This window comes from Echinicola pacifica DSM 19836, from assembly GCF_000373245.1.
In the GTDB taxonomy this organism is placed as follows: domain Bacteria; phylum Bacteroidota; class Bacteroidia; order Cytophagales; family Cyclobacteriaceae; genus Echinicola; species Echinicola pacifica.
Map to the genome: position 1 here is coordinate 634386 of NZ_KB890738.1, position 230686 is coordinate 865071.

Consider the following 230686-nt stretch of genomic DNA (forward strand, 5'->3'; position numbering starts at 1 on the left):
AGTGCTTGCAGAAACCAGAATCGCAAGTCCCATTTCTCTAACCAAACGATGCATGACATGCTTCTGGGTAATATGCCCCATCTCATGGCCAATGACGCCAGCAAGCTGCCGATGATCCGTAACTTGATTGATTAGACCCGAATTAATTATTAGATGTCCATCGGGAAGAGCAAAAGCATTGACCTCTGACTTATCCACAATATGGATTTTAAAGTTTTCACGAGGAAGGTCATTCGCCTCACATAGTGCATTCACCAAGGAATCAACCGTGTCCACGATAAATTCATCCTTTAGTTCCTGACCATTATAAGAGTACAATCTCCACAATTGCTCACCTAATTTTTCTTCTAAGGCATTTTTTGAATCAGATTGACCGAGCCACTGGTCCCAGGGAAATTTGGATAAGCCCCACCAGCAAGCAAGAAAGAGTAAGATGGTGAGTAAGCCTTGAATTATGGTTTTAGCGATCATTTGGCAGGGCAGATAAGGTGAGTAAGATTCCCATAAAACCACCATTCTACATGAATCCCCTTACGGGTCTGAATAGCGGTATAGATAGTAGCAGCGAACTCGGCCAAATTAAACAATACCAAGGTCACCATATATCCCATATACTGATTCGTGAAATCAACATCCCCCATAAAAACCGAAACTGTCCACCAGAAACCTACGCTGTTGGTGCCGAGCAGAAACACCTGCGAAACCAAGGCCTGAGTACAATGCCAACGGACAAAATAGGTTCCTTTGCGATTGCTCAGATAAAAGAACAAGGTCGCAAGAAGATTTACTATGGGCAAAGGCAGGCCGGCTATTGCCGCAATAAGGGACATCAAATAGCTATTTGAAGCCTTTTCGGTTTCATAATCATGAGGTCGATAAGGAAATTGGCGTATTTGTATCATAATTCTTTTATAATATTCCAAGCCCAATTCATCAATACCAACAGCACCAAAGGAATCGCCAAGCCGGGTCGTTTTAATTGCTTCTCCAGCTTATTAAAAGTTATCCACAGCGATTCTGATCCGGAAATTAAGTCCGTGATTAACCAAATAGGACCAATACTGAGGATAAGAAAAATAATAAAACCCAAGGGATTAATCATAGCAGCAGAAAGGAAGTCACCATGAAAAATTTCCATTAATGAACGGGTGGACCCGCAGGAGGGGCAGGGGATTCCAGCTACAATCTTCAGCGGGCATACCACCAAACCAGCATGCCTGGATACCGCTAGTAACTGGTATCCGATCCATGCGTAAGACAGGATAAACCCTAGCCCCAAAAATGTGTATAAGTTATTCCTGTTCGCTTTCATTAGGCATATGAGCTAGCGTCTGTCTAAGCTTTTCGCCATTTTTTTCCTTTGCTACACCTTGAATTAGAAACCAATCCACAATGGTCCATACTCCAAATCCTCCACAGGTTAGCAGTTTGGCCACGCCTAAACCTACATCCCCAAGCATAAAACGATCAATACCCAAGGAACCCGCCAATACGGATATCACCTGAATGGAAGTAGGGTCATGAAAATCCTGCATATATACCGCCTGCCAGTCGCTTTCTCTTAGCCCGGTTAGACGATTGTAAATATTTGAGATCTGATAGTTTTCAAAGTGTTTCCCTTTGACCATCAAAAATAGGTCAACTTTACTTATACTCATATTTCAGTTAGGTTTAGATTATAAATGAATCTTATACACAAAAATCAAGAGATGAATTATGCGAAAAAACCATTCATTGATAAATTTAGGAGCTAAATATATCAATTTATTGTTTCGGCATAGATAATAAGTTTAATAAATCTTACCTATACATTGAAAAATAGTAGATTCACTGGTATAGCCTTGCATTGTTTACCCAAAACTGGCTGACTATATGATTGATAAAATAGGAAGATATTATTCTGGAAGAGATTGTAGGTATTTCTTTACTTCCAAGGCTTTCCAGAGAATAAGGCTTAATGGAATAAGCCAAAATAACTCGTTGAAGCCCAGATGGAAAAGGGTTCGCTTATTCCAACCCAGGACTTCTATATAGCCAATCATAAACCAAACCGCAGAAATAAGTTTTCCACCTATGCCTGCCATTAGTAGGTAAATCCATGAAATGGGATAAAAAGCGCTCAAAAAGAGTAGGAATCCCACGATAAGGACGAAGCTGCCATAGATCACCGTATCCACCTCGAGGCCTGGACCCGAATTCATCGCTAGCCAATTTACTAAATAAGGACCAAACCATTTGAAAAAAGCCCCCCAGGCCACCGTCATCATCCCCGAAATAAGAATCAGACCACGCATGGGCATGGTAAAATGTGGGATCTTGGTGGAAGCTGGCTCAGGATTATTCATTTTTCTAATTTCTAATTTCTACAAAACTACAGCATCTCTTCTAATAACCCGCTATCTGAAAAAGTTTTTGAGGATTAATACCAAAGCATTCCAACCCGATGTTTGTCTACATAGTGAAATACCAATAAAGCCCCTCATAAATTATGGGACAACAATCCCAGGCATTGATACGGAAATAAATTTTCCTTAAAAGTGAAAGCTTAGTATAGGTTAAAGAAAAATTGACGTAAACCTAGTATGAAACAGGATGAGCAATGGAGCAATCCATATTATTTTTGCGTACCATAATTTTATATAAAAAATTATTTGCCTAATATTATTATTTCGATTACTTCCTGTATAGAATTAAATACTGAGAGAACTACGACCCCCCTAATTTGCCCCAATCGCTTTACCATAATACTTAGCAACCGCCCTATTATGAACTAATTATAAGAAGGCACAAGGAAGAAGAGGTGAGAATATCGCTAAGAATTATCCCTGCTGTAACCTGTGGATAAGTATTTAAAAAGGTCTCTAATCGATTAATGAGGACTTTATTAAGTATAGGCTCATGGCATTTCCCTTGATCTTATTTCAGCCTATTTGAGGGCATCAATAGAAAATTTTTAACCCTAAAATAATCAATACCCTTATGTCAAAATTTACCCTTCCTATCTTTTTGCTGGCCTGTATCTTAATGGTCATCCCAAATTTGATGGCTCAAAATCGGCCCATTTCGGTTCCGGATAAGGTCAAATCGAAAGATTGGCGACCAATGATCGATGAAGAGCTGTCCCTGTGGGAAGTGTGGACCGGCATACCCGATCCTTCTGTGGAAAACTTACCAGCTGACTATACGAAAGAGCCTAATGGAGAAAACAAAGTTGCCATAGGTTTAGGTGATCCTATGGGCATCTATGAGGTAAGTATGGAAAACGGGGAGCCAGTTCTTAATATCTCAGGACAGGTTTATGCGGGTCTCACATCCAAAGAAATCTTTTCCAATTATCATTTAACCTTATTATTCAAGTGGGGCGAAAAGAAATATGAGCCTAGACTGAACAGAAAGCGTGATAATGGGGTCCTTTATCATTGCTATGGGGAGCATGGCGCCTTCTGGAAAGTGTGGAAATCGAGCTTAGAGTACCAGGTTCAGGAGGGTGACTTTGGTGATTTATACAATCTAGCCGGTACCAGCAATCAGGTGACAGTAGATGAGGAGGGAAAATGGAGTCCACATTCTGAAAAGCTAAATACAGTTAGCAGAACGATCCGCTCTCAGGATTTAGAGTCTCCCCATGGTCAATGGACGAGGATTGATATTTATGTATTGGAGGACCAAAGTATTCACATGACCAATGGGACAGTAGTTCTGGCACTAAAAAATGCCAAGGATAAGCAAGGCAAGCCTCTAATGCAGGGACAGCTGCAACTACAATCTGAAGGAGCGGAATGCTATATGAAAGATATCCACATCAGGCCTATCAGCAAATTCCCTAAAGCTATTCAGAAAGCAGCAGGCTTATGACCCTGTATATGAAGCCTTTATCCTATGCTCCCAGGGGCTGCTTGAGCCTTTTTTTCCAGTAGCCCATTTTAAAATAAATAAATGCGATAATCGCCGAAATCCAGTTGGAGATCGGAAAAGCCCAATAGATGCCGAGATGAGCAAGGTCCGTGTGATAAGCCAGCATATACCCGACAGGAAAGCGAATTATCCACAAGTTCAAAAATGAGATAAACATGGAAGCTTTAGTAAAGCCTGCTCCATTAAAAGTACCATTGATGACCTGCTGCACTCCCAGAAAGCCAAAGCTAGGACCCATAATTTTAATAAATCTTGCTCCATCAGCTATTACCTGCGGCTCATTAGGCACGAAAAAGGTCACTAATTCTTCGGCAAACAGATAAAGTAAAATACCCATGACCGTAAGGCCAACGAAGGCAATTTTGATACTTAGCAGGCTCGTTTTTTCAGCTCGTTTTATCTTCTTAGCTCCGATATTTTGCCCTACCAGGGTGGTGGTGGCTATCGCCAATCCTAATGCAGGGATGATCACAAAGCTCAGGATCCTGGCGCCTACACCGTAAGCAGCGACAGTTTCACTTCCAAAACTCGTCACCAACATCACCATCATGGTCATGCCTAGCGCCCGGGCGGACTGCTCCATGCTGGAGGGCAGGCCGAGGCTAAATAACTTTTTGGTCCAGGGCCAATTCCACTTCATCTCCGAAAAATGAATCTGCAAGCCATGCTTTCCTTTCAGCATAATGTATAAACCCGCCGCCGCAGACAGACCCTGGGTGATCACACTGGCCACAGCAGCTCCAGCCACTCCAAATCCAGGAATGGGACCCCAGCCATAAATAAATAAGGGATCCAAAATTAAGTTCAACAATACCGTCACCAAGATGACATAGACAGGCAAAAGTACATTTCCGATGCCTCGCATCAGCGATTGAAAAACAAAGAAAATGAATAGGAACACAAAGCCAAGAGAAGACACTCTGAAATAATCTACGGAGTCTTTATACACTTCCTCACCTGCACCAATCATCCTCATCAATGGTCCAGAGCCAATATATCCTATAATTGCCAGGCCTACCGAAATCAGAAATACGATAAAAACAGTTTGAGAACTCGCCTTATTGATCATCACTTGATCATTGGCGCCCTTGTGCTGGGATACGAGGACGGTGCCTGCAAGGGTAAGACCGGCTCCAAGGGAAAGAATCAAAAATAATATGGGAAAGCTTAAGCTGACTGCCGCCACCGCATTGGCTCCTAGACGGCCCAGCCAAAAAGTGTCTATCAGCTGATAGGCAGTTTGTAGGATATTGGCCAATATGATCGGAAAAGCTAACCTTACCAATGAATTGAGTAACTTTCCTTCAGTAAAAACTTTTTCCTTTCCTGCGCTCATAATTGATGCCAGCCCCTTCACCATTCCTTTTCCGCTAGTAGTGCAGATCAAATAGGAAGGCTCGGCCGTTTTGTGGAGATCCTAATATCCTCCTGTTACAACTCTTTTCCTGAAGATCAAAGATAACTATTGCTAGAGAATTAACGCATTTCCCATTTCATTCTTTCGATCAATGCCCTCCTAATTTTCTAAGCAAACCAGCCATTATATAACCTCCTACCAAAAGGAAATTTGGTAAATAATCTTAGAAAACTGGTAGAAACTATAGTAAATAAGGTAGAATCTAAATATTTAGTGTATTTTTATATAGGAAATCATGCGTAATTGCATGGCTCACTTCTTAATATAAAGGAATTGACAGGTCTGTCTAGCAAAGAAATGGGGCATCTGCATCAATTTACAGCCAGCCTAAATTGGTAAAAGCAGGCAGGCGCAACCAAACAAAAATGGCCTCAACCCTGGTCTTCGGCGTAGCGCTAAAAAAACTAAGGTGGGGCGTATATAACTAGCAAACATGAGAAAGTGGATATCTATATTTTGTGGACTATGCTTAATGTCAATCAGCTCCGGCTGGGCGCAGCAAGACAGCACCGACCGTGCACAAGATTCCGTCAATTCTATCGAGCTCAGCTCATTTGAAGAAAGCCTAAGAACTATCATTGCCCAGCGCAAGGAGGATTCCTTAATGCGCCTTGACCTTCAGGAGCAGCTTCAGACGCTAAAGACCACGGATACTTATAAAAAGGATATCCTTATCAGCCAACTTCGGGACTTAAGTGCTAAGGATTCTTTGGCCCGAAGGGCAAAAATCGAACATGTCGATTCTCTGCGGAAGATTACCAAATCTTATGCGGTGGTTGGTCCACTGCAGGATACGCTTTTCCGGCTCTACTCGCGGATCGGCGCTTCTATGCCTCAGGAAAGAGCCGCCAAAATCAGTGATAAAATAAAGTCGCTCTATAAGGATGACCATATAGACCTAGAAAAGATCAAGGTAATGGGATCTGCCAATATGATCGATATTGTCTATGAAGATATGATCATCATGTCGGTATCAGAGATGGACGCCATTTGGAATGAAACGAGCTCCGAAGATCTGGCAAATAACTATTCTAAAAGGATCAAAACTAGCATTGCCTTTGCCATTGAAGATGGCAGTTTGCTCAATAGTATTTCGCGGATTGGCTTGGTTTTATTGGCTTTGGGGGGCACCTGGCTGCTATTATGGGCGATTGGAAAGGGACATCGGAAGCTATTACGCTTTATTGCCACAAATAAGGATCGCTGGCTGAAGGATCTTTCCTATCATGAATACACCTTTTTGTCTGCTTATCAGGAATTAAAAATTATCATTTTTGCCAGCAGATTGGTCAAATGGGCCATATATGTCATTGTCTTATACATTGCCATGCCGCTCGTATTCAGCATATTTCCCTTTACGCGAGGCTGGTCCAGACAACTTTTTGACTGGATATGGTCACCGTTTAAAAGCATTTTTGTATCTATATACGAGTTTCTGCCTAGTCTATTTACCATCATTGCCATCTATTTAGTGATGCGCTATGTCATTCGATTTGTGCGCTATATTTTCGAAGAAATTGAAAATGAAAAGTTGGTGATCACCGGATTTCATTCAGATTGGTCAAAACCGACTTATAATATTGTTAGGTTTTTGCTATATGCTTTTACCTTTGTGATGATTTTTCCACATCTGCCAGGCTCACAATCTGATGCCTTTAAAGGAGTGTCGGTTTTCATAGGCATATTGTTTTCTCTCGGTTCTTCCACGGCTATCGCCAATATGATTGCCGGATTAGTGATCACTTATATGCGGCCATTTAAATTGGGGGATCGTATCAAAATCGGGGAAACCACAGGGGATGTAGTCGAAAAAACCTTATTGGTCACACGGCTAAAAACCATCAAAAATGAGGAAATCACCATTCCTAACTCGGCACTATTGACGGGAAATACCATCAATTATTCCTCTTATTCGCAGACAGAGGGGCTCATTGTCCATACCACGGTGACCATTGGATACGATGTGCCTTGGCAGCAGATGTATGAAACTTTATTAGAGGCAGCCTTGAGAACACCAATGATCCAAAAGGACCCAAAACCCTTTGTTCTTCAGACGAGTCTGGATGACTTTTATGTCGCTTATCAGGTAAATGCCTATACCAAAGAAGCCAGCAAGCAAGCCTTGGTTTACAGTTTGCTTCACCAAAATATCCAGGATGTCTGCAATGAAAACGGAATAGAAATTATGTCTCCGCATTATAGAGCACAGCGTGATGGTGGTGAGAGCACTATTCCTGCTTCTTATTCCGCTCATGACGAGCGAAAAAAGAACTATCAGCTTGATCCTGAGAAAGAAAAGATATAAGTATATTTAGCAAATGCCCTAATCCACATGGATTATTTTGTATATTAGAAGGGCAGGCTTATAATATTCTAATTATACTTAAGGATAGTAATAAGCACTTGTTCTGTTTAGGTAACTTCTATTTTTTTTGGTTATTCTAGGCTTAAAGGTATTATAGTGAATAAAATAAACCCTGGTCTCCTACAGCAATTTTTTGAGAGTATCTAACAACCTTATTTATCGGGAATAAAATGAGAATGGTCCATATTCAGAAACTCAAGCAAATTAATTTATATGTAATTCTGGTAATGACCCTCTCTCTACTGGCGGATATATATGTCGAATGGAAGGCAGGAGATTCTCCCTTATTGTACCAAAAAAGCTATGTAAATATATTCATCATATTGGTAGCTGCTCTACTTTGCCGACTGCGATTCTTGCGGATGACTGAGGTCTTGAGCATTGCCGTTTATTCCATTATTTTGAGCATACTGCTATCACTTCCCATTCGCTTGGAAACCTCTTCCTTGATTATGGACAGCTATTTTATCAAGATGCAATTAATTATAATAATTTTTATGCTGATCAGCGGCATTCTTGTTCATCCCAATCATATCATTTATATTCTTATCATCAATTCACTTTTTATTCTTAGCTGCGTAGTATTTATACCCATCCAGTATCCTTTACCCAAATACCTATTTTATTTTATTGTCACCACCGGCACAGGCATCGTGAGCAGAATTATATATATGGATATGAGGGAGGTGAAGAAAAACCTTGATGCCGCAAATGAATTGGTATCTAAGCATTATATGGATTTAGTGGAGATTAATAAGCAAAAAGACCAGCTTTTCCGTATTATCAGTCATGATATCAAGACGCCTTTCAATCAAATAAGCATGGTATTAAGCATGCTGAATAAAAACTTGAGTGATGAGGAATTTGATGAATTTACCGGCATTATGCAGAAAGCCACACAAAATGGCAATAATCTTCTGCAGGATTTAATGATTTGGGCCAGGGCCCAGGCATCTGACTCAAAGCCCGTGATAGAGAAAATATCCGCTTTTTCTTTAGTAGAAAAGGAAATCGAATTCTTTTCCGATCAGGCACGATCAAAATCAATCACTATCAATAATCTGGTCACAGAAGAAGACACTCTCCAAGCCGATCCTCATATGACTGCCACCATCATCAGGAATTTTATATCGAATGCCATAAAATTTTCTCATAGAAATTCACCAGTGGATATAAGGATGAAAAAAATTGGGAAGGACCAAATCATTTCTGTCCAGGATTATGGCATGGGTATGGAGGAAAAGTACCTGAGTGAATTGCTAAATGATGACAAAAAAATCATTTCCACCAATGGCACCGAAAAAGAGGAGGGAACAGGCTTTGGAGTAAGAATATGCCAAAAATTGGCTGAAAATCAGGGGGGAATTATCACTATAGACAGTAATAGAGGTCACGGAAGTGTATTTAGCTTAGTCATGCCCATTCATTAAAATATGTCAAATTAGATCATTTTTTGCTAAACTTAGCGCTTATATATTCGTTAAGCCATTATATTCCAAAACCGATTCAGCGCGCATTTGAGCTGGATTCACGTTTTTTAGGAATATAAAAAGCTAGAACCCAAAGAATCCATTTTATTCAGGCTCAAACTTTTAAGCCAGGCAATAAATAAAGCAGCTATATTACTTATCCACCTATTTTATTGAGAATTCTGACACCTATTTTGATGTGGATAAATACCTAAAAACACCTTTAACTAAATATAAACATGAGATTAAAAATCAAACTATTAACAGCACTTGTCATGGCTTTTGGAATTACCGCTTCTTATGCACAGGACCTTCCTGCAAACCCAACGGATATTTCTCCATTATTAATTGGCGAAAAAGTACCCTCCATCTCCATTTTGGATGCAGACTCTAAAAAACATAACCTAAAAGATGTGGTAAGTGAGAAACCTACATTATTGATATTCTACCGTGGTGGATGGTGTCCTTATTGCAATAAGCACTTAGCCGATCTACAGACCATAGAGCAGGACATCCTGGATATGGGTTACCAGATAGTGGCGATAAGTCCAGATTCTCCAGAAGGCCTACATGCCACAGTGGACAAGAATGAATTAAAATACGATCTGTACTCGGATAGTGATCTAGCGGTAACGAAGGCTTTTGGCCTGGCTTATAAAGCACCTGAAAAATACAAAAAGATGCTTTTTAATGCCTCAGCAGAGAAAAACCCTGGTGAATTGCCAGTTCCAGCATTATTCGTGGTGGATCAAGAAGGTACGATCCAGTTCGAATATATTAATCCAAATTACGATCAGCGAATTAATGCACCCATGCTAAAAGCAGTTTTGGAGAACCTATAATTCAACGCTCGGAAAATATAAACGCAGGCTCAAAACATGAGCCTGCGTTTTTTTTTGCCCTAATATTATAAGGCATTCTTAAGGTTCAGTTAGCCGAATAGTATAATGGAATGCAGCGATTATTTCACTTTGTTGATTAATGCAATCGCCCAATAGGCCAGTTATCCACATAAGAGAAATTTAAATCACCGTCCAGATTGCGTCAGGGGCAATTCATCCCATAGTGGAGAGCAGCGAAGATCTCATCAAAACTTAATTCAGTATATATAATAGTGTGAATAAGTATAGCTTGGTGAGCCATTTCAATTTTCAAGGGCTCTTTCTTTGCCTCCGGCAAATCATTAATAGAGGCCTAATTATTTATCCTACGGATTGATTATGCTTTATTCGCCGAGATGCTCATAGGGTCAGGCTTCATTGGCTCAGGTTTCATGACTGCTTGTCTATGTTGCAGCCCCCAGGAAACCATGACATCCAGCACAGCACGGATAGATTCACCAGATGGAGTAAGCTCATACTCCACGGTCACCGGCGTGGTATCATATACGCTACGCTTAATGATGCTATTGAGCTCGAGCTCCTTAAGTTCCTTAGACAGCATTCGAGGAGTTATTTTACCCAAATCTCGCTCCAGCTCCTTGAAGCGTTTTTTTCCATAAAGCAAGGAACCAATTATGGGTAATTTCCATTTACCACTTATCACATTCAAAGTGTCACGCACCGCAATTACATAATCACTCGAACAATGCTTCACATCATGTAGTTGTATCATAATTAAACCCTTTAAAATGAACCTACTATACTAGAGTATATCAGTATACTTTAGTATAGTAGTATATAATATATAGCAAATATACTTAAATTTGTATCAAATAAAACCATATCAGACATATGAACCTTAATGAAATATTAGAGTGGAGATACGCCACTAAGAAAATGAGCGGTAAAGCTGTTCCACAGGAGAAAGTAGATTATATACTAGAAGCTGCCCGGCTTGCTCCGTCTTCCTCGGGCTTACAGCCTTATAGGATCATCGTGGTAACAGATCCAGAAATAAAAGAAAAAATCAAGCCCATCGCCTGGGACCAAAGCCAAATAACAGACGCATCACATGTATTGGTATTTGCAGCGTGGGACAACTATACAGAAGAAAAAATCAAGGCGGTATTTGAGAAAACCCTCACCGCAAGGGGCCTTCCACTAGACAGAATGGATGCATATCGTGAGCGACTTTGGGGAATGTACAGCCAACTTACCGAAGAGCGCCATAATCATCACGCTGCCAAGCAGGCCTATATTGCTTTTGGGCTGGCTATAGCCGCTGCCGCAGAGCAGAAGGTGGATGCGACTCCAATGGAAGGCTTTGATCCTAATGCTTTAGATGAGATTCTTGGCCTTAGGGAAATGGGATTGAAAAGTGCTTTAGTTCTTCCTTTAGGATACCGTGACGAGGATAATGATTGGCTCGCAGGATTGGAGAAATACAGAACTCCTGAAGAAGAATTCATCATAAACAAATAATCCTTTTTGGATATAAACCTAAAAAAGCCTCCGCGATACAAATGTACAGCGGAGGCTTTTGACTTTTCTTTATCTTTTGAAGATCTATTTATTAATCGGCAATTCCTCGTTTTTGGAAACATCCGACCTGCTGCCTACATTAATAACTTCATAGACTACGAATTCACTTTGGCCTCTCCAAGGCAGTTTCCCAAGATATTCTCGGTAACGCACCTCAACAAACTTGCCACTGGCACGTTCTAGTTTTTCGGAAACATCTCCATCTACACCGCTAAATCGGAACTCATTACTTTGTAATGCCCCGGCGGTAGGGCTTTGAAATCCCTCTTGAACTAATCTGCCTTCCCAAGTCTTGAATAGGAAACCTTTCTTTTCATAATAATTTAAGGTTCCACCCTTCACGCCTTCCGAAAAGACGAAGAAAAACTTCCAATAAATCACCGCAGCAAAAATGATGACTAAAGAAAAAATCGCAATCTTGACGTATCTGTTCATACAAAAGCTACCTATTGTTTTATGATTAATGGACATTAATTTCTGACTATTCCATGAATAAAACAATACTTTTTTGATTATTGGCGAAAACTACCTTTTCCCAGCCCAATCTAAAATCTGAATACACCGTTATAAAAGCTTCTATTCACACTTTAAAGCCAACAATAAAATGTCCAAATCAAGGATTAACCCAACAATTAAGTGGATATATATATAAGAAAATAGTGAGCTCAATGGAATACAGGCTGGCCTTCATCAGCTTAATAAGCAGGTAAAATATACTGTTTTTGTCTAAATCAGCGTACCAGTCTTTTTACCTCATGATGGCGAAAGCACTGGGACAAATGGTCATTTATCAATCCGGTAGCCTGCATATGAGCATAAATGGTGGTGCTTCCAAGAAATTTGAAGCCTCTTTTCTTGAGGTCTTTAGCCAAAAGATCCGACTCTGGACTAGTGGCCATAGCCTGTGACATATTCACCAGCTGATTATCCTTAGGCTTTCCGTTTACGAAATCCCATATATAACCTGTAAAGCTGCCCACCTGAGCCTGAACCTCCATAAATTGTCGGGCATTATTAATCGCAGAGGCGATTTTAAGCCTATTTCGCACAATTCCAGCGTCTAGCATCAATTCCTCAATCATCTGATCCGGAAAATCAGCCACCATTTTATAATCGAAATTAGCGAAAGCCCTGCGATAGCCATCTCTTTTCTTTAGAATGGTAGCCCAGCTCAAGCCTGCCTGAGCACTCTCTAGCACCAAAAATTCGAAATGTACCTTATCACTATACACCGGAACTCCCCATTCCTCATCATGATACTGGATATACTCCTTAAATCCCAAGCACCAAGGGCAACGAAATTTCTCAGATTGATTAATTTTCATATAGAATAATAAGATTTAAAGAAGTTTGATTTCCGACCATAGGGATCTTCACCATAATTATTGATACCATGGGACCCACCCCGAGCAAAGAAAATCAATAAAATAATCGTACCAAATGTTGGAATGAAATTAAGCAATAAATACCAACCACTCTTATTTACATCATGTAATCTCCGCACAGAAATAGATAAGCCAGGCAAAAAAGTGATGAACATATAGGCCAGATAAAAGGGGCCTAAATCATAATCATACCCAGTCAATCCCAAGGCCTCATCAATTACATTCGAGAGGACTATAACGAGGAGATGTATAAGTACAAAAATCCAAAATTCCTTACGCGTCGTCCTTCCAGTAAGTTTATAAAAATTTTGGAAGGCTGATAAATAGTATTTCATAAACATTATATAATATGATAAACCTAACCTTTTAGGCAATATATACGCTTAGAGCAGGAAATAACGACAAGCCACATTGCGGTTTTAAAGATATAAATTCCGTCAACAAAATCACGAATAATTATTTTATAAAGTTTTGATTTTCAATTGGTTTGGTAATAAAAACTATAAATAATCAGTATTCACATATTCATGGGAATAATTGAATTTTATAGGTGTAAAATTCCAAGTAAAATCCATAACCAGAAAACCTCCTGTCCGACAGTCTCCCTCTTAGGATTAGAATGAATGGAATGATTTCCCACCGATGGTGAAGTATAAATACAAAAGGCCCTCTACTAATTAATTGGGTGCTCAAATAACTTATCCACAATAAGACTGCTTCCCGCGGAAAAGCCTTATAGAATTACTTATTTTAATTATATTTCACTCACATTCATTGGAAAAGCATTTTTCACTGTTTGATACAGACCAAAAACCAATTACCATTTTATAATCTACCCAAAAAATGATTTCTCACTTTCATCCTGGAGCCTACTGTTTGATTGCACTACTTTCCCTGAGCCTACTATCCTGCCAGGAAAAAGTCAGTCCAAAACCGAATATTCTATTCATAGCAATAGACGATTTACGACCAGAATTGGGAGCTTATGGAAAAGAATATGTCCACTCTCCAACTATGGATGCGATTGCAGCGGAGGGAAGTTTATTTACAAATCACTATGTAACTGTGCCCACCTGTGGCGCATCCAGGTATAATCTGCTCACTGGAATCTTGCCTAAAACCAAAACGGAGATTGGAAACGATGCGGCGGTAAAACTCATATCGAATAAATCAAGTAAGGAAAGACCCAAAACCTTCCTGAATGAATTAAGGGAAAATGGTTATTATACGGTAGGCATTGGTAAAATATCTCATCATCCCGATGGCTATGTTTATGGCTACCAAGAACCAAAAAGCGATATTATAGAGCTTCCGGAAAGTTGGGATGAGATGCTTTTTGACTCAGGGAAATGGGGAACAGGTCATAATGCTTTTTTTGGCTATGCAGATGGAAGCAATAGAAACGATAAGAACAAGCAGGTAAAGCCTTACGAGTCTACGGATGTAGAGGACGAGGGATATCCTGATGGACTTACGGCAAATTTGGCGGTGCAGAAACTTAAGGAATTAAAGCAAAAAGGGCAGCCATTCTTTCTGGGACTGGGATTTTTTAAGCCTCATTTGCCTTTTACAGCACCCAAGAAGTACTGGGACCTATATAATGAAGGGGATATTCCCCTAGCTCCATTTCCGGCGATTCCAGAAAACAGCTCAAAATCCAGCCTTCAGGAAAGCGGCGAATTTAACCAATATAGTTTAGGGGAAGAAAAAGCAGGACTAGATTCGGCCATGTCTGATGCTTATTCCCGCAAAATTAGGCATGGCTATTTGGCCGCAATCAGTTATATAGATGCCCAAATAGGAAAAGTTATTCACAGTTTGGAAGAGCAGGGATTGGCAGAAAATACCATCATCGTACTCTGGGGAGATCACGGCTGGCATCTGGGAGATCAACTCACCTGGGGAAAGCATACCGTTTTTGAAAGTGCCCTCAAGAGCGTCCTCATCATCAAACGGCCTGGGCATAAAGGGGAAAAAATTGATCAGATCGTAAGTACCACAGATATCTACCCCACCATCATGGAAATGCTGCAGCTAGAATCCAGTGAGCAGCTCGATGGCCAGAGCATGGTATCCCTGATGGATGACCCCAGCACCTCCCAATGGAGAAATACCGCATATAGTTATTTCAGAAATGGCATCTCGCTCCGTGTTCCGGACTATAGAATGACCCGTTATTTCCGTAAAATCAGCCCTGAAGTGGAGCTATATGATTTAAAAAACGATCCAAATGAAACGATTAATATAGCGGATAAAGCTCCCGAACAGGTAAAGCGCCTCGATCCGATCTGGCAAAAAGGCAATACAGGCATTTTTCAAGACTAAAGGTAAATTAATGCGCTAGTAAATTAAATACCAGCCTACTGATAGAGCCTTGGCGTATTACAGACTTTAATAATTGGATTTGTCAAATAGCAATGTCCGCTTAGCAATCCATTTTGCTTTCAGCAAAACCTCCTATATTTGACTTATGAAAATTGACCTTCGTACTGATTCACCTAAGGAAGATTTGGTGATTTGTAAACGCAAAATGGCTAGCTTATCAATAGCGAGGCTATTTGTCTTTTTAGCACTTGGAGCCACTTTTATCATTGGGGTGACAGAAATCCGCCCGATATTATTACTTTTTGTACCCTTATCGGCTTTGTTTATCTACCTGATTATCCTATATAATGCCCAGAAAGATCGGGCTGCATTCCTAAATTCATTATTGGAAATGGAAAAAGAAAGCTCTTTTCGTCAGGAGAGAATGCTAGATAGTTTGGATCAGGGAAATGAATTTATGGACAAAAACCATCCATATTGTAATGATTTAGACTTATTTGGTTCCCATTCTTTATTTCAACTGATCAATCATACCGTAAATAAAGGAGGCCGGAACCTGCTTGCGCAATGGATGAAAGCAGCTACAGAACCTGTTTTAGCAGAAAAACGATTTTCAGCCATCAAAGAACTGGCAGGAAAAAACCTATTTGTGCGCAATTTTGAAGCTATAGGAAGGTCATTTCTGAAAGAGGAAAAAACAAAATCCCAATTCTATTCCTGGCTGGAGGAGCCCATCGCATGGAAATCCTGGTACTGGCTTCCCATGATCCTAGGACCTGTGGGAGGAATCTCTCTTCTTTCAGCCTGGTTATTCACAGGGATTAATGGGAATTTGATTTCTCTATGGATTCTAATTGGCATTCCTTTATTAGGCTTAATATTCAAACCCTTATTACAGGCCGCCAAATCAATGCCCAATGAGGGAGATCTCAAAACCTATGCGCTTTGGACCAGCGAGATCGAAAAGCTAAATTTCCACCACCCTTATAATAAATCCCTGCAAGCGCCCTTTGTCCAGGAAGACTATAAGGCTTCGGAGGCTTTAAAGTTCCTGGAACAGCGCAGTTTTATGATCCAAAATAGGATCAATTTGATGTATTTGATTTTCAATCTACTCTTTTGGGTGGATTTTTGGGTTCTGTTTGGTATAGAGAAGTGGAAGAAAAAATATGCCCATCAGGTGCATAATTGGGAAAGTAACTTTGCTGAATGGCAGGTGATGAGCTCTTTAGCGAGCTTCACTAATGAGGAGGGGATTAGCTGTGCAATAAGCTGGAATAGCAAAGGAACCATTCATGTGGAAAACCTAAAGCATCCACTCATAAATCCATCAAAATGCATAGGAAACGACTTTTCCCTGTCTGAAACTCAGCAATTGTCGCTGCTTACCGGCTCGAATATGAGTGGCAAGACCACCTTCATGCGAACCCTAGGTATCAATATGGTCTTGGCCAATCTCGGCCTGAGCCCTTTTGCAGAGAAATTTGAATGCAGCAGTTTCCAATTGTTTACTAGCATGAGGAATTCCGATAATTTAGGGGAAAGTGTAAGTTCCTTCTATGCGGAATTAGCTAGGATCAAAAACCTGCTGGACCGCGTGGAGAATCAAGAACCCATCTTATTCCTCCTGGATGAAATCCTGAAAGGCACCAATACAGTAGATCGCATCATGGGAAGTGAGGCGCTAATCCGTCAGCTAGTAAAAACACCCAGTAAAGGAATCATCTCTACACACGATATAGAATTGGCCGAATTAAGTGATAAAATCAATGGATTAGTCAACTTTAGCTTCCATAGTGAGATAAAAGACAAAGAAATATTGTTTGATTACAAAATAAAAAAAGGGCCTTGTCCGAGCTTTAATGCCCACAAACTCATGGAGTTAATGGGTATCCGCTTTGAAACATTTACCTAATACTGGTATTTTTGGCATAGCGATTGATTATTAAAGAATTATAAACCAATTGTTTCACTAAACAACCAATGTTATGAATTCTTTATTGTATTTGATCGCAGTGATATTATTAATCGGATGGGTATTAGGAGCCTTTGTATATAGTGTAGGCGGACTCATTCACATTCTTTTGGTATTGGCAATTATCGCTATTTTGTTCAGACTTATAGGCGGTCGTTCTGTCTAGTACAAATGTTAAATATCGAAAAAAACGCTATCCTCACTAAAGGATAGCGTTTTTTGTTTTAATTTTGGGCTATCTCATTCTAAAAAGCAAGAAAGTGCAAGATAATTATCAGCAAAAGACCTTGGGAATACTTGGTGGTGGCCAGTTAGGCCGAATGGTTATTCAGTCCGCCATCAACTATAATATTGATATCCACATTTTGGATCCCGATGCCAATGCGCCCTGCAAGACGATTTGCCAGCAATTCACTCATGGAAAGCTCACGGATTTTGATACCGTATATGCTTTTGGCCAGCAATGCGATGTGATCACAATAGAAATAGAAAGTGTCAATACGGAAGCCTTGGAGAAGTTGGAGCAGGAAGGCAAGAAGGTATTTCCTCAGGCCAGCATTATTCGATTAATTCAGGATAAGCGCGCACAGAAGCAATTTTATAAAGAAAATAATATCCCTACTGCTGATTTTATCCTAACGGATAATAAAGATGCAGTGAAGGCCAATGCCGATTTTCTTCCTGCAGTAAATAAACTAGGCAGAGATGGCTATGATGGAAGAGGAGTACAGATTCTTCGTAATGTAGCAGACTTGGAATTGGCATTTGAAGCTCCCAGCTTATTGGAAAAGCTGATTGATTTTGAAACGGAGATATCAGTAATCGTTTCAAGGAATGAAAAAGGGGAAATGTCCTGCTTTCCACCAGTGGAATGTTCTTTTCATCCAACTGCCAACTTGGTAGAATTTTTATTTGCGCCAGCGCAAATTTCCTCTGATATCGCAAATAAGGCCTTGGAAGTGGCCGAAGACATCATAGTAAAATTAGGCATGGTGGGTATATTGGCCGTGGAGATGTTTGTGACGAAGGAGGGAGAAATATTAGTCAATGAAATAGCTCCAAGACCACATAATAGCGGTCATCATACGATAGAAGCGAATTATACCAGCCAATTTGAACAGCATTTGCGTAGTGTAATGGGCATGCCTTTAGGGAAAACAGGCCTTAGAGGACCTGCAGCCATGGTAAATCTCCTTGGAGAAGATGGATATATTGGTGACGCCTTGGTCGAGGGAATGGATGAAGCGATGAAAGAAAAGGGGATATATATACACCTTTATGGTAAAAAAACCACCAAACCTTTCCGAAAAATGGGTCATGTGACTATTTTGGAGGAAAGTGTCGAAGCCTTAAAAGCTAAGGCGATGAAAATCAAGGAAATCATTAAGATAAAAGCATAAATTATGAGCAAACAGGTAGGAATCATTATGGGTAGTAAATCTGATCTTCCCATTATGTCTGAAGCCGCCAAAGCCCTGGAAGAATTGGGTGTAGGTTACGAGCTGACCATCGTATCAGCGCATAGGACTCCGCATAAGATGATCGATTATGCAGAAAGTGCCCGCCAAAGAGGCGTGAAAGTGATAATTGCTGGCGCCGGTGGGGCAGCTCATCTCCCTGGAATGGTCGCATCTCTCACTTCATTGCCGGTAATCGGTGTACCTATAAAATCCTCCAATAGCATAGATGGCTGGGACAGCATACTGTCTATCCTGCAGATGCCCGCTGGAATTCCCGTGGCAACTGTGGCATTAAACGGCTCCAAAAATGCTGGAATTCTTGCCGCATCTATTATCGGGGCCTTTGATCCTAAAGTAGCCGAAAATATGGAAACTTTCAAAAAGGAATTGAAAGCCAAGGTGGAAGAAAATGCCAGAGATGTTGAAATCAAAGGATGGAAAGATACCTTGGATGATTAAGTCCAAACAAATTTATAAATAGCAAAAAAGGCATAAAATCATCAGTTGATTTTATGCCTTTTTTGATTCAATTCTATAAGCTGATATACCAGGTCTTAGTTATTGGATAAATCGATTACTATTTTTTTAAGGATAAATCAGCCGAAGAAATATTCAAAAAACCAGCTCCCTAAGTTTTCTAAGCCTAGGATTACCTCGCTGAACTGTCGCGGTCCTTCAACTCATTGAGTTTGTCCATCAACAATTGCCAAGCTTCTTGAAGGTGTCTTTCTTCCACATCCGTCTGTGCAATCACCCAGCGAATAACATAAGTTTCATTGAGCTTGGTATGCGTAAAGAAAGCCTCACCCGTATCATTTACTGCTTTCATCCATGCTGCATTAAGTATATTAAGCTGCTCAAGCTTCATATACTTATCCACATACCGGAAACATATGACATTCAACTCATTAGGTGCAATAATTTCAATATTTTCATGCCTCTCCATCCAATTTTTAACCTTTTTGGCTAATTGCAAATGGTTTCGGAGCTTAGCTCTAATTCCAGAAACGCCATAAGTCCTGATCACAAACCAAAGTTTAAGCGCCCGAAATCTTCTACCCAACTGAATTCCCCAGTCTCTATAATTTCGAACTTCTTCATCATGAGAGGTTTTCAGATATTCAGGGTTAATGGCGAAGGTATTTATTAATGCTGAAGGGTCCTTGATAAACATTATCGAACAATCGAAATTAGTAAACATCCATTTGTGTGGATTAAATACAAAACTGTCGGCCATTTCCTGCCCTCTGATCAAGTCACTGCATTCTGGTAATAATAAGGCCGTACCTGCATAGGCGGCATCGATATGGTGCCAAACAGAAAATTCAGCACAAATTTTCCCTATATCCTCGATGGAATCCAAGGCGCAAGAGCCTGTCGTTCCTAAGGCAGAAACTACGGCCATTGGGATATAGCCTTGCTCTATATCTTCCTGTATAGCCTGCTTTAAAGCTTGAGTATTCATGGAAAAATCGGCATTTACGGGTATTTTAACCAAATTACTTATCCCCAAACCTGAAATTTTTACAGCTTTATCCACAGAAGAGTGCGCTTCGGTAGAGCAATACACTCGTAGTGGTGAGGAAGGAAAGATCCCTCGGTCATTGACGGAAAATTGGGTATATTTTTCCCGGGCAGTGAGTAGGGCACATAAGGTGGCTGTAGAGGCAGTATCCTGAATCACTCCAGTCCATTCTGGTAATAAACCCATGGATTTCCGTAACCATTCAGTTACTTTAGTTTCTAGTTCGGTGGCTGCTGGCGAAGTAAGCCAGGACATACACTGAGCACCTAAGGTGGCCATCAGCATTTCTGCCAAAATAGATGGGGCAGAATTATTCGCTGGAAAATAGCCAAAGAATTTAGGGTGCTGCCAATGGGTCATTCCAGGCAAAATCACTTTTTCAAAATCCTTGAATATATCTTCAAAATTTTCAGGATGTTCAGGCGCATGATCAGGCAATTTTTGGGCGATCTCGCCAGGAGAGACTTTTGGACTAACGGAATGGATTTCTTTTTTTTCTAAATAATCCGCCATCCAATCCACAAGGGAATGAGCATTTTTTCTAAATTCAGAATAATTCATGTTTAAAAACTATTTTTTTACACCGCTGAGATTTTCATTTCAAAAGTTAAGTTAAGAGTATTTTAATTCAGCCGTTTCAAAAAACATTGCATATCAATCTTTTTTGGGGCAGGGTTTTAAAACCATTATCAAGTGAGGGAAAGGAATATCACAGGGATATTAAGGGTTTGAAAAGGAACTTGATCTTTATCAACCAGGCAAAAATTATCTAAACAGATGTCGCTTACCAAGCTTAGCAAAAATCACGCATAATATGTCTCAAAAACAAGGTCAGGATGACTAGTGGAAAGGACCCTATTTATGGCGCAGCCTAAATGGTTTGGGAATTTGAAGGCTCCTGGTCTAAGCTTATCCAGCGCATACACCTCACTTCCAAACAATATGATAGAATATACTGATAACTAGCAGTCTATAAGAGGAAAATTACCACTCACAAATCAAGGTATAGAATCCTTAGGAGAAGCATCAGCACAATTAACTGCAATGACTATGGGAGAGAATTATAATTTTGGCGCAGCCGAAAACGAATATAGAATAGAAAAGCGCATGGAAAGCAGCTTACGACCTGGGCTAAGCCAGCATAATTCATTGGTAAATTATATGAAATAATAAACTGATTACTACCAATTTATAATAGGAAAACCCCCGACCGAAAATCAGGTTATACAGAATCCTTTAGGAGAAGCATCAGCACAATTAACTGCAATGACTATGGGATAGAATTATAATTTTGGCGCAGCCGAAAACGAATATAGAATAGAAGAGGGTCGAAGGGAGTCTAAAATACTTATATTATAAGGCCACTTAATGAACGTATGAACCTGCATTGACATCTATGGTGCTGCCAGTAGCGTGGTCCGAAAGACCGGAACAGAGCAAACAAACCAAGGGAGCGAGGTCTTTGGGCTCGGTGAGGCGATCGAGGGCAATATCATTAAGTGCAAAATCCTCACCATACTGCTCCATAAACTCTTTGGCCATCGCGGTACGCACAAAACCAGGGGCGATGATAAAAGCCTTAATGCCCTCCTTCCCATAATACCGCGCAATGGATCGAGTAAGGCCCACCAAGGCGGATTTGGAAGCTGCATAGGCCAAATAATCTGGGGTGTCCCCCCGAAAAGCGGCACGAGAACTTATATTTATCAGCCGTCCATTTTGATTCGCCTTAGCATGCTCAATAAATTCCTTACATATAATGGCCAAAGCATGGACATTTACATCCATCGTCTTCAGCCAAACCTGAGTCCAGACCTCTGTATCGGCATTATCAGGCACTGAAAGTGCAATTCCAGCATTATTTATCACCGCATCTATTTTGCCATATTTATCCACCAAGGCTGGAATCCACCCTTTTACCTGCTCCAAATCACTAAGGTCACAGGAAACAATATGAGATTTTTGGGGAAGTTTACCCTGAAGTTCCTGGGCCGCATCCTTATTCTTATTATAATGGATCAAAACCTCGGCTCCAGAAGCGGACAATTGGCTGGAAATAGCTTCTCCAATTCCCCCAGAAGCACCTGTAACGAGAATTCGCTGATTATTAAGTGAAATATTCATGGTTTATCTATCACCTTATGGATTTTCGGATACAATTGGCTAATTCTTCTTCATCAAACATGTCTCTAATTCCCCTTTTACTATATAAATAATCCATAATGGACTCATCAGATAGATTATGACATTCTTTTAAACCTCCAATAATCGTCATAAGGTAAGCTATATCAGGCTTAATATTAGGCTCATAAAGTGTAGAACTGGTAAAAGTAAAGATGGGCTCTCCTTCATAGTCACCTAAATATACTATAGTATTATACCAACCACGATCTATAAAACACAGATATTTATCTGCCTTCACCTGGTCTAGATCGAGGATTATGGTATCCGGAATATTATTTTCCTGCTGTACCAATTCCATAAATTGCGATCTGGTGATCCTATACTTTCTGGCCAGGGTTTTATCTTCAGTTTCAGTAGCCACATCGATAAAAGCAACACCACCATCATTCCATACACTTGCCTTTTTGGCAAAATATAATTCGTAAGGAAGCTCATGAGGCCTATTTCCGGTGGGCAAGGTTACGTCTTTACATCCGCTATAAGTCCTGGAGGATCCAGCAGGCTTACCGCCTTGAATATAGCATAAAAAGCGTGATTCCAGAAGATTAGAGCCGTAGGAGGCATACCATACATAATCAGTCATTCTTAATACTAAGAAAAATATAGGCACTAGAAAAGAAATATGGGCAAAGAAATGTGGAATATGGGTATCAAAAGATGGTAATCAAGCTCAAAAAAACAAAACAAGGCCATTAAACAGGGTAAAAATATAACACGAAATTTTTGCCTTATTTCCCTGCTGCAATCACTGCGAGATCCACCTGCTGGGTTTTGCTGGACAGGAGCACATTTGCACAGGCGGAAAGCGTAGCACCAGTGGTCATGACATCGTCCACCAGAAGCAGGTGTTTGCCTAAAACTTCAAAGCTTTGATTAATACCAAATACCCCTTCCACATTGGAAATTCTCTCCATGCGAGACTTTTTGGTTTGTGTACTGGTAAACTCTATCCTATCAAGGGCCTTCCATACGGGTACATTTAAGACCAGAGACAAGCCTTCAGCGAACATTTGGCTTTGGTTATACCCGCGTCTTTTTTCTTTAAGGGGATGCAAGGGAACGGGCACGATCCCATCCCAACGGATTTCGAAGCCATCCTCCAGGAGTTTTTGGCCGTATAGACGGCCCAGCAAGCGACCAATTTCAGGTTTTTTTCTGTATTTGAGGGCATGTAATAATTTCTGGCTCATTCCTTTTTTGGAAAAGCGAAGAAAGGCCATGACATTGGTCGCCTGAGTCAAACCCATTATTTTTATGCTAAGGTCATTATTCTGTGGCCTCAGGTGATAATTGGTGGTTGGAAGTTGGTGTTCACAGATTCTACAAAGGCCTTTTTCGAAGTCAAAAAGGCTTCTTTTGCAGACCACGCAAGTTTGCGGAAAGAGCAGGGCCAAAAAATCATTGAAAAAAGTGAAACGCATAAGGAAAAAGGGTTGTTAGTTCTAATTGACAGGAAAATACCTGTTATATTTGCTATTTAGATAAAAACTATCCTATAAGATAATGAATTTAGTCAACGAATTCAATGAGTACCGTGCATCCATGAATGAGAAGATCCTCGGCGAGGATAATAAGGTGCTAAAGCGGATATTCAACCTAGACACCAATGCATTTCAGGAAGGTGCCGTGGATGTCAGAAGTAAGGAGATGATAGGCCTCGCCTGCTCCATGGTTTTGCGATGTGACGATTGCATTCGCTACCATTTAGGGAAGTGTTTTGATGTGGGAATAACTAAAAAAGAGGTGTTTGAGGTATTCTCTATTGCCAATTTGGTAGGTGGTACCATAGTGATCCCACATTTACGGAGAGCTGTAGAGTATTGGGAAGCTTTAGAAAATCAGGAGAAAGACAATGCTTAAGAAAGAATATGATCTGGAAAAAAGGTGGGGAAAACTCCTAATAGGTATAAAAGACCTGCTAGGAAAGAAACCTGCTGACCTTAATGGCGTTTTATTCATCATAGGTGTTCAGGAACTGGGCCAAGGCATGAAGAATTTCAGCAAGGAGCAGAAACAGGACCTTATACATATTGCAGTATGTAAGGTTTTGAGTTTAGCGGGCTTCTACGAGTTAGACTTTATAGACCAGGATGGCTGGCCTCATTGGAAATTGATGAAGGAATTACCGCATTTTGGGCTGTTGGATCAAGAGAAATTGCTTAAAATCCAGGTATTAGAATACTTCGAAAAAGAATTTGAAATAGACATTAAATAAGGAATAATCTTCAAATAAGATTATAAAATATTTCTTTCCTATTAAAATTGTAAATAGGGAAAGCATAAAAAAAGTAAGTAATGACTAAAATAGTATCCTATAATGTAAATGGAGTTCGTGCGGCGATGAAGAAAGGTTTTGCGGAATGGCTGGCTATTGAGAACCCTGATATCATTGGATTGCAGGAGATCAAGGCCCAGGAATCCCAAATAGACCTGGCTCCATTACAAGATTTGGGATATCATTGTTACTGGTATCCTGCGGTAAAGAAGGGATATAGTGGGGTGGCGATCTTATCTAAAGTAAAGCCAAATCATATCACTTATGGAATGGAGTACCAAAAATACGACGATGAAGGCCGTATGATACGAGCAGATTATGACAATTTCTCATTTATAAGCTCTTATTTCCCTTCAGGTACTACAGGGGGTATTCGTCAAGATTTCAAATATGCTTTCTTAGATGATGTCTTCGGATACAGTCAGGATTTAGTAAAATCGACTCCCAACCTTATTTTGAGTGGGGATTATAATATATGTCATAAGGCAATAGACATTCACAATCCTATATCCAATAAAAACACCTCTGGATTTCTTCCTGAGGAAAGGGCATGGATGGACAAATTCACCAATGCGGGTTTTGATGACAGTTTCAGGATATATAACCCTAATCCGGACCAATATACCTGGTGGAGTTATAGGGCAAATTCGCGTGCCAATAATAAGGGTTGGCGAATAGACTATCATATGACCAGTAATTCAATGAAGGAAAGGGTAAAAGCGGCGGGAATATTACCCACGGCAGTACATTCGGATCATTGTCCAATAGTATTAGAAATAGAATAGTATAACTAACAACCACTAAACATATCACTTAATGAAGTCCATCAAAATCTCGATTCCATCCTTGATTGAAAACATTAAGATCATTGAAAGTTTCATTGATAATGCAAAGGAAAAATTTCAGATCAATGATGATATTTATGGAAACATCATGATATCGGTCACCGAATGTGTGAGTAATGCCATTATTCATGGTAACCGCAACGATGCAAACAAGTCGGTACAGCTGGAGGTAAATTTCCTGGAGGATCAATTACAGTTCACAATTGAGGACGAGGGTAAGGGTTTTGACTATGAAAACCTTAACGATCCCACATCCCCAGAGAATATCGAAAATCCAGGTGGGCGAGGAGTATTCATCATGAAGCACCTAAGTGATGAGGTCAATTATGAGAATGAGGGTAGAAAAACCATTTTAACCTTCTATATGAATTAATATGGCGGTTAATTTCTTCACAGAGGACACCAAATTCGATTTAAAGCAAAAGCGATTGATAAAAAAATGGTTAAAAGACCTTGCTACAAAAGAAGGATTTACCATTTCGGAATTAAACTATATCTTCTGCTCAGACGAATACCTTCATACCATCAATTTAGAATACTTAAACCACGACACTTATACGGACATTATTACTTTTGACAATTCGGAAGCATTAGAGGAGATAGAAGGGGATATATTTATCAGTATAGATAGAGTAAAAGAGAATGCGACAACCGAAAAACAATCATTTCAATTGGAAACAATTAGGGTTTTGAGTCATGGACTGCTTCATTTATGCGGATATAAGGACAAAACCAAAGAAGAAGCTAAGGTAATGAGAAATAAAGAAGATGAATCAATCCAATTGTTTCAAGACTTAGAGAGCAGTAAATAAATGTTCCACGTGAAACAGTATAAGTTCGGAACACAGCTGTTCCACGTGAAACATAAAGGAGACTTGAAATAACACACAATACTGCTAGAGATTTAACAACATGTTCCACGTGGAACACTGATTAATAATTAATCAAAAAAGTTTCACGTGAAACACTTAATAATATAAATACCGAATAAAAGATTAAATCAAACTGTTTCACGTGGAACAGTAATAAGAAAAGGAGAAGACATGTTTCAGGAATATGATGTAATAGTAGTAGGGGCGGGCCATGCAGGCTGTGAAGCAGCCCACGCTGCTGCAAAAATGGGGAGTTCGGTGCTTTTATGCACAATGAATATGAATACTATTGCTCAAATGTCATGCAATCCAGCTATAGGAGGGGTAGCAAAAGGCCAAATAGTACGAGAAATAGATGCGCTAGGCGGAATGACAGGCATTATTTCAGATAAATCCATGATCCAGTTCCGGATGCTTAATAGATCCAAAGGTCCTGCAATGTGGTCTCCACGCTCCCAAAATGACCGCATGAGATTCGCTGAAGAGTGGAGATTAGCACTTGAAGGAACTCCAAAAGTAGATTTTTGGCAGGAAATGGTCACAGGACTACTCGTAAAAGACAAAAGAGTTATAGGTGTAAAAACAGGAATAGGGATAGAAATAAAAGCTAAATCGGTAGTCCTCACCAATGGCACTTTCCTAAATGGACTCATCCATATAGGTGAAAAGCAATTTGGAGGTGGCAGAACCGGTGAAGCAGCTGCCAAAGGAATTACGGAACAACTCGTAGAATTAGGCTTCGAAGCAGGGCGGATGAAAACCGGTACTCCTCCAAGAGTGGATGGAAGATCGCTGGACTATTCTAAAATGGAAGAACAATTTGGTGATGAAAACCCAGAAAAATTCTCCTATTCTGATGAAACCAGCACTCTAAAAAAACAACGATCCTGCTGGATTACCTATACAAATAAAGAGGTACACGAAACACTGGAAACTGGATTTGATAGATCTCCCATGTTTAATGGAAGAATCCAAGGATTAGGACCAAGGTATTGTCCTTCAATAGAAGATAAAATCAATCGGTTTGCAGAAAGAGACCGACACCAAATATTCGTGGAGCCAGAAGGATGGAACACCGTAGAAATCTATGTTAATGGGTTTTCCACTTCATTACCCGAAGACGTTCAACAAAAGGCCATACAGAAAATAGCAGGATTTGAAAACTGTAAAATGTTCCGTCCAGGCTATGCCATAGAATATGATTTCTTCCCACCAACACAATTAAAGCTTACTCTGGAAACACAGTTGGTCGATAACCTCTATTTTGCAGGGCAGATCAACGGTACCACAGGATACGAAGAAGCTGCATGCCAGGGCTTGGTGGCAGGTATAAACGCAGCTAGAAAAGTCCAGGAAAAAGAACCGTTCTTACTCAAAAGATCCGATGCCTATATAGGTGTATTAATCGATGATCTCATTAATAAAGGCACAGAGGAACCTTATAGGATGTTCACCTCTAGGGCTGAGTTTAGGCTATTGCTTAGACAAGATAACGCCGATATCAGATTGACACAGTTAGGACATGATATAGGACTGGCCTCTGATCAACGTCTGGAAAAGATGCTGGAGAAAAAGAATGAAACAGCTAAGCTAATCAATGATCTGAAGCAAAAGAAATTGGACCCGGAAACCATCAATACAGGATTGGAGGAACAAGGAACAGCAGCAATCAAAGAAAAGATTACCATCGAAAAGCTGCTAAAAAGGCCACAATTAGGTTTGGAAAATATAAAGACTTTGGATGCTGATATCAATACGTACTTATCAAAATATCCCAAAGAAGTACTTGAGCAGGCCGAAATACAAGTAAAGTATAATAGCTATATTGAGAAAGAACAACAGATGGTCGAAAAGCTCATTAATATGGAAAACTATAAAATTCCAGATGCTTTTGACTATATAAAGATCCCAGCACTATCAGCTGAGGGGAAACAGAAATTACATAAAATCCGACCAGAAACCTTAGGTCAAGCATCCCGAATAAGTGGCGTGAGCCCAGCGGATCTTTCTATCCTAACCGTATATTTAGGCAGATAAATATGTATGAGAAACTAACCAAATGTCCACTTTGCCAAAGTGGACATTTTCGTAACCACCTAGTCGTAAAAGACCATAGTGTATCGCAGGAATCATTTATTATTTGCAAATGCGATGAGTGTAACTTTTTGTTTACTAACCCTCGACCTTCTGTGGATGAAATAGGGAAATATTATAAATCCCAGAACTATATCTCCCATACTAATAAAGCCAATAATATGGTGAATAGGGTTTATAAGCAAGTAAGGAAGATTACATTAAAACAAAAGCTAAATTGGGTCATAGGTTATACCAAGACTAAAGGGAAGCGTCTATTAGATTATGGCTGTGGTACTGGCCACTTCCCAGCTTACGCACAGTCCAAGGGCTGGGATACCGTGGGAATCGAGCCCAATGCAGACGCCGCCAAACTGGCTTCGCAGGATTTTGGTATTAAGGTCTATAATAATCTTGCAGCCATAGATAAAGAGAAGAAATTCGATGCCATCACCTTATTTCATGTATTGGAGCATATACATGAGCTAGATCATACGATACATCTCCTGCTAAGCAAACTCAAGAGCAGAGGTATATTATTATTGGCTGTGCCAAACCATGATTCACATGACGCTGCGGTATATAAAGAAAACTGGGCGGCCTATGATGTACCAAGGCATTTATACCACTTCAATCAGGAAAGTATGGCAAGACTGGCAGAGAAGTATAATATGAAGATAGTGGATACCAAACCCATGATATTTGACAGCTATTATGTGTCCTTATTATCAAGTGAGATAATTTATAATAAGAAAAATATAATTGAATCCATAAAAACAGGATATACCTCAAATAATTTAGCCAAAAAGGATAATAACTACTCCAGCCTATTATTTATTTTGAAGAAAAAATAATGAAAAATAGCAATTATATATTTAGATCTATTATTGCATTAACCGCAATAATGCTTTGCTATGCATGTGCAAAGCAAAGCTCACCAATGGGAGGACCAAAGGACGAAGAAGCCCCAACATTATTATCCTCAAACCCCAAAGACCAAAGTCTAAATATAAAGCCCAAGGAAATCATACTGACTTTTGACGAATACATCAAAACCGATAATCCTACCAGAAACATCCTTATTACCCCAAGTCTTCAAAAGGATAAAATGGAAATATTGGCGGTAAAAAATGAACTGAGAATAAAGCTCAACCAAGAGCTGGAAGACAGCACCACCTATGTATTTAATTTCCAAAAGAGCATTCAGGATATATCTGAAAGTAATCCAGCGGAGAATCTTAAACTGGTATTTTCGACAGGAAATATGATTGATAGCTTGTCCTTCTCCGGTAAAGTGGAATATATAATGCCTCAGAAGAAGCCTGATATAGAGGATGTGATCGTGGGCTTATATAGGATAGAAGATGACACGATGGATGTGTTTACCGATCCACCGTATTACCTCACACAGACGGACACGGCGGGTCGATTTGAGATCACGAATATCAAGGCTGGAACCTATCGTGGATATGCCTGGCACGATACCAATAATACTTCTAAAGCAGAGGATAAGAGCGAGGATTACGGGTTCATCGCCGACACCATCAGAATACATGAGAACGTAAGGGACGCCCATTTCAATATCTATAGAGGAAATCTGTCCGTCTTTAAGATTAACAGAAGCTCAGCATCAGGAGGAAATTATGATATAGTCTTAAGTAAGATACCATCAAAATTCACCATCAATCAGGAAGGCATAGGCAGTGATTTAACGTATAGAATAAAGGATAAAAATATTCGTCTTTATCATGAAGTACTGCCAAATGACAGTATTCCTATAAGATTAAATGCCGTGGACTCGGTAGGGTTTAAGGTTGATACCACCTTATATGCAAAGTTTGAAGAAAGCGAAAGGAAGCTGGAAAAGCTAGAGATTACCTTGGCGAAGGAAAAGGAATTCTTAGGGACTATCAAAACCCATATCACCTTCAATAAGCCACTTGCAAGCCTATCCTACGATTCCTTATTCATCCAGTATGATTCAGCTGCATATATTAATATAGGATCAGAAAACGTATATTTAGAAGACAGTATAGTTCGTAGCAAATTGTGGATAGAGGTCCCAGTCCAGGATAGTCTCAGCAACGCTACTTATCAGCTCTTCGCAGCAGATTCCACCTTCATGGATGTGGAAGGTCTATATAATGAAAAGGAGATAAAGACCAATTTTAAGAAGCTAAATGAGGAGAACTTAGCAGATGAGGTTAAAGGGAAAGTCCTTACTGAGCTCTCTCCATTGATCGTGCAGTTACGCTCAAAAGACGGCACAATAGTCAAGGAACAGTACCTAAATGAGGGCAATGAATATACCTTCAAGAAGATACCTGCTGGAGAATATCAAATCCAAGTGATAGCAGATCTTAATAATAATAAGAAATGGGATCCGGGAAACTACCTGGAAAGGCGACAGCCAGAACCAATATTCTATTATTTCGATGCTGAAAAGAGGAGCAATTTGATCCTATTGAGAGGTAAATGGACCCTTCAAAACATCAATATTAACGAAAGACGAGCATCAGGCTTAGCAGTACCTAAAATGGAGAATCAGCCTGAAATGCCAGCGGAGGCCGATACTGAAATACCAGAAATGTAGATAAGTGTTGGTATAGATGTGAATAAGTGTTTATATGGTATGGACAAAGTAGGACTTATCCCGATGTACTAAGGCACATCGGGATAATTTTTTTACCTCTGGGGATAAGCCCTCTTTTATACACGAGTATCCACATTCCTACACACAGAGAGTAGTGCACATCAAGAAAGTGATAAGCTTATGCACATAATCAGTCCAAATGAAAATAATCACTTACAGCCAGTAAGTTACAAGTGGATAATATGTGGATTAAGGGTGAATAAAGCGTGGGAAAGCAAGACAAATAATGTGGGTAAAAATAAATAAAATACTTACCCACAAATCCACACCTTAATAACTATAATAGTTTTTTATTTAAATAAGTAAATATATATATATATAGGGTGTGGAAAAGAAATTGAGAAAAGGGAGATGATTTCTCGGAATGGAGACCTTGGTTTATGGCCATGAAGGAAAAAGAAGTTTGGCTAAAAAAAGCTGGATTTGGATCAAAAGGAATATTTCTCAAAATCGATAAAAAAGTATTTTATAAACTTAAAAATGGATAACTTTAAAATCGTGGTCCCTTAGAATATTCCTGGGCAAGCGGAATGGTATCAGAAAAAAAATGCGAAATATGAAGCGCGTATTATTCATAATTTTAGGTTTAGTCTTTTGCACCTTCGATATGGCCATGGGCCAGGACAAACTGTATTTTACAGATTTCTATTTGTCTGCCGGTTATAGAAACCAACCTTATACCGATTTAGCTAATTATCTGGATAATGCCGGTTATGAAACTTTTAATGCTCAATCGGGTACTTTGGGGGCGGGATTTTCTTATGTGGCCTTATCAGGATTAGGTTTTTTTGCAGAAAGTGAATTTACCCTTAACAAGAAACGCTTCGAAAATGAATTTGTAAATTATCGATACAGACCATTCCATATCACTGCCGGCCTCCAGTACCACTGGAAGAATACCATCACAGATGAATGGAGAATCTATCCAAAACTAGGTTTATACTACGGAACGACCTCTCTCGACCTAATCACTAAGGATCTGGTGACTGACTTCAATGAAAACCTAATGGGAGGCATGAATACCAGTTTTCTCTATCAGCGAAATCTTGGACTCAATATCAGCTTAAATGCCGATAGGCTTTTGGGTGCTTTCTTGAAGCCTACCACGCAGGTCGGGGTATATTCCAGAATGGGACTGCAAGTGGGATATATGCTGAATTTATACTCCAGCGTCACCCAGCTACGCAGAAATTTCAGCCCTGATATTCGCAAAGACCTAATCATCTCCAATGCCCCGGAATTTGATCCAAGTGCTTTTTATGTCAAATTGAATTTCGCCATTGGTAAATTTGAAAAAGAAAAAAATTAAGTAACGGCACTTCAAGCGCCATTATGCCATTGAATATCCTTTCTAATCAATACCCATTGTATGCCAGCCACAGTAAGTAAGTTTTCCAGACCTTTGGCCTTTATCGGCCTTATTTTTTTTAGTTCTCTCAGCCTATATGCCAAAACCGATACGGTAAAAGTGTATAGTGAAAAGATGCAAAAATCCATTCCAAATCTTATCATCAGCCCATCCGAATATGATGAAGAAGAAACTTATGCTACGGTATATTTACTGCATGGAGCAGGGGCGGATTATACTGCTTGGTCTGGCATAGCCGATTTGCAGCTATTTGCAGACACCTACAAGCTTCTAATCGTTTGTCCGGATGCAGGTGTTACAAGTTGGTATTTCGACAGCCCAGAGGACCCTCAAATGCAATATGAGACTTTTGTGACAGAAGAATTGATCACTTACGTTGAAAAACACTATTCTACCAAGCAGGATCGACGTTTCCGGGCCATTACAGGATTGAGTATGGGTGGGCATGGAGCCTTGTATTTGGCACTAAGACATCAGGATCTATGGTCCGTGGCAGGAAGTACCAGTGGCGGGGTGGACATTCGGCCTTTTCCGAGGAACTGGGATATAGCAAAGCGGCTGGGAGCCTATGCGGATCACCCTGAGCGCTGGGAGGAAAATACGGTGATCAATATGCTATATCTCCTCGATGGCAAATCGATGAACCTGATTATTGATTGTGGAGTGGATGATTTTTTTTATGATGCCAATAAGAGGCTTCATCAGAAATTAGAAGAGCGTAATATTCCACATGATTTCATTGCCAGACCGGGAGCTCATAATCATAAGTATTGGCACAATTCGATTCAATATCAGATGATGTATATCGCCAATTGCTTTGCCAATAATGCCAATTAAGACCGGGAATATATTTTATAAATGAAAGCTTCAACAAGTTATTTTTTACCCATTTAACCTCCATTTTCACCATGCTGGAGAAAGCAGATTTATGTGCAGGAGATTAAGTGTTTTTAATAGTATTGTGGATAGAAACCTTGATAAATGGCATTCATGCTATTTAAGGCTGGATTAGGACAAAGGTTATAATTTCCTACAGTAATAAGAAATTTAGTCTGGCTGCATCATTTCTTTTTTTTCCTTCATATAATAGCTATAAATCAGTGTTTTATACCAATATTATTTTTAAATTACTAAGGCTTTTTTTATAAAAAATAGTATGCATGCATACAAAATATTCTTATATTTCGTTAAGGATATAAACAGCCCAAAGTAATGAAGCCTGAAGAGACCGTAGATTTTCATATCAAAAGTGCCTGGCATGCGATATCCAGGATGTATAACCAGAAGGCGGTTGAGCAGGGTTTCACTACATCCATAGGCTTTGTACTTATCAATATCAACAGTAAGGAAGGGACTCCGGCCACGAAGATCGCCCCGCTGATGGGGATGGAAGCGAGGAGTCTCACTCGAATATTAAAGTCAATGGAAGAAAAGGGGCTGATTTTTAGGCAGCCTGATCTAGTTGACAAGCGATCTGTCCGCATATTTTTGACCCTCGAGGGAAAGCGGAAAAAGGACCTATCAGTCGCCACCATCAAGGGATTTAATGAAGCTGTCCGGGAGCTGGTGAGCGAGGAGGAGCTTGAGCAGTTTGTCAAGGTCTTCCAAAGAATCAATCAAGTAATCGAAAATCAAATAATAGCAGACAATTAGCCGTAATAGGCCAACAAAAAAACCTAAATCTATGAAACGAACCATTGAGAAGATTGCCGTATTAGGTTCCGGAATCATGGGGTCCAGAATAGCCTGTCATTTTGCCAATATTGGGGTGAAAGTGCTACTGTTGGACATTGTTCCGAGAGAGCTTAATGAGGAGGAGATCAAAAAAGGACTGACCAAAGAAAGTATTGAGGTGCGCAACCGTCCGGTGAATGAAGCCTTGCAAAAGACCCTAAAATCAAAGCCATCTCCAATTTATGATTTGGACTTTGTCAATAGAATTGATACTGGAAATTTTGATGATGACTTAGAGAAAATCGCCAGCTGCGACTGGGTCATAGAAGTGGTCGTGGAAAGGCTCGACATCAAGCAGTCCCTCTATGAGAAGGTAGAAAAATACCGTAAACCAGGAACGCTCATCACTTCCAATACTTCCGGGATTCCGATGCATATGCTGAGCGAAGGAAGATCAGAGGACTTTCAACGTAATTTCTGCGGATCTCACTTTTTTAACCCTCCGCGATACCTGCGCCTACTGGAGATTATCCCCGGTCCAAAGACCGATCCAGAAATTATCGATTTTCTCATGGATTACGGTGACCGGCACTTGGGTAAGGAGACGGTGCTCTGTAAAGATACCCCTGCTTTCATCGCCAATAGAATCGGCGTATATGCCATGATGTCGGGCATGCACATTATAGAAGAGCAGGGACTGTCAGTTTCCGAAGTGGACAAGCTTACCGGCACGGTGATAGGCCGGGCAAAATCCGCCACCTTCCGAACTATGGATGTGGTGGGCCTGGATACCATGGTAAATGTGGCCAGCAACCTGAGCAAGGTCCTCAAACACGATGAATCCAGGGCTCAATTTGAGTTGCCGGCAATCGTACAATACTTATCCGAAAACAAATGGCTCGGTGATAAGTCGGGTCAGGGATTCTTCCATATGATCCGCCACAAAGATGGATCTAAGGAACTGAAGGAAATCGATCTGCAGACAAAAGAATATAAGCCAGTCGAAAAGCCAAAATTCAAAGCCTTGGAAGCTTCCAAGGATATTAATGACCTGAAAGAGCGCATTAAGTTTCTGGTGAACTTTGAGGATAAGGCCGGGGAATTTTATAGAGCCAGTTTCTATGATTTGTTCAGGTATTGCTCCTTTAGGATTCCTGAGATTGCGGATGAGCTTTATCGAATTGACCAGGCGGTATGCGCAGGTTTTGGATGGGAATATGGCCCATTCGAAAATTGGGATATACTGGGGGTGAAGGAGACCACCAGGAAAATGGAAGAGGCTGGTCATAAGCCAGCGGACTGGGTTTATGAAATGCTTGAGGCTGGTCATGATCAGTTTTACAAGGTTGAAAATGGCCGTCGACATTATTACGACATACCTTCCAAAGCGTATAAGGTCATCCCTGGACAGGAGGAATTTATTCTTATAGACACCCTAAAAGCGGCCAATAAGAAAGTATGGGGAAATGCCGGAGCCACCATTTACGATCTTGGGGATGAGGTGATAGGGCTGGAATTCCATACTAAGATGAACTCCCTGGGTCAGGAGGTGATAGAAGGCATAAATACGGCGATTACGATGGCGGAAAAAGACTATAAGGGTCTGGTGATAGCCAATGAAGGAGCTAACTTCTCAGCGGGGGCCAATCTGGCCATGCTGTTTATGTTTGCAGGAGACCAGGAGTTTGATGAGATCAATCTGATGATCGCTCAATTTCAGAAAACCATGATGCGGGTGAGATACAGTTCGGTCCCTGTCGTGGTGGCTCCACATAATATGGCCCTTGGTGGCGGATGTGAGATGTCACTGCATGCCGATGCGGTCCAGGCTCATGCTGAGTTGTATATGGGTTTGGTGGAATTTGGTGTGGGCTTGATCCCTGCTGGAGGAGGTACCAAAGAGATGACCCTTCGCTTCTCGAATGCCACCCATCAGGGGGATGTAGAACTTAATAGGCTTCAGGAGTATTTCATGAATATTGCGACAGCTAAAGTCTCTACTTCCGCAGAAGAGGCGCGCGGCCTAGGATACCTGCAGGCTAAGGACAGCATCACCCTCAACCGTAAGCGACAGCTGGCGGAGGCGAAGTCCAAGGTCATTGCCTTATATGATGAAGGATATACGCAACCCATTCAGCAGACCGATATCCGAGTGCTTGGCAAGACTTCCCTGGCCTTATTTGAAGCCGGAATTACTGGAATGCAGTTTGGCAAATATATATCTGACCATGACGCCAAGATCGCGAGAAAACTCGCCTGGGTGATGAGCGGAGGAGATCTTTCGCAGCCTACTCTCGTGAGCGAGCAGTACCTCTTGGATCTCGAAAGAGAAGCATTCTTGAGCTTGACGGGCGAGCAGAAGACCATTGAGCGTATCCACAGCATCCTGTTTAAGGGTAAGCCTCTGAGAAATTAGCGAGATTTTCATTCCTGCTGATTTGGGCTGATACCTGATTTGGCTGGAAGGTGAATAGGCTAAATTATTTCTTGAGCAGCGCTATTTGGCCTATGATTTAGGGGCAATAGAAATTCTCTTGATAATAGATTAAATAATAATTGAACCAAAAGTTAGTCCTGTGGCTAGCTACTAAAATCTAGATACTCATATGGAATCTTATATAATCAATGGATATAGAACAGCGGTAGGGAAATCCAAAAAGGGTGGATTCCGCTTTTACCGGCCAGATGATCTGGCGGTGGATGTGATCAAGCATCTAATAGCAGACACACCAGGATTGGAAGCCAATATGGTGGATGATCTCATCGTGGGAAATGCCGTGCCGGAAGCAGAACAAGGCATGCAAATGGGCAGGATGATATCGCTGATGGCTCTTGGCAAAGAAGTTCCGGGATTTGTACTCAACCGGTATTGCGGGTCTGGCTTAGAAGCCATTGCCATTGCCTCAGCAAAGATAAAAGCCGGAATGGCCGACTGCATCATTGCAGGGGGCACGGAGTCCATGTCCTTGGTGCCAATGATGGGGTATAAGACGGCGCTGAACTGGAAGATCGCTTCTGAGCATCCGGAGTATTACCTGAGCATGGGACTTACGGCGGAGGAGCTTGCCAAGGACTATAATGTCTCCCGGGAGGACTCGGATCAGTTTGCAGTAACCTCTCACGAGCGGGCCATAGCAGCGATCAAGGCGGGTAAGTTTAAGGAAGAGATCCTTCCCATCAATGTGGAAGAAACTTATCTGGATGAAGATGGCAGGAAAAAGACGAGGACTTATGTGGTGGACACTGATGAGGGTCCCAGACCGGGAACCAGCATGGAGGTATTGAGTAAATTGAAGCCGGCATTTAAGCAGGGCGGTCAGGTGACAGCGGGTAATTCCTCCCAGACTTCCGATGGCGCCTCATTTACAGTGCTCATGTCTGAGCGACTGATGAAGCAGCTCAACTTGGAGCCTATGGCTCGACTCATGAGTTATTCCGTGGCTGGGGTCGATCCGAGGATCATGGGTATAGGACCCAAAGAGGCGGTCCCCAAAGCCCTAAAGCAAGCGGGTCTTAGCCTTCAAGATATTGATTTGATAGAGCTGAATGAAGCCTTTGCAGCCCAGGCGCTGGCGGTGATCCGATCCCTGGATATGGATCATGAGATCGTCAATGTCAACGGTGGCGCCGTCGCACTAGGACACCCACTCGGATGTACCGGGGCAAAACTCACCGTGCAAATGATGCATGAGCTAGGACGTAGAAATCAGAAATACGGACTCATCACCGCCTGTGTAGGTGGCGGACAAGGCGTCGCTGGCGTTATCGAATTGTTGAAATAGGATGTAGGCTTTGCTGGATGGAGCTTATCTATTGTATAGGCAGTCCATCAGTGCAGAATTCGGTTTGGAAGTAGTCTTTTTTATTCGCCTTTCAGGCAAAAGAAATTTTCTAAACCGTCCCAATTCCTTTTCACGAAAAGTAAAAATGATAGCCTACTGATTTTAGATCTCAGCCAATGTGCAGGTCCTAAGTCTAGCCTCAGTGCTCTAATATCACAAAAATATATACTATGGAAGCAATAAATAAAAATACGATCAACGGTGGGGAGTTTTTGGTGCGGGACACCGAAGCTCAGGATATATTTATCCCAGCGGAGTTTTCGGAGGAGCAGCGCATGATGGCGCAGGCTTGTCAGGATTTTATCGATACAGAAATAGCGCCGAAGGCGGACGAAATAGACAGCATGAAGGATCCAGAGCTGGTGCCCGGCATTCTTAAGAAAGCAGGAGAGCTAGGCTTGCTTGGGATTTCGGTTCCTGAGGCTTACCAAGGCCTAGGGATGAGTTTCAATACCTCCATGTTGATAGCGGATATCATCGGTGCGGCAGGATCATTTTCTACCACCTATGGAGCACATACAGGCATAGGTACCTTGCCGATATTATTTTATGGCACGGAGGATCAGAAGCAGAAGTACCTCCCAAAACTAGCTACAGGAGAATGGGCGGCATGTTACTGCCTGACAGAGCCCGATGCGGGATCGGATGCCAACAGCGGAAAGACCAAGGCTAGTCTCACTGAGGATGGTAAACATTACCTGCTCAATGGCCAGAAAATGTGGATTTCCAATGGGGGTTTTGCCGATATATTTATTGTTTTCGCCAAGATAGAAGATGACAAAAACCTCACTGCTTTTATTGTGGAGAAGTCTTTTGGCGGCATTACGATGAATGAAGAGGAGAAAAAGATGGGTATCAAAGGCTCATCTACGCGGCAGGTATTCTTCAATGACTGCCAGGTGCCGGTGGAAAATATGCTCTCTGATCGTCAAAATGGATTTAAGATTGCCGTAAATATTCTGAATATAGGAAGGGTAAAACTAGGTGCCGGCGTATTGGGAGGCTGCCGAAAGGTGCTCAAAGATGCCCTGGGTTATGCCTCTGAGCGTAAGCAATTTGGCGTTTCAATCGACACTTTCGGTGCGATCCAATCCAAGTTGGCGGAGATGGCGATCAAAACATATGTGAGTGAGTCGCTTTGCTATCGATTGGGTCAAAATATCGAAGACCGTATCGATGCCCTGGCCAGCGAGGGTATGGAGATCAACAAGGCGAAGCTGAAAGGCGTGGAGCAGTTTGCAATTGAATGCGCCATAGCCAAAGTCCATGGTTCTGAAATATTGGATTATGTGGTAGACCAAGGCGTCCAAATCTATGGTGGCATGGGCTATTCGGCGGATGCGCCCATGGAGAGAGCTTATCGGGATGCACGGATTTCCAGAATCTATGAAGGCACCAATGAGATCAACCGTATGCTCATGGTGGGCATGCTCCTTAAAAGGGCCATGAAGGGCGAGATCAACCTCTTTGCTCCTGCACAGGCCGTGGCTGCTGAGCTCGTGGCAGTTCCCTCTTTTGCTTCCATGGATACCTCAGCACTATTTGCCGTGGAAAAAGACATCCTATCAAAGCTTAAGAAGGTATTTTTGATGGTTGGTGGAAAAGCTGCCATGACCCTTCAGGCAAAACTGGATGAGGAACAGGAAATCATGATGAATCTTGCTGATATTATGATCGAAATATATGCAGCAGAATCTGCCTTGCTACGTACCGAAAAAAGAGCAGCGATGAAAGGAGAAGGAAATTGCAAAATGCAGATTGCTATGACTCGGGTGTACCTGTCCGAAGCAGTGGACAAGATCCAAGTGGCGGGAAAAGAGGCGATCGCCTCCTTTGTCACCGGAGACGAGCAGAAAGTGATGCTGATGGGGCTGAAGCGTTTTACCAAAATGGACCCGATCAATGTCAAAGAGCTCAGAAGACAGGTGGCCGCAGACCTGATTAGCAAGGGTAAATATTCTTATTTTGATTAAATAGGAATGAATGACTTGTGAATAATTTCCTTACTTGTAATGACAAGTAAAATATAAGATCACCTACTTAATAAAATGGCGCTGAATGGTGGATTCTGAAGATGGATCCACGGTTCAGCGCCTTTTTTATCGTGATTTTTGGGGTTTAAAATGCTGTCATCTTATCTCAGCCATTTCTTCTTTTTGAAATAGATAAAGGGTAATAAGGCGGATAAAACCATCAGAATCATCACTATCGGGTACCCATATCTGGACTCCAACTCAGGCATGACCTCGAAGTTCATCCCATAAACGCCCGCAATGAAAGTGGGAAGAGAAATACAAACAGTCACCACAGTGAGCATCTTAAAAATATGGTTTTGCTCCAGATCAATTTTATTGGACACATTTTCCTTTAAATCATCCAGACGGTCAAAATTAAACTGTATATAATCTGATACTGCTGACAGGTCATTTAGCTCTATCTGGATACTGTTTTTTACGCCTGCCTTTTTCTCCCAATCACTTTTCATGTACAAGGTAAATACCCTTGTGGCTTCCAGCAATGCCTCTTTGATCAATAAATTACTAAAATTATGCTTGGTGATAATGTCCAATTCCTCATTAGAAAACTCCTTATCAATTAAAATCTGATTGGCGAGCACCTTGATTTTTTTGGTCAGGCTCTCTGTAATATCTGCGAAATAGTCAGAGATAAACTCAAATTGAAACATAAAGATATTGGCGTGATAGGCTGTTCTTTGGATGGCTTTTACCTTTTTGGAGTAGATTTCATTGAAAAAATCATCCAACTCGGTGCTTGAAAATAAAAATAATCCCACCTTAGAAACAATAATAAATACAGGTTCTTCCACCATTTTTTTATCCTTATTGAGATAGGGAATGGAAAAGTGAAAGGAAGCCTGGTTTTCATTTTCTAAAAAGTGGGAGCTGATCTCAATGTCCTCATAATGCTTCATGATGGTGAAATCCAGATCATAATGGGCACTGAGCCATTTCAATTCCTTTTCCGTATAATTCACAAATTGCATCAAAAGAAAATCCATTGGCGCATCTGGGATTTCACTTGTGCTGGTGAGTTTTAGGAGTTTCTTATCTTTAAATAAAATTTCTATCATCGTATCGCTAATTTATGCGGACCTAAACCTTCACTTGCTGGATAGGACACTTGATTTTGGCCTGGGCCAAGTAGGTAATATTCAGATACAGCTTCAGGTCTAGTAAAGACAATCTTCTAAGGAATTTATTCCTTTTACCCAGCTGCCTAACGATGCGCGCCTCTCCAAGCTAGCTAAAGGATACATGCAGGATAATAAATTACCTTAGAAGAATACCTGGATTCCTATCGATCATTTCCAATTATCTGCGACAATATAATGTTTTAATGATTAGTCATTTGCTTTAAATTTAAAAGTAAATCGAAAATGGATAATCACTGCTTTTGATAGTTGCCCAAATGCTTTTTCTATTATCAGCTCTTTTTATGGTAGAGGGTCAATTGCGGATACTACTCCAATAAGTCCAGAATATAAATAAACCTTGTAAGGGGATTCTAAAAAGTAAATAGCTGGGTCCATTGCCGGAATAGTTCCCTTTTTCGAAGTTCACCTCGTATAATGATGCATAAATATTGGCGGGAAGCATCATCACTAAGAAGACGATAAGGGCCCAGGCAGATAGAAATTGAAGCTTTGGAATCAACAGGCCGATGGCCAATAGAATTTCTAAAATTCCCGTAAGGAAAACCAGGCTTTCTTTAAATGGGACCACTGGAGGAATCATCATCGCCATACCTTTGCTAAAGACAAAATGACCTATGGAGGTGAAGATCAGCATGCTGGCCATGGCAATTCTGGCGGCGAGGAAAATATCAAATTGCCTGGTGAGCCATTTTATTATCAAAAGGGCTAGGAAAAAACTTATAAACAATACGATCAAAGGTTTCATATTTATCTGCTTTTAGGACTCGACAAAGTTCCTAAAAGGCCGACGATCCTACAATGAACCTAGGTTAAGTAATGCGCTTCCTAATTCGGCTGAGGGCTTGTGGTGTTACTCCGATATAGGAGGAAATATACTTGAGGGGAATTTCCCGAATTAGCTTTGGCCTATCTGAAAATAGGTCCAGATAACGTTCTTCGGCCGTTTTGCTTAATAAAGCTAATTCTCGTTTCGATTTGACCAAATACATGTTTTCAGCCATCCTGCGGCCAATACTATTTCCGATCGAGGTATTTTCATAAACCGATTGCAGGTCTGGATAAGAAATTCTCCACATATGGGTTTTGGCGAGGGTTTCTATCTGGTAAGCGGAAGGCAGGCGAGTCAGGAAGGAATCATAAGCGGTCACAAATTCATTTTCGAAGACAAAACCAAAAGTCATATCGTATTCCTCCTTTGGAATAAAAAGCCTAACCATGCCTTCAGTGATAAACGATAGGTGATTTTCTACCTCTCCGATTTTTAGTAAGCTTGCATTTTTTTCCAGTTTTACCTCCTCTAATCTGGAAGAGAAATACTGCCAGTCCCTATCGCTGATCGGAGATAGAGAATCAATAAATTTTCTAAGCGCTTTCATTTTCTAGTGGGCTAGATTTCGTAAAAGTCTATGTTTATAATGGGGCAGAAACTATAAAACCCGCCATGGCGGGTTTTATAATCAGTGGCTAAGCGCTCTTTATTTCTATTAGATATCCAGTTTATAGCCATTTTGATAATTATAATGCATCAGTTTTTCTGCTTTGGCATTATTTTCAAATTGCTGTTCGTAAGGATTCCAGGAGAGTTTTTCCTGAAGCTTATTAGCGATATTTCCGAGGGTACATACGGTACAGGTACTATGACCGATCTCCACGGGGGCGATAGGGTCTTTTCTTCGGATCACACTTTCTATAAAGTCGATATAATGTGGTGGTGCCTGAATGGAACTTTGAATGCCTTTAGGCACGACCAATTCAGGAATGGAGGATTTGAATTCGCCTCTACTTACCTGTATCCAACCATCAGTGCCGGTAAATTCCACACCGCGGGTATCGCCATTATAGGGCTCTGCGGTCATTTTTATCCCGCTTTCATACTCAAAAGTCAAGGGACTGCTGCTGGATTCCGGGCTGACAGAAATCGGTCCATGCCTATCCATTCCTAATCCCCACTGGGCGATATCGAACATATGTGCACCCCAGTCGGTCATGAGTCCACCGCCAGTTTCCTGATACCAACGCCAAGCGCCCCAGCTATTTTCATTTACTGGTGGATCGATGCTGATGGATGGATTCAGTTCCTGATTGAAGTGTACCGAGGGAATTGGCCCTAGCCACAGGTCCCAATTGAGGTCTGCAGGAATAGCTTGTTTTGGTAGATCGTAAGGTTTCGGAGAAGTGGGTGAGCCGACATTGGCTTTGACATGTTTGATTTTGCCTAGAGCACCCTTATGGACCATATGCACGGCATATTGGAAGTTGTCTTCAGATCGCTGCTGGCTTCCTGTGGCCAAGACAATATTATTATCTCTCACGGCTTTGACTAAAGCCTTTCCTTCATTGATAGTGAAGGTGAGTGGTTTTTCCAGATAGACATCTTTTTTTGCTTTGCAAGCATCGATGGCCATTTGCGCATGCCAGAAATCCGGACTTGCAATTACCACTGCATCTATATCATTTCTTGATAGTAAGTCTTGATATCTCTCAAAAGTAGGCACATCTTCAGGCTTTTTGCCATAGTGAGCCGCCACTTTCTGCTGGAATCGCGTGCGTTTAGCGCCATATACGTCACAGCCGGCGATTACTTCCACTTGTGGGATTTTCATCATTCCATTCAGAATGCCGTTGGCTTGCCTGCCCATTCCGATGAACCCAAGTCGGATTTTTGACTCGGCGGAGCGTAGGGATTGGCTGGAGGTGGAAGATGCGAAATTGAGATGAGGAACGATCGATAATCCTAGCGCACCAAGGGCCGATGCGCCCATGAATTTTCTTCTAGAAAAATCAGATTGATTTTTATTCTTTGACATGATGATTAATGGTAATAGGGTTTAAGGTTAAAATTTGTTTTCCCTAAATTACCATGTAATGTATTTATTCCTAAATATTTTCCCTTAAAAAGCCTCTTCCAGCTCATATTTCTCGATGGTGAAAAACATTCTTTCGCCAAGGGGGAAATTTCTTCCGGGGTGAGCCTTGATACTCACTTGATGGCCTTCATCATCCATCAATTTCACGATTTGGTGATCCCCATAGAAGAGGGTCCGATGGATCGTCCCACTCAGGGGCTGGTTAGCATCTTTTTTAATTTTAGCATCCTCAGCACGGAAGAGGATTTTTACCTTTTCGTTGAATTTCACAGATTCCGGATCCGGCATAAACCCAAATCCCGAGTAAAAGCCATCTGGCGTAGAGGTGGCCACTATCTCATTTCTCTTTCCAAAGAAATTGGCGACATAGGCGTTAGCAGGGTTGCGATAGATTTCCTCCGGAGGACCTTGCTGCTGAAGGGTTCCCTTATGTAGTATAGCCAAATTGTCAGCTAATGATAGCGCATCTTTGGCATGATGACTGGCGATGATGGCTGTGATGCCTGTGGATTTTACAATGTCTTGAAGGTCCTGTATCATCTCATTCTTAAATCGGGTATCGAGGCTTTTGAATGGATCGTCAAGGAGCAATATCTTTGGCCGTGAGGCCAAAGCTCTGGCTAATGCCGCACGCTGCCGCTGTCCTGAGGAAAGCTGGTGTGGGAAAAGCTTATAGCTGTCCTCTAAACCCACCAAAGCGAGGCTATCGCGTGCTATTTGCGTGCTGTGCTTTTCCTTTGGCTGGAGGGCAACCTTCACGTTTTCCAGTAAGTTTAACTGTGGGAATAGCGCATAATCATCGAATATCACGCCTATTTCCCTTTGCTCAGCGGATATAGCGACCTTACCATTGACGATGGTCTGGCCCGAAAAAATGATGCTGCCCTTATCCGGATGCTCCAGGCCCGCAATGACCTTCAACAAGCTCGTCTTGCCAGATCCATTCTCCCCAACGATCGCCTGAATACTGCCTTCCGCAATTTCCAGGTTTATATCTTGGAGAGCATAGGTCTTTGATTGAGGAAATTTTTTGGACAAATTGGTTATACTGAGCAAACTCATTTCTCGGTCAATAATATAAATGGGTAATACCTTATAAGAAACAAAGGTAAGAGTAATTCTGTTGAAATTAAGGTCTAGGCAGAGGATATAAAGGTGAAGAGGAAAAAGGCCCGATTTATTGGCCAAAAGTGCAGGGGCTGGCCTCAGTATAGGAGACTTTTCCTAGCATAAAAAAGTGTCTTCCATTTTCTTTATTATTATTTAAATCAAATCTAAATAAAAATGTTTTTGTATATTCGCCCATATTTTTATGGATAAAAGAGAAACAAATAAATGACGATTCAGCAACTTGAATATGTGTTAGCGGTGGATAGGCATCGGCACTTTGGACATGCCGCTGAGGCCTGTTTTGTGACCCAACCCACACTTAGCGCCCAGATTCATAAATTGGAGCGGGAGCTGGATGTGGTGATTTTTGACCGGTCAAAGATGCCGGTGATTCCCACGGAGATCGGCTCACAGCTGATCGAACAAGCCAAGCGGGTGGTGTCCGAGAGCAAGGGCATCTATGAGATGATAGCAAATCTAAAGGGAAATATCAGTGGGATAATTAAGCTAGGCATTATTCCTACTTTGGCTCCGTACCTGCTGCATCTGTTTATCAGGAAATTTTTAGAGAAATTTCCGAATGTACAATTGCAAGTAGAAGAACTGATCACTGAGGAGATCATCAAAAGGCTTCGTAATGATGAGCTGGACCTGGGTATCGTGGTGACGCCGATGCAGGAGCAGGGTATAATAGAGAAACCAATGTTTTATGAGAAGTTTTATGCTTATTTGTCCGAAGGACATGAGCTGCTTCAGAAGAAGGAAATAGATGTAAAAGACCTGATGGGCGATGATTTTTGGGTACTGCAGCAAGGGCATTGTTTCAGAGATCAGGTGCTGAGCATCTGTGATCAGAATAAATTTCAGCGGATGAACTTCCATTATGAAAGCGGCTCGTTGGAAGGGCTAAAAAACATGGTAAACCGCTATAAAGGGATCACTTTATTACCTGAATTGGCCACATTTGACCTAACAGAAAGCGAGAAATTGAGGTTGAGACCTTTTGGGGGCGAAGAGCCCACACGTGAAGTGAGTATTGTACTCACCCGTAGTTTTCTGAAAAAACGCCTGGTAGAATTGCTTTACGAGGAGATAACCGAGGCTATCCCCAAGGAGATGACCTCAAAAGCCCATGGCAAGATCGTTAAATTCAAATAAGAAGCCCTTTCCTGCCAGATCCTAATAGGTGTATTATAGATTTTTTAGGCAAAGTCAAGGTGCCTAAATGACAAATAATGATTCTTTGAGTACATAAAATCTGTCTTTGACACTTTTTTTAAACGCTTTATTGTAATTTGCCGTATGATTTTTTATGCCTGAAGGATATTCCTATTACTATCTAATTCTCACTAAGAGTATTTGATTTGAGATAGCACTGATGAGGCTGACCATTTTTTGATTTTGGCTAGATGAAAATTGGTTGAATTTATAGTTTTGATTAGTGGATAAGGTGTGTTATCCAATGTTTATTAAATTAATCTCTTAAAAAATTTAATTTTTAGTCGAAATATTCCGTATTTGAAGGATTAAACAACCTGGACAAGAGTGGACGATCATATTCTTTTTCATGCGACGGATGCTATCATAGGCCTTGACCTCAGGGGAAGTATTACCTATTCCAATACCTCAGCTGAACACCTTTTAGGGCTTAGTTCTAGGGAATTATTGGATCGGGATCATAGGACTTTATTGGCAGACGACCCTAATCATACCTATGAGATGATCCGTGAATCGCTGATGTTTGGCGAGCATATTGATCCCATCCGAAGGGAAGTATTGACCAAGGGAGGCAAGGCACCGCAGTCGGTATTGGTACAGTATTCTCCCATGAAAAGTGATAAGGGGAAGTTTATGGGGATATCGGCTATTATGCGTAAGCTTACTCAGAGCGAGAAAGTAGCGAATAAGGCGCAAGCCTTGCTAGAAACCGCCCCTGATGCCATGGTGATCGTCAACCAGCAAGGGCAGATCGTGCTGGTTAATGCCCAGACCGAGGCCCAATTTGGCTATACCAAAGAAGAATTGCTGGGAAAGGAATTGGAGATTTTGGTACCTGATGATATCGTATATCAGCATCGTCACCAGCGGGAGCGCTATGTAAGTGAGCCCGTCCCCAGGAATATGAGCGAGGATATGGAGCTCAAAGGGCAGAGGAAGGACGGCAGCACTTTTCCTGTGGAGGTTTCCCTGTCTCCCCTCAAGACGGAGAATGGATTATTTATATCCGCGGCTATCAGGAATATTTCTGACCGAAAGAAGGAAGAGCATAAGTTCCGAAGATTGCTCGATAGCGCTCCAGATGCGATCGTGATCGTGGGTAAGGAAGGTCTTATCCAGATCGTAAATGCCCAGGTGGAGAAAATTTTTGGCTATAATAAAGAGGACCTAATAGGAAAGAAAGTTGAAGAGCTCATCCCTGAGCGCTATAAAAATAAGCATCCGGGTCACCGCAATTCATTTGCACATAATCCGAAGGTTCGTCCGATGGGTGCTGGGCTGGAGCTGTCGGGATTGCGCAAGAATGGGGAAGAGTTTCCCGTGGAAATATCGCTGAGCCCGATGGAGACCAAAGACGGAATCCTCATCATTGCGGCGATACGGGATATTACCGATAGGAAATCAGCGCAAAAAGAGCTGGAAAGAAAATACAAAGAGCTAGAAGAGAAGAATAAGGAGTTGGAGCAATTTGCCTATGTAGCTTCACATGATTTGCAGGAGCCCTTGCAGACGGTAATTAGCTTGACGGAGTTTTTGGCGGAGAGTTATGGCGGGATGTTGGATACGAATGGAGCCAAAAGCATGGAATATGTGCTGGCTTCTACCAAGCGCATGCGTCAGCTTATCAAGGGATTATTAGACTATAGCCAGATTGGAAGGCAGGCAGTGCTGGCAGCGGTAGATTGCAATACCCTTTTGATGGAAATAAAGGAAGACTTGAGCACTGTGATCACCAATACCAAAGCGAGCATCAAGGTCGAGAAACTCCCCATCGTACAAGGCTACGAAACGGCGCTACGGCAACTATTCCAGAACTTGCTGACCAACGCCATAAAATTTACCAAAGCCAATTGCCAGCCAGTAGTCTCCGTATTCTGTAAGGAAGAGGGTGAAAATTGGCTCTTTGGGGTGAAGGATAATGGAATCGGTATTGATAAAAAATATGTAGATCGTATATTTATAATCTTTCAACGACTACATTTGAGAGAGCAATATGAGGGAACGGGCATAGGCTTGGCACATTGCCGAAAAATAGTAGCCCTGCACCATGGAAAAATCTGGGTGGAGTCTGAAATTAATAAAGGAAGTACGTTTTACTTCACCATTCCTAAATGAAACTGATCAACGAATGGAAAAACTTAAATGCATTTTATTGGTAGATGATGATGAGCCTACCAACTTTATAAATACAATTATTCTTAAAAAAACGGGAAAGGTAGAGAAGATCGTAGCGGTACAGTCCGGCGAGGAAGCACTCGAATACTTAGAGTCCGTAGATCGCAATGAAAATCCTAAGCCCGATCTGATTTTTCTCGATATCAATATGCCCGGCATCAATGGATGGGATTTTTTGGAGGAATATAAGTCGCTGCCAAAGCACCAACGGGCTAGCAATGTCATCGTGATGCTCACCACCAGCGTGAATCCTGAGGATGACGAAAAATCACAGACCTTCCAGGAGATCAGCGAATATTATAGTAAACCCCTTACCCCCGAAAAGATCGATAAAATCATTGAATTACACTTCGAGGGAAATCATAAAGAATTCTAATTTCCCACATACATGGCCAAGCGGCTGTACTTGCATGAGGCCTTTATAGTGATAAGATCCAATTTAAAGTCAGGCAGCAGGTAATTTTTCTATTTTAGAAACACCAATTATTTTCTTCACGAGAGATCAGCCCAATTTATTCCTTTCAACAGCATAGGAGAAAGGGAGACTTTTCTATTGACTGAGGTAAACTGCCAGGATATTCCGCTGGAAATTTTTAGTATATTGGCTAGGGACATCCCCACTGGCCTCGTGAAAAATAATGATACGTTCTACATAGGACTTTTGCCAGGCTATATTTCCCTTCAACTATCTCTTGTTTTAGGGTTGATGTTTTTCATTTGTAATAAATCAATTTTATGAAAACCCGACTTCTATTTTTCCTTTTGCTACTTAGCTCCCTGGCGGGCATTGCCCAAGAGAAGCGCCCCAATGTGCTGCTGATTATTACGGATGACCAAGGCTATGGGGATTTTGGATTTACGGGCAATCCGCATGTCCAAACTCCCACGATCGATCAGCTGGCAGCAGAAAGCAGCTGGTTCACTTCATATTATGTATCACCGGTGTGTGCGCCCACCCGAGCCAGTTTGCTGACTGGCCGGTATTCGCTGCGTACAGGAATTCGCGATACCTATAATGGGGGCTCCATAATTGCCGCTGATGAATTCACCCTAGCTGAGATGCTTAAGTCGGCCAGTTATAAGACAGGAATTTTTGGCAAGTGGCATTTAGGAGACAATTATCCTTCTCGCCCGATGGACCAGGGTTTTGATGAGTCGCTCATACATTTGGCAGGAGGCATGGGCCAGGTGGGTGATTTCACCACCTACTTTCAGGGGGACAGTAGTTATTTTGATCCTATATTATGGCATAATGGCAAGCAGCAATCTTACGAGGGCTATTGCTCAGATATATTTGCTGAGGAGGCGATCCGCTTCATGCAGGTCAGCCATTCGTCCGGATCGGAGCCATTCTTCTGTTATCTATCTTTCAATGCTCCCCATACGCCCCTGCAGGTTCCTGATGAGTATTACCAAAAGTATAAGGATATTGATCCCACTCTTGGCTTTAGTACAGAGATGGACCCTTCAGATCTGATGTCTGAGCAGGATAAGGAAGATGCGCGGAAGGTCTATGCCATGGTGGACAATATCGATTATAATATGCAGAGGGTGCTAGCGGCTCTTGATGAGATGGAAATAGCAGAAAATACCCTGATCATTTTCATGACAGACAATGGTCCTGAGCAATACCGTTATCTATCAGGCTTACGTGGGAGGAAGTCCTCCGTTTACCAGGGAGGAGTGAAGGTGCCGCTGCTGCTAAAGTATCCCGGGAAATACCCTCAGCCAAATGAGATTTCTACCACTGCGGTACATATGGACATCTTCCCCACTTTAGCGGAACTATGCCAGGCCGAATTACCAAAGGATCGTGTGATTGATGGTCATAGCCTAGTCCCGTTATTGGAGGGTAAGCCTGTGGAGTGGGCAGATAGAAGTTTGTTTTTTTATTGGACAAGAAAGTACCCCGAGCTCTATGAAAATATGGCGCTGCAAAGGGGAAATTATAGACTGGTCGCCTCGGGAAATTATGATGCAGACTGGCCGGATTTTGACTTGTATGATATTGCCAATGATAGGGGCGAATCGGACAATATCAATTCCTCAAATCCTAGGCTTGCTCAAAGCATGAAGGTAAGTATGGATAGCCTGTATCAGGAGCTAATCCAGTCACCAAATTTGCAAAACCAAATTCCCATTATAGTCGGCAGCCCGAATGAAAACCCTAGTTTCCTTAGCCGCAATGACGCCAATGGACAGCGGGGGATATGGAACCAGGAAGAGGTGTTTGGTAAGTGGCGATTGATGGTCCTTGATGGAACCTATAATCTCAAATTTAAATTTCTGAAACCCGTCCCTGAAGGTGGACGAATGCTCGTCGAACTAGGTCCACTCGTCTTTCAGCAACAGCAAGAGGAGGAATCTGATTGGATAGAAATGAAGGGGGTCAAATTAAACGATATGACCGCAGATCTCATCCCGACTTATATGGGGGGTGGAAGAAATATTCTTCCTTTTTGGGTTGAAATCGAACGGGTGCAGCCCTGACCTGCCCGCCAATGCTCCTCTGCCCTAAATAAATTTAAATGAGCATATACGATGGTAAACTGTATATTTTTGGGGTTTAAGTGTAATGTTTATAGGGTGGAATTGCTCATTATTTCCTTCGAAAAGTTAGGCTTTGTTTAAGGATTTCAATTTAACTGGGAGCTTTTCTTTGCCTTCTTAAGCATGTATATTTTTGCCATAGGCAAATGCATAGTGAGAATATAAGTGCATTTTACTAATAAGACTGGATTCTCTGAAATGCGGCAATGCCAATAAACTATAGTGTGTGCAAAGTCCAATTCCAAGCATATTCCATAACTTCAGATTGGGAATAAATAGCAATGAACTGTGTGATAATAAAAATGAATCTAATAAATAGAGTGTTGAAGCAGATGGCTTAATATCTCTATCAAAAAGCCTCAGGACTCTTAAATAGGAAGGCTGGAAGCAGAAAGACTCATTTATTTCAGTTTTGGAGAATAGCTAAGAATGGGTAGCCTTTAGGGGGGAAAACTAATCTTTGAGAGAGCCTAGTTTATTGACAAAATCCCATATAGCAATGCCCATACTCACGGAGATATTCAGAGAATGCTTGGTGCCCATTTGAGGAATTTCGAGCACATGATCACTGGCAGCGATTACCTCATCTTCCACCCCAAATACTTCATTTCCGAATACAAGTGCATACTTACTTTCAGGCTGGGGGCTAAACTTATTCAGCATGGTACTATGATCGACTTGCTCAAGGGAGCAGATCTGAAAGCCTTCAGTTTTGAGAGCCGCGATGGCTTCGAGGGTATGGTCAAAATATTCCCAATCGACGGATTCGGTGGCTCCTAAAGCGGTCTTCTGAATGTCCCTATGTGGAGGGGTGCCGGTGATGCCGCAGAGGTAAATTTTCTTGATGCGGAAGGCATCGGAAGTGCGGAAAGCCGAACCGATATTATTGAGGCTGCGGATATTGTCCAGGACGATGACGACAGGGACTTTATCTGCTTCTTTAAATTCTTCCACAGAGAGCCGGTTGAGCTCCTCCATACTTAATTTTTTCATTACGCTTTTGTTTACCCTGTTGAATCGATTAATTTCAGGCTAGAAATGGTAAATTTGCCATTTACTAAAGGCATTTTTTCTTAGAATAAGATGAACCTTGCAGCGGAACGCTGCGCCTCATCCCAAAGAATACCTAGAATCCAGGACCAGAATATAGTCAGGTCTGGAACGAGGGAAATCTGCCAGATGCCAAAATTAACAGATAAGATTTAAAAATAGCGTATAAAATGGCCAAAGCAAAGGCAAAAGAAGCCAAGGAGACTCCCTTGATGAAGCAGTATAACAGTATAAAAGCCAAACATCCTGGTGCATTATTGCTGTTTAGAGTGGGTGATTTTTATGAGACTTTTGGGGAAGATGCTATTAAGGCCAGCAAGATTCTGGATATCGTTTTGACCAAAAGGGCCAATGGCTCAGCAAGCCATATAGAGCTGGCAGGGTTTCCACACCATTCTCTGGACAACTACCTTCCCAAGCTGGTGCGTGCAGGTAATCGAGTGGCGATCTGTGATCAGCTGGAAGACCCCAAAGATGTAAAAGGAATCGTCAAAAGAGGGGTGACTGAGCTTGTGACCCCGGGCTTATCCTTTAATGATAATGTGCTTGATAAGCGCAGCAATAATTACTTGGCTTCTATTTATTTTGGCAAGCAGACCTTGGGTATTTCCTTTTTGGATCTCTCCACGGGTGAATTTATGTGCGCCGAAGGAGGGGCACCTTATATTGAGAAATTACTACAGGGATTCAATCCGGCGGAGGTAATCTATTCCAAAGCGCATAAGGGCAGTGCTCAGGACTTGCTACGGGATGATTATACCACCTTCCATTGCGAGGATTGGGTGTATCAATATGACTATACCTATGAGAAACTAACGGGGCATTTCCAGACGGCCAACCTGAAGGGATTTGGGATTGAGAATCTTGAGCATGGCACCATTGCCGCAGGCGCTATCTTATATTACCTGGAAGAAACTGAGCATAAAGAGGTGAAGCATATCGCCTCCATTTCGAGGATCGCAGAGGAGAAATTTGTGTGGCTGGATAAGTTTACCATTCGTAATCTCGAGCTGGTATATCCTCAGCAAGATGGCGGAGTTCCCCTGATTCAGATACTAGATCATACGGTCACTCCGATGGGTTCCCGGATGATGAAGAAGTGGATGGTCTTACCGCTGAAGGACAAGGAGGCAATAGAGGAGCGCCTGAAAGTCGTGGAATATTTCCATGGTGAAAAGGAAATGAGTGAGGAGATTCTCTCTCACTTAAAGCATATCGGGGATCTGGAGCGCCTGATCTCCAAAGTGGCTGTCGCAAGGATCAACCCACGCGAGATGAATCAGCTCAAAAAAGCCCTTAAAAGTACCCTGCCTATCAAGGCACTGTTGAAAGGACAGAAAAATAATTCGCTCAAGAAACTTGGAGACCAGATCAACGCCTGCGAATTTCTGCTGGAGAAGATCGAGCAGGAACTGCGAGAAGAGGCTCCCATGCTAGTGCATCAGGGAAATATCATCTGCAATGGGGTGGATGAGGAGCTTGATGAATACCGACGCTTGGCGACTTCCGGCAAGGATTACCTTGTGGAGATTCAGCAGCGTGAGGTCAAAAGGACGGGCATTAGCTCGCTAAAAATTGCCTATAATAAGGTTTTTGGCTATTACCTCGAAGTGTCAAATGCGCATAAGGACAAGGTGCCTGCCGAGTGGATTCGTAAGCAGACCCTAGTGAATGCCGAGCGATATATCACTGAGGAGCTGAAGGAATATGAGGATAAGATTCTCCATGCGGAAGAAAAGCTTATTGTTCTGGAGCAAAAGTATTTTAATCTTCTGGTCCAGAGTGCCGGGGAATATGTCATTCAGATCCAGGAGAATGCCAGGATCTTGGGGACGGTGGACTGCCTGCTGTCCTTTGCCCGGGTGGCGATCTCTAATAACTATTGCCGGCCAAAGGTCGCAGATACCGATAGCTTAGAAATCAAGGATGGCCGACACCCTGTGATAGAGAAGCAGCTTCCAATTGGGGAGGATTATGTGCCAAATGACATTTACCTGGACCACAGTAGTCAGCAGATTATCGTGATCACAGGCCCCAATATGGCCGGTAAGTCGGCCCTGCTGCGGCAGACAGCTTTGATTGTATTGATGGCGCAGATGGGGAGTTTTGTGCCGGCCTCTTATGCGAGGGTGGGGATTATCGATAAGGTATTTACCCGTGTGGGAGCCTCCGATAACCTGGCCAAGGGAGAATCGACCTTTATGGTTGAAATGACCGAGACGGCGAGTATTCTCAATAATCTTTCGGATCGGAGTTTGGTGCTGATGGATGAGATTGGGCGGGGTACCTCGACCTATGATGGGATAAGCATTGCCTGGTCCATCGTGGAGTTTTTGCATAACCATCCAAAATTCCGCGCCAAGACCTTATTTGCCACTCACTATCATGAACTCAACCAGCTGGCGGAGGATTTTCCGAAGATCAAAAATTTCAACGTATCGGTAAAGGAGGTAGGAGATAAGGTGATCTTTATGCGGAAGCTAAAAGAAGGGGGCAGTGAGCATAGTTTTGGGATCCACGTGGCCCAAATGGCTGGCATGCCCAACCCTGTGGTGCTGCGAGCTTCAGAAATAATGGGGCACTTGGAGAAAGACAAGGACCTGCATCAGCAGCAGGAAAAGGTGAAGGATATGCCGAAAAATAATTTTCAGCTGAGCTTATTTGAGATTGATCCGAAGTTTAAGGAAGCTCAGGAAATGCTCAATTCCATAGATATCAATACGATCTCCCCAGTGGAGGCATTATTGAAATTAAATGAAATTAAGAAAAAATTAGAGTAAAATAAATTCTCTGAAAATCAGTAATATACTGGCTAATGGGGTGGAATTGGGTAAAAAAAATTAGGGCAAGTATTGCAGATTAAAAAAAGCTGCGTACATTTGCACTCACAATAACGGAGATAATAACGGTCACCGTATCAATTTCATACAAGCGAAAGTAGCTCAGCTGGTAGAGCACAACCTTGCCAAGGTTGGGGTCGCGAGTTCGAATCTCGTCTTTCGCTCTTAGCGAGCCCTTGAAATAAAGGGCTTTCTTGTTTCCAAGGAGTATTTTTTCAGAAGGAATTAATATCTTTGGGACGAAAATAAACTTCTATGCAGATAGAAGAAGCCGGGATGGTGGAATAGGTAGACACGCAAGACTTAAAATCTTGTGGCTTCACGGCCGTGCGGGTTCGATTCCCGCTCCTGGTACAGCTGATCATCAGCAAATAGAGCTTCCCTTTTGAGGAAGCTCTTTCTGTTTAACTACTATAAAGCCTTAATTTTTTAGCGTAGTGGCTTCAACCAATTCAGTCCCTGATAGAAGTAGAATAGCCCACGAAGAGGTTCCATGGTTATATAGAATGGATAATACCAATTCGACCCCGTCGGGGTCGTGTATTTTTTTTGTGATGTTATTTCTATAAACATATGATCCCTTTGGGATCAAAAAAGTGGCTAAAGCTCTATGAGTACACCTCAATATAAGAGGAGGATACCATTATTCTAATAATTATATGGCTCAGCGATGGTTCTGGCAGACCTCGAAGAGGTCTTATGTTTATAGCAAATAAATATAATTTAAGACCAATCCGACCCCAAGGGGGTCGCATAGTTATTTGCTTTCCAATTTCTATAAACATATGATCCCTTTGGGATCAAAAAAGTGGCTAAAGCTCTATTAGTACACCTCAATATAAGAGGAGGGTACCATATATCTAATAATTTAATGGCTTAGCGATGCCTCAGGACAGACCTCGAAGAGGTCTTATGTTTATAGCAAATGAATAAAAGTAAAGCCCAATCCGACCCCAAGGGGGTCGCATAGTGCTTTGGCTAACTATTTCTAAAAACATATGATCCCTTTGGTATCAAAAAGTGGCTAAAGCTCTATGAGTACATCTCAATAAAAGAGGAGGATACCATTATTCTAATAATTATATGGCTCAGCGATGCCTCAGGGCAGCCCTCGAAGAGGTCTTATGTTTATAGCATATAAAAAGTTAAGACCAATGCGATCCCAATTTTACTTCAAGATTCTACAAGAAGTATCTCTTCACGCCGGAGAATAGTTCCAACTTCTGATCTAGGGCCCATTTCTTATTTCATTTATCAAGGGTATAAAGGTGAAATCTAAAGTATGACTTTAATATTATTTTTGGGATAAGGTATTAATTAATATATGTTGCAAACATATTGAAATACAATCAATTAAGATCATTATATTTTTGCTTTTTGCATGAATTTTCAATGATAAATCTTGCATATACTCATATAATTTGATACAATTGTATCGGAGATAAAATAATGAGCACCTTAAACAACCTAAGAAAACGTCTAAGACGTGGACGCGTCTATCGCCGCGCCGATTTAGAGCGGTGGTCTAATTCTGTGGACAGGCATTTAGGCCAATTGGTGGATGACGGCACCTTGCAAAAGCTTTCTCATGGTCTTTATCATTATCCCAAGGAATCAGTTTATGGCCTAACTCCTCCCGATGAAGCAAGCTTAGTGCGTTGCTTTTTGAAGGATGATGATTTTTTGATTACCTCTCCTAATGCCTATAACAGCCTAGGGCTGGGTACTACTCAGCTTTATAACAAACGAGTAGTCTATAATCATAAACGTCATGGTGAGTATGAATTGGGTGGCAGAAAGTTCTTTTTCCACATGAAGCCCAAGTTTCCTAAGAAACTCAGTCCAGAGTTTTTGTTAGTGGATTTGGTCAATAACTTAGAGACCTTAGCTGAGGATAAAGAGATGGTTTTATCCAAAGCAAAAGAAAAAGCGGGCAAGCTTGATCTTGCTAAATTAAGACGTATTGTCTCAGCCTATGGGGGAGCAAAAGCCAAGAACGTGTTTTCATCGGTTTTAGAGGGACAGCATGCCTGATCAATACTTACATGAACGAGAGGATTTTATTGATCTTCTGAGAATCCTGGAACAGGAAACGGGCATACAAATCCAGTTGATTGAAAAGGACTACTGGATAATGCATGTATTGTATGGGCTGAAAAAGCAAAACTTCGAGTTTGAACTCAAAGGAGGAACTTCTCTTTCAAAAGGATACCAAATCATTCAACGGTTTTCTGAGGACATTGATATTCATATCAAAGCCCCAGCTCATTTGGAAGTAAATGAAAATCCCAAAAGTGACAAACCCAAAGCCATTCAATCTCGGAAAGACTTTTATGATTGGCTCGCAGATAACATTCAGATTGATGGGATCATTGCCATCAAAAGAGATGAGGCTTTTGACGATACCGACAAATACCGAAGCGGAGGCATTCGCTTATATTATGAAGCTCAGACAGGTTACTTAGAGGGTATGAAAGAATGCATTCTGCTGGAAGCTGGCTTTGATACTGTTACCCCAAATACTCAGCTTCTGATTAGCTGCTGGGCGTATGACAAAGCTGCCGAAAACCCAAAAGTTAAAATTATCGATAACAGGGCTTTCGATGTGGCTTGCTATCATCCAGGCTATACGTTTGTTGAAAAACTTCAGACGGTGGCCACAAAGTACAGGCAGGAACAGGAAACGGGTGAGAAGAAAGCAAATTTGATGCGTCAGTACTATGACCTCTATTGCCTTTTGGATGTTCCTGAGGTTTTGGAGTTTATCGGCACGGAAGCCTATTTTGAGCACAAGAAAGCCCGCTTTCCTAAGAAAGACTTTGAAATTCCCATAGCAGAGAATGAAGCTTTTCTACTTAGCAATCCTGAACAAAGAGCTGAGTTTGAAGCTCGATATAAGGCCACTGCCGCTTTGTACTATAAGGGGCAAGTCGAGTTTAATTCTTTAATTGAGCGAATTACAGGCGTTCTATTGGATAAAGGATGAGGTAAATTAAACCTCGAAGAGGTTCCATGGTTATATAGAATGGATAATACCAATTCGACCCCGTCGGGGTCGTGTATTTTTTTTTGTGATGCTATTTCTATAAACATATGATCCCTTTGGTATCAAAAAGTGGCTAGTTTTATGGGTACATCTCAATAAAAGAGGAGTCTACCATTATTCTAATAATTATATGGCTCAGCGATGGTTCTGGACAGCCCTCGAAGAAGTCTTATGTTTATAGAAAAAGAATAAAAGTAAAGCCTAATTCGACCCCGTCGGGGTCGTGTATTTTTTTGCTTTCCAATTTCTATAAACATATGATCCCTTTGGGATCAAAAAAGTGGCGAAAGCTCTATGAGTACACCTCAATATAAGAGGAGGATACCATTATTCTAATAATTATATGGCTCAGCGATGGTTCTGGACAGCCCTCGAAGAAGTCTTATGTTTATAGAAAAAGAATAAAAGTAAAGCCTAATTCGACCCCGTCGGGGTCGTGTATTTTTTTTTGTGATGCTATTTCTATAAACATATGATCCCGTTGGGATCAAAAAGTGGCTAAAGCTCTATGAGTACACCTCAATAAAAGAGGAGTCTACCATTATTCTAATAATTATATGGCTCAGCGATGGTTCTGGGCAGACCTCGAAGAGGTCTTATGTTTATAGCAAATAATTATAAGTTAAGACCAATCCGACCCCAAGGGGGTCGCATAGTGCTTTGGCTAACTGTTTCTAAAAACATATGATCCCTTTGGGATCAAAAAAGTGGCTAAAGCTCTATGAGTACACCTCAATAAAAGAGGAGTCTACCATTATTCTAATAATTATATGGCTCAGCGATGCCTCAGGACAGCCCTCGAAGAGGTCTTATGTTTATAGCAAATAAATAAAAGTAAAGGCTAATCCGACCGCAAAGGGGTCGCATAGTTATTTGCTTTCCTATTCCTATAAATATGCGTTCTCGTTGGGATCAACAAATGGCTAGAGTTCTATGGATATATCTCAATAAAAGAGGAGGATACCATTATTCTAATAATTATATGGCTCAGCGATGGTTCTAGGCAGACCTCGAAGAGGTCTTATGTTTATAGAAAAAGAATAAAAGTAAAGGCTAATCCGACCGCAAAGGGGGTCGCATAGTGCTTTGGCTCTGCAATTAAATTCATACGGTTCTATCCCATTAATGCATTGCCGCGATTAATTTGTCTAGGTCTGCCTTATGATGATAGGCGGAGATGATAATCCGGTCTGTGACAGGATCCTGGGGATGTGGGTAGGCAAATGAGGAGATCAAAATCCCTTTTTGAGCTAGTTTTTCTGCCCATCCTGATTTTTTGAAGGTGATCACGGGGAAAGTTGGATCATAGCGAATATGATCTTTTTTGGGGAGCTTTTGCAGGAAATAGGTCAGGTTATCCTTGAGTTTTCCAAGCTGCCGTTGGTACAGATGTTCTGCGCTCATAAACGCCTCACAATAGCCAGGAAGCGGCGGAGAGGCTCCTCTGAAGAGGGAGCTTTTCTTTATTTTGTCTATAAAATGATGCTTGGAGAGGATTATTCCTGCAGGAATAGCCAAGGCCTTTCCCAGAGACCCCGCCACCACCACTTCAGCAGGCAGGTTTTTCCACTGTGAATAGGTTCCATAGATTCCCCTACCCAAGAGCCCAAAAGCGTGGCTGTCATCGATCAGTAAATAATAATCATTATGGGGGGAAAGCTGATTTATCCAGTCAAAGGTATGTATGGAAGGCAGGATAGTATCCACCGCATTGGAGATAATCCCTATTGTTTGCCCTTCCACCTGCTGACTCCGACGGATACAAAACTCGATATAATTCTCAAATGTATCATAAGGAACGGTTTCCTTCTTCAGAGGCAAGATGGCGGGATGGGCATCTGGCGCCACCCAAAGCTCATCTGCGAGCCGGCGGACCATCCTCATGGCCAGACTAGCGGCAAGGTAACCACTGCTGAGTAATGCCGCTTCTGAGGCCCCCGCCTCCGCTGCAAAATGCCGCTCTAGCTCCTCATATACCTGTAGTTGCACATTGGAGAAGCGGCTGGCACCATGATTTGGGCCATATTTTTGGATCCCTTGAATGATGAGCTTTTCGAATTCTGGCAAGCTTCCCATTCCCAGATAGGCCGTGCCACTGAAATAGAGGTAATCGCCATGGTCCAGCGACAATCTGCGGTCTATTTTTCCGTGAATAGGATAGTTTTCCATGCCCTTTTTAGATTATATAAGCTGTGCACCGATTCCCGGGCCTGCTGGAAATTCCACCAATTGCGGACTTATCCTTACCCCTGTGGCGATGTCCTGAGACAATAACATGGCGCCATCCATATCCACATAGTCCAGCAGTGGGGCGATATGCGCAATAGCGGTGATACCCACAGAGCTTTCGGTCATGCAGCCGACCATCGTTTTCATGCCGAGACTTTTGGCCTCATGAAGCATCCTTAAGCCCGGGCTGATGCCTCCGGCTTTGACGAGCTTTACGTTGATCCCATGGAATAGCCCGTGGCATTTCTTCACGTCACTTTCGATGATGCAGCTTTCGTCCGCTATCACTGGTAGCTGGCTGTGTGCATAGACTTCCTTCATGCCCTCCAGATCATCCTTGCCTAGAGGCTGCTCCATAAATTCTACCTTGAGAAGCTTCAGCTCTTCAGAATATCGAATGGCCTGCTCCGCCGTCCAGGCACAGTTGGCATCGATACGAAAGACCGCCTCAGTATGCTTGCGCAGCTCGCGGATGATCTCCATATCATGCTCGGTTCCCAGCTTGATCTTATAGATAGGCCAGTCCAGCTCCTTCATCTTTGCCACCATCTTCTCTATGCTGGCGATGCCAATGGTGAAATTGGTGGTGGGAATGGTGGAGGGATTTAGTCCTAAGTAATGATAGAGTTTTTGCCCTTTCTTTTTGGTAAAGAGATCCCAGGCGGCGATATCTAGCGCACATTGCGCAAAGGGATTGCTCGCAAAAATATCCCTGCACTTTTCCCAAAGTTCTTCGGGAGACTCCCATGATCCATCCTCCACGATAGGCCGGGCTTCTTCCAAGGCTGCCGTCATATTCGCCACCGTCATGCCATAAAATGGATTGGTGGTGGACTCACCAAGACCGATAAGGGAGCCCTCGCTAAGCTTTACGATCAGCGTTTCTTGCACATCGCGACTTTGATGGGCGATGGTAAAAGTATGTTTTAACGGAAGTTGCTTAATTATTATTTCTAATTTCATCGGCATATGTAATGGGGTTTATAGCTGATATCGTCCTTAATGTACGTAATTATTTTTGCCCCGGGGCAATATTTATTTACTGCTAATATAGGTGATTTATACTCCCTATTTCTGATGCATTATCAGTCAGCGGGATAGCTGTATACCCTGTCCCTAGAGTGCGCATCGATTAAGAGAATTTCGATCCTTCTATCTTATTGATTCTCACAAAAAATGCTCCATAGATAATTTATGGCCCACGGGTTTTGCTTGCATGAAGATTATATTTTTGAAGGAATAAAAAAAAGGATTTTCCCTTTTCCCGTGCCCATCCCTAGCCAATAGGCCCAAAATCACTGATTTCAGGGAGGGAGATTTCACTCTCGCATCCATGCCTGAAGTATCAGCTGCCATTATTGGCGGAAGAGCTTGATGGTTTTGTCCGGAAGATGCAGGTAATACAACCCTTGCGGAAGTCCGGAAAGATCAAATTTTAATTGCCTTGGATCGATCTGATGCAGCTGTATCTGATGCGTCATTTCATGACCCAAGGTATTATAGACTTTGATAGATGCTATTTGCTCTTCCATCAGATCAAAATTAGTTTCTATCATCACCAGCCCATTGCTGGGATTAGGAAAAACTTTCCAGAGGCTGCCTTGATCCTCCTCATGAAGCTGCACCCGGAGGACAGTGGAGAAGGACGTATCCCCATTGATGTCCACCTGCTGTAAGCGATAATAATTCAGACCCACAGGAGCGGAGGAATCTATATACTGGTAAGAGCGGACCTCATCGCTGTCTCCCTGACCTTCTATTTCAGCTATTTTCCCCCAATCTTTACCATCGACAGACCGAAGAAGGTTGAAATGACTATTGTCTTTTTCTGTGGCCGTTTTCCATTTGATCAAGACTGAATTTTGACCAGTAGGCTTAGCGGTGAAGTCCAGCCATTCGATCGGTAGGGGAGTTTCCACCCTGTTGATGGTGCCTAGGGTAAAGTAGGTTCCATCCTGAAGCTTGTCCACCTGATCAAAGCCAAACATACCTCCTCCGAGATCTGCGGCCCCCGTGACCACCGTGGCGCCAGCGAAGCTGCTCCCGGTGTTATTTACCAATAAAACCAAATCAGAAGCGGTGACAGGCATAAGGTCATTCAAATCAAAAGCTATATCTACGAAGCCGACATTCACGGGAGTCAGGGATCGGTTTACTTCACTAATGGCCCAGATTCGGTGAAATCTCGCCTCTACACCAGCAGGCACATCGATGGTCTCCGTGGCAATCATCTCCTGATTATCATGGCCCCAAAGCATAAACTCCCCATTGGTGAGGTTGCTGGGGTTAAAAATCTGAACATGCCCCGTGCCGATCGAATTGTCATGTAAGTTTGAGGCATCTATGCGACCGATGCCAGCCACATCATAATCGTAATTTCCATTGGCATCATCATCCTCATCATAAAGGTTATCCTGAGTTAAACTGATTTTATACTTAGCATTAAGATAATTCCAGATGATGATGGTTTCCGCTTGATTGAGGCGCTCCTTGAAGATGATCAACTCTGTGATCTGTCCTCTGAGTTCTACCCCCACCCTAAAGGATTGGGTACTATGCCCAGTATAATTATTTATGCCTGCGCGATTTTGCAGTTGGGTTCCATTTCTATACAGTTGTTTTCCCTCCGCAGCTCTCGCATCATATGACCAAATAGAATATAGGTTTAAATTGGCTTGTCCGCCTACTTGGATACGGGTGGTGGCAGTGCAGCAGCCTCCGAAGTCATAATAAATGGTGCCATCGGTCCATGGTAAGTGAGCCGAAAATCGCTCTGTCTCCAGCGGCGAGGTGCCGTATATTTTGGTTGCCGAATTGGAGTTCCTTGAGGTGACGAGGAATGTGGAGGCTTGGTCAGTGACAAAATTGGCGGTGGTAAGCGCTCCTGTGATTTGAAGGAAATCATTGCCATCAAAACGTACTTCTCCAAAAGTGTTGACGACATTGTCCACCAGCAATGGGCGATTGACCCCCGAGGCTAGCAGGTTATGGGCGACAATCCCTGCACTATTCTGCCATGAATTTACCAATCCCGCAGTGGTGGAAATGCCATTATCCACTCGGTACCACATGATCAATGAGCTCAGCCCATCATTATTACCCACTCCTCCAGGCCCACGCTGGGCTAAGGCCTCGCCGCTATACCAGCCTATTAAACTCAGAAAAACTATGACCCATAGCCCCTTCAAAAATAATGGTGGATAATTATTTTTAAGTATAGAATTCATTTTACTATTAAAACAATAGTTCATTTGTGGTCAATTAAAATATGAGGCTAGATAGAACTGAGTTTTTCTCATTGAGTATCAAGCAAATCAACTAATATGCTGAAGCTAAAAGTTGCCACTCTTTTATTATGGCCAATTAAAGCGATGTCTAACTTAGGGTGTAATTTAAGCTGATGGTAACCAATGATGATATTAACCTAAAATAATGGTATGAACGTGTATTACTGGTAAAATAATACTCATTAAAAATAGTAAATTGTCCATAAAATGCAAACAATCAGCAGATAATAAATAGTAGAGATGACTAATTTTAAACTTTATAGAAATAATTAATAAAGTATTAATTTAAACCATTTAAGAGTTTCAATAGATGGGTTTTGAAATTGCAATGGTTCTGAATGTGTTCCTATAATTTTAGGTTGGGTTTTATATTATCCCCTATAGAGCTTCATCTTCAGATAGATAGAAAGTTAGCCTAATACTAGTCTGCGATAAATATTTTCTTCAGAACCGATCAAATTGGCGGTAAACAGCCAAAATACGTATTAATTCACCTCCCAAGCCCCTGATAGGGAGGTGAATTGGATCTGAATAAAAGCGAATAGCCCATTGACCATCGATTGGCATTCAAAACTGTCTGACTGGTAATAGGCATCAAAAATATATTTTAAGCCCTTTTCCATTCAACCTAAAGCCAGTAATGAGGAAGGTAATTCTGTCTATTATCCCTGATTAAAAGTCCATTGATGAGGATGGATATAATTGGCTGTGCTTTAGTTTCCTTTATTTTTTAGTCTAAAAAGGACATCTTTCACCAAGATGCTTATGGTTTGGACATTGTACCATACGGCATTGACATCCATCAAAATTCCATTGGCGAGGTGCCCTACAGCATAGATATTATCGCCTCCTTCCGGAGCAATGAGCTGCATGGTGCGTTCGCTGATCACGGCTCCACCCACCAAATAGGGTTGGATATATTGTTTTCTGAGCAAGTTGTCAATGAGTTGCCCATCCATCTGGTCCAAATCGGATGAGCTTCCAGTGGCATTGATGAGCTTATCCACAGGTATAATTTCCTCCTCGCTCGTTTCTAAGGTAAAGACCTTGTCCATAGCCTGAATACTATCGGAACTTTTCATGGCGTGGACTTTTAGTTGGCCCGTGGTGAGTAGGTGGAGGAGTTTTTTTGCATTATGCAGCGGCATAGGATGGCGATTGATCGCCCAATATCTTCCTACCCACTTTTTGAAGAGAATTTTTTGGTCGGTATCCATCCAGCTCCAGATGGTGGAAGCATCATATCGTAAGGAGTCAGCGACATTGAGCAGGCCATCTCCTCCCATCTGTGCGCAGTCGATGTCCCAGCGGAGAAGGGCTAGGCAGCTTTCCGTTCTCTGTCCCGTTTCTTTCCAGTCGAGGGGCTTACCAGTGAAGCGTTCCACCTCTTTTCTGAAGAGGCGGATTAATGATTTTACGCGAGGATTTTCGAGGTTTTTACGCTTCTGCCGATGGAGGTTTTCTAGGGTGAGCAGTTTGCGTTCATGACCTTTATTATGAATGGGCTGGACTCTTGGCAATAAGCCATCGGGTGAAAACAGGTGAATTTCACCTACATGGCCTTCATCCAACAGAGTCATGATGCTATCAATAGCACTCAGGCTACTGCCCAAAATACCCACCTTATCGGTGCTTTTAATTTTTTCTTTTATCCTGGTGGCAGGCCATGGAAAATCTAAATAGTGGTCATATGCGAGGTATTCCTTGTAGTTATTAGGTTTTGGGGTGCCTAGGGCCAGGATCACATAGTCACTGTGATAAGAGCTGCCGTCCTCAGCAAGGAGCGTATAGCCGGAGGGATCATGCTGTAGATCCACTATATTTTGGTGCACGAGATCGACGTGCAGCTGCTTATCCTTTGCCAGTTTTAGATATTTCTTCGCCTGGCAGGCGATGTATTCTCCATAATACCTCCTGGTGGTATAGGCTTTATCCGTCTTTTCGTCCCCTTTTATTTCTCTGGCGTCTGGATGTTTTTTCAGCCATTTTGAAAAATGGGCCGGTTCATGGGCATATATGCCCATTAATTCCGCTTGAGTATTGAGGATATGACCCGGCTGTGGCGTACCAAAGGCAAGGCCATAGCCCAGCCGTTCATCTTTTTCGATGATCCTGATTGAGACCTCTTTTTCCAGTCCTGCGGTGCTTAGCTGGATAAAAAACTCAATGAATGCAGATACTCCATTGGCTCCTCCGCCTATGATGCTTATATTTTTCATATTTATTTGCTATAAATATCAGGCTATTGCTGGAATAATTACCTAAAAACTAACTATGATCTTGTACTGCTTATGGAAAGGTCTTAATTTGTACCATCTACTTAGGTTCACCCAAATATTGTTTTAAAGTTTATGAAAAACATCCTTTTAGCGGTCTGTGCGAATTTGCTGGTTACGTTTAGTATGGCTCAAACCAAAAGCCCTGAGGCTTTTTTGGGCTATGAATTAGGATCTCGGTTTACGCCTCATCACCGCATCGTTGCGTATTTTGAGCATGTTGCCGCCCAAAATAGCAACGTTCACCTCCAATATTATGGCCAAACCTATGAGTATAGGCCTCTCTTGGTGGTGATGGTCTCTGCCCAGCAGAATATGGATCAGATGGAGGAAATCCGTAAAGATAATCTTCGCCGAACTGGCCTACTGGCAGATGGCCAGCGTCCAGCTACTAATATACCGATTACCTGGCTTAGTTATAATGTACATGGCAATGAGGCAGTATCTTCGGAGGCCACCATGAAGACCTTATGGTCACTGGTGGATTCTGCGCAGACGAAGTCCAAGGAATGGCTAAAGCAAACGCTTGTGGTCCTCGACCCCTGTGTCAATCCCGACGGTAGGGATCGCTATGCACAGTGGTATAATCAGAAGATGAACCTGATATTGCAGCCGGATCTACAGTCCATAGAGCATCAGGAACCTTGGCCTGGTGGAAGGGCCAATCATTATTTGTTTGATCTGAACCGGGATTGGGCCTGGCAGGCACAGCAGGAATCAGAGCAGCGCATGTCACTCTATCAGGAATGGATGCCTAATATTCATTTGGATTTTCATGAGCAAGGCATCAATAGCCCCTATTATTTTGCTCCTGCTGCTGCGCCTCTCCATGAGCAGCTGAGTGAGTATCAGCTGGAGTTTCAGGAGACTTTTGGCAGGAATACCGCAGGATATTTTGATGATAATAATTGGTTTTATTTCACTAAGGAAGTTTTTGACTTGCTGTACCCGAGCTATGGAGATACCTATCCGATGTTTAATGGGGCGATAGGCATGACCATCGAGCAGGGTGGAAGTGGTGCTGCGGGCATTGGCGTCTATACCGATACCGGGGACACCTTGAGCCTGGAGGATCGCATAGACCACCATCATACGACGGCCCTCTCGGCCATAGAGATGTCTGCGGTACATAAGGATAAGCTTTTGGAGGAATTTGAACGATATTTCACCGAAAATGCTCGCGATCCCAAGTCGCAGTATAAGAGTTTTGTGATCAAGGGAGATCAATCTCCGGCAAAAATTCAGGCCTTATTAGAGCTATTGGATAAAAATAAAATTCGCTATCAGAAGAGTGGCAAGACCGCCAAGCTACAGGGCTTTGAGTATATGTCAGGTCAGCAAGAGGCTTTTCAGCTGGACAAAGAGGACCTCATCATCAATGCCTGGCAGCCCAAATCGGTATTGACGCAGGTGCTATTTGAGCCCGAGCCTGCATTACAAGATAGCCTGACCTATGACATTACCAGCTGGTCACTGCCCTATGCCTATGGACTGGAGGCCTATGCTCTGGAGAGCAAGGTCGAAGGAACCCAAGACTATGCATCAGTGGATTTTATAGATAATAAAGCCAATGAAAAGACCCTTGCTTATATCGCTCCCTGGGAGCATATCAGCCATGCGACTTTCCTCGGAGACCTACTTCAGAAGGGCGTCCGTGCCAAGAAGTCGGTATATCCGTTTGAGGTGAATGGGCAGCATTACCCCGCGGGGAGCCTCATCCTCAGTCGTGGAGGAAATGAGTCGGTAGCCGATTTTCATGGGACGGTCACCAGCCTTGCCAACCAACATCAAATAGCCCTGGGCCATGTGAGTACAGGAATGATGGATATAGGTAAGGATTTTGGCTCTTCCTCAGTAAGTGTCATTACCAAGCCAACTATTGGAGTCTTCAGCGGTGAGGGGGTTTCTTCCTTAGGCTTTGGAGAGGTGTGGTATTTTATGGAGCAGGATCTGGAATATCCGCTTTCCGTGCTGGAAGCGTCAAAAATGTCTGCGCTTGACCTTAGCAACTATCAGGTACTTATCCTGCCTAATGGAGGCTATAAGTGGACGGACATGGAGCTGTCGCATTTGACAGATTGGGTGAAGCAGGGGGGAAAGCTAATCGCAATGGAGGGTGCTCTGAATTTATTTGTGGATAAAGAAGGTTTTGACTTATCCACCTCCCTCGTGGAAGATATGAGCAATGGCATGATCAGTTCACCAAAGGCTCCGGATACTAGTCGACTGATCGCCCCCTACCAGATGCGTGAAAGAATCTCTATTTCTGATCAGATCACCGGAGCGGTGTTTGAGGTGGATATGGACAGTACCTTCTCGCTTGGGTTTGGCCTTGGAGGAAAATACTATTCGCTAAAAAATCGACCCGATCATTATGCTTATCTCAAAAATGGCATCAATGCAGGGATAATCCAGGCAGAAGATCAGCTTCGCTCGGGCTTTGTAGGATATAATGCCTTGCCCAATACTTCCGAGTCTATGGTCTTTGGGGTGGAAGGACATGGCCGCGGTAGGATCATATATATGGTGGACAATCCGATCTTCCGAGCATTTTGGGAAAATGGCAAGCTGATCATGGCAAATGCTATTTTTATGGCGGATGAATGAGGGCTAGCCTAAAGAAGCCCTTTTTACGCCGTTAAAAAAGTGGAAAATTAATGTCCAATAATAATAAGTGGGCGTTCTATCAATGACTGAGCGGTGGTGCTCTGAGGTATATTATTCTTAAGGATATAAATTGGAAATTATATGGCTTCAAGAATAAATGGCATTCGCCTTGCGATAAACCCCTTTACAGGCGTACAGATAGGGCTTTACTTAAGCATTGATCAATGGGTGCTGTGGGAGTGTATGACTTAAACCTAAAAGACTATGGCGAAAAAGAAAAAGGAAAAGAAATCAGAAAAGAAACCCGAAGTGGCAGAGGAATGGGATTTGGAAGAGGGTTTTGGGGGAATTCCCGATGATGTGGACCTCACCAAGAATATAGGTTGTGCGAGTAATAACAAAAAAAAAGGATGACTGAAAAGCCATCCTTTTTTTTGTTATTCTCCTTAGCTAAGCCTTAGGCTTCACCACCATTTTCTCCTTTAGGAGCTCCTTCAGGGTAGAAGTGATTCACGTCTCTCTGCGGGAAAGGGATTTCAATATCATTGGCTTCAAAAGCCTCTTTCATTCGCTCCATATTATCGAAATATACTGGCCATAAGTTAGCCGCATCGGTCCACACACGGATCACAAGGTCCAAAGAGCTATCTCCAAAGCTATTGAAGAATACTACTGGAGCTGGATCCTGATGAACGCGCTCGTCATTTGCGAATATATCAAGGATGATTTGTCTGGTTTTTTTCAAATCTGTACCATAAGCTACACCTACATTAAAGTCGGCTCTTCTGGTAGGCTTATGCGACATATTTATGATATCCGAATTGGCCAGTGCACCATTAGGAATGATGATGTCCTTATTATCGAAAGAGTGCATTTTGGTATAAAGGATGTCAATAGACTCCACCACACCCGTATGGCCTTGGCCAGTGATCACATCACCTACACGGAATGGCTTGAATAATAAAATCAATACCCCACCAGCGAAGTTGGAAAGGGATCCTTGCAAGGCCAAACCTACTGCCAAACCTGCAGCACCTAAGATGGCTACAAAGGAGGTGACATCTATACCGATAACATAGGCTATGGTAAGGAATAATAATATATAGAGTAAAGCACTTACTAAAGAGACTAAAAAGTTGATCAACGATGGATCAGAATTTCTTCTGGCAATGACCTTTTTTAAGGTCGATACCAATTTGCTAATAATGATTTTACCTACTATGTAGATAAGAATTGCATAAATAAGACTTGGAACAATATCCCATAAAAGCTCCACGCCTTGGTCATACATGGATTGTAAAGTTTCACCATTAATCTTTTCCATAAATCAATCAATTATTGTGTTAAAAACTTAAAATATTTACTTTTTACCTAAGTCGCAAATGGTTTGCCATGCAACTGGCATAAAATGATTCCTTTTTCATTTTAGTGCAATTACGGTAAAATATGTTTTTATCGTAAGTAGATAAATGTATTTTTTCTCCTTTTGACTATGTTTTTTTTAGTTCCCCCTATGAAATGAAGGATTTTATTGAGGGATGATCTAGCTTTTATTGGGACTGATAAATTAATATTAGGTGGTAAAACGCATTTTTTCGGAATTCTAAAACAAGGCTACTCCTCATCCAGAAATTCGGAAATCCTCCTCAGGGATAAGTGAAGAGCTTTTGAAAGGAATGATTTGGGTTATTATAGTGTTTTGTATATTTGATGACTGTTCATACAAAATTAAACTCAAAACCCATGTCTGCGACAACAGCCCAAATACTAAAAAACCACCAATTACGTGTTACCAGCTGCCGTCGTGATGTGCTGGAGACTTTCTTAGACAAGAATATAGCCTTGTCCCATTCTGATTTGGAGGAGGAATTGAAGGAAAACTTTGATCGGGTGACCATTTACAGGACCTTGAAGACCTTCCTGGACAGTGACCTTATCCATAAGGTATTGGATGATACCGGAGTTACCAAATATGCCCTCTGTCACCATGATGTGCTTGAAGACCATCATGACCATGAGCATGTACATTTCAAATGTGACGTTTGTGGGGAAACCCAATGCATTGCAGAAATTGCCCTGCCTGCATTATCGCTGCCAGCTGGCTATGTGGTGAAGGAAAAAAGCCTCCTCGTGCAAGGGATATGTAGCAAGTGTAGCTAAACTTTTAGGGGTGTTTTGGTTTTTTTGGGCTGATGATCAGAATGCCATACCACCCCCGGCGGGAGATCGATCTGCGGTGGCTTCGCATCTTCCACGCCTCCATCACCTTCTCCGTTATTGCGGCGCGGCCTTTTTGGACTTTTGATCATGATCATCACCAGATACACCAGCATGACATACGCCAATCCAAAAAACACCATATCAATTAGCTGGAAACTTATCATAATCTTTAGGTTTATGGGCCACAAATAAGGGCCCAAATGAATTCCTTTCAAGATGGCGGCGATCGGGCCTTTTACGCACCTTATTAATTTACATGAATTCTTCCAACTTGTCAAGTGAACAATCTTGCACATCAAAAAATGTAAGCAATTTGCGCTTTAACTTGTTAAATACCGCAGATCGTTAGATATTTGCCGTTCGAAATACCAACAATCATGATTGTAAAAACCAAAAAATATAAACTGGAAACCAAAACATATGTGAAACTGGGACTTACCAATGTGCTGAAACAGCAGTGGTGGGTGATCCTAATTGCCCTGGCCATTGCCTGTGGGTACTTCTGGATTCCCTCTTGGTGGTGGATCAGCATGGCAGTTTTGGCCTATGTATTATATCTCCTGTTTTGGGTAATCCAATTTGCCGGCGTCAGCCAGATGGAACAGAATAAAGTGATGTTTGATAAAATGTCCTATGAAATAGACAGCCGACAGATCCTAATGAAGCTAAATGCCAAGCAAGGTATGCCGATCAACTGGCCGATGATCAAGAAAGTGGAAGTCCATAAGGATGCCTTCTTGCTCATTATGTCTAAAGCGCAATTTATCTACCTCCCTTACAAAATATTCAATACGGAGAACGAAAAGAAATTTGTCGAGACTATCCTAAAACGAAAAGGCCTGATCGGATAATTTTCCTCCAGTCAGCCCTTTCGATCAAAAATATAAAAGCCGGATATTTCCGGCTTTTTTTATTTTTTCATGATAAGCTTTATATACTGTGCCATTGGGGAAAGAATAGGATTCTTGATGGTGGTCTCATAATTCCGTTTGAAAAACTTCCGGTGATAAAAGTGATGTTTTTGCTCCACCGCCTTTTTGATGTCTCCTTCGGCCGGTGGAGGTGTACACGCATCTATCGTCAAATTAGGCCATTCCATAGAGGTGATTACATAGCCGCGGGAAGTGAAAAATTCACTTAAAGAGATCTCTCCGTTAAGGATGATTTGTAATCTTACCGTTTCAGTTTCTCCGGGAAATTCCTCTTCAAACAATCTTAAATGTTTGACCTGACTGAGGAATGCGTAAGTCTGCACATGGGGTCGCAGGTCGCGGCTGCGATGATGATGGTCCTGACAATTGATTGTGCTGCCACAAATGGCTACTTTCGGGAACTTCCTGTACTGTTCTAGAAAATCAGCATACCAATGATCTAAATAAGGGCCACGAGCACTTCTGTTTAAGAAAAAAGTATAATCCTCCGCATCCGCCGTTTGGTTGACCTTGCGGAAAAGTTGGGCATACGAGCTAAAATCTCTACCTGTATTTTCTTTAAATAATATCTCTACCAACTCAATATGTGGATGTCCATCAAATAAATGGGTGATGGCTTTGCGAAAAAGCCGATCAGCAGCTCCTTCCTTCTTCACTGTGCTCACAGCAATGTATAAATAGGCTTTATCCACCCCTGGATGTCGCTCACTCATCCGAATGAGATTTTGTACATCCCTTGTATAAAGCCGATTCTCATTTGCCGTGGCATAGCAGATATTGAACTTTGGTGAATCCTCGGTAAGGCTGGGCATGTGTGGGTGATTTATGTTAGGTGAACCCTTATTCTGTAATATTTTAGATAAGTAAATATTAAAACTAGGCAATTAAATTTGAAAAATAGGATTTTTAAAGTTAAATATTAATGAAAAGGAATCCCTCATCAGAGTCTGTTTAAAAATGTAATAGCAACAATTGCTCCTCGAATATGGACTTTTGAAGGTTGAAAATCACCTTCATAATTGTAAAAATGAGTTTTTTTTGAGGAAAATAGTCGCATTTATATCGGCGCATTTATCTCAGTTGTCTGAAATATAAAACCAAGCAGAAAGGCCTCGCATTGAAGCCATTTCTGCTTGGGACTTATTGATTTTGACCTATTTTGCATCAAAAATGAGCTCTTATCCTAGTGGGTAAGTAAACTTGTTTTCAGCCGAAGGCTAAGTAATTTCCTGCAACAATTGGGCAAGGGGCCCTGCAAACAGGAAACCCATAGGGCAACAGCGGATTGGATTTTTATTTTGTAACCCATGTTCTGAAATAGCCACATTCGCGAATCACCTCTTGGTAGAAATCGGTGTCAGCATAGTCATTTTTCAGCATTTGGAAACCTTCCCAAGCCAGAAAATCCACTTCATCCTGAATTTGATTCCATTCGGAATCTGATTTTTCGTAGTATTTAGTATAGTAATACTCATTCCGTTCGCATTTGGCCAGCATATAAGCTGCCCGCGCTTTTTGTTCCTCATTGGTAGCCTGTTCGTAGGCTTGTTTATAATACGAGGCGGCAAGGGAACAGTCCGTCAGTAATCTTCGCCAGTGTGGATTATAACCATAGGGAGAGGAATAATAGCCAATTATGGCCGACTCATAAAGCCGGGCATTTCCAAAGTGGCTAATATTATAAAAAGCATTTCCCAGCAATAAGCTATTAGTATAGACTTCTTTATGTTGGGCAATACTCTCCTTCATAAGCTTCATATTTATTAGCATTTTGTGAAGGTCATAAGGCTGATTTTTGGCATGCTCCGCATCGTGATTATCCTGGATATATCCGTTAAAAGGATTGGCGGGCAGGCTATATTCCTCGCCATTCCTATCATAATCGGCTAGGGCTTTATCGATATTATTTCTGAATATAGCCAAAATCATTTCATGGTACCTGATATCGGATAAGCCAATAGGATACAACTGGAGGGCGATTTTCTCGATTTCTGAATGCTCTTTTTCCACCAAAAATTCCTTCAGGTTCTGAGTCCTTTGATCTACATTATAATAGCCATTATCATTTTGGTTATAGCCGGTATAGCTTCATAGCCTTTAAAAAGCTCCTCCATTATGGGATTATTCTTTGACTTATAATAAGTGGAAAGGAAGTCTTGGCTCCAATCAAATGCCAGCTCGTAGCGGAAATCCTGCATGCCCTCAGCGGTTTCATTGGGCAAGTCAAAGTACAGCCACCGCAAGTCCTCCGATAAGCGCTCGATTTCCTCATCCGACTCCCCCGTGAGCATATGTAGGCTGGTGAGCAGCTTTAGAAGTCGCAGCTGGCTCTTGGCCAATGGACTGCTGAGCAGGTCTGGGGAAACGGCCTGATATATATCTTGGGATTTTTGATATTGCCCATCCATCATATACATATAGCCCAATGCCAGATACCACATTTCTGGTTTCTCGGTGTCTTCGGCATCAGCGATCTTCTGGATTATGGGAAGCATGCTTTTGTCCACCTGGGTATAAGGGCTGGTTTTATTTTCAGCAAAACTCTCCTCCTTATTGACGGCCTGAATATTCCATTCCTGCTTATTGATCAGACGGCTGAGCAGGTAACTGAGATGTGGGCTATCGGCTTGGATGGCATGGATGGCCTCGATGGCAGGGAGCTCTTCGGTATAATATCCCTGTAGAGCCCAAAGCGCACAAAGCAGCTCATTGTCCTTGGCCTGCGGTAAAGTTTCCTGAAGAAAAACTTCCAGCTCCTGAGGATGGTAACTGTACAGGGCCACTTTGCGTAATGGGGTACATTGGTCAAATACCTCAGCATATAATACATTGGACTGGACAAAATCCCTCTGCTTATAGTAAGCTCCCGCGAGGTAGGACATGGCTTGATAATATAAATCATCCTTAGGCATCTGATCCTTGGTAGCGGCAAAGAAGGGCTCGATCTCACCTTGCTTATCAGCGCTATAGAAATAGGCCTTGATCAGCTGAAACCAATAGCGCTGTTTCATAAAGGAATGGTCTGCCGTTCGAAATCTTTTTTCTATCTGCTCAAATAGCACCTCTTCTTCGAGACGTATTACGTCCCTTTCCTGCCAATAATAAATTTGGTGATTAACCGAGGCCGTTTCTACCTGCTTGGCGATTAGCATAAAGTCCAGCATGTTGGCAGCTTTAGCTTTCGGACTTTGGATGGGGAAGGCCTCGAAGTTGGATTTCCAGGAGACCATAAGTGAGGAATCCGCTCGGAACAGCACCGAATCAATCAGTTGCTTATCCACATTATGGCCTAAGTAGTCAGACCATTGGGAGACGATGGACTCATTGAAGCGTTCGTTATGAATATCATCATAGCCAGTATAGAAAAAATCACTGGATAAAAGCAAGGGTCTATAATCCTCCTCGACAAAAGCCTCAGGAGTGAAATTCGAATTGGGATAAAAATATATATCCGAGCAGGCCTTTACGATAGCATAGCCAGCGAGGAGCAAGGCGCTAGAAAGTACGAGCCACTTCTTCAAAGATAGTTTCTTCATATTGGTTCAAATTAAAATCATCAAGGTCATAAAATATAATCTCATCAATAGGGCTAGGGCTATGAGCGGAGACATCGGCTGCCATTTCGTACAGGTCTTCCCGACCAATATTTTCCCATTTCACCTCGTCGCCAAGCTTAAAGTACCGATCGCCATAAAGGAAGCTCTTGCTTACCTGAAACCGATTTTCGCGGATCTTTACCAGCTTTCCTTGCGCCAGAAGTGGACTGAGGTCCATGCGCGCAAAGAGCTCCAGCACCTTATTATTACGGATATGAACTCCCCATCCAAAAATTGGGAATGCCACTTTTAGCGGTAAGGGATAGTTGGTAAGGGTGGAAGAATATAAGTCCGCTATCTGTTTATCATATATTGAATTGGCCTCAGAGGCATTTATTTCCCCCATATTATAATACATCAGTACGCCATAATCCACGGGAGGAATGCCTGTTTTTTCAAAATATTTTACTTGATGAAGTCTTATGGTGCAGGAGATTGTCCCTTGCCACTGTTCACGAACTGCGGCCATATAAGCCATAAAAGTGGCTTTGCTCTTCATAGACCAGTCGCAGTCGATCTGTATTTCTGTGGGCGGGGAGGCCAGGCGGGAGGACATCTGCTTGATGAGCCGGAGGGTTTGTTCGGCAAGTGCCTTTGGTTCGGTTTGCTCTGCCAACATCACTTCGTTTTTGATGAAAACCACCGGAATGATGTCCAGCGAACTGGCTATGCTCATCGAATCGGACAGGCCTACCGGGTTTCCGGGTATTGCCTTTCCTTCCGGAGATAGCCGGATGTCAAAATACCGGCAGTATAGCTTTGCCTGATTTCTTTCCAATGTTTGAACCTCCAGGTGAGATAAATTCAACTCCGTGCGCCAAAAATAAAAGGAGGTCCGGGGAGGGATATCTCTGGAACAACCAGCCCCTAAGCCTAGAAGTATAAGGCTCAAAATGCTTATGTGTCGCCAGTACCTCTGTGCGCTCATACCGATCCATTTTTTTGTTAAAGATTCAAAATTACACAATCTCTCCCAATATCTGTCAAGGTATATTCCTTAGGATTTTTTGGTTGGACTTCTGTGTGGGCTATGCGCTGCTGCGGTTTTATTGGTAAAGATTGATTTTTAATGAAAGTTGTAAAATCCTTTTTATTTCTGGGCCAATAAAAAAAAATCCCCGCTGGAATGTTCGTCCAACGGGGAAATATAGGGGGTATTATTGAATACTTTATTTGGTAATAATTCCTATTTCTGCAAAAGTCGCAGAATTTCCATCAAGGGTTTTCGTAGCCTTCAGACGTATATATCTGGCTGGGCTGCTTGCAAAGCTAATTTTCTGCTCGATAGGGCTGTTGGCAATATTTCCAAACTCACCTTTGCTTACTGTTTTCCAGTTTTTGCCATCCTGACTCACTGCAAACTCATAGTTTTGGATTACTCCATTCAGGTATCGGTTTTGCATGGGCATATAGGTGAAGCCTTTTACTGCTGCCTGCTTGCCGAGGTCGATGATGGCCATATTATCCTTGGAAGAATAGAAAGTGCCATAATTTTCATCGATAAGCTGCTCAGGCTTTTCGCCTTCACTGAGGACCTTCCAGTCTCCCTTGGCCATATCCAGGTCCAGGCGGCTGATTTCGCTGGTCTTACCAGATTTCTGATCGATGGCTAGTGCATTTATGGTATGAGGTTCTGTCACAGCAAAGGGCCCGGAATAGCTGGTGGAGCTCTTGCTAGGCTCAGTGCCATCGGTGGTATAATAGATGTCCACGCCTTGGTCAGGCACTTCCAGGCTTACCATTCCCTGAGGATTTCTCTTTACGATCGGAGCCACGACCACATTGGGCGCATTATAAATCCCCATTTCGCTGATAAGCGGAACTGACTTGGCATCGGTGACCGTAAATCGCAAGGCGCTGGTGGTAATTTCTGGAAGCCTTAAGATTCGCTTATAGCCGATAGTGGTTTCATTGGCTATTTCTTCCCAGCCCTGATCGGTTTTCACCTCCAGTGTGAAGGCTTTTACGCGCTGGCCAAGAGGGATATATTCCTGAACCAGGAAACGATTAAATGCCGTGGGCTCGTCGAAAGTCATAGTGATACTTCCTGAAATCTCCTCATCGCCCATGGTCCAGTAGGTCTCTGGTTTCTCATCAGCAATCAAGTCTGCGGTGTATCCATGTCCTCGGTCCGAGGAAGATTCGATGCTGGCCAGGTTGTTTATAAGGTTTTCTGCAAAGTCTTCCTTGATTTTGGCGGCTAATTTAAGGACCTGCTCTGCATCTTTTTCATGGATCAGACCACGCTGGTCCACAGGGAAGTTGAGCAATAAGGAGCCATTTCGGCCGATACTCTCATAATAAATATCTAAGAGCTGTGGTAAAGTTTTTACTTTATGGTCTTCGTAAGGGTGATAATACCAGCCCGGTCTGATGGATACATCCACCTCAGCAGGTACCCAGTGAGTTCCATTTTCTTGTCCGGAGGAATATTCCGGAGCGTATTCCGGCATACCGCCATATACTTCGTCACGCATCAGGTTAGACCAGGTGGTGGGATAAGCATGGCCTTCTTCATTGCCCACCCAGCGAATATCTGGGCCAGCATCAGAGAATATAACCGCATTAGGCTGAAGTTCACGGATGATTTTATAGGTGTTCTCCCAGTCATAATACGTTTTTTTATCCACTCGTCGGTCCTCATTGGCACCGCCATAATAGCCCGATCCGCCATTGGCACCGTCAAACCATACTTCGAAAATATCCCCGTAATTGGTGAGCAGCTCCCTAAGCTGGCTGCGGAAAATATCGATATATTCAGGGGTACCATAGTGAGCATTATTACGATCCCATGGAGAAAGATAGACGCCAAACTTTAGCCCATATTCCTTACAGGCATCAGCAAGCTCTCTAAGCACATCGCCCTCCCCATTTTTCCAAGGGGAATTTTTTACAGAATGCTCGGTAGTGGCCGTTGGCCAAAGGCAAAATCCGTCATGATGCTTGGCAGTGATGATGATTCCTTTCATGCCTGACTCTTTCGCCACCTTCGCCCACTGACGGGCGTCGAGTTCCGAGGGATTGAAAATTTCTGGCTTTTCATCCCCTAAGCCCCATTCCATATTGGAAAAAGTGTTGATGTTGAAATGGATAAAAGCATAAAATTCCAAATCTTGCCAAGCCAGCTGGCGCTCCGATGGTGTGGGCTCCACGGGACTCGGTGGGGCCGAGGTTTTGGGTTGGCAAGATATTGCCAGCAATAGAAGTGCTATATACTTATTCATAATAAAGGGTTTTTAGAATATAGGTTTAACCTTCAATATACTAAGATTATAGCATTGGCAATTTGTATTTTACCCATTTCAGCGAAGAAATAAAGTAGAAATGCAAAAATAGTACAAGTATGAAGTCTTTTTCTTTTTTTAGCTCAAGCGATGATCCATAGCAGGGAATTTCCAGTTATATAATTATAGTGTAATCCTATATAATTACCTTTAAGCGTACACCAACGAATAATTACTTTTACCAGATGAAACTATCCTATTTATTAAGTACCCTATTGATCCTATTTATTACCCCAAGCTTTTCTTATGCTCAAAGTATCATTTTTATAAAAGATGCTGATTCTGGCGAGCCCATCTCTGGGGTACGGGCGAGCATCAGCAATGGTACGGCGGCCTTTAGCGATGAGCAGGGAAAAGTGACTTTTGATTTAGAAGAAAAATCCAAAATCACGCTCAGCCATCTGGCATATGAATCCAGTTCTCTGGATCTTAGCCAAGGCCAATCTTTGACTTTTAGGATGAAGAAAAGAACGACCCAACTGTCAGAGGTCGTCGTTTCTTCTTTTGGTACCGAGCGTTCCTTATTGAATCAAGCCGCCTCCGTCAGCAAGATTGAGGAAGCAGACCTATATCGCTTCAACGAGACCTCTATGGTGAATGCCTTCAATACCAAGCCCGGGATTCGTTTTGAGGAGCGGGCACCGGGGAGTTACCGTATTTCCATAAGAGGGAGTTCTTTACGGGCGCCTTTTGGAGTGAGGAATGTGAAGATTTACTGGGATGGGATTCCTTTTACAGCGCCGGATGGGACCACTGCTTTGAATATATTGGACCTTACGAATACGGATGGGGCTGAGGTGATCAAAGGCCCGGCAGGAAGTATCTATGGTGCCGGCAATGGCGGGGTGATCAGCTTTACCCAAAAAGAGGTCCAAGAAAACTCAGCCGAGGTGGAGGCCATGGGCGGAAGCTATGGCTTGCAGAAATACCGGGTTGCGGTCCGGCAGAAAACCGAAAATGGGAGTCTTTCTGCGAGTTTTGTGAAGCAGAAATCAGATGGTTATCGGGAGCATAGCGCACTCGACCGCTCTGTATTACAGGTGTCAGGCCAATTTAATCCTTCCGACCGCCAGGAGCTCAGAACACAAATACTCTATTCCGATCTATTCTATGAGATCCCCGGGGGACTAAACGCCGACCAATATGCTGAAAATCCTCAGCAGGCCCGCCCGGGTTCTGCCAATCAAAATGCATCAATAAAGCAAAAAACGCTTTATGGTACCCTCGTTCATGCCTATGATATCAGTAGTAAATGGGCCAATCAGACCTCCTTATATATTCAAACTACCGATTTCGAAAATCCCTTTAACCTAGATTATAAAAAAGAAACGCAGTACGGATATGGTGGACGAACTAAATTTACCCTGGACGATAAGTGGGGCCAGTTTCCCGTGCGGATGATTGTGGGTGGGGAATATCAATTTGCCAATACCAGTGCGCAGAATTTCGGCAATCGAAATGGTCAGGCCGATACCATTCGGTTTTCAGATGATTTGCTGGCCAGTCAAGGCTTTCTCTTTCAGCAGCTCGAAGTGAGTTGGACATCGACAATATTAATGACGGCAGGGCTAAGTGAAAATTTCTCTCGATTTGACATTAATAGAACGGTGGATGCCAGCACAGGGCTGCCTTATGAGGTAGGCAGAACTTTTGACCCAGTGCTTGTTCCTAGAATTGCCATTTCGGCTCAGCTAAATGAGAAGTCTTCCGTATTTGGGAGTATCAGCTCGGGATTTTCTCCTCCTACTATTGATGAGGTAAGGACGAATGAAGGTAGTATCAATTTGGATCTGGACCCCGAGAGAGGTACCAATTATGAAACGGGCTATCGTGGGGCATTTTTCGAGAATAACCTTCGGGTGGAGGGAAGTTTGTTTTATTTCAAGTTAAACGAAACCATCACCACTTATACCAATGATCAAGGCGTGGTACTCTTCAGAAATGCTGGGGCCACGGATCAGAAGGGCTTTGAGGCCAAGGTGGATTACGACCTGATCCATAGTCCGGGTTCCTGGCTGCAAGGATTACGAATAGGCCATGCTTATTCTTATCACCACTTCAGGTTCAAGGATTATTACGATGGTGGCGAAGACCTATCTGGCAATAAGCTGACCGGTGTGCCCCCCAATAACCTGGTGAATACGCTAGACCTGCAGACAATATCCGGTCTTTACCTTAATTTCACCTACCAATGGGTGGATAGCATTCCGCTGACTGATGACAATTCGGTGTTCCAGGATCCCTATCATCTGGCAAACCTTCGTATAGGCTGGAGAACACGTATAGGCGAGGCCTGGACGATGGAGGCTTTTGCAGGAGTGGACAATTTGCTCGATGAAAAGTACAGTTTGGGGAATGATCTCAATGCTTTTGGTGGTCGCTATTACCAGCCAGCTGCAGCTAGAAACTATTATGGCGGGCTGAAATTCAGACTGGCTTATTAAGAGGCTGGTGTTTTTGGTCCTTAGGACTTAATCACGAGAAGGAAAATCCAAAATTTGCTATAAGGTATTATAAGGGAGCGAGGAAACTTAGCAGAATATACTCCTTCCTATTTTTTTCTATAGTGGTGGGCAGCCGGAAGACATGGCTTTATTCAATAGTGATAGGCTATGCTGCGGCCGGGTTTGTCTATAATTGCAGCAATCTCTTCCAGCCTCAGCTTCACCAGCTTCAATGGCTGATGAAGAGGCATAGCCAGACAATTATTTGCATGGCTGAGCCCAGGCCGTCCATCCCTTAGCTGATTTTTTATTATTGGGAATAGGGATAAGTGAGTTTTCCTTTAGGAGATCTTGACCATTTGCTCGATCAGCTCCCGTTTTTCTTGCAGAGCCATGAGCAATAAGGCTTGATTTTTGGCTCTATCAAAGTTCTGCATTGGGTATTTGATAGGGTAATAGATATTTCCATTGAGGTAGTCGGTGAGGAAGCGTAAGCCCATGATGCAGGCCATCATCTCACCCCCAAAGGTTAATGAGTCAATCTCCTCCGGGCTGAGGACTTCCTGCAGAGCTTCTTGAAATCCCTGCAAAAGTGCCTCATATTTGTCGAGGTCAATATTTACCTTTTCCCAATCGGTGGAGGACTCCTCCTCGGTACAGGCGACAGTTCTCACCAAATCCCCAAAATCATAAAATACATATCCACCCATCACGGTATCAAGGTCGATGACCGCATTGATTTTGGTGAAGTCAGCATCATAGATGACATTATTGATTTTGGTGTCGTTGTGGGTGACTCTCCAGGGTAGGATCTCGGTATATCTTCTATATTTTCGAACAAGTAGCACTTGTTTCTGGTAAAACTTCACCCAGTGCATCAGTTCGTCTGTTTTTGGTACCTGGGAGGCTTTTAGTGCATTTTCAAACTGGCGGTATCGCAGAGCGAGATCATGGAAACCATCTATTACTGGAATCATCTGATCACCACTTAGAGAGGCACAGGCTTTTATAAATTCCCCAAAAGACTTAGAAGCAAGATAAGCTTGATGGGGTGTTTCGGCCGAATTGATACTTAGCCCATTTACAAAGGGGAATAGCCGGAATAGCTCTCCATTGAGAGTGGCAAAGGATTCTCCAGTGATGGTGGGGATAGGCAAGGGCAGCTCAAAAGGCAAATGTTGACCTTCTAAAGTTTTTTGAACGGCCTGAAGATTCGCCCCGATGCGGTCGGGATGAGTAAATACCGCTTTATTAAATCCCTGCAAAATAAATTTTTTGCTGGGGGTGTATAGGAAAAATGTTTTGTGAATATGTCCTGAACCATAAGGCTTGAGCTCTATCACTTCTTCGTCTATGCCGTACATTCCTAGGAGCTGATTGGTAATTAATGCCATTTCCTGCGGAGAATAAGGAGAATCTTTCATGATTTTGGTAGTTACTGCCAAATTAGAATTTGGATTCCATTTTGAAATCTAAATAAGTCATTATTATATTAGCGGTTGTAAATACAAAAGAGTTTGAAAGTTTTTGTATCTAAAAACGAACCCAAAAATAAAAAAGGTTTACTAAAATTGTATCGTTTCGTTAATAATTATTTTCTTTGGGGAAATAAAATTAAAGAGTAGCAACATACTTTTTTTTGTAATTATTGAATTTATGAATACATTAGTAAAATTTCTTTGATAAGTACGCTTATAAAAGTGTAAAATTTTATAAAACTAAAAATTATAGTTAATTCGAATAAGATTGAGTATTATCACATTGATTTCGCAAACACTTATAGTAATATAATATGAACATTTCACCATTAGACTGGGGCATAATAGCCGCCTTCTTTATTATTTCCTTGCTCATAGGGTTGTTTACATCAAAATCTGCGGGGAAGAGTTCCAAGGACTTCTTTCTTTCTGGGCGTAATATGCCCTGGTGGCTTTTAGGTGTATCGATGGTTGCGACGACCTTTTCGGCAGATACACCAAACTTAGTTACGGACATTGTCCGGGTAAACGGGGTTTCCGGCAACTGGGGCTGGTGGTGTTTCCTACTGACAGGTATGCTAACGGTATTTGTATATGCCAAGTTGTGGAGGAGATCAGAGATCACCACGGATTTGGAATTTTATGAACTCCGGTACGGCGGCAAGCCGGCGGCTTTTCTGCGAGGCTTCAGAGCGATATATCTTGGTGTATTCTTCAATATCATGATTATGGCCACGGTTTCCCTTGCAGCGATTAAGATTGGCGGGGTGATGCTAGGTTTAACCCCAGTACAGACCTTATTGATCGCTTCTATAGTAACTGTGATTTACAGTTCCCTTGGAGGTTTGAAAGGTGTTTTGCTGACCGATTTCTTCCAGTTTTTTATTGCAATGGCCGGTGCTATTGGCGCGGCAGTATATATCCTGGACCTTCCTGAAGTAGGATCTTTAGAGAATCTGCTAGCTCACCCGAATGTATCGGATAAGCTATCTTTCTTTCCGGATTTTAATAATATGAATGAGGTCATTCCTTTATTGCTTGTGCCTATCGCCATCCAGTGGTGGGCCACCTGGTACCCAGGTGCAGAGCCAGGAGGAGGAGGGTATATCGCCCAGCGTATGCTTTCTGCCAAGGATGAGAAAAATGCTATTGGTGCCACTTTGTTCTTTAATATTGCCCATTATGCATTGAGACCTTGGCCGTGGATTATCATCGCTTTGGCTTCCTTAGTAGTATTCCCGGAGATCAGTGACCTTCAAGCGGCCTTTCCGCATATGCCAGCAGATAAGGTTGGAAATGACCTTGCCTACTCAGCTATGCTGACCTACTTGCCTCCAGGCTTGATCGGTATCGTCCTTGCTTCATTGATCGCAGCGGTAATGTCCACACTTTCGACTCACCTCAACTGGGGATCGTCCTATGTGGTAAATGACTTCTACTTACGCTTTGTAAAGCCTGAGGCTACCGATAAGGAGCTCGTAAACGTGGGACGTATCTCCACTGTATTATTGATGGCCTTTGCAGCACTTCTGGCCCTTGCGCTGAGCAATGCCCTGGAAGCATTCAATATCCTTCTGCAAATCGGTGCTGGTACCGGTCTCATCTTTATCTTAAGATGGTTCTGGTGGAGAATCAATGCTTATACTGAAATATCAGCAATGATCATCTCCTTCCTCGTAGCCTTATTCTTCGAAGTGATCAACCCTAAGATTGGTTTGATCTCTATCCCGGAAGGAATGGAATACCTTAAGCTTCTTTATGGAGTGATGGTAACCACCGCTACCTGGCTGACCGTTACCCTGGTGACTAAGCCCGAAGATGATAAGGTGCTGAAGACGTTCTACGAAAAAGTGAAACCAGCAGCTTATGGATGGAGAAAACTATTGAATAGACATCCGGAGATCGAAGCAGAACAAGGTCAGTTGCCATTCGAAATTGGTCTTATGGTGGCTGGGTCTATCGCGATTTATTCCGCGCTATTCGCTATCGGATTCTGGTTGTATGATGATACCATCCCTGCCATACTGGCCTTTACGGTCAGTACCATAGGATTTGTGATTTTATTTAGAGGCTGGGGCAAGATCAAATTGTTCTAGAATCTTATATCAATAAATATCAAAGCCCTTCTATACCTCGGTATGGAAGGGCTTTTTGATTTAATAAGAAATATTTTTTTACCTGATCTAATACCTTTATCACTTTCCAGTCCTTAGCATAGCAATAGTGGAACCTTAGAAGCTTCTGCTCAATAGGTGTGTATAGGTACAGCCCTTTTTTTACTAGGACCCTGAGCTTAGCGTAATTTGTACTCTATTCCTATTTAGAATTTACCCCTTGGGGAATGAAAATTATAGTATTATCAAGCCTATGAAAGGTCAACGACTGATAGGTGCTTCCCTTAGCCGAGTAGGTAAACTGCTACAAAATTGGGGAGGCTCGGCTTTAACAAGTATGAGTTATGGGGAGGATTTTTTTTGGTAATAAATAAATGGTTTTAGTAGAAAAGTAGATTATTCTGAATTTCTAAAATCCAAGCCTTATTTCTCTATCATTTTGATGAAGGGTCGCCCTGAAAAATAGGCCAAATTTAAGCGCAAAAGCATCCAAAAAATTTACCCTAATTTTATCCACAAATATCAACAGTTATCCACAGTCTTGATTTAGGTAGGCTTAAGTTGCAGTGGATCAGTTAGTTATATGGTTTAGCAAAATAGCCATTTTGTGGATAAAACCCTGAAAATGAATTTTTTATCAGAATAGCCCCTGTGGGCGAAAGTGGATAAAGGTCAAAACAAAATTTTATTCTTTTACTCTCGTTGTTGTCGGATGAGGCGCGTCCTATAAGCGTTGAAAATCCTGGATTTACTAATGAAGCCCAGATACCTACCATTATCTACCACCGGTAGATTCCAGGCACCCGACTTTTCAAATTTATCCATGACCTCACGCATACTTTCGGAAGGCTGGATGGTGTCTGGAGGACTGTGCATCAGCTGCCTGATCTGCACGATTTCTTGTTTTTCCTTGTCAAACATAATATCACGGATATCATCTAAAGTGATGATCCCATTGAGGGTGCCTTTTTCATCCACTACCGGAAAGACATTCCGATTGGAGAGTTTTACCAGCCCACACAGGTCCTTGAGCAGGGCATCTGGATGGATCGGCAGCAGGTCTTTCTCCATTATCCTACGAATATCGATAAGCCCGAGCACTTCCTCATCCTTAGTTTCAGGGATATGCTTGCCTTGCTCAATAAGCTGATTTTTATAAAGGCTATTTTTATCAAAATAATTTGTGGTGGCCAGAGAAATCGCAGACACCAGCATCAGGGGCACAAAAAGTTCATAACCTCCCGTCACCTCTGCGATCAGGAATATCGCGGACAGTGGCGCATGCTGTACCCCACTCATCACCCCACACATGGCCACCAGGGTAAAATGGGCCACGGGAATGGGGATATATATTCCTAGGAAGTTATTGGCGTAGGCATAGAGAAAACCGGTAATGCCTCCCACAAATAAGGAAGGTGCAAATATACCGCCGCTACCCCCACTGCCAATCGTCAATGCTGCTGCTATGGGCTTGGCAAAGATGATGAATAGAAGGTATAATAATATGAAATAGGAATTATTGATCTCAGAGAAGAAAGGACTTCGGTTTAGCAAGACATTAGGATCGCCCTGAATCAGTGAATTTAGCGTGCTATACCCTTCCCCATAGATGGATGGGAAGAAGAATATAATCAAACCAAGGAGAGCACCACCGTATAGGATCTTCAGCCACGGGTTGGTCAGGCGATCGAGCATTTTCTCGGTCTTGAGCACGGCCTTGATAAAATACACCGAAATAAGCCCTGTGATCACTCCTAAGAAGATATAGAATGGGGTGTGCGCAGCAATAAATTCCCCCGAAAGGTTAAAATGGAAGAGTGGATCGTTTCCGATTAGGATCATACTGGTGAGTGATCCAAGTACGGAGGCGATCAGCAGCGGAATAAAGGAGCCCACATTGACTTCCATCAGGATTACCTCAATCGCAAAGATCACCCCTCCAATGGGGGAACCAAAGATCGCCGATATGCCGCCAGCTGCCCCACATCCGATCAGGATATTTCTTTTCTTGGAGTTTAGGTGCATCAGGGAGCCGGAATTGGAGCCTATGGCGGAGCCTGTGACCACGATGGGAGCCTCTAGTCCTACGGATCCTCCTAGTCCTACCGTCAGGCAGGAGGTGATCACGCGGCTGTACATCTTTACCTTTGGGATGACACTTTTTTTCTTGGAGATATTATATAGGATCTCGGGTATGCCGTGTCCACCATAATCATTGACGATGTACTTGCCCACTACATAGGTGAGGAATATACCGACCAGGGGATAAAGAATAAAAAAGAAGTTGGCGTATTCGATTTGAAACCCTTCGATGAGCCAATGCTGTATTCCGTGGACGGAGACTTTTAGGATCACCGCTGCCAGCCCGGTAAGGATACCGATGACCCCACTGAGAATTAAAACAAAATTCTTAGTGCTAAGATGCTTAAGTCTCCAGATTAAAAATCGGGTAATAATGTCTTTTGCCAAAACGGTAAGTTATTCTATCTCTATAAATTGCGGTGATGTTTAGGTCGATGGGCTTGAGTCTGATAATTAACTCCAAAATTAACTATTATTTATGATCCTATCCTAATGAAATCAGGAAGTTAAGTGTTGCTTAGTGACTTTTGGCTTCATTCCAAAAAATATCCATTTCGGCCAAGCTCATATTTGCCAAATCTTTACCGGCTTTACGTGCAGCTTCCTCCAAATATTGAAATCGATGGATAAATTTTCTATTGGTTTTCTCTAATGCCTCCTCGGGATTAATATCGACAAATCTCGCATAGTTGATCAAGGAAAAAAGTAAATCTCCAAACTCGCCGCTGGCTTTTTCCTTTTGCTGTTCTCCGGACTGGTCCATTTCGGCTTTGAACTCTCCCATTTCTTCTTCCACCTTTTCCCATACCTGCGCTTGGTCATCCCAGTCGAAGCCTACTCCTCGGGCTTTTTCCTGGATTCTCATGGCTTTGATCAAGGCGGGAAGTGATCGGGGTACTCCGCCAAGGACACTGGTATTGCCCTTTTCGGTGAGCTTTATTTTCTCCCAGTTCTGCTTCACGGCTTCCTCATCATCGGCCTGGGTGTCGCTATAGATATGGGGATGTCTTCTGATGAGTTTTTCGCATAATCCGTCGATGACGGTGCTCATATCAAAGGCTCCTTTCTCTGAGCCTATTTTGGCATAAAAAACAATATGGAGGAGGATATCTCCCAATTCTTTTTTGATCTCTTCCAGATCATTATCTAATATTGCGTCCGAAAGCTCAAAAGTTTCCTCAATAGTCAAATGTCGGAGGCTATCGATCGTTTGTTTCCTGTCCCAGGGACATTGCTCGCGGAGCTCATCCATTATGGTAAGCAGACGGTCAAATGCTTCAAGTTGTTGTTTTCTGGAGGAAATTTCAGACATAAGAAACAGGGAAACTATTTGGATCGTGAGGACGTTTTCAAAGTATTACGTAAATTTGGGCAAATTAATTGGATATGGCAACACTATATTTGACTTTAGGATTTCTAGCTTTGTTTTTCATAATGATGTCTGTAAGGCTCATTTTCCTGAAAAACGGACAGTTTAAGGGCACATGCGCATCACAAAATCCCTTCCTTAATAAGGAAGGTGAGTCATGCAGCTATTGCGGCAAAAAGATGGACGATGGAGAAAAATGCGGAAATCCAGACTCGGAAGTAAACAAAGTAATGGCAAAATTTAAATAATAATCGGGTCTGGAATTAATTTTTCAGACCCTGGATTTTTTATTATTACATCAACTAAACACATTTTATAGTGGCATTAATCAAGTCAATTTCCGGTATTCGCGGAACGATCGGTGGCAAGTCTGGAGAAGGTCTTTCTCCAATAGACGTAGTCAAATTTACTTCTGCATATGGGGCATGGATACTCGAAAAAACCGGGAATCCACGCGTTGTGGTCGGGAGAGACGCCAGGATTTCTGGAGAAATGGTGTCCAAATTGGTCACCGCCACGCTACAAGGCTTGGGCATCCACGTGATCGACCTAGGGCTGAGTACCACCCCAACGGTGGAATTTGCCGTGCCTCTCGAAAAAGCCGGTGGAGGCATCATCCTTACCGCTAGCCATAACCCCATTCAGTGGAATGCATTAAAACTCCTAAACGACAAAGGGGAATTTATCTCTGACCTCGATGGTCAGGAAGTTCTCGAAAAAGCCGAAAAGGAGGACTTTGAATTTGCAACAGTAAAAAACCTCGGTAGCTATACCACCAAGGACAATTATATTGACCTGCATATAGAGCACGTACTGGGCCTAGACCTGGTGGACAAGGAGGCTATCGCCGCCGCTGACTTCAGCGTAGTGATTGACTGCGTCAATTCTACCGGAGGACTGGCGCTGCCAAAACTCCTGGAAGCACTGGGCGTGACAAAGGTCGAAAAGATGTATTGTGAGCCAGATGGCCACTTTCCTCATAATCCTGAGCCTCTGCCAGAGAACCTGCGTGATATCTCCAGTAAACTAAAAAATGGTAAATTTGACCTCGGAATAGTGGTCGATCCCGACGTGGATCGTCTGGCTTTCCTTACAGAGGATGGATCTCCCTTTGGCGAGGAATATACCTTGGTAGCCGTGGCCGACTATGTCCTGGCGCATAGCCCGGGCAATACCGTGTCCAATCTCAGCTCCACTCGCGCGCTCAGAGATGTGACCGAAAAGCATAAAGGCCAATACAATGCCGCTGCTGTGGGTGAGGTCAACGTGGTGAATAAAATGAAGGAAACCAATGCTGTGATCGGCGGCGAGGGAAATGGTGGAGTTATCTATCCGGCCTCCCATTATGGTAGAGATGCTTTGGTTGGGATCGGATTGTTCCTTAGCCATTTGGCTAAATTTGGCAAAACAACCAGCAGGTTGAGAGCTTCTTATCCAAATTATTATATCTCCAAAAATAAAATTGAACTGACAGCTGATATAGATGTAGATGCTATCCTGGATCAGATCAGTAGAAAATATAGCAAGCAGCCCATCAATACCATCGATGGGGTGAAAATTGAGTTTGAGAAAGAATGGGTTCATTTGAGAAAATCAAATACCGAACCGATTATCAGAATTTATTCTGAATCAGAGTCCAAAGCGACTGCAGACCACCTCTCCAACAAGTTGATTCTTGATATTAAAGAGGTGATTTCCGCAGGGAAATAAGTAATTACAACCCATATATAGTTAAGAGAATGAAAGTGTATTTAGACAATGCTGCCACCACGGCGATGGATCCAAAGGTGCTGGAAGCTATGCTGCCTTATTTAAGTCAGTATTATGGCAATCCGTCCTCTGTTCATTCACATGGGCGGGAAGTACGAAGCGCCATTGAGCGATCCAGGAAAAAAGTAGCGGAAATCCTCAATGCTAGTCCTGGGGAAATCTTTTTTACTTCCGGAGGCACAGAAGCTGACAATACAGCCTTGGTTTGTACCCTGGATTCTTATGATATCAAACATGTGCTGACCTCCCCACTGGAGCATCATGCGGTGCTGCATACACTGGAAGAATGCCATAAACGTGGACATATCACTCTGGACTTGGCTCAGGTCAACGAAAAGGGGGAGATCGATATGGATCATCTTACCGACTGGGTGCGCAAACACCCTAAAAGTCTCGTGTCTATCATGCATGCCAATAATGAAATAGGTAATATAAACGATATCGAAACCATAGGAGCAGTATGTCGTGAATATGGCGTATTCTTCCATTCCGATACGGTGCAGACCATGGGGCATTATACTCATGATCTCAAAACACTTCCTATCGATGCCCTAGTGGCGGGAGGGCATAAATTCCACGGACCCAAAGGTTCTGGGTTTTTATACCTCAATAAGAAAAATAAAATCAGACCCTTTATATATGGCGGGGCTCAGGAAAGAAGCATGCGAGGGGGAACCGAGAATGTATATGGTATCGTGGGCATCGCTAAGGCGCTGGAGCTGGCCTATGCTGAGATGCATGAGCATCAGGTCCATATGGAAGCGCTAAAAGATCGATTTATCCATCAGCTAAGAGATGCCATCCCAGAGGTGTCCTTCAACGGACTATCTGCTGATCTCTCCAAAAGTCTATATACCGTCCTGAATGTGAGCCTGCCACCTTCGGAAGAAAATAGCGGTATGGTGCTCTTCAATTTGGACCTCCATGGAATCTCCGCTTCGGGAGGTTCGGCATGCAGCAGCGGCGCCACCGTAGGCTCCCATGTTTTGCAGGCTCTAGGTGCGTCCGCGGAGAGAGATTCTGTACGCTTTTCATTCAGCAGGTTTAATACCGCTGAGGAAATCGACTATACCGTAAGCAAACTCAAAGAAATGTACAGCGTCACCGTCTAATAAAATAGGGAATGGTGAAGGCTTTAGAGGCTGACCTAGGTGAATTAGACCTTGGTCAGCCTTTTGTTTTTTTTATAAGAATACCCTCGCTTCATTGAGGGAAATAGTAATAATATCCCTCCAGCATCTATGCTTCGATACAGCCCCTTCTTTTGGAGGCTTGTGAATGAGAGATCTTCCTCACAGAGGTTTAAGTCCACAAGTGGCGAGGAATGCCCATGGATCTGCTTTTGCCGTTCCCCAAGACTTAATCTGAGGGATTTCTTCCCGAGATGACTTTAGCAAACAAAAATTTATTGTTTAATTCCAAGGTTTGAGGTGTGTTGATAAAATCAGTTGATGCCATTTCTACTACTGGAAATAGTCCTTTCATCTGCCCCTTGCAGGAATTCAAAGTAGCCCAGGTTCCGATTATCGGATAGTTTAGTTTAAGGCTCAAGGGATTTCTGACCTTACGCCTAGAATGATAATATATATGTACACACTATAATTAAGGCTATTGGCTTGATTTCACAAGCCATATACTTTTCACTTCTTTTGATCGCGAGATCCATTTTGATAATTGGAAGGTATTTGACCAATGGCCCAGAAGGAATCTTCCATTTAGTGGTAAGGGCTTATCCCTTCATTATGTTTAGGGCTAGATTTTTTCCATTTTTCAAGTAATTATAAGGCAAAAGGAAACACATTCATTTTAGAAAAGTATTTCTTCCGCTATGATAATAAGGATATTATTTTACCCTCTCGGTTTCTTCCTGGTGTGGAATTTTAAAATTTCATAATGAGCATAGATTTAAGCGTTAGAGATAGTAGTGGAAAGCCCGCAGCGAAGTATGAGCGAGGACTTGTAACGGATAGCTCGACCCTTGTGGTAACGCCCAAAAAAAATCCCGAACTTTGGAGTTGTGCATAAAGTTGGGGGAATTTCTAAGTCAGCAAGTTTAGAAATGACGATACTGGGCTACGGACTTAGTGCTGCGCAAATTAGAAATTCAAGTGGAAGTATGGTATCGATGGGATCAATGGGAATGAAACTGCCTCTTGTAGCTTTGCTTAGGCATTTTTTACTTATTATTAAAGGTTGGGCTCAAGGAGTCAGCCAAGTATCCATCCTTTAGTCAATGCTCTTTAAAAAGGCAATTTGCTTAGATCTACATTGCCGCCAGAGAGTATGATGCCTATGTTTTTGCCTGCAAAGACTTCTTTGTTGGCTAAAAGTGCTGCTAGGGGAACTGCGCTGCTTGGTTCTATTACTAGCTTTAGGCGCTCATAGATCAGGCGCATGGCGGATACGATCTCTTCTTCGGAGACGGTAAACACGTCCTTTACGTGGGTTTTGATCAGCTGAAAGGTGATATCTCCCAGTGAGGTCATAAGCCCGTCTGCGATCGTCTTTGGTTGATATACGGGGATGAGGCTTCCGGCGCGGAAACTCTGCCAGGCATCATTGGCTCCTTCAGGTTCTCCGGCATAGACCTTGGCTTTCTTGTTTAGATAATGGGTGACCAAGGCGGTGCCTGCTAATAATCCTCCGCCTCCCACGGGAGTCAGGATGCTATCAAAAGCTATATTTTCTTCCCACATTTCCAAGGCGCAAGTCGCTTGGCCCTCGATGATGTCCATATGATTATAGGGGGGAATGAAAGTCGCTCCCGTTTCATTCACGACCTTAATCAGCATTTCTTCCCTTGCTGCTAAGGTGGGCTCACATTCGATAATTTCGCCGCCATAGGTCCGTACCGCTGCTTTTTTGATTTCTGGCGCGGAGGAAGGCATGACGATATAGGATTTTACCCCCACCTTGGTGGCGGCCCGGGCGAGTGCTGCGGCATGATTGCCACTGCTATGCGTCGCAACGCCATTTGCCCTTAGGTTTCCACTTAACTTCAACACCGCATTGGTCGCTCCACGTGCTTTAAAAGCACCAACTTTTTGGAGGTTCTCACATTTGAAGTAAATTTGGCAGCCAGCGATCGCGTCGATTGCCGCACAGGTCTGCAAGGGCGTGCGGTGGATATAGGCCCGGATCCTCTGATGTGCTTGTTGGATATCCAATAACTGCGGAATATTATGTTTTTCCATAAAGGCTTAATATAATAAATAGAACCTATAATATGCGATTTTAAGTAATTAACCTTGATGATTCCTTCCGATAAAAATACCATAAATCTGCCAAAGGCCTTTCCCCTATTAGGAGGCCACTTTTCCGCTGCTCAAGGCATGCCCTTGGACCTTACTGCGGCAAATAAAGAACTCCAAAAAGTTAATCTAGACGATACGGCGCTATTTTCTAGTTTTATCTTCGACAGCCTTGCTTCTCATGGCAAGCAGTTTGGCTATGGCGGCTATTTGGAGCCAAGGGCAATTTACCATCGAAGTGCCGTTTTTGGTACTGAGCCGCAGCATATGCGCTCCATCCATCTGGGTCTCGATGTATGGGCGCCCGCCGATACAGCCGTTTATGCACCTTGGGATGGGGAGATTCATAGTTTTCAGGATAATGATGAATTTGGTAATTATGGGCCTACCATCATTCTCAAACATCCTATTGGATCAGAAACGATCTATAGCCTATTTGGGCACCTGTCGAGAAAGGACCTGGCAGGGATATATGTGGGGATGAAGGTCCAGCAAGGAGATGCGCTGTGCACCATCGGTCCCTTTCCCGAAAATGGAAACTGGCCGGCCCACCTGCATTTCCAATTGATCAAGGACCTGCAAAATAATAGCGGTGACTATCCGGGAGTATGTACCCCTGCCGAAAAAGACTTTTATCAGGAGAACTGCCCAGACCCCTTTTCGATCCTGTTTCCCGATGGACTTGAGGAATAATGGACGACTAGACTGGTCCAAGTACCTTAAGGCTTTTTGGCCCACCCTTCAGTGATAATGGATCTGATATAGCTTTGCGGTCTGCTCTGATACTCTCCCATAGAATCAGGTATTTTTAATAGTGAGCAAGTACTGTGGTGGACACTGAGGATTATAGTAGGTGATTTCTACCTTTAAGAAGCGTATTATGCTTGGGTTTTTTCCGTAAAGACAAATTCATTGCCGATATTACAAGTCAATCTTCCAAGCATTTCTCTTATGTCCAGGATCAGGATATTATTTATAAGTCTATTTTTAATTTCGGCTATTCCCTCCATTGCGCAGCATACCAAAGCGGATAGCAGCAAAAGCATCGAGAAAGCGGTGGATATTAGTGTCATGCCTTTTCTGAGTTATAATCGAAATATGAAGGTGATGTTTGGCGCCATCCCCATGGCCATGTATCGTCTCAATCCTTTAGATACCATTTCTCCGAAATCTCTTACTGGCTCTTCGTTGGTATATACTACCAATGGCAGTTATTTCTTTACCCTCTTCAATCGCTGGTATATTAAGGAAGATCAATGGCGATTTAAGTTATTTGCCCTTGCTGGAGATCACAATTCACAGTTCTTCACCGAGGATGTGGAGGTGCCTGGCTTCTATGATTACGGCACCAAAACGTATGTGATCAGCGCGGGTGCGCAGCGGAAAATTTGGTCGGGAATATATGGGGGGCTTAGCTATACCTATGCCCATCATGACACCGAATATGAGGACGATGTAAACCCTCCCAGCACCATACGCAATAATGGTCTGGAGCTCAATTTGATGATGGACACCCGGGACGCAGTTTATTATCCCACCCAAGGCATCAAAAGCAAACTTCGCTGGATAAACTATGGTGAATGGTTTGGAAATGAAGTAGGGGCCAATAAAATATTGACGGAGTACAATACCTATTACTCTATGCGGGATAAACAAGATGTACTTGCTGCCAGGTTTTCGGGCAAATTTGGCTTAGGAGATATCGCCTTTGAGCAGCAGCAGGTGATCGGAGGAAAGGACATTCGTGGGTATTCTCAAGGACAATTTCGTGGAGATGGTTTGCTGGCTTTGCAGGGTGAGTATCGATATAATTTCAATCCCAAAATGGGCATGGTGGGTTTTGCCGGAATGGCCACCATCTATGGCTCAGACACCGAGAGTTTCAACTGGAAGCTCTATCCTGGCGCGGGTATCGGCTATCGATACCGTGCCTTCAAAACAGTGAAATTCAATATCGGCATTGATGCGGCAGTGGGCAAGGACGATTGGGGAGTGTATTTTAGGATCGGGGAGGCTTTTTGATCACAGTGCCAGCGCCCGGCCATCTTATCATGGATTGACAATGGCATGAGCTTAGAGGAAATTTAGTCTAATATGCCCCTTTGGGGTAATAAAGAGCATTGTTTTTGAGGGACAATTCATCTGTATAGCAAAATTCACCTGATCATGAGCGACCTATTTCAAATCATCCTTTATGCAGGATTTTCGGGTATCACGGTTTTTATTGGGGGATTGCTGGGCAAGGGTTTCAGCCATCATATCAAAGAACCGCAGGTAAAGGAGAAAATCACCCATACTGCCATCGCCTTTGGGGGTGGGATTATCCTTTCGGCCGTCGCCTTGGTACTTATTCCCAAGGGCTTGGAAGAGCTAGAGCTGTTGCCACTGTTATTGAGTTTTAGTGCAGGGGCGATTCTGTTTTTTCTCGCCGAATCTTATCTTTCCAAAAAGGGGGGAAAGGTGGCGCAGCTGCTGGCCATGCTTATGGATTTTATCCCGGAATCTATCGCCTTAGGAGCCCTCTTTGCCAATGACCGGACCACGGGAACGCTACTGGCGATCTTTATAGGCCTCCAAAATCTCCCGGAATCATTTAACTCTTATAGGGACTTGGTCAGAAGTGGCTTTACCATCCGCAAAACCCTTTGGATCTTGTTTTTCCTGAGCTTCGCTGGAATTGCGGGAGCCTTGGTGGGACATTTCTTTATGAGGGATCAGCCAGCAATCACCGCGCACCTTATGGTCTTTGCCAGTGGTGGAATATTATACCTTCTCTTTCAGGACATTGCGCCGGCAAGTAAAATGAAAAAGCAGAATTGGGCCGCCTTAGGGGCTTGTTTGGGATTTTTGGTGGGAATGATAGGGGAAAAAGTGATGTAGAATTTATAACTTGCGGCCATGAATTCTACCTATTTTGAGGACCAATCCTTTGATCAAAATCTCTGCGCTATTCCTTTTCCCATTGGTGATTATGATGGATGTACCTTTACAAAGTGTAATCTGAGCAATGAGGATTTGAGAAACTGTAAGTTTATCGATTGTTCATTTACCGACTGTGACCTGAGCAACGCCCAGATTCAGTATGCTTCCTTCCAAGGGGTCACTTTTAAGAATTGTAAGCTCTTTGGAATGCATTTCCATAAATGCGATCCCTTACTTATCACTCTTTCCTTTGAAGATTGCCAGCTGGATTATAGCTCCTTTTTCAAATTGAAAATGCAGAAGACACCTTTCCTTAACTGCCGATTACGTCAGGTAGATTTTTCTAATGCAAACCTCATGGGCAGTGATTTCTCAAAGTCGGACTGTACGGATACAGTTTTTGACCAGACCAATCTTATACAATGTAACTTCCAGTCGGCAGAGAATTTCTCTATTTCACCCGACAAAAACCAAATCAAAAAGGCGAAGTTTTCGCAGCATAATCTGGTCGGCCTTCTGCACGGATTTGGGATAGTGATACGCTAGGGCCTATTTGGCTTGGCTAAAGGTACCCGTGAAGACATTCACGCCAGTGGGCATAGGATTTCCATTGGCTCTTCTCAGCGTGGCGATCTGACCTGAGTGCCATAAAGCATCCGCCAAAGGGCCATTGATGAAATTCCAAAAAGGAAATTTGCCGCGTACCATAATGGCCGAAAGCTCTTCATCAGAGAGGCTCAGCATCTTTTGGTAGGTATCATCAAGCATAAATAAAGTCTGATCTCGAAGCTGTTGGATCTCCCCGGCTTCCACAGTGGCTGGCTCATTTCCCGTTATCGTCTGATACATCAGGCTGCTGAGGCCATGGATATGCTGGATGGTTTCACCAATGCTCCGTCCGTCACCTTCTATCGCAAAAGGAAAATCCTCTGAACGCAAATCTTCCGTGGCATACCTGAATCGGAAGCCTAGAGTTTCGACCATCCTTGCAGAAACTGCTGATGCTGTATATTCCTGAGGAACCTCACTGATATCCGAAAAGGGAATTTTTCTTGTCATTTCTCCAGTTTGAGCGGTGGCCGTTAGCACGGCAATACTATTTATCAGTACTAAAATAAGTCCAAATGTCTTCATTGTAATAGAGGTAGCTGCTTAAGGAAATATATTTTGTTAAATGGTATAATTACTACTCAAGCTTGTCCTAATCCCAAAAATGCATGACCTACACTAATAGTCAAAGCCATAATCTGGCGATCACTTTATAGGAATGGATATCAGCGTTTAGAATTTCTTAGGGCTTCTTCGGGATTTTAGATTCTTGACCAGAATGAAATCAAGGCGCAAGTTAAGGCTTTCAGGTGCAAAGCCGATCAAATACATTAAATAATCTAAAGACCTATGGAGCTCAGCAGTACACTTTTAACTTCTGATAAGCGTCTCGGACTTCAGTGTATAGGAGATTAGGGAAATAAGGTAGTTGCTGGGGTTCTACCCTAAATCGCCCTTCTCTGGGCTAGAAAGGACGATTTAGGGTAAAATAAGAATTCCTTTAGCTTATTATTTGGATGAAAATAGGGTAGGCTTGAAAGTAATCATGGTCCAGGCCCAGTTTTGAATATGGCTTCTATCTCCTCCGCGAAGGGCCTCCATAGTAGGGCTGGCAAACATCTGCGAATAGCCAAGGTTCCAGCTCACGGCATCCGCCAGCTGCAGGCTATAGACGAGGTCGATTTCCGTTCCCATGCTTTTGCTTAGCAATTGTCCATTGGTGTCAAACTGCTCCGAGCCGGTCATGAACTGATGAAGATGTCCTTGCAAGCTTCCTTTGCCTATTTTCCATTTGGTTTTTAGGTATATATCATTGACTCCTACCGCTCCGTTGGCATTGCCCACAAAGAAATAATCCATAAAGCCGTTGAAGGCATGGTTGGTGCCGAAATCCGGGCTGAAGTTCGTGTTTTTGCCATCACTGAGATCTCCATCTCCGGAGATATATTCGATGCCAAGGGTCAATGGCGTCAGGCGTGTAGAAACAGTAGCATTGATACCTGCCAGGAAAGCACTTACATCATTGGCACCCTGAGCGCCAGACTGGAAGTAAAAGTCCCCCGCTAGCTGCACAGCTCCCGCTTTGGTGCCCCCGATAATACCAAAAGTCTGCTTATTAGATACCGTGCTGTCCATATTTTGAAAGCCTGCATTGAGCGCGAGTAGGGAAAGCTTGCTATTGTTCCAATCCTTATGGAACCAGCCATATTGCATGGTTTTATAATTTCCATTTACACTGTAAAAATTAGCTCCATCAGCCTGCAAAAAAGCTGGTTCGGCCACATCATCATCCTGATTATACGCCAGGCCAAGGTGAAATTTGGTTTTGCTGGCCTCATCTTCATACATGATCAGCATGGCATCATGACGACGCCCCTGCTGAGCCCACTCAAGTCCACCAAGAAATCGCTCATTATCATAGGCAAGAATTTGCCTGCCGACCTTGACAGACCATTGATCCGAGAACTGGTATCTTCCCCAGCCCTCACTCAGGAAGGTATTGCCGGGCTCACGTTTATAGATTTGGGGCGTCTCGCCCCAAATACGAATGTCCTGAAAAGCCAATTTGAAGGAGAAATTAGATTGGGAATAGTCTATATATAACCGAGACCGCTGTTCGGTGAAGAAGGCTGGGTCCTTGCTATCATCCGTCAAAGTCTTGAAACCATTTCGAAATTCAGTCCTGGGACGGACTTCGGCAGAGACTTTAACTTGAGCATGACTTTGAATAATGGCCAAGCCCAGGCCTATGAGAGTCAGAAGGTAAAACTTTTTCAATTGCATAGCTGAAAGTTTATAGATTAAGAAAATAAGTAAATATACGTAATATCGAGAAGGGCTAAGACTTGGGTTAAGGCTGTTAATTGTATTTAAGGCTATAATGTCTTATAAAAGTAATTTTTAAATACGTAAAAATACGTATTATACGTAATTTATTTTAAAAAAAATATTCACTTTCCTAGTATAGTACTTCGGGTGGTGACAAATGGCGGTATAATTCTAATAAAATCCCTCAGGAAAATTTGACTGGGGCTGATTTCATTATTTTTTCACTAAGGGCTTGGATTGCACAGAGGATCAAAATCTGCTCTATTTCGGAGATAGGCGCCTAGCAACTGTATGGCCTATATTTTGTTTCAAAAAATTGTATATAATACCCTGAAAAATGAGTAATATTATTCTAGCATCTAAAACCTCTCCGCATATGAACGCCTACGAAATCATTATCCGCCAGGCCACGATGAATGATATGGCCATGATTCAGCAGTTATTTGTAGAAACTATCCAGAGTTCCTGCAAGAATGATTATTCAGAAGAGCAGTTGGTCGCTTGGATCTCCACAGTGGTAAACCTCGACCGATGGAGCATGGCTCTTAGTGAGGAGTACTTCCTAGTGGCAGTAGATGAGGGCAAGGTCGTGGGTTTTGGAGCCTTAAAGGACGGCAATTACCTTGATTTTATATATGTCGATCAGACATACCAGCGTCATGGCTTGGCCGAAAGGCTGCTCCACGCACTGGAAAATGAAGCCCTAAAGCAAAATTCCACTAGTATCACCACCGATGCCAGCAAAACGGCGGTTCCTTTTTTCACTAAAATGGATTACCAGCATGTCCATGAGAATAAACGAACCATCAGTGGCATGGAAATAATTAATTACCGCATGGAGAAGTCATTTTGATAAAAGAAGTAGCCAAGGTTATTCACCCTAGCCCAAGCACCATTTATCAGCATTAAATCTATGTATTGCTATAATATCAGCAGCCCTTCCTCATTCGGGTGTCCCCGCTTCTAGTTCCATAGTGCCGATATAGAAATTGCGATCTACCTGAAGTTGGTCCGCGCCAAATAGGTCCGTAATGGTCTTCCAGGTAGTACTAGGGTAAAGCCAGGTGACTTCCTCACCCAATTCCACCTTGACAGGCATATTGAATCCGGGAATTGCATTTTCCCATCGGTACATCAATTGCCCTTGCCGGAAAGCATAGCTAAGAATAGGGATACGAACATCCCTCAGATACTGATCAAAAACCAAGCTGAGGTCCCTGCCAGCGTTTTGGCTGATATACTCTTCCACCTGTCTGCTGCTTACGGTCTGGTGATAAAACTCCTCATTCAGCCCTCGCAAAATGCTGCGCCACTGTGCATCATCATCGACGATCTGACGGAGCGTATGCAGCAGATTGGCTCCTTTATAATACATATCCCCCGAGCCTTCATAGTTGACGCCATAGGTGCCGATCACTGGTCGATCATTATTGATGGCCATGCGGGTGCCGATCACATAATCCTCCGCAGCCTGCTTTCCGTAGTGAAAGTCTAGGAATAAATTCTCGGAATAGGCCGTGAAGCCTTCGTGGATCCACATGTCCGCCACATCCTTATTGGTAATATTATTGGCGAACCACTCGTGGCCAGATTCATGAATAATAATAAAGTCAAACATCAGTCCCCAGCCTGTGCCGCTGAGATCACGACCCAGATAGCCCTTCATAAATTGATTGCCATAGGTGACGGAGCTTTGGTGCTCCATGCCCAGGTAGGGTGCCTGTACCAGCTTGAAGCCATCTTCATAAAAGGGGTAGGGGCCAAACCAGTATTCGAAGGCCTCCATCATTCTTTTGGCATCCTTAAATTGTTCCTTTGCCTGCTCCAGATTATCCTTAAGTACATAATAGTCCATTTTTAGAGGGCCTTTTTCACCTTGATAGACCTCGCCAAAATGCACATAATCCCCAATATTGATATTGATTCCGTAATTATTGATCGGATTTTTCACTTCCCATACATAGGTTTTGGTCTGCTTCTCCGGATGAGGGATGGTTTCTATCAGTTGACCATTGGATACATCCATTAGGTTTTCGGGTACTTCCACTTTCAGTAGGGCGCCTTGATCAGGTTCGTCGGAAGGATGGTCCTTATTAGGCCACCAGACGCTCGCACCTATGCCCTGATTTGCATTGGCAATAAATGGCTTACCATTTGTATCCTGGACCCAGGTGAGGCCTCCATCCCATGGAGGACGCTCCGCCACGATGGGCGCGCCCTCGAAGGAAAAGGTAATCTCATAGGTCTTACCCTCTTTTTGAGTTTGCTTAAGCAAAATAAAGTGCGCATTCCCATCCTGCCGAATGACCAATTCCTCCCCTTCCTGAACGGCCCTGGTTAATTTCATAGGTGCTTGCAGGTCGATCTGTAGCTCTTTGGTCTGCTTATTTATCACCTTATACTTCATAGTATTATGGCCTGCCAGTGTCTTGGAGGCAGGAAAAACCTCAATATCCAAGGTATAATGGAGCAGGTCCCACCAGGCACGCTCAGGAGTAATGCTCCCTCTTAAGGTGTCCTGCCGGGTGAAGGTACCCGAATGGGGAAATAGCTGTGCATTACTGATTTGAGTGCTCAATAATACGATTATTCCTACAAGAAAATTTTTCATTGTCTCTGCTTAACTTAATAAATACAAAATGCCTATTTAATACAGGCTATTTAATCAATATATCTAAGAAATAGAAGCTAAATAGGAAACTAAGGCCATCCAGGAGAGGGCGATCATGCTGGCAGAAGGGTCTCTGATTGATGCTCATGAAGGATGATACCAATTCACATCTAAAAAATATTCGCAGGAAGCATAGTAGGAATGGCGGCTTAAAAATAGGGGGTTATAAGAAAAGGAGCTGTTTCTATCACTTATTTCCCGGTAGAGGCTTTTGGCAGGGACTTGCCCTGATCAGCTCTTTGAGGATCGAAAGCCAGTGTTTGAATCCATTATATGGTTCGGACTTTCAATTTAAGTAAATGAAACAGCTCCAATTATATTGGCTAAAATAGCTAGTAGAAGAAATTTTGGAGGACCTGGCTAGCCAGGAGCTTCCAAGGAGGAAGATTCAGGAGTTCTAAGACCGGTCCAAGCCAGCAATGTAGAATTCCCGAATCTCTTCTTCTAACTTTATTATTTTAGATCATATCGATCCAGCATCATGACCTTGTCCCATGCTTTCACAAAATCCCTAACGAGTTTGCCTTCAGAATCCTTACAGGCATATACCTCGGCTTGGGCACGCAATTCTGCATTGGAGCCAAAGATCAGGTCGGCACGGGTGGCGGACCATTTTTTATGCTTGGACTTGCGATCATAGCCTTCAAATACCTCGTTGTCTTCAGAAACTGACTTCCACTCTGTGCCCATATCCAGTAGGTTGAGGAAAAAGTCGTTGGTGAGGCGACCGGGCTTATCGGTAAATAGGCCGTGGGTGGACTCATCATAATTGACGCCCAATACCTTCAAGCCTCCCATCAGGGCGGTAAGCTCTGGCGGAGTAAGCGTAAGAAGGTTGGCCTTGTCCACCAGCAAATCCTCGGTGGAGACATTATATTTGGTACGTCGATAGCTGCGGAAGCCATCGGCAAAAGGCTCCAAAAAGCCGAAGGTATCGACTTCCACCTGATCTTGCCTGGCGTCCATCCTTCCAGGAGTGAAGGGCACGGTGATTTCATGTCCGGCTTCTTTGGCCGCTTTTTCCACTGCTGCACAGCCTGCCAGCACGATAAGATCGGCCATGGATATTTTTTTGTTTCCAGGCTGATTCGCATTGAATTCCTGTTGGATCCCCTCGAGGGTTTTCAGCACTTTTGCCAGTTGTTCGGGTTTATTGACCTCCCAGTTTTTCATGGGTTCCAGTCTGATATGTGCTCCATTGGCTCCGCCACGTTTATCTGAACCACGGAAGGTGGAGGCCGAAGCCCAGGCGGTGGATACCAGTTCGCTTATGCTAAGGCCGGATTGCAGCACTTTGGCTTTGAGGGCTGTGACCTCAGCGGCGCTGACCAGTTCATGGTCCAAAGCTGGAATGGGATCTTGCCAGATCATATCCTCCTGAGGCACCTCTGGACCTAGGTATCGGTCTTTTGGACCCATATCTCTGTGGGTAAGCTTAAACCAAGCTTTGGCAAAGGCATCTGCAAACTGGTCGGGGTTCTCCAGAAATCTTCTGGATATCTTTTCGTATTCCGGATCAAATCGCAAGGATAAATCCGTGGTCAGCATGGTAGGCTTATGCTTTTTATTTTGATCAAAGGCATCAGGAATGGTCGCTTCCGCATCCTTAGCCACCCATTGCTTGGCACCGGCAGGGCTTTTCACCATTTCCCACTCAAATTTGAATAGGTTTTCGAAGAAATTATTACTCCATCTGGTGGGAGTTTCTGTCCAAGTGACTTCGGGGCCACCTGTGATGGCATGCGCTCCTACGCCGGATTCGAAGCTGTTTTTCCAACCAAATCCCTGCTGCTCGATCGGCGAAGCTTCTGGCTCTGGCCCGATGAATTCTCCCGGATCGGCTGCCCCATGGGTTTTTCCAAAGGTATGTCCACCCGCTATCAGAGCCACGGTCTCCTCATCATTCATCGCCATTCTTCCAAAAGTCTCCCGAATATCTGCTGCCGCAGAAAGTGGATCACCATTGGCATTTGGCCCTTCCGGATCCACATAGATCAAGCCCATGACCACTGAGGCCAGGGGATCTTCCAAATCCCTCTTACCAGAATATCGCTTATCAGAAAGCCATTCTGTTTCCGTACCCCAATACACATCCTCCTCCGGCTCCCAAGTATCCTCACGGCCTCCAGCATAACCAAAAGTTTCAAATCCCATGCTCTCCAGGGCCACATTGCCCGCTAATATATATAAGTCTGCCCATGAAATCTTATTTCCATATTTCTGCTTAATGGGCCATAAAAGTCTCCTCGCTTTATCCAAACTCGCATTGTCCGGCCAGCTATTTAAGGGTGCATAGCGCTGCTGCCCCCGGCCTGCTCCACCTCGCCCATCCCCAATCCTATATGTACCGGCGCTATGCCAGGCCATTCGGATAAATAGTCCACCGTAATGCCCGAAATCTGCCGGCCACCAATCCTGGGAATCTGTCATAAGCTCATTCAAATCCTTCTTGATCCCCGCATAATCTAGGCTATTGAAGGCCTCAGGGTAATTGAAGTCTTCTCCCATGGGGTTAGACAAAGAGGAATTTTGCCTAAGTACATTTACTTTTAGTTGGTTGGGCCACCAGTCCCGATTTCGGGTTCCTCCCCCTGCACTCTTTTTTGGTGCAGCTCCCGCAAAGGGACATTTACCTGCATTGTCTTCGTTTACATCAAAACTTCTTGAGCCTCCGTTGTTTTCCATTTTTGTTAGGTTTAAGCGATTATTTTAGAATTTTAGCAGTAAAAAACATTATTTATAACAGCATTTGTAGTGATAAAAAGAACTCATTTAATTTAAAAAATAATCCCTATTTCTCCAAGAAACTCCCTTTAGTACTCGGCTTTTGGCTAGTGATTTTAAGAGTTTTGTCGCTATCCCTCTCCGCTGTGAAGTCTATATCTGACTCATTACTTGATCGGAAAGCCGCAGCCACTCTTCTATAGCCTAAAAATGAGCCCAAAGTATTGGAATGTAAAGGGAGGAATCTTCGCTTTCTGAGGTTCTATGAATGGTTTTGCGCTATAAAACAGAGAATAGCTATGCCTGATCGGTTGGGAAGTTTAATCTATTAAAATAAAAAATGGGCTGCATCCATTTGGAAACAGCCCGATTAATTAGGGGTTATTATTTAATGCTTGGTTAGACTATAGATCATTGCCGGATAGAGGGTTTTAGCTTGATCTCTATCGAATAGGCCGAATCCATAATTTCCAGTATGGCCATTGTCCCAATATATGGGCACGAGGTCATGATTTAACATCTGCTGCACGATGGTCTCTATATAATAAGTTCTGAACTCATGATGAGCGGAATTATCCAATTTGGCGATAGCACCAAATTCACCAATAATCACCGGAACGCCCTTATCCACATAAGTCTGCTTAAGTTTTTTAAATTGATGAATAGCATGCTCTTCCTCACCCCATCCAGCTGTTTGCTTGGAATCTGTGGCGTTTTTACCCCATTGAAGCACCTCATTGGTTTCTTTTAAGGCAAATTCATATGGGTCGTAATAATGAACTTCCACCATCAGCCGATCTTCGGTGGTATCCTCTGGAAGCTGCAGGTGGGCCACCGCATAATCTATATTGGTATTGTAGGCCTGGACGAGTAGATGTCTATAGGTGTTCCTGCCGCCAGTGCTGCGAATAGCATTCACAAAGGTTTGATTGAACCCATTTTGGACCGTGATATTTTCCGCTTTTGGAGTAGAATAGTCGCCTTCTACCATTACCTCATTGCTACCCGCAAAAAGCAGCTGATCATTATAATCTCTAAAGTGAAGGGCTATCTGAATCCACATTTTCTCCAATCGTTTATTCACCTCAGCCTGCTCAGCAAAAGTCGGCTGCATCCATCCGCCATCCCAATGCATATTTAGGATGACATTCATTTCCTGATCCAGCACATAGCCCACGACTTCTTCCACCCTTGCCATCCAGGCAGGGTCTATGGTATATTGGGAAGCATTGGTAAACCGGCTCCAGGCCACAGGGATCCTCACCGTTGAAAAGCCAGCTGCCTTCACCGCTGCAATCATGGCCGGACTTACCCTGGGATTACCCCAGGCGGTCTCTCCACCGATCGCCTCCAGAGAGTTGCCGAGATTCCAGCCAATCCCCAGCTGGCTCGCCATGTCAAGACTGGTGATTTCTCTCATTCCTTCCTTGTTGGGAGGGCTATAGTAATCGGGATAGTCCCGGCCGTCCTGATTTATATATAAGGTCTTCGAAAGACTTCCTGAGGTAATTATCAGTTCTCCTTTTCGCGCCGCGGTGCCTGAATTGGCAAGTGTTTTTAGGTTGACCTGTGCATTACCGGTTCCCGAGCTGGGGGAGACTTCCACCCATTCCAATGTGGAGCTGAGCTGCCAATTGCCTGTTGCCTTTACCATCACTATGGTTTGTGAAGCCTCGGCTAGCAGATCCATATTTGTACTGGAAAGTTCTAAATATGCGGGGCTTTCCTCCGAACTGGAACAAGCCATGCTCAGCCCAAAGGCTAGCAAACTGAGCCAAAGAAATTTCAGGCCTGAATGAATAGAAGTTACCACATCTGACATACACAAAGGTATCCTTTGGAGGATTGGGAAGGGGGGCAGGTTTGTTAATATTAAGGGACAAAAATGTTTTTTTAACAATTAATTTATTTTTTCTCCTTATATCAATGGGATTTGCGGTCTTTGTCGAATATTCGCTGGCCTATTATTTGGAACTGTAAAAATGAGCTTAGTATTTAAGGCTGAAAATAAGTAACTTATGTCTGTATTAGTCAGTTTTTATTTGTTTTGAGGGAGACTATGGAAGGGATCCATTGTATTGATTCTTCATAGGAATTCCTTACCGTGGTAAGCAGCCGAGAGGCTAAGCTTTTTATTTCTTTATCGGCGAATTTTGTTTTCACCCTATACCTTTTAGTATGGCTTTACCGGGATTATTGATCGAGTACCTCATCAATGGCAGCATAGCGTTGCTATGGATTCTTCAGCTTGTGAAACCTGTCGAACTTAGTAAAATCGATATGGGGGAGACCTTATTTTTAATTCCCATAGCCTATGTTCTGGGGATGTTTGTGGATGTATTGGCTTGGCTATTGACTCGTCCGCTAAAGAATGAAATTCGGCGTCGTGCGGCTCAGACGGTTTTGGAATCTACGGATGGGCAATATACTTTGTCGCAATTGAAATTATTTTGGAAGGAGAAGGTGGAAATAGAAAAATCTTATCCTGATCTCAATAGTGAGCTGTCCAGCAGAAGCAGCCGGGATCGAATAGCCAGGGGGACTTTCTTAAATTTATTGCCGATTTCGTATTTCTATTGGGAGCAACTATCTTTTTGGGGACCACTTTTGACGATCGGTGCCTTGCTGATGTGGATCAGGTTTGAGCATTATAATCGCTGTTTTGAGATCCGTGCGGCTCTTTCCATTCGGGAAGAAGTTCCCTGCAAAGAGGTCACTAGCTGATCCTGCTCCAGTTTACAGCGTGTTTTTTCTGATTTTTTATTTGTCGCAAGACCATAGCGTTTTGAGGCTGGCTGATTTCAGGGTCTTCTGCGATGAGGTTTTGGGCGGCGTCTCTGGCTAAGGTGAGGATAGGAGCATCCTTGCTCAGGTCAGCAATGATCAGGTCAGCCACGCCACTTTGCTGGGTGCCCATCAGGTCTCCGGGACCACGTAATTTGAGATCGACATCTGCTATTTCAAAGCCATTATTGGTGCGAACCATGGTGTCTAATCGCACCCTGCTGTCTTTGGACAATTCATATTTGCTCATTAGAATACAATAGGACTGCTCAGCACCTCTTCCTACCCGTCCGCGGAGCTGGTGCAGCTGCGAAAGGCCAAATCGTTCGGCATTTTCGATGATCATGACCGAGGCATTAGGGACATTTACCCCCACCTCGATCACCGTGGTGGCGACCATGATCTTTGTCTCTCCTTTGACGAATCGCTGCATTTCAAATTCCTTATCGGCCGCCTTCTGGTTACCATGGACGATGCTGATAGGGTATTGAGGAAAGGCCCTGCAGACACTTTCGTAGCCATCCATGAGACTCTTAAGGTCCATCTTTTCCGATTCCTCAATCAAGGGATACACCACATAGATCTGTCGTCCCAGTTCTATTTCCTTCCTCATGAAGCCAAAAACCTTTAGCCGGTCCTTGTCAAATCGGTGCACGGTCTGTATGGGCTTCCTTCCTGCCGGCAATTCATCGATGACGGAGATATCGAGGTCTCCATAGAGGGTCATGGCGAGCGTACGAGGGATGGGTGTGGCGGTCATCACGAGGACATGGGGATAGAAATTCTTATTCTTGGCCCATAATTTCGCCCTTTGGGCCACGCCGAAGCGGTGCTGCTCATCCACAATGGCCAACCCAAGATTCTGGAACTGCACGATGTCCTCCAGCAAAGCATGGGTGCCGATCAGTATTTGCAGCTCTCCGCTAAGGAGCTGCTCGTGGATTCTCCTGCGGACCGATTTTTTAGTGGAGCCGGTTAGCAGTTCTATGCTAAGGTCCATTTTATCGGCATATTCTTTTAGGCCTTCATAATGCTGGTTGGCCAGAATTTCTGTGGGAGCCATTAGGCAGGTTTGCGCACCGGAGCTGATTGCGATCAGTGCACAGATAAAAGCTACCATGGTTTTGCCGCTTCCCACATCTCCCTGGACAAGGCGATTCATCTGCCGGCCGGAGCGCATATCAGCAAAGGATTCCTTGATCACCCTTTTCTGCGCATTGGTAAGCTCAAATGGCAAATGCTCGCTATAAAACTTTCCTACCAAGTCGGTCTTGCCCAATTGCTGGCCACGATACTTTTCCGTTCGAGTGAGCTTTAGCTTTAGTAGGCGCAGCTGAACGAAGAAAAACTCTTCAAATTTTAACCTAAAACGGGCCTTTTGGAGTATGTCTTCGTTCTCGGGGAAGTGTATCTGCCGCATGGCTTCCTGCTTCGAGATCAGGTTGAAGCGGGTCATAATCGTGGCAGGAAGGGTTTCCTGGATCTGTGGATAGGCGCTTTGTAGCAGCAGACCCATTATTTTGGAGATACCCTTGCTATCCAGGTATTTTATTCGGAGTTTTTCGGTGGTGGGATATACTGGTTGGTAGAAGCTCTTTTCCTCCTTTGCCTCAGACAGGGGCTCCATTTCTGGATGGGCAATGCTAAACTTCCTTCCATATAGATTGGGCTTTCCGAAGAAAATAAAAGTGGCCCCAATTACCAGTTTCTTAGATACCCACTGGATACCCTTAAACCAAGTCAGTTCCATGCTGCCCGTTTCATCCTCCACATGGGCGACAAGTCGCTTGCGGCGTGCCATTCCTATGGTCTCCACCCGCCGTATTTTTGCGACCACCTGCACATGCTCCATGCTGTCACGGATCTCATTGATCTTATAAAATTTCGTGCGGTCCTCGTATCGAAATGGATAATGCTGCAGCAGCTCCCCGAAGGTAAAGATATCCAACTCCTTATTTAATAAGGCGGATTTCTGCGGCCCGACGCCTTTCAAAAATTCTATTTTAGTATCAAAGAATCTTGGCAAACTACTTCTCTCTAGGTGATGGTGAAATTTTGGGCAAATTAATTTTTAATGCCTGAAAAAACTATTCCAAACCTTATTATTACTCCTAATCCTATCGATAGAAGAGTACTCTCGGTGGAGGTCCTTTAGTAAAATTACCTTCAGGATTGATCTTCTAGGGCTTAACTGTTTTTTGATTAGATTCTAGCCTGTTGTTAAACATATTATTTCTAAGAATTTATTTGGAATGTTCGTTCTAATATACTTATGTTTGTAAACGGAATGATTGTTCCAGTATTTTTCACACATTTAAATAAAGGATGTAATGAGCAAATTAAAAGGAAAAGTAGCATTGGTGACGGGCGGGAACAGTGGCATAGGTTATGCCTCCGCCAGAGAAATGAAGGAGCAGGGAGCGACGGTAATTATTACTGGCAGAGATTTGGAAAAGGTGCAGTCTGCAGCGCAGGACCTGGGCGTGACAGGCTTGGTGGCAGATGTGCTGAGCCTGGCAGCCATTGATGAGTTGGTGGGTCAGATTGGGAGAGACTTTGAGAAGGTGGACATTCTCTTTGTGAACGCAGGTATTTTTCAGCCTGCGCCCATTGGTCAGATTAGTGAGGAGATGTTTGACCATCAGATGGGTATCAACTTCAAAGGGGCATTTTTTACGATAGAGAAATTTCTGCCATTGTTAAATGATGGGGCTTCCATCATCAACTTATCTTCTATTAATGCCTATACGGGCATGCCCAATACGGCCGTTTATGCCGCTTCCAAGGCAGCGCTTAATTCCTATACACGTACGGCCGCCACGGAATTGGCCGTGAGAAGAATCCGTGTAAATGCCGTGAACCCCGGGCCAGTATCCACTCCCATCTTCGCAAAGACAGGAATGGCAGAGAATCAACTCAACGGTTTCGCTGAAGCAATGGAGAACCGAATTCCCCTGAAGCGGTTTGGAACTCCGGAGGATATCGCAAAACTCGTTTCGTTTTTAGCCTCCGACGATGCTTCTTTTATCACGGGTGGAGAATATAATATTGATGGCGGTATCATCATCAATCCGATTATGAATTAAATTTTTTGGCCATTTTTGGAATGATAGTTCCAGAACAGTACATTTGTGGGAGCGGTAGTCGCTTCCACAAATGTTTATGTGTTTCTAAAGACTTTTGATTCCTATTAATGATTCTAATGAAGCAGTCCAAACTAGAAGGGTTCTTTAGAATGGAAGGTAGATAGGGGCTTAGCGAAAGAGAAATAGGGAGATGATCGCGCTGCTCAAATTTGTAAATACCAGTGAGAATAGATTTCCAATTCCATATAGAGCCAGCCAAATTATGCCAAGAGTGAAGTTATTTGATGAACAGGAAGTGCTTAGGAAAGCCATGAATTTGTTTTGGAAACAAGGCTATGCGGCCACTTCCATGCAAGACTTGGTGAGCCATCTTGGAATCAATAGGGCAAGTCTTTATGACACCTTTGGAGGGAAGGACCAACTTTTTAAGAGTGCTTTTGATCTGTACCGTAGGACGAATAAGGAGGGCTTAATTCAGTTTTTTGAGGCTCGGCCGAATGTAAAAGAAGGATTTTCGGAATTATTTGAAATTGCTATTCGGGAAGCCGTGGAGGATGAAGATCATAAAGGATGCTTTGTGGTGAATACCACCACCGAGCTGATTCCAAACGACGAAAGCATCGTAGAAATTCTAGAGAAAAGTAAAGGAGATTTTCAACTGATCTTCTATGAATACCTCAAGAAAGGAAAGCTTGATGGCCAATTAAAAGGTAATATGGACCTGAAATCGCTGTCAATCCTGTTATATACCTTATACAGTGGTATCCGTGTGGTCTCCAAAGTGCGCCCAAATAAAAAGGAACTTTCCGATTCTATCCATATCGCCATGACTCTATTAGGCTAATTAAGGCTCATTGCTATTTAGAAAACAGCCCATAAAAGATCAAAATAGCCTCAAAACCTAACTGCATTTTTCAGTTCTATTCCCAAGACTCGCTTGGGCAAATTTTTTAGTTAGGACTCATAGACCTTTACCTATAGTCCCATAGTCTGATTTTAGAGCATTTTTATAGTATGTAGCATTGTTTTTATCCCTAAGTTCTTGGCCATGCATTCTCTCCTGAATGCGTGAAAGGCTACTTTATCCCTCCATCGGTGATTAATTTGGCGCTGTGTTTTTGAGCAGGTAATTGCTGATGAGCGTATAGAGATGCTTTCTAGTATTTTCCCCCTCATAGATGCCATGGGAGCGATTTGGATAAGCCATCATGTCAAATTGTTTATTTTGACGAATCAGTTCATTCACCAGTAGGTCCATACTTTGATAGTGCACATTATCATCTGCGGTGCCGTGGATTAGTAATAAATTGCCTTTTAGCCCTGCGACATGGCTTATAGGCGAGCCAACCAAAAAGTCTTCTAAGTTTTCATTGGGCAAGCCCATATATCGCTCCTGATAGATATTATCATAAATCAATTGCAGAGAAACTCCGGCCACGGCGATTCCTGTTTGGTACAGATCTGGATAGCGAAACAGAAGATTTTGGGTCATGGAGCCTCCTCCGCTCCAGCCCCAGACCGCCACACGGCTAGGGTCGATGAAGTCATATTTTTTCAGTACCGCCTTTGCCGCAGCCGCTTGATCATCGGCGTTTATTTGTCCTACTTGTCGGTAAATGCTTTTGCGCCATGCGCTTCCTTTCAGACTCGGAGTGCCACGGTTGTCCATATCGATGATGATATAGCCTTTTTGAGCCATCATAATATTCCACAGACCAATGAAATTGTCCGTGGCTACCGCTCCCCAGGGTTCTCCATAGACATGAAAAAGCACGGGATAACTTTTATTTTCATCAAAATTCGTGGGCAGGATCATCCGGCCTTCCATCTCCAGGTCCTCAGCAGCTGCGATGCTAAAAAACTGCACTTCAGGCAAATCAATTTCGTGTAGTTTATTTTGGTAGGCTTGGTTGTCTTCTAGAATCCGAAGCGGCTCATGCTTGGGAAGTAGCACCACCTGATAGTGCGTAGCCGCGAGTGCCTGCTCATAGCGGTGGATGGCTACCTTTGCTCCTGGAGCAAAATCATAGGTATTGATTCCTGGATAAAGATCAGGCGTAACTCGGGTCACCTTTTTATCCTTGCCTAGTGATACTTGGTACAGATAGCGCTGGGAGCTTGTCTTTGGCGAAGCATGAAAATAAAGGTAGTCCTCATTGATGCCGGCAATGGAGGCCACGTCAAATTCTGTGGGGCTAAGCAAAGTTTGCTTTCCATCCTCTATACTCACCTCATAGACATGTCTCCACCCGTCGGTTTCGGTCATCCTCAGAAAGGCAGCATTGTCATTGACCAATAATAGATCATTTTCTTCCCAACCTGGAGCAGAGATATCGGGATAATAAATATCCACCCAAGTATCTTCCTCCTCCGTATAGAGCGCCGTCAGGGACTTGGTGGAGAGGGTGTATTTCCAGATGGTAAGTTTATTTTGATGCCTATTCAGCTGTTGGATGAGCAGCTGATCCTCGTTCACCCATTGCATTCCCGGGAGAAAATTTTGGTTGGCTATTCCAGGGATCTCCAGCCAGAGTGTTTCTTCCTCTTCCAGTCCTATAATGCCAATTTTAACGGCCGAAGGATTTTGCCCCACCTTTGGGTATTGTAGGGGAATGGGCTTGGAGTAGATGGAGTCGGTATTATTGATCATATAGAAGGTGCCTACCTCGGAAATATCAAAGGACCAGTAGGCGATTTTTTGGGCATCGGGGCTCCATCGAAACCCATCTCGGGCTCCGAACTCCTCTTCATATGCCCAGTCGAAGGTCCCATGGATGCGGCTACTTGCTTCACGCTGCGTAAGCTGCTCAAGCCTGTGCGACTGGAGGTCTTCTATATAGATATTGAAGTCGTGTACATAAGCTACTTTTTGAGCGGAAGCATCGAATTTGGCAAACATCAGTGAGCTGGAAGGAAAGCCGCTGCCCAGCTGCTGTAATTTTCTACTTTCCAAATCCAATACCCAGTAGTCTCCTTTGGTATTTGCTCGCCATACCTTGGAGGTATTGGTGAAGACTAGCATTTTGCTGCCATCTGCTGACAAGGAGAAATCCGCAATGCCAATTCCTACTGCCTGACCCGCGGGCTGTAGCTCTTCAGCATCCACCAAAACCCTTCGTTTTCCAGATGTTGCCGTATAAAGAATGATTTGGCTTTGGCCCTTATCGTCCTGCTCCACCACCGCATAGCTTTCTCCATCAGGCATCCACTGATAGGCAGGAAGTCCGGCCTGGACAAATTCCCCACTATATATCCTATCGATGCTTAGCAGCTGGTCTTGTGCAACAGCGGGAATATACAGCGCGATGAAAAGTAATAAGATGGGCAGTAGGAGGGTTTTAACGTTTGCTTTCATAACTGAATAGGTTCTATTATGAAAAATACATAAATAAACGTTAAACTATGCCAGTCGCTCCTCATCAATGGGACATAGGCCACTATTGTACTGCTATTGGTTAATATTATTCAAGGAGCAATACCAGCATTACCCCTGACCAGGGAAGGGCTTGTGATCTGTCATGTTCTGGCTGGAATTACAATTAATTTGCAGGCCAAAAGGCCTCTATTAATCGAGGCCTTTTTTCATCACCACCAAGGAAAAAGGTCTCTTGATGGGCTCTCCGGTATTGCTGGGAAAGAGATCCTCTTGATTACTTATGCTATGTTTTATAAATCCCACCTGCTCCAATAGTGAGATGACATCTTCCATTTCATAGGTTTGGAATCCATACTGGACAAAGGGCAGTTGTTTCATAAATTTCTGTTCTGCAAAGGCCAGGGAGAGCATACCTTCGTTGGCGAGGCTGGCGAAGAGTTGTCTAGAAAAGTCCTCCGCATCTTCCCAAAAGTAAATGGTATTCACCGAGAATATTTTGGAGAGGCTGTTTTGGGCGATGGGCAGCTGTATTCCATCATAGGTAAAGAATTCTGCCTGACCCGTTTTCATGGCTTCCGCATTATTTTTCTGAGCCTCAGTATGCATCAAATTTGATATTTCTAAGCCTGTATAGTGAATATCAGGTTGCTGCATAAATAATTCCTGAACATGCATGGCGCTACCATGGCCGATTTCAAGGACCTTATCGCCAGGCTGCAGTTCCAAGCCTTTGATGGCAGCGCGTGTCATTTCAATATTGCTTTTGTGCATATTTTCTGCGACCTTAAGTCCCATCTCTCCATCGGGTTTTCGAAGTTGGTGAGCGATTTCCTGCCAATCTGGATTTTCTGTATTCATATGATAGTGCTTTATGGAGGAATAATATAGATCTTTTGAAGCAAAAAGAAGGCTATATAGAGCCTATAAATGGCATGAAAATTTGCGAACAGTGAATTTTTGGAGTAGCTGAGAGGAGATTAGGCCTTGAATGCGGGGATGGAGCAAAGGTTGGTTTTGAAGAAGCTGCTGCAAGCATTATTTCGTGTTATTACTAAATAGTTGCACAATCAAGCCATAGATAATGTATTTTTTTTTGTATCTTACACCTATTAACATAAAAGTTAAAATATTATTTACCTTGAAATAAACATTAAGTAAACTCATTAGTCCATGAAAAAGAGAACATTTCTCAAGAATTCTGCGGCATTGGCGGCAGTATCTCTCTTACCTGGTTCGGTATGGTCCCTAGCCAACGGAAAGCGATTAAAAACAGCCCATATTGGAGTAGCCAATATGGGTATGGCGGATTTAGAGGCCATTTCTTCCCACGAATTAGTGGATGTGGTAGCTCTATGTGATGTGGACAGCAATGCCCTTACCGCAGCAAAAGCCAAGCATCCTAAAGCCAAGCTATATGCTGATTACAGAGAAATGATCAAGGAAATGGGTGATGAAATCGATGCGGTGATCGTCTCCACTCCGGATCATTCCCATGCTCCGGCCTCCATGCTGGCCATGGAACAAGGGAAAGCAGTGTATTGCCAAAAGCCACTGACTCACCACGTTTCGGAAGCAAGGGCAATGAAGAAGTTTGCTGAAGAAAACAATATTGTAACCCAAATGGGCATACAGGTTCATAGCTTTTACGATTACCAATTGGCCACTCACCTGATCCGTGAAGGCATCATCGGTAAGGTAAAATGCGTAAGAGCATGGTCTCCTAAAAACTGGGGTTTTGATGGGCCTGAGCCTACAGGATCGGATCCGGTACCAAGTAATCTTGACTGGAACTTATGGTTAGGAACTTCCTCTGAGCGCGAATATAAAGAAGGATATTACCACCCTGGAAATTGGAGAAAGCTATTGGATTATGGCTGTGGTACTCTTGGTGATATGGGTGTGCATATCTTTGATACTCCATATAATGCCTTGGAGCTGGATGTTCCGATGACTATCAAGAACAATTGCAGAAAACCTACTGGATTTGGTTTCCCAGAGAATAATGAGGTAACCTATATGTTCCCAGGAACCCCATATACCACTGATACTATGAAGTGGGTATGGTATGATGGACCTGGGGCACCAGCAAAGCATAAAGACCTGAAGCTTCCGAATGGAGATGAGCTTCCCGGACAAGGCGCCATGTTTATCGGTGAGGATGGCAGAAGACTTTTATTGCCTCACTTTATGCAATTGCCAAAGCTGATCGTGGATGGTGAATACCAGGACCTGGACCTAAGCGGTACGGAGCATCTTGGCAAGCCAGTAAGAGATTATGATAGCGAAGGTAAGAAGCATTATCACCAGTTTGTGGATGCCTGCCTGGGCAAAGACGAATGTAGTGCACCATTTTCTTATGCTTCGAGATTGACAGAAACCATTCTTCTAGGAACTTTGGCGGGAAGATTCCCAAATAAAACCCTTCATTGGGATGCCAAAACCGCTCGTTTTGCCGAGGAAGAGGTCAATGCACTGCTAGACGCTCCTTACAGAAAATTCTAATTGTACCTAAATAGCAAAAGGCTGTATTCATTCTGATGTGGCCGCCAGCGAGAGGCCTGGACATGGGTTTTATAGGAATTCCAATTCTATAGAAATCACTTCCCTTTCTCAATAATAATGGCGGAAACAAGGTGGATACAGCCTTTTTTCATTAATAAGCCTTCTATCTTTTTGTTGCTGGTTTAGGCAATAACACCAGTCTGTTAATTAAGCAGTTAGGAACACTGGGAAAGGCGACTTTTTTTATGGCTTGGGCTAAAAAAAAATCTCCAGCCGCCTTATGCTGCTTTCCCGGAGCCGATCAGGAAAGTATCCTTTTCGTTAGGGTGGCAGTGATAAAGCAACTGGAGATTGATGCAAGTGGCCGTATTAGTAGGCCATTTCCACGATTTTTTCTACATCGGCAGGTTTTAGATCCTGTCTTTCTCCTAATCCCAACCAGCCTCGATCAGTAAATCGCTTGGCGATCTCCGCAGCAGTATTGGAATAATCCTCAGTATATTCTGATAATTTGGTGGCTATGCCAAGGGAGTGGAAAAAGGCCTCCGTTTTTTCTATGGCTTGCTGAGCTTTCTCCTCCAGAGAGCCATCCTGGATTCCCCAGATGCGCTCACCATATTGCGCCAGCTTCTCTTTTTTGTTCTCGAAGTTATAGCGATAATGGCTGCCAGCGACGATCGCCAAGGTGCGGGCATGGTCAATACCATACATGGCCGTCAGTTCATGGCCCATCGCGTGCACTGCCCAATCGGAAGGCACACCTTTTTGGATCAGACCATTAAGCGCCATCGTACAGCTCCACATAAAATTGCTTGCTGCTTCATAGTCCGTAGGGTCTTTCATCACCTTGGGGGCTACTTCCACCAGGGTCTGCATAATGGACTCAGCAAATCGGTCTTGTAAGATGGCTCCAACAGGGTAGGTAAGGTACTGCTCCAGCACGTGAGTGAAGGCATCCGTGATGCCATTTGCAAGTTGGCGCTCTGGCAGGGTGGTGATCACGGTGGGGTCGAGGATGGAGAACTGTGGAAATAATCCAGGTCCGCCCATACCCAGCTTTTCGCCAGTGGCCTTATTAGAAATTACCGCACCTGAGTTGGACTCAGAGCCTGTGGCCGGGATAGTCAATACCGTCCCAAAAGGCAGGCCTTTATCGGTGCGCTTTCTTTTGGCCAGGATATCCCAGGGATGGTCTCCGTCGAAATAAGCGGCGGAGGCTAAAAACTTAGTGGCATCGATGACAGAGCCACCGCCCACGGCCAGCATATAAGTGATATTTTGTTCCTTGATGATCTTTACAGCATCCAGCAGCCCTTCATAGACAGGGTTGGCGGGAATTCCCCCATATTCTACCAACTCAAAATCCTTAAGGGCGAGCTTTACCTTATCGTAAATCCCCGTTTTCTTGATGCTTCCTCCGCCGAAAGTCATGAGGATCTTAGCACCGGCAGGGATCTCCGTGGCGAGCTTATCTAATTGGTCTTTACCAAAAATTATCTTTGTGGGATTCTTAAATTCAAAGTTTTGCATAGTGTAGGGTATATTCTGATTAGGGTTTGCAATTACTAAACCCAGAACGATTCCTACAAGATTACAGTTCCAGTGGAAGGTGATAATTACCAGCTGCCGCCAGCACCACCGCCACCGAATCCGCCGCCACCAAAGCCGCCGAATCCACCGCCGCCGCCGCCGCCAAAACCGCCGCCGCCGCCGAATCCACCGCCGCGACTACCGCCACCACCGAGTAGGTTCATGAGCATGAGGGAAGTGAAGAAGTCTACTCCGCCACCTCGGCCTCCCATATGGTTATTATTATCATTTCTGTTTCTCAGCAGTGGCAGCACAATAAACAGCACTACAAAGATCAAAATGAAGATAATGGATCCTTTGCTATTGCCTTTTTTGGCTACCTGCTCTGCATCGTACTCACCGCTTGCCAGCTTAAAAATCATGGTAGTAGCCTGATCCAGGCCATCGTAATAGGCTTCCTGCTTGAAAGAAGGCACAATAATATTGTCCACAATCCTCCTTGCCAGCGCATCCGGCAGTACACCCTCCATGCCATAGCCTGTAGCGATGAAAACCTTGCGGTCCTTCATGGCCGCCAGGATAAGGATGCCATTGTCCTTTCCTTGCTGACCGATTCCCCAGTTTTCTGCCAGCTGAAAGGCATAATCACTGATGTCGTACTGACCAACAGAATTCATCAATATCACCGCCACCTGAGTGGAGGTACTATCATTATAGGCCACCAATTTTGATTCTAAGGCGGCTTGTTCATTACTTGAAAGCGTTTCGCTAAAATCATTTACCAAACGTGGAGGGTTTGGGCGTTCTGGAAAATCCCCTTGGGCCAATAGGCTGGAAATAGGGATAAATACCAGTAAAAGGAAAAGTAATAGTGAATGTTTTGGGGTGAAAGAGGGCATATTATCCAAAGGAAATTTCATCGGAGAGTTCATTTTCGTCTGTATCAGAATCATAAGGGAAATGGGATTTTAAGGCTTCGCCTGACTTCTGTATCCCTGTAACCAATCCAGCTACGAACTGGCCTTGCTTGAAGTGAAGCAGCATTTCTTCTTTTATAGAATTCCAAAAATCTTCGGGAACAGCGGCGTTGATGCCTGCATCCCCCAGGACAGCGAATTTCTTATCTTCTACTGCCAAATAAAAAAGAACCCCATTGCGGAGTTGGGTTTTATGCATTTTTAGCTTGGCAAATACATCAGCGGCTCTATCCAGCACATCACCCTTGCAGTGGCTCTCCATATGGACTTGAATTTCCCCGGAAGTTTGCAATTCTGCCGCTTTGATAGCAGCCACGATTTGTTCTTTTTCTGCTTTGGTAAATAGCTTTTCTGCCATGTATGCCTTTCGTTTTAGTAATAAAGTGAAAAACCCCGGACATGCCGGGGTGAGATTTGGGTATTGTAATTGGAGTTAAAACTCTACTTTAGGGGCATTTTCGGCTCCTTCAGAGGATTTAAAGTAATCTCTCTGCTCAAAGCCATACCATCCTGCAAAAATATTATTAGGGAATGTTCTCAAATCTGAATTATAGGCTTGTACAGATTGATTGAAATTCCTTCTGGCTACTGCGATTCTATTTTCTGTTCCTTCTAGCTGAGCTTGCAGGTCCAGGAAATTTTGGTTGGCCTTGAGGTCCGGATACCTTTCTACGGCTACCATAAGACGGCTTAAGCTACCTCCCAATTGATCTTGAGCGGCTTGGAATTGTTCGATTTTCTCTGGAGTCAATTCATCCGCTGAGATATTGATAGAAGTCGCTTTGGCTCTTGCATTGATCACCCCTTCGAGGGTTTCCTTTTCAAAATCCGCATAGCCTTTTACCACATTCACCAGGTTAGGAATAAGATCTGATCTACGCTGATATTGGGTTTCTACTTGCGCCCAGGTGCCATTGATATTCTCTTCCGACAGTACAAATTGATTGTAAGTACCTACCGATTTGGTATAGACAAAAATACCTACGACTACCAAAATGATAATTGGAATAATTGCTTTTTTCATAGTTTATAAAGATGTGATATTCGAATTTAGGTATTCTCACGCAAAACTAACCTAAGAGTTTTAAAAAATCCTAATTTGTCTGGCCTACTGCTTGTGTGGATCCTTTGGAAAGCGGAAGGTTTTTCAGGATAATCCTAAAGGTGGTTCCTATATCCACCGATGATTCCACCAGGATATCTCCATCCAAAGATCGAATTTGCTCCCGAATTAAATACAATCCCAGCCCTTTGCCCTCCACATGCGTATGAAATCGCTGGTACAAGCCAAATATCCTATCGCCATATTTCTCCAAGTCTATGCCTATACCATTATCATTGAAGGTGATAAGGATGTTTTTCCCCACCTGCTCTGTGCTGATATTCAGAATAGGCTGCCGATCAGGGTGGGAGTATTTGATGGAGTTGGTCACAAAATTCAAGAGGAAATTCTCCAAATGACTATATACATAGTTGATATGCTCCACCTGAAAATCCCTGTTGATAATGGCCTTGGCATCCTGGAGCTGGCGGAAAAGGCTCTTTTCAATATTATGAACCACATTATGGAAGGATATATTCTCCACCTTGAGTAGCTTTTGCTTTTTGATGGAGACCACTTCGATGAGGTCCATCAGTGTGGCATTGAGGATCTGAGTCGAGGTTTTTAGACTGTCGATAAGCTCCAGATTGGTGGGGTCAGCTAGATTATCCTCATTGATCAGGTCCAATAAGGAAGTTATATTCACAATGGGGGCACGCAGATTATGAGACACGATATAAGCGAAGCGCTGCAATTCCTCATTATGACTGGACAGATCCCGGATTAGCCTTTCTCTTTCTATTTGTGCTTTTTTGGTGACAGTGATATTTTGGGTTACCAATAAGGCGCGGGTTACTTTCCCGTCTTCATCCCTCAGTGGCACACCGATTTTCATATAATTCTGGTCATTGAAGGTTATTTCGTAAGTCACCGTTTGTCCCTGGAAGATCTCCTCTAGCTTTAGTTTTGCCCGGCGAGCGGTAAACTCATCGTATTTAGAAAGATGTTTGGTACCAATAAGTGCTTTTGGGTCCAGGCCCAAGTGAAAATACTCACTCCCTTCAGTATAGATATACCGCAGCTCCCGATCCAATACATCCACTGTGCCTTTAGGAAAATTCTCCGCAATGCTTCTATAGAGCTGCTGGGAAGAAACCAATTCCTGCTCATAGCGCATACGCTGCAGCTCAGCACCCACCCGATCCGCAAGTATGGAGACGATATTAATAATCCCACTTTCGTTTAGCATGGGCTTGGTATCGGCGAGGACCAAAATTCCCACCTTCTTACCCGCCTTATTTTTGATAGCGGTGGAGCAGTAGGACTTGAGTTTTTCGTCCTGTAAGAATAGATCTTTTGGAAATAGGTCCGCCACATGATCTGCAATGATGGTAACCCCATCTGATTTCGAATTCAAGGAGCGGTCACAAGGGGTATTCTTCAGCGTATATATAAAGTTAGGAATCAGGCCTCCATTCTTCGATACCGCTATGGTCTTCACAGATTCCTCATCTTCGAGGTAATCCCCAATGATGCAGAAAGAAATATTCAACTTAAAAGAAAGCAGCTTGACCAATTCATCGAAAAATTGCTGGTCATTATAATGAGCAGATATTTCCGCAGTGTCATTCAGAATGCGCTGCACATACTCTTTATAGGTAATGTCCTCAAAGGAAGCTTCAAAGACATTGTCCAGAGATAACTTTTTGACTGTTAGGTTTACGAAATAGTTCCTGCTATTTAGATAGGAGACAAAGGGCCCCTCATACCTCGCATAGCCATATTTCAGGCCCTCTAAGAGGCAAGGATAGACAGGATTATGCTTATAGATATCATGAATACTCTTCCCGATATAGTCTGTCTTATTTTCCGATTGCGTTTTCTGGAAGAGGGTTTGGTTGGCTTTTATGATCGTCCCCTCCTTATCAAACTGGAAGATCACCTGCGGACTATTGTCGAAACTTACCCTTTGGTAAGCGGGAAACTCATTTACTTCCTGCTGCAGTTGACGGAAGTAAGTGATGTCGATCATATACCCTGACCAACTCTTGCTATACCTGTCGGTGAGCCTACAGGTGCAGAAGAGGTATTTTATTTGATTTTGGCTGTTGATAATTCGGAAGGTTACCGTCACCTGAGGATTTTCATGAAGCTTCTTGTTCGCCGCAAGGATCAGGTGGTAATCATCAGGATGGATCCGCTGCATCAAGTCCTCCGATTTCATGGTAGTATGATCGTCCACCTCAAATATCTTGCGAACTTCTCTGCTAATAAAGGTAAACTCCTGCTCTCCGTCTACATTAGTGGTAAAGCTAAACACCATTCCTGGAAGGTGGTTTTCGAAATCATTAGTGACAATTTGATCTCCCTCATAGTTGGGCTTTTCGTCACTCACCTTTCGGATGGTGCCAAAGAGATAAATCTTGCCCGAGGTGGAATCATGAAAACTCACCGTATCTTCCCTTACGAATAGCAAGGAACCGGATTTTTGTTTCAGATGGTAATAGCTTACCAAGGGCCGGGTAGAATTCAGGCTCTTCTGGAAATTACGCTGATAGACTACCTTATCCCCTTCATAGATTAGGTCATACCAATCCTGGGCAGGGATCTCTGTATGATTATGTAGGGGGAAACCCATAAGTTTAAATAGCGGCCCTGAGAGTTTTATGGTGTCTCTACCAGTATGGTATTCGTAGAATAAAGCTTCCCTTCCCAGTCCGCCGATGAGCTCGTGATTCCAGTTTAGGAAGGCGTCTAGGTTTTGCTCAAATAACCCATCCATCACCTTTAATTTGACGAATCCCGCCTGGGGAAGGCTCTCCTTCTGTAATTGTAAATTGGTATTTGACTTAATTAAGATTTTTTGGTGCTTATCTTCCTGCAAAAAGGACTCGATAGACATCAGGTCGTTGGAGGGGTATAGCTGCTGGAAGAACTTGGCGAAATCAACGAGGGAATGGTGCTTTTTAGAAAATTTGTTGCCGATATAAGGATAGATAATCTCCTTATTTTGATCATAAAGCCATTGGGGAAGACCATCAGAAATTCCCAGATCAAAATTGAAGCACATGGATAGGATTTCGTTGCCATTGGCTTGCCGGATGATATTACCTTCTATAGCGCAATAGATGATCGTCCCATTATCGCATAGCAGATATGACTCCACCTGAGAGCTAGTTTCAAAACTTTCCCAAAACCTATCCAGCACCTTGTCCTCATAACATAGCAATGCATTGCTCAGATCTAGGGCAGTGAATATGGTGATAAATTCCTGAAATTGGCTACTAACAAAGAGTATTTGGTAATCTTTACTAGATGCCTTTTCTAAATTTAGAAGACCCGATATAGATTTATAGTTTTCCACTGGTATTCAGAGGTTTACTTTTAGGCATATTAAGTTGTTTTTCCTTAAAATGTTTAATAAATGTATGATAAAAAACGATGATTAACGAAAAATCAGTAAGAATTACCCCAATTCGCTAATTTTATATTTGTTTTTTCAAGGTTATCTTCTTTTCTATTTCCACCAGCTGACCATTAATATTTCGTCTAATGGTAAACCAGACATCATCTCCTTCTTCTGACTTCAGCAGGTCATTGATTTCGGACAATTCCCAATAGCCAATCGGAAGCAAATTGATGCTCAAAATCTCGTCGCCTTCCTTGAAGTTTGCCGCTGAGGCGGGGGATTTTTCCTGAACATTACTAATATAGTACCGCTTCTCACTGAGGCTGGTCATCCGGATTTTCAGCCCGCTCATATCATATTCAAAAGCCTGATGGAAGTCTGCTCCTTTCTTATAAAACATCCTTCCTCGTGTATAATCGATAATGATACTTAGCCTTGCAAGGATATCTGATCCTAGGCTGCCCATGCGGCCTGATTCGATGATGATATTGGAAAACTCCGTTTCTTCCGGATAAGATGTGATGACTCTTCGGAAAGTCATGGTCCCCAGTTTGTATTTATGCACCCTTCCGGCAAAGCCGAAGAGGTCCCCTCCCAGGGATCGGCCCAGATCGGTTTCGATCCGTTTTTGGGGAAGTGATATGTCTGGCCGGGTTTCTCTATTGAGGAGTAAGCCATGGTTAGCCCCTGTGTCTATGAGCAGACTGCCGGTCAGGTCCACCCCATTGCTTTGGACGATATGACTTTTGACATATGGCTTATAATTGTTGAAGGTCAAATTGATCTTCCGATACCCAAAGGGCTTCCATTTCATTTTATCATGATTGTAAAATGTAATTTGAGCCATATCATAATTGATTTTTACGGGGTTAAATTTGAAGAACTCATACCCTATAATACCATGAATCGGGATGCCAATCACTCGCTCCAGCTCCAAAAAATCCTCCTGCAATACCAGTATGGCTTGTAATCGGCCTTCCACTTCTCCCATATCGAGGTTATTATGCGGAGAAACCAGCGCGGTAAGGACGGTATTCCCATCTGCCCCCATCAGGTTTAGCGTTCGGGTATAATTCATGTTTAAACTGTCCCCGATGGACTTGCTAAAGAGGATGTTTGACTTTACTCCCGTGTCCACCAAAAAATTATAAGCATTTTTGCTGCCATTCAGCACCACCGGCACGATGATCAAATTGTTGTTTTTGAGGAATGGAATAATGGCAGAATTCTTCTCCTCTTTCATATAGAAACCCGGAACCTGTGCTAGGGATAGATTACCTAAGTTTAGGATAAAAAAAAGGGGAATAAGTATATTTTTTAGGGTCATACTTATTAAATTTAGTACTATCAGTCCAATTTAAAAAGGCATTGGCAGGGAAGATTTATAAACTTTGGATAATAAGTCTAAATAGTTTGGCCTGAGGATGACAATTTAATTTAGACTGAAAGCAAATAACCACCAATATCCACTAGAATGAGGAGGCCGTTTGAAAATATCTAAAAAAACCTGCATCTTTATTCTTTAGAAAAAATTAATAAGCTGAACCTACCCCTTATTGTATTGAATAGGAAGGGCTAAGCATCAAAACCCACAAGGTCAAATCGCTATCGTGAATTGACGTATATTAAGCAGGAAGAATTATTATGGCCGAAAAGTCAGTTGTAGAAAAAGCGAAAAAGATATTTGAAAACTTTTTGATGCGTCAAGGCAGCAGAAAGACCCCAGAAAGGTTTTCGGTAATTGATGAACTTTACGCTCTTCCTCAGGATGAACATATCGATGTTGAGGGTTTATTTTTGCTGATGAGGAATAAAGGCTATTCCATTAGTAGAGCGACCATCTATAATACCCTAGATTTATTGGTGGAATGTGGCCTAGCCGTAAAGCACCAGTTTAAGGATAAAGTGGCCCTCTATGAGCAAGCCTTGACCTATAAGCACCATGACCATCATGTGTGCAACCAATGCCGAAAGATCAGGGAATTCTCTGACGAAAGAATCAATCTGATCAAAGAAGCTATGGGTAAGGAATTTTCCTCAGCCATCACCAGCCACTCTTTGGTGCTATACGGGGACTGCCAAATCCCTGACTGCAAAAACTTAAAACTGGGCTAAGCCCTACCTCCTGAGCAATCGTTGATTTACCTTTATCGATAGGGTCATCCTTTCCGCTTATGCCTTAATTTCTTTCTCAAAAAATACTTATTATTCCCCCAAAGCCATTTTTTTCCATCTATCAGCCTGGCGAATAATTTTACGCTTAAGCCAGCTATTGGCTTCCTTTGCTGGGAATTCTGCCTGAGGATTTTTGAAATAAATAGCTTTTTCATGCTTCACATCGTCCCGGAGCAAGTCATTCTTCCCCTTAGCCACAGGGATCCGGGCATTTACTTGTTAACTATCGCCATCAATCAATTGGAATAATTATCTTTACGGTGGTTTTCCATATTCAGGCCTTTAAGGTTAATTTTGGGTCTTTTGTCAGCATCTTTGATGGAACTGACGTGGCGAAGCTGTGCCATTTTATAAGCAATATATTCTATATCCAATGATATCATTTTTGAAGTCCTCAGCCTTTACCTTTCTCATCATGGTAATGGTAAGTTTATTAGCTGCTCCACTAGTGCAGGCTCAGTCCCTAGAGGATGTGGCATCCATCAGGGTGGATGAGCTCTCCGATGAGCAGGTACGGGCGGTAATGCGTAAGGCGGCTGACTCAGGCCTGAGCAGCTCGGAGCTGATAGAGATGGCCAAAGCTCAGGGGATGTCTGAGGCAGAGGCGCAGAAACTGAAAAATCGCATCCAGGCTATCGAACTCGGCAGCTCGGAAGTGGCGACTGCCAAAAGTACCCCCAATGATCGCAAACCTAGGGAGCAGGTGGATGCATCGATCATCAGACAAAACGCCAACCAGGTAAAAGCAGCAATGCAAGAAGCTCCGGCCTTACCATTATTCGGAATGGATCTTTTTTATCAAAAGGATCGTAACCTGACTTTTGAGCCTAGCCTGTCCCTCGCCACGCCAAGCAGCTATATCCTGGGACCAGGGGATATGGTCTATATCGATATATATGGGGCTTCGGAAAACTACTACGAAAGCACAGTAACACCTGAAGGCAAGATCTTACTCGAGAATATAGGCCCCATAGCCGTGTCAGGCTTGAGCATCGTGGAGGCCAAAAAACTTATTCAAAGTCGGATGGCCAGATATTATGAAGACCTCCAGGGACCAAACCCCGCGACCTTTATGGAGATCTCCCTCGGCAATATCCGCAGCATCAAGGTTCATATGGTGGGCGAATTGAGATTACCGGGGACTTTTACCCTTAGTGCCTTCAGCTCGGTGTTTAACGCTCTTTACGCCGCAGGCGGTCCTAATCAAAATGGGACGATGAGAAATATCCGTGTGATGAGGAATAACCGACAGGTAGCCATCGTGGATGCTTACGACTTCCTCATCAATGGTAAAGCCAATATGAATTTCCAACTCCAGGATCAGGATGTGATTTTAGTGGAGCCTTACCAAGGGAGAGTTACTGTGGAAGGAGCCGTAAAGCGGCCCATGGTCTATGAGGTAAAAGGCGGCGAATCCTTCGAAGAGATCCTTGCGTATGCCGGAGGATTTACCGAAAACGCCTATACCCAGCGTGTCAGCGTGACCCGCCTGACTCCAAAAGAAAAAGCAGTATCTGACGTCTATCAGGAGCAATTTGGGATTTTTACGGTTCAAGCAGGGGATCGATACGAGGTAGGAAAGATTCTCGATCGCTACACCAATCGGGTACAATTAAAAGGAGCGGTATTCAGACCCGGAAATTATGCTTGGTCCGAAGGACTGAAGCTATCACAGCTGATCCAGAAAGCAGATGGGCTCAAGGGTGATGCCTACCTGCCACGAGCTACCGTACTCCGTGCCCATGAGGACCTATCCACTTCTATCATTCCGGTGAACCTCCAGGCCGTGGCGAATGGTCAGGAGGATCTGCTGCTACAGGCAGAGGACATCATACGAATCTCCTCAGTCTATGACCTGAAAGATGAATATTACCTCAAAATCTCCGGAGAAGTAAGAGATCCAGGAATATACCCCTACGCAGAGGGCATGACGGCGGAAGATTTGATTCTGCTGGCAGGAGGGTTTAGCGAAGCTGCCGCCACCAATAATGTGGAAATAGCACGTCGAAATATAGACCAAGCTGAGGGAGAGATGGCCACCCTGATTCCCGTCCAGGTCAATAGTAGCCTGAGCTTGGATGGAAGTTCGGAGAAGCTTATGCCTTATGATAATATCATCGTGCGTGGCAAGCCGAACTTTGCCCTCGACCGAGTGGTGATGGTGGAAGGTCAGGTAAATGCCCCGGGGGAATTTGCCCTCAAAAGTGCCGACGAAAGAATCTCTGATGTGATCAATAGGGCTGGGGGATTGACGAGTTTTGCTTATGCCAATGGGGCTACGCTAATCCGAAGAACTGAATATTATGACACTGAGTCTGAACGGCTCCGAAGAGAAAAGAATAACGTAAAACTGCTGGAAAGAGTGGCCACCGAGGATCCGTCGGATGCTCAGAATCAGCAAATCCTAAGGCTCCTCGAGGGAAGTCCGGAAGGATATCAGGAGTCCAATCGTGATGCCAGAATCCAATACCGCCATGAAACCCTCCAGGAAATCAGTCAGGGGGAAGGGGCAAGCATTAAGATCAAGCAGCAGGAAGCCATCGCCATAGACCTCAAAAATATCCTTGAAAACCCTGGGTCGAAATTTGACCTTATCCTGGAGGAGGGTGATATCATCACGGTGCCTAAGCAGCTGCAAACGGTCAGGCTGCGTGGGGAGGTCATCTACCCTACCACGGTGAGGTACGAAAATAACCAAAGCATGAAATATTATATCGATAGAGCTGGGGGATTCGATAACCGCGCCAAGCGCAAGCGCACCTATGTGGTCTATGCAAATGGCGAGGTGGCCCGCACAAAGACCTTCTTTTTTATCAATACCTATCCCCGTATCGAACCTGGTGTGGAGGTAATCGTCCCCTCCAAAGGGCCGAGAGTTCCACTTAGGGTAGGAGAGATTATTGGATTGACATCGGGATTGGCGACTTTAGCCTTGGTGATTTCCCAAATTAATTTTAACAGTGGATCTGGAAACTAATGGCAGAGCAAAAGCATATCATTGATGATAAAATCACTTTCGGGGAGCTTATCCTTCGTTTCCAGGACTGGATAAGGTATTTCAAGTCCAAGTGGAAGTTTATCTTTATCATAGCCACCATTGCAGGACTATTAGGACTGCTGGCTTCCTGGGTCAAGAAACCCAGATATACCGCAGACACCACCTTCGTGATCGAGGAATCTAGCGGAGGAGGCATGGGGGGACTTTCTGGGCTTGCCAGCCTCGCAGGGATCAACTTAGGTTCCTTGGAAAGCGGCAGTGGCCTGTTTAAGGGAGAGAATATAATGGAGCTCTACCGCTCAGACAATATGCTCATCAGTACCTTGCTAAGCCCTTTTAAGGAAGAAGGTAGCTCCCTTGCAGAGCGTTATATCAGTTTTCATGAGCTGGATCAAAAGTGGAAGGAAAAGGTGGATTTTGAGCGCTTGGATTTTGGCCTCCCTCGACAGCAGTTTTCCGTGCAGCAGGATAGTGTGATGAAGGAACTCGCTAAGATGATCCGTGAGGGGGAGCTCGATGTGAGCAAGCCTGACCGCAAGCTGTCAATTATCAAGGTCGGTATCACCTCCAAGGATGAGCATTTTGCGAAGGAATTTAACGAAAAGCTGGTGGAGAATGTCAATCGATTTTATTCTGAAACCAAGACTAAAAAAACTTCCGAAAACCTACGTATTCTCCAATCGCAGGCAGACAGCGTACGGAAGGTGCTCGACCAGAGCTTGCTAAGCTACGCTCAGCTTCAGGATAACCGCCCCAATCCCAACCCTCTCCTGCAAAGCGCCGGGGTCAATATAAAAAAACAGCAGGTGGATATCCAGGTGGCCACCAGCGCCTATGGAGAGATCATAAAAAACCTCGAGGTAGCTAAGATAAGCCATCGGAATAATTCTCCCCTGATTCAGGTCATCGACGAACCGATCTATCCGCTGCGCGAAACAAGGCTCAAATGGTACGTGGGATTGGTAATAGGCGGAATCGCCGGTGCTTTTCTTGCGATATTTTACCTCTATATCACTAAGCTATATCACGCCAATGTCAGAAGGCATTAGGCGCGTGAATAATTGCTTATTATTAGAATTTATCACTTTCCAATTCCTCCCCACGCCTATAAAGTCCTTAATCAACCTTCATGTTGATGGCCCCACTGGATGATCGATAAGTATATTTCCATCCCTTTTTCTCAGTTGATACGACATAAGTCGGTACAGAATTTTATTTTTTTACTGTTTATTCAGTCCTCCAATATTCTGATTACGCTGATAGTAATGCCCTTGCTGATCCAATCCATCGGTGTGGATCAGTTTGGATTGGTGAGTCTGGCGCTGTCGGTGATTCTCATCGCCAATATTTTTGTAGGTTTTGGTTTTCAGCTCAGTGCGCCTCGAGAGGTGGCACTGAGTCAAAAGAAGAAGAAGAAACTTTCGCGCATCTTATCTGGGGTACTCTCTGGCAAGCTACTCCTGGCCCTGATCGCCGCGCTGGTGTTGCTGATCGCGGTATATGGTTTTGACTTGTTTCCTGATTATCAGGAGATGCTGGTTTTTTCCCTGATGATGCTCTTTTCTGAGGCCACCTTGCCGGTTTGGTTTTTTCAGGGGATGGAAAAGATGCGTCTGGTATCCGTGGCCAATGTCTTTAGCAAGCTATTATATTTAGCCGGCATCGTATTATTTATCACCGGTCCAGAAGATGCCAAATGGGTGAATTTCCTCTTTGGGTTCACAGCTTTTTCAGTAAACTTGTTTATTCTCGCTTACCTTCATTATGGGCTTAGGATAAGACTAATCCGTGTGAGCTGGGAGAGGATATATAAGGGGCTGAAGGACAATACCTACCTATTTTTATCGGCTTTTGCCAATCATATCTCCGTCAATGGAGGCATAGTGATATTGAGTTTCTTCGAGCCTGCCAAGACGCTGGGCATGTACAGTCTGGCGGAGCGAGTGAGCCTGGTGCTACGGATCGTTCCTGCGCTTATCGCCCAGGCGGTCTATCCGAATGCGGCGAAATTATATGCAGAGGACCATGCGCGGTTTTTTGCTTTTATGCGTAAGGTCTATGTTTTTACCCTTGGGTTTTGCTCCATACTGGTCCTGGGCGTTTATTTTCTCGCTCCTTTTATCATAGAGTTATTAGCCAAAGGCCCCTTACCCGAGAGTGTGCTCTATCTGAGGATATTGGTTCTGGTACCTTTGATCGCGAGTCTGAATGCCGGCAACACAGTATTATTGCTTATTGCTGAGAAGAAATATCTCCTGTTTAATTCCTCCTGGATCATGCTTTCGGCCATGCTGGTGGGGACGATTAGCCTTACCGCCAGCATGGGGCCTATGGGCTTATGTATAGCGCTGGTGGGAAGTGAGCTATTTGTGTTCTTATTTACGCTTTCGTTGATTTATCGCAAATGCCCTGAATTGCTGAAAGGCTTTTATTCTAGGCCTCAGGAATAGGCCTCAGGTATAGGGATCGGAGAGTCGGATCGGCGAAGTTTATATCATATTAGAAAAATTGAAGAGTTTATGAATATACCTGATAAGGAAACCATCTTTAGCGAGCTGCGGAATGAAGTCCTCCGAAATGGCTCAAAAGGCGAGGTGGAATATTTCAATTATCATGAAAAACGGTTTAACCGAGTAGTTGATTTTATCGCCAGGCATTATGCTGGCCGCAAATTAAGGATTCTGGATATAGGGAGTCATTACCTTCATACCGCCTGTCTCATGCGAAAGATGGGCCATGAGGTGGACGGAATGGATGTCCCTGTATTCTGGGGGATGCCTACTGTCGCTGCCAGGGCGGATACCTATGGCATTGGCCGGATTATCGAAGCCGACCTGGCGATCGCTGAGGCGTTGCAGGTTGAGGAAGGCCATTATGATGTCGTTCTCTTTACGGAGATTATGGAGCATATCACCTTTAATCCCGTGGCTTTTTGGAAGAAGGTCCATCATGCAACCAGCGATGGCGGCAGGATTTATATATCCACCCCCAACAGCCTGAGCCTTCCCGGCCTGGTGCGGTCCACCAAAAATATCCTGACCTTCAAAGGCGTGGGTACCAGCGTGACCGAGATCATGGCGAAGGGAACCTATGGACATCACTGGAAGGAATATTCCTCCCGGGAGATAAAAACCTACTTTGAGCTGCTCTCCGATGATTTCTCAGTGGAGGTGCAGAAGTATTCTTATAAGACCTATAAGGGAGAAGGACAAAGCCTTTACAGCACCTTGGCCCATATTGGGAATGCTACGGGATTCCTGGCAGAGGAGCTAGAAGCCGTCGTAACCCTTCATAAGGGGCATCCGTGGAAGGCCATAAATCCACAATTCTGATACGCTAGAATGCTTAACTCTCCTCCAATCGTACCATGAAAGCTGCCCCTAATGCCTCCGTGGCCATTATTGTGGTCAACTGGAATGGATATGAATTCACCCGGAATTGTCTGCAATCCCTAGCGCGTATCAGTCAGCCAGACTTTCAGGTCATCCTTGTGGACAATGCCTCAGAGGATGACTCCAGCACTAAGCTGAGGGCAGAATTTAGCCATCTTACCCTCCTGGAGTCCGAGCAGAATCTGGGTTTTACTGGTGGTAATAACCTGGGTATCGCCCATGCGCTAGCTGAAGGCTATGACTATCTCCTCCTGCTGAATAATGATACGGAGGTGGAGCCAGATTTTATATCCCTCTGCTTAGCTACTTTGCAGGAGGATCCCGGCATCGCAGCAGTACAGCCCCTGATGTATTATTTGCATGATAAGAAAACGGTGTGGAATGCTGGAGGTGAATATCGAAAATGGATGGGAGCGTCCATATCGCTGACCCAAAGACCAATCTCTGATCGTCCCTATTTTACCGAATGGATCACTGGGTGCTGTATTCTGGTGAAGGCTGAGGTCGTACGGGAAGTGGGGCCATTAGATGACCGGTACTTTGCCTATTTTGAGGATGTGGACTGGTCCTTGCGCATGCGAAATGCAGGCTATATGCTTCAGGTGGTGCCCTCGGCGGTGATCTACCATGAGGCGGGGGCCTCATTGAAATCCAAAAAGTCAGGTAAGGAGGGACGTTTAAACCCAAAAATTCATTATCTAAATAGCAGAAACCAGATTTTTCAGCTACGCAAGCATGTGAGATTCCCTTATTCCCTGATCGCCTGGCCGTATCAAATGGGGAAGTTTAGCTTATATTCAATCTATTTTGTCCTGAGAGGTAGAAAAGAGAAGCTCCGTATAATGTGGGAAGGAATAATGGAAGGGCTTGGCCACCAGCAGAAATTCTGAATTCCTGCCATATTTTCAGGATCCTGAAGGCCTGACAAGTAGAAACCTATTCGTGCACTCCAGTCGCGAATATCCTAAACCACAAAGCTGGGGCAGTGATCCGCCCTGTAAATCAATCCAATGCTATTTATAATTATCATAATTTATGTATTAGCAATTACTTCCATTAGTTTGGATAAGATCATTTTTAAAGGAAAGTGGGAGTGGGTCATTTTCTTTATGATTATGTATTTGCCGATATATATTACAGTCCTTAGTGTGGTGTATCAAGCGACTGGTTCAGCCTTTATGGTGAGTATATTCCAGTACCTGAAAGAAATGATGCTTTTCGCAGCGCTGGGTTCCTTTTTAGTGTATCAAAGGAATATTTTTGCTTATCCTATTAAGCTTCATTTAGTGGATAAGCTATTCCTTGCCTTTTATGCGCTTGCTTTGATCTTCCTAATCCTGCCGATTGGCCCCGCCACTTTCATCGATAAGCTGAAGTATTTTAAGAATATTTCTATTCCCGGAATTATGTATTTCATAGGTAGAAATACTCGATTGTCAGATAGGGAATTTAGGCAATTTTTTATCACGGTCATGATTATTTTCTTCCTGGCGGTATGTCTGAATATTTTCGAGAAATCTATTGGTGTACATTTCCAAAACATCGCAGGCTATGCGCTATATAATAAGGCCATTAATGAGGTAGATCCCGTGGGGAATTATGGCCTGACTTGGACTTTTGAGACTCAAACGACAGAAATGCGACTCGCTTCTTTTTTTTCTGATCCCTTAGAATTAGCGAGTTCCTGTCTAATGGGATTTTCTGTAGGGCTGATTGGATACCTTACTTCCAAGCGGAATCAGTCTTGGGTATTTATATTAACTATGCTATGTACGGTGGGAAGTGTGATATTTGCAGCATCTAGAGCCTCATTTGCTTCCTTCTTTATAATGCTATGCTTCATTGCCATTATTTTTCGCTTATATGGTTTATTAAAAATGGGCATTTTTCTGTTTCTGTTTTTTGTGATATATGTGGTCTGGATTGCTAATGATGAATTTTATTATTTCGTCATAGATACCCTAACCTTCGAGAATGCTTCCAGTTTTGGGCACGTTGTGGCATGGTTGGAGGCCATTAATGAGATGAGCGTCGCTCCATTGGGATCGGGCCTGGCGACCAGTGGGAATGCCAGTGCGGTAAGCGATGACCTTCGGATAGGGGGGGAAAACCAGTTTTTAATTTTTGGCGTCCAAATGGGCATATTGGGTATGCTACTCTATATTTCTATTCTATATGTGGGGATCAAAACGGCGATTCATGTGTTCAGGACAGTAGATGATATTAATTATGCGAGAATTGGCTTTATCGCAGCCACCACCAAGGTAGGGTTATTGCTGCCCTTATTTACTGCAAATGCAGAATTATATGCTTTTGTTTCATGGACGAGTTGGTGGATGATAGGGCTTAGTATAAGAAGCTTAAATAGTACCTTCAAGCCTACACTTGTCCCGGAAGGATAGTGATTTCAGCTATGATAAATTTTAAAATACTATAAATGATGCAAGTGAAATCCTGGTGACTGATAACAAATTGTGGGAAAGTCAGAGTTTGCTATGCTGCCTGATGACCTTTGCAGAATGACAAGTCATTGGTAATTTCTAATGGGAGAATTCAATATTAAATGAAAAAAAAGATACTTATAGATATTTTTTACCTGCATATTGCACAGACAGGTATCAAGACCTATACTGAATCCCTTCTGGAAGCGATTTCTCAAAGGGAGGTAAGGGAAGAATATGAGTATATTATTAGTCCGAATCATGCTTCGATTAAGACCAGCACTTTTTTTAAAGGCAAAACCCCAAAATGGAAGAATTTGCTCTTTCAGCTATTTTACTTTATTCGAAAGGCGATAGTTCTTCCCATACTTACTTATTGGTATAAAAGTGATATTGTATTGTCCCCCGACATCCTTTCTCCACTATGGGCCAGAGGCAGGAAAGTTTCTGTTCTTCATGACGCTTTCTTTTGGGAAAACCCAAGTCACTATAATTCCCTATGGAGAAAATATTTCCTGAATGCCCTGGCGTTCTCTTTACGCCGCAATGCCTCCGTGGTAACCATTACAAACTACTCCAGAAAGCAAATAGAGAAATATCTAAACCTTCCCAAGCTATCAATAGAGGTGGTTTATCCTGCCACCAATCTGCTTGCGGTTCCTACGGTTACAACCCGAAAGATGCTAAGTAAGCCTTATTTCCTTCATGTAGGGGTAATGGAAAAAAGAAAGAACCTGCTTACTTTAATCAAGGCTTTCAAACAATTTTTGGAGGGGCAAAATTCAAATTTTTGCTTAGTGTTGGTAGGCCAAAGGGGGCCAAGAAAGGATATGGATGATTACGATGCCATCATTGCGGAGATAAAATCATCAAATCTGGAAGACAAGGTGATTCTTCCTGGGTATGTGAGTCGGGAAGAGTTGGATTCTTATTATAGACATGCTTTTGGCTATATATTCCCCTCATTAAATGAGGGCTTTGGCATGCCTGTTTTGGAGGCATTCTCCTATCAGCTGCCAGTGATTATTTCCCGCCAAGGTGCCTTGATGGAGGTGGGCGATGAGGCAGTCCTCTGTCCAAAAACCAATAAGGCGGCAGACTTTGCATTTGAAATGAAGAAAATCGAAAGTGATCCTGTATTGAGAGGGGAGCTTGTAAAAAAGGGCAATAATCGACTTAAATACTTTGGTGATGGGAAGCGTTTTCTGAAAGATTTAGAAATCTATTTTGAGAAATTATAAAATTCTAAAAATTAAGTAGTTCTACAAAAGGGAATGTCTATGGTAAAGACATTCCCTTTTGTATGAAAAATACTCATCCCTTGATTTCACGAGCCCTGCGAATTGGTTTACAGGTTCATGATTTATATGCTAGGCTATATTTGCTGTAAAGCTATATAGGAGGAACCTCCAGAAAGAAAAGGCGACGATCAACCGTAATAAAAGGTATTTTTTTTCATCTTTGACTATGTTTGTTTGGCTAAAATTAATTTTCCTGGGGAACCGAGGTATTTTTTTTAAAAATTGATTGGGCATTAGTTTTATTAAGCGGCAAAACCGTGTAATTCATTATGGCGAATTTTATTCAGCGCACAATTACCAATTTCACCGGAATGGATCTATCAGACCGCTTTGGTGAGGATTGGGATAGTTTATCTACACTAGGGGTTATGCTTCGTATGAGCATATGGCTAATTAGAGGAAGTATCCGAAGGCTATGGTTTAAGTCCTCCAAGGGTATGCTGCTGATAGGTAAAAGGGTGTCGATAAGACAGGCACGTTACCTCAGCGTGGGCAGGAATTTCATTCTTCAGGATAACTGTGAGATCAATTGCCTATCGCAAAGAGGCATAGTCTTTGGCGATAAGGTGACTGTGGGAAGTTATGCTATTATTCGTCCCACCAATCTATATGGCGGTGAGGCCGGCGTGGGGCTTAAGGTAGGAAATAATTCTAGTATAGGCGCTTATGCCTATATAGGATGCTCTGGCTGGATAGAAATTGGGGAAAATGTCATGATGTCTCCCCGGGTAAGTATTTATTCAGAAAACCATAATTTTTCTTCGGTGAATCTTCCGATGAAGGAGCAGGGAGTCACTCGATCATTTGTAAAAATCGAGGATGATTGCTGGATTGCCTCAAATTCCATAATTTTGGCAGGAGTAACTATAGGGAAGGGGTCTGTGGTGGCTGCTGGGAGTGTAGTAACAAAGGATGTCCCTCCTTATTCCATTGTCGCAGGAAATCCTGCAAAGATTATCAAGTCCCGCAAGGAGGATAACCTAGGGTAAGTTTTTAGATTAAACGAAAAGACAAATGATTAATTTTGAGCATTTAGAAGCCAACTTGGAGGAGCTTAGACTGCGCTATCTGGCTGCACAACCCTTTCCGCATCTTGTAATTGATGATTTTTGTGATGCGGGTCAATTAAATGCCGCCTATCAAGCCATTCCAGAACTGGAGAACAAAAGTAGAGATTATGTGTTTGCCAATAATAAATTTGAAAAATCAAATTATAAGGAAATTTGCCCTGAGCTAAAAGAATTATATGAAGATTTGTCCTCCGATCGCTTTAATAAGATCCTCTCTTTTATAACCGCTAAGAGCGTGTTTGTGGATCCCAAAAATCATGGGGGAGGCCTGCATCAAGGGAAAAAGAATAGTTTTTTGGATATGCATCTGGATTTTAACTATCATCCCATTCATAAAAATTGGTATCGGGAGTTGAATCTATTATTGTACCTGAACCAAGATTGGAAACCTGAATATAAAGGCGGGCTCAGAATTCGCGACCTACGTACGGACGCTGAAAAAGAATTAGATGTGCCGTTCAATAGATTAATCATTCAGCAGTGTGGGCCATATACTCTCCACGGTTATGATATGACCAATTTTCCTCCTGGTAGATACCGGACTTCCATCGCCACATATGCCTATCAGGAACATAAGATATTTATCGAAAAGCCCAGAACCACTGATTGGTTTCCAAAGGAGGAAAGCTCAGTATTGAAAAAGATGTTTGCCAAAAATTACAACTTTTTGGTGCAGACCAAGAATAAGTTTTTTGGTAGCGGAACAGCAAAAAATTAATCAGTGATAAGAGTATTAGTAATTCATAGTGCCGCAGATTTGTATGGCGCTAGTCGCAACTTGGTTCGGTCTGTTCAGGCGATTATTGAGGAGGGAATGGAGCCTATCGTAGTCTTGCCCTTTGATGGTCCATTAGTAGGGGAGATTACAAATACTGGGGCCACGGTTCATCTTTTGGATCATGGGGTGCTCAGGCGAAAAAACCTGTCCCCTGCTGGATTGCTCAGTCTTGCGAAGCAATTGTGGCATTCCACCAAAACCCTTACCCGACTTATTAAAAGTGAAAATGTACAATTGGTTTATACCAATTCTAATGCAAATGTGGTGGGAGGATTACTTCATTTTACTACCAAAAAAAAGCACGTATGGCATATTCACGAAATCATCCAGAACCCTCGATGGTTTAAGTTTCTTCTTGAAAAATATATCTCTCTGACTGGGGATAGTGTGCTAGGGGTGTCACAGGCAGTCCTCGATAATATGCAAGGAAATGTCCCTTCCAGTAAGTTGAAACTAATATATAATGGGATTGACTATAGGCCCTTTAAGGAGGCTGATTATGATCTGAAAAGGGAAATTGGCATTCCTGATAGCCATATTCTCATTGGCATGATTGCTCGAGTGCATTTCTGGAAGGGACAATCGTACTTCTTAGATATCGCCAAGCACCTGGCCGAAAGGCATGATAATATCCATTTTGTGATGGTAGGAGATGCCTTCACGGGCTATGAATACCTGTATGATGAGATTAAGGAGCGTATCCGCGAGCATGGGCTGGAGGGGAAGGTGAGCGACCTGGGCTATCGTACTGATATCCCAAATATTATGGGGGGCTTGGACATTTTTATGCTTCCATCTATACTTCCAGATCCACTTCCCACCACCGTATTGGAAGCAATGGCGGCCGGTAAGCCTGTCATTGCGACAGCGCATGGTGGGGCTACTGAGATGGTACTGGATGGCGAAACTGGCTTTTTGGTGCCTTGGGACCGGGCAGAAATTGCCGCCAGTAAGTTCGATAATTTGATTAAGAATGCTGGTTTACGTCATCAGATGGGCTTAGCAGGACAGGCAAGGGTCATAGAACATTTCTCGGTGGACGCCTACTTCAAAAATCTCGGACAGCTATTTCGGGATCAAATCTCCATCGAGCGTCAATAGGCGTTAATTTGCTCGTAAAATAGTATTGTATACGGGGCAAGCCGACCAAAGCTTCTCGGCAGAGAGGAATGACAGGTATAGAAAATCATTAATTTTGGGAGATGACTTTGTGCTGTTAATCCCAACTATTTATTACCCATTAGAGTGAATACCATGAATGAAAAACCAATACGCATAGCGATTTTTGGGGCGAAAGGCTATCCTTACGTCTATGGTGGATACGATACCATGATTAAGGAACTCTGTGAGCGATTGGTTAAAAAAAATGTAAAAGTCACCGTCTATTGCCACAAGGCCCTCTTTGAGGAGCGCCCCAGCCAAGTCAATGGGATCGACTTAGTATATATGCCAGCGGTGGAATCAAAATCGCTGACCCAGCTTACCCATTCATTTTTCTCCATGATCCACGCCTGCTTTTCCAAGGCGGATGTGATCTTCGTGGTCAATAGTGCCAATGGTCCCTTTGGGATTATCTCCAAAATCATGGGCAAACCTACCGCCATCAATGTGGATGGGCTGGAGTGGTTGCGGCCTAAGTGGAAAGGATTTGGGGCAAAATATTTCTTCTGGGCCTCCAAAATGGCCACCAAATTTTACGACCAGATCATCAATGACTCCGATGAAATGCAGAAGGTTTATCTTGAGCTTTTCAATGCCCCCTCCACCGTGATTGCCTATGGGTCCAATCCTGGCCTTCAGGCAGACCCCAATCTTATCCAAACCTGGAAGCTAAAGCCTCAGGATTATTACCTCATCGTGGGTCGCCTGGTACCCGATAATAATGCCGATCTTATCATCGAGGGATTTATCAAGACGACTTCTGCTCGCAAGCTGGTGATAGTGGGGGATGTGCCCTATCAGGATGACTATGTGGATAGACTAAAGGCAATAAATGATGACCGATTGCTTTTTACAGGGTATGTAAAAGACCCCCTGGAACTGGCCGCATTATACCGTAATTGCTATGGGTATTTTCATGGACATGAATATGGCGGCACCAATCCAGCCATGCTCAAAGCCCTTGGCTATGACTGTGCGATATTGGCCCTCGATACGCCTTTTAATCAGGAGATGCTTCAGCAGGGAACCTTCGGATGGTATTTCCAAAAAAACACGAAGTCGGTCACTGAGCTAATTGATAAAGCAGAGCGCTCAGCGGCGGATATGTCCGAGCTGCGGCAAAATTCCCATAAGGGCCTGACCAAAAAGTACGACTGGGACCATGTCACCGATCAATACCTCGCAGTCTTTCGAAACTTAGCCAAATAAGCCGAACCTTGAATGGCGCAGAGATTTACTCGGTGCGCTTTCGCAGTGTTTCCTCATCTTCTCCAGTAAGGGTGGACCGCATTCCGCTTAGCATCATTTTCCACCAATAATTGAAGATAAACTTACTCTGGTCCCGTTTAAAGTAAACATGCCCCTTACGTAATTCCTCTTTTTTATTGGGGTTTTCGGTTCGGATGATGAGCTTGTTGGTAAGAAAAGAACCGATTTTTTGAAATACATTTTGGTCTTTACCATAGCTTTTTCCACGGATATCAATGGCCAGATTGGTGTATTTCATGATCAATTCTCCCCTTCCTTCCAGGTCATTGCCATTGATATTGAATGCTAAAGATTGGAGCTGGCCGCTTCGGATTTCTACCTGTGTAGCTGGCCGCAGCATCGCATTGATCTCTGGCAATTCCATGGAATGAATCATACCGTCCATTTTAAATTTCCCCGTGCTATCCTGAAGGAAATAGGTGACATTGAGGTCCACCTTCCCTGCACCCATGATTCGGGCATTGGCCTTTAGGGTGAGCTCGCTATGATCCTCGAGGAGCTCAGGGATATTGGTTATATTACTGATATCGGCGTTGATCTGATCAAAGAATATCATACCGGATTTTGGAACCCCATTGTCAGGCCGCTCCTCATAGCTTACGTGCCCATTCTCCATATGGATCTTGTCCAAGTGGAGATCTTTAGGAATGCTATTGATGATTTCATTGATCATCTTCGGGCGTTTCCGGGTGTCATCTGGTTTTCTTTTGTCTCGGAATACAGATATTTTCAGGTCTTTAGCATGCAGAGTTTCTGCCTCTATAAGTCCCTTCGCTAAGAAAGCCTCATAATTCATATTGATGAGCTCCAGCTGTCCCCTCTCTAATTCTATCCAGTCGGTCTCCTTCGTAAAATCATTGATATAGCGATATTTATCCCACTTATTATCGAGTCCTACACTATCGATTTTTAGGCTTTTATTCGCCTTATCAATGGTCATGCCTTTGGCTACCACTACATTCCGGCTTTCATTGAAATGCACCGCAGCCTTGGCAATACTTCCCTCAATATCACCCACTCCAAATAGCGCTTGATCATTTGCCAAGTCCTCGCTGGTAAGCTCAAATTCCCCTGCGTTCAGATTCAGCCCTGCTATCTCCAATCTAAGGGAGTCGGTGGCCATGTCTCTATTTTCTAGATTAAGGTTCTGTACATTGATATGATTCACCTTAATAGACTTATAATCTTTGCCTTTCTTTCGGGACGAAGTGGAGTCTTCCTTTAGCTGCAAAGAGTCCAAGCTCGGGGAGGTGGACTGTATATAGAGACCTTTTAGCTGGGCCGAGTCAAGGACAATCGCATTATCAAAAACCAGGCTTCTCCATCGGAAGCCAGAAATTAAGATCCGGTCCGCCATTAGGTCAATGCGCACCTTATTTTCTTCCACCTGCTCTTCAGGATAGATGGCTACAGAGTCCAGCTCCAAGTAAGTGCCCCGGTAATCATAATCCAGGCGAATATTTCCGATCTTTACCTTATGACCGCTAAAGTCATTGGTACGTGTGATCATATCACTTACCAGGCGATCTGCATTCGCATTCAAATACACATTTACAAAATAAGGGACCCCCTCCAACACTAAGAGTACCCCTAAAAGAACACTTAATAGAATGTATAATGTTTTCTTCTTTTTCATATAGAATCAACTCAAGGGTTGCGAAATAAAAAGGTATCGGTTCATCATCCAGCAGCCAAAAAACATGTCCTTGTCTTTCCTAATCGTTTTGACTTCCCGCTCCGCGGAAAATTGACGATATCAAGTGAATGATTTATTGACCTGAATCTTTTCCCTTGGAATCTGGTAATAAAACCTACTCTTGGACTGAAAACTGAATTAAAAATCCAAGGACTATTGTCCGCGCGAGCTGGTAAATAACACAAGATAATAAGGAGGTTTTCAGCCTTCCAATACCCCAGGTATGCTAATATAATTTGTACTTAAGAGTTTCATAATGAAGTACATTGGCCATTAAAAAAGCCTTAATAGCTCAGGCCATGACTACTAAGGCTTTAATATAACTAATATTATAACCGAAAAGTTATAAATAGGTAATATTATACTGGAAGTTTAATGTGGTATTCATTGTTTTTACTGATGGTGAGTTTGCTAGATCGTAGCCAGGGATTATACGTTTTCAGGTCCTTATAATTGCTCCCATGTTTAATTGCCCAATCCGCTAGATCATCGATGGTACTTTTTACTACGAGGGTTTTTAGTTGAGGCATTTTATAGAGGTCTTTTTCTTGAAGGTGGAAGCCGTATTTTTCTGGGTTTTCCATGATTTCCTTGAAGGCTAAGATTCTAAACATATAGCGAGCAGTTTCTTCATTGAGGGCTAAGTCGTAATAGTCAGGCTGCTGCTGATCATTCATCCGCCGAATGAGCCCGGTTTGACCGATATTGTAACTAGCCGCTACATTTGTCCATTTGCCAAATTTCGCATAGGACTGCTTCAAGTACTTGCATGCAGCATGAGTGGCTTGAATATAATCATATCGCTCATCCACTTCCTTATTGACCTCCAGCCCAAAATCCTTCGCTGTACCGCTCATAAATTGCCAAAACCCTCTTGCATCGGCAGGAGAAACCACATTCATCAGGCCTGATTCGATTATGGCTACATACTTGAAGTCATTGGGGATCTTATACTGGGCTAGTATCTTTTCTATCTCGGGGAGGTACCGCCCTGCTCGCTTCATCATCAGCAGCATATTGGATTCCCAAAATGCATTAACATAGACCTCTCGCTCGAGTCTTTCCTGAATTTCCCCGGCCTCTAAGGGGACTTTTTCTCCCGCAAAATCCATTGTCTTAGGCAAGTCGAATAATTCCACCCTATGGCCTCCAGCTGCCTGCCGTATGATGGACGAATTAGGTTCCTCTATCGGCTCTTCATTCGGTTCTTCACTAGGGATGAAGACAGGGCTTTCCTGAGTGGTTGCTACAGGCTGAGGGCTACTTTCTGTGCTCCTATACCACAAAATAAAAAGTACGGCCACTAGGCCGTACAGTATAAAGATATGTAAATGCTTCACTATTAGAAATTTGGAGATAGTAGGTATTTATTATAAAACTCGTCAATTACTTCCACGGCTTCCTCTGCGGTATCCACCACTGAGAAGAGCTGCATATCTTCTGCATGAATATTCATATGGCGATCCAGCATCACCTTCTGGATCCAGTCTATGAGGCCTTCCCAAAACTCCCTGCCCACCAAAATGATAGGGAATTTCCCTGTTTTCTTGGTCTGGATCAGGGTGAGGGCTTCAAAGAGCTCATCCATGGTCCCAAAACCCCCGGGAAGCACGATAAAGCCCTGGGCATACTTCACAAACATCACCTTCCGCACAAAGAAATAGTCGAAGGTGATCAGCTTGTCCTGATCGATATACATATTGTTGAATTGCTCGAAAGGAAGCTGAATATTCAAGCCAACAGATTTACCTTTTTCTGAATGGGCGCCTTTATTACCTGCCTCCATGATACCAGGTCCACCGCCAGTGATGACACCGTAGCCATGACGGACCAATTTGGCCGCGATCTCTTCAGCAATTTTATAGTATTTATTGTCTTGGGGAGTTCTCGCTGATCCAAAAATGGATACACAAGGTCCGATTTTGGCTAGCTTCTCGAAGCCTTCCACAAACTCAGACATTACCTTAAAAATCACCCAGGAATTCGCACTTCTGATTTCGCTCCAATCTTTTTCCTTGAACGCTCGTCTGATTCTATCCTCTTCTGTCAAATCTATTTTTCCTGATTTCTCACTCATAATTTATCGGGGTTAAAAAGAAAACTACTTTAAGTACGGAAACTTATTATCCATTGATCATTATTTTGGAAATAAATTGCCGACACTCCTATCGAAATAGCCTCTAAAGTCCTTAATCTATGGCTACCGCTTCCGATAGCTATTTAATGGCATATGGCTAGCGAAAACCTATTCCCGCCGCTATTTGCCTGTTCTTTTACACTAAGGTAAGGTATAATTTACCATTTTAGAAACTATTTCCTACACAGTAATACGCATATATACGCAAGTGACCAATGATTATGAAAATTGCTTGATCGATAGCTATTTCTCCCTCTGGTGAAGGCCCATATATCCATTTTTCATAGGGTTAAATCCCAGCATTTCCTTTCTCATTCCTAGGACCTTAGCAGAAATTGATGCTGTTTAGCCTTTGCGTTCCCTCAGGTTTTGAATCTGCTATGGTAGCTTAGCTACGTTTCAGGTCAAAAACTGGAGAGGACAGTGAGGGTATTGAGGATATTTAAGCTAGGGCAATCTATTCATTTTGGAAATACCAAGCCTTTCACAGTAGGGAGGTGTGGAGGCTAGGGCTTTAATATTTATAAGGCTAGAAAAATAGCTCTTGCACGAGACCAATCCCCGACGTACCTTCGCATGCTTTTTATAAAACTATATGAATTTAATTCAGAAATCTCAGGCAGTCAGTGCGTTATTCGAGGCATTGGATGTTGAGACTGCGGCCTATCATAACCGTGCGGCCTTAAGCTGCATCATCGGATGTGGTAAATGTTGTGCCAATCCATCTGTGCCAGCCACAGCTTTGGAATTTTTGCCTATGGCAATGGCGGCTTATCATTCGGGAAAGGCGGAGGAGCTGCTTGATAGCATAGGCGAAAACCCTGAGCAGTCGTACTGCATATTGCTCACCACGCTCAGTGTGGATGGCTCTGCGGGCTCCTGCAGCCAATATAAAACCCGTGGCTTGATCTGTAGATTATTTGGCAGTTCTGCGAAGAAGAATAAGTTTGGCGTGAAGGAGTTGATCACTTGCAAGACGCTCAAGGAAGAAAGGGCTGAGGAGCATCTGCTCACACAAAAGGCCATCTCTGAAGGGCTTGCGGTGCCGATGAGTTCTCATTATTATACTCAGCTGTATGCCATAGACCCCTCCATGGCCGGGATGCAGCTGCCCGTAAACCTAGCGATCAAACGGGCTCTGGAAGAGGTCTTAGCTTTTTATTTTTACAGTGAAGGACAGGCAGGCTGATTTTTCCTGCAAGGTTTTTGATGTATATTGTATGAAGTTTTGATCTGAACACCCTCTTATTTATGTTTAAGGAACAAACTTTTTTCTTTTTATAGAGCCAGGAAGAAGACAGGCATTAATTTTGAAGAAAATCGTTTACCATTTCTAAAAAGATGGGAGCTGCTGAGATGAGTCTTAGCAAAGAACAAAATTGGGTAAAACTGCATTTTTCACTTAAATTAATAATAATGCTGAACATCTCCGAAATCATCAACACCGTAAAAAAGCTGATTGAAGTGCGTATTCAAGTGCTTAAGAATGAGCTTCAGGAGGAAATGTCTTCCATCATCACTCGGGTGGCCATTCTATCCATGATGGTGATTGTTGCCGTATTGATATTGCTTTTTGGTAGCATTGCATTGGCATTTTACTTTGCGGAAATCACCTATTCCAATTCTCTCGGATTCCTCTATGTAGGATTGATTTATGTAGGCATCCTGCTGCTGCTCTATATCAGTAAGGATTCCAAAACCATCCAAGGTAATGTAGGGACGGTGTTGAACACTTTCTTGTTTTTTAGGAAAAAAAATAAAAATAACGATGAATAAGCACGAGCTAAGTAAAAAGGCCGAAGATCTGGAAAGACAACTGGATCTTCAATTGGAGGTGTTCAAGAAAGAGTCTGAATCCTGGGCTAAGGTGGGCGGCGCGGTATTGGCTGGTGGCCTGCTGGCTTACGGCGGTACTCGCTTGATCAAAGGCAAGAAGTCCGATAAGAGGAAGTTGAAATCGAGCGCAAACCCATCCATAAACAAATCCAGAAAGATCAAAAAACAGAAGTCATCCTTTGGCGGTACCTTAGGGAAACGGCTATTTATGGTGGCACTTACTATAGGCCAGGCGAAGTTGATAGAGGTATTATCCAAAAAAGTAAATAATGACAGCCCAAAATAGAAGCTCCTTTTCTGCGTATTTGACTCATCTAAGAGCTCATGGCAAAAAAGGACTTGCTGTATTGGTGGATCCGGAAAAAGCGAGCCAAAACCAGTGGCTTGACCAGCTTTTGGATTTTTCTCATTCCGATCAGATCGGCTGTTTTCTGGTGGGTGGAAGTCTTATATTGGAGAACAATGTGGATGAAACCATCCTAAAAATTAAGGCCAAATCCCCGGAAATCCCCGTCATTCTTTTCCCTGGCAATGTCATTCAGCTTAGCGCACATGCCGATGGGATTCTATTTTTGACCTTGATTTCTGGTCGGAATCCAGACTTATTGATTGGCCAGCAGGTGGCTGCAGCGCCACTTCTATATGATAGTAAGTTAGAAGTGCTTCCCACAGGCTATATGCTGGTGGGCGATGGGCCAGCCTCAAGCGCTTCCTATATTTCCCAAACTATTCCCTTGCCGTCCTCTAAGCCGGCATTGGCCGTGGCTACCGCCATGGCAGGACATCTATTAGGGCAGCAGTTTTTCTTTTTGGATGCCGGGAGTGGGGCCGCTTCGCCAGTAAATGCCCAAATTATAAAGGCAGTCGCCAATAAAATCAATCGACCACTCATCGTGGGTGGAGGAATTAATACTCCCCAAAAAGCTCAAAGTGCCTTGGAAGCCGGAGCAGACTTAATAGTACTGGGCAATAGCCTAGAAAAAAACCCCGGATTATTGTCCGAGGTTTTAGAAATGGTGTCTATTTTTAATTTATCCCTGAACGTTAATTAGGGATTCTCTTCTTCTCATTTTGCCGGCAGGCAATCCATACATCATCTTAAATCGACGGCAGAAATAAGCCGTATCCTTATATCCAACTTCCTTGCCTATATCACGGATGCTTTTCTTGGTAGTTCTGAGGAGCTCCACAGCGGCTTCCATTCTTTGGTATTCAATATAATCCTGAGGATTGATGCCCGTCAGCATTTTGAAGTACTGGCCCACATAATCTTCAGAAACATTGGCCACCTTGGCTAGCACCTTATTAGATAGGTCTCCACCGATGTTCTTCTTGATATAATTGAACATATCGATAAGGCGTGGATCCTTGAAGTACGTGGAGTTGGTGGACATTTCTTCCACAAACAAACGATTCTTAAGGATATGTCTTACCAGTTCTACCACCAATAATTCAGTGTGAATTTTAATTACTCTTTCTTTTCCAGGGATGTTTTGTTCTGATTCTTTCACCACATCTTCGATGATGGCCGCCAAGCGGTCATTGAAACGAATGATGAATGGAGGAATCCCCAGAGAGTTAAAGAAATTCACAACATCAAACACTTTCGCTTCGAATGTTACCAAGGTAACACAATCTTCATCTGCATTCTTGATGTCCTTAAAGCTTATACTTTGAAGATGTTTCTTCTTATTGTCCAAGAAAGAATCGTTGGACATTTCATTTCTTTTGGTAGCCTGACCAAAGGAAACCTTGCAGCTTCTTCCGGCAGGGACAAATAAAATCTCCCCCTCATTCACAAGTTCTTGCTCATCACCGTACTTCAGAGTGCCCTGGTGCAATAATATCACCGAGTTCTCTGGTTCTATATAATCCGTCACGGTAACAGGCCTTTCTACCTTGTAGTTATTTCCCCTCGTGTACCGCACTCCTACGGATTCTATGACTTTATTGTAATATTCCATGACCGACTTAATTATTTTAACATCTGTAAAAGTATGATTTTTTTAATCATTATATAATAAAATTAACAAAAAATTCAAAGTGGGCCGAAAATTAATAGTAATATTAAGGGTTTGGGAAGTATTTTTAGCAAAGGAATTATTTATCTTAATAGGTTACGTGATATGACTATTTTTTGAATTTCGCTCGTTCCTTCGTAAATCTGAGTGATTTTTGCATCCCTCATAAGCCTTTCCACATGGTATTCTTTGACAAATCCATAGCCTCCATGAATTTGTACAGCCTCCACTGTCACTTCCATTGCCACCTGTGAGGCATATAGCTTGGCCATCGCACTGGCATGGCTATAGTCCTGGCCCTGGTCCTTTAGCCAGGCAGCCTTCCACACCAGCATCCTGGCCGCTTCGATCTGCGTGGCCATATCCGCAAGTTTAAACTGTATGGCTTGATGTTGAGAAATAGTCTTCCCAAATGCCTTGCGTTCTTTACTATACGCAAGCGCTAACTCATAAGCCCCCGAAGCGATTCCCAATGCCTGAGCGGCGATGCCTATTCGTCCGCCGTCCAAAGTCTTCATCGCAAAGGTAAACCCAAATCCGTCCTCGCCGATACGATTGGCTATAGGCACTGCCATATCCGTAAACATCAAGGAGTGGGTGTCTGATCCCCTGATGCCTAGCTTATCCTCTTTCCTCCCCACCTGAAATCCAGGTGTATCTTTCTCTACGATAAAGGTGGAAATGCCCTTATGGCCTAGCGATGTATTGGTCTGGGCCATGACCAGGTACACGCTGGCGGTATTACCATTGGTGATCCAGTTCTTTGTGCCATTGAGGATATACTGATCCCCCTCCAAGACGGCGGTGGTTCGTTGGGAAGTGGCGTCAGATCCTGCCTCGGGTTCGGATAGGCAAAAAGCACCCAATATCTCGCCAGTCGCCAGCCGCTTGAGGAACTTTTCTTTTTGGGATTCGTTGCCGTATTTTTCCAGTCCCCAGCAGACCAGGGAATTATTGACCGACATCACCACGGCGGCGGAGGCATCTATTTTTGAGATTTCTTCCATCGCCAGCACATAGGAGATGCTGTCCATGCCCCCACCATCATAGGTAGGGTCCACCATCATTCCCATGAACCCCAACTCGGACATTTTCTTGATTTGGTCTTTAGGGAATAGCGCTTGGCTGTCCCGTTCTATGACGCCAGGTAAAAGTTCGGTCTGAGCAAATTCTCTAGCGGCATCACGCACCGCCAGCTGCTCCTCGGATAAGATGAAATTCATAAAATTTGGGTTTATAATGGTTACTTGTGGAATATAACCGAAATATTGCTGACGGTCAATGTATTTACCCTAATATTTAAAGGGACAATCTTCTCCATTGCCAGCAGGATCATTGCTCAATATTGCCTTAATATTACCATAAAGCGGCTTCTATTTTGGGAAAATTGCTAATTTTCAATACCTGCTCATCCTACCGGCATTCCCTGTTTCAACTCTCAATCCAATTTATGAAAAATTGGTTTGGCTCATTCTATCTAAACCCTTTGACCTATTTATTCCTTGATCAGGCGGATAGTTATCTCTCCTGCCGGGCTATTGATATGGAGGATATAGTGGCCAGTCGGCACTTGCTGAAGTTGGTTTTCTAGCTTCGCTAAGAAGAATTTTTTTTCTACCCCTAAATTAAATTGCACCTCACCACTGAGGAGATAAAGTACCGCATATATGATCTGGCTATCCTTTACAGTATCCAGGCCTGGAATATGAAGCTCTCCAGCCAAATAGGGATTTGGGTAAAACTCAGTCTCCAGGCTATCTGAAGGCTGAAGAACGCTGAATACAGGGCTAAAAACCACCTGCCCATAAGTGGTGGAAAAGGAGATCTGGTAATAAATATATCCCGGGGCCAGCCGATCAAGGTCCTCAAAGAGGGCAGTAGTTCCATTGTGATTTTGAGATTGTCCGATGATTTCGAACTGGTGGATCGTGCCTATGGATCGGTGGATGGTGAAGAGCGCTGGTGTCTCTTCCTCAAGACTAAAGCTCCATGATAGTTGCCGCATATGGCCCTTAGTGAGGGCTTGGTAGCTCAACCATTGCAGCGGCAGGATACTAGCCACCCTTTCACTTCCAATGGTGAAGTTTTTACCATTTAGCTCATCCATACGGACACTTCTTCTTGCCCAAGGGTTCCCTGCTGATAGCTCACCGACTTGGTGGCTACCAGTGGCAGGAATATGGTCCCCCACGATTCGCAGATCTGCCTCATCATCCACGATAAGCTCATGGGCGGATATTCTCATCATTAGACCAGAGGGATCAATACTGGGGCTGGAGATAGTAAAATAACTGTTGAGTTGGTATAAAATTAAGGTTCCGTCCAGATCATAGAAATTAGCGTCATGATCTACGCCGGGCAGTTGATGGTAATCGATGGTGAGTTGCTCTCCGGCACTCGCATGGCTACCGAGGATCTGTAGCATCCTTAGCCCTTCTTCATACCGATCCACGAAGGGAAAGGAGGCATTTTGGGGCAGTAAATTACCTGGAATTCCTCGGTAATCAAGCCCCGAAAGGTTGGCCCATGACCCTGATTGGTAGTTATAGATTCCCAGGGAGGCGGTGTTGATAGCCAGTCGATGATCCCTAAAGTCCAGCTCTCCGGCGAGCATCTGGAAATCTCCTTTGCTCGACACATTCTCATCAAAGCTCAAAAGCCCGGTAGGTTTGTCAATAATAACTGAGCTAATATCTAGTTCAAAACCACTGACTTCCTGACTGTAAAGGCCGGTGAAGGATACTTGACTGGAATTATCGATGATCTCTCCGCCGCTACTGCGGATCATATCTCCTGTGAGCTCGAGGCTGCCGGGCAAGATCTTATTGGCAGTATTAGTAAATCGGATATCATGATATACCCGCGGGGGCATCGTGCCGGCCATGCTGCTGGTGATGAAGGATTGGTTTCCAGCATTACTGGCAAAGATCACCTCTCCCAGCAGCTGGATATCCACCGCATCGATGGAGCTGGTATTGGCATGGAGTTCCAGCTTAGCCCCTTCCTGAAGCAAAAGAGAGGCGGCGGGAATACTACTATACTCCGACCTATAGGTGATTTTGTCGCTGCAATAAGATCTCAGTGTGGCTCCATTTTCTATTGTCAAAATGCCGTAAGGGATGGTGGTGGGAGGATTATTGGTGAATGAAAATGAGGCACAGGAAACTCCGGGGATGCCTTCCTGGATGACGGTACCGGATTTGATGGTGATGGAGGAGGCTTTGACTGAAGCTTGTACACTGAGTACGGCTCCGGGATCTGGCTCAAAGACCAAGGCAAAATTACTTCTTGTGGTAAAGGCGCTCCACGCTCCGCTGGGGATTGCTATTCTGGAGGAACCTCTAAAGGTGATTCTGCTTGATTCGCTATTACCTATCCAATCAATGGTGTTCCAAGCCCCGACGGGACTGCCGGGAGCCGATCCTTCGTAGGCGTTCAAGCTTCCATATAGGGACAGGTTATAGCCATTGATGCCTAGTTTTTTTAAGGTATTCAGTTGAGCATTTAGGTAAAGTGATTTGACGGCTTCATCGGACTGGAGATCTACCGTATGACCAAATTCAATAAACACATCATTGGATGGGCCGGGCTTTACGGTGGCAGGACTCCATAAGCTTCCATCAAAGGTCTCCCATATCGCGGCGCTATTGAAGTCTCCAGAGGTCAGGCTGCGGTAAGTTCCAGGCTGCTGGGCATGAGCCAGGGATAATATTAAAATAGGACTTAAGATTACGAATATAATCTTGTAAATTCGTCCTGAAATTGGCCTGAAAAGAAAAGTTGCAGGTACTGTTCGCATCTTGACTGCTAATGTTTATTGTAACCCTTTAATTTAACACCAAACATGCTTAAGTCCGTCTGCTCTTTTTTAGTTATTTTACTCACTATTAGCCAGTTGCAAGCTCAAAATTACCGAATTAGCTTGTTGACCTGTGACCCAGGTGAAGAGCTATACAGTGTTTTTGGGCACAGTGCCATCCGTGTGACTGAGGAGGGGACTGGGATAGATCTGGTTTTCAATTATGGTACCTTCGATTTTGATACTTCTAATTTCTATTTGAAGTTTGCTCAGGGAAAGTTGGATTATATGCTCAGTGTCAGTAACTATAAAGATTATCTAGTTCACTATAGGTACTTGGAGCGCGCAGTGAGAGAGCAGGAGCTGGATCTTAATCCTCAGCAGGCATCTCATATCGTTGAATTTCTTCAGCGAAATTACCAGCCTGCAAATCGCTATTACCGTTATGATTTCTTTTATGATAATTGCGCCACGCGCATCAGGGATGTATTTGAGAAGGTTCTTGGAGATAAGCTGGAGTGGGCAGAGGTGGAGGAGCCTTCCCAAAAAACCTTCCGCGACCTGATTGATGAGTATGTTTACCCGCTTCCCTGGGGAGATTTAGGAATTGATCTGGCATTGGGCAGTGTGATCGATGTGCGTGCTACGGATCGGGAGACGCAGTTTCTCCCTGATTACCTGGAGACAGCCTTTGCCAAAGCCCAGATTGTAGGAGATGGACCCACACGTAACCTAGTGAAGAGCCAATCGGTGGTGCTGGACCTAGAGCCTGTTTCCATTGCCCCGACTTATTTTAATCCATTTTTTCTGTTTTGGGCTATTGCCATCCTTGCGATCGTCTTGACCTTCGTAGGCTTCAAAAGGAAAAGATTATATAAGGGCTTCGATATGACCTTTTTTGGAATACTTTCTGTGATAGGTATTGTGGTGGTGCTGCTGTGGTTCTTTACGGAGCATACGACGACGAAGTACAATTGGAATTTGCTATGGGCATTTCCCCTGCACGGACTTATTGGGCTGGGCTTATGGAAGTCCAGTTGGGTACCTTGGCTGAAGAAATACCTGCTCATTGCTTTAATCATGGCAGATGCAGCCGTTGTATTTTGGATTTTGGGCTGGCAATCCTTCCACCCAAGCGTGCTTCCGCTGATTCTGGTGGTCATTCTTCGGACCAACTTCTTGTACTATAACCTTGATCGGCTAGGGCAAAGAGGTTAATTCTTAACATTTTAAACTATTTGAGGTCTTTATGATGTTTGTTTTAAAGACTGATACGATATGGATTTAAAAATTACATCTGATTATAGCCCAACTGGAGACCAACCGCAGGCGATCAAAAGCTTGACGGAAGGCATTAATAATGGCGACCCTGCACAGGTTTTGCTTGGTGTGACGGGATCTGGAAAGACCTTCACCGTGGCCAATGTGATTCAGGAGGTCCAGAAGCCTACGCTGGTGCTCTGTCATAATAAAACCCTGGCGGCCCAGCTTTACGGAGAATTCAAGCAATTTTTTCCTGATAATGCAGTAGAATACTTCATTTCTTACTACGATTACTATCAGCCAGAGGCTTTCATTCCCACAAGTGGGGTATATATAGAAAAGGACCTATCCATCAATGAAGAGATAGAAAAGCTACGTCTGAGTGCTACCTCCTCGCTGCTCAGCGGAAGGAGGGACGTGATAGTCGTGGCCTCAGTTTCCTGCATCTATGGTATTGGTAATCCGGAGGAGTTTGGGAAGAATGTCATTCACCTGAAAGTAGGAGATCGCATCCCTCGTAATCAGCTGCTATTTCAATTTGTGGATATTCTATACAGCCGCGCCACAATGGAGTTTAAGCATGGAACCTTCCGAGTGAAGGGAGACACGGTGGACATCTTCGTTGCTTATGCCGACTTTGCCTACCGGATATACTTCTGGGGCGATGAGGTGGAGGCCATCCAGCGGATAGACCCGGAAACTGGGAAGAAAATTTCCGACGAGAGACTTGTTTCCATATTTCCTGCCAATCTATTTGTGACTGGCAGGGACGTAATAGATGTTGCGATCAAGGAGATTCAGGACGATCTTATGTCTCAGATATCCTTTTTCGAAAAGGATATGCGCTTGGATGAAGCCAGTCGATTGCGAGAGCGCACGGAATTTGATCTGGAGATGATTCGGGAATTAGGTTACTGCTCAGGAGTGGAGAATTATTCCCGATATTTTGACCGTAGATCAGCAGGGGCACGTCCATTCTGTCTTTTGGATTATTTTCCTGATGACTTCTTGTTGGTGATAGATGAGAGCCATGTGACCCTGCCTCAGGTGCGGGCAATGTGGGGAGGAGACCGCTCCCGCAAGGTGAATTTGGTAGAATATGGTTTCAGGCTGCCATCAGCATTGGATAATAGGCCACTGAAGTTCGAGGAATTTGAGGGGCTTACCAATCAGGTGATTTATGTAAGTGCTACTCCTGCAGACTATGAGCTGAATCAGACTGATGGGGTGGTGGTGGAGCAGATTATCCGTCCCACTGGCCTGCTAGACCCTATCATCGAGGTGCGCCCAAGTGGCGATCAAATTGATGATTTATTGGAAGAAATAGACCAAACCATCAAGAAGGATGAGCGGGTGCTGGTCACTACGCTGACCAAAAGAATGGCGGAAGAGCTAAATAAATTTTTGGAAAGAGCAGGAATAAAATGCCGATACATTCACTCAGAGGTAAAAACTCTCGATCGGGTAGAAATCCTGAGAGAGCTCCGTCTCGGGGTTTTTGATGTTTTGGTAGGGGTAAACTTGCTGCGGGAAGGACTGGATTTGCCGGAGGTATCTTTGGTGGCCATTCTGGATGCGGATAAGGAAGGATTTCTTAGAAATGAGAAAAGTTTGGTGCAAACTATCGGTCGGGCGGCAAGAAATGAAAATGGCCGAGTGATCATGTATGCCGATAGGACCACCAACTCCATGCAGCGAGCTATCGATGAGACCAAGCGTCGTAGGGCCATTCAGGTGGCTTATAATGAAGAGCATGGTATCACACCTACCACCGTAATCAAGTCGCGTGACAAGATCATGGGGCAAACCAAGGTGGCTGATAGTAAGAAAAATGCCAAGTTCTACGATGATCACTTCACTGAAGAGCATGCCTATGCCGCAGATCCTGTAGTGCAATACCTAAGTAAGGAAAAGCTGGAGAAACTTATTCCTCAGACGAAAAAACAAATGGAGAAGGCCGCAAAAGACCTGAACTTCATGGAAGCTGCGAGGCTGCGGGATGAATGGCAGGGATTAGAAAAAAGATTGGCAGAATTAAAAAGAATGGATTGATGAAGAAAATACTGGTATTGGCCATAAGCTTATTTTTGCTTATAGGTCTGAAGCAGGGAATGGCCCAGCAGGCAGAAGGAAGTTACCTGATTTCGGGAGGTTTTGATTTGGCAAGGACAGATGCTCCGGGTGTGATCAAGCGCTACCAGATAGGCTTAGAAGCCAATTATTTTCATTGGCATAATATCTCCTTCTCTGGTGGGTACGAGTTTAATTATAATCGTGGCAATCAGCTGACCCTAGGGGGCAGGTATTATCCCCTGGAGCCGGCTTTCCTGCGTCTGCGTGGACTGGTGGGAGACGAAAGTGACATTGCACTTGGGGCTGGATATACCGTGAATATCTCCTACCGCGTGCGCTTAGAAGGTATGGTGGACTATTATGCTGTCAGCAATGTGGCGGGACTGCGCGCCGGACTGAGTTTTCTGATTAACTAACAGAGGGTAAAATGACACTTCAGGAGGTAAGTAAAATTGCCCGGAAGGGTGAAGGACTTCAGGTGGAGTTCAAGAAAAAGGTGGCCCATCCGGAAAAGATCATCCGTGAGGTCGTCGCTCTTGCCAATACTGAAGGGGGACATTTGCTGATCGGCGTGGATGATGACCGCACCGTAAGTGGGCAGCGCTATATCGAGGAGGACATCTTCTTGCTCAATAAGGCCATCCACGAAGGGATCAAACCTGCGATAGATTACGAATTGCATACTGTATCTATTAATGAAAAAAAGGGAGTGGCTGTATATACCATTCCTAAAAGCTTCCATCGCCCTCACTATATCATCGATGAAGGCCGCAAGCGCTCCTTTGTCCGTGTGGAAGATCGCACGGTCCAGGCCAGTAAGGAGATGTGGGAGATCCTCAGAAGAGGGAAGAAGGAGCAAGACATCATCTTCCGCTATGGTGATAAGGAAATGAAGCTGATGCAAGCCTTCAATGAGCAGGATACAATTACGGTGAAGCAGTATGCGAAGATCGCCAAACTACCTAGATTTATAGCCTCCAAAACCCTAATTAGGCTGGTACTCGCCAATGTGCTGATGATAATTCCCCAGGAGCAGGAGGATCTCTTTAAGCTTCGTCCCACGCAGGAGGATTAATCTTGGCTGAAAGCCTAAAAATACAGCCTCTAAAAGTGGCATATATGCAGGGGAAATGTAACCTAATCATCCCCATAATTTCCCATTTGCTCAAACAAAAAAAGCTTTACCGCTAAAAGTAGATCGCTGCAAGAATTGCGCAGCTCACCACTTCCCACAGGTAAAGCTTTTTGGAATGAAATTTTAATATAAAATTACTTTTTACTTCTTAGTTCGCCTTCTAGGTCCAAAAAGAAGCTGTCTAAGGCTCCCTGCCTAACATGATGCATCACCACGATTTTGTACCATTTAGCATCATTCTCATAGGAATCGGCCACCAGATTGTATTTGGTGGCTAGACGCTGGGAAATGAATTCTGATTTTATAGAAATAATATTTAGAAAAGGGTTTCTATAGAAGGCCACCCCCATTCTCTCCAGCTTGATGCAGATCCTTTCGGTACGATCGCAGAGGGATTCCATTTTGTATTTCCAGCCTTCGGAGCCATGGACTTTTAGGATCATCCACATGGACACGGCATTGGCGCCGGATCTGGAGCCGCTGAGGGTATAGTCTTTTCCGGGGATATACTGGGCTTCCTCGGTGCATACATGATGGATATATCCTTTACGGATCAGGAATAATCCCGTTCCATAAGGGGTTTGCAACATCTTATGCCCATCGCTGGTAATGGAGGTGATATAGGGATTCTTAAAAGTATAGGCGCTGTCTTCATTAGTAAATGGATAGATAAATCCACCATAGGCGGCATCCACGTGGATCTTAAATTCGACCTGCTGAGCGCTGAAATATTCCCCAAGGCGGTTAACATCATCCACCGATCCAAACATCGTGGTGGACAAATTTGCCACGACGATGAAATACTTATATCCCTCAGCTTTTGCTTGCTCTATGGAGTGCTGTAAGGAGTCCTCAGTGATCATTCGGCTGTCCATATCCACCTCCAGCACGATACTATGGAGGTTCAATAAATTTGCCCCTTTGGGCATGGAATAATGAGAATCCTCGGAATAGACCACTGCGATCTCCTCGATGGATGCCTTAAATTCATTCCTAAAATAATTTCTATAAACCCAAATCGCCTGAATATTGGCTTCGGTACCTCCAGTGGCCACATAACCATCCTGCTGATCTGCCTCGCCAGCAAAAATCTGCTCTGCAGTAAGCTTGATCAGATCCCGCTCGATCTGCTGTGTTCCCGCAAATAAGGGCAATACAGACTGCTCACTTAATGTGTGGATCCCTATATGGTTTGGGTTTTGGACCATTACGGACATGAAGGGGGCGTCCTTCAGAAATGGCGCATCGTGGTAAAATTCAGTGGTGTCCAGATAAGTGCCTGGTACCCCAAGTGCGGGAGATTCTCCCCGGTAATTATGATTCTTATCCAAAGCCGCAAAAATGGCTTTCTTTACCTCTTCGTGTGATTGTTTTTTCCAATACATACTTTCCTTATTTTAATGGACCGGGCAGGAAATACAGTCCTGACAGACAGCCAGTGAGATAGCTGAAAGAGGACGATAATTATAGATGGATGATTAGATATCCCTATAAAAATAGAATTGTGCCCACTGCGGTGAAGCCAAAGCTTGGCACCACCACCGGTCATTAGTATAAACTGATTTAGAAATTATTTGTTCCAGATGTCCCAGGCAGCTTCTGCTTGTAGACGTAGCATTTCTAAACCGTTTTTGACGACCGCACCCCTCGCTTCGAGGGACCGCATGAGGAAAGTCTTTTCGGGATTATAAACCAGGTCATAAACTTTATGCTCTCTACCGATCTGATTGATCGGAATGGCCGGCATATGCTCTGTATTGGGGAAGGTCCCCAGAGGGGTGGTATTGATAATGAGGAGATGCTCCTGCAGGTATTTTTCGTTGGCGACCAGATCGTCATAGGTGATATGATTTTCTGTGTCATTGGCTGTTCTGGATACCATAAGGTAGGGCATTTCCAGGTCTTTGAGCGCCTGACGGATAGCCTTAGAGGCTCCTCCAGTGCCGAGAACCAATGCCTTTGGCCTCTGGCCATCCAGCCATTGGTCCAGGGAGTTCTTGAAGCCGATATAGTCGGTATTATAGCCCATCAGCCGGCCATCTCCCAGACGCTGGATGCAGTTTACTGCGCCGATGGCTTTGCTGCCTGGCTCCAGCTCATCCAGAAATGGGATAACCTGCTCCTTATAGGGAATGGTGACATTAATTCCCTCCAACTCGGGGTCATTTTCTATTAGTGAAGAAAACTTTTCTATATGATCGATCTCAAATAGATCATAGTGGCAACCAGAAATCCCTTCCCTTTCAAATTTTTCTGAAAAGTATTTTTTAGAGAAGCTATGCTTCAATGGATATCCGATAAGTCCGAATTTTCTCATTTTTTGCTAAAGTAAAAAGCGATTCGTTCAAGTCCAATTACCAAAAGAATCCCAAACATAAAGGCCATAATTCCTAAGAAGAACTTAGGCTCATGACCAGTTTCTGCAAGGTAATGATTTGGCCACAGATTTTCTGTGATGAAGGGCTTTTGTTCCCCGCTACTGGAAATTCTAAAGCTCACGACTTTTTTCCAAGGCCAGATTTTATTGATAGAGCCAAGCATAAATCCCGATAGCACCGCAATGGTGACCGCATGGTGGTTTTTGAGTAACCAGGCCACTAGGCGCGAGAAGCTCAACAGGCCCACAAGGCAGCCTACCGCAAAGACTCCCAACGTAAGGAAGTCCCGATTGGTAACAGCAGAGAGAATTGTCTCATATTTGCCTAGAATCAGGAGGAGAAAGCTACCAGAGATACCTGGCAAAATCATAGCGCAGATGGCGATGGCTCCAGCGATAAAGGTAAAAATCAATGAATCGGGGGATTGTACAGGGTTAAGCCCTGTCACCCAGTAGGCAATCACTGCACCGATGGGGATGGTAAGGATAACCAGTAAATTCCACCGTTTGATATCCCTTAGAATCAGCACGGAGCTGATGATGATCAGTCCACAAAAGAAGGACCACAGAGGTATGGGGTGCTCTTCCATGAGGAAGGTAATCAACTTGGATAGGGAGATGATACTGGTAAATATACCGAGCATCAAGGCCAGAAGGAAACCACCATTAATATGGTCCCAGAGCGCCTTAAATTTCAATTTCCCTAGTAGCTTAATAGCGTCAAGGTCTATGGACTTGATGCTATCAAGCAAGGTCTCATAGATACCGGTGATCAAAGCGATGGTTCCCCCGGATACGCCAGGCACAATATCTGCCGCTCCCATGCCCATGCCTTTGAGGTAGGTAAGAATATAATCTTTGAAGTTTTTCATTGGAGGAACAAAAGAAAGCGACTGTAGTTAAAAATACTACAGCCGCATATTATTTTTTGTTTAAATAGCATCCAGATCGAGGAAGTGGTCAAAAGTATCGCCACGTAGTCCAAGTCTAATGGTTTCCAGAGGGATAATTTCATTGGGAGCGATATTCCCCAAGTTGACATTTGAGCCTAGCAATTTGATAAACCAGACCTGTTGTGCTTTTTGGGGAGCTTCCCAGAGGATTTTCTCTTCAGGGATTTTGGTAAGAATCTCTTCTACCAAGCCTTGTCTTACTTCACCAGAGTCTCTAAAAAGGCCCACATTTCCAGCTTCCCGGGATTCACCGATCACTTTCCATGCACCAGCATCCAGCTCTTGCTGCATCTGCTCGATCCACTTATAGGGAGGGATGATCTTAGCGGCATCTTTGGATCCCACCTCAGACAGTACAGTTACCTCTTTGGCAAGGATACGGATGTATTCACACTTTTTCTTATGGTCCAATGTGATTGACCCATCAGAAACCTCCGCATAGGCCAGGTCAAATTCTTCCAATACCCTGCGATAGTCTTCAAACTGATTCCTGATCACAAAGGCCTCGAAAAGAGTCCCGCCCAAATATACCGGAATACCAGCGTCCTTATACAGTTGCAGCTTTTTAGTTAGATTTTTGGTGACATAGGAGGTTGCCCATCCTAGTTTTACAATGTCAACAAAGTCACTAGAAGCATCTATAAAATCTTCTACTTCTCTGAGGCTGAGACCTTTATCCATGGCCATGGTGTAACCTGTGGTTCGTGGTTTTTCAGTACGTACAGGCACGTTCTTCAGCACGTAATTCATTCTCTAAATCTTTAGGTAAATAGTAATCGGCTTATAATCCTTCTTTATATTGAGCGATGATCTTATTTATGGCCTTCTGATGCTTTACTTCTGGCATCAGCTCATACAAAATATCATGTCGTTCAAAATCCAAAGTTAATGCATTTTCTAAATATGAAAAGGCTTCCTTGTATTTACCTGTCTTAATTAGATAAACTACTAGCCGATAATAGAGCTCAGCTTCCTCAGGAATCTCCTCGATTCCTTCCTTCAATACATCCTCCGCTTCTTCAAATCTATTTTGATCAAAATAAATAATCGAAAGGTTAATATACGTCTCCATGAGCCCTGGCTCAAGGTTAATCGCCTCTTCGTAAGCTTCTGAACTCGCTTGAAGGTTTCCCAAATGGTATTCCGCATCGGCCAATCCCACCCAATAAGTCGCATTGACTTCGGATAGCTTTATCGCCTTTTTAAAATAATGTATGGCCTCAAAAAATTTATCTTTCTTTAGCATACACATGCCTAAGCCAAACCATGCATCGTCATATTCTGGATCCAGTTTGGCGGATTTCTTGAAATAACTGAATGCCTTATCCAGCATTTCCAGCTTTTCATAAGCCGCAGCCAGGTAGCAGCTGTTCTCGGAATTTGCCCCTTCACTGGCGATGGTGTTGAGATAGGCTTCCACAGCCTTTTCATATTGCTGGGTATTCATCAGCGCATTGCCCAGATTAAAATAGGCTGAGGCAAAGGTCTCATCGATGATCAATGCATAATCATAGGCACTGATCGCCTCCTCATATCTTCCAAGGCGGTTATACACCACACCTAGGTTATACCAGGCCTCAGCACTGTAAGGGTCCTGGTCTATAAATTGCTGATAAAACTCAAGTATCTCATCAAATGAACCGTCTTCCTCAGTGATCATGGCGAGCTGAAACAAGGCATCTTCATGGTTGATCTTCAGCTTGACGGCATTTTTATAGTTCTCAATGGCCTTCTCATTATTGGCCTCTGCCCTGTAGAAGTTACCCAGAGAATAATAAATCTCCGCCTTATCCTCCGCCATGGGCAGAAAATCCTCCAATATCTGGATGGCTTCCTTGGTACTGCCGCTGAGCAGCATCGCATTGGATAGCGCTAAGATGATCTCCTCATTATGTGGGGAAAGGTTATTTATGTTTTCTAATATCTCTAAGCCTTCCTCTAGTTCATCATTGAATATGAGGCATTGACCATAGAGTAATTTAATTTCTATCGAAAAAGGAAATTTTTCAAGGGCGATTTTGCTTGCCTTTAGGGCTTTTTTGAATTTCTGGTTGTCGAAATAATACCGGACAATATCTTCTAGCTCCTCTTCATCAAAGAACAGATCCAGATTAGCCTTTAGGGAATTTTCAAATCGCTCTACTAATGCTTTTTCCTCTTCCCTGTCGTGATCAAAATCTCCAGTCATGCGCGTGGGGTTGAATTTATTAAATTAAGATACCAAATATTTCGGTACCTCAATATGCTAAATGAATTTATTTTTATCGGCTTTCACTAAGCGCATAATAATCATGTCAATAACGATAAAGCATTATTTTTTGTTCAATGCCCAATCAAAAGTGTCCTCTAAATTGCGATATTGGTAATGAAGAGCCTCATTTACCTTCACATTGCTAAAGTGTATCGGCAGCTGAGCAATGGTGGCAGTCTGTTTATTTACCAGTGCTTTGAAGCCAAATAAACGGATCATCCTATTCGCCATAAGCATCATAGAGAGCTTTCCTCCAGTGATGGGCTTGGAAGGTTGGGTCTTGCCTAGCTTGCTCGCAAGTAGGCCTAGAAACTCCTTATAGCTCTTGCTCTCCTTATTGAGAATAAAGCGTTCATGCCAATTACCCGTTTCATACAGTCTCCTGGTGATGGTCGCTGCATCCCGAATATCAATATAGTTGATGTCCCCTTTGGGGTAATAAGCGAGCCCCTTCTTCGCAAAGCCATATAGGGCTGCACTGCTTCTGTCGCTTTCATCCGTGGTCAGTAGCAAGGATGGGTTCACCACCAGTGGCTGTAATCCCTCCTGAGCTGCTCTCCATACCTCGAGCTCAGCTAGGTACTTGGATACCGCATAGGGCGAATTCCATGGGGAATCAGCCCATTTATGATCCTCCGTTACTGTATTTTGATTAGGGGTTCTTCCTAGGGCGGCCACCGAACTGATATGAATCAGTTTCTTTACCCCAAGGGATAGCATGACATTGACCAGGTTGGCGGTTCCATTATGATTTACCTTGAGGAGGTTTTCCTGATCCTTCTTTTCGAAGGAAACCAATCCCGCAGCGTGTATGACCAGATCCATCCCCTTGATAGCCCTCTGTAAGGACTGATAATCCTGGACATCGCCCTTATGCCAAATGATCTCTTCGGCCATCTCCCCCAATAAGCTCAGGTCGCTCTGAGGCCGTTTCAGCCCGTGAATCTTCCCCAAAGACTTGAATTCCCTCGCCAGATGGGCTCCAAATATTCCTGTAATGCCAGTAATTAAGATATTCATAAGTGGGAATTCAAAAATGGGGTAGAGGTAAGTTTTTGGTAGAACTTTGAGTTGGGCAGTAATTCCAGATGATCCAAATACCGGTGATTATGACAATCTGTACCTACAAATTTGATGCTTCCTTGCTCTAGGAGTTTCTCCGCCAGCACCTTCATCGGCTTGCCGTAATAGCCCGTAAATGACAATAAATTGACCTGCATGATGACGCCGCTGGACAATAGTGATTCGAGGAGACTGGGGTCTTCCTGCAAATACATATAGCGCTCTGGATGAGCCAATATGGGTCTATATCCTTTGGTTTCCAAGGCAAAGAGCGTCTCGTGAAGAATATGTGGCTTATTGATGAAGCCAGTTTCCACTAAAATATAGTTGTCCCCAAAGGTGAGCAGAGGCTCATCATTAGCGACTTTCTCCACAAAGATCTCGTCCAAATAGTATTCTGCCGCCGCCTCGATCTCCATGGATACTTTCTCTTTGGCCAATGCCTCGTAGAGTTTTTCCAGCCCATTGCTGATGATCTCGGGTGTGTTTTTGTAAAACTCTGTCATGACATGAGGCGTGGTAATGACCTTCTTCAAGCCTAGGTTCTCAAGTCGCTTGATCAAGGCTATGGATTCTTTCAGGCTTTTGGAACCATCATCTATGCCCGGGATCAGATGGGAGTGCATATCCACCTCCATCCACTTGAGCGATAAAGGCTCTTTTTTTGATAAACCTATAAAATCCAGTAATCCCATAACTTATAATCCTCCTCCTGTCTGCTTCACAAATTCCTCCAGGCTCGGAAGCTCCTGGTCCTTTTCGGAAACCAATGCTTCTTCCACCTGCCAGTCAATATTCAGCTGGGCATCATTCCAAATTACTCCTCCTTCACTTGCTTTATGGTAAAAACTACCACATTTATAAGTGAAAACCGCATCTTCCAATACGGAGAAGCCATGAGCAAATCCTGCGGGCACGTACAGCATATTATGCTGCTCACCATCCAGAATCAGCCCATGATGCTGCCCAAAGGTAGGGGAATCCTTGCGAAGGTCCACGCATACATCATAGACTTTGCCACTGATCACTCGTACCAGCTTTGCCTGTGCATGTGGAGCATGTTGAAAATGTAAGCCACGGACAGTGCCCGCTACAGAAAAGGACTGATTGTCCTGAACCCAGCGGGTGTTGATCCCATGCTTTTCCAGGAGATCTTCTCTATAGGTTTCTAAAAAAAATCCGCGAGCATCCTTGAATACCTTAGGGTATAACTCGTAAACATCTTTGATGGGGGTGCTTCTTATTTCCATTTATTTTCTATTTTTATCAAAAACAAGCTGTAAATTTCCATTGTTTCTTTTAAGCAGGCTAATTTTAAGCCAAAAATTTTAAATTTTGTCTGAATGGAAATGGCGTTATTCTTGTTGATCATTTTACCAACCCCAAAAATTAAAACGATCAATTCCATTCCGAACCGCTGTCAAGGACAGTTGTAGTAAGAAATTATTATTTTAATTATCGAAGAGAAAGTTATTAGACTGAATGAGTAAATATACGAGAAAATTAAAGAAACTATTCGAAACCGCTCCAGAGGCAGAAACAGCCGTATTGGTGGCTATTATTAAGCAAAGCCAATCGGAGCTGGAAGTAGAAGAACACCTGGATGAATTGGCCTTCCTTACCGAGACCTTAGGGGCCAAGGAAGTGCATCGATTCACTCAAAGGCTGGAAAAACCCGATATCCGGACTTTTGTAGGCTCAGGGAAACTCGAGGAAATCCAAACTTATGTGACGCATTTTGAGGTGGATATGGTGATCTTCGATGACGATCTTTCGCCTTCTCAAATGAGAAACCTCGAAAATGAGTTGAAAGTTAAAGTATATGATCGATCATTATTGATCCTGGACATCTTCCTCAAAAGAGCTCAAACTGCCCAAGCCAAAACTCAGGTGGAGCTGGCACGCTTCCAATACCTCCTGCCTAGACTGACCCGAATGTGGACTCACCTTGAGCGTCAGCGAGGGGGAACAGCCACCAGGGGTGGTGCCGGTGAGAAGGAAATCGAGACAGATAAAAGGATGATCCGTAATCAGATCACGGTATTGAAGGAGAAGCTCAGGAAAATAGAGAAACAAGGAGAAACCCAGCGTAAAGGCCGTAAGGGAATAGTAAGGGTGACCCTGGTAGGATATACCAATGTGGGCAAAAGTACCCTGATGAACCTGGTCACTAAATCCGAAGTGCTGGCAGAAAATAAGCTTTTCGCAACGGTGGATTCCACCGTGAGGAAAGTGGTGTATGAAAATATTCCTTTCTTACTTTCTGATACCGTAGGGTTTATTCGTAAACTGCCTACCCACCTTATTGAGTCCTTTAAGTCCACCTTGATGGAGATTCAGGAATCAGACCTTTTGGTGCATGTGGTGGACATTTCTCATCCCAACTTTGAGGATCATATCGCGGTGGTCACCCAGACACTCAATGAGCTGGGGGCAGGTGACAAACCTATCTTATTGGTATTTAATAAAATCGATATGGTGCCGCCAATGCCTTCTGAAGAAGAGTTGATGAATATGTCTGAACTGGAAGTAGAAGAAGCTAATTACCTTGATCTGGAGAAACTCCAGGCGGTTTATGCCAAAAAGACGGGAATAGATCCTGTAATTATGGCAGCCAAAAGCGGTACCAATATTGAGGCTTTTAGAGAATCCCTGATTCGTGAGGTGAAGAAGCAGCACCTTAAGATCTATCCACATTACCTCGAGGATGTCACTTATGACCTCTCCCAATTTGACGATTTAGAAGAATAAATACTATAGGCCTCACAGCCCATCAGTCCCCTCATCGGTTTCAATATGGAAGCCCGATGAGGGGATTTTTTTTTTTCTCGCCTTATAGTATTTACCTGATGACCTATTGGTAAAGTAAGAGGCCAGAACAATTCCTGGCAGTAAGGACAGTACAGGATCTATATCCATAGTATAGGTTATGAATCATGGAAAGGGATTAGTTGAGCGTTTTTTTGGTAGGAACAGGAAGCTTCATTAGAATTCCGCATTCATGCATTTTTCCGAGAGGATAAATTATTTTCCTATTGGATACCAGTGAGATATGGCTTTTCGTTATTATTTAACCTTAATTTTATTTCAAAAAATGGTAATAAAATCAATAAATGGTTAACTTATTACTTAACAAAAGGACTGAAAATTAGGAGCAGAAAATCTGCTTTTGGTTGAAGCCCCGCGGTTTAATAATTGCAGTAGGAGGGTCAATATGCACGTCATTTCCAAAGGAAACCCAATGAAATATCCAAGTCTTAACAAGTCCAGGATCTCCCTCACTATGCTGCAGATTGCTACCTTTCTTTCCTTTATTATTCTGCAAAGAAGAACTCATTCACTAACCCTTTTTTTTGCCTATGCCTAGAGCTAAGAAGAATGAAAGTGACCGTAAAATCTTTGTATTAGACACCTCGGTCATCCTTTATGCCCATAATTCTATTATGAATTTTGCCGAGCACGATGTGGTCATTCCCATTACTGTCTTGGAAGAGTTGGATCAGTTTAAGAAGGGCAATGATTCCAAAAATTTTGAAGCCCGTGAATTTATCCGTCTTTTGGATAAGTTGTCCAAGGACAAGATGATCCATAAGTGGACCCCGCTGAATGGCAAGTCCAAAGGTAATTTTAAGGTGATGATGCATGCTGACGCCTTGGGACAAACCGAACATGTAAATGCGAATAAGGTTTTTGGGGAAGAAAAGAATGATCATAAGATCCTAAATTCCGCCTTAGACCTGAAGCATTCGGAAGAGGGAAGGAAAGTCATCCTCGTCAGTAAGGATATCAACCTACGCCTAAAGGCAAAATCTCTTGACATCCAAGCGGAGGATTATGAAACGGGCAAAATCAAGAACATCTCTGAGCTGGAGAATACCGGAAAGGATGTCCTGGAAGGGGTAGATCCCGAAGTGATCAACCGGCTGTACGACTCGCATGAGGTGGAGGCCAAGGCGGTTTTAGGAACTCGGAAGAGGAAGTCCAACACCTATTATATCCTGAAAAGTGATAAGAATTCCGTATTAGCGTATTATAATGGCGAGGCCAATACCATTCAGCGTGTGGATAAGAAATTGGCCTATAATATTAAACCTAGAAATGCAGAACAGACCTTTGCGCTGCATGCGATTACCAATCCTAATATAAAATTGGTGTCGGTTCAGGGGGTTGCAGGTACAGGTAAGACCCTGCTGGCACTGGCGGGAGCCCTGGAGCAGCGTCGAGAGTATAAGCAGATATTTCTGGCTCGGCCCATCGTCCCACTTAGCAATAAGGATATTGGCTACCTTCCCGGCGATATCAAGTCGAAGCTGAATCCCTATATGGAGCCACTTTGGGACAACCTGAAGTTCATCCAAAACCAATTCAAAGAAGGCGATAAGGAATATCAGAAGATCACGGAACTGGTAAATCAGGAAAAACTCGTGATTCAGCCCCTGGCTTATATTCGAGGAAGATCACTATCCAATATCTTCTTTATTGTGGATGAGGCCCAGAACCTCACTCCCCATGAAATCAAGACGATCATCAGCCGGGCTGGGGAGAATACTAAAATTGTCTTCACCGGGGATGTACATCAGATCGATACCCCTTACCTAGACAGCCAAAGTAATGGACTCTCTTACCTGATCGATCGGGTAAAGGATCATCCACTCTATGCGCATATCAAACTAGAAAAAGGAGAGCGCTCCGAGCTCGCCAATCTAGCTAATGAGCTGCTGTAAGCAGTCGCTAAATTGGAATAGGGCCTCTATTCTCCTTGGCTGATGGTATCAGAATCAGCAGATGAAAACGCTTATACGCGAAACACCTTGAATATTACCTAGGGCAAATGAATTTAAGTATCTGGTAATCGGGTGAACGATAGGGGTGACGAGCTTAATGAGTTATACGTTATTAGTAAACTATAGCGAGGCAGCCAGGATGCTCAGCATAAGGACGGAGAAAGTACCTATAAACAAAACAAGCCTCCAATAAATGGAGGCTTGTTTTAGTATATCCCTGAATATAATGGGGATGAAATAATGATTAACTCTCTGTGATGGTATTAAGTTTAGCTAAGAAGCTATTATAATATTGTCTTCCTACCTGCACTGTGGCGCCCCCTTTGAGGTTGATTTCCTTAGTGCTAAAGCTGGATATCTGAGCCAGCTGCACGATATAGGATTTCTGCACCCTCAGGAATAGGTTAGAAGGTAATTTTTCTTCCATTTCCTTCATCGATTTTCTGATGGTATAGGTCTTTTCTTTGGTGAAAATAGAGACCATATTTCCATTGGCTTCGACATAGAAGATGTCGCCATAATCCACTTTTTCGAAAGCATTATCAGATTTGATATAGACGGCATCCGTGACCATATACGGACTTTCTGCATGAGCCTTAGGTGCTTCGACACTGGTGGGCTGCGTACGTCTGTTGTATAGTACAATTTCCACGATAGCGTGGATATCATTGGTATTAAAAGGCTTCACAATAAAACCTGCCGGATGGATCCTTTTAGCTCTTTCGATGATGGAAGGATCACTATAAGAAGTTACATAAACAATAGGTGCATCGACCATTTGCTGAATGATTTCACCCAGCTCAATGCCATCTTTATCACCTTTCAGTTTGATATCCATAAAGACCAGGTCAGGTCGGTATTTTTTGATAACCTTGATCGCTTGGTTGGCGGAATTGGCAATATCGATATTTATATAACCTAAAAGTTCGAGGATCTCCTCGATATTTTCTGCAATATCCGGATCGTCCTCAACAACCAAAATTCTTTCTTCTTTCATAATATCGTGTGGTTGGTATTATTTTTTGGTGAAGTTAAGATTTTTATTGGCTTTTTAAACCGTAAAAGAAATCTATATACTATCATCCAATTGAAAATGGGGATATAAATCCACAAAAACAATTTGTCAACAGCGTTTTTTTATCATAAACTCATCATATCCTTAAATCGGGCGGCTTGTCGGCGACTGACTTCGATGCGATCGCCGCCTTTTAAGGTGACCACTAAGCCCCCGTTAAACCATGGTTCTATGCCTTCTACCCAGCCTAAATTGATGATGTGTTTTCTGCTGGCACGGAAGAAAGCCTTCTCGTCCAGCCGCTCATCCAGCGCATTGAGAGACTTATGGATCATAGGCTTATTATTGCCAAAATATACTTTTATATAATTGCCATCAGACTCAAATAACCGGACTTCCTGAAGGCGGACAAACCAGCATCGGTCGCCATCCTTTACAAAAACCTGATCCTCAAGGGTCAGCTTTTTGTCATCAGGAGCGGAGATCTTTTCTTCGGCCTTTTCCTCAGCTTCTAACTTGGCTCTGGATTGCAGCTTGAGAATAGCCTCAGACAGCCGGGAAGGCTCTATGGGCTTCAGCAAATAATCCAGGGCGTTGACCTCAAAAGCTTTGAGAGCAAACTCGTCATAGGCCGTGGTGAAGATCACATCTGGTACCGCATCCAGTTCCGCCAATAGATCAAAACCGGTTTTTTCGGGCATCTGGATGTCTAAAAATATTACATCGGGCCTCAACGCCTCGATTTTTTCCTTGGCGTCTTCCACATTTACTGCTTCTCCCACCACTTCTATCCCCTGCTGGGTGCTCAGTAGGTTGATCAGCTCTTTTCTCGCCAATCTTTCATCGTCTATAACTAATGCGCGCATGCTGAATTTATTTAGGTCTTTAATCTAATGTACTATTTTGTTTTGGGATTTTAATTTCTGTTACCACATACTCACTATCGAAGTTTTTCATTTTGAAAAATGCCCTGCTTCCATAGATCAATTTTAGTCGCTGGATGGTATTGCTGATGCCATGGCCACTGCCGGCGACTTTTCGAGTGCTATTGCTGGCAAGCTGCCCACTGTTTTTGATGGCGATATAGAGGTCGCCCGTGAGCCCCACTGTGCAGCTGATATGGACTAGCCCTCCTTTCATGCGGTTCGATATCCCATGCTTGATGGCGTTCTCCACGATCGTCTGTAGCATCATCGGAGGGATCTTGAAGCGGTAAGCCTCCTTCTCAATCTCATACTTCACCGCCAGACGCTCCTCAAATCTGATCCCCTCCAGGTCCAAATAATCCTTCACAATCTTGATCTCATCACTGAAATCAATCGTACGCTTCTTATCCATAATTAAGGAATATCGCAGGATATTGCTGAGCTGGGTGATCGCCTCTTTAGACTTTGGGGGATTTTCATCCACCAATGCCCTAACGCTGTTTAAAGCATTAAATATAAAATGTGGGTTGAGCTGACTCCTCAATTGGTTGAGCTTTATTTCGTTGATCTTAGCCTGATACTTCAGCGTAAAATTATAGTTTTCCAGAAAGTGGTATAAGAAATACATCATTGCCCAAAGGGCATAATATAGAAAACTGATGAACATATTTACCAGCAATACGCTCGGCTGTAGGTCCTCCCGAACCCTCAAAATCCCAAATATCCAGTTGATCAATACGGTGGCGACCACATTGCCAAAACTCAATATCAATAAGGAAAGCACCGCATGGGTGAGCAGATCTGATAGCTTATAACTAAACCAGCCTTTGCTCTTGATAATATGTCTAAAAAAATGGGTGGATAAAAAATAAAAGGCGCCTAAACTTAAATAAGCACCCACCTGAACAGAGGTGATGCCCCTTATCAAAGAGACAAAAAATAAATTGATCACCGCAAAGGCAGACCAACCTAAAATCTGAAAGATCCAATATAATCTACTTCTATCCATTCACTACCAAATATAAGGAAGTCTAGGCATCTCACTAGTATTTTTTTATTAATGGAAGGTCCAAAGGCTGAAAGGAAACTAGCCAGGAGCCTTTTCTTTCTCCGTCAAAAGCTCACTGTCTGACCCTTACTCAGAGGTCCCTTTACCCAAATTAGGAAAAAGGAAAAATAGAAAAGGCCTTTGCTCCCTAGGAGCATAGACCTATCGTCACTAAATAATTATAAACTTAATCTCTTCATTTTGAGCAAACGAGCAAATAGCAAATAAGGGGCTGGCTAAGGATATAGCCAGGACTGCTGGCATGAAGATAAGCTGGCTACCTATCCCTGAATGCCCAAGCGGCCTTTTTCGGGGCTGCCTGGGCGATTATAGGTTTTAAGCTTTAGTAGCCATATTGGCTTCTAGCTCTATTTTCAAGAATTTTGCAGTATGGCTTTTCTTATGATTAGCGACTTTCTCCGGCAGGCCTTCCACGAGGATCTGGCCACCTTTGTCACCACCTTCTGGTCCCAGATCAATGATATAATCGGCCACTTTGATGACGTCCAGATTATGCTCGATGATCAATACCGTATTGCCCTTATCGACTAGCCTATTGAGTACCTCGAGCAGGTGTTCGATATCCTTGAAGTGTAAGCCGGTGGTGGGCTCATCTAGGATATAGAAGGTCTTTCCAGTGTCTTTCTTGCTGAGTTCTGTGGCTAATTTCACCCTTTGAGCCTCTCCTCCAGAGAGGGTAGTGGCATGCTGTCCGAGAGTAATATAGCCAAGACCTACATCATTTAGAGTTTGGATTTTCCGCAATATTTTCGGGTGCTTTTCGAAGAAATCCACCGCTTGCTCCACCGTCATATCCAATACATCGGAGATCGATTTCCCTTTAAATCGAACCTCGAGCGTTTCCCGATTATAGCGCTTGCCTTTGCAGGTTTCACAAGGAATATGCACATCAGGAAGGAAGTCCATCTCGATTAGTTTCATCCCTGCCCCTTCGCAGTCCTCACATCGACCTCCTTTTACATTAAAGCTAAACCTTCCTGGCTTATAGCCCCTGATTTTGGCTTCTGGAAGCTCGGTAAATAAGGCACGAATATCGGTAAATACCCCCGTATAAGTTGCTGGATTGGAGCGTGGCGTTCTGCCAATGGGTGATTGGTCCACCTCGATCACCTTATCCAGATGCTCCAGGCCTTCGATCTTATCATGGGCCATTGGCTCTTTTCTAGACCGGTAAAAATGCTGGTTAAGAAGTGGAAATAAAGTCTCATGGATCAGGGTACTTTTCCCACTTCCGGAGACCCCACTTACGCTGATCATGGTTCCCAAGGGAAGTTTTAAATTGACATTTTTGAGGTTGTTCCCTCTGGCGTTGAAGAGTTTCAGGAACTTGCCGCTGCCCTTACGTCTGCTGCTTGGAATGGCGATTTGCTCGCTGCCGTTCAGGTATTTGGCCGTCAGGCTATTCTGCTTCAGAAACTCTGCCGGCGTGCCCTGAGCGACGATATGGCCGCCATGCCTCCCTGCTCCTGGTCCAATATCCACCACATAATCGGCATCTAGCATCATGTCCTTATCATGCTCCACCACGAGGACGGAGTTGCCGAGGTCACGCAGGTCCTGGAGGGCCTTGATAAGCTTGACATTATCCCGCTGGTGCAGGCCTATGCTGGGCTCATCCAGAATATACAATACTCCCACCAGCTGGGTGCCGATCTGGGTGGCTAGGCGGATTCTCTGAGCCTCTCCTCCAGATAGCGAGCGCAGGGGTCTATTCAGTGATAGGTAGTCCAGGCCGATGTCCAGTAGAAAGCCGATTCTCTTTCTGATTTCCTTTAGGACTTCGGCGCCTATTAGTTTTTGCTTTTCGGTGAGCTTATCATCTATCTGGTCAAACCACTCTCCAAGCTGCCGAATATCCATCATGGCAAGTTCACCAATATGCTTTTCGGCAATATAGAAGTGCAGTGATTCCTTCTTCAATCGATAGCCTTCACATTCGGGGCAGGTGCGGGTGCTGGTAAAATCGCCAATCCACTTTTGGATTTTTTCGGATCCTCCCTCTTGCTGCTTCTGTAGGAAGCTGATGATTCCCTCAAAGGTGGTAGTCCATTTGGTGCCGGGGTGTTTTACAGAATCCACCTCCACAGGCATCTTGTCGCCATACAGCAATACATTCAATACCTGCTCATCAAATTTCTCGATGGGCGTGGATAGGCTGGCCTTAAATTCCTTGAGGATTGCCTCTATTTTCTTGAAAATCCAGATGTCTCTATACTCTCCCAGCGGGGCGATACCACCTCGGGAGATGCTAAGTTTAGGATTGGGAATTATATTTTCCTTGGTGATTTCTTCGATTACCCCCAGGCCGTTGCAGGAGGGGCAGGCGCCATAGGGGCTGTTGAAGGAGAAGGCGTTTGGTGCGGGCTCATCATAGGAAAGGCCGGTGGTGGGGTCCATCAGGAATTTTGAGAAATGGTGAATTTGACCCTCTTCTTCCCGAAGCATAATGATGCCCTTTCCATGTTGCAGGGCAGTTTTGACGGACTGAGTAATGCGGTATCGGTCTTCTTCTTCCGCTATTATGCGATCCACCACGATCTCTATATCATGGATCTTATACCGATCCACCTGCATTTTTGGGACCATCTCCATCACCACACCATCCACTCGGACTTTGGAGAAACCCATTTTTCGGATTTGCTCAAACAACTCCCGGTAATGCCCTTTACGGCCTTTTACCACCGGCGCCAGCACATAGAGTTTTTTGCCAGCAAAGTGGTCCATCAGCTGATCGATGATCTGATCTTCGGTTTGACGGATCATCTTTTTGCCAGATAGATAACTGAAGGCCTCCCCCGAGCGGGCATAGAGCAGCCGCATAAAATCGTATATCTCCGTCACCGTGCCCACTGTGGATCGCGGATTCTTGGAAGTGGTCTTCTGCTCGATGGAGATCACCGGCGATAGACCATTGATCTTATCCACATCGGGCCTTTCCATGCCGCCTAAAAACGACCTGGCGTAGGCAGAGAAGCTCTCCATATACCGCCGTTGACCTTCTGCATAGATGGTGTCAAAGGCCAGGGAGCTCTTACCGCTTCCGCTTAGCCCAGTGATTACCACCAGTTTATTTCTAGGTATATTGAGGTCTAGGTTTTTTAAATTATGCTCCCTAGCACCATATATTTCAATTTGTTCTTCTTTTGCTACTGATTTGGTCATCTAAGATCCTGTATTTAGCCATTTTTAAATTCTCACAAAAATAGGAATATTCGCCGAATACTCTTTAGTCTTATCCTAACCCAAATTAATGCCAATTAGTTTGGTATCCAATCATCAACCCCTCAGCCGCACATCAAAGCTCTGCCTCAAGCTCTGCCCCCAAACCCTTCTATGCTGCGTAAAGGAGCGGATAGGGGCTGAGTTGTGGTGTCGATAAGTGCCGATTTAGTGTCCAGGTTTAGAGAAAGTATAGGTTTATCAGCCTATCCTCTGGCGGTAGTTTTTTTATTTTTAGTAGGCTGCGCCAAAATTAATTATACTCTTCATTCATGAGCTTCCAGACCAAGAGAGAGGCGTTGCACCTCGGGATTTAGACCTTAATGATGATGTTTTTTCTCCATAATATATAGGCGGGGATAAAGAGCAGCATTACCATAAATAGAGCTCCCGCCAAAGAGGCATTTTTGGGGCTTAGCCAACCATTGAAGAGCATTTGCTGTAGGAAAAGCTTTAAGCTTATCAGCTCCCCGGCGCTGTTTACCTTGATCCAGGAGAGCATCTTGGCGATTATTCCCGAAAGGAAGAATACCGTAATGGCATTCATGCCGTAGATAACAAAGGGGGTGGACCAGTTCTTCCAGCCTTTGATATCCACCAGCCAATAGGAGAGGGCCAGGATCATGAAGGCCCAGCCTGCGGTATATAGCACAAAGGAACTGGTCCATAATGCTTTATTCATGGGGAAGAGGAGTGACCAAAGTAGCCCAAGTAGCAGAAGCGAGCCACCATAAATAAGCCATTTTTTCATTCTTTTGCCATGCTCCTTCGTTTGGGTCAGCACTTTGCCACAGGCAATTCCCAGCAAGCAGGTGACGATAGCAGGAAGTGTGGAGAATAAGCCCTCAGGATCCCAGGTTTTTGACTGGGACCACATATGGCCAGTTAGGAATTGTCGATCGATCCATGCCGCTAAATTAGTGTCGGGCAGTAAATTCGCGGGCCCGATTCCGGGCACTGGGATCAGGGTCATCGCGGCCCAATAGCCCAGCAAGACCAGTAGCCCACTAAGCAGCAGCCCACGTGGAGATAAGTATAAATACATCAGACTACTCACGAAGTACACCAACCCTATGCGCTGGAGCACGCCAGGATAGCGTAAGTTTGCGAAATCAAAGTAGGGAAAAGCCGTCAATAATAAGCCTAAACCTATTAGCTTCAAGGCTCGAATTCCCGCTTTCTTCACCATAATCTTTTTGTCATAGCCTTTATTCAGTTGGCTGCCGATAGATAGCTCTATGGCCACTCCCACTATGAACAGAAAAAAAGGAAATATCATATCCGTCGGTGTACATCCATGCCATGGGGCATGAAGCAGGGGGGGATAGACAGAGGACCAGGAGCCGGGATTATTGACCAGTATCATGGCGAATATGGTGATGCCTCTGAAGACATCTAAGGATAAAATACGTTGAGAAGGCATAAAAAAAGCTAGTTTATAAACTTAGATGTACAATATATTAAATAAAGCTTAGCTTACTAAATAAAAAAATACCCGATATAAGTAGGCGCTTCCTCACTTTCACTGTGGTCTTATAGTGGTTCCTGATTCCTTATAAGGGGATTTTTGGGGATGATATTGGGCGGGGGAGATAGAGGTGAGGTTTTTTAGGAAGGCCTATTCTCTATCGTTTCCTAATCAAAAAGAGGCTGGGCTTGCCTTAGCATACCCAGCCTCTATCTTCTATTATTTACAGGGATGGCCAGTAAAAGTGACCAACGATTTATTTAATCTTTTTCGTGAAAGGAAGCTTTGGACTTCCGTTTCTTTGAGAGCGATACAGGATATAGGAGTCTATGGTCTCGCTGGCCTGAATCTATTTTTGAGCGTAAGCGTCCTTAGCCTTATCCAGGAACTCCACGAATTTCTTAGGATCGGTATCGTAAGCTTTGGGCTGGACGAGCATCTTTTCATTTTGATCAAGGATCACATAATAAGGCTGAGCATTATTATTGAAACGGGTAATTTGAAAATCTGCATTTTGCTTTCCGATGGTTTTTTTGACCTTCTCATCATAGGTAGAAGTGTACCATTCGGACTCTGGCAGCTCGGTACGCTCATCTACATAGAGGGCGACCAATACAAAATCATTTTTAAGACGGCTCAATACCTCAGGTTCTGCCCATACTTTGGCTTCCATCTCACGACAGTTGACACAGCCATGGCCGGTAAAGTCGATAAATAAGGGCTTATTTTCTGCTTTGGCGACTCTTAGTGCTTGTTCGTAATCAAAGTATCCTTGCAGCCCATGTGGGAAATGAAGGAGGTCGCCGTACTTGGGCTCCTCAGTCATTGCGGAAGCAGGGGAAGCCTGTCCCCCGGAATTCTCACGGATCATCTTTTCCAGATTGAAATCGTGGGAGGCTATAGGCGGTAGGTAGCCACTAAGGGATTTTAGCGGGGCACCAAACAGGCCAGGAATCATATAGATCACAAAGATGAATACGACGGTGGCCATCAGCAACCTAGGCACGCCGAGTTTCTCCATGGGAGAATCATGCGGCAGTCGGATTTTGCCAAGTAGATATAAGCCCATCAGTCCAAATATCACGATCCAAATGGCAATATAGATGTCTCTATCCAGTAATCCCCAGTGGTACACTTGGTCGGCCACGCTGAGGAATTTGAAGGCAAGGGCTAGTTCTAGGAAACCTAAGACTACTTTCACCGAGTTTAGCCATCCACCGGATTTAGGCAGCGTATTGAGCCACTCCGGGAATATAGCAAATAAGGTAAAAGGAATCGCAAAGGCTAGCGAGAAGGCAAACATCCCTAGAATTGGCTTTAGGATTTCACCGCCGGCAGATTCGATCAGGATGGATCCCACGATCGGGCCAGTGCAGGAAAAGGACACTAATACCAAGGTGAAGGCCATAAAGAAAACCCCACTAAGGCCACCCTTGTCGGCTTTTGCATCCATCTTATTCACCAGACCACTAGGAAGGGTAATCTCAAATAGACCCAAAAATGCCAGTGCAAAGAAGATAAATACTATGAAGAAGAAGATATTTGGTAACCAGTGGGTGGAGAGCCAGTTGGCAAACTCCGGTCCTTGGATCGCCGCGACCAGGGTCCCCGCCAAGGTATAAATAACGATAATACTAAAACCATAAATGATGGCATTCCGGATGCCATGGGCTTTGCTTTTACTCCTTCCAGTGAAGAAAGTGACGGTCATGGGGATCATCGGAAATACGCAAGGGGTTAGCAGTGCTGCCATCCCTCCCAGGAATGCTGCAATGACAAAGGGCCAAAGGGAAGTAGCATCGCCTTGCTTTCCTTCAGGCTCCATACTGACTTCAGGGATTTTGGTCTCTTCGACCTTTACGCTAGCTTCTTCGCTCCGCTGAGCAGGACTTGCCTCTGATTCAGTAGAGGAACTATTAGGTTTTTCTGTAAATAGACTGCCTGATTGGCCTTCCTCGGTGGTGCTGGTGGAGGCGCTGGCTTGATTATCTTTGGTGTGGATCGCTGCGGTGAGGGATTTGGAAAACTCCTCCTCAAAAGGTACACACTGTCCCGTGACGTCAGAGCACATCTGATAGCCCATGGAGGCAGCGATCTTAACGCTGGGCTTTGTGATCTTGATTTTTTGGGTGAATACCGCGGTTCCCTTAAAGTAGCTTACCTCGCCTTCCCAGATTTCATCCATCTTCCGACTGGGGTCCACTGGTATCAGCTTTCCAATGGCTTCGATGCCTTGGGAGCCATCCAGAGATAGCTCGGTCAGCATAGGACCTAGGTCCGGATCAAAATCATTAGAGTAGATATACCAGTCCCGTGGAATGGTGGCCTTAAAAGTGAGCTCTATTTCATCACCGACGAAGGGCGTTTCCTCTGACAGACTCATTTGCCATTTTGGTGGCTGTATAAGCTGCGCAAAAGCAGGCAGATGAAAGAGTATTATTAAGAATGCTAGGGGAAGAGTTTTCTTGATTCTATACATGACGTAATTGGCAGACTGTATCTAGTAAGTGAAATTCAGAATATTAAGTTCAATTAATTTATCGGGATCAGGAAATAGGTGCAAGGGTAATTTTTGGAAATTTATACTCACCTGGAATCCTGAGCCATTATATTTCTGCTCACGGCAAAGGGACTTTGTGGGTTCATTGGAGAGGATAGGCGCATGATCTCTCAAATAATGATTTCTTCCTACGGTCTTTTCAAGGCGAAATTCACTGCCTCGGTAGAAGCAGGTGATTTTGCCCCGAAGGGGATACTAAAAAACCACAGGAAGAGGATAAATATCAGGTGACGATCTATAAAAAAATCGTCAAACTATTCATCTTCCTGTGGTTTACTACTTCTGAGCCTATAAGGTTCTATTTTTCGCTTAATTTTCTAAAAGATTTGAAAAATTGAACGATGGTCTCGATGCCCAGCAGGTAGTTTTTCACTCCAAAATGTTCATTTGGCGAGTGTATCGCATCGGTATCCAAACCGAATCCCAGGAGTATAGGGTCTAAGCCCAATTCTTCCTGAAATAATGAGGTGATGGGCACAGATCCGCCCTCACGGGTAGGAATGGCTTTCTTACCAAATACCTCCAGGATAGCCTCTTCTGCGGCTTTATAGCCTACAGAGCTGGTCGGTACCACGGCCGGTTTGCCTCCATGGTGGGGCGTTACCTTTACTTTGACGGACTTAGGAGCGAGAGATTCGAAGTGTTTCTGAAACAATTCTGAGATTTCATGGTGATTCTGATTAGGCACCAGTCGCATTGATATTTTAGCATAGGCTTTGGAAGGCAGGACGGTCTTGGCGCCCTCACCGATATAGCCTCCCCAGATGCCATTCACATCAAGGGTGGGGCGGATGCCTGTGCGCTCGATGGTGCTATAGCCAGCTTCCCCTTCTACCTCTTCGATATTCAATTTCTTTTTGTAATCCTGAAGGTCAAAAGGGGCCTCATTAAGTTTCTTGCGGTAAGCCTCAGACAGCTCTTCTACCTTATCGTAAAATCCCGGAATGGTGATTTTACGGTTTTCATCCTGAAGCTGAGAGATGATATTGCAAAGAATATTAATCGGGTTGGCCACGGCACCTCCGTAAGAGCCACTGTGCAGATCCCGATTGGGTCCAGTCACCTCCACCTGCATATAGGCCAGACCGCGGAGACCCACGGTCACGGATGGGGTGTCCAGAGACAGCATGCTGGTATCAGAGATCAAGACCACATCTGCTTTCAGCTTTTCCTTATTTTCCTTGATATAATTTTCGAGATTGTCGGAGCCCACTTCCTCTTCGCCTTCGATCATAAATTTCACATTGCAGACTAGCTCATCCGCCGCCATCATGGCTTCAAAAGCCTTGACGTGCATGAAAAACTGTCCTTTGTCATCGGCAGAGCCACGCGCAAAGATGGCACCATCAGGATGCAGCTCCGTCTTCCTGATCACAGGATCAAAGGGGGCCGAGTCCCACAGTTCGTATGGATCTGCAGGCTGCACATCATAGTGACCATATACCAATACGGTAGGTAGGGCTGGATCTATGATCTTCTCCCCATAGACTACAGGGTAGCCAGGGGTAGAGCAGATTTCGACCTTGTCAGCTCCAGCTTTTTCAAGGCTGCTTTTGACATAATCTGCAGCTCGCAGTACATCCTCCTTGAATTTTGGGTCAGCACTGACCGAAGGGATTCTTAACAAATCCAATAATTCCTCGATGAACTTGTCCTTATTACTTTGGATAAAATCTTTTGATGCCATATTTGGGAAGTTTATTTCTTAAAATAGTATGACTAAAATCTGAAAATTCAATAAACGAAATGATAGTGAATCGTATTTGTCAGCATGCTTTGCAGCAATAAAGATGGGAAAGGCGGTCGATAAAAAGACCCAAAAACCATTCCCTGCTGCTTGAGAGGCCTGCAGTGGCCTGCACGATGAGAAAGATCCTCTATGAAGCCTAAAATTACAATTTACTTTATGGAAATCCCGATAAATCGATGATTTCCGTAGCCAAATTACTTTTTCCAATCCAGCTGCGGCAGGCTAAGCTTATACCTTACTGCTATCAGTCGGATAATGACGACCACCAGGAAGGAAGCGATCAAATTTGAATTTCTTGATAAGCCTAAATCCTGAAGCACGATAAACATAATGGCGCCACTGAGGCAGGCTGTGGCATAGACTTCTTTCTTGAGAAGTATAGGGGTGGCATTGGTCAGGGTATCACGGATCACTCCTCCCATCACCGCCGAAAACATCCCCATCATGGCGGCTATTATGGGATGCACGCCCAAACTCAGGGCTTTCTCTGCTCCTAAGACCGAGAATAAAGCGATACCCAGAGTATCAAATAAAAATAAGGTCTTCCGCAAACGGAACATAATCTTAAAAAAGAAGATTGCCGTAAGGATCCCTGCGAATATCGCATAGAGATAGGCCACATTATCTATCCAAACCAAGGGGTAGCTGTTGAGCAGCAGGTCTCTCAAAGTACCTCCACCAATCGCCGTGATAAATCCCATAAAACCCGCCCCAAACACATCATGCTCTCGGTCATGCACGGATAGGGCTCCAGATACTGCAAAGAAATAAGTCCCTACCAGTTCGAATATAAATTGTAAATCCATCAAGCTGATTCTGATAATAAGTAGTATGAAAATGTGAATTTAAGGTGATTTTTCTACACTTAAAGACTTCCTTACTGGAATTGTTTTAGAAGAAGTGAATAATGGCCCAGAGAGATACCCCTGCGACGATGACCCAGAGCAGGGTGGCCTGTGTCAGTATCCTCAATCCCCCAGTGGAAAGAACCTTCCAGTTCATCCCCGCGCCGATCAGGAAGAGGGCGAGTGTCATCAGTAAATGTGAGCCCTGCTGAATATATGGCCGGAAGCCAGTCAAAGCCGGAAAGTAGCTGTTTAGCACTACTGCCAAGATAAACAGACCAATGAAATAGGGGATTTTAATACGCTTATTTTGGCTGCCACTGAGGAGGCTCAGACCGAATACCACCGGAATGATCCATAGTGCACGTGCCAATTTGGTGGTGGTGGCGATGGCCAAGGATTCTTCACCAAACTGGCTGGCAGCACCCACCACGGAGCTGGTATCATGGATGGCAATGGCGCACCAGGTTCCAAACTGCCCCTGGCTGAGCCCTGCAAGCTGGCCTATCATCGGGAAAATCCATAAGGCGGCGGCATTGAGGAGGAAGACTGCTGCCAGGGCCACGGTAATCTGGTCTTTGGTGGATCTCAATACCGGTGCGGCAGCAGCAATGGCACTTCCGCCGCAGATGGCCGTGCCTAGGGCTATGAGGCTGGAGGTGCCGCGATCTGTACCAAACAGTCTAGTGAGAAGCCAGCCTAGTACAAGGGTGAGGCTAATGCTGAAGGCCGTGAGGAAAAAACCATCTTGGCTGGTGGCCAAGGCTTCTTTTGCGCTGATGGTAAAGCCTAAGCCCACCACTGCTATTTGTAATGAATAATCCACCACCTTACCGCTCACGGATGCCAGTGGGTTTCCTAAGATATTGGTGAATACCACTCCCAAGCCCAAGGCCAGTGGTGCAGAAATCCCAAAGGCAATACAGGAGAGCCCCAAAGCAATAAAGAGTAGTGCTTTGAAAGTTATTTTTTGATTTAACCATCTTTTGGCTAAATCCCGTCCTAAGTGGAATTGATCAAGTCTCTGCATAGCCATTACATCCTGTAGTGAGATGCAAAGGTGCTATAGATTGGGCTGAGTTGGAAATGGTTTATAGCAATGAGCGATTACCTGAGGTTATGGCTTTGGGCAAACTTCATAAACAAATCACATAGGCCTTCCTTTTGGCCATGCGGTCTGATAAAGAAAAAATGTCTTTCGATTTCCAAGCCCTTGACGTCGATGACGGTGAGTTCTTTATTATGAAGTTCTTTCAGCACGGTGAACACCGAGAGGAAAGCCATGGCATCGGAGTTGAGCAGGTAGCCTTTGATACTTTCTGTGCTGCCGAGTTGCATTTCTTTGGTGAGCTGGCTGAGCTTCATGCCAAGAGGTTTGAGGGCGTGGGCGATGACCTCTAGGGTGCCGGAGCCAGGTTCTCTGAGGAGCAGAGGGATTTGGCAGAGCTTGGTGGTGCTTATGCTGTTTTTCTGTGCCAGTGGATGCTGGGCCCTGGCGATGAGAAGGATTTCGTCTTTGGTAAATTCCGTGTATTTGAAATGACTTTGCTTGGACTGGCCCTCGATGATCCCAAGGTCTATTTCACCTTGCTCCAGCGCCTTCTCGATATTCTCAGTATTATTGGTGGTGAGGGAGAGGCGTATGGTCTGGAATTTCTCATGAAAAGCAGCAAGGATAGGAGGCAGGATATACTGGGCGATGGTGGTGCTGGCGCCAATGCGCAGCTCTCCACTTAGCTCTTTCTTGAAATTATTCAGCTCAAACTCTAAGTCACGATAGATTGAGAAAATCTTGTCGGCATGATCAAAGAGTGTTTTTCCCGCAGGGGTAAGACGAATATGACTGCCCTTCCGGTCAAACAGCTTCACCTCATAAAATTGCTCTATTTGTCGGATATGCTTCGTCACTGCCGGCTGAGTAATGAAGAGTTCCTCTGCNGCCTTGGTAAAATTCAGCCTTTTGGCGACGGTGTGGAATACCTGAAGTCTAAAATCGAACATGGTGCGAAGTTAATAGAAATTATTTTTCTGGTGGGGAAATGGTCAGGCCTTATCCTTGATGGTCTTCTTCCACCTCCTGTAGCGCCATATAGATAAGGTCATTTTCGTATCCTCGGCTGAGCAAAAATCGCTGCACCTTAATTTTCTTCCTGAAGGCATCTGGTTCCGCCAAGCTATTCCACTTGGCACTTGCCAGCCCGAGCAAGGTATCCCAATAGGCCTCCTCGCTTATCTGCTTCATTCCAGCCTTGACGCAATTGGCGGATAGACGATGCTGCTTTAGACCTTGGAGGATTTTTATTTTTCCCCATTTTTTGAGATTGAACTTTCCCCTGACATAGGTCTCGGCAAAGCGCTCCTCATTCAGGAAATTCTCGGTGATCATGACTGAGATGAGCTCTTCCACCTCATCCCGGTGCAGACCATAAGTATATAGCTTGTCCCTTACCTCCTGCTGACTTCTCTCCTGATAAGCACAAAATGCAGCAATTTTTACTTTGGCCTGAGACGGGCTAAGGTTTTTTTTCTGAGGGTCTTGAGAATAATCTTTTCTTAGGAAGGACATTTTATGTAATTTTAGCAACTCATCTCTTTCGAGGACGAATTCCGAAGGAGACATATTCACTTCAAATATATTAAACCTAACCTAAATTATCATGCGTAAGAAAATAGTCGCTGGCAACTGGAAAATGAATGGCACACAGGAAGAAGGCCAAAAGCTTACTTCTGAGATTGTCAATATGGTAAAAGATGAGCGCGTAACGGACGTTACGGTGGTGATCAACCCTCCATTTGTACACGCTAGTAACGTAAAGAAATTGATCGGTGACACTCCTAATATCTTCTTGGGAGGACAAAACTGTTCAGATAAAGAGTCTGGCGCCTATACAGGAGAGACTTCTGCGAAAATCCTTGCCTCTTTTGGTGCTAGCTATGTGATCATCGGTCACAGCGAGCGTAGAGAGTATTTCAAAGAAAGCAATGAGGAGCTGACCGCCAAGGTACAGCAAGCTCTTGCAAACGGCCTCGTACCTATCTTCTGCTGCGGTGAGCCATTGGAGATCCGTGAAGCGGGTACGCATGAAGAGTACGTGAAAGAGCAGTTGACCGCCAGCCTTTTTGGTCTTAGCGAGGAGGATTTTGCAAAAATCGTCGTTGCTTATGAGCCAATCTGGGCTATCGGTACAGGAAAAACGGCCTCTTCGGACCAGGCGCAGGATATGCATGCTGCCATCCGTACGCACTTGGCATCAAAATATGGTAAGATTGCCGACGAAACTTCCATACTTTATGGTGGAAGCTGCAAGCCTGACAATGCCCAGGAGATCTTCTCCAAAGCGGATGTGGATGGCGGCCTGATCGGTGGCGCTTCATTGAAATCCAGAGACTTTGTAGATATCATTAAGTCATTCTAATTTTATCCTGGTACTCCAGTAAAGCACTGGGGTACCTATTTTTCATCGCCTTCCTTTATTAATGTATGGATTACCTGGAATTTAAAATCACCTGCAAAAAAGAATTTAGTGAGATCCTTATTGCTGAACTGGCGGAGGTAGGTTTTGATTCATTTTTAGAAACTGACGCCGGCGTGGAGGCTTATATCCAGGAGGAGCTCTTTGACCGAGCGTCTTATACAGAGGTCATCGAGCAGTATCAGGAGCTGGCAGAAATTTCCGTCGAGGAAGGAAAGATGCCTAAGGTCAACTGGAATGAGGAATGGGAGAAGCACTATGACCCGATATCCATCGGTAATGAGGTGCTGGTCCGTGCCTCCTTTCATCCCGCCAATCCGGAGGTGAAATACGATATTCTCATCAATCCCAAAATGTCTTTTGGTACCGGACACCATGCTACCACCTACCTGATGCTCCGCCACCAGCTGGAGATCGATCATATGGGCAAGAGCATGATTGATATCGGCTCGGGTACCGGCATTCTGGCGATTATGGCGCATAAGCTTGGCGCTGCTACTATCGAGGCTTTTGATATTGATAATTGGTGCGTGGAGAATGGCAATGAGAATTTTGAACTGAATGGAATGACCGAGGTGAAGATGGGCCATGGTACCATCCTGGAAGTCAATCCTAGCGGACCCTTCGACATTGTAATGGCTAATATCAATAAAAATGTCCTTCTCGATGAAATGGAGGTATATGTAAAACTGATGAAGCCAGAAGGCACCTTATTTCTAAGTGGATTCTATGAGCAGGATGTGCCCGATCTGCAATATCGTGGCGAATCCCTAGGCCTGAAGCTGGGCCACCAGAAGTCGAAAGACAACTGGGCCGCTATAGCCTTTACCAGAAAATAAGAAACCGAAAGGGAAGGATAGATTCGGCAAAAGCCTAAAGCATAATCTCCAACCCTTCTTCAGTGAGCTTAGTCTGATAAACCTCTAAGTCCCCACAGGAGCCGCCAGAACTTAATTTTCCCGTTTTCATATCAAACCTATAGCTATGTAAGGGACAGATTACCTCTCCATAGCCATTGATATGGCCGTCCTTCAGGGAGGCTCCCCGATGTGGACATAATTGCTCAAAAGCATATACTTGGTCCGCACTGCGCACCAAGCAAAGTTTCTTGGCGCCCAGCTGGCTGACTTTTATTTTTCCCTCGGGAAGCATTTCCTCCACCGAGGCTCTGCTGCTTCCTAATGTAAACTTGCTCATGGACGGTAGGTTTTAAATCGGTAAAGTACTCAATATAGTCAATCTTCCTCAGGCCACATAAGTAAAGGCAATCGAAACTCCTCCTCAGCCTCGCATAGGGTACAGGTACATTTTATAGCTCCTTCTACCCGCCTTCGCAGGCCTTGGCCATTGTCAGGATGAGTTGCTTTCTTTCTTCTTAGCCCTTATTATAGCGGAGGCGACCCCGCTGTAGGATGGGGATAAGGTGATGGATTTCTATATTGCGCTGTCGTCTTTCCATCTGGAATGAGGAGGAGGTATAACCGGGTTTTTCTACCATTAGTGTAATTTCTCCTAAACTATTCTAAAATATAGAAAGAGAGACCTTGAAATTTGTAAATTAGTATTCTACTTAATATTCACAGCTATGACCCGGTTAATACTATTAATTTTATTCGTGGTACTTTCACCCTTTGCTCATGCCCAGGAGCTGGATGGGGCGTGGAAACTTAGCCATACCAATGGTCTTCCTGTGGAGGATTTGGAGGCCATTAAGATATATCAGGATGGGTATTTTGCCTTATCGGCAAAGCGACTATCAGACAATCACTTTTTAGAAGCCAAAGGAGGCTTATTCACCTTGAAGGATTCTACCGCTTATACCGAAACGTATGATTTCTATACCAGCAATTCTGAGAAAGTAGGTCAGTCCAAGCAGTTTACCATCGATATCATTCAGGACAAAATGGTCTTGTCCTATACCAGCAAAGGAAAAAACCTCATTGAGATTTGGGAAAGGCTATCGGATAAGGAAGATGATCTGAATGGAACATGGGTCATTACTGGACGCAAGAGAGATGATAAAATGCAAACTATGAGCCCTGGCGCTCGCAGAACCGTAAAGATTCTTGGTGGAGGACGTTTTCAGTGGATTGCCTTTAATGATGAAACCAAGGAATTTTCTGGCTCTGGAGGAGGGAATTATACTGCCCAGAATGGAAAATATACCGAATACATCACGGTTTTCAGTAAGGATGACTCTCGAGTAGGGGCTTCTCTGGGTTTTGACTATGAAGTGAAGGACGGTGAATGGCACCATAGCGGACTTAGCTCCAAAGGTGATCCTATCTATGAGGTTTGGTCAAGTTATCGTAAAGCTTATTTAGAAAAACAATAATTGTAAACATTGGAAAATTAGAGGAAACACCAATTTATTTACCACAAGTGGGAAGCATTGAGAAGGAATTTTCAATGCTTTTTTTTATGTGGGTAATTGCTGTGATCATTAGGAAAGCTCCAAGGATTGGGCTGGCAGATGCCAGGTGGAAAGGGAAAGCTCGCTTGGATTTCTGGTCTGCTTTGTTTCAAAAATGAAATTCTTATTTATGATCCGTAAGAAATGTTTATTTTTGGACAAAATCTACCAAAGCATTTGCCCGACAGGGCACAAAAAATACATAAATGAAAGCAGAGAAAAATAAAGTAGTCAGCGTAGCCTATGAGCTTCATGTAGATGATGGAGAAAATGGCAAGCAGTTCAAGGAAAAGGTAAATAAAGAGCAAGCCTTTCCTTTTTTGTTTGGCGCAGGCAATACCCTTCCGGCACTTGAGGAGGCCATTCTTGGAAAAAGCGTTGGGGATACTTTTGAGGCTTATATAGACTATGAAAACGCCTACGGAGATTACGACGAAAGCAAACTAGCGATTATTCCAAAAGCCAATTTTAAAGAAAATGGAAAGAAGAATAAGGATATGCTCAAAATCGGTCAGGTGATATCCATGCAGGATGACGAAGGAAATCACCTTCGTGGGGAGATCCTCAAGGTGGATTATAAAGGAGTGCATATGGACTTCAATTCTCCATTGGCGGGTTATGACCTGTATTTCACGGGAGAGATCGTCGAGATCCGGGAAGCCGAGGCGGAGGAGATCGAGCATGGCCATGTACATGGGCCAGGTGGTCATCATCATCATTAATAGTACTGAGCCACTTCTCTTTGGAAGTGGCTTTTTGACTTTCGATCTTTATAAGTGGAAGTGTAAATGGACTAATAGACAATTGATTTTTTTGTATTATTATTTTTTGAGATCAATGAGTAACTTTGACCATGTCCTTTTCCATTAAAAGCTATTTGTACCAAGAGTTTTCCTCGCAAGGCCTTGATACCACAAACGAGTCATTTATCCATGCTTTGGAGGTAGCTTTGTTTTCGAATCGCTCATTATTTCTTACCGGCAAAGCAGGGACAGGAAAGACCACCTTCCTTCATACGCTAAAGAAGTTGAATAGCGACAAGAATATGGCGGTGGTGGCACCCACGGGCGTTGCGGCTATTAATGCAAAGGGTAAGACCATCCATTCGTTTTTTAAAATTGACCCGAGGCAGATGTTTCTACCGGGTGATCCCAGGCTGGATCCAAAAGGCTCAGAAAAGGAGCAGAATATTTTTGAGCAGTTCCAATACAGAAAGAAGCAAAGGGATATTATCAATCGCCTGGACCTATTGGTGATTGATGAGGTGTCCATGGTACGGGTAGAGCTCATCGATGTGATCGACCGCATCCTGAGGGTTTACCGCAAAAAGATGCACCTACCCTTTGGGGGTGTGCAGATGGTATTCATCGGAGATCCATTTCAGCTTCCTCCAGTGGTGCGCCCTGCCGATTGGCAGCATTTGGCGGCCCATTATTCAAGTAGGTTTTTCTTTAGCTCGCATGGATTTCAGGAGCTGAGACCAATCCATATAGAACTCGAAAGAATCTATCGGCAGAAAGATGAAAATCTCAAGCAGATTCTAAATCGTATCCGCGAGAGTGAGCATACCCATCAGGACCTGGAGGTGCTCAATGCCACTGCCAAAAAATATAGTTTTGACCTGCTGGATCAGGAGTATATCCTCATCGGTACTCACAATGCCACGATTTCAGAGATCAATCATAAGAAGCTTGCCGAGATTAAGAAAGAACCGCGAACGTATAAGGCGGCGTTTAAGGATAATTTCCCGCTCAATATGGCGCCATTTGACCCAGTGGACCTGACGCTGAAGATTGGTGCTCAGGTGATATTTATGCGGAATAATCAGGAGGCCAAATATTATAATGGTATGATCGGCAAGGTGACTAAGCTGGAAGATAGCCGAATAGAAGTCGAAGATCATCGTGGATTTATGTATGAGGTCACTCAGGAGATGTGGGAGAATGTGGAATATGTGTTTAATGAAAAAAAGAGGATCCTAGAGGCCAATGTCATCGGGACTTTCACCCAGTTTCCATTGAAACTCGCCTGGGCCATCACCGTGCATAAGAGTCAGGGACTGACATTTGATCGGGCGATTCTGGATATAGGAAGGTCTTTTGAGGCTGGGCAGGCGTATGTGGCTCTGTCCCGCTGTACCAATCTCGAAGGGATGATCCTAAAGTCGCCCATCTCGACTTTTAGCATCAAGGTCAGTCCTGAAAGTATCGATTTCAGCCGCCAGCGTACTGCCGCCCTCCAAGTGGAAGCGGAGCTTAAGGGGGCTCGAGCAAGACAGCTGCTTAAGCATGCTTTCAAGGCCTTCAGAAAGGGCCAATATGAATTGGCTCAGGAGATGTTTGATGAGGTCAATGCGATCGAAGATGTCACCCATTACCCTAAATGGAAAAAATTCCTCAAACTTAAGGAGCAGCTAGAAAATCGCTATTATTGCAGAAAGTAGAAGTCAGACTATTCCCCTGGTTTGAGGTACTGGTTACTCGCCATACATTGTAAGAGGGAATTTAATGAAATAATAAAGAATCTATTTCCATCTGTTCCATAGAAATACTAAATCCGCTATCTTAGCATATATTAATTCTTTCGGATAAAAATCATATTTTATTATGGGCCAAAAATCAACTTTTCTCTTCGTCATCTGTATGTTATTTGCCTCCCTGCCACTACTGGCGCAGGAAGCTGAAGAAGCCGAAACCAAAAACAGGGTGGTATTCTCTCTTGGTTATACCTGGATTCCCCAAGGGGCAAAACTCAGTGAGTCGGAGACTGGCGATGGTTTTTTCGTGCCTGCGGTAGGCTTTGATTACTTTAGAAAAGTAAGCGATAGGCTGGAGGTAGGAATGATGTGGGACTGGGAGCTGGACCATTATATCATTAGAAATTCAGAGTTGGAGCGTGAGCGAGCCATGATTTTTGCGGCTGTAGCCAGCTATGAGCTGATGGAGCATTGGGCCGTTTATGCGGGCTTGGGTGGAGAATTTGAGAAGAATGAAAACCTGATGATATGGAGGTTAGGGACTGAATATGCCATCCCTATGGGCCACAACTGGGAGTTTCTACCTTCCTTTACATTTGATATAAAGGAAGGTTATAACTCTTGGAACCTAGCCGTTGGATTTGGCAAGAGATTCTAGGAATGGCCTATCTAATCGACTTTCCTGAATTCCAGGCTGTCATCAGTATTGTATAATCTTAGCCCTCTTGGCTGGATGGCAAAGCGAAAAGACTTCCCTTCGATCAGCTGTAGGAATTGCTGCTCTTCACTGAGTCGTTCGCAGCTGTTATTGGTCGTAACGAGATCCTTGAATGTGAGGACCTGACCTGCCATGGATAGGTTTCCATTGATTCTATTGCAGCCTCCAAAGCCGAAAAACTGATTTCTCTGTAGGTTAAACTCAATATTAGGAGCCTTAAATTCCTTGCTTACCGCTAGGCCATTGACGCTTTCCAGCACCCAAATATCGTTTAGTCGGTAATCTCCTTGGTAACTGCCACAGCCAGAATACTCCCGATACTCCGCTTCTTCATTGGTCTTTACTCTTACCGATACCTTATAGTCGAAATCCATTCCAGACATAGAGTCCTGGCATTTTTGCTTGAAGATGGTGACCTGTAGTTGCCCCTTCTCTGTTTGTGCATTATAATGCTCCGCTTGTATATCCTGGGGCTTTACAGGCTTTGGAAGGGGCACGCTAAACTCCTCTTCTCCCAAGACATCTAAGACCATCTTGCCAGAAAAATCCATCTTTAAGCTCCAAAAAGGCTCATTTCCGGTGGCCTTGAAGCCGATGAAGCCTTTTTCCTTATGAATCTCATCAAAATTTTCAGGCTTTTTGGCAGTTAGCCAATATAATGCCGCTAGGTCCCCCTCTATGGCAGCGCCATTCTGATCGAGCACTTGAAGGCTATCCTTATGTATAACGAAGGAATGAAATCCCCCTCCTTCCTTATTCAGCACCAATCGATCTCCCGTCCAGCTTTTGATCTTTCCCTGGCTGCGCACTTCCTGCTCAGACCGCTCCAAATAAAACATAGTCTCAGAATAGGTGGAATCCTGAAAGATCTCCAAGCTATACTTCAAACCCGGACAGTCCGCACATGGCAAAATCCCATAATAGGTACCTGTGGGAAGGGAGGAATCAGGCTTGGCACAGCTAAAGCAGATTCCAAGGCCTAATAAGAAAAGTAAAATGGATATAGAGCTATGTTTTTTCATGTTCACTATGATTTAAAGAATCCTGATACTATAAAAAGATCGAAAGTTTATAAAAACTAAATTAAAGCAATTTATGTGCAAAAGTAGCCCGGAAAGTTAGATTTTCCATTCTAAAAGGATTCCCTTCCGCGGAAGCGCCAGTGCCTTGGTACCTAGGAAATCTGGAATAGGCCTGGGAAGCTCTCTTATATCAATCGCCAGGCTGGTTTTGACTTCGGCCTATTGGAAACTAAAATCGGCATATGACAGATTAAAATGTCCTTAAAGTTTTGAGGGCCTTAACAAATGGTTTTGGGAAGAACAGTTTTTTTCTTATTTGGAGAAAGGAATCGAATTAAATTTTTATTTTAAACCTGCATTATGCAATTGCTCGCCTGCGGTGGCGGTAGGGTACCATTAGTTTTAATATAAAGGGGAGGCTTGTGCTCGTTTAGGGTAGGTGAAATTGAAGCGAAGCGCCTGACCACTGCGGGGGGCTAAGGAAATAATGCTGTGCGGCTCGGGTGAGGAGGTGTTTTATAGTGAAACAATTACTAACCAACAATATCCATAAAGTATGATGAAAGAGAGAAAAATCCTTTTGAGTGAAAGTGACATTCCTGACAAATGGTATAATATCGTGGCCGATATGCCTAATAAGCCATTGCCTCCCCTTCATCCCGTCACCAGAGAGCCCATTGGGCCTGAGGCCTTGGGAGGATTATTTCCCGAGGAACTGGTGCGGCAGGAGGTCACCATGGACCGATGGGTAGATATCCCCGATGAGGTGAGAAATATCTATTCTATCTGGCGCCCCACCCCGATGTACCGAGCCTATGGACTGGAGAAGGCCCTGGATACCCCCGCCAAAATCTACTATAAGTATGAAGGAGTGAGCCCATCGGGATCCCACAAGCCCAATACTGCCGTACCTCAAGCGTATTATAATAAGCAGGCAGGGGTGAAGCGGATCACCACCGAGACGGGTGCGGGACAGTGGGGAAGTGCTTTAAGTTTTGCTTGTCAGCATTTTGATATAGAATGTGAGGTGTATATGGTGCGGCTTTCCTACGATCATAAGCCCTACCGGAAGATCATGATGAACACCTGGGGTGCTAAGGTGTTTCCTTCCCCATCGGAGGCGACGGAGGTGGGTAGAAAAATCCTTGCCGAAAACCCGAATACCACAGGCTCCCTGGGCATAGCCATTTCAGAGGCTATTGAGCGGGCCACCAGTACGCCGAATACCAAATATGCGCTAGGAAGCGTGCTCAATCACGTTAAGCTTCATCAGACCATCATCGGTCTGGAGGCGATCAAGCAAATGGAGAAGGCCGGGGATATGCCGGATATCGTCATTGCTCCCTTTGGTGGAGGGTCGAATTTTGCGGGGCTGGCCTTTCCGTTTTTGAGGCTTAATATGGTGGAGGGAAGGAATATTCGCTGCATAGCCAGTGAGCCTACTTCCTGCCCTAAGCTCACCAAAGGGGTATTTCGATACGATTTTGGGGATACCGTGGGGATGACCCCGCTGCTGCCGATGTACACTCTGGGGCATAATTTTGTGCCAGCTCCCATCCATGCTGGAGGACTGCGCTATCATGGTGCTGGCGTGATCGTAAGCCAGTTGCTGCGGGATCAGCTGATCGAGGCGACTTCGCATGACAATCTTGAGGTATTCGAAGCAGGAATCACCTTTGCGCGAGCAGAAGGAATCATCCCGGCGCCGGAAGCCACACATGGCATCGCCACCGCCATCCGCGAGGCACAAAAGTGCAAGGAAGAAGGTACTTCCAAAACCATTCTCTTCAACCTCTGCGGTCATGGCAATTTTGATATGAAGGCCTATGAGGATTATTTCGCAGGAAAAATCGTCAAACATGAGCTGACCGATGAGGACATCCAGAAGTCCCTCTCCCAGCTGGACACCCCCATCATCCCTGATCGGTAAGAGAAGGGAGGTTTTCTAAACCAAAAAAAGGCCATGGACTCCCATCTGAGGGACCATGGCCTTATTGATTGGCGTATTTTTATTTTTGAGGGATTTCCAGGTTTTTCAGAAATTTGGTCAGGGCTGTGTTTCCGTTAGGGTCAGCATCCCATACAGGACCTAGGTAGAGCTCGTCTCTTACGAGCAATTTTATATAATATTTCACCACAATGCGGTCCTTGTCCAGGGCGGTGCTTGGATCCAGCCCCATGCTTTCCATAAGGTCAGCTTCTCTACCTTCCACACGCATCAGGACAAACTGCACCTTGTCGGCAAGCAGCTGCTTATTTGTTTTGATTTGATCCAGGTATTCTACTTGATAGGGGTAGTTGGCATTGAAGACCGACATTAAGCTCGCTTTTTCGGCTTTTTGGGCGGCTTCCACCGCTTCTGCGGATTTGCCATACAGGTCATATCGGTAGGTGGCCAGCAGCGCGGACTCACCGGAAGCGCCTCCTAATGGCACGCCGAGCTTAAAGATGTCCAGGTTGAGCGGTGTTTTCTGGATAAATTTCCCCGAAAAAGCTGTGGATTCCCCTGATTTGGAAGAGGCTGCGGAGGAGTTTCCACCGACCAGTGGTGCAGGGAAAGTGGCCATATCCAGCGGCATGAGATTGAGAGATTTGGTGTTTTGCCCGGCTATTTCCAATGCCGCTTCCAGCTCTTCAATAGTTTTTCCACTGAGGGTCCAGGCGGATTGTTGATTGACGATGGTATTGTTCTGGGAGAAAGGAAGCACGTTTAGGACAAATTCTCCTGAGCTCTTCCGAGTGATAAGGACGATATTGCCAATATGCCTACGGACAAAAAACTGCGCATAAGCGGTCTGCACCTCCTCAGACAGGATGAGTTCTTCCAATTCGTAATAGGCCACGGGATCGCCGCCAGCCTCCACGAGTGCAGGATGAACCTGCTTTGCCATGTGTGTCCAGCTCATCGGAGGCCGTGCTGTGGGCGCTGCCGAGATAAGTACCACCGCTCGGCCGTCCAAAAAATACGAGGGAGCATTACTCTGGCCGAATGTTTGAATGACCAGAAGCAAATAACATATCAATGTCGCAATATATTTCATATCGTTGTGTACATTCTAAAAGACTAAATTACTATTTTCACCGATATACTTTACCTAAATCCCAGTTAATCCCATGAAAGCTTTCAAAATCCTTAGCTTTTTAGCTGCACTATTTATCTATACTAGTCTTCAGGCTCAGGAGCAGGAGCGCAAACAGTTATTGGCGGATTTTGCTTACCTGGCATCCGATGAGCTGGAGGGGCGCGCACCACTTTCCGAGGGCAGCATGAAGGCGAGAGAACTGATCAAAACTAGGTTCAAAACCCTGGGCCTGAGCAGTCAGTTTGACGATTATACGCAGTTTTTTACCTTCGGCAAGGAGAATGAAGTGAAGGATGCGGCAAATATCGTAGGGTTTGTGCCAGGAGCAGAAACGGACAAGATCATAGTGGTCACCGCACATTATGATCACCTGGGAGTTCACGAAGGTAAGGTCTATAATGGCGCAGATGATAATGCCTCAGGTACCGCCGCGCTACTGGCGATGGCCTCCTATTTTTCCAAACACCGACCGCAGCATTCCATGATATTTGCAGCTTTAGATGCCGAGGAGAAGGGACTCCAAGGCGCCAAAGCACTATTGAAAGACTTCCCCTTCCCGCTGGAGCAAATTGTCCTTAATGTAAATATGGACATGATCAGCAGGAGTGACAAGAATGAAATCTACGCCTGCGGGACTTATCACTATCCACAGCTAAAACCATGGCTGGAAACCGCCGGTGCCAGCTCTTCTGTGGAACTGCTTTTTGGGCATGACCTTCCTGATACGGGACATGAGGACTGGACCAGTGCCTCAGATCATGGCCCTTTTCATGGAGAGAAGATCCCTTTTGTGTATTTTGGCGTGGAGGATCATCCCGATTATCATAAGGATACCGATACCTTCGATAAGGTAAATCAGGATTTCTATGTCCAGGTAGTGAAGCTGATCAGGAATAGCATTTTGATCATGGATGAACAGCTGGCTTTATAACAGCTTTTTCAGGAAGGCCTGAGCGCCTCCAGCACCAGTCCTTTTAGTATTTGCTGGCGCAAAAGGATTTTATCTTATTAGATTATAAATCCCGACAACCGCCCATATCCTTTTCATTCTATAAATTCTATTTCCCCTAATCTATTCCGAAAATCCTAGCGGAGGGTAAAGCCTTCTGTGGTGGAAACAAGGCTGGACCAGAAGGCAAGGAATGAATGGTACGATGCTGGCTTGCCTCTATCTACCTTCCAGTTTCCAAGAGGTAGATAAGTAAGTTTCCTGCTGAGCCTCAGCGGAAGTGGAGCCTTTTGCGGCAGGGCAGAAAATGAGTTTCGTTCATGCGGGCAGGTAGAGGTTTGATTATCGTTGCTTCCAGCGGTATAGCTGCGACATTTCGCCATAGTTACCCAAAAACCCGAGGGCTAGGAAGCCATAATTTGGCGCCATGGAATGCGCGAAATGGTACCATTCTCCGGCCTCAGCTTCCTCGACGGGCAGCTGCTCAAGAAGCTCCCATTTGCCGGAGGCATTATAACCAAATAGTACCAATTCCTGAGCGAGGTAGGCGTTGTCCAGGCGGAGAGAGATCCCTGTGGCAGTGATTTTGGTTTCCGTCACTTCTGGTTTTAGTTCCTTAAATACCGGAGAATTGTCATTGATGGCGGGAGGTAAGGCGGGTACCGTATAGACATTTTGTAGGAGCAGATCCGCCACATCCTTATTGGCATTCATTAGCGAGCGAGCCCTGAAGAAGATATTTCCTTCTATATGAGGAATCTGGCGTGATAGGGCCACCTGATTTGCCAATTCGAAGCTACTTTGCCAGGATTGGTCAGTGTCAGCCCTTACCTTATAGGCGCTGTGGCCGATATACACCGGCAGCCCGTAGGAATTCTGAGCCCACCATTTGGCGAGGGTTTCGTAAGGCGCTGCAGGGTGGTTTACACTCCAATAAATCTGCGGGGCTATATAATCCACCCAGCCGTTTTTCATCCATACGAGGGGGTCGGCGTAGAGGTCATCATAGTTGGTCTGGCCGGCGCTGGTGGCGGAGCCTCTCTTGTCCTGAGTCTGATTTCTCCATACTCCAAATGGGCTTACGCCAAAGGAAATCCATGGTTTGGTGGTTTTGATACTTTGGGAGACCTCTTGGATGAGCAGGTCCACACTTTGACGACGCCAGTCGGCTAGGCTTAGCCCCTTCCCATAGCGCTGGAAGGCTGCTTTATCGTCAAACTCCTTTCCGTTGACCTTATACGGATAGAAATAATCATCGAAGTGGATGCCATCAAGGTCATAATTTTCTGCTAGCTCTTTGATGACCTTATTGATATGCTCGCGGACGGCGGGCAGTCCCGGGTTATAATATCGCTTAGCCGCATAGGTGACCATCCAGTCGGGATGGAGGAAATAATCATGCTTAGGGCTCAGGATTTTGGTGTCAAGGTTAAATGTGGCTCGATAGGGATTTAGCCAAGCGTGAAATTCCATGCCCCGTTCATGGCAGGCTTTGATCATCCAGTGGAGAGGGTCGATAGAGGTACTGGGTGCCTTGCCCTGCTGACCGGTGAGGAAGCTGGACCAAGGGGCGTATTTCGAAGGATAAAAAGCATCTCCCGCGGCCCTTACCTGAACGAACACCGCATTGAAATTACGTTGGGCATAGAAGTCTAGGATCTCTATGAACTCTTTTTGCTGCTGTGCAAAACTAATATTGCCCGAGGAGGGCCAATCAATATTCGCAACCGTGGCCACCCATATCCCTCGCAACTCCCGCTTGGGAGCCGCAAATGGCGGCAGGACCTCTTCCACCGAGGTGGGGCGATCTGCCGGCGGATGGGGAATGCTGGCACTTGGACTGCTCGCTCCATCAGAAGGCAGGGGTTTTGGGGCGCTAGTGGTGGTTTTGGAGCCTGCACAGGAGTAGAGAAGTAGGGCTATCATGGGCAGGATTGCCAAGGACCTTAGCGCTCGGCTTAAGTGTATGCGGGAAGTTTGGGAATTATTGAATCGAAGCAAGTCCTTATTTTTTAAATTCTAAGCTATTTACTAAATGCATCATATCTTCCTTGATATAGGCAATGACCGGAGCGAGGGAGTCATTCTTCACCGCTGTATTAAAATACAAGGCTCCTCTAAGGAAATGATCTGTGGAGTCGGTCACGAAAAACTGAAACTGTGTGGGCACCTCGCCAGAGAGTTCTGCGATGACCCCAGTATAGCCCTTGCTAGTACGGGTCACTGCCTCCTCTATGCTGTAGGCTTTGACCTGATGCTTGGCGGTGAGGCTAAATGAGTCCTGCAGTATGCTGCGAAGCTTCTGTCTGTCCCCATCGATGCCCTTATAGGTGAGGTGCACCTTGGCGCCCAGGCCTGGATAGTGGAGATTGATCCAGTTCTTCTCCTGTAAATTAAAGCTGTCTGATTCCACTTGGCTATGGGTCGAATACTCAAAGGTATAAGGATACTGGCCCTCCAGGGTCGCAAAGGAATGCTCGGGAAGATCAATGCGGTTATACCCCATCGGTCTAGGTAAATAGTCCTTTTCGCAGGCAGAAAAAACCACTGCCATGCACCATAATGCTATGCTCCTCTTCATAAGTTCAAAGTTATGAAATTGATTCAATCCGTTTTTTTTTATCCCTAAATTTTATGCCTTCCCTGGCAATGGCTATTAAATTAATGAAAACTAAATGCCCTTAAACTATCTATTTTCATCATTTCTCACGATTTTTAACTACACAAATAGTATGCAAAAGCTATTTTGTGATTACACAACAAATTATCCCAACAAACAAATTAATGATTGTATGAAAAATCTTTTCAAAGTAACCGGCCTTATGATCTGCATGATGGTCAGCTCCATGTATATGGCCAATGCGCAGACGAATCAGGAAGAATTTTTGGCTAAGTGGAATGGTATGAAAGGTTATACCGTGGAGATAATCGAAGCTATGCCCGAGGATAAGCTGGATTTTACACCCGCCGAAGGGGTGATGAGTTTCCGGGAAATGGCCATGCATATCGCCGGCGCCAATGTAATGATGGCTAGCAAATTCCTGAAAGAAGGGGATCCTGGAATGGATATGGAGAAGAAAGATATGAATAAGGCGGAGCTGAAGATGGCTGTGGAGAAATCCTTTGACTTTGTCGCGAATATCTGTAAGTCACTGACTGAGGATGAGCTTGCGGAAGAAGTAGAGGTGTTCGGTGGCGCAATGGTGAGTCGCCGTCAAGTAGAAAATTTAATTGATACCCACGGGATCCACCACCGTGGAAATATGATCGTTTATCTTCGACTGAGCGGCGTGGAGCCTCCTGCTTTCCGCGCTTGGTAAGTGAGAGCTTATAGTAATGAGATCTGAAAAGCCTGGGAGGAGTTCCAGGCTTTTTTCGTTTGGAATCTTTCTGCCCATTCGGCCGTGCAGCGATGGGGAGACCAGGGCTAAAGGGGCCTTTGAATAGGTCTGCATAAAGTCTTTATCCCACGAGCAGGTTCCAGATCACTAAAGTGCCAAACGATAAAGGAATGCCGATACCGACCAGTAAGGAGGCTAATTTGGGGTTCAAATCATGATTGATGGCAATGATGGAGCCGGTGATCATGGGGGCCATAGCTGTTTCCATCACGCTGACCTTATAGATCAGCGACTCAGGCGGGGCGATGAATCGATAGGCCAGAAAGATCACGGCGGGCATCAGGATCAATTTGAACCCCAAACCTATCCATAAATGTGGGGAGCTGATGGTGTCTGACTTGATTTTTACCTGCAATCCCACGGCGACAAGGGCGATGGGGGTAAGGGTGGCGGCAAAAGCTGACAGTATCTCGTGGATGGTACCTGAGAAATGCCAACCTCCTATATTCATGCTTAGGGCGATGAGGAAAAATAGAAAGGGTGGAAAGGTGAGGATTTTTTTGGTGATATCTCTTTTGCGTTTTTTTCCCTGACCATAGAGCGAGGCCACAATAATAGCAATACTGCTCACAATAATAAAAGAACCCGCCTGATCGACCATCAAAGCGATTTTTAGCCCTTCCTCCCCATATAAAGCTTCTATGATGGGAAAGCCAATAAAGGAGGTATTGGCTAGGCCAGGTACAATAATCAGACAGCCAATGGTGGCCTTACTCCAGCCCATTCGCTTGCCGAGATTGGCAAAAAGTAACCAGGATAGGCCAAAGCTAATCCATGCGGTGAGCACGGGAAGTAGCAGATCGAGGGACAGTTCCGTATCGGGAATATATAGCAGTGCCAAGGCAGGCAAAACGACATAAATCAGGTAGGTGTTTAGGGATTTTGGAGCGTCTTTTGGCAGGCTGGAAACCCATTGGAGACCTATTCCGATCAGGAGACAGAGGACGACGAGGTACAGGTTGGTCATGAGGAATGCTGAGTTGGGGGTGAAATTAACAGTATCGTAACCTGTTATTAATCAATAATTTAATTTTCTGTGCTTACTTTATACTAGAAATCCATCTGCTATGACCAAACTTATACCTATCCTAATCGATAATCAGAGAATCATCCAACTTTCGCAGCTAACCGTCGATCAGGCTAATGACCTGAGGAGTTTTTTGCCCGTGTCCAGCATCAGGCAGCTGATCTATGAAGGAATGGAACTTACAGACTGTATAGACTTTGAAACCTATGAATACTGGTTTCAGTCCAATCATGTAGGCCACTATTCGGCTTCCACCATTTGGGACATCTGATCTTAGATCATCCCAAAAGTCTTTCTTTTTTCATCAAAGTAATCTTCCAGCTGGGGGTACACATTACTTTTGGCTTCGGGGATTCCTGACAGGGTCAGGTTCATTTTTCCCGTGGCCCCTTCGCTGGTGACTTCCATCGTTTCTATGAGGAAGATAAACTCCTGGAGACTCAGTGGATGACTGGATTTTTCCGGGTTAAGTTTAAAATCATTGCCATAGAAATCTACCACTTCGAAAAATATCTTTCCATCGATTGGTGCAGCATAGATTGTTAATTCTTCTCCCCATTGGCTCTCAGGATAAGAGAGCCTGGCCAGCAAAGCCGATGGTCCAGTACCATCAAAATAGCTGGTAGGTGTATATTCAAAGTCAATCATATTCCAAAAGTAAGGGATAATTGAAAGTTTGAAAACCTTAAGAGGAAAGGAAAATAAAAAAGTAACATAAAAAGGCGCTATGAGGATAGGCGATGGGCCAAATTAGGACTTTGCTAGTCTATATAGTCTGCGGTACAGTCGTCTTAGCGGAGATTGGTAAATCAAAATTGTGGCTAATAAGTATTTTTTTATAGGCGAAAAGCATTGATTTACCCGATAGGAGTGTTCCTTTTTAGATTTGTTTCGATGATTTACGGAGTCAAGGAAAGTTGAGTTCTTTATCGATCATTGCGTATGAAAAATGTCTTTTAGGGCTTGTGGGCGACGATAGGAGGGTTTGCTGGGAGGAGCAGGGTCAGGAAGGGAATGGAGGGATAGTGCTTGTGTTCTGCAGGAATAAATCGATCAGAGGGGGATATCAAAAATCATTAGATAGAGTCCAAAAACCAATTTCCTAATCAATTGGATAATACAAGGTTTCGAACTAATTTTGGGCAGCCAAAAATATCTCTGAATAATTTGGCCACTAAGCTAGGGTATTTTGCAAAGCCTAAAGCGAACCTATCGAATTAGACTGTAAAACATAAGATCACACATGAAAAGAGACCAGGTAATATTTGACCTAATCCAAAAAGAAGAAGACCGTCAAAAGAGAGGCATCGAGTTAATCGCCTCAGAAAACTTCACCAGTAAGCAGGTGATGGAAGCGGCTGGAAGTGTACTGACAAATAAGTATGCAGAAGGACTTCCGAAAAAACGTTACTATGGAGGATGTGAAGTAGTGGATGATATTGAGCAGTTAGCCATTGACCGTGCCAAGGAGTTATTTGGTGCCACCTGGGCCAATGTGCAGCCGCACTCTGGTGCTCAGGCCAATGCCGCCGTATTCCTAGCCATCCTTAATCCTGGTGACAGTATATTGGGATTTGATCTATCTCATGGCGGTCACCTTACGCATGGTTCGCCAGTAAATTTCTCCGGAAAGAACTATAAGCCTCATTTCTACGGAGTAGAAGAGGAGACAGGCGTGGTAGATATGGACAAGGTAGCTCAAACTGCTAAGGAAGTACAGCCAAAACTAATTATTTGCGGGGCTTCTGCTTACAGCCGTGATTGGGATTATGCCCGTTTCCGTGAGATTGCAGACGAGGTAGGCGCCTTATTATTGGCGGATATCTCTCACCCAGCAGGTTTGATCGCTCGCGGATTGCTCAATGATCCTCTGGAGCATTGCCATATCGTGACCACCACCACTCATAAGACCCTTAGAGGAACTCGAGGTGGCTTGATCATGATGAGAGAGGACTTTGACAATCCATTTGGCATCAAGAATCCTAAGGGAGAATTAAGAAAAATGACTCAGCTATTGGACTCTGCGGTATTCCCAGGGATGCAGGGCGGACCATTGGAGCATATTATTGCTGCGAAGGCCATAGCATTCCAGGAAGCGCTATCTGATGAGTATATGGAGTATATCCTTCAGGTGAAGAAAAATGCCTCGGTAATGGCGGAAGCCTTTGTGGAGAAAGGCTATAAGCTGATCTCTGGAGGCACAGATAATCACCTGATGCTGATAGACCTTAGAAATAAGGATCTCTCAGGCAAGATCGCCGAAGAATCCCTAGGAAAAGTAGATATCACTATCAACAAAAACATGGTGCCTTTTGACACCAGATCGCCATTTGTCACTTCTGGAATGAGAGTAGGTACTGCTGCCATTACCACTAGAGGCTTAGTGGAAGATGATATGAAGAAAATCGTGAACCTGATCGATAAAGCTTTGATGAATCATGAAGATGAGGCCATCCTGGCAGAGATCAAAAAAGAGGTGAATGATTGGATGGTAACTTTCCCATTATATTAATATATAAGTCAATCATTTAAGGGGCCAGTCCAAGATAGCAAATCCTGCTAGGGACTGGCGCTTATAGTAACTAAACCAATAATTACGTGGCATTAGATCAATATAGAGAAGAGGAAGAAGAAGAGGAAGGAATGTCCTTTTTGGACCATTTGGAGCAATTAAGATGGCACCTGGTACGGTCGATTGCGGCTATTATGGTCTGTTCGGTTATTGCATTCCTTGCCAAAAGCATTGTGTTTGGCCAGATAATATTAGGGCCTTCCCGAGTGGACTTCTTCACTTATAGAATGCTCTGCAAGCTCTCAGCAAGCCTAAACATTCCCGCTTTATGTATTGATGAGCTCCCGTTTATTCTGCAAAGTCGCCAGATGACGGGTCAGTTTACCATGCACATGACCTCCTCCCTGGTGGTGGGACTTATCGCCGCATTTCCCTTTGTATTCTGGGAAGTATGGAAATTTATCAGCCCGGGACTTTATGATAAAGAAAGAAAAGCCGCGCGTGGAGCAGTATTCTTCGTGAGCTTACTATTCTTTATGGGTGCGGCATTTGGCTATTATATCCTTTCGCCTCTTTCGATCAATTTCCTGTCAAACTATCAGCTGGATCCTTCCATCGCCAATGAGTTTGATATTACTTCTTATATCTCCACGCTGATGATGCTGGTATTAGCCTCGGCGGTGATGTTTCAGCTGCCTATGGTGATATACTTCCTATCCATGTCAGGGTTGGTGACTGCTGCTATGCTGAGGTCTTACCGTAGGCATGCTGTGGTGGCTATATTGGTGCTCTCGGCGGTGATTACTCCGCCAGATGTGATCAGTCAGCTCCTTATCGCCATGCCTATATTGGTGCTGTATGAAGCGGGAATTATGATAGCCAAAAAGCTAGAGAAGAAAAAAAGATTGGCTGCCGAAGACGACGAACTTTAATTGAAAAAATATCATGGTAAATAAAATAGCAATCGGTGGAGATCATGCCGGATATGAATATAAAAGCCGCTTGGTGTCATTCCTGGAGTCCAAAGGCATAGAGGTTAAGGATTTTGGTCCTTTCTCTGATGCATCTGTGGATTATCCAGACTATGTACATCCACTGTGTGAGGCTATCGAGGCAGGGGAATTCGTGCAGGGCATCGTGGTCTGTGGAAGTGGTAATGGAGTCGCCATCACCGCCAACAAGCACCAAGGTATCCGTGCAGCCATCTGCTGGAATACAGACCTAGCTTCACTGAGCCGTCAGCATAATGATGCGAATGTCATCTCTATCCCTGCGCGGTTTGTGTCCTATGAGCTAGCTCAGGAAATGGTGGAAACCTTCCTTAGCACCGACTTTGAAGGCGGCAGACATGCCAATCGGGTGAATAAAATCGCTTGTAGATAATCAGTGATTTGGCCCCAAAAGGCCTTTCAATCACTTATAAACCCGCAAACTGAGGCATCTTGCTTTGCAGCTGGGGTATAAACTAGATATAAAACACTATAAGCCTTGTGGTCATTGACTACAGGGCTTATTTTTTTACCTGATTTTGGGGGACATTGACTATTTTGCCCGCTTTTGGTGAGCCTGCGTACATCTGCGTAGTAGCATTTTTTGAATTATTCTGTTGGAGTCTTATCTATACATTATTCTTTTACCTAGACTCTATACCAATGAAAAGATTTAACCCTTATCTATGGTCCTTGATTTTTTTAAGGATCATGACATGGACCTCATGCCAGGACAATGGCCAGCATGAAGCATTATTGGACAATACGGTACAAGTGAAGCCTCTTCGCACCTATCAGATCATGAGAAGCTTAACCCCTCCTTCCTGCTGGTCTGGATGGCGAATGTATCTGTTAGTACTCGCAGGAATATCCACAAAATGAAATAAATGGTTCAGCATTTTATAAGCATCCGTCTTATACAATGTGGAACGTTCTACTACCCATTAACTCCTCAAATTATGAAAACACTTAAAAAATGTGCGCTAGCTTTATTGATGCTAACGGCGGTTTACAGTACCAGCTTGGCGCAAGAGAGCCCAAAGAACGAAATAAGTATTAGTCCTATGTACCTTCATTATAGCATTCATTATAGCCAAGGTTCTAATGCGTATTATAATGTATATGGAGTAGAAGTAGGCTATGCAAGGTCCATTGCTGAAAGGCTGATTGTGGAAGCGAGATTCGGTAAAGGCTATCTCAAGGGAGGTGGTGAAACAATTATATTTGACCTAAAGGAGGATGAGAAGGATTTCTTGAATTATTCCACCTGGAAGTTAGGTCTTGGGTACAATGTCATAAACACCGAAAAACTCAGGTTAACGCCTCAATTTTCATTCATGAGGACCTCGTTTACAGTGGTTCGAGGAATTTTTAGTGATGGAGATGGCACCATTGTGCAGAGAGATGTTGGGTCTCAAATTGATATTTCCTATCTAGTAGGGCTAAAACTCTGGAACAGGCTTGGGGAGAATGTAGGATTAGTGACCCAGATCGCCTACCAACCAAATATTGGAGGTAGTGAGGTGTTTGTGGCCAGCACGGGTGTATCCTTTTCCTTTTAAGGTTTAAAATAATACAAGAAGCTGTTTCCTAAATTGGCCTGGACGATGGGGCCCGATCTCAACAGCTATTTTCCTTAACGCTACTTGTGCGGCTAGGGAATGGGACATAGTTGGAGAGCGAGGTACCTATCATCTTTAGACCTTGAGAATAGGAGACAGCTTCTTTTTTTTCTCCCGTCTTAGCGGAAAGTGTATCTCATGCCGATTCCCGCTCTGAGGTAATTCGAAGAATCAGGAATGATCAATGGGCTGGCTTCTAAAACAAAACCGAAATTGCGACTTGCAGAGAATGGCTTCACCAAAAGGCCAAGTGGAACCCCAAAATAAACCTGTGAGCCATCGGAAACGTCAAAGACACCAAGATGTACGCCGCTGTAAAAGTTCACTTCATCTCTTTGGATAAAGTTATAGCCAAAGGTCCCCTCGACATCGATATAGTTTCCTGCACCAAGACGCCCCTCACCGAACATCTTCTCGTCGGGATCACTGCCCACCACCATATAGGTGCCAGCATTTTGCTGATAAATACCTGCACTAATTTGGGAAAACACCTCTTGCTGGCTTATAATAAAAACGGTGAAGGCAATCATTAAAAACTTTTTCATTGTTTACTCTTTTTGGTTTATGTTATCTATTACTTTCTATAATGTCTTATCCTCCTATCAGAGGAAAAAGCAATTGTCAAGCCAAGGCAAATAGTTTGCCAGATATAGCGCTAAAAATTCCTGCACCGAATTGAATAGCCCGAGCTCCTTAAGCACTTCCCTGCTTCTCCGAATCGGATAGGAAATTACATCGGCTCAAAAACATAAACCTTCCACAAATGGGAAATCAAATTAATCAGTCTTACACCCTTTCTATTTAATGGATTTTCTTTGGCTATAGGCCAGCCCTAAGCCTGCTCCGAAGGCTATTCCCAGACTGATCCACAATGCAGGATTGCCAGTAAAGACGGAGATTATACTTCCTATTGCCACCCCAAATGCCGCCCCCAATACGATTATCTTTTCCTTATTCATATTATTTTGAATGTTTAGTATTTTTCCTCTGCTCATCAATTCCTATCATCCTGACTACCTAGCTGGACGCTACCATTCGCGTTATAAATTATCTCATTATTCATATTCCCTGGCCAAAGGTCAGGAGGTTATTATCGGGGTCTAAAAGAGAAAACTCCTTTTGTCCCCAGGCTTTAGTTTCCAGTGGCCCATTGGGATGGATGGGCGTATTATTTTCGATTAATGACTGATAAAGAATCTCAATATTATCCGTACGGATATATACCTGCCCATAATTTTCTTTGGGATCAAGTGCTTTAAATTCAAAGAAGTGAAGTTGGATTTGGTCTTTTCGCATCATCAGATAGCCCTCATAATCCAAGTCGCCCACTACACGGAAGCCCAATTGACTTTCGTAATAGTCCTGGGTAAGTTTTTTATTGCGCATGGGCAGTTTTGGATGGATTTCGGTAAGCATGAGGACGCTGATGATTTAGTGAATATTCCCTTGATACTCCTATATATCAAGCCCAAAAACCTCTTCCAAAGCCTATTTAGCGAGTTTGGCCCTGCTAAAGCAAGGACGAGGCCGCAAACTTAACTGGTAGGAGATGGCCTTGATTATAAGATGGATTGACTTCTCAATATAAGAAATATTCACTTTGATTGAGAGATGCAGCCTCACAAAACGCATGGAATTTAGCCTAAAAAATATAAGCAGGACCCTCGTACTTATAGGAAAGGTGGAAATGCAATACTCGCCCCGATCTTCCAAAGTTTATTTAAAACGGTCTATAAGGGGATTTGCTGGCTGCTAGTGGAAGGGCTAGAGGCAAGGTTGTTCGTTAATTTTCTCTTTGAGAAAGATGCGGACCATGTCGAGGCCATTTTCGAAGCTATTATTATTAGGAATAATCAGGTCGGCATCATGCTTAAATGGCTCGATATATTTCTCATAAGTCGGCATGACATGTTTCTCATAGCGGTACAGCACGTCATCCAGGTCATATCCGCGTTCTATCTTGTCTCGGACGATCCGCCGCTTCAATTTGATATAATCCTTGGCATCAATAAATACTTTGAGGTCAAGTAAGGTGGCCAGCTGGGGGGAGTAAAGCACAAAGATCCCCTCTACCACCACCACGGGGGCCGGCTTGAACTCGAGCATTTTGGGGCTTGCTGCGGGATTATTGAAGGTGTATTCCTGACGGAAAACCGTTTCGCCATTTTGGATTTTGCGGATGTCGCTTGCGTAAGCATCAAAATCAAAGGAATGTGGGGTATCGTAATTTTCTATCCCTTCATCATCCAGAGGCTGCTGATCGATCGGTTTATAATAATTGTCCTGCGAGATGAGACAGACCTCTTCGGGCTCGAAAGTTTGCAGTAGTTTATTCAGGAAAAGTGTTTTGCCAGAGGCGCTTCCACCGGTCACTCCAATGATATAAGGCTTTCTCATGATATAAATGGGCTTTGGGAATTCGGCTATTGATAGCTTTTGAGGAAGTGGATTAGTTTCTGGACTGCTTGCCCTCGGTGGCTGATGGCATTTTTTTCGGCCATGGTAAGTTCAGCAAATGTTTTTTCGTATCCTTCGGGAAGAAATACTGGGTCATAGCCAAATCCACCTTCGCCAGATCTCTTATGGGTGATTTTGCCGGGGGCGATACCTTCAAAACTATGCTCTTCCTGGTCTAGAATAAGGGCGATTACGGTTCTGAACTGTGCCTTACGTTGGTTTTTGTCTGCCATATTGCGAAGCAATAAATCCACATTGCGCTCATCACTTCGGGGTTCGCCCGCATAGCGTCCTGAGTACACGCCGGGAGCACCCTCCAGGGCTTCTACTTCCAGTCCGGTATCATCGGCAAAGCAGCTTACGCCATAATTGTCTGCGACAAATCGCGCTTTTTCGAAAGCATTATCATATAAGGTGTCTCCTGTCTCAGGAAGCTCTTCCTCGCAGCCTATGTCTTTCAGGGAAACTATCGAAAATTCACTGCCTAGCGCAGCTTTTACCTCCTCGATCTTTTTGGCGTTATTCGTAGCAAAGCATATTTTCATGGGACAAAACTAATCATTTTTTGATAATTAATTTGAGCCCAAACGAAATGCATTTCCAAAACCTAAATGTCCAACAGGCAAGAGATTAGGTGTTTCGGTCTAGCATTTACCCCAAAAACTCCGATGGTAGAGGCCCCGTAGCGGCCGTGGGTTTATGATGATATACAGAAGGCTATGAAAGGGAGCTGAAGAAGGAAAATGGCTCATGAGCAGGGCGTGGAATAGTATAGATGGGAGGTGTTGGAGCCATATCCTTTAAAAAAAATAGGTAATTGTTTCAAAAAATATATACATTTGCTGTCTATGAATAACAAAAGCAACAAAAACCGTCTCTTAAGAGATCGAATGGCCATCTTCTTGGTTGCCATTTGTTGCTTCATTGTATCTAATTCTCAATATCTCCTTACGGATCATCAGGAATCGGAAAGGGTACTGGTCACTGCTAGCAGTGAAGGTGCGGATTCCGAAAGTAATGAGGATCATCAGTCCTTTATGGATGTGGCCACAGAAGCTGTGGTGGTGCCTTTTGCCAATTTGGTGGCGAGTACCACGCTTCAGTTGATCTACGAAATAGTAGGCTTTGAAGATCGAGCGGTGCAGCCGCGGTCCTTAGTGGTGGGATATTCGAGTTATTTTTTAGAAGTACTTTTGGAGCAGATAGCTGCTCCGAATGCACCCTGATAGGGGATTTTTGTGTCTGTGCCGAAAGGTTTTTTGGGTATTTACCCATAGTTTTCAATGAAGAAATCAATCAACTAATTAATTATTTCATTAAGTAAATCATGCAAAACAAAGGGATCATTGTGTTCTTGACAGTGATTGTTACAGCATTATGTCTGTACTATCTGTCATTTACCTACGTATCAGGCAACGTCCAGGAGGACGCGACAGCCTACGCCACTGATGTGGAAGGCAATTTGGATTTTGCCAAAAAGCAATCTTACCTAGACTCCGTATGGAGAGAGCCAGTTTATAATTTCCTAGGGATCGACTATACCTTCAAGGAGGTAAAAGAAACCGAACTAGGTTTAGGACTGGATTTACAAGGAGGTATGCACGTGACATTGGCGGTATCTCCTGTGGAGATCGTAAAAGGCTTAGCTGGAAACAGCCAAAATGAAGCCTTCAATGCAGCTGTGGAGGAAGCTGAAGAGCTATCCAAAACTTCCAACGATAAATATGTGGATATTTTCTACGCTCAGTGGAAAGAAAAATCCGGCAATAAGCCATTGAATAGCATCTATGCTACAGCGGCAAATAGAGGCCGTATCTCCTTGGAATCTTCTGATGGAGATATCCTGGACATTATAGATAACGAGGTGGAGAATGCCATTGACCGTTCTTTTAATATCCTGAGAACAAGGATTGACCGATTTGGTACTTCTCAGCCTAATATCCAACGTATCCAGGGTACGGGCAGAATCCAAATTGAATTGCCAGGTGTGGACAACCAAGAGCGGGTAAGAAACCTGCTACAAGGAGTGGCCAAACTGCAGTTCTGGAAAGTTGCTGAGATCAACGAATACGGAGACGTATTGCAGCAGATCAATGCGGCGCTGGTAGCAGAGTCTAAAGCAAATAAGTCAGGCGCAGCCGCTACTTCTGCTGATGCAGGACAGGTAGAAGGTGATAGCACCATGACCGATCTGGAGCGTCAGCTTGCTGAGGGTGGTGATGAGACAGACTCATTGTCTGCCGATGTTTCTCCGCTTTTCTCCTTATTGAAAGCCAACTACGGTTTGGTATATGATGTAAAAGATACTGTTGCTATCAATAGAATCTTAAAAAGAGAAGACATTCAGTCTTTGATTCCTCGTGACCTTACGTTCATGTGGGCTGTCAAAGCTCGTGACGTAGAAGGCGAAGAGCTCATTGAGCTTCATGGAATCGAAACTCCAAGAGGTACCGATCAGGCGCCATTGGAAGGAGATGTGATTACAGATGCCCGTCAGGTATTGGATCAAAGCTCTAATCCTGCGGTAAGCATGAGCATGAATGCAGAAGGCGCTAGAAAATGGCGTAAGATGACTGCCGAGAATATCAACAGACGTATAGCGGTAGTATTAGACAACTACGTATATACAGCTCCTAATATTCTAGGTGAAATCCCTAGTGGACAATCCGAAATTACGGGTAACTTCACCTTGGAAGAGGCAAAAGATCTAGCCAATATCTTGAAATCAGGTACCTTACCTGCTCCTACCAAGATCGTGGAAGAAGCGATCATCGGCCCGACATTGGGTAAAGAAGCGCAGTCTCAAGGTATCAATTCTATGGTAGCTGGTTTGGCTATCGTGGTATTGTTCATGATTGCTTACTATGCCAAAGGTGGTTTTGTGGCCATTGCTGCATTGATATTCAATATCTTCTTCATCTTAGGTATCCTCGCTCAGCTAGGCACAGCTCTGACTTTGCCGGGAATTGCAGGTATCGTATTGACGATCGGTATGTCGATTGATGCAAACGTCCTGATTTTTGAGAGGATCAAAGAAGAACTCGCCGCGGGGGCAGGTATCCTCCAAGCGATCAGTAGTGGTTATAGCAAGGCATTTAGTGCGATTCTTGATTCAAACGTCACTACCTTCCTTACAGGAGCTATCCTATATGCATTAGGTCAGGGACCTGTGAAAGGTTTCGCTATCGTATTGATGATTGGTATCGCATCTTCCTTCTTCTCTTCCGTATTCATCACTAGAGTGATCGTGTATTGGATGAGCAAAAAAGGGGAGCAGAGCAAAATTTCTTTTGCCACTCCATTCTCTAGAAACCTATTCAGCAATCTGAACATCGACTTCTTAGGCAAGCGTAAAATTGCTTACCTGATTTCATCCTCAGTGATCATTATCGGCCTTGGTGTCGCCTTGGTCAATGGCTTGAAGTTCGGTGTTGACTTTACAGGTGGACGTTCCTATATCGTGGAATTCAGCCAGCCTGTTGCCGCTTCTGAATTGAAAACCGGCTTGGATAGAGCATTTGATGGATCTGTGGAAGCCAAAACCTATGGCGCCAATAATATCATCAAGGTGACCACCTCCTATCTCATCAACGAAGATAGCAATGAGGCAAACCGTGAAGTAGAAACCAAAGTGAAGGAGGGAATCGCTCAAATCACCGGACTGACCTTCGTAAGCGATGCCACGCAGATGGATGATAATTCCTTCGCCATCACCGGCTCCTCCAAAGTGGGTGCGACTGTAGCAGATGACATCAAAAACTCCTCCATGGAGGCCATGTTCTTCGCCTTAGTAGCCATCTTCCTTTATATCTTATTGAGATTCCGTAAGTGGCAGTATTCCCTTGCTTCTATCATCGCCCTGGCGCACGACACCTTATTTGTGGTTGCCGCCTTTGCTATTGCTAGTGCATTCGGAGCGACCTTTGAGATTGACCAGGTATTCATCGCTGCGATGCTTACTGTGATCGGTTACTCTATCAATGATACCGTGATTGTATTCGATAGGATCAGAGAAAATATCGCAAACCGCGGTACCTCTAAATTGGTGAAAATGTTCAACGATGCCATTAACCAAACCATGGCCAGAACCCTGATTACTTCCTTCACCACTTTGGTGGTAGTGATCGTATTATTGGTTTTCGGTGGTGAGGTATTGCGTGGATTCAGTTTCGCCTTGTTTATCGGTATCCTGATCGGTACTTACTCTTCCATCTATATCGCTACACCTATCGTAGTCGATTTGATGAAAAGAGAAATTGATCAAGAAAAGGATGAGACCAAAACAGTCGCTTAAGTATTAATTAAGCCAAGTAAAATCCTTAATTAAGGAGTAATTTATAAAGAAAGCACCTTGTCACTGGCAAGGTGCTTTCTTTAGTAAAAACCCCTATTTTTGATCGTAATTCACTGGTGATCAATGGTCTGTGGTCGATTTTTTTGATTTTGATGAAAGTGCCTTAGCCTGAAAAATACCGTAATTAGGGTATTTTTTAAGAGTGCAGAAGCTATTAACTTGCACCTGTGAATTAAAGATATGGAAGCATATCATTAAATAATATTTGTTTACTGCAACATTTTGAAATAGAAGTCGGCTCCTTTTTCAGGAAGGTAAAGGCTTAATTCGAAGGACTATTTTTGAAATGATGGAAGTAAATGGGATAATTTAAGAAACTACTACTACTCCCTACTACTTTTAAATGTCAGTTTATAAACCAATTATTGGAGGAATCGAGGTCGATTATGAGTCAGGTTACGTATTTAGGGGTCATCTTTAGCAGCTTGCTAGGAAGTTTGATCTATTATTATTTTCAAAAACCAAAATACAAAAATACACAAAAGCTAATGATGATTATCTTAGCCTTTGTGTTCTTTTTGGAGGCCGTTGGTGGATATACCGCTAGCAGAAGCATCAAGAATGTGATGCTTTATAATGTGTGCTGGATATATATAGAATCCCTGCTGATCGTTTGGTACTTCTCCTTATTGGAGAAAAATCCCAAGGTGAAGCGATATTTCTTTATCGGTTTTGGCGCAGCATGCCTTTGGGGATTGATAAATTCCCTGACCTTACAGCCGATTAATGAAGAATTTCAATATTTGTCTCTATTGCCCATGGGACTGCTCATTATAGGCATGGCCATACGTTATTATTATAGCATTATTCATCTTAATATTTATCCAAATACCGACCTGATGCGGGTACCACATATTTGGATTACCGTGGGAATCACCTTCTTCTATCTGGAAGCGCTGACCCTGTTCGGCTACCTGTATTTATTTCCCACTTCAACCTCGGAGCTGATTTTTGCCTGGAGTAAGCTAAATCGAATTATGGCAGGTATAATGTACTTGTCTTTTGGAATTTCCTTCTATAGCGAGGTCATTTTTGGACTTCGTAAAAAGTACCAAGCTTAAGGGGTGAAAAACTGGTAGTATTGGTATTAAATACGTATTTTCGGTAATTAGATTGAAGAAACTACCTTGTATTTTCCTTTGGTTGATCCTTTACAAAATTTTATTAGGTTAAAAGATTAAAACGCTGATTTAAATATTAAATCATCCTTTGCGGATGGCTCATTATTTAATTATTAGCGTAAATTTGATCATTCTAATGGACTGATAGTTTTTTTGAGGAGATCATAACGGAGGGAAAGCACGGTGATTTTTAGATTTAATAGTTAATCAATTTATCACCAAATCTACTAGGGGCTCGTCCCTGAGATTTTTACCGATCCACACCATGACAATTAAAGAACTAGAAAGGTTGCAAAAGAATTACAAAAGCAACCTCGGCAGGGACCAGACCAATTCCATTTGGTTTGACCGCCAAACACTCGAAAAATTATTAGAAAAAACCGATCCTAAAACTGGTGGTCTCAAGCTTTATTTTGCTGAATATGATGCAGAATATGTGGAGGCTTACGGCTTGGATAATGAGATCAAAGGTCATATCGGAAAGATGACCATCGTCCTGGCAGCCTCTAATAATAATGAAGATCCAGAGAATGATGATGATGTAGATAATGGAGGAAACATCTGTCCACCCAACTGCAATTAATTTTCTATGCCACTTGGATTGACCATTTACTTATTGACCATCCTCATAGGCTTTATAGCCTGTGGGGCTGTTTTTTTTATTGAGCAGGACAAGGTCAATCGCTTTTCCCACCGGCTCTTATTATTGATGATGCTGATCGTATTACTTTTTGAGATTTATGCCAGTATATTGGTGTATGGGAATGGCAAGACCAATGTCCTTATCTATAATATATTCTTCGTCTATATAGAAACCATCTGGCTGGTCGCTTATATTTATCTATTTATGACCCAAAAGATTAAGCGTGTGTTGCTGATCGGGCTGGCCGGTTTCTGCATTTTAGCGATCGTCAACACCCTCTTTTTTCAGGATATTTTCAGTGCTTTTCATAATATTAGCTTCGCCTATGCGGTATTATTTATTCTTATTTGTTGCATATTATTCTTCTATGAGATCTTTAGACTGAAGCGATATCAAAATATCAACCTTCTTTCAGCCCCGGAGTTTTGGGTGATCACAGGGGTGTTTTTTTTTTACAGCTCAGGCTTCGTTTATTTTATCCCCATAGGGCTTTATCAGAATATGGACCAACAGTTGCTAAGCCTATTGGCTAATATAAATCGGATTTTGGCAGGCATGATGTATCTTGTATTTGGCTTTGCGTATTTCGCCCCTTTTGTTTTCAATAAAGAAGTAAAAATTAGATGAACGGAGATGTAACTCAAATTTTTTTCATTGTAGTGTCTGGCATTATTCTGATGCTCCTGATGTGCAGTTTTATTGTGGTGATGGTCCTGCTGCATCGGCAGCAGCAGTTTCGTAATCGCCAAAAAATGGATCAGCTAAAAGGGGAATATGAACGCACCATCCTGGGAGTAGAAAAGGAGATTCAAGAGCAGACGCTTTCCTATATTGGTCAGGAGCTGCATGACAATCTTGGCCAGATCCTGAGTCTCACCAAACTCACCCTCAGCAGACCTGATCCGGAAAACTTCTCTGAAGGAAAAAAACTTATCAATCAAGCCATTAAGGAGGTACGTAGCCTATCAAAATCCCTTAACCTCGACTGGGTGAAGGAGGTTCAGCTCAGCCAATTTATACAAGGTGAATTGCAGAAAATTGAAAATTCAGGCTTTAGCAAGACCTTATTTGAAACCAATCTGGAGCACCTAGAGCTGGAGCAGGATAAGAAAGTCGTATTGATCAGAATTATACAGGAATGCCTAAACAATACGATGAAGCATGCTGAGCCTGAACTGATCACCATCCTACTTAGGGAGGAGAATAACACCCTTACGCTGATCCTCAAGGATGATGGTAAGGGCTTCCACGTGGCTGAAGATCACTCAGGAATGGGCCTGCATAACCTCAAATCAAGGATAGAGACCATCGGTGGTACCTTGAATATCTCATCCATCATAGGAATAGGGACGGAAATCAAACTTTTATTGCCGATTGAATAGATATCAATTAACTTAGTAGAAAGATATAATCGACATTGTGGCCAGCGAAGGCAAGGATCATTTTGCAGGCCAAAAGTGTACCCACATCCTTGGGGCCCATCTTACAGAAAATGTGAGGCGTATATCATCAAGGCCCAAATATAATATATTTAATTCCATGAAGATTTATTAGAATGGTTCGGATAGTTTTAGCTGATGATCATAAAATGTTTGCCAAAGGCATAGCAAACTTGCTCGTAGGAGAGGAGGATTTTGAAGTAGTAGAGATTTTTACCACTGGCAAAGGCATAGTTGATTTTGTGAAGAATAATGCGGTGGACCTGGTGCTTACCGATATGAATATGCCCGGAATGGATGGTATGGCCGTGATCCAGCAGATCAAGAAAGAAAAAATCCCGGTAAAAGTAGTCGTGCTCTCCATGTATGATCAGGAAGAGATCTTCAAGAAATGTGAGAAGCAAGGGGTCGATGGTTATGTGCTTAAGGATGCTGATCCGGACGAGCTTATATATACCATCCGTGAGGTGATCAGTGGTCAGCATGTCATGCACTTTCAGCGTGTACTGAAGCAGGTGGATGATGATGCTTATTTTGATCCTTTTAAGCAGAAGTTTAAGCTCTCTCGCAGAGAATTGCAAATCCTGACCTTGATCAAGGATGGGCGTACGAATCATGAGATCGCTAAGGATCTTTTTCTGAGCATTCATACGGTTGAGACCCACCGCAAAAATATTCATCAAAAATTAGGCGTGAATTCAGCGGTAGAGCTGATGCGTAAAGCCATAGAAATGAACTTATAATGAACAAACCTTTGCAGACGGGCCTTGTGGGCTTCGGTAAAGTCGCCCAAACCATGCATGCCCCACTCATAAGCCAGGAGCCCGGATTGGAGCTTACCGATGTGGTGGAGCGACACCATGAGTATTCTAGGGAGACCTATCCCCAGGTTACAGTTCATAAGAGCCTAGAGGATATGCTGGCCCATGCAGACATCGACCTGGTAGTGATCTGCACGCCAAATGAGTTTCACTTTGACCAAGCGCAAGCCGCCCTATTGGCGGGGAAGCATGTGGTGGTGGATAAACCCATCACTGTAAAAGCTGAGCAAGCTCGTGAATTGCAGAAATTGGCCGATGAAGTAGGGAAGCTGCTGTCACCTTATCAGAACCGACGCTGGGACGGAGACTTTCTTACCATCAAAAAGCTCCTGAAAGAAGGGACACTCGGAAGGATTGTTCATTTCGAATCTCATTTTGACCGATTCAGACCTGAGGCCAACCATAACTGGCGGGAGAAGGATGTGCCCGGGAGCGGGATTTTCTATGACCTCGGGGCTCACCTGATCGACCAGGCGGTGCAGCTATTTGGCAAGCCGGAATGGGTCTATGCCGAAATCCTTAAACAAAGAAAAGACGTCCAGGCAGATGATTTCTTTGACCTAAGTCTTATGTACAAGGAGATGAAAGTTAGGCTTTCCGCCAGCATCTTGATGAATGCCCCCTTGCCAAAATTTTTGGTCTTGGGAGATAAAGGAAGCTATAGCAAATATGGCTTGGATGTGCAAGAAGCTGCCCTGAAGCAGCGTATTCTTCCCGGCACCCAAAACTGGGGAGTGGAGCCTTCCGAAAGTTATGGTAAGGTATTCTTGGAAAATGAGACTTATGCCCTGCCCACAGAGAATGGAAACTACCTGGCTTACTATCAAAATATCGCTAGGGCGATTCGAAAGCAGGAGCCGCTTATGGTGAAGACGGAGGAGGCCGCCCTTACACTGGACATTATAGAGGCGGCTATTCGCAGCAATAAAACAGGTCAGAGGATAAACTTATAAGTTTAGCCCCCTGACGGTTTTCATAAAATAATTCCTTATTTGGCGAATAGCTGGCTTTGATCTTTAAACGATTTGAACTCTAGTGCATTGCCGCTAGGGTCAAGGAAGAACATGGTGGCTTGCTCACCGGCTTCCCCTTGGAAGCGCAGGGAAGGAGCCAGCAGGAACTCCGTCTTATTGGCCTTCAGTCGCTCGGCCAGATTATGCCAATCTTCCCATTCCAGTACAGCGCCAAAATGTCTCAAAGGAACTTGCTTTCCATCCACCACACTGGTGGCGGTTTGCTGTGGCTCAGAAGTATTGACATGGGCGGACAGCTGGTGACCAAAGAAATCAAAATCGATCCACTTTTCTGTTGACCGCCCGATCGTGCAGCCTAGGACCTCATGGTAGAATTTTCGAGTGCTCTCTATGTCCTTTATAGGAAAAGCCAAATGAAATGGAGCGATCGCCTTCATATGTTATTTATCTTAGTAAACCTTTAGTATTTTTGTCCTGAATGTAAGGCAAAAGCCGAAAAAAACCATGGGAGGCAAAACAGTTTCTTTAGTATTATCCAGCGGAGGAGCCCGGGGACTTGCTCATATTGGAGTGATTGAGGCTTTGGTGCAAGAGGGCTATGAGATCAAGGCCATCGCCGGCTGCTCTATGGGGGCGCTTATTGGAGGAATATATGCCCGGGGCAAGCTGGATGAATATAAGGAATGGATCTGTAATCTCGACCGGATAGATGTGTTTTCGCTGATGGATTTCACCCTTTCCACCCGGGGATTTATCAAGGGAAATAAGGTATTCCAGGCCGTGGAGGCTATTGTGGGTGATGAGCTGATCGAGAATCTCCCCATTCCCTTTGTTTGCAACGCAGTAAATATCCACTCTGGCGATGAGGAGATTTTTTCCCGAGGGAGTTTATTTGATGCTATCCGCGCCTCAGCTGCTATTCCGACGGTCTTTAAGCCCTTTGCCATCGAGGATCGAGAGTATGTGGATGGTGCTATTCTCAATCCTATTCCAGTAAATCTTGCCAGTACCTTTGATACTGACCTGCTCGTCGCCTCCGATGTAAATGCCCCCAAGGCCTGCCCACTGGATATGCCTGTGGTGGTAAAAGAGGATAAAAGCCGACTTACTGTGCCCGCTTGGGTGGCAGAATATAAGGTGAAAATGGCCAGGTTCTTTCCTCAGGAAAAAAAAGAGAAAAATAAAAGTATGAGCTTCCTTGACCTGATGAATTTCTCCATCGAAAGCATGCAGGATCGGCTTTCGGATTATATCCTGAGCAGCCACTCCACAGATATGGTGGTTCAGATGTCTCGCCGCCAATGTGGGACCTTTGAATTTTACCGGGCCAAGGAAATTATTGAAGTCGGAAAAGCACTTACGCTAAGTAGTCTTAAGCAATTTAATCCATGAATATAAAAGAGCTAAATCAGCTACTGGGAAATATCGATATCTATCTGCTGGATCAGGTCCTCAAGGGGCGGTTTGATCATCAAATGCGAATATTGGATGCCGGATGTGGGGAGGGAAGGAATATCATCTATTTCCTGCAGGAAGGATACCAGGTTTTTGGACTGGACGAAAACCCCCTTGCGGTGAAAATGGCGCGGGCCTATGTCAAGACGCTTCAACCTGGCTATGATCCCTTGAGGATTCAGGTGGCCAAAGTAGAGGATATGCCCTTTCATAATGGGGCCTTCCAAGCCATCATTAGCTCAGCAGTTCTTCACTTTGCTAGGGATGAAGATCATTTTCGAGCTCAATTTTCCGAGATGATGAGAGTCCTTGATCGGGATGGGATATTATTTTTGAGGATGACCGTAGAAAATAAGGAGGTAGAAGCCAAGCCCTTAAGGGAGGGTCGATTCCTGCTTCCAGATGGCTCCGAGCGATTTGTATTGGCAGATAGCCTGCTAGAGGAACTAATGAAAGAGCATGCACTGGCACTTATCGAACCCTATAAGAAAGTGGTGGTCAACCAGCAAAGGGCCATGGGGACGTTGGTATTGAAGAAGGTATAAGGGAGGGATTAGGGAGCTGGGGATCTCAGCGCTAGGATTAAGAGTTGGCAGAGCTGCTTTTGGGAGACATTGAGTCGCATTTAGTGCAGCCACAGCCTGACTGTGATTTTTTCTGGTTAAAGTACGAATACGTTTTCCATCCAATCACAGCTATAAATAAGCTCCAAACTATTATTTCTTGCCACATAATTTACTTTATTTATAAGGTAAAGGCTGTGCCATAGAGGCACAGCTTAAGATAATATCTGATAGACAACCCAGGCGGATACATAAGCCAAAGCGGTCATATATACGGTTTGGATTACCGGCCATTTCCACCCCTTGGTTTCACGATAAACTACGGCTAAGGTACTCATGCATTGCATCGCAAAGGCGTAGAATACGATTAGGGAGAAGGCGGTTGCCAGGTTAAACACCTTGTTGCCGGTCTCTGGGTTGACCTCGCTATTTAATTTTTCTTGTATAGTCAGCTCGTCTTCCACATCGGCTCCCACACTATAGAGTGTGGCCATGGTGGATACGAAGACCTCCCTGGCCGCGAAGGAGGTAATCAGTGCGATGCCAATCTTCCAGTCATAACCCAAAGGACGGATGGCTGGTTCAATAAAGTGGCCCATGATCCCAATATAGGAAGACTCCAATTCAGCAGAAGCGATCTGGTTTTCATAAGTGGTCAACTGCTCGTCGGTAGCACCCGCAGCTGGGGACTCTACCTTGGCGATAGCCTCCTCCCTTGCGCTGGAGGGACCGTAACTTGCCAGTACCCAGAGTACGATTGATATTGCCAGGATGACCTTACCCGCTTCCAATACGAAAGTCTTGGACTTAGAATACATGGTGATCAGCACATCTTTCCATCTTGGCAGACGGTACATGGGCATCTCCACCACCAAATAGCTTTTCTCCTTAAAGTGAAGTATAAGTTTCAATATCCACGAGGTAAATAAAACAGCGACGATACCCAGCAGGTACATGCCCAATAAGGCCACGGCTTGTAAGTTAAACGGGCCGATATAGCTTTCCGGAATGGCGATACCGATAAGAATCACATATACCGGAAGTCTGGCAGAGCAGCTCATTAGCGGAGTCACCATGATGGTAATAAGCCGATCCTTCCAATTGCCGATATTTCTGGTGGCCATAATTCCCGGGATGGCACAGGCAATACCCGAGATCAACGGCACGACACTTTTGCCATTTAAACCAAAGGGCCGCATGATACGGTCCATAAGAAATACCACCCTTGACATATATCCTGTATCTTCTAGTATGCCTAGGAAGGCAAATAATAAGGCGATCTGAGGAATGAAAATGACGATTCCTCCTATACCTGGGATGATTCCTTCTGTGATGAGGTCAGTGAGTACCCCTGGAGGCAGCAGACCTGCGGCTCTGGCACTCATACTGGCAAAGAAACCATCAATGAGGTCCATAGGCATGGCCGACCAAGCAAATACTGCCTGGAATATGACCAGCATTATAGTGAGGAAAATGGCGTATCCACCGATTTTATGCAGGAAAATCTTGTCCAATTTGTCCGTTAGGCGCTTTCTGCCAAGGTCAGTTTTGGTCACCGCCTTGTCCAGTACTCCTTGGATCGCTCTGTATCGATATTGCGTCTCTTCGAGCTGGGTGGCCTGCAGGTTATATTTTGCAGCTTCTATTTCTGTTTGTAGCCAGTTTCGGTGCTCCTCAGATAGCGTAGGTTCATTTTCATAAAAACGTACCAGCTGGTAGGCTTGGTACTGATTATCTAAATCAAATCTCTGTTGGATTTTTTCGGATAGTGAGGCTGGTAGCAGGTCGGTGGATGCTAGGAAGCCCTCAGGTTTCTCAAACATCTTCTTGCTAAGCACCTCCAATATTCCTTCTAAGCCCTGATTACTCCGTGCATTGGTCTGCAATACTGGTACACCGAGAGACTGGTACAGGGCATGGGATTTTACTTTTACACCTTGCTCCTCAGCCGTATCAGACATATTCAGGATGATCGCCAGTGGCAATCCCATGTCCATGATTTGCGTGACCAAAAACAAGCCTCTCTCCATATTGGACATGTCCACCACGGCCAGTACAAAGTCCGGTTTATTGCTGGAGTCGAGCCCATTGAGCACCCTATGCACGATTACCTCATCTTCTGAGTTGGGGTAGATGCTGTAGGTTCCGGGAAGATCGATGATGGTCGCCTCATGCTCACCAGCTTTGATGGTGGCAAAGCGCTTATCCACGGTCACCCCTGGATAATTACCTACTTTTTGGCGCAGTCCAGTAAGACGATTAAATATGGTTGTTTTACCCACATTTGGGTTACCCACTAGGGCTACAGTAAAGGTAGATTGACGAGGAGGGGTCAGTACTTCTGGCATAATCAATTATTTTTCCAAGGATACTTCTATGAGTTGAGCTTCAGCCTTGCGCAGCGCAATGACCGTGTTTTCTAATCTAAAGGCTATGGGATCTCGTAAGGGTGCCCGATGTAATAAGGACATCTCCTTTCCCGGTAGAAAACCCATTTCCATTAGATGTAATGATAGCTCACTAGGGACTATTCTATGAATAGTCGCCCTCTCTCCGATATGTATTTGATCAGCCGTACGCATGTTTATAAAATTAGATTAAATCTAAATTGATGCAAAATTAACGGAAATTGAACAATTTTCGTTCTCTATCGAAGGAAATCTTCAATATTCTATATAAGTGGTCGCAGTTTGTGAAATTTGCCTAGAGGATTGGGCGGCTTTTGCGAAGCTTTCCTTTACAAAAAAAATTATTTTTTTACATTTTTTTGTTTATTATATAAAGTTAGCGCGCATATTTATGGTTATTTTCGAAATAAAAAGGTGAATTTATCCATTTTGAGGTCATAAAAACAGGTTTTTACCCCAAGCTTATGTTTTTTGTATTTTTGATGAGGATTAACACATAATTAATACGGTAGAAAAAATAAATTTTTATAATTTTACAGCACCTTAATTCAAAAATTAGGTTACTTATAACTAAGGCATTGGCAATTTTTTACAACGAAAAGAACTGGTATTTAAATTGCTGTAGCGTTGCAAGATTTTATTGAAGTAAAGGATTTTTATGGCGAGACGGTTTTACAAATACTTTCCGTGGGTATTCCTTCTGGGTGATATTTTCGTAATAGTAATTTCTCTTATCTTAACCAGTATAGTGGTAAGCACCTATACTGAAATGACGGCTGTACCTACCAAGCTTTATGTTTTATATTTGACTGTTTGGGTAGTCTTGGTGATATTTCGCAAGGACTATAAGGTGGGACGGACCACCGATTATTTGTTTACCCTCCAGAAATTGTTCGGCACCATATTATGGTTTTTCTCCATTATTTCGGTCTTATGGATCGCCTTCCAAGCCTATCATTTGAGTCGATTGTTCCTGCTAGTGGATGCCGTAGCCATGATGGGACTGCTGAGTATATATCGAGTGGGTACACATATCGCCCTCAAACAGTACCGCGCTGGTGGCGGCAATTATCGTAATGCCGTAATCGTCGGAAAAGGCGGTACAAGTTTTAAGCTGGCCAAGGTTTTTCAAAGTAGAAAAGATTTCGGGATCAACTTTCTGGGATATTATGATGATCTTAGTGATTGTATTGATACCAGAGGCAGCTTAGCGACTTTCTTTGAGGAAGTGAAGGAAATGGAACTGGATATCATCTATATCAATGAAAGGCTCGACCTAGGCACCATAAAGAAAATTATCAGCTACGCAGATGAACATTATATCAAGGTGAAAGTAATCCCAGGTGGTAATCTGCAGTTGGAAAAAAACCTATCTTTTTCTAAATACGGTGACTTTTTTGTCATCAATGTAAACGCTATTCCCCTGGATAGCTTCATCAATCGATGGAGTAAGCGGGTTTTCGACATTCTTTTTTCCCTATTTATCACTGTATTTGTATTGAGCTGGATGATTCCTCTCTTTGGTTTATTGATCAAGCTGGAGTCCCCTGGTCCAATGTTTTTTGTGCAACAGCGTAATGGTGAAAATAATAAGGTGTTCAAATGCCTGAAATTTCGCTCCATGACGCCTAATGATTATGCAGATACACAGCAGGCCACCCAGAATGATCCAAGAGTTACCCGAATTGGGAGGTTTCTCCGCAGCAGCTCCCTGGATGAGATGCCCCAATTCCTCAATGTGCTCATTGGTGATATGTCCATCGTGGGGCCACGACCGCATACCGTCCCAATGAATGAGACCTTCAAAACGCAAATCGAAAAGTATAATACGCGTCATAAAATTAAACCTGGAATCACGGGCCTTGCCCAGGTAAAAGGCTATAGGGGTGAAATCATCATGCCATACCAGATCAGATCCCGAGTACGACTGGATTATTTTTATGTCCAAAACTGGACCATGTGGATGGATGTGAAAATTGTACTGAAGACCATCCGAGAACTGGTGAATAGCCAGGATGCAGTTTACTAAAATAGCCTTTGAAACTGACTCTCAGGCTAGCTGAGGAAGTTTTTCATCTGGGAAAATGAGTTTTTTCTGCTGGAGAATATATTTTTTTTAGCCGAAGGCTAGCATAAATAGTAAGAAGAAAACTATCCACACGATATCTACAAAAAGTAAGATATGCTTGAATAGCCTAAACTTCATAATCACATAGGGGTTCGTCTCGAAAATCAATTCCTTGATAGGATCTTTGCGCACCTGATGGACATCCACGATTAGCTTGGACAAAAAAAGCATGAGGCCAAGGATATGCAAAACGTGAATACCTGTAAGAAGGTATAAATAGCTGCTGGTGGGCAGGCCAGACCTGTAAATTCCCTCCATCCCTAGCTCACACCAACCGCAAAACTGGAAGGTAACGAAGAGTACGCAGGTCCCTAGTAAGATATATAATACTTGCTGAAGCTCTGGAAGTTTACCATGACGCAGGATATTTATGAGCCAGTGAGCAGACATGGAGCCCGCCAGTAATACCACGGTGCTGATCCAAAAAAACACTGGAAGCTTAGTCAGATGAACTGGGCCTGCACTGAGCACACTTAGAATAAAGGGCAGGGTGAGGAAAATAAATATAAGCCCGCTGCTCCCCATCGCCAGGTAAACTAGCATCTGGTAGGGATGCATATCTTCGCTCCTCTTGACCAAGTTTTCTTTTTTCACGATTATCATTGCAGCCTTAGATCAATATTGTTTTCCAAAATAAGTGTAAGAATCACTAAGCTATATCGATGAGCCTAAGCGAGCTAAATTTGGTCATTTTTACACTAATTAGGTATTTAAGTATGCAGCTAACCAAAATTGTTCCAATAATGTTATCTCTAAGGGGAAAGATATATTTAGGCTCATAATTATTGCCTGCGGCAATAGGCTTACCGCGATCTATTTAGGTTTAGCGCACAGGGATTGTTATAGGACGGGGGACTGAGCAAGATTGAGAAGGGTCAGCAGGGGATAAATTATTCAGAGGATTTCTTGGGTCGGTATGGTTTTGGTGGAAAAGGGAAAATAATGGACTAGTCTATAAAGCAAGAAAGGATTAGCCAAGTTTTTTCTATCTTGCAAACATTCATAAAAACACAGCCTAATAGGGGCAATTAGAAGGGATTATTTTGGAAAAGAAAGCATTTCTTACACTATACGAGCAGGATTCTTTTGTAAGGACGATCGCCCAGTCACTGAAGGAGGAGTCTGGTAAAAACCACCATATTAAAGGCTTGTCTGGCAGTGTGGATATGGTATTGTTAGCTGCCCTAAACCAGATACAGCCTCGGACGCACCTGGTCATTGCCCATGATAAGGAGGAGGCCGCTTATTTCAATAGTGATCTTCAGAGCTTATTGGGTGAGGGTGCCTCAGTGATATTCCCGGCCTCCTATAAGAAGCCGTATCAGCATGAGGAGGTGGACAATGCCAATATCCTGATGCGGGCGGAAATCCTCAGCAAGGTCCTCGCTGCCAAGCAGGAAAACCTGATAATCATTAGTTTTCCTGATGCCCTCAATGAAAAGGTTATCAACAAAAAATCGCTACGGGAAAATACCTTTGTGGTGAAAGTAGGGGAGAAAGTAGATGTAGAATTCATCGCCGAGCTGCTGAGTACCTATGATTTTGAGAAGGTGGATTTTGTCTATGAGCCGGGACAATTTGCCATTCGTGGAGGGATCATTGACGTATATTCCTATGCCAATGAAGAGCCCTACCGATTGGAGATGTTTGGCCGTGAGATTGAGAGCATCCGTACTTTTGAGACGGAGAGCCAGCTCTCAGTGGATTCGCTGGATCAGATTAGCATCATCCCTAATGTGCAGACCCGATTGATGCAGGAAGTAAGGCAGTCTTTTGCGGAGTTTTTGCCTGCTGACACTTTGATCTGGATCAAGGACCTGGAATATACTGGGGACATGCTCGATCGAGCATATGAAAAAGCGGAGCAGCAGTTTGGGCAGATCACCTCCCAGGTGGGCAACGAAAAGCTGATGCTGAAGCCTGAGGCGTTATTTGATACCGCCGAATCCTTCAAATTATCGATAGAGAAGTTTACCAATATAGAATTTGGCAACCGATTTTCCTTGGCAGAGGATAAGGTTTTCAATTTTGACGGTCGGCCCCAGCCTTCCTTTAATAAGGATTTTGGTTTGCTGGTGGATAATCTTCTGGAGAATGAAAGAGCTGGATTGATCAATATCATTTCATCCGAAAGCGCAAAGCAGCTTGATCGATTGCAGAATATATTTCAGGAGCTGCATCCTACTTTGCAGTTTCAGACCTTACCGATCAGTTTGCGGGAGGGCTTTGTGGATCATACTTTGCGCCTGGCCTGCTATACGGATCATCAGATTTTTGAGCGTTTTCATCGCTATAAGTCCAATCAGAAGGCGAGCAAGACCAAAGCCCTTACGCTGAAGGAGCTGAAGACGCTGCAAGCGGGCGACTATGTGGTCCATGTGGATTATGGTGTTGGGCGTTTTGCAGGATTGGAAAAAGTCGAAGTCAACGGCAATTTTCAGGAGGCCGTGCGTCTGATCTTTAGGGATGATGACTTATTATATGTCAATATCCATGCCCTTCATAAGATCTCCAAATACTCTGGACAAGAAGGTAATATGCCCACCATGTCCAAGCTGGGCTCACCAGAATGGGAAAATAAAAAGAAAAAGGTCAAGCGAAAAGTTAAGGACATCGCCAAGGACCTCATATCATTATATGCCAAAAGAAGACAATCTCCAGGGCATCAGTTTGCTCATGACAGTGTGCTGCAGGTGGAGCTGGAGAGTTCATTTATTTATGAAGATACCCCCGATCAGGCTTTGGCCACAGGGGATGTGAAGGAAGATATGGAAAAAGCCTACCCTATGGACCGTTTGGTCTGTGGCGATGTAGGGTTTGGTAAGACGGAGGTGGCCATTAGGGCCGCTTTCAAGGCAGTAAATGACCGTAAGCAAGTGGCGATCCTGGTGCCCACTACCATTTTGGCCATGCAGCATTTCCAGACTTTTAAGGATAGACTAAAGGGTTTCCCCGTAAAAGTAGAATATATCAACAGGTTTCGCAGCACCAAGGAAGTTCGCGAGATTGCCAGACAGGTGACTTCCGGGGAGATCGATATCCTGGTGGGGACGCATAGGATTGTGAATAAAGATATTAATTTCAAAGACCTGGGCTTATTAGTGATCGATGAGGAGCAGAAGTTTGGCGTAAAGGTGAAGGATCAGCTGAAAGAGCTTCGAGTAAATGTGGACGTACTTACGCTTACGGCCACCCCGATTCCCCGCACGCTCCATTTTTCACTGATGGGCGCGAGGGATCTTTCGGTGATTGCTACGCCTCCGCCCAATCGCCAGCCGGTGACCACGGAGATACATACCTTCCAGGAGGAGGTGATCAGAGATGCCGTTGCCCGGGAATTACAACGCGGTGGACAGGTGTTTTTTGTGCATAACCGTGTGGGTGAAATCGAGTCCATTGCTAATCTGATCATGCGCTTGGTGCCGGACGCCAAGGTGGCTGGTGCCCATGGGCAGATGGATGGGAAGCAGCTGGAGAAAATCATGGTGCAGTTTATCGAAGGGGAATTTGACGTATTGATTTCCACCAATATCATCGAATCGGGGCTGGATATTCCTAATGCCAACACCATTATGATCAACCGAGCGCATATGTTTGGACTGAGTGACCTTCACCAGATGCGAGGAAGGGTGGGACGAAGTAATAAGAAGGCCTACTGCTACTTGCTGACTCCTCCAGTATCAGGTCTGACGCAGGAAGCGCGAAAGCGACTGCAGACCTTGGAAGAGTTTTCGGATCTAGGAGACGGATTTAAAGTGGCGATGCGGGATTTGGATATCCGAGGGGCTGGAAACCTTCTTGGTGCCGAGCAAAGTGGTTTTATCACCGATTTGGGTTTTGAGATGTACCATAAGATCCTCGATGAGGCAGTTCAGGAGCTTAAGGAAAATGAGTTTGCAAGCTTATTTGAGGTGGACCTGAAAGAAAAAATAGAGGTATTGGTGCAAGATTGCGTGATCGAGACGGACATGGAATTGCTCATTCCCGAGGGATATGTGACCAATATCTCGGAGCGGCTTTCATTGTATTCCAAACTTGATAATATCAAGACCGAGGAGGAGCTGGCAAAATTTGCCACCTCGGTGAAGGATCGCTTTGGACCGGTGCCTTCGGAGGTAGAGGACCTGTTTGAGACGGTGCGTTTGCGCTGGCTGGCCGAGAAGCTAGGCTTCGAAAAGCTGGTGCTGAAGAGCGAGCAGATGAAATGTTATTTTGTGCCAAGCACAAGGGAAATCTATTTCAAATCGGCTGTTTTTGGAAATATTATTAAGTTTATTCAAGGGCAAGGGAAGCACTGCAAAATAAAAGAGCACAAAAACCGTTTAATACTCAGCATCTCAAATGTCAAATCCATAGATCGGGCGAAGCAATGGTTAGGGGAAATGCGGGTGAATACTTAAATAAAATCATTTTCTTGAAGGTTTAATCTACGTTAAACCTAGGTGCAATTTGTATGGATCGTATTAATTTATTCGTTGATGAGCGGCTGAAATTATTGTGATATGTTATTATTGATTATATATTAGCGGTATTAAAGACGAGAAAAAAACCAAGTTTCACATGGTGAAAAGCAATTATAATAAATTTTGGCTTGTTGGTGCATTTTTGATGCTATCAATGACGATTTTGGCATCATGTGCCAAAAAGAGCGGCCCCACCTACGGAAGGCGGTCTGCTGGCAACCCGGGTAAGGTAAGTGCTGCAACTGGTGCAGATCTTAATTTTGACTTGGAAGACACCACACAATTTACCGTTGTCAAATTAAAAGATCCTGTAAAAGGACCGAAGTTAAAATATGTACAAGGTGGACGGGCTGTTCTTGGTACCCAGGAGCAAGATGTTATGGCCTTTAGAGATAATGCCGAACGTACCGTGACCATCGCCTCATTCTATATGGATGAGACCGAAGTCACTAACCTGGACTATAAAGAGTTCCTATTCAATATGAGAACCCGTGTGAGCTCCGATTCAGTAAAACGCCTGGAGCCTCGTGAAGATGTGTGGACAGAGGCCCTATCGTACAATGATGTTTACTCTACTTATTATTTCAGACATCCTGGCTTCAACTTCTACCCTGTAGCGGGTGTCACTTGGAATCAAGCAAATGTCTATTGCAAGTGGAGAACGATTTATGTAAATGAAATCTATAGAGAAAACGAAAAGCTGGACTCTACGATGAGCAAAAATCTGCTGATCGAAAGAGGAGTGGTTCTTCCTAGCTATAGACTGCCAAACGAAGCGGAATGGGAATATGCTGCCAAGGCAATGATTGGAACTCAATACTTGGATGAAAATCAGGAAAATGGTAGAATTTATCCTTGGGATGGCCGTGGAGTTCGTAATCCATATGATGTAAAAAGAAAATCAAGACAAGGTGACTTCCTCGCCAACTTCAAACGTGGCCGAGGTGATTACGCTGGTATCGCCGGTGGCGTAAGTAATGATGGAGATATCATCCCTGCCAACGTATATGAGTACCCACCAAATGACTTTGGGCTATATAATATGTCTGGAAATATGAACGAATGGGTGGAAGATGTCTATCGTCCTCTGTCTTTTCAGGATTTCGAAGACCTAAACCCTGTCCGTAGAGATGGCACCAATGATGATGCCAGTGCCTATGCCACCACCTTGATAGATGATAACTACCGAGTGTACAAGGGCGGAAGCTGGAGAGATGTCGCTTATTGGTTGTCTCCCGGCACACGTCGATTTATGCACCAGGATTCAGCTACCAATCATATTGGTTTCCGCTGTGCGATGATCTCTGTAGGTGCAGATGATATGTAATTCCAACTAGTAACCTTTATATTGAAAGCCGGATAAATTCCGGCTTTTTTCGTTTTTAACCGTTTATCCATTGCAATTTTACTTTTATATACTCTGATTGGTAAGGCTGTGGTGATTTTGTAACTTGTGCTTGGATTGAAGAATTCAACCATCATTTGACCTTGATGGCTTGCTGAAAAGCTTGGCTTTAGACTTCCAAAAACTACCAGAATCATAGTTTCTATCCCTTAGAGAATGGTGCAATGTTGAAGCTAAAGTTGTTGATCTTTTCACAGAAGCAAACGGTAGCCCTTCTCATAGGCAAGAATGGGGAGTCTAAGCGTTATTGAGGACAAAGAGCAAGTAGTTTACGACCCAATATAATGTAGTAAAGCCCACTCCATACGGTTGGAGCTGGGTAGCTGGAAGCCAGGCGGCTAGCCAGTAAACAGATTATTTTAACCAACAGAATATGAACCTATCCATTACCCCAAAAAGATTATTGGTGGTGGTCACCGCATTCATGAGTATGGGCATGAGCAGCCTTTACGCTCAGGAACATTTAGGCTATCAGACCCCGCCAGAGGAGATTATTGAGCTATTAGACGCTCCTGTTACTCCTTCAGTTTCATTTAGCAAGTCAGGCGACCGGATGCTGATCCTGGAGCGTCCAGGATATACCTCGATACAGCAGCTTTCGCAGCCGGAGCTCCGGCTGGCAGGAATACGTATCAATCCAATGACCAATGGTCCAAGCAGGTCTTCCGGTTATACAGGGATCAAAATCAAAAACCTCGAAAGTGGACAGGCAGAACCCCTTACAGGAATGCCGGCCGGTGCACATATCAGCGATTACAGTTGGTCACCAGATGAGAGCCACCTCGCCATCAGCATTACGGAAGAGAAAGGAATTAGCTTATGGCTAGCAGATCTGAGCACTCAGAAGGTAAGGCGCCTGACTCAGCCGGTCCTTAATGAGATCTATGGCCAGGCTTTTTCGTGGTTATCTGAGGATAAATTGATCATAAAGGTGGTAAATCCCGACCGTGGAGCCATGCCTGAGCGTCCTATGGTCCCTTCCGGACCGATCATCCAGGAAACTTCCGGTGCTGCTGCACCAAGCAGAACTTACCAGGATCTATTGGAAAATGAGTTCGATGAAAAACTTTTCGCCTACCTGATGGATGCCCAGCTGATGGTGCTGGACTTGTCTGGCTCTATGGAGAAATTGGCAGAGCCTGCCTTGATAAAATCCATGGACATCTCTCCAGATAGTAAGCATATCCTGGTGGAGACCATGCAGAAGCCCTTCTCTTATTTGGTTCCTAGCTATAGGTTCCCTTATAATGTAGAGATATGGTCCGTGGATGGAAGCAGCACGAAGACGCTTGCTCAGGTGCCTTTGGATGAGGTAAGGCCTACAGGATTTGATGCCACCGTGACGGGACCTCGAGAAGTAAACTGGCGAAATGATAAGGCCGCAGAGCTCTACTGGGTGGAAGCTCAAGATGGTGGAGATCCTAAAGTGGAGATAGAAGAGCGAGACATTGTCTATACCTTAGCTGCACCTTTCACCACTGAGAAGACCAAACTGGCAGCGACCAGCCTTCGCTTTGAAAGTATCGACTGGTCCGATGAGGATTTCGCAATTCTAAACGAACGTTGGTTTGCTAGTCGTCAGGAAAAACGATCCCTGATCAAGCCTGGCAATCCTTCTTCCGGCAAGAAAACTTTTATTGAGCGCAGCTACTCCGACATCTACAATGATCCAGGGGAGCCAGTGATGACCACCAATACCTATGATGAGCGGGTTTTGCTGCGCAAAGACAATAAGATCTTTATGACCAGTGAGGGAGGTTCTCCGGAAGGAAGCATGCCTTTCTTAGCTACTTTGGACGTTCTTTCTGGCGAGCAAGAGATACTATGGAGGTGTCAGGCGCCTTATTATGAGGAAGTCGTAAAAGTTCTTGATGATAAGGGAACCAGTTTTGTGACTAGAAAACAAAGTACTGATATTCAACCTAACTATTGGTTGGTCAATACTCGTAAGAGAATCGCCCCAATTCAATTGACGAATTTTGAGCATCCTTACCCTTCTCTGAAAGGGGTGGAAAAAGAATTGGTAACCTATCCCCGGAAAGATGGCTTAAATCTGTCAGCGACCATATACACTCCTGAAGGCTATGATGCTGAGGTAGATGGGCCTTTGCCGGTATTGATGTGGGCTTACCCAAGAGAATATAAATCCAAAGAGGTGGCTGCCCAAGTGAGAGGCTCCAAATATGAATTTATCCGTCTATACTGGGGTACTCCGCTGTATTGGGTGACGCAGGGTTATGCAATTATGGATCGCACTGAGATGCCTATCGTAGGCGAAGGGGAGGAAGAGCCTAATGATTTCTTCATCGAACAGCTGGTAGCCAATGCAGATGCTGCCATTGGCTATATTGTGGAAAGAGGAATTGGTGATAGAGATAGAATTGCCGTTGGTGGTCATTCTTATGGTGCTTTTATGACGGCCAATTTACTTTCGCATACCGATCTCTTTGCCGCAGGCATTGCCAGAAGCGGTGCTTATAATAGGACACTGACTCCTTTTGGCTTCCAATATGAGCAGCGTACCTATTGGGAGGCCCCGGACGTCTATTTCAATATGTCTCCTTTTATGCATGCAGAAAAAGTGAAAACTCCGCTGCTGCTTATCCATGGTGAGGCAGATAATAATTCCGGCACCTTTCCTATCCAGTCTGAGCGTTACTATAATGCCCTTAAGGGTCATGGTGCTACCGCAAGATTGGTTTTTCTTCCCAACGAAAGTCATGGATATGCCGCTCGTGAATCCATCCTTCATACCTTATATGAGATGAATGAGTGGTTGGATACCTGGGTGAAAAATAAAGGAGCTTCCGAATAAGATAGTAAGATAGTCTTGGAGATAATTCAGGACAGGTAGAAGATGGACGGCTGGTCATTGGTAATAAAAACCAATATGAATTGGCTTTGTAAGTAAACTCCTAGTGAGATGATACCCTAAAGTAAATCAAATCCCGCATAATGGTATATGCGGGATTTTTTTGTAATTTAATGGGGGTTTTCTGCTGGTAAATATTCCCAGGGCATTGGCAAAGG

General features: G+C 43.8%; 194 protein-coding genes and 2 tRNA genes (1 of these 196 running past the window's edge). 102 read left to right on the forward strand and 94 right to left on the reverse strand.

Features of this window, described 5'->3' with window-relative positions:
* From B050_RS0102615 to B050_RS0102635, 5 genes are all read right to left on the reverse strand, one after another.
* A protein-coding gene (locus tag B050_RS0102615; protein ID WP_018472325.1) for a M48 family metallopeptidase crosses the window boundary here: on the reverse strand, positions 1-471 show its 5' portion. 324 nt of this gene lie to the left of the window's left edge; the window shows 471 of its 795 coding nt (coding positions 1-471); the start codon lies at positions 469-471; the stop codon falls past the left edge of the window.
* A complete protein-coding gene (locus tag B050_RS0102620) occupies positions 468-902 on the reverse strand; it encodes a DUF4870 domain-containing protein (RefSeq protein ID WP_018472326.1) in 435 nt (144 codons plus the stop codon). Before B050_RS0102620 ends, B050_RS0102615 begins: the two co-directional genes overlap by 4 nt.
* Positions 899-1312: a DUF2752 domain-containing protein gene (locus B050_RS0102625; RefSeq protein ID WP_018472327.1), complete on the reverse strand. Its 414-nt coding sequence runs from the start codon at positions 1310-1312 to the stop codon at positions 899-901. The genes B050_RS0102620 and B050_RS0102625 overlap by 4 nt, the downstream gene beginning before the upstream one ends.
* The gene (locus tag B050_RS0102630; protein WP_018472328.1) at positions 1293-1658 is read right to left on the reverse strand and encodes a TM2 domain-containing protein; all 366 of its coding nucleotides are present in this window, start codon (positions 1656-1658) and stop codon (positions 1293-1295) included. Before B050_RS0102630 ends, B050_RS0102625 begins: the two co-directional genes overlap by 20 nt.
* 237 nt (positions 1659-1895) lie before the next feature.
* Positions 1896-2345 (reverse strand): hypothetical protein, encoded by a 450-nt coding sequence (locus B050_RS0102635; RefSeq protein ID WP_018472329.1) that lies wholly within the window; start codon positions 2343-2345, stop codon positions 1896-1898.
* Positions 2346-2979: 634 nt separating this feature from the next.
* Between B050_RS0102635 and B050_RS21980 the strand changes: the two genes are divergently transcribed.
* Complete coding sequence (locus B050_RS21980) at positions 2980-3855, forward strand: 3-keto-disaccharide hydrolase (protein WP_018472330.1); 876 nt, start codon at positions 2980-2982, stop codon at positions 3853-3855.
* A gap of 22 nt (positions 3856-3877) precedes the next feature.
* Here the strand turns inward: B050_RS21980 and B050_RS0102645 are convergent, their stop codons facing one another.
* Positions 3878-5251, reverse strand: coding sequence for an MATE family efflux transporter (locus B050_RS0102645; RefSeq protein WP_044201658.1), 1374 nt, complete (start codon positions 5249-5251; stop codon positions 3878-3880).
* A 514-nt stretch (positions 5252-5765) separates the two neighbouring features.
* On the opposite strand from B050_RS0102645, the gene B050_RS0102655 reads away from it, so the two are divergent.
* The 3 genes from B050_RS0102655 to B050_RS0102665 all read left to right on the forward strand — a co-directional run bounded on the left by B050_RS0102655 (position 5766) and on the right by B050_RS0102665 (position 10008).
* Complete coding sequence (locus tag B050_RS0102655) at positions 5766-7637, forward strand: mechanosensitive ion channel family protein (RefSeq protein WP_026235569.1); 1872 nt, start codon at positions 5766-5768, stop codon at positions 7635-7637.
* Positions 7638-7867: 230 nt separating this feature from the next.
* Entirely contained in the window at positions 7868-9127 is a 1260-nt protein-coding gene (locus B050_RS0102660) for a sensor histidine kinase (RefSeq protein WP_018472334.1), read from the forward strand.
* A 278-nt stretch (positions 9128-9405) separates the two neighbouring features.
* Positions 9406-10008: a peroxiredoxin-like family protein gene (locus tag B050_RS0102665; RefSeq protein WP_018472335.1), complete on the forward strand. Its 603-nt coding sequence runs from the start codon at positions 9406-9408 to the stop codon at positions 10006-10008.
* A 376-nt stretch (positions 10009-10384) separates the two neighbouring features.
* On the opposite strand, the gene B050_RS0102670 is transcribed toward B050_RS0102665, so the two are convergent.
* A complete protein-coding gene (locus tag B050_RS0102670) occupies positions 10385-10780 on the reverse strand; it encodes a winged helix-turn-helix transcriptional regulator (RefSeq protein ID WP_026235570.1) in 396 nt (131 codons plus the stop codon).
* Positions 10781-10899: 119 nt separating this feature from the next.
* Between B050_RS0102670 and B050_RS0102675 the strand changes: the two genes are divergently transcribed.
* A complete protein-coding gene (locus B050_RS0102675; RefSeq protein ID WP_018472337.1) occupies positions 10900-11529 on the forward strand; it encodes an NAD(P)H-dependent oxidoreductase in 630 nt (209 codons plus the stop codon).
* A gap of 84 nt (positions 11530-11613) precedes the next feature.
* On the opposite strand, the gene B050_RS0102680 is transcribed toward B050_RS0102675, so the two are convergent.
* The 3 genes from B050_RS0102680 to B050_RS21985 all read right to left on the reverse strand — a co-directional run bounded on the left by B050_RS0102680 (position 11614) and on the right by B050_RS21985 (position 13315).
* Positions 11614-12024, reverse strand: coding sequence for a hypothetical protein (locus B050_RS0102680; RefSeq protein ID WP_018472338.1), 411 nt, complete (start codon positions 12022-12024; stop codon positions 11614-11616).
* Positions 12025-12320: 296 nt separating this feature from the next.
* Entirely contained in the window at positions 12321-12914 is a 594-nt protein-coding gene (locus B050_RS0102685) for a DNA-3-methyladenine glycosylase I (RefSeq protein ID WP_018472339.1), read from the reverse strand.
* The gene (locus tag B050_RS21985) at positions 12911-13315 is read right to left on the reverse strand and encodes a DUF805 domain-containing protein (protein ID WP_018472340.1); all 405 of its coding nucleotides are present in this window, start codon (positions 13313-13315) and stop codon (positions 12911-12913) included. The genes B050_RS0102685 and B050_RS21985 overlap by 4 nt, the downstream gene beginning before the upstream one ends.
* Before the next feature lie 502 nt (positions 13316-13817).
* On the opposite strand from B050_RS21985, the gene B050_RS0102695 reads away from it, so the two are divergent.
* The 5 genes from B050_RS0102695 (at position 13818) to purE (ending at position 19193) form a co-directional block, all read left to right on the forward strand.
* Positions 13818-15299 carry a sulfatase gene (locus B050_RS0102695; protein WP_018472341.1) on the forward strand — a complete coding sequence of 494 codons (1482 nt, stop codon included), beginning with the start codon at positions 13818-13820 and terminating at the stop codon, positions 15297-15299.
* 145 nt (positions 15300-15444) lie between these two features.
* Positions 15445-17214 (forward strand): MutS-related protein, encoded by a 1770-nt coding sequence (locus tag B050_RS0102700; RefSeq protein ID WP_018472342.1) that lies wholly within the window; start codon positions 15445-15447, stop codon positions 17212-17214.
* A gap of 73 nt (positions 17215-17287) precedes the next feature.
* Positions 17288-17440, forward strand: coding sequence for a lmo0937 family membrane protein (locus B050_RS23350; protein ID WP_157492498.1), 153 nt, complete (start codon positions 17288-17290; stop codon positions 17438-17440).
* A 94-nt stretch (positions 17441-17534) separates the two neighbouring features.
* A complete protein-coding gene (locus B050_RS0102705; RefSeq protein WP_026235572.1) occupies positions 17535-18674 on the forward strand; it encodes a 5-(carboxyamino)imidazole ribonucleotide synthase in 1140 nt (379 codons plus the stop codon).
* Positions 18675-18677: 3 nt separating this feature from the next.
* Complete coding sequence (gene purE / locus B050_RS0102710; protein ID WP_018472344.1) at positions 18678-19193, forward strand: 5-(carboxyamino)imidazole ribonucleotide mutase; 516 nt, start codon at positions 18678-18680, stop codon at positions 19191-19193.
* Between the two features lie 190 nt (positions 19194-19383).
* On the opposite strand, the gene B050_RS0102715 is transcribed toward purE, so the two are convergent.
* The 4 genes from B050_RS0102715 to B050_RS0102735 form a co-directional block, all read right to left on the reverse strand.
* Positions 19384-20820 (reverse strand): pyridoxal phosphate-dependent decarboxylase family protein, encoded by a 1437-nt coding sequence (locus B050_RS0102715; protein ID WP_018472345.1) that lies wholly within the window; start codon positions 20818-20820, stop codon positions 19384-19386.
* 804 nt (positions 20821-21624) lie between these two features.
* Positions 21625-22383: an SDR family NAD(P)-dependent oxidoreductase gene (locus B050_RS0102725; protein WP_018472347.1), complete on the reverse strand. Its 759-nt coding sequence runs from the start codon at positions 22381-22383 to the stop codon at positions 21625-21627.
* A 10-nt stretch (positions 22384-22393) separates the two neighbouring features.
* Positions 22394-23026 carry a hypothetical protein gene (locus tag B050_RS0102730; RefSeq protein WP_018472348.1) on the reverse strand — a complete coding sequence of 211 codons (633 nt, stop codon included), beginning with the start codon at positions 23024-23026 and terminating at the stop codon, positions 22394-22396.
* Between the two features lie 145 nt (positions 23027-23171).
* Complete coding sequence (locus tag B050_RS0102735) at positions 23172-23864, reverse strand: ComF family protein (RefSeq protein ID WP_026235573.1); 693 nt, start codon at positions 23862-23864, stop codon at positions 23172-23174.
* An 82-nt stretch (positions 23865-23946) separates the two neighbouring features.
* Between B050_RS0102735 and B050_RS0102740 the strand changes: the two genes are divergently transcribed.
* From B050_RS0102740 to B050_RS0102810, 14 genes are all read left to right on the forward strand, one after another.
* On the forward strand, positions 23947-24303 hold the full coding sequence (locus B050_RS0102740) for a carboxymuconolactone decarboxylase family protein (RefSeq protein ID WP_018472351.1): 357 nt from the start codon (positions 23947-23949) through the stop codon (positions 24301-24303).
* Entirely contained in the window at positions 24296-24658 is a 363-nt protein-coding gene (locus tag B050_RS0102745; protein WP_018472352.1) for a hypothetical protein, read from the forward strand. The genes B050_RS0102740 and B050_RS0102745 overlap by 8 nt, the downstream gene beginning before the upstream one ends.
* 80 nt (positions 24659-24738) lie before the next feature.
* Positions 24739-25503, forward strand: coding sequence for an exodeoxyribonuclease III (locus B050_RS0102750; protein ID WP_018472353.1), 765 nt, complete (start codon positions 24739-24741; stop codon positions 25501-25503).
* A gap of 31 nt (positions 25504-25534) precedes the next feature.
* Complete coding sequence (locus B050_RS0102755; protein WP_018472354.1) at positions 25535-25936, forward strand: ATP-binding protein; 402 nt, start codon at positions 25535-25537, stop codon at positions 25934-25936.
* 1 nt (position 25937) lies between these two features.
* On the forward strand, positions 25938-26375 hold the full coding sequence (gene ybeY / locus B050_RS0102760; protein WP_018472355.1) for an rRNA maturation RNase YbeY: 438 nt from the start codon (positions 25938-25940) through the stop codon (positions 26373-26375).
* Between the two features lie 231 nt (positions 26376-26606).
* The gene (mnmG, locus tag B050_RS0102765) at positions 26607-28472 is read left to right on the forward strand and encodes a tRNA uridine-5-carboxymethylaminomethyl(34) synthesis enzyme MnmG (RefSeq protein WP_018472356.1); all 1866 of its coding nucleotides are present in this window, start codon (positions 26607-26609) and stop codon (positions 28470-28472) included.
* A 2-nt stretch (positions 28473-28474) separates the two neighbouring features.
* Positions 28475-29362 (forward strand): class I SAM-dependent methyltransferase, encoded by an 888-nt coding sequence (locus B050_RS0102770; protein ID WP_026235574.1) that lies wholly within the window; start codon positions 28475-28477, stop codon positions 29360-29362.
* An 86-nt stretch (positions 29363-29448) separates the two neighbouring features.
* Entirely contained in the window at positions 29449-31101 is a 1653-nt protein-coding gene (locus tag B050_RS21990) for an Ig-like domain-containing domain (protein ID WP_018472358.1), read from the forward strand.
* A gap of 616 nt (positions 31102-31717) precedes the next feature.
* Positions 31718-32470 carry a hypothetical protein gene (locus tag B050_RS0102785; RefSeq protein WP_157492499.1) on the forward strand — a complete coding sequence of 251 codons (753 nt, stop codon included), beginning with the start codon at positions 31718-31720 and terminating at the stop codon, positions 32468-32470.
* A 60-nt stretch (positions 32471-32530) separates the two neighbouring features.
* Positions 32531-33367, forward strand: a complete 837-nt coding sequence (locus B050_RS0102790) for an alpha/beta hydrolase (protein WP_018472361.1) — start codon at positions 32531-32533, stop codon at positions 33365-33367.
* A 375-nt stretch (positions 33368-33742) separates the two neighbouring features.
* The gene (locus B050_RS0102795) at positions 33743-34183 is read left to right on the forward strand and encodes a MarR family winged helix-turn-helix transcriptional regulator (RefSeq protein ID WP_018472362.1); all 441 of its coding nucleotides are present in this window, start codon (positions 33743-33745) and stop codon (positions 34181-34183) included.
* Positions 34184-34214: 31 nt separating this feature from the next.
* Entirely contained in the window at positions 34215-36620 is a 2406-nt protein-coding gene (locus tag B050_RS0102800; protein ID WP_018472363.1) for a 3-hydroxyacyl-CoA dehydrogenase/enoyl-CoA hydratase family protein, read from the forward strand.
* Positions 36621-36810: 190 nt separating this feature from the next.
* Positions 36811-37986 (forward strand): thiolase family protein, encoded by a 1176-nt coding sequence (locus B050_RS0102805; RefSeq protein ID WP_018472364.1) that lies wholly within the window; start codon positions 36811-36813, stop codon positions 37984-37986.
* Positions 37987-38216: 230 nt separating this feature from the next.
* Positions 38217-40019 (forward strand): acyl-CoA dehydrogenase family protein, encoded by a 1803-nt coding sequence (locus tag B050_RS0102810; protein WP_018472365.1) that lies wholly within the window; start codon positions 38217-38219, stop codon positions 40017-40019.
* Positions 40020-40180: 161 nt separating this feature from the next.
* Here B050_RS0102810 and B050_RS0102815 read toward each other — a convergent pair whose 3' ends face one another.
* The 5 genes from B050_RS0102815 to B050_RS0102835 all read right to left on the reverse strand — a co-directional run bounded on the left by B050_RS0102815 (position 40181) and on the right by B050_RS0102835 (position 45126).
* Positions 40181-41137 carry a CorA family divalent cation transporter gene (locus tag B050_RS0102815; protein WP_018472366.1) on the reverse strand — a complete coding sequence of 319 codons (957 nt, stop codon included), beginning with the start codon at positions 41135-41137 and terminating at the stop codon, positions 40181-40183.
* 376 nt (positions 41138-41513) lie between these two features.
* Positions 41514-41966 (reverse strand): DoxX family protein, encoded by a 453-nt coding sequence (locus tag B050_RS0102820; RefSeq protein ID WP_018472367.1) that lies wholly within the window; start codon positions 41964-41966, stop codon positions 41514-41516.
* Positions 41967-42030: 64 nt separating this feature from the next.
* The gene (locus tag B050_RS0102825; protein ID WP_018472368.1) at positions 42031-42597 is read right to left on the reverse strand and encodes a Crp/Fnr family transcriptional regulator; all 567 of its coding nucleotides are present in this window, start codon (positions 42595-42597) and stop codon (positions 42031-42033) included.
* A 108-nt stretch (positions 42598-42705) separates the two neighbouring features.
* A complete protein-coding gene (locus B050_RS0102830) occupies positions 42706-44028 on the reverse strand; it encodes a Gfo/Idh/MocA family protein (RefSeq protein ID WP_018472369.1) in 1323 nt (440 codons plus the stop codon).
* A gap of 84 nt (positions 44029-44112) precedes the next feature.
* Positions 44113-45126, reverse strand: coding sequence for an ABC transporter ATP-binding protein (locus tag B050_RS0102835; RefSeq protein WP_229802419.1), 1014 nt, complete (start codon positions 45124-45126; stop codon positions 44113-44115).
* A gap of 297 nt (positions 45127-45423) precedes the next feature.
* Between B050_RS0102835 and B050_RS0102845 the strand changes: the two genes are divergently transcribed.
* From B050_RS0102845 to B050_RS0102865, 4 genes are all read left to right on the forward strand, one after another.
* Positions 45424-46356: a hydrogen peroxide-inducible genes activator gene (locus B050_RS0102845; protein WP_018472372.1), complete on the forward strand. Its 933-nt coding sequence runs from the start codon at positions 45424-45426 to the stop codon at positions 46354-46356.
* Between the two features lie 387 nt (positions 46357-46743).
* Positions 46744-48531, forward strand: coding sequence for a PAS domain-containing sensor histidine kinase (locus B050_RS0102850; protein ID WP_018472373.1), 1788 nt, complete (start codon positions 46744-46746; stop codon positions 48529-48531).
* Between the two features lie 13 nt (positions 48532-48544).
* A complete protein-coding gene (locus tag B050_RS0102855; RefSeq protein ID WP_018472374.1) occupies positions 48545-48967 on the forward strand; it encodes a response regulator in 423 nt (140 codons plus the stop codon).
* 359 nt (positions 48968-49326) lie between these two features.
* Complete coding sequence (locus B050_RS0102865) at positions 49327-51081, forward strand: arylsulfatase (protein ID WP_018472376.1); 1755 nt, start codon at positions 49327-49329, stop codon at positions 51079-51081.
* A gap of 513 nt (positions 51082-51594) precedes the next feature.
* Here the strand turns inward: B050_RS0102865 and B050_RS0102870 are convergent.
* Complete coding sequence (locus B050_RS0102870) at positions 51595-52134, reverse strand: RNA methyltransferase (RefSeq protein WP_018472377.1); 540 nt, start codon at positions 52132-52134, stop codon at positions 51595-51597.
* Positions 52135-52361: 227 nt separating this feature from the next.
* Between B050_RS0102870 and mutS the strand changes: the two genes are divergently transcribed.
* From mutS to B050_RS0102895, 5 genes are all read left to right on the forward strand, one after another.
* The gene (gene mutS / locus B050_RS0102875; RefSeq protein WP_018472378.1) at positions 52362-54971 is read left to right on the forward strand and encodes a DNA mismatch repair protein MutS; all 2610 of its coding nucleotides are present in this window, start codon (positions 52362-52364) and stop codon (positions 54969-54971) included.
* Positions 54972-55122: 151 nt separating this feature from the next.
* A tRNA-Gly gene (locus B050_RS0102880) sits at positions 55123-55195 on the forward strand.
* A 106-nt stretch (positions 55196-55301) separates the two neighbouring features.
* Positions 55302-55385, forward strand: a tRNA-Leu gene (locus tag B050_RS0102885).
* 1095 nt (positions 55386-56480) lie between these two features.
* Positions 56481-57065: a hypothetical protein gene (locus B050_RS0102890; protein ID WP_026235577.1), complete on the forward strand. Its 585-nt coding sequence runs from the start codon at positions 56481-56483 to the stop codon at positions 57063-57065.
* Positions 57058-58017, forward strand: a complete 960-nt coding sequence (locus B050_RS0102895) for a nucleotidyl transferase AbiEii/AbiGii toxin family protein (protein ID WP_018472380.1) — start codon at positions 57058-57060, stop codon at positions 58015-58017. Before B050_RS0102890 ends, B050_RS0102895 begins: the two co-directional genes overlap by 8 nt.
* Positions 58018-59199: 1182 nt before the next feature.
* On the opposite strand, the gene B050_RS0102900 is transcribed toward B050_RS0102895, so the two are convergent.
* The 4 genes from B050_RS0102900 to B050_RS0102925 form a co-directional block, all read right to left on the reverse strand.
* Complete coding sequence (locus B050_RS0102900; RefSeq protein WP_018472381.1) at positions 59200-60246, reverse strand: aminotransferase class I/II-fold pyridoxal phosphate-dependent enzyme; 1047 nt, start codon at positions 60244-60246, stop codon at positions 59200-59202.
* A 12-nt stretch (positions 60247-60258) separates the two neighbouring features.
* Entirely contained in the window at positions 60259-61269 is a 1011-nt protein-coding gene (locus tag B050_RS0102905; RefSeq protein ID WP_018472382.1) for a dipeptide epimerase, read from the reverse strand.
* Positions 61270-61661: 392 nt separating this feature from the next.
* Positions 61662-63533, reverse strand: a complete 1872-nt coding sequence (locus tag B050_RS22815; protein WP_018472384.1) for a T9SS type A sorting domain-containing protein — start codon at positions 63531-63533, stop codon at positions 61662-61664.
* Positions 63534-64306: 773 nt separating this feature from the next.
* Positions 64307-65812, reverse strand: a complete 1506-nt coding sequence (locus B050_RS0102925; protein ID WP_018472386.1) for an FAD/NAD(P)-binding protein — start codon at positions 65810-65812, stop codon at positions 64307-64309.
* A gap of 132 nt (positions 65813-65944) precedes the next feature.
* Between B050_RS0102925 and B050_RS0102930 the strand changes: the two genes are divergently transcribed.
* Entirely contained in the window at positions 65945-68476 is a 2532-nt protein-coding gene (locus tag B050_RS0102930) for a M14 family zinc carboxypeptidase (RefSeq protein ID WP_026235578.1), read from the forward strand.
* Between the two features lie 264 nt (positions 68477-68740).
* A complete protein-coding gene (locus B050_RS23540) occupies positions 68741-68890 on the forward strand; it encodes a hypothetical protein (protein WP_018472388.1) in 150 nt (49 codons plus the stop codon).
* 43 nt (positions 68891-68933) lie between these two features.
* Here the strand turns inward: B050_RS23540 and B050_RS0102940 are convergent, their stop codons facing one another.
* Complete coding sequence (locus B050_RS0102940) at positions 68934-69800, reverse strand: mechanosensitive ion channel family protein (RefSeq protein ID WP_018472389.1); 867 nt, start codon at positions 69798-69800, stop codon at positions 68934-68936.
* A 419-nt stretch (positions 69801-70219) separates the two neighbouring features.
* Between B050_RS0102940 and B050_RS0102945 the strand changes: the two genes are divergently transcribed.
* Complete coding sequence (locus B050_RS0102945) at positions 70220-70636, forward strand: Fur family transcriptional regulator (protein WP_026235579.1); 417 nt, start codon at positions 70220-70222, stop codon at positions 70634-70636.
* Here the strand turns inward: B050_RS0102945 and B050_RS0102950 are convergent.
* On the reverse strand, positions 70633-70860 hold the full coding sequence (locus tag B050_RS0102950; RefSeq protein WP_052308732.1) for a hypothetical protein: 228 nt from the start codon (positions 70858-70860) through the stop codon (positions 70633-70635). The two genes, B050_RS0102945 and B050_RS0102950, sit on opposite strands and share 4 nt — an antisense overlap.
* Positions 70861-71073: 213 nt before the next feature.
* Here B050_RS0102950 and B050_RS0102955 point away from each other — a divergent pair, with 213 nt between their 5' ends.
* A complete protein-coding gene (locus B050_RS0102955) occupies positions 71074-71547 on the forward strand; it encodes a YcxB family protein (RefSeq protein WP_018472392.1) in 474 nt (157 codons plus the stop codon).
* Between the two features lie 59 nt (positions 71548-71606).
* On the opposite strand, the gene B050_RS0102960 is transcribed toward B050_RS0102955, so the two are convergent.
* The 5 genes from B050_RS0102960 to B050_RS0102980 form a co-directional block, all read right to left on the reverse strand.
* Positions 71607-72440 (reverse strand): hypothetical protein, encoded by an 834-nt coding sequence (locus B050_RS0102960; protein ID WP_018472393.1) that lies wholly within the window; start codon positions 72438-72440, stop codon positions 71607-71609.
* 481 nt (positions 72441-72921) lie between these two features.
* Complete coding sequence (locus B050_RS0102965) at positions 72922-73638, reverse strand: hypothetical protein (RefSeq protein WP_157492500.1); 717 nt, start codon at positions 73636-73638, stop codon at positions 72922-72924.
* A gap of 32 nt (positions 73639-73670) precedes the next feature.
* Positions 73671-75164, reverse strand: coding sequence for a hypothetical protein (locus B050_RS0102970; RefSeq protein WP_026235582.1), 1494 nt, complete (start codon positions 75162-75164; stop codon positions 73671-73673).
* A complete protein-coding gene (locus B050_RS0102975) occupies positions 75124-76152 on the reverse strand; it encodes a hypothetical protein (protein WP_044201509.1) in 1029 nt (342 codons plus the stop codon). Before B050_RS0102975 ends, B050_RS0102970 begins: the two co-directional genes overlap by 41 nt.
* Before the next feature lie 241 nt (positions 76153-76393).
* Entirely contained in the window at positions 76394-78448 is a 2055-nt protein-coding gene (locus tag B050_RS0102980) for an alpha-L-fucosidase (protein ID WP_018472395.1), read from the reverse strand.
* A gap of 245 nt (positions 78449-78693) precedes the next feature.
* Here B050_RS0102980 and B050_RS0102985 point away from each other — a divergent pair, with 245 nt between their 5' ends.
* Positions 78694-80952: a TonB-dependent receptor family protein gene (locus B050_RS0102985; RefSeq protein ID WP_018472396.1), complete on the forward strand. Its 2259-nt coding sequence runs from the start codon at positions 78694-78696 to the stop codon at positions 80950-80952.
* Between the two features lie 341 nt (positions 80953-81293).
* Here B050_RS0102985 and B050_RS0102990 read toward each other — a convergent pair whose 3' ends face one another.
* Positions 81294-82376, reverse strand: coding sequence for a phosphotransferase enzyme family protein (locus B050_RS0102990; RefSeq protein ID WP_018472397.1), 1083 nt, complete (start codon positions 82374-82376; stop codon positions 81294-81296).
* Positions 82377-82744: 368 nt separating this feature from the next.
* Here B050_RS0102990 and B050_RS0102995 point away from each other — a divergent pair, with 368 nt between their 5' ends.
* Positions 82745-84526 carry a sodium:solute symporter family protein gene (locus B050_RS0102995; protein ID WP_026235584.1) on the forward strand — a complete coding sequence of 594 codons (1782 nt, stop codon included), beginning with the start codon at positions 82745-82747 and terminating at the stop codon, positions 84524-84526.
* 711 nt (positions 84527-85237) lie between these two features.
* On the opposite strand, the gene B050_RS0103005 is transcribed toward B050_RS0102995, so the two are convergent.
* Together B050_RS0103005 and mazG are read right to left on the reverse strand one after the other, a co-directional pair.
* Entirely contained in the window at positions 85238-87013 is a 1776-nt protein-coding gene (locus B050_RS0103005) for a chloride channel protein (RefSeq protein ID WP_018472402.1), read from the reverse strand.
* Positions 87014-87143: 130 nt separating this feature from the next.
* Positions 87144-87938, reverse strand: a complete 795-nt coding sequence (gene mazG / locus B050_RS0103010) for a nucleoside triphosphate pyrophosphohydrolase (RefSeq protein WP_026235585.1) — start codon at positions 87936-87938, stop codon at positions 87144-87146.
* 74 nt (positions 87939-88012) lie between these two features.
* Between mazG and B050_RS0103015 the strand changes: the two genes are divergently transcribed.
* The 3 genes from B050_RS0103015 (at position 88013) to B050_RS0103025 (ending at position 90877) form a co-directional block, all read left to right on the forward strand.
* A complete protein-coding gene (locus B050_RS0103015) occupies positions 88013-88243 on the forward strand; it encodes a hypothetical protein (protein WP_018472405.1) in 231 nt (76 codons plus the stop codon).
* A 70-nt stretch (positions 88244-88313) separates the two neighbouring features.
* Entirely contained in the window at positions 88314-89705 is a 1392-nt protein-coding gene (glmM, locus tag B050_RS0103020) for a phosphoglucosamine mutase (protein WP_018472406.1), read from the forward strand.
* Positions 89706-89734: 29 nt separating this feature from the next.
* Entirely contained in the window at positions 89735-90877 is a 1143-nt protein-coding gene (locus B050_RS0103025) for a cysteine desulfurase family protein (protein WP_018472407.1), read from the forward strand.
* Positions 90878-92005: 1128 nt separating this feature from the next.
* On the opposite strand, the gene B050_RS0103035 is transcribed toward B050_RS0103025, so the two are convergent.
* A complete protein-coding gene (locus tag B050_RS0103035) occupies positions 92006-92959 on the reverse strand; it encodes a threonine ammonia-lyase (protein ID WP_018472409.1) in 954 nt (317 codons plus the stop codon).
* A gap of 57 nt (positions 92960-93016) precedes the next feature.
* On the opposite strand from B050_RS0103035, the gene B050_RS0103040 reads away from it, so the two are divergent.
* The 4 genes from B050_RS0103040 (at position 93017) to B050_RS0103055 (ending at position 96484) form a co-directional block, all read left to right on the forward strand.
* Positions 93017-93709: a peptidoglycan DD-metalloendopeptidase family protein gene (locus B050_RS0103040; RefSeq protein WP_018472410.1), complete on the forward strand. Its 693-nt coding sequence runs from the start codon at positions 93017-93019 to the stop codon at positions 93707-93709.
* A gap of 258 nt (positions 93710-93967) precedes the next feature.
* Positions 93968-95038 carry a BamA/TamA family outer membrane protein gene (locus B050_RS0103045; protein ID WP_018472411.1) on the forward strand — a complete coding sequence of 357 codons (1071 nt, stop codon included), beginning with the start codon at positions 93968-93970 and terminating at the stop codon, positions 95036-95038.
* Between the two features lie 144 nt (positions 95039-95182).
* Complete coding sequence (locus B050_RS0103050) at positions 95183-95896, forward strand: ZIP family metal transporter (protein ID WP_018472412.1); 714 nt, start codon at positions 95183-95185, stop codon at positions 95894-95896.
* Positions 95897-95914: 18 nt separating this feature from the next.
* Entirely contained in the window at positions 95915-96484 is a 570-nt protein-coding gene (locus tag B050_RS0103055) for a pentapeptide repeat-containing protein (protein WP_018472413.1), read from the forward strand.
* A 3-nt stretch (positions 96485-96487) separates the two neighbouring features.
* Here the strand turns inward: B050_RS0103055 and B050_RS0103060 are convergent, their stop codons facing one another.
* The gene (locus B050_RS0103060) at positions 96488-96997 is read right to left on the reverse strand and encodes a hypothetical protein (RefSeq protein ID WP_157492502.1); all 510 of its coding nucleotides are present in this window, start codon (positions 96995-96997) and stop codon (positions 96488-96490) included.
* 498 nt (positions 96998-97495) lie between these two features.
* Complete coding sequence (locus B050_RS0103065) at positions 97496-98770, reverse strand: alginate export family protein (protein ID WP_018472415.1); 1275 nt, start codon at positions 98768-98770, stop codon at positions 97496-97498.
* A gap of 421 nt (positions 98771-99191) precedes the next feature.
* Here B050_RS0103065 and B050_RS0103070 point away from each other — a divergent pair, with 421 nt between their 5' ends.
* Complete coding sequence (locus B050_RS0103070; protein WP_157492504.1) at positions 99192-99668, forward strand: GNAT family N-acetyltransferase; 477 nt, start codon at positions 99192-99194, stop codon at positions 99666-99668.
* A gap of 90 nt (positions 99669-99758) precedes the next feature.
* Here the strand turns inward: B050_RS0103070 and B050_RS0103075 are convergent, their stop codons facing one another.
* The 3 genes from B050_RS0103075 to B050_RS0103090 form a co-directional block, all read right to left on the reverse strand.
* A complete protein-coding gene (locus tag B050_RS0103075; protein WP_018472417.1) occupies positions 99759-101426 on the reverse strand; it encodes a M1 family metallopeptidase in 1668 nt (555 codons plus the stop codon).
* 513 nt (positions 101427-101939) lie between these two features.
* On the reverse strand, positions 101940-104171 hold the full coding sequence (gene katG / locus B050_RS0103085; protein ID WP_018472418.1) for a catalase/peroxidase HPI: 2232 nt from the start codon (positions 104169-104171) through the stop codon (positions 101940-101942).
* 427 nt (positions 104172-104598) lie between these two features.
* Positions 104599-106032: a cellulase family glycosylhydrolase gene (locus tag B050_RS0103090; RefSeq protein ID WP_018472419.1), complete on the reverse strand. Its 1434-nt coding sequence runs from the start codon at positions 106030-106032 to the stop codon at positions 104599-104601.
* A 356-nt stretch (positions 106033-106388) separates the two neighbouring features.
* On the opposite strand from B050_RS0103090, the gene B050_RS0103095 reads away from it, so the two are divergent.
* Positions 106389-106934, forward strand: a complete 546-nt coding sequence (locus tag B050_RS0103095; RefSeq protein WP_018472420.1) for a hypothetical protein — start codon at positions 106389-106391, stop codon at positions 106932-106934.
* Here the strand turns inward: B050_RS0103095 and recG are convergent.
* Positions 106927-109020, reverse strand: coding sequence for an ATP-dependent DNA helicase RecG (gene recG, locus B050_RS0103100; RefSeq protein ID WP_018472421.1), 2094 nt, complete (start codon positions 109018-109020; stop codon positions 106927-106929). The two genes, B050_RS0103095 and recG, sit on opposite strands and share 8 nt — an antisense overlap.
* Before the next feature lie 304 nt (positions 109021-109324).
* On the opposite strand from recG, the gene B050_RS0103105 reads away from it, so the two are divergent.
* Both B050_RS0103105 and B050_RS0103110 read left to right on the forward strand, forming a co-directional pair.
* Positions 109325-110080 carry an SDR family oxidoreductase gene (locus B050_RS0103105; RefSeq protein ID WP_018472422.1) on the forward strand — a complete coding sequence of 252 codons (756 nt, stop codon included), beginning with the start codon at positions 109325-109327 and terminating at the stop codon, positions 110078-110080.
* Positions 110081-110342: 262 nt separating this feature from the next.
* Positions 110343-110924, forward strand: coding sequence for a TetR/AcrR family transcriptional regulator (locus B050_RS0103110; RefSeq protein WP_026235587.1), 582 nt, complete (start codon positions 110343-110345; stop codon positions 110922-110924).
* Positions 110925-111179: 255 nt separating this feature from the next.
* On the opposite strand, the gene B050_RS0103115 is transcribed toward B050_RS0103110, so the two are convergent.
* A complete protein-coding gene (locus B050_RS0103115) occupies positions 111180-113435 on the reverse strand; it encodes a S9 family peptidase (protein ID WP_018472424.1) in 2256 nt (751 codons plus the stop codon).
* 210 nt (positions 113436-113645) lie between these two features.
* Positions 113646-114314, reverse strand: coding sequence for a class I SAM-dependent methyltransferase (locus B050_RS0103120; protein ID WP_018472425.1), 669 nt, complete (start codon positions 114312-114314; stop codon positions 113646-113648).
* Positions 114315-114626: 312 nt separating this feature from the next.
* Here B050_RS0103120 and B050_RS0103125 point away from each other — a divergent pair, with 312 nt between their 5' ends.
* Positions 114627-115958: a Gfo/Idh/MocA family protein gene (locus B050_RS0103125; RefSeq protein ID WP_018472426.1), complete on the forward strand. Its 1332-nt coding sequence runs from the start codon at positions 114627-114629 to the stop codon at positions 115956-115958.
* Positions 115959-116327: 369 nt separating this feature from the next.
* On the opposite strand, the gene B050_RS0103130 is transcribed toward B050_RS0103125, so the two are convergent.
* From B050_RS0103130 to B050_RS0103155, 6 genes are all read right to left on the reverse strand, one after another.
* Entirely contained in the window at positions 116328-117488 is a 1161-nt protein-coding gene (locus B050_RS0103130) for an iron-containing alcohol dehydrogenase (RefSeq protein WP_018472427.1), read from the reverse strand.
* Positions 117489-117574: 86 nt separating this feature from the next.
* The gene (locus tag B050_RS0103135; RefSeq protein ID WP_018472428.1) at positions 117575-118408 is read right to left on the reverse strand and encodes a TPM domain-containing protein; all 834 of its coding nucleotides are present in this window, start codon (positions 118406-118408) and stop codon (positions 117575-117577) included.
* A complete protein-coding gene (locus B050_RS0103140) occupies positions 118389-118823 on the reverse strand; it encodes a TPM domain-containing protein (protein ID WP_018472429.1) in 435 nt (144 codons plus the stop codon). Before B050_RS0103140 ends, B050_RS0103135 begins: the two co-directional genes overlap by 20 nt.
* A gap of 75 nt (positions 118824-118898) precedes the next feature.
* Positions 118899-119489, reverse strand: a complete 591-nt coding sequence (locus B050_RS0103145; RefSeq protein ID WP_018472430.1) for a LemA family protein — start codon at positions 119487-119489, stop codon at positions 118899-118901.
* A 70-nt stretch (positions 119490-119559) separates the two neighbouring features.
* Positions 119560-122871 carry a PAS domain-containing protein gene (locus B050_RS0103150; RefSeq protein ID WP_018472431.1) on the reverse strand — a complete coding sequence of 1104 codons (3312 nt, stop codon included), beginning with the start codon at positions 122869-122871 and terminating at the stop codon, positions 119560-119562.
* Positions 122872-122992: 121 nt separating this feature from the next.
* Positions 122993-124243, reverse strand: a complete 1251-nt coding sequence (locus tag B050_RS0103155; RefSeq protein ID WP_018472432.1) for a PDZ domain-containing protein — start codon at positions 124241-124243, stop codon at positions 122993-122995.
* Between the two features lie 317 nt (positions 124244-124560).
* On the opposite strand from B050_RS0103155, the gene B050_RS0103160 reads away from it, so the two are divergent.
* Complete coding sequence (locus B050_RS0103160; protein ID WP_018472433.1) at positions 124561-125031, forward strand: Fur family transcriptional regulator; 471 nt, start codon at positions 124561-124563, stop codon at positions 125029-125031.
* Positions 125032-125121: 90 nt separating this feature from the next.
* Here B050_RS0103160 and B050_RS23355 read toward each other — a convergent pair whose 3' ends face one another.
* Positions 125122-125289: a hypothetical protein gene (locus B050_RS23355; protein WP_018472434.1), complete on the reverse strand. Its 168-nt coding sequence runs from the start codon at positions 125287-125289 to the stop codon at positions 125122-125124.
* 175 nt (positions 125290-125464) lie between these two features.
* Here B050_RS23355 and B050_RS0103175 point away from each other — a divergent pair, with 175 nt between their 5' ends.
* The 11 genes from B050_RS0103175 to B050_RS0103230 all read left to right on the forward strand — a co-directional run bounded on the left by B050_RS0103175 (position 125465) and on the right by B050_RS0103230 (position 139441).
* A complete protein-coding gene (locus B050_RS0103175) occupies positions 125465-128068 on the forward strand; it encodes an SLBB domain-containing protein (RefSeq protein ID WP_018472436.1) in 2604 nt (867 codons plus the stop codon).
* Positions 128068-129138, forward strand: coding sequence for a GumC domain-containing protein (locus B050_RS0103180; RefSeq protein WP_018472437.1), 1071 nt, complete (start codon positions 128068-128070; stop codon positions 129136-129138). Before B050_RS0103175 ends, B050_RS0103180 begins: the two co-directional genes overlap by 1 nt.
* Before the next feature lie 99 nt (positions 129139-129237).
* The gene (locus B050_RS0103185; protein ID WP_018472438.1) at positions 129238-130539 is read left to right on the forward strand and encodes an oligosaccharide flippase family protein; all 1302 of its coding nucleotides are present in this window, start codon (positions 129238-129240) and stop codon (positions 130537-130539) included.
* A 69-nt stretch (positions 130540-130608) separates the two neighbouring features.
* Entirely contained in the window at positions 130609-131421 is an 813-nt protein-coding gene (locus B050_RS0103190; protein WP_018472439.1) for a class I SAM-dependent methyltransferase, read from the forward strand.
* Between the two features lie 35 nt (positions 131422-131456).
* Entirely contained in the window at positions 131457-132371 is a 915-nt protein-coding gene (locus B050_RS0103195) for a glycosyltransferase family 2 protein (RefSeq protein ID WP_018472440.1), read from the forward strand.
* Between the two features lie 171 nt (positions 132372-132542).
* On the forward strand, positions 132543-133883 hold the full coding sequence (locus B050_RS0103200; protein ID WP_018472441.1) for an O-antigen ligase family protein: 1341 nt from the start codon (positions 132543-132545) through the stop codon (positions 133881-133883).
* Positions 133884-134044: 161 nt separating this feature from the next.
* Positions 134045-135163 carry a glycosyltransferase family 4 protein gene (locus B050_RS0103205; RefSeq protein WP_018472442.1) on the forward strand — a complete coding sequence of 373 codons (1119 nt, stop codon included), beginning with the start codon at positions 134045-134047 and terminating at the stop codon, positions 135161-135163.
* A 329-nt stretch (positions 135164-135492) separates the two neighbouring features.
* The gene (locus B050_RS0103215; RefSeq protein WP_018472444.1) at positions 135493-136212 is read left to right on the forward strand and encodes an acyltransferase; all 720 of its coding nucleotides are present in this window, start codon (positions 135493-135495) and stop codon (positions 136210-136212) included.
* 25 nt (positions 136213-136237) lie between these two features.
* The gene (locus tag B050_RS0103220) at positions 136238-137011 is read left to right on the forward strand and encodes a 2OG-Fe(II) oxygenase (protein WP_018472445.1); all 774 of its coding nucleotides are present in this window, start codon (positions 136238-136240) and stop codon (positions 137009-137011) included.
* Positions 137012-137014: 3 nt separating this feature from the next.
* Positions 137015-138172, forward strand: a complete 1158-nt coding sequence (locus B050_RS0103225) for a glycosyltransferase (RefSeq protein WP_026235589.1) — start codon at positions 137015-137017, stop codon at positions 138170-138172.
* A 153-nt stretch (positions 138173-138325) separates the two neighbouring features.
* Positions 138326-139441, forward strand: coding sequence for a DUF1972 domain-containing protein (locus B050_RS0103230; RefSeq protein WP_018472447.1), 1116 nt, complete (start codon positions 138326-138328; stop codon positions 139439-139441).
* A 25-nt stretch (positions 139442-139466) separates the two neighbouring features.
* On the opposite strand, the gene B050_RS0103235 is transcribed toward B050_RS0103230, so the two are convergent.
* The 3 genes from B050_RS0103235 to B050_RS0103245 all read right to left on the reverse strand — a co-directional run bounded on the left by B050_RS0103235 (position 139467) and on the right by B050_RS0103245 (position 143274).
* Positions 139467-141137 carry a DUF748 domain-containing protein gene (locus B050_RS0103235; RefSeq protein ID WP_026235590.1) on the reverse strand — a complete coding sequence of 557 codons (1671 nt, stop codon included), beginning with the start codon at positions 141135-141137 and terminating at the stop codon, positions 139467-139469.
* 419 nt (positions 141138-141556) lie between these two features.
* Positions 141557-142537 carry a lytic transglycosylase domain-containing protein gene (locus tag B050_RS0103240; protein ID WP_018472449.1) on the reverse strand — a complete coding sequence of 327 codons (981 nt, stop codon included), beginning with the start codon at positions 142535-142537 and terminating at the stop codon, positions 141557-141559.
* A gap of 2 nt (positions 142538-142539) precedes the next feature.
* Positions 142540-143274: an LOG family protein gene (locus B050_RS0103245; RefSeq protein ID WP_018472450.1), complete on the reverse strand. Its 735-nt coding sequence runs from the start codon at positions 143272-143274 to the stop codon at positions 142540-142542.
* 655 nt (positions 143275-143929) lie between these two features.
* Between B050_RS0103245 and B050_RS0103250 the strand changes: the two genes are divergently transcribed.
* The 4 genes from B050_RS0103250 to B050_RS0103265 all read left to right on the forward strand — a co-directional run bounded on the left by B050_RS0103250 (position 143930) and on the right by B050_RS0103265 (position 146222).
* Positions 143930-144523 (forward strand): YkgJ family cysteine cluster protein, encoded by a 594-nt coding sequence (locus B050_RS0103250; protein ID WP_018472451.1) that lies wholly within the window; start codon positions 143930-143932, stop codon positions 144521-144523.
* 227 nt (positions 144524-144750) lie between these two features.
* Positions 144751-145110 (forward strand): phage holin family protein, encoded by a 360-nt coding sequence (locus tag B050_RS0103255; protein WP_026235591.1) that lies wholly within the window; start codon positions 144751-144753, stop codon positions 145108-145110.
* Positions 145103-145456, forward strand: a complete 354-nt coding sequence (locus B050_RS0103260; RefSeq protein ID WP_018472453.1) for a hypothetical protein — start codon at positions 145103-145105, stop codon at positions 145454-145456. Before B050_RS0103255 ends, B050_RS0103260 begins: the two co-directional genes overlap by 8 nt.
* The gene (locus B050_RS0103265; protein WP_018472454.1) at positions 145440-146222 is read left to right on the forward strand and encodes a phosphoglycerol geranylgeranyltransferase; all 783 of its coding nucleotides are present in this window, start codon (positions 145440-145442) and stop codon (positions 146220-146222) included. The genes B050_RS0103260 and B050_RS0103265 overlap by 17 nt, the downstream gene beginning before the upstream one ends.
* Here the strand turns inward: B050_RS0103265 and B050_RS0103270 are convergent.
* The 3 genes from B050_RS0103270 to B050_RS0103280 form a co-directional block, all read right to left on the reverse strand.
* Positions 146202-147134: an AraC family transcriptional regulator gene (locus B050_RS0103270; protein WP_018472455.1), complete on the reverse strand. Its 933-nt coding sequence runs from the start codon at positions 147132-147134 to the stop codon at positions 146202-146204. The two genes, B050_RS0103265 and B050_RS0103270, sit on opposite strands and share 21 nt — an antisense overlap.
* 140 nt (positions 147135-147274) lie before the next feature.
* Positions 147275-148414 carry an acyl-CoA dehydrogenase gene (locus B050_RS0103275; protein WP_018472456.1) on the reverse strand — a complete coding sequence of 380 codons (1140 nt, stop codon included), beginning with the start codon at positions 148412-148414 and terminating at the stop codon, positions 147275-147277.
* A 272-nt stretch (positions 148415-148686) separates the two neighbouring features.
* A complete protein-coding gene (locus B050_RS0103280) occupies positions 148687-150990 on the reverse strand; it encodes a T9SS type A sorting domain-containing protein (RefSeq protein WP_018472457.1) in 2304 nt (767 codons plus the stop codon).
* A 45-nt stretch (positions 150991-151035) separates the two neighbouring features.
* On the opposite strand from B050_RS0103280, the gene B050_RS0103285 reads away from it, so the two are divergent.
* From B050_RS0103285 to B050_RS0103300, 4 genes are read left to right on the forward strand one after another with little or no spacing between them, the layout of a single operon-like run.
* On the forward strand, positions 151036-152208 hold the full coding sequence (locus B050_RS0103285) for an Lnb N-terminal periplasmic domain-containing protein (RefSeq protein ID WP_026235592.1): 1173 nt from the start codon (positions 151036-151038) through the stop codon (positions 152206-152208).
* A gap of 60 nt (positions 152209-152268) precedes the next feature.
* Positions 152269-154305, forward strand: a complete 2037-nt coding sequence (gene uvrB, locus B050_RS0103290) for an excinuclease ABC subunit UvrB (RefSeq protein ID WP_018472459.1) — start codon at positions 152269-152271, stop codon at positions 154303-154305.
* The gene (locus tag B050_RS0103295; protein WP_018472460.1) at positions 154305-154742 is read left to right on the forward strand and encodes a hypothetical protein; all 438 of its coding nucleotides are present in this window, start codon (positions 154305-154307) and stop codon (positions 154740-154742) included. The genes uvrB and B050_RS0103295 overlap by 1 nt, the downstream gene beginning before the upstream one ends.
* 11 nt (positions 154743-154753) lie before the next feature.
* Complete coding sequence (locus B050_RS0103300; protein ID WP_018472461.1) at positions 154754-155401, forward strand: AlbA family DNA-binding domain-containing protein; 648 nt, start codon at positions 154754-154756, stop codon at positions 155399-155401.
* A 194-nt stretch (positions 155402-155595) separates the two neighbouring features.
* On the opposite strand, the gene B050_RS0103305 is transcribed toward B050_RS0103300, so the two are convergent.
* From B050_RS0103305 to rfbC, 8 genes are all read right to left on the reverse strand, one after another.
* Entirely contained in the window at positions 155596-156846 is a 1251-nt protein-coding gene (locus B050_RS0103305) for a pyridoxal-dependent decarboxylase (protein ID WP_018472462.1), read from the reverse strand.
* A 185-nt stretch (positions 156847-157031) separates the two neighbouring features.
* Complete coding sequence (locus B050_RS0103310) at positions 157032-157778, reverse strand: shikimate dehydrogenase family protein (protein WP_018472463.1); 747 nt, start codon at positions 157776-157778, stop codon at positions 157032-157034.
* Complete coding sequence (locus B050_RS0103315) at positions 157775-158710, reverse strand: DUF368 domain-containing protein (protein WP_018472464.1); 936 nt, start codon at positions 158708-158710, stop codon at positions 157775-157777. The genes B050_RS0103310 and B050_RS0103315 overlap by 4 nt, the downstream gene beginning before the upstream one ends.
* Positions 158711-158770: 60 nt before the next feature.
* The gene (locus B050_RS0103320; RefSeq protein ID WP_018472465.1) at positions 158771-159541 is read right to left on the reverse strand and encodes a phosphosulfolactate synthase; all 771 of its coding nucleotides are present in this window, start codon (positions 159539-159541) and stop codon (positions 158771-158773) included.
* 31 nt (positions 159542-159572) lie between these two features.
* A complete protein-coding gene (locus B050_RS0103325; protein ID WP_018472466.1) occupies positions 159573-160979 on the reverse strand; it encodes a tetratricopeptide repeat protein in 1407 nt (468 codons plus the stop codon).
* Between the two features lie 123 nt (positions 160980-161102).
* Positions 161103-162062, reverse strand: a complete 960-nt coding sequence (locus tag B050_RS0103330) for an NAD-dependent epimerase/dehydratase family protein (protein WP_018472467.1) — start codon at positions 162060-162062, stop codon at positions 161103-161105.
* On the reverse strand, positions 162059-162799 hold the full coding sequence (locus B050_RS0103335) for a tyrosine-protein phosphatase (RefSeq protein WP_018472468.1): 741 nt from the start codon (positions 162797-162799) through the stop codon (positions 162059-162061). The genes B050_RS0103330 and B050_RS0103335 overlap by 4 nt, the downstream gene beginning before the upstream one ends.
* A gap of 3 nt (positions 162800-162802) precedes the next feature.
* Complete coding sequence (gene rfbC / locus B050_RS0103340) at positions 162803-163354, reverse strand: dTDP-4-dehydrorhamnose 3,5-epimerase (RefSeq protein ID WP_018472469.1); 552 nt, start codon at positions 163352-163354, stop codon at positions 162803-162805.
* A gap of 232 nt (positions 163355-163586) precedes the next feature.
* Here rfbC and hflX point away from each other — a divergent pair, with 232 nt between their 5' ends.
* The gene (hflX, locus tag B050_RS0103350; protein ID WP_018472471.1) at positions 163587-164855 is read left to right on the forward strand and encodes a GTPase HflX; all 1269 of its coding nucleotides are present in this window, start codon (positions 163587-163589) and stop codon (positions 164853-164855) included.
* Between the two features lie 12 nt (positions 164856-164867).
* Here the strand turns inward: hflX and B050_RS23360 are convergent, their stop codons facing one another.
* Complete coding sequence (locus tag B050_RS23360) at positions 164868-165023, reverse strand: hypothetical protein (protein ID WP_018472472.1); 156 nt, start codon at positions 165021-165023, stop codon at positions 164868-164870.
* A 440-nt stretch (positions 165024-165463) separates the two neighbouring features.
* On the opposite strand from B050_RS23360, the gene B050_RS0103365 reads away from it, so the two are divergent.
* Entirely contained in the window at positions 165464-166828 is a 1365-nt protein-coding gene (locus tag B050_RS0103365; protein WP_018472474.1) for a PhoH family protein, read from the forward strand.
* Positions 166829-167132: 304 nt separating this feature from the next.
* On the opposite strand, the gene B050_RS0103370 is transcribed toward B050_RS0103365, so the two are convergent.
* From B050_RS0103370 to B050_RS0103420, 11 genes are all read right to left on the reverse strand, one after another.
* On the reverse strand, positions 167133-167885 hold the full coding sequence (locus B050_RS0103370; protein WP_018472475.1) for a LytR/AlgR family response regulator transcription factor: 753 nt from the start codon (positions 167883-167885) through the stop codon (positions 167133-167135).
* A gap of 143 nt (positions 167886-168028) precedes the next feature.
* Positions 168029-168769, reverse strand: a complete 741-nt coding sequence (locus B050_RS0103375; protein WP_018472476.1) for a LytR/AlgR family response regulator transcription factor — start codon at positions 168767-168769, stop codon at positions 168029-168031.
* A 19-nt stretch (positions 168770-168788) separates the two neighbouring features.
* Positions 168789-169838 carry a sensor histidine kinase gene (locus B050_RS0103380; RefSeq protein ID WP_018472477.1) on the reverse strand — a complete coding sequence of 350 codons (1050 nt, stop codon included), beginning with the start codon at positions 169836-169838 and terminating at the stop codon, positions 168789-168791.
* A 375-nt stretch (positions 169839-170213) separates the two neighbouring features.
* A complete protein-coding gene (uvrA, locus tag B050_RS0103385) occupies positions 170214-173060 on the reverse strand; it encodes an excinuclease ABC subunit UvrA (protein ID WP_018472478.1) in 2847 nt (948 codons plus the stop codon).
* 370 nt (positions 173061-173430) lie between these two features.
* The gene (locus B050_RS0103390) at positions 173431-174540 is read right to left on the reverse strand and encodes an acyltransferase family protein (protein ID WP_018472479.1); all 1110 of its coding nucleotides are present in this window, start codon (positions 174538-174540) and stop codon (positions 173431-173433) included.
* 394 nt (positions 174541-174934) lie between these two features.
* Positions 174935-177064, reverse strand: coding sequence for a protein-disulfide reductase DsbD family protein (locus B050_RS0103395; protein WP_026235593.1), 2130 nt, complete (start codon positions 177062-177064; stop codon positions 174935-174937).
* A gap of 379 nt (positions 177065-177443) precedes the next feature.
* A complete protein-coding gene (locus B050_RS0103400) occupies positions 177444-178832 on the reverse strand; it encodes a dipeptidase (RefSeq protein WP_018472482.1) in 1389 nt (462 codons plus the stop codon).
* Positions 178833-179089: 257 nt separating this feature from the next.
* Complete coding sequence (locus B050_RS0103405) at positions 179090-179701, reverse strand: trimeric intracellular cation channel family protein (RefSeq protein ID WP_018472483.1); 612 nt, start codon at positions 179699-179701, stop codon at positions 179090-179092.
* An 85-nt stretch (positions 179702-179786) separates the two neighbouring features.
* Positions 179787-180770: a YeiH family protein gene (locus B050_RS0103410; RefSeq protein ID WP_044201682.1), complete on the reverse strand. Its 984-nt coding sequence runs from the start codon at positions 180768-180770 to the stop codon at positions 179787-179789.
* Positions 180771-180847: 77 nt separating this feature from the next.
* Complete coding sequence (locus tag B050_RS0103415) at positions 180848-181741, reverse strand: LysR family transcriptional regulator (protein ID WP_018472485.1); 894 nt, start codon at positions 181739-181741, stop codon at positions 180848-180850.
* Positions 181742-181790: 49 nt separating this feature from the next.
* A complete protein-coding gene (locus tag B050_RS0103420; protein WP_044201687.1) occupies positions 181791-182306 on the reverse strand; it encodes a regulatory protein RecX in 516 nt (171 codons plus the stop codon).
* Between the two features lie 91 nt (positions 182307-182397).
* On the opposite strand from B050_RS0103420, the gene tpiA reads away from it, so the two are divergent.
* On the forward strand, positions 182398-183156 hold the full coding sequence (gene tpiA / locus B050_RS0103425) for a triose-phosphate isomerase (RefSeq protein WP_018472487.1): 759 nt from the start codon (positions 182398-182400) through the stop codon (positions 183154-183156).
* Positions 183157-183221: 65 nt separating this feature from the next.
* Complete coding sequence (gene prmA, locus B050_RS0103430) at positions 183222-184052, forward strand: 50S ribosomal protein L11 methyltransferase (protein ID WP_018472488.1); 831 nt, start codon at positions 183222-183224, stop codon at positions 184050-184052.
* 34 nt (positions 184053-184086) lie between these two features.
* Here prmA and B050_RS0103435 read toward each other — a convergent pair whose 3' ends face one another.
* Positions 184087-184410: a Rieske (2Fe-2S) protein gene (locus B050_RS0103435; RefSeq protein WP_018472489.1), complete on the reverse strand. Its 324-nt coding sequence runs from the start codon at positions 184408-184410 to the stop codon at positions 184087-184089.
* Between the two features lie 388 nt (positions 184411-184798).
* Between B050_RS0103435 and B050_RS0103440 the strand changes: the two genes are divergently transcribed.
* The 4 genes from B050_RS0103440 to B050_RS0103460 all read left to right on the forward strand — a co-directional run bounded on the left by B050_RS0103440 (position 184799) and on the right by B050_RS0103460 (position 188760).
* Positions 184799-185548 (forward strand): hypothetical protein, encoded by a 750-nt coding sequence (locus B050_RS0103440; protein WP_018472490.1) that lies wholly within the window; start codon positions 184799-184801, stop codon positions 185546-185548.
* 284 nt (positions 185549-185832) lie between these two features.
* Positions 185833-186348 carry an FKBP-type peptidyl-prolyl cis-trans isomerase gene (locus tag B050_RS0103450; protein WP_018472492.1) on the forward strand — a complete coding sequence of 172 codons (516 nt, stop codon included), beginning with the start codon at positions 185833-185835 and terminating at the stop codon, positions 186346-186348.
* A 131-nt stretch (positions 186349-186479) separates the two neighbouring features.
* Positions 186480-188069, forward strand: a complete 1590-nt coding sequence (locus B050_RS0103455; protein WP_018472493.1) for an ATP-dependent DNA helicase — start codon at positions 186480-186482, stop codon at positions 188067-188069.
* A gap of 163 nt (positions 188070-188232) precedes the next feature.
* Positions 188233-188760 (forward strand): hypothetical protein, encoded by a 528-nt coding sequence (locus tag B050_RS0103460; RefSeq protein ID WP_157492507.1) that lies wholly within the window; start codon positions 188233-188235, stop codon positions 188758-188760.
* 11 nt (positions 188761-188771) lie between these two features.
* Here the strand turns inward: B050_RS0103460 and B050_RS22000 are convergent, their stop codons facing one another.
* Positions 188772-189842: a copper resistance protein NlpE N-terminal domain-containing protein gene (locus B050_RS22000; RefSeq protein WP_018472495.1), complete on the reverse strand. Its 1071-nt coding sequence runs from the start codon at positions 189840-189842 to the stop codon at positions 188772-188774.
* Between the two features lie 556 nt (positions 189843-190398).
* On the opposite strand from B050_RS22000, the gene B050_RS0103470 reads away from it, so the two are divergent.
* Complete coding sequence (locus B050_RS0103470; protein WP_018472496.1) at positions 190399-191772, forward strand: TrpB-like pyridoxal phosphate-dependent enzyme; 1374 nt, start codon at positions 190399-190401, stop codon at positions 191770-191772.
* Between the two features lie 79 nt (positions 191773-191851).
* Here the strand turns inward: B050_RS0103470 and B050_RS0103475 are convergent, their stop codons facing one another.
* Complete coding sequence (locus tag B050_RS0103475; protein ID WP_018472497.1) at positions 191852-192883, reverse strand: hypothetical protein; 1032 nt, start codon at positions 192881-192883, stop codon at positions 191852-191854.
* Positions 192884-192956: 73 nt separating this feature from the next.
* Here B050_RS0103475 and B050_RS0103480 point away from each other — a divergent pair, with 73 nt between their 5' ends.
* Positions 192957-193856, forward strand: coding sequence for a M28 family peptidase (locus B050_RS0103480; RefSeq protein WP_018472498.1), 900 nt, complete (start codon positions 192957-192959; stop codon positions 193854-193856).
* Between the two features lie 155 nt (positions 193857-194011).
* On the opposite strand, the gene B050_RS23365 is transcribed toward B050_RS0103480, so the two are convergent.
* The 3 genes from B050_RS23365 to gldD all read right to left on the reverse strand — a co-directional run bounded on the left by B050_RS23365 (position 194012) and on the right by gldD (position 196455).
* A complete protein-coding gene (locus B050_RS23365) occupies positions 194012-194257 on the reverse strand; it encodes a hypothetical protein (RefSeq protein WP_157492510.1) in 246 nt (81 codons plus the stop codon).
* The gene (locus B050_RS0103485; RefSeq protein WP_018472499.1) at positions 194217-195800 is read right to left on the reverse strand and encodes a glycoside hydrolase family 10 protein; all 1584 of its coding nucleotides are present in this window, start codon (positions 195798-195800) and stop codon (positions 194217-194219) included. Before B050_RS0103485 ends, B050_RS23365 begins: the two co-directional genes overlap by 41 nt.
* Before the next feature lie 79 nt (positions 195801-195879).
* Entirely contained in the window at positions 195880-196455 is a 576-nt protein-coding gene (gene gldD / locus B050_RS0103490; protein WP_026235596.1) for a gliding motility lipoprotein GldD, read from the reverse strand.
* A 211-nt stretch (positions 196456-196666) separates the two neighbouring features.
* On the opposite strand from gldD, the gene B050_RS0103495 reads away from it, so the two are divergent.
* A complete protein-coding gene (locus tag B050_RS0103495; protein WP_018472501.1) occupies positions 196667-197194 on the forward strand; it encodes a DinB family protein in 528 nt (175 codons plus the stop codon).
* Positions 197195-197336: 142 nt separating this feature from the next.
* Here B050_RS0103495 and B050_RS0103500 read toward each other — a convergent pair whose 3' ends face one another.
* Positions 197337-198242, reverse strand: a complete 906-nt coding sequence (locus B050_RS0103500; RefSeq protein WP_018472502.1) for an AEC family transporter — start codon at positions 198240-198242, stop codon at positions 197337-197339.
* A gap of 100 nt (positions 198243-198342) precedes the next feature.
* On the opposite strand from B050_RS0103500, the gene B050_RS0103505 reads away from it, so the two are divergent.
* Complete coding sequence (locus B050_RS0103505) at positions 198343-198573, forward strand: hypothetical protein (protein ID WP_018472503.1); 231 nt, start codon at positions 198343-198345, stop codon at positions 198571-198573.
* A gap of 2 nt (positions 198574-198575) precedes the next feature.
* On the opposite strand, the gene B050_RS0103510 is transcribed toward B050_RS0103505, so the two are convergent.
* Entirely contained in the window at positions 198576-198950 is a 375-nt protein-coding gene (locus B050_RS0103510) for a hypothetical protein (protein ID WP_018472504.1), read from the reverse strand.
* Between the two features lie 595 nt (positions 198951-199545).
* On the opposite strand from B050_RS0103510, the gene B050_RS0103515 reads away from it, so the two are divergent.
* From B050_RS0103515 to B050_RS0103535, 5 genes are all read left to right on the forward strand, one after another.
* The gene (locus B050_RS0103515; protein WP_018472505.1) at positions 199546-200814 is read left to right on the forward strand and encodes a serine hydroxymethyltransferase; all 1269 of its coding nucleotides are present in this window, start codon (positions 199546-199548) and stop codon (positions 200812-200814) included.
* Positions 200815-200900: 86 nt separating this feature from the next.
* Positions 200901-201746 (forward strand): twin-arginine translocase subunit TatC, encoded by an 846-nt coding sequence (gene tatC / locus B050_RS0103520; RefSeq protein WP_018472506.1) that lies wholly within the window; start codon positions 200901-200903, stop codon positions 201744-201746.
* A gap of 13 nt (positions 201747-201759) precedes the next feature.
* Entirely contained in the window at positions 201760-202197 is a 438-nt protein-coding gene (gene rpiB, locus B050_RS0103525) for a ribose 5-phosphate isomerase B (protein ID WP_018472507.1), read from the forward strand.
* A gap of 269 nt (positions 202198-202466) precedes the next feature.
* Entirely contained in the window at positions 202467-202685 is a 219-nt protein-coding gene (locus B050_RS0103530) for a hypothetical protein (protein ID WP_018472508.1), read from the forward strand.
* A 77-nt stretch (positions 202686-202762) separates the two neighbouring features.
* Positions 202763-203365 carry a hypothetical protein gene (locus tag B050_RS0103535; protein ID WP_157492512.1) on the forward strand — a complete coding sequence of 201 codons (603 nt, stop codon included), beginning with the start codon at positions 202763-202765 and terminating at the stop codon, positions 203363-203365.
* A 179-nt stretch (positions 203366-203544) separates the two neighbouring features.
* Here the strand turns inward: B050_RS0103535 and B050_RS0103540 are convergent, their stop codons facing one another.
* The 5 genes from B050_RS0103540 to B050_RS0103565 all read right to left on the reverse strand — a co-directional run bounded on the left by B050_RS0103540 (position 203545) and on the right by B050_RS0103565 (position 206427).
* A complete protein-coding gene (locus B050_RS0103540; RefSeq protein WP_018472510.1) occupies positions 203545-203970 on the reverse strand; it encodes a hypothetical protein in 426 nt (141 codons plus the stop codon).
* Positions 203971-204222: 252 nt separating this feature from the next.
* Positions 204223-204384, reverse strand: a complete 162-nt coding sequence (locus B050_RS23545; protein WP_169336241.1) for a hypothetical protein — start codon at positions 204382-204384, stop codon at positions 204223-204225.
* A 100-nt stretch (positions 204385-204484) separates the two neighbouring features.
* Positions 204485-204841 carry a bleomycin resistance protein gene (locus B050_RS0103550; RefSeq protein WP_018472512.1) on the reverse strand — a complete coding sequence of 119 codons (357 nt, stop codon included), beginning with the start codon at positions 204839-204841 and terminating at the stop codon, positions 204485-204487.
* A gap of 348 nt (positions 204842-205189) precedes the next feature.
* Positions 205190-205822 (reverse strand): uridine kinase, encoded by a 633-nt coding sequence (gene udk / locus B050_RS0103560; RefSeq protein WP_018472514.1) that lies wholly within the window; start codon positions 205820-205822, stop codon positions 205190-205192.
* Positions 205823-205848: 26 nt separating this feature from the next.
* A complete protein-coding gene (locus tag B050_RS0103565; protein ID WP_018472515.1) occupies positions 205849-206427 on the reverse strand; it encodes a non-canonical purine NTP diphosphatase in 579 nt (192 codons plus the stop codon).
* A gap of 303 nt (positions 206428-206730) precedes the next feature.
* Here B050_RS0103565 and B050_RS0103570 point away from each other — a divergent pair, with 303 nt between their 5' ends.
* The 8 genes from B050_RS0103570 to B050_RS0103605 all read left to right on the forward strand — a co-directional run bounded on the left by B050_RS0103570 (position 206731) and on the right by B050_RS0103605 (position 215213).
* On the forward strand, positions 206731-207108 hold the full coding sequence (locus B050_RS0103570; protein ID WP_018472516.1) for a hypothetical protein: 378 nt from the start codon (positions 206731-206733) through the stop codon (positions 207106-207108).
* 101 nt (positions 207109-207209) lie between these two features.
* The gene (gene secDF / locus B050_RS0103575; RefSeq protein WP_018472517.1) at positions 207210-210176 is read left to right on the forward strand and encodes a protein translocase subunit SecDF; all 2967 of its coding nucleotides are present in this window, start codon (positions 207210-207212) and stop codon (positions 210174-210176) included.
* 548 nt (positions 210177-210724) lie between these two features.
* Positions 210725-211297 carry a hypothetical protein gene (locus B050_RS0103580; protein WP_229802418.1) on the forward strand — a complete coding sequence of 191 codons (573 nt, stop codon included), beginning with the start codon at positions 210725-210727 and terminating at the stop codon, positions 211295-211297.
* Positions 211298-211622: 325 nt separating this feature from the next.
* Positions 211623-211940: a hypothetical protein gene (locus tag B050_RS0103585; protein WP_018472519.1), complete on the forward strand. Its 318-nt coding sequence runs from the start codon at positions 211623-211625 to the stop codon at positions 211938-211940.
* A gap of 6 nt (positions 211941-211946) precedes the next feature.
* Positions 211947-212627 (forward strand): hypothetical protein, encoded by a 681-nt coding sequence (locus tag B050_RS0103590; RefSeq protein WP_018472520.1) that lies wholly within the window; start codon positions 211947-211949, stop codon positions 212625-212627.
* Entirely contained in the window at positions 212624-213382 is a 759-nt protein-coding gene (locus B050_RS0103595; protein ID WP_018472521.1) for a sensor histidine kinase, read from the forward strand. The genes B050_RS0103590 and B050_RS0103595 overlap by 4 nt, the downstream gene beginning before the upstream one ends.
* Positions 213383-213555: 173 nt before the next feature.
* Entirely contained in the window at positions 213556-214182 is a 627-nt protein-coding gene (locus tag B050_RS0103600) for a response regulator transcription factor (RefSeq protein ID WP_026235598.1), read from the forward strand.
* A complete protein-coding gene (locus B050_RS0103605; RefSeq protein ID WP_018472523.1) occupies positions 214182-215213 on the forward strand; it encodes an oxidoreductase in 1032 nt (343 codons plus the stop codon). The genes B050_RS0103600 and B050_RS0103605 overlap by 1 nt, the downstream gene beginning before the upstream one ends.
* Positions 215214-215248: 35 nt before the next feature.
* On the opposite strand, the gene B050_RS0103610 is transcribed toward B050_RS0103605, so the two are convergent.
* Positions 215249-215671 (reverse strand): VOC family protein, encoded by a 423-nt coding sequence (locus tag B050_RS0103610; protein ID WP_018472524.1) that lies wholly within the window; start codon positions 215669-215671, stop codon positions 215249-215251.
* Positions 215672-215738: 67 nt separating this feature from the next.
* Here B050_RS0103610 and B050_RS0103615 point away from each other — a divergent pair, with 67 nt between their 5' ends.
* Together B050_RS0103615 and B050_RS0103620 are read left to right on the forward strand one after the other, a co-directional pair.
* A complete protein-coding gene (locus B050_RS0103615; protein WP_018472525.1) occupies positions 215739-216626 on the forward strand; it encodes a patatin-like phospholipase family protein in 888 nt (295 codons plus the stop codon).
* Complete coding sequence (locus B050_RS0103620) at positions 216623-217234, forward strand: class I SAM-dependent methyltransferase (protein ID WP_018472526.1); 612 nt, start codon at positions 216623-216625, stop codon at positions 217232-217234. The genes B050_RS0103615 and B050_RS0103620 overlap by 4 nt, the downstream gene beginning before the upstream one ends.
* Positions 217235-217271: 37 nt before the next feature.
* On the opposite strand, the gene B050_RS23790 is transcribed toward B050_RS0103620, so the two are convergent.
* From B050_RS23790 to B050_RS0103630, 3 genes are read right to left on the reverse strand one after another with little or no spacing between them, the layout of a single operon-like run.
* Entirely contained in the window at positions 217272-217421 is a 150-nt protein-coding gene (locus B050_RS23790) for a FeoB-associated Cys-rich membrane protein (RefSeq protein WP_083923233.1), read from the reverse strand.
* 46 nt (positions 217422-217467) lie between these two features.
* A complete protein-coding gene (gene feoB, locus B050_RS0103625; RefSeq protein ID WP_018472527.1) occupies positions 217468-219600 on the reverse strand; it encodes a ferrous iron transport protein B in 2133 nt (710 codons plus the stop codon).
* Positions 219601-219606: 6 nt separating this feature from the next.
* Positions 219607-219834: a FeoA family protein gene (locus tag B050_RS0103630; protein ID WP_018472528.1), complete on the reverse strand. Its 228-nt coding sequence runs from the start codon at positions 219832-219834 to the stop codon at positions 219607-219609.
* 484 nt (positions 219835-220318) lie between these two features.
* On the opposite strand from B050_RS0103630, the gene B050_RS0103635 reads away from it, so the two are divergent.
* Positions 220319-221689 (forward strand): exopolysaccharide biosynthesis polyprenyl glycosylphosphotransferase, encoded by a 1371-nt coding sequence (locus tag B050_RS0103635; protein ID WP_026235600.1) that lies wholly within the window; start codon positions 220319-220321, stop codon positions 221687-221689.
* An 87-nt stretch (positions 221690-221776) separates the two neighbouring features.
* Here B050_RS0103635 and B050_RS0103640 read toward each other — a convergent pair whose 3' ends face one another.
* Positions 221777-222382, reverse strand: a complete 606-nt coding sequence (locus B050_RS0103640; RefSeq protein WP_157492515.1) for a cytochrome C oxidase subunit III — start codon at positions 222380-222382, stop codon at positions 221777-221779.
* A 449-nt stretch (positions 222383-222831) separates the two neighbouring features.
* On the opposite strand from B050_RS0103640, the gene mfd reads away from it, so the two are divergent.
* From mfd to B050_RS0103655, 3 genes are all read left to right on the forward strand, one after another.
* Positions 222832-226188 carry a transcription-repair coupling factor gene (gene mfd / locus B050_RS0103645; RefSeq protein WP_018472531.1) on the forward strand — a complete coding sequence of 1119 codons (3357 nt, stop codon included), beginning with the start codon at positions 222832-222834 and terminating at the stop codon, positions 226186-226188.
* A 160-nt stretch (positions 226189-226348) separates the two neighbouring features.
* A complete protein-coding gene (gldJ, locus tag B050_RS0103650) occupies positions 226349-227578 on the forward strand; it encodes a gliding motility lipoprotein GldJ (RefSeq protein ID WP_018472532.1) in 1230 nt (409 codons plus the stop codon).
* A 451-nt stretch (positions 227579-228029) separates the two neighbouring features.
* On the forward strand, positions 228030-230471 hold the full coding sequence (locus tag B050_RS0103655; RefSeq protein ID WP_018472533.1) for a S9 family peptidase: 2442 nt from the start codon (positions 228030-228032) through the stop codon (positions 230469-230471).
* Positions 230472-230686 lie beyond the last annotated feature (215 nt).

Bases quoted from the DNA above. Each gene is read 5' to 3' on its own strand.
- B050_RS0102620 (WP_018472326.1), bottom strand. From the start codon at position 902: ATGATACAAATACGCCAATTTCCTTATCGACCTCATGATTATGAAACC.
- B050_RS0102625 (WP_018472327.1), bottom strand. From the start codon at position 1,312: ATGAAAGCGAACAGGAATAACTTATACACATTTTTGGGGCTAGGGTTT.
- B050_RS0102630 (WP_018472328.1), bottom strand. From the start codon at position 1,658: ATGAGTATAAGTAAAGTTGACCTATTTTTGATGGTCAAAGGGAAACAC.
- B050_RS0102635 (WP_018472329.1), bottom strand. From the start codon at position 2,345: ATGAATAATCCTGAGCCAGCTTCCACCAAGATCCCACATTTTACCATG.
- B050_RS21980 (WP_018472330.1), top strand. From the start codon at position 2,980: ATGTCAAAATTTACCCTTCCTATCTTTTTGCTGGCCTGTATCTTAATG.
- B050_RS0102645 (WP_044201658.1), bottom strand. From the start codon at position 5,251: ATGAGCGCAGGAAAGGAAAAAGTTTTTACTGAAGGAAAGTTACTCAAT.
- B050_RS0102655 (WP_026235569.1), top strand. From the start codon at position 5,766: ATGAGAAAGTGGATATCTATATTTTGTGGACTATGCTTAATGTCAATC.
- B050_RS0102660 (WP_018472334.1), top strand. From the start codon at position 7,868: ATGAGAATGGTCCATATTCAGAAACTCAAGCAAATTAATTTATATGTA.
- B050_RS0102665 (WP_018472335.1), top strand. From the start codon at position 9,406: ATGAGATTAAAAATCAAACTATTAACAGCACTTGTCATGGCTTTTGGA.
- B050_RS0102670 (WP_026235570.1), bottom strand. From the start codon at position 10,780: ATGATACAACTACATGATGTGAAGCATTGTTCGAGTGATTATGTAATT.
- B050_RS0102675 (WP_018472337.1), top strand. From the start codon at position 10,900: ATGAACCTTAATGAAATATTAGAGTGGAGATACGCCACTAAGAAAATG.
- B050_RS0102680 (WP_018472338.1), bottom strand. From the start codon at position 12,024: ATGAACAGATACGTCAAGATTGCGATTTTTTCTTTAGTCATCATTTTT.
- B050_RS0102685 (WP_018472339.1), bottom strand. From the start codon at position 12,914: ATGAAAATTAATCAATCTGAGAAATTTCGTTGCCCTTGGTGCTTGGGA.
- B050_RS21985 (WP_018472340.1), bottom strand. From the start codon at position 13,315: ATGTTTATGAAATACTATTTATCAGCCTTCCAAAATTTTTATAAACTT.
- B050_RS0102695 (WP_018472341.1), top strand. From the start codon at position 13,818: ATGATTTCTCACTTTCATCCTGGAGCCTACTGTTTGATTGCACTACTT.
- B050_RS0102700 (WP_018472342.1), top strand. From the start codon at position 15,445: ATGAAAATTGACCTTCGTACTGATTCACCTAAGGAAGATTTGGTGATT.
- B050_RS23350 (WP_157492498.1), top strand. From the start codon at position 17,288: ATGAATTCTTTATTGTATTTGATCGCAGTGATATTATTAATCGGATGG.
- purE (WP_018472344.1), top strand. From the start codon at position 18,678: ATGAGCAAACAGGTAGGAATCATTATGGGTAGTAAATCTGATCTTCCC.
- B050_RS0102715 (WP_018472345.1), bottom strand. From the start codon at position 20,820: ATGAATTATTCTGAATTTAGAAAAAATGCTCATTCCCTTGTGGATTGG.
- B050_RS0102725 (WP_018472347.1), bottom strand. From the start codon at position 22,383: ATGAATATTTCACTTAATAATCAGCGAATTCTCGTTACAGGTGCTTCT.
- B050_RS0102730 (WP_018472348.1), bottom strand. From the start codon at position 23,026: ATGACTGATTATGTATGGTATGCCTCCTACGGCTCTAATCTTCTGGAA.
- B050_RS0102735 (WP_026235573.1), bottom strand. From the start codon at position 23,864: ATGCGTTTCACTTTTTTCAATGATTTTTTGGCCCTGCTCTTTCCGCAA.
- B050_RS0102740 (WP_018472351.1), top strand. From the start codon at position 23,947: ATGAATTTAGTCAACGAATTCAATGAGTACCGTGCATCCATGAATGAG.
- B050_RS0102745 (WP_018472352.1), top strand. From the start codon at position 24,296: ATGCTTAAGAAAGAATATGATCTGGAAAAAAGGTGGGGAAAACTCCTA.
- B050_RS0102750 (WP_018472353.1), top strand. From the start codon at position 24,739: ATGACTAAAATAGTATCCTATAATGTAAATGGAGTTCGTGCGGCGATG.
- B050_RS0102755 (WP_018472354.1), top strand. From the start codon at position 25,535: ATGAAGTCCATCAAAATCTCGATTCCATCCTTGATTGAAAACATTAAG.
- ybeY (WP_018472355.1), top strand. From the start codon at position 25,938: ATGGCGGTTAATTTCTTCACAGAGGACACCAAATTCGATTTAAAGCAA.
- mnmG (WP_018472356.1), top strand. From the start codon at position 26,607: ATGTTTCAGGAATATGATGTAATAGTAGTAGGGGCGGGCCATGCAGGC.
- B050_RS0102770 (WP_026235574.1), top strand. From the start codon at position 28,475: ATGTATGAGAAACTAACCAAATGTCCACTTTGCCAAAGTGGACATTTT.
- B050_RS21990 (WP_018472358.1), top strand. From the start codon at position 29,449: ATGGGAGGACCAAAGGACGAAGAAGCCCCAACATTATTATCCTCAAAC.
- B050_RS0102785 (WP_157492499.1), top strand. From the start codon at position 31,718: ATGAAGCGCGTATTATTCATAATTTTAGGTTTAGTCTTTTGCACCTTC.
- B050_RS0102790 (WP_018472361.1), top strand. From the start codon at position 32,531: ATGCCAGCCACAGTAAGTAAGTTTTCCAGACCTTTGGCCTTTATCGGC.
- B050_RS0102795 (WP_018472362.1), top strand. From the start codon at position 33,743: ATGAAGCCTGAAGAGACCGTAGATTTTCATATCAAAAGTGCCTGGCAT.
- B050_RS0102800 (WP_018472363.1), top strand. From the start codon at position 34,215: ATGAAACGAACCATTGAGAAGATTGCCGTATTAGGTTCCGGAATCATG.
- B050_RS0102805 (WP_018472364.1), top strand. From the start codon at position 36,811: ATGGAATCTTATATAATCAATGGATATAGAACAGCGGTAGGGAAATCC.
- B050_RS0102810 (WP_018472365.1), top strand. From the start codon at position 38,217: ATGGAAGCAATAAATAAAAATACGATCAACGGTGGGGAGTTTTTGGTG.
- B050_RS0102815 (WP_018472366.1), bottom strand. From the start codon at position 41,137: ATGATAGAAATTTTATTTAAAGATAAGAAACTCCTAAAACTCACCAGC.
- B050_RS0102820 (WP_018472367.1), bottom strand. From the start codon at position 41,966: ATGAAACCTTTGATCGTATTGTTTATAAGTTTTTTCCTAGCCCTTTTG.
- B050_RS0102825 (WP_018472368.1), bottom strand. From the start codon at position 42,597: ATGAAAGCGCTTAGAAAATTTATTGATTCTCTATCTCCGATCAGCGAT.
- B050_RS0102830 (WP_018472369.1), bottom strand. From the start codon at position 44,028: ATGTCAAAGAATAAAAATCAATCTGATTTTTCTAGAAGAAAATTCATG.
- B050_RS0102845 (WP_018472372.1), top strand. From the start codon at position 45,424: ATGACGATTCAGCAACTTGAATATGTGTTAGCGGTGGATAGGCATCGG.
- B050_RS0102855 (WP_018472374.1), top strand. From the start codon at position 48,545: ATGGAAAAACTTAAATGCATTTTATTGGTAGATGATGATGAGCCTACC.
- B050_RS0102865 (WP_018472376.1), top strand. From the start codon at position 49,327: ATGAAAACCCGACTTCTATTTTTCCTTTTGCTACTTAGCTCCCTGGCG.
- B050_RS0102870 (WP_018472377.1), bottom strand. From the start codon at position 52,134: ATGAAAAAATTAAGTATGGAGGAGCTCAACCGGCTCTCTGTGGAAGAA.
- mutS (WP_018472378.1), top strand. From the start codon at position 52,362: ATGGCCAAAGCAAAGGCAAAAGAAGCCAAGGAGACTCCCTTGATGAAG.
- B050_RS0102890 (WP_026235577.1), top strand. From the start codon at position 56,481: ATGAGCACCTTAAACAACCTAAGAAAACGTCTAAGACGTGGACGCGTC.
- B050_RS0102895 (WP_018472380.1), top strand. From the start codon at position 57,058: ATGCCTGATCAATACTTACATGAACGAGAGGATTTTATTGATCTTCTG.
- B050_RS0102900 (WP_018472381.1), bottom strand. From the start codon at position 60,246: ATGGAAAACTATCCTATTCACGGAAAAATAGACCGCAGATTGTCGCTG.
- B050_RS0102905 (WP_018472382.1), bottom strand. From the start codon at position 61,269: ATGAAATTAGAAATAATAATTAAGCAACTTCCGTTAAAACATACTTTT.
- B050_RS22815 (WP_018472384.1), bottom strand. From the start codon at position 63,533: ATGAATTCTATACTTAAAAATAATTATCCACCATTATTTTTGAAGGGG.
- B050_RS0102925 (WP_018472386.1), bottom strand. From the start codon at position 65,812: ATGAAAAATATAAGCATCATAGGCGGAGGAGCCAATGGAGTATCTGCA.
- B050_RS0102930 (WP_026235578.1), top strand. From the start codon at position 65,945: ATGAAAAACATCCTTTTAGCGGTCTGTGCGAATTTGCTGGTTACGTTT.
- B050_RS23540 (WP_018472388.1), top strand. From the start codon at position 68,741: ATGGCGAAAAAGAAAAAGGAAAAGAAATCAGAAAAGAAACCCGAAGTG.
- B050_RS0102940 (WP_018472389.1), bottom strand. From the start codon at position 69,800: ATGGAAAAGATTAATGGTGAAACTTTACAATCCATGTATGACCAAGGC.
- B050_RS0102945 (WP_026235579.1), top strand. From the start codon at position 70,220: ATGTCTGCGACAACAGCCCAAATACTAAAAAACCACCAATTACGTGTT.
- B050_RS0102950 (WP_052308732.1), bottom strand. From the start codon at position 70,860: ATGATAAGTTTCCAGCTAATTGATATGGTGTTTTTTGGATTGGCGTAT.
- B050_RS0102955 (WP_018472392.1), top strand. From the start codon at position 71,074: ATGATTGTAAAAACCAAAAAATATAAACTGGAAACCAAAACATATGTG.
- B050_RS0102960 (WP_018472393.1), bottom strand. From the start codon at position 72,440: ATGCCCAGCCTTACCGAGGATTCACCAAAGTTCAATATCTGCTATGCC.
- B050_RS0102970 (WP_026235582.1), bottom strand. From the start codon at position 75,164: ATGAAGAAACTATCTTTGAAGAAGTGGCTCGTACTTTCTAGCGCCTTG.
- B050_RS0102975 (WP_044201509.1), bottom strand. From the start codon at position 76,152: ATGAGCGCACAGAGGTACTGGCGACACATAAGCATTTTGAGCCTTATA.
- B050_RS0102980 (WP_018472395.1), bottom strand. From the start codon at position 78,448: ATGAATAAGTATATAGCACTTCTATTGCTGGCAATATCTTGCCAACCC.
- B050_RS0102985 (WP_018472396.1), top strand. From the start codon at position 78,694: ATGAAACTATCCTATTTATTAAGTACCCTATTGATCCTATTTATTACC.
- B050_RS0102990 (WP_018472397.1), bottom strand. From the start codon at position 82,376: ATGAAAGATTCTCCTTATTCTCCGCAGGAAATGGCATTAATTACCAAT.
- B050_RS0102995 (WP_026235584.1), top strand. From the start codon at position 82,745: ATGAACATTTCACCATTAGACTGGGGCATAATAGCCGCCTTCTTTATT.
- mazG (WP_026235585.1), bottom strand. From the start codon at position 87,938: ATGTCTGAAATTTCCTCCAGAAAACAACAACTTGAAGCATTTGACCGT.
- B050_RS0103015 (WP_018472405.1), top strand. From the start codon at position 88,013: ATGGCAACACTATATTTGACTTTAGGATTTCTAGCTTTGTTTTTCATA.
- B050_RS0103025 (WP_018472407.1), top strand. From the start codon at position 89,735: ATGAAAGTGTATTTAGACAATGCTGCCACCACGGCGATGGATCCAAAG.
- B050_RS0103035 (WP_018472409.1), bottom strand. From the start codon at position 92,959: ATGGAAAAACATAATATTCCGCAGTTATTGGATATCCAACAAGCACAT.
- B050_RS0103040 (WP_018472410.1), top strand. From the start codon at position 93,017: ATGATTCCTTCCGATAAAAATACCATAAATCTGCCAAAGGCCTTTCCC.
- B050_RS0103045 (WP_018472411.1), top strand. From the start codon at position 93,968: ATGTCCAGGATCAGGATATTATTTATAAGTCTATTTTTAATTTCGGCT.
- B050_RS0103050 (WP_018472412.1), top strand. From the start codon at position 95,183: ATGAGCGACCTATTTCAAATCATCCTTTATGCAGGATTTTCGGGTATC.
- B050_RS0103055 (WP_018472413.1), top strand. From the start codon at position 95,915: ATGAATTCTACCTATTTTGAGGACCAATCCTTTGATCAAAATCTCTGC.
- B050_RS0103060 (WP_157492502.1), bottom strand. From the start codon at position 96,997: ATGACAAGAAAAATTCCCTTTTCGGATATCAGTGAGGTTCCTCAGGAA.
- B050_RS0103065 (WP_018472415.1), bottom strand. From the start codon at position 98,770: ATGCAATTGAAAAAGTTTTACCTTCTGACTCTCATAGGCCTGGGCTTG.
- B050_RS0103070 (WP_157492504.1), top strand. From the start codon at position 99,192: ATGAACGCCTACGAAATCATTATCCGCCAGGCCACGATGAATGATATG.
- B050_RS0103075 (WP_018472417.1), bottom strand. From the start codon at position 101,426: ATGAAAAATTTTCTTGTAGGAATAATCGTATTATTGAGCACTCAAATC.
- katG (WP_018472418.1), bottom strand. From the start codon at position 104,171: ATGGAAAACAACGGAGGCTCAAGAAGTTTTGATGTAAACGAAGACAAT.
- B050_RS0103090 (WP_018472419.1), bottom strand. From the start codon at position 106,032: ATGTCAGATGTGGTAACTTCTATTCATTCAGGCCTGAAATTTCTTTGG.
- B050_RS0103095 (WP_018472420.1), top strand. From the start codon at position 106,389: ATGGCTTTACCGGGATTATTGATCGAGTACCTCATCAATGGCAGCATA.
- B050_RS0103105 (WP_018472422.1), top strand. From the start codon at position 109,325: ATGAGCAAATTAAAAGGAAAAGTAGCATTGGTGACGGGCGGGAACAGT.
- B050_RS0103110 (WP_026235587.1), top strand. From the start codon at position 110,343: ATGCCAAGAGTGAAGTTATTTGATGAACAGGAAGTGCTTAGGAAAGCC.
- B050_RS0103115 (WP_018472424.1), bottom strand. From the start codon at position 113,435: ATGAAAGCAAACGTTAAAACCCTCCTACTGCCCATCTTATTACTTTTC.
- B050_RS0103120 (WP_018472425.1), bottom strand. From the start codon at position 114,314: ATGAATACAGAAAATCCAGATTGGCAGGAAATCGCTCACCAACTTCGA.
- B050_RS0103125 (WP_018472426.1), top strand. From the start codon at position 114,627: ATGAAAAAGAGAACATTTCTCAAGAATTCTGCGGCATTGGCGGCAGTA.
- B050_RS0103130 (WP_018472427.1), bottom strand. From the start codon at position 117,488: ATGCAAAACTTTGAATTTAAGAATCCCACAAAGATAATTTTTGGTAAA.
- B050_RS0103135 (WP_018472428.1), bottom strand. From the start codon at position 118,408: ATGAAATTTCCTTTGGATAATATGCCCTCTTTCACCCCAAAACATTCA.
- B050_RS0103140 (WP_018472429.1), bottom strand. From the start codon at position 118,823: ATGGCAGAAAAGCTATTTACCAAAGCAGAAAAAGAACAAATCGTGGCT.
- B050_RS0103145 (WP_018472430.1), bottom strand. From the start codon at position 119,489: ATGAAAAAAGCAATTATTCCAATTATCATTTTGGTAGTCGTAGGTATT.
- B050_RS0103155 (WP_018472432.1), bottom strand. From the start codon at position 124,243: ATGACCCTAAAAAATATACTTATTCCCCTTTTTTTTATCCTAAACTTA.
- B050_RS0103160 (WP_018472433.1), top strand. From the start codon at position 124,561: ATGGCCGAAAAGTCAGTTGTAGAAAAAGCGAAAAAGATATTTGAAAAC.
- B050_RS0103175 (WP_018472436.1), top strand. From the start codon at position 125,465: ATGATATCATTTTTGAAGTCCTCAGCCTTTACCTTTCTCATCATGGTA.
- B050_RS0103180 (WP_018472437.1), top strand. From the start codon at position 128,068: ATGGCAGAGCAAAAGCATATCATTGATGATAAAATCACTTTCGGGGAG.
- B050_RS0103185 (WP_018472438.1), top strand. From the start codon at position 129,238: ATGATCGATAAGTATATTTCCATCCCTTTTTCTCAGTTGATACGACAT.
- B050_RS0103190 (WP_018472439.1), top strand. From the start codon at position 130,609: ATGAATATACCTGATAAGGAAACCATCTTTAGCGAGCTGCGGAATGAA.
- B050_RS0103195 (WP_018472440.1), top strand. From the start codon at position 131,457: ATGAAAGCTGCCCCTAATGCCTCCGTGGCCATTATTGTGGTCAACTGG.
- B050_RS0103205 (WP_018472442.1), top strand. From the start codon at position 134,045: ATGAAAAAAAAGATACTTATAGATATTTTTTACCTGCATATTGCACAG.
- B050_RS0103215 (WP_018472444.1), top strand. From the start codon at position 135,493: ATGGCGAATTTTATTCAGCGCACAATTACCAATTTCACCGGAATGGAT.
- B050_RS0103220 (WP_018472445.1), top strand. From the start codon at position 136,238: ATGATTAATTTTGAGCATTTAGAAGCCAACTTGGAGGAGCTTAGACTG.
- B050_RS0103230 (WP_018472447.1), top strand. From the start codon at position 138,326: ATGAATGAAAAACCAATACGCATAGCGATTTTTGGGGCGAAAGGCTAT.
- B050_RS0103235 (WP_026235590.1), bottom strand. From the start codon at position 141,137: ATGAAAAAGAAGAAAACATTATACATTCTATTAAGTGTTCTTTTAGGG.
- B050_RS0103245 (WP_018472450.1), bottom strand. From the start codon at position 143,274: ATGAGTGAGAAATCAGGAAAAATAGATTTGACAGAAGAGGATAGAATC.
- B050_RS0103250 (WP_018472451.1), top strand. From the start codon at position 143,930: ATGAATTTAATTCAGAAATCTCAGGCAGTCAGTGCGTTATTCGAGGCA.
- B050_RS0103255 (WP_026235591.1), top strand. From the start codon at position 144,751: ATGCTGAACATCTCCGAAATCATCAACACCGTAAAAAAGCTGATTGAA.
- B050_RS0103260 (WP_018472453.1), top strand. From the start codon at position 145,103: ATGAATAAGCACGAGCTAAGTAAAAAGGCCGAAGATCTGGAAAGACAA.
- B050_RS0103265 (WP_018472454.1), top strand. From the start codon at position 145,440: ATGACAGCCCAAAATAGAAGCTCCTTTTCTGCGTATTTGACTCATCTA.
- B050_RS0103270 (WP_018472455.1), bottom strand. From the start codon at position 147,134: ATGGAATATTACAATAAAGTCATAGAATCCGTAGGAGTGCGGTACACG.
- B050_RS0103275 (WP_018472456.1), bottom strand. From the start codon at position 148,414: ATGAATTTCATCTTATCCGAGGAGCAGCTGGCGGTGCGTGATGCCGCT.
- B050_RS0103280 (WP_018472457.1), bottom strand. From the start codon at position 150,990: ATGCGAACAGTACCTGCAACTTTTCTTTTCAGGCCAATTTCAGGACGA.
- B050_RS0103285 (WP_026235592.1), top strand. From the start codon at position 151,036: ATGCTTAAGTCCGTCTGCTCTTTTTTAGTTATTTTACTCACTATTAGC.
- uvrB (WP_018472459.1), top strand. From the start codon at position 152,269: ATGGATTTAAAAATTACATCTGATTATAGCCCAACTGGAGACCAACCG.
- B050_RS0103295 (WP_018472460.1), top strand. From the start codon at position 154,305: ATGAAGAAAATACTGGTATTGGCCATAAGCTTATTTTTGCTTATAGGT.
- B050_RS0103300 (WP_018472461.1), top strand. From the start codon at position 154,754: ATGACACTTCAGGAGGTAAGTAAAATTGCCCGGAAGGGTGAAGGACTT.
- B050_RS0103305 (WP_018472462.1), bottom strand. From the start codon at position 156,846: ATGTATTGGAAAAAACAATCACACGAAGAGGTAAAGAAAGCCATTTTT.
- B050_RS0103310 (WP_018472463.1), bottom strand. From the start codon at position 157,778: ATGAGAAAATTCGGACTTATCGGATATCCATTGAAGCATAGCTTCTCT.
- B050_RS0103315 (WP_018472464.1), bottom strand. From the start codon at position 158,710: ATGAAAAACTTCAAAGATTATATTCTTACCTACCTCAAAGGCATGGGC.
- B050_RS0103320 (WP_018472465.1), bottom strand. From the start codon at position 159,541: ATGAATTACGTGCTGAAGAACGTGCCTGTACGTACTGAAAAACCACGA.
- B050_RS0103325 (WP_018472466.1), bottom strand. From the start codon at position 160,979: ATGACTGGAGATTTTGATCACGACAGGGAAGAGGAAAAAGCATTAGTA.
- B050_RS0103330 (WP_018472467.1), bottom strand. From the start codon at position 162,062: ATGAATATCTTAATTACTGGCATTACAGGAATATTTGGAGCCCATCTG.
- B050_RS0103335 (WP_018472468.1), bottom strand. From the start codon at position 162,799: ATGGGATTACTGGATTTTATAGGTTTATCAAAAAAAGAGCCTTTATCG.
- rfbC (WP_018472469.1), bottom strand. From the start codon at position 163,354: ATGGAAATAAGAAGCACCCCCATCAAAGATGTTTACGAGTTATACCCT.
- hflX (WP_018472471.1), top strand. From the start codon at position 163,587: ATGAGTAAATATACGAGAAAATTAAAGAAACTATTCGAAACCGCTCCA.
- B050_RS23360 (WP_018472472.1), bottom strand. From the start codon at position 165,023: ATGGATATAGATCCTGTACTGTCCTTACTGCCAGGAATTGTTCTGGCC.
- B050_RS0103365 (WP_018472474.1), top strand. From the start codon at position 165,464: ATGCCTAGAGCTAAGAAGAATGAAAGTGACCGTAAAATCTTTGTATTA.
- B050_RS0103370 (WP_018472475.1), bottom strand. From the start codon at position 167,885: ATGAAAGAAGAAAGAATTTTGGTTGTTGAGGACGATCCGGATATTGCA.
- B050_RS0103375 (WP_018472476.1), bottom strand. From the start codon at position 168,769: ATGCGCGCATTAGTTATAGACGATGAAAGATTGGCGAGAAAAGAGCTG.
- B050_RS0103380 (WP_018472477.1), bottom strand. From the start codon at position 169,838: ATGGATAGAAGTAGATTATATTGGATCTTTCAGATTTTAGGTTGGTCT.
- uvrA (WP_018472478.1), bottom strand. From the start codon at position 173,060: ATGACCAAATCAGTAGCAAAAGAAGAACAAATTGAAATATATGGTGCT.
- B050_RS0103390 (WP_018472479.1), bottom strand. From the start codon at position 174,540: ATGCCTTCTCAACGTATTTTATCCTTAGATGTCTTCAGAGGCATCACC.
- B050_RS0103395 (WP_026235593.1), bottom strand. From the start codon at position 177,064: ATGTATAGAATCAAGAAAACTCTTCCCCTAGCATTCTTAATAATACTC.
- B050_RS0103400 (WP_018472482.1), bottom strand. From the start codon at position 178,832: ATGGCATCAAAAGATTTTATCCAAAGTAATAAGGACAAGTTCATCGAG.
- B050_RS0103405 (WP_018472483.1), bottom strand. From the start codon at position 179,701: ATGGATTTACAATTTATATTCGAACTGGTAGGGACTTATTTCTTTGCA.
- B050_RS0103410 (WP_044201682.1), bottom strand. From the start codon at position 180,770: ATGCAGAGACTTGATCAATTCCACTTAGGACGGGATTTAGCCAAAAGA.
- B050_RS0103420 (WP_044201687.1), bottom strand. From the start codon at position 182,306: ATGTCCTTCCTAAGAAAAGATTATTCTCAAGACCCTCAGAAAAAAAAC.
- tpiA (WP_018472487.1), top strand. From the start codon at position 182,398: ATGCGTAAGAAAATAGTCGCTGGCAACTGGAAAATGAATGGCACACAG.
- prmA (WP_018472488.1), top strand. From the start codon at position 183,222: ATGGATTACCTGGAATTTAAAATCACCTGCAAAAAAGAATTTAGTGAG.
- B050_RS0103435 (WP_018472489.1), bottom strand. From the start codon at position 184,410: ATGAGCAAGTTTACATTAGGAAGCAGCAGAGCCTCGGTGGAGGAAATG.
- B050_RS0103440 (WP_018472490.1), top strand. From the start codon at position 184,799: ATGACCCGGTTAATACTATTAATTTTATTCGTGGTACTTTCACCCTTT.
- B050_RS0103450 (WP_018472492.1), top strand. From the start codon at position 185,833: ATGAAAGCAGAGAAAAATAAAGTAGTCAGCGTAGCCTATGAGCTTCAT.
- B050_RS0103455 (WP_018472493.1), top strand. From the start codon at position 186,480: ATGTCCTTTTCCATTAAAAGCTATTTGTACCAAGAGTTTTCCTCGCAA.
- B050_RS0103460 (WP_157492507.1), top strand. From the start codon at position 188,233: ATGGGCCAAAAATCAACTTTTCTCTTCGTCATCTGTATGTTATTTGCC.
- B050_RS22000 (WP_018472495.1), bottom strand. From the start codon at position 189,842: ATGAAAAAACATAGCTCTATATCCATTTTACTTTTCTTATTAGGCCTT.
- B050_RS0103470 (WP_018472496.1), top strand. From the start codon at position 190,399: ATGATGAAAGAGAGAAAAATCCTTTTGAGTGAAAGTGACATTCCTGAC.
- B050_RS0103475 (WP_018472497.1), bottom strand. From the start codon at position 192,883: ATGAAATATATTGCGACATTGATATGTTATTTGCTTCTGGTCATTCAA.
- B050_RS0103480 (WP_018472498.1), top strand. From the start codon at position 192,957: ATGAAAGCTTTCAAAATCCTTAGCTTTTTAGCTGCACTATTTATCTAT.
- B050_RS23365 (WP_157492510.1), bottom strand. From the start codon at position 194,257: ATGGCGAAATGTCGCAGCTATACCGCTGGAAGCAACGATAATCAAACC.
- B050_RS0103485 (WP_018472499.1), bottom strand. From the start codon at position 195,800: ATGATAGCCCTACTTCTCTACTCCTGTGCAGGCTCCAAAACCACCACT.
- gldD (WP_026235596.1), bottom strand. From the start codon at position 196,455: ATGAAGAGGAGCATAGCATTATGGTGCATGGCAGTGGTTTTTTCTGCC.
- B050_RS0103495 (WP_018472501.1), top strand. From the start codon at position 196,667: ATGAAAAATCTTTTCAAAGTAACCGGCCTTATGATCTGCATGATGGTC.
- B050_RS0103500 (WP_018472502.1), bottom strand. From the start codon at position 198,242: ATGACCAACCTGTACCTCGTCGTCCTCTGTCTCCTGATCGGAATAGGT.
- B050_RS0103505 (WP_018472503.1), top strand. From the start codon at position 198,343: ATGACCAAACTTATACCTATCCTAATCGATAATCAGAGAATCATCCAA.
- B050_RS0103510 (WP_018472504.1), bottom strand. From the start codon at position 198,950: ATGATTGACTTTGAATATACACCTACCAGCTATTTTGATGGTACTGGA.
- B050_RS0103515 (WP_018472505.1), top strand. From the start codon at position 199,546: ATGAAAAGAGACCAGGTAATATTTGACCTAATCCAAAAAGAAGAAGAC.
- rpiB (WP_018472507.1), top strand. From the start codon at position 201,760: ATGGTAAATAAAATAGCAATCGGTGGAGATCATGCCGGATATGAATAT.
- B050_RS0103530 (WP_018472508.1), top strand. From the start codon at position 202,467: ATGAAAAGATTTAACCCTTATCTATGGTCCTTGATTTTTTTAAGGATC.
- B050_RS0103535 (WP_157492512.1), top strand. From the start codon at position 202,763: ATGAAAACACTTAAAAAATGTGCGCTAGCTTTATTGATGCTAACGGCG.
- B050_RS0103540 (WP_018472510.1), bottom strand. From the start codon at position 203,970: ATGAAAAAGTTTTTAATGATTGCCTTCACCGTTTTTATTATAAGCCAG.
- B050_RS23545 (WP_169336241.1), bottom strand. From the start codon at position 204,384: ATGAATAAGGAAAAGATAATCGTATTGGGGGCGGCATTTGGGGTGGCA.
- B050_RS0103550 (WP_018472512.1), bottom strand. From the start codon at position 204,841: ATGCTTACCGAAATCCATCCAAAACTGCCCATGCGCAATAAAAAACTT.
- udk (WP_018472514.1), bottom strand. From the start codon at position 205,822: ATGAGAAAGCCTTATATCATTGGAGTGACCGGTGGAAGCGCCTCTGGC.
- B050_RS0103565 (WP_018472515.1), bottom strand. From the start codon at position 206,427: ATGAAAATATGCTTTGCTACGAATAACGCCAAAAAGATCGAGGAGGTA.
- B050_RS0103570 (WP_018472516.1), top strand. From the start codon at position 206,731: ATGAATAACAAAAGCAACAAAAACCGTCTCTTAAGAGATCGAATGGCC.
- secDF (WP_018472517.1), top strand. From the start codon at position 207,210: ATGCAAAACAAAGGGATCATTGTGTTCTTGACAGTGATTGTTACAGCA.
- B050_RS0103580 (WP_229802418.1), top strand. From the start codon at position 210,725: ATGATGATTATCTTAGCCTTTGTGTTCTTTTTGGAGGCCGTTGGTGGA.
- B050_RS0103585 (WP_018472519.1), top strand. From the start codon at position 211,623: ATGACAATTAAAGAACTAGAAAGGTTGCAAAAGAATTACAAAAGCAAC.
- B050_RS0103590 (WP_018472520.1), top strand. From the start codon at position 211,947: ATGCCACTTGGATTGACCATTTACTTATTGACCATCCTCATAGGCTTT.
- B050_RS0103595 (WP_018472521.1), top strand. From the start codon at position 212,624: ATGAACGGAGATGTAACTCAAATTTTTTTCATTGTAGTGTCTGGCATT.
- B050_RS0103600 (WP_026235598.1), top strand. From the start codon at position 213,556: ATGGTTCGGATAGTTTTAGCTGATGATCATAAAATGTTTGCCAAAGGC.
- B050_RS0103605 (WP_018472523.1), top strand. From the start codon at position 214,182: ATGAACAAACCTTTGCAGACGGGCCTTGTGGGCTTCGGTAAAGTCGCC.
- B050_RS0103610 (WP_018472524.1), bottom strand. From the start codon at position 215,671: ATGAAGGCGATCGCTCCATTTCATTTGGCTTTTCCTATAAAGGACATA.
- B050_RS0103615 (WP_018472525.1), top strand. From the start codon at position 215,739: ATGGGAGGCAAAACAGTTTCTTTAGTATTATCCAGCGGAGGAGCCCGG.
- B050_RS0103620 (WP_018472526.1), top strand. From the start codon at position 216,623: ATGAATATAAAAGAGCTAAATCAGCTACTGGGAAATATCGATATCTAT.
- B050_RS23790 (WP_083923233.1), bottom strand. From the start codon at position 217,421: ATGTGGCAAGAAATAATAGTTTGGAGCTTATTTATAGCTGTGATTGGA.
- feoB (WP_018472527.1), bottom strand. From the start codon at position 219,600: ATGCCAGAAGTACTGACCCCTCCTCGTCAATCTACCTTTACTGTAGCC.
- B050_RS0103630 (WP_018472528.1), bottom strand. From the start codon at position 219,834: ATGCGTACGGCTGATCAAATACATATCGGAGAGAGGGCGACTATTCAT.
- B050_RS0103635 (WP_026235600.1), top strand. From the start codon at position 220,319: ATGGCGAGACGGTTTTACAAATACTTTCCGTGGGTATTCCTTCTGGGT.
- gldJ (WP_018472532.1), top strand. From the start codon at position 226,349: ATGGTGAAAAGCAATTATAATAAATTTTGGCTTGTTGGTGCATTTTTG.
- B050_RS0103655 (WP_018472533.1), top strand. From the start codon at position 228,030: ATGAACCTATCCATTACCCCAAAAAGATTATTGGTGGTGGTCACCGCA.